Raw genomic sequence first — 230,686 nt, 5'->3', positions numbered from 1 at the left:
AGGACAGTCATACATGAGTGCATTATTTAAATTTATCAATTGCTTTAGTCTCGTACAACAAATTCTTATCGGTCTTATCCTTGGGGTTATTGTTGGCTTTCTCTTCCCTATTGGTGTCGCGCAATCCGTTGGCATTATGGGTGATTTCTTTGTCGGTGCTTTAAAGGCAATCGCCCCTGTTTTAATCTTTATTTTGATTATTGCTGCGATCTCTAACTATCAAAAACAAGATAGTGGTGGGACCATGCAGAAAATTATTCTACTCTATCTTTGCGGCACCTTCTTTGCAGCATTAGTGGCTGTTACCATTAGCTTTATCTATCCTATTACCGTTCCTTTAGATGTTGGTAGCGCAGAAGCTCGAGGTCCTGCGGATATTAAAGAAGTACTCCATACACTATTTATGAATATGGTAGATAACCCGGTTAATGCATTAGTAACAGCTAACTATATTGGTTTAATCTCTTGGGGAGCACTTTTTGGCTTTACTTTAAGAACGACCAATCAATCAACGCGGGATCTATTTCAAGATTTAGCAAAACTTGTGACCAATGTTATTAAAAAAATTATTCTTATAGCGCCTCTCGGTGTTTTTGGTGTTGTCTCCATCACAATTGCTGAAACCGGTTTTGAGGGAATAAAAGCTTACTTACAACTTGTCGTTGTTTTATTAATTGCAATGGCGGTAGTAGCCCTTATTGTCAATCCTGCGCTTGTTTACATGATGATACGCAAAAATCCTTATCCATTAGTATTTAAGTGCATTAGAGAAAGCGGCATGACAGCCTTTTTTACCCGAAGTTCAGCGGCTAATATTCCTGTCAATATCGAGCTTAGTCGTAAATTGGGAGTTAGAGAAGAGATCTATGCGGTCTCCATTCCACTAGGCGCAACCATTAATATGGCGGGCGCTGCAGTGACCATTACCGTATTTACATTGGCTGCGGTGAATACCCTTGGGATTGAGGTTGATTTCTTATCAGCCCTACTTTTAAGTGTTTTTGCAACAATTGGTGCTTGTGGCGCTTCAGGTGTTGCTGGCGGCTCTTTACTACTTATTCCACTAGCTTGTGCGCTCTTTAATATCGATAATGATATTGCGATGCAACTGGTTTTAATTGGTTATGTCGTAGGCGTTATTCAAGATTCTACAGAAACCGCCTTAAACTCCTCAACAGATGTACTCTTTACAGCAGCTGCTGATTTTGCGGCAACAAAAAAAGAGCCTAATTATAAAAACTAGGCCCTATTATTGGAGTGCTGATCAATTATATTGATATCAATTACGCTGCCCTATCTTATGGTAGCGTAATTTTTTACATCTGGTTTTTTATCAATCTTGGTTAACCAATCATAAAAGAGTTTTAAGCGTTGGCTCATCGCTTTATTAGGAATATTTAAAAGTCTTAAAGGGCGACTTGCAATTGGGTAATCCTTTAAAATCTGTACAAGTTTTCCAGATTGAAGATATTCATCTGCTAAAAATAGTGCAAAAACAGAGATTCCTTTCCCGGCTAAAGTATAAGCCACCGCAGAATCAGCATCCGTCACGGCAATATCATGATTCATACGAACATGTCTAATCCCTTCCTTATGAATAAATCCCCAAGGGTTAGTTCTACCTGTATTGACAGAAAAATAATTAACAGCCTTATGTTTTTCTAAGTCATCTAATGTCTTTGGCTCTCCATATTCTGCAATATACTCAGGAGAGGCACAGCAGACAAAATGTACATCCGCTAATACTTGTGACTCCAAATCTTGTGGGTAGTTATCACCGACATGAAGCGCAAAATCAATCGCAGATTCATTAAAACTGATTAAATTATTACTCTGAGTTTCAATTAAGATTTCAATATGGGGGTAAGCTTTTTGAAAATTAACAACATGAGGAAGGAGATAGCTTCTAGCTACAGAGGGTGATGCTACCACTCTTACACGCCCTGCAGGACCTTCAAGTGGTTTTTGCAATTGATCTTCCATTGCCCCCATTCGTTCCAAAATATCAACTGCATGATGATAATAGAGTTCACCTTCTGGTGTTAAATCTACCCGTCTTGTGGTTCTATTAAATAATTTAACAGATAAATATTCTTCTAATTGTGTAATTGCTTGGCTCACCGCAGGTCTTGTAATATCAAGCTCTTCAGCTGCGCGACTAAAACTTTTATGCTCTGCTACTGACCTAAAAATTCTCATAAGTCGTAATGTCATACCACTTCCTCCAATAATGTACTATATATAATTATCATCAAAATACTTAATAAATGCTACTCGTTATATCGTATTTACACTTATATACGATAGATAATAAAAACAATAGTAACATTGTGATTTTTTACAAACTTATTTCAAAATTATCAAGCCACTCAAATCTTCATTGATGATCTAATTTAAACGCTTATAAATTTATTTTAAGGATCTTCCTTAACCCCATTAGCAATCTATTGGGGAATCAATATTCCCCTTTTAACAAAAGCGCAGGAAGGTACCACTCTGTGATGAGCAACGGCGCTTCTTCTAAAATGAAGTGCGATCTCCTTGCACAAATTATTTCGCTTGAGGGCTGAAGGCGCTTTTGAATAACCATGGGCAAAGCCTGTACCTTAAAAATTGCATAACTAAATTCCGATCGTTCTAAAGTATTTCCACTAAACAATCTGCGCCCTAATGAAGTTGTGCCGCAATTTAAATACTCACAGCACGCTTTTGCCTCAAGATCACAAAGACTCTCTGCATAAATCATCGCCTCGCCTGAAAGTTCTAAAAAGACTTTGCGGCATAGTTTTCTAGGCTTTATCAGTATCTCGCTATAGTAATCGTCACTCTCTTTTAAAGAGAGTAGATTTACGTTAAATTGCGGATCTAATGCTTCTAATCCTTGCGTTAATGATTCTATTGTTAACAGAGCGTGTAACTTTGTTAATAGCCTTTTCCCCTCATTAGAAGTTATGGTATATAGCGCTTCTAATGAGTGCCATTGCTGTTGTGGCATGACGTATTTAACCTCATTATTTGATTTAAACATGCATAGTATAAAATATACAAGAGTTTAAAAAGATATTACTAGATTCATGAAATATTACTATTGATTAGCGAATATTTAAACAAATAAATAACAAAAAAGAGTGGTAAAGACCACTCTTTCTTAACAATCTTATTACAGATAATTCTTAACGGCTTGCGCGGCGACTTGGACGACCTTCACTACGATTTGCAGCCGGACGCTGTTCGCGTCTTGCAGGGCGTGCTTGGCGCTCTTGTTGTCCACGATCTTCACGACGCTCTGTACCTGCACGTTCTGAACGTCCACCTTCTTTACGATCCCCTTCACGGCGATCATCACGACGACCAGCACCTGCTTCACGCTCATTACGGCCGCTACTTCTACGTCCATCTGAACGACCTCTTCCACGAGCTTGACTACCCGGACGACCGCCATTACCGCGGCCACGACCACGACCTTTAGGCGCACTGCGTACAGGTTCTCTTTTTGGCTCTAAACCATCAATAATACTCGCTTTGATCTCAAGCTGAATAAAGTTTTCAACCGCATCAAGTAAACGCTTATCTTTAAAGTGGACAAATGTTACAGCAATCCCCTCACGTCCCGCACGACCTGTGCGACCAATACGATGAACATAATCTTCAGGTTGACGCGGCACACCAAAGTTAAAGACATGGGTAATTGTTTCCACATCAATCCCACGAGCAGCAACATCTGTTGCTACTAAGATCTTTGTTTTACCACGACGTAAATTATCTAAACAACGGTTTCTCACTCGTTGCTGCATTCCACCGTGAAGATAATCTACAGAAAGCCCTTTATCACGTAACTCTTCTGCAATCTCTTCTGTATCAAGCTGCGTTGGCACAAAGACAACTGCTTGGTCAATCTCTGCATTTTCAAGCCAATGAAGAAGCATTTTTTTCTGATGCTCACGCCCATCTGCCCAATGTAGAATTTGCGTAATGTTTTTGTTAATCGTATCTTTCGGTGAAATTTCCACACGAATAGGATGATGCATCATTCCTTCTGCTAAGTGCATTACTTTTGGCGGGAATGTTGCTGAGAACATTAATGTTTGACGATTATTGATACAGCTTTTATGGAGCGTCTCAAGATCTTCTGAGAATCCCATATCGAGCATTCTATCCGCTTCATCGGCAATAAAGAAACTTACCTTATCAAAACTAATTTCTCTTTGTTTATAAAGGTCAATTAAACGTCCTGGCGTTGCTACTAAAAGTGTAACATTTTGTAATTCGCGAATTTGACGACCATAAGGCATTCCACCTACAACTGTTGCTACTCTGAAATTACGATGACTTCCCTTTAATTGAATTGCTTCACCAGCAACTTGCAAAGCAAGCTCACGTGTTGGACACATCACAATTGCTTGTGGTTCTGGCATTGAGTAACGCTGATTACGACCTCGTCCTCGGCCTTTTTTCTGCCCTTTCTCTTCCTCATTAGTATCAGATGCTGGTAGGTCTTTTTCTGCCATGATTTGATGGAGGATTGGCAGCAAGAAAGCGGCTGTTTTACCACTTCCTGTTTGGCTTGAAACCATGACATCTTGTCCGCCCATTGCCATTGGAATAACTTTAGTTTGCACTTCAGTTGCTGTGTCATAACCCATTTTTTCGACAGCGGTCAAAAGAATAGGATTTAAATTTAAATCTGAAAATTTAGACATAGGTATATTGACTCCATTAAAAAATGGAATTCCTTTTTATTGTATTGTAGGGGAATGCGCTTGAACATTCGGCCAAAAATAACATCGACCGAATCTCAAATAAGTGTCAAGTACACTTATGTCATAATCTCAAATTATGAACCAACAGGGCGATGGGAAGGCATATCATACGCCTTTTTAATATTTTTTCAAGATTATTTACAGTTTTGCAGAATATGTGAGCACTCTTTCTAATTAAAAAATACCCCTCTTTCCTAACAAGGAAACTCAAAAAATATTAACCCATTCATTCTATTGATAAAACACAAAATAAACTCTGTCGCTCTTATTTATTTTCTGATGCTTTTTACAAACTCCTCTACCCTTTATAATTACCTTTCGACAATCACCACTATCGCTATTTTTAGTAAGTGAGAGGGGAATTTAAACTTCAAAACAATCAATACTATTCCACTTACTATGAGATTCTCCTTACAGCAGAAAATCTTTCCCTCTTTAAAGCCTGTAATAACGGGAGAGATAGCGCGCAATAAAACTAAAAACGCTTAGAATTCTAAGCGTTTTTAAATCAAGCGGAAATAAGAGACTAATGAAGATAATTACTGATAACTACTATTTTTGATCAATAGATCTATCTCTTCCCATGTTTTGTTTAAACGTTTTTCTGAGACAGTAATTCTTGTTTTCATTGGTTGAGAGAAGAAAGAGACTGCCATCTCTTCAATCATCCAACGATACTCCTCCACCAATGAGAGCTTCTCTTCTCGCTTCGTGAAAAATGCTTTCGCCTTCTCATATTGCTGCCAATGCATTTCAATGACTGCATTTTGCGCATTATCTCGATTCATATTTTGCGGAAATCTCTCGACTCGAAGCTTGATTGCTTCTAAAAATCGAGGTAGCTCCTCTCGCCACTCTCTTGGCGTATCTGTAATAAAGTCTGCATAAATCAAACGATCTAAAGCATGTTTAATTCGCTTCTCAGCAACAGCTCTATTCATAGGATGCAGATCATTTAAAGACTCTCTAACCACCTTAAACTGCTCAAAAATCTCGACGATTAAATTACTCAACTTTGTTGCATCAGAGACAATTTCTTTGCGCATTTTTTCTAAAATTTTAGCAAAGCTTTTCGCATTTTGCGGCAACTCTTGCGTTAAAAGTGCATCTTTAATAATTGCCCGCATTAGATCTTCTTGCAGCAATGTTTCATTACCAACTTGCTTAAATAATAATCGCAACTTCCCAAATTGGGGCCATTGCTTTTTAAGGTATTTTACCTGCTCATGGAGCATCTTTAAGGTTAAAAGTACCAAACTATTTAAATGTTTATCACTAGCAACGTGCGGTCTATCAAAAAGCTGCGCTCGTAAAGTAACGGGCTGCCCATCTGTCACAATCAAAGCAGGATAGCCTTTAAGCTCAATACCATTACGCATAAAACGAACCTCACTATCGACTTGCCAATCTTCAAGTGATAAAGGTGTATTAAGCATTGTTTCTTTTGATCCTAAAGAGAGGTCATCTTGTGAATTAAAGGAGGATTTTGAGGCATGAGCCGATCCTTTTTCTTGCCCTTTTTCTTGCCCTTTTACTTTTTTAGAAGCAGGTTTTTGCGCTTTACCAAAGCTATCGGCTAATTTTTGAAACGCATTTTCAGCCTGACCACGCAATTGCTGAGTAAGCGCCGTAAGATCTCTTCCTTCAGCAATTGTTTTACCACCTGTATCGATTACCCTAATATTCATTCGAAGGTGCTTATCAAGCGCCTCTTCATTAAAGAAATGGGGTTCTATCTTAACGCCGGCACGCTTTGTTAAAAAATCAGCGATTTGAAAATAGAGATTCCCTTCCCCAAAAGTGAGCTTTTCTACCATCTCTTTCGCCACATCAGGTAGCGGCACAAAATGACGGCGAAGCGCTCTTGGAAGTGAACGCATAATCTCTGTAATCTTCTCTTCTAATAATCCTGAAACAAGCCAATCTAAGCGAGTTTTCTCTAAGAGATTCAGCGCCGCTAAAGGTACCATCAATGTCATGCCATCTTGCATGGAAGCAGGGTCAAACAGATATACCGCATTGAGCTTTAACTGCCCAAAACTTACCGTTGTCGGAAATTCTTCTAGATTAAGTGCATCATCATTTTCCAAGATATCCTCTTGCGTAAAGATTAAAGAATCATTGTTTTGACGATTCTTACACCACTTTTCTAAAGTCGCTACAGAATAAATATTTTGCGGCAATCTTGCGTTATACCATTCAAATAACTTCCACTCTTCTATTAAAATATCTCGTCGCCGTGTTTTCTCTTCCATTTCGGCAACTTGTAAAATAGTCTTCTGATTTTCTCTATAAAAATGCGCTCTTGTTTGAATATCGCCCTCGACTAATCCTTCACGAATCATCAATTCACGGGAGATATCAGGCTTAATGCTACCAAAAGAGACAATACGATTTTTAATGATAGCTAAATTAAAAATTTTCACCGTTTCATGAGCAGCTGCCTGTCCTTGCTGCTTACTCCAGTGTGGTTCTGTGTACTCTTTTTTAAGAAGGTGACTACCTAAAACTTCCACCCACTCAGGGTTAATCGCGGCATTTAAACGCGCATAGACTTGGCTTGTTTCCACAATCTCTAATGCCATCATCCATTTAGGTGGTTTTCTAAAGAGCGTGGATCCTGGAAATATTCTAAATTTTCGCCCATTTCCACCGCTGTAGAGCTTATCTTCACCTAGCTCGCCAATCTGATCTAAAATCCCCACTAAAATAGACTGATGAATCTGATCTTGACTAAACCTAGGAAAACAATAAGCACCCTCTTTAAATCCCGGTGGTTGATTAGTAGGATCACTAGGCGGAAAGGGATTAAGTGTTAATTTAATTTTTTGATACACCGATTTTAATTGCTGGTAGAGATCAAACCATTCCCGCATACGCATGAAATTTAAAAAATGCGCACGACTCTCTTTGCGCATTTGGTTTTGACTCTCTTCTTTTGCCTTGCTTTGATACCACGCCCAAAGATTAAGTAGCGCGATAAAATCAGAATTTGTGGCTTTAAAAATACGATGTTTCTCATCTGCTTGTTGCTGATATTCAAGCGGCCTTTCTCTTGGGTCTTGTATTGAAAGCCCTGCTACTAATACCAATAATTCATGACCCACACCATTTTGCGCACCATGAATCATCATAGCACCAAATTTTGGATCGATTGGAATTTGCGCTAGCGTTTTTCCTAATGGTGTTAAAGCGCCATTATCTCGGACGGCTTTTAGCTCTTTTAATGTCTGAAATCCTTCACGGATTTGGCGCATTTCCGGCATTTCAATAAAGGGGAAATACTCAGGATTCCCTAGCTTTAAGTGCCCCATCTGCAAAATTACTGAGGCAAGATGCGTTCTTAATATCTCAGGATCTAAAAACTCTGAGCGATTATTAAAATCTTCCTCACTATAAAGGCGAATAGCGATTCCTTCTGCCACGCGCCCACAACGCCCTGAACGCTGATTCGCCGCAGCTTGTGAAATAGGCTCAATTAGTAAGCTCTGCAAGCGAGAGCGCGCACTATAGCGACTAATACGCGCAACACCCGTATCAATCACATATCTTATTCTAGGGACTGTAATAGATGTTTCGGCAACGTTAGTAGCTAGTACAATCCGCTTTGGTCCTTTCGGGGAAAAGATCTTATTCTGCTCTGCTTGGCTTAAACGAGAAAAGAGCGGTAAAACCTCATATCCTCTAAACTCTTTACGCAAAAGATCGGCAGTTTCTAAAATTTCTCGCTCACCTGGTAAGAAGACTAAGATATCGCCCTCTTTTTCTAGCTGCAATTCTTGAACAGCTTGAATGATCCCCTCTTCTATCTCAATAGGGTCATTCTCTTCATCTAAATGCAGATCACGATAACGAATCTCAACCGGATAAGTTCTGCCTGAGACTTCAATGATCGGCGCTTTTTCTCGCCCACCAAAATAATTAGAAAACTTCTCAGGATCAATGGTTGCCGAGGTGATAATCAACTTAAGATCCGGTCGTCTTGGTAAAATATTCTTTAAGATACCCAGTAAAAAGTCGATATTTAAACTACGCTCATGTGCCTCATCAATAATAATGACTTCATATTGATTTAAAAAACGATCATGGGTTAGTTCCGTTAACAATATGCCATCTGTCATCAACTTTAAGACAGTTTTCTCATCGGTCTTATCATTAAACCGCATTTTATAACCAACAAAGTCCCCAAGAGGTGTCTCTAACTCTTCGGCAATACGCTCAGCAACTGAACGAGCAGCTAAACGGCGAGGCTGCGTATGCCCAATTAAGCCCCGAGAACCTAACCCTATCTCAAGACAAAACTTGGCAAGCTGCGTTGTTTTCCCAGAACCTGTCTCTCCACAGATAATCAATACCTGATGATTTTTAAGCGCCGCAATTACCTCTTCTCGCGCTTGATAGATCGGGAGATCCTCTTGATAATTTAATGCCGGAAAATTTGAGCGAATCTCATCTGTCATCGCAGCTGAAGTAACAATCTTTTCTTTTAAACGCTCTACCGCTTCAACGCTAGGTGTTGATTCACGCTTTAAGCCTCTTAGCTCCCTCGTTAAATAATGACTATTTCGAGTTTGGGTAAAAGGTAGTAGCGCTTCTAGCTGCGCAATTTCATTTTTAATATCCATTCGTTATTTCTATCTATTATCGTAATACCTAACGGTATTGTAAGAATTTCTCTTTATTCCCTAATTGATGCTTCAATCAGATCAATCTATATGAAGCGTTGAAAGTGAATCACTATAGATTATCGCTTTAAGTAACCTTAAGTAGTGAAATGGTGTTTATCACTTTTCATTAAAATTTTGCAAGATTTCAGCGTTAAAGACCTTAAGACACTTCTAAGTATTAATAGTGCGGCGGTACTTCTTCATCAGCACTCCAAGCTTTCTCTTCACTGCTTGGCATCTCTTTGACTTTATCAATCAATTGCTGCGAAACTCTTACTAAGCGATCAAGCATCTCTTGTTGACGAATAATCGTCTGGTTGAGATTTTCTACCGTATATTCATGAAAGGCTTCTCGACTTTCAAGCTCCATGACTCTTGATGCTAAATCCTTAACTTGTGCTTCAAGCGTTAACTCTTTATCACTCATGACTTTTCTCTTATCTTTATGTTGTGAGCATTATATCGTGAAAATCTGCGACTCATAGCGCTTTATCTTTTAAAGCCCCAATAACTTATGAGACCCACAAACTCAATACGCAAAAAAGCCGAACTGATTAAAGTTCGGCTTTTAAAATTTGGAGCGGGAAACGAGACTCGAACTCGCGACCCCAACCTTGGCAAGGTTGTGCTCTACCAACTGAGCTATTCCCGCAGAAGATGTAGGCTATTATAGACCGATTTCTTATTCTGTCAACGCCATTAGTGACCAAATACTAACCATCTGCTAATACCCTTAATTAATCCCCTTAAAAATATTTTAGATAACACCACCGCTTAGATTCCCTTTTATAGCGCAAATATAAAAAAACCTGATTCTACTTTATGCGTTATTCTCTATACTGCTGAACAATAGCGCTTATAGTAAGTTATTAGCCTTTAAACATGGTAATCTTAATAATATTAAAAAAGCACTTATCATTATAAAAAATAAGAGGAAACCTCTATCATGTGTCAATTATTAGGAATGAATTGTAATACCCCCACCGATATTGTCTTCTCCTTTGAAGGCTTTCGTCGACGTGGTGGTGAAACTGATATTCATGTAGATGGTTTTGGTATCGCTTTCTTTGAAGGTAAAGGAATTCGAATTTATCAAGATGATCGCCCTTGCGCCTCTTCTCCTGTTGCAGACCTTGTAAAAGCATATCAAATCAAATCTAAAAATGTGATTTCCCACATTCGTAAAGCAACCCAAGGACATGTATCCCTTGCCAATACTCATCCCTTTATGCGTGAGCTGTGGGGTGAATATTGGCTCTTTGCTCATAATGGGCATTTAAATGATCCTAAAACACTTTTTAAAGAGAGCCAAGGGCAATATTATCGCCCTGTCGGTACAACAGATTCTGAACAGGCTTTTTGTTATATCCTAGAGCATCTTAGACAGCGATTTAATCATAAACCGACAAAGGAAGAGATTTTTAGAGAAATTCAGCAATTGACTGAAAAAATTAGAGAAGCGGGAATCTTTAACTTTATACTTAGTAATGGAGAATGGATGATTGCCCATTCTAGTACTCTATTACACTACATCATACGCCAAGCCCCTTTTGGTGAGGCAACCTTACTCGATGATGATGTCAATATCGACTTTGCCGCCGTAACAACTCCGAAAGATCGTGTCGCTGTTATTGCAACGCTGCCTTTAACCTCTAATGAAAATTGGCATCAATTTGCCACAAATGAGCTCTTAATGTTTGAAGAAGGCGCTGTTGTTTTACAAGATTGCAAAGATCCACAAGCTTTTATGAGTGTAAAAGATGCATTAGCCTTAGCATCTGCAGTCGGCGCTGCGGCTAGTAGCGTTATTTAATAAGGCTTATCAACATATAGTTGACTCGGTTTAAGAGACATTATTTTAAAATCAAAACAATGCAACATCTAAATCAAACTCACAAGCTCACTGGGATGATACCAATAGAATCGTTCTTGAGTTTCTCGTAACCGATGCGCCAGCAATCTGCTGATTCAGTCTCTTTTAAACCGATCTTGCTATAAATATTTATATTAAGGACTTTTAATTAGAACATGGGACAATCTGTAACACAGACACAATTTGTAAATCTTCGCGAGGAAGCATTTGATATCTATATAGGGCGAGGAAATCGTTATGGACAAAAGGGGCTTTATGGCAACCCCTATTATCGTAACGATCAAAACCGTGAGGCAGCCATTGCCAAATATGAACCCTATATTAAAGATAAGCTGATGCAAAATACAGCCTTTATGCTGACATTTTTAACGTTGAAAGATAAAGTTCTTGGCTGTTATTGCAAACCGAAACATTGTCATGGGGAAGTTTTAATCAGTATATTAAATTTTCTTTTTAGCCACTTTGATAGTGAGATAGAGACGCTAGCTATCAAGGCTAGTAATAATGAATCTCTTACAAAAGAGGAAACCCATACCCTACATGGTCAAGTGAACCTGCTATTGATGGAACATCAATACCTTAAAAAATCGCGTAGTTAGTTTAAGAAACACTATTTTAAAAGTAAAACTGTATAGCGTGAATCAAACTCTGACATGATGCCGGATAGAAACATACTTGCGCTTTTCATAACTGATGAATCGGCAATTTGATGCACCCCTTTTAAACCGATTTTATAGCTATTACGCATTAAATTCTGGCACGAACTGAAAAAGGCTTAAAACTGCTGACACGTAATTTCAGCAATAAAAAAAGCTCAGTAATGATTCATTACTGAGCTTTTAAAATTTTGGAGCGGGAAACGAGACTCGAACTCGCGACCCCAACCTTGGCAAGGTTGTGCTCTACCAACTGAGCTATTCCCGCAACAGGAAATAAATTATAGCGAATAAAATCATATAAGCAAAGTTTATTTAGCAATTGGTTAAAAACAGATCATCGCTCCTATAGGTCGCTTACTTATTCAGAGTTAACAAGCTCAAATCTCAATATTCAAAACAAATATCTAAGCGCTGTCTTAATGGAGCATTGAAATACTCATTGTCAATAATGAGTAATCACAAAAAAGCCTAACTAAAAAGTTAGACTTTTAAAATTTGGAGCGGGAAACGAGACTCGAACTCGCGACCCCAACCTTGGCAAGGTTGTGCTCTACCAACTGAGCTATTCCCGCAATAGGAGATGAATTATAGCGCTTTTTATAAGGTTGTCAACTAAGTTTATAAAGTGAGTAATGTTAGTACAACATAGATTCATCAAAATAACTTAACTCATTAAAAAATAAGGCCTTTTTATAGATAAACAGTAAAACCATTAAAAACTAAAATCAATTAGGCATTGTTAAAAGATACCTATCTTGCTCAACCAATGCCAATTATATTTAGCAATTATCTGCAAACTAATATAATATATTGCACTTTTATACTAAAAGATATTCTAAAACACCGTGATTTACCCTGCAGTTCTCGAGCCTTTGCTATATAGAAAACAACCTCTCGTAAATCCTCTGGTCTTAGAAATTATCTATCAACTAAAATGCATTTAGGAGGTTATTTTGACTGATACTATCGCAGTTCGAACTCATAAACGATTTAAAATGCCCAATCTCGGCTTTCAAATACTGATCGCTTTAGCGCTTGGAATCGTTGCCGGTATCATTTTACATGATCATGAGTCTAAGACATGGATTATCAATAATATTTTCTACCCTGCAGGGCAAATCCTTATCATCATGATAAAAATGATCGTGGTACCGATTGTTATCTCCACCTTAACGGTAGGTATCGCCGGCGGTGAAAATACCCGAGAACTTGGGAAAATGGGCTTAAAAACGATTGTCTATTTTGAAATCATCACAACCGTTGCCATTATTGTAGGAATTATTTCGGCGAATATCTTCCAACCTGGAAGCGGGCTTGATATTAACTCCCTCGTTGAATCTGATATCTCAAGTTATAGCCATACGATTGAAGAGATGTCTGATGCTAGCAGAAGCCCTTTTGTAACAACACTACTCTCCATTTTCCCAAGTAATGTTTTTGCGGCAATGTCTAACAATAATAGTATGCTTGCTGTGATCTTCTTCTCTGTGCTTTTTGGTTTAGGATTAGCTTCAATGCCGCTTGCACAAAAAACGCCGGTAATCCAAGTGCTTCAGGGTGTTTCTGGCGCAATGTTTAAGGTCACTAATATGATCATGCGTTATGCGCCTATTGGTGTTTTTGCCCTCATAGCAACAACGGTTGCAAACTTTGGGTATGAGTCGCTCTATCCTCTTTTAAAACTTGCACTTTTAGTTTACGGCACAATTATCTTCTTTGCCCTAGTTGTACTAGGATTTGTAGCATTTATCTGCGGCATTAATATCTTTACGCTTCTGAAGATTCTAAAAGATGAGTTAATTTTAGCGTATACCACCGCCAGTTCTGAAACAGTTCTCCCACGAATTATGGAGAAAATGGAGCGTTACGGCGCACCTTCAAGAGTAACAGGCTTTGTGATTCCTATTGGTTACTCATTTAACTTAGATGGCTCAACGCTCTATCAAAGTATTGCTGCAATCTTTCTTGCCCAAATTACTGGTGTTGATCTCTCAATTACTGATCAGATCATTTTAGTAATCACCTTAATGCTCACTTCTAAAGGGATCGCTGGCGTTCCTGGCGTCTCTATTGTAGTACTACTTGCCACCATTGGTACCGTCGGTATTCCGCTTGAAAGTGTGGCTTATATCATCGGGATTGATCGCATCTTAGATATGGCAAGAACGGCTCTTAATGTTGTCGGAAATGCGCTTGCGGCATTAGTGATCGCGAAATGGGAAGGCTGTTTTGATGCAGATAAAGCGGCTAACTACTTTAATGATAATCAAGATTTAGAGTAATGATGATCACTTTTTTAGATAAAGAATAATCTAAAGAAGCATTATAAAAATCAGTATCCAAAGCCACGATAAACTCGTGGCTTTTTCTTTACCTTATATGGAATGACCTACTTTGAAAGGCTTTATACTCTTTGAGTCTAGAAATTCTAGAAATATATAGAGATAAAGGAATAAAAAAAGCCTAACTAAAAAGTTAGGCTTTTAAAACTTGGAGCGGGAAACGAGACTCGAACTCGCGACCCCAACCTTGGCAAGGTTGTGCTCTACCAACTGAGCTATTCCCGCAGAAGATGTGACTATTATAGATTTTTTTTAAAATCTGTCAAACCAAAATCAGTACAATTAATAACCATTGCCGGCATCCTTATTTTTTGACAATTCCTTACAGCTAATTCGTACATTCTGCATTGACCACTATTGTAGATTATGCCAAGATGCTCTAAATTTTTCCGACTTATCAAATGCTAAGATTTATAAAAATCGGTATGATCTGTTATTATTCATCTTTATATAATAATGCGATCAATTAGATGATCTTGTGAAAACAATTAAAAGGGATAACTTATGCTACAAAGGTTCGCTCGAACAATCTGGACGCTAATATTACTAGTTACAATAACATTAGCACCTCCAACACTTCTGGCACAGTCTCTTTTTAATCAATCCCAAGGGCTTAATAACCCCACGCCAATAGGATTAGATCCCTCGACCCTTCTTCGCCCAACGCAAGCCTTTATTCCCACCATTCATGTAGAAGATGCGGAAAAAGGCGAGTTTATTCTAATGTGGGATATCAATCCGGATTACTATCTCTATAAAGATAAGATCTCTATTGCGCTTAAAAATAGTAATGGTGAGCTTGAAGAGATTATTCTTCCTAAGGGTAAAGATCATGAAGATGAGTTCTTTGGCGCCCAAGAGATCTATGATTCCTCACTTATCATTCCTTTTCAGATTCAAAATGCCAATAATATCAATACTGCCTATTTTGAAATTGAAGCCCAAGGTTGCGCTAAAAGTGGTTACTGCTTTGCACCTCAAGCTTACGAGCTAGAGGTTAAGGTTAATCCTGCTATTAATCCTGATAATGACATTTTAGCAATCAGTACTCCTAGTACAAATGATGCAATGCCGGAGATTATTGCAGAGCATGATCGTCTCTCACAATATTTAGCTGATAATCAATACTTAGCTATTCCTCTCTTTTTCTTCTTAGGATTACTCTTAACTTTCACACCATGTGTTTTACCCATGCTTCCTATTCTTTCAGGAATTTTAACGCGTAGCGGTCAGATTTCTCCTAAAAAAGGGTTCACGATCTCATTAGTCTATGTTCTCTCTATGGGACTTGTTTATACAATCGTCGGACTTCTAGCGGCTTACTTTGGAAAAGGGCTTGCGGGCTTTTTACAAAACGCTTATACACTTATTGGCTTTGGCTCACTCTTTATCTTATTATCCCTTGGAATGTTTGGCTTATACCAGATTCAAATGCCGGCATTTATTCAATCTCGTTTAAGTATTCTTAGCAATAAACAATCGGGGAAAAGTAGCTATTGGGGAACTGCGATTATGGGGATGCTCTCAGCACTTATTGTCGGCCCTTGTGTTACCGCACCATTAATAGGCATTATTACGCTTGTGGCACAATCTCAAAACTACTTCTTAGGGGGAGCTGCCCTCTTTAGTATGAGCATGGGGATGGGCGTACCGCTTCTTGTTCTTGGCGCATCATCTGGGCACCTTTTACCAAAAGTTGGGCCTTGGATGGATAAAATCAAAGTTCTATTTGGATTTATGCTCTTAGGGCTAGCTGCATACTTTATTGGTTTAACCCTCCCACTATATTGGGAGCAGATGATCTATGCCGCTGTTGCTTTTGCTAGCTTTATTTGGCTACTTGTTGCAATTATTGAGAGCCAAGGAAAAATTCGTCTCTTCTTTGGAGCATTGGCATTAGGAACCATACTCTTTGGCGTCCAATCCGTTAATGATTCAACAAGAGTGATTGAAACAGCAACATTTATGCCAGTTAAAGGGATTTCAGGATTAAATGAAGGGCTTGCTCAAAACAGTGGCAAAATTACGATGCTCGAATTTAATGCCGATTGGTGTGTTGCTTGTAAGGAGATGGAAAAGTATGTCTTTAGCGACCCACAAGTAAAGGCAAAAATGGCGGAGATGCACCTATTAGTCTCAGATGTCACTAAAAATGACGCGCAAGATCAGCGCCTACAAGAGCACTTTAATATCTTTGGTCCGCCGGCAATGCTCTTCTTTGACCAAGAAGGTAAAGAGATGCCTAACTTTAGAGTTATGGGAAGTGTGCCAAAAGAAGATTTCCTGCGTCACATCAATTACATCATTGATCATTACCAAAACTAATAAAGGTAAAATCAAAACTCAAAATTGAAATCATTGTGATATCAACCTACTAAACAATGACTCCACATAAAAAGGCTTCTATAACAGTAGAAGTCTTTTTTCTTTCATTAAATATTAATTATTTAGATTAAAGGTTGATTTTAAAAAACAAAAAAAGCCCCTTATCAATTATCATAAGGGGCTTTTGCGATTTGTGATGAAATTTAAGCGATAAATTTAGAATTACGCTAAGGTAATACGCTTAATTTTTGCCCCTAAATTTGTGAGCTTCTCTTCAATGGAATCATAACCGCGATCTAAATGATGAAGCGCGCCAATCGTTGTTGTTCCATCTGCCACCAATCCCGCTAAAATAAGCGCCGCTGATGCACGAAGATCCGTTGCTGTCACGCTTGCGCCTGAAAGCTTTGGAACGCCTTCAATAAAAGCGATACGATTATCGATCTTAATATCCGCCCCCATGCGTACAAGCTCGTTAGCATGCATGAAGCGATTTTCAAAAATCGTCTCCATAATAGTCGATGATCCTTCTGAAATCGCCGCCATCGCCATAAACTGCGCCTGCATATCCGTTGCGAAAAGTGGATATGGAGCCGTTTTAATACGAAGTGCTTTAAGCTTAGCAAGATCTGGATAAACGCGAATCTCACGATCGGTAACATCCACATGACAACCTGCTTGTCTTAATGAATAAGAAACCGCTTCAAGGTGCTCAGGGACACAATCTTCAATCACAATATCCCCAAAGGTCATTGCGCCGGCAACCATGTAGGTGCCAATCTCAATACGATCCGGCATCACACTATATTCACCACCAGAGAGTTTATCAACCCCCGTAATCGTCAAGCGATCGGTGCCAATCCCTTCAATTTTAGCGCCTAATTGATTAAGCATTAATGCTAAATCACTCACCTCTGGCTCTTTTGCGCAGTTATCTAAAATTGTTACACCGCTTGCTAATACAGCAGCCATAAGGACATTCTCAGCACCCGTTACGGTCACCACATCAAATGCATGATGATTGCCTTGTAATTTTTGCCCCTTACCCACCGTTGCGTGAACATAACCATTTTCAATTTTAATATCAGCGCCTAATGCTTCCATCCCTAAAAGATGCTGATCAACAGGACGACTCCCAATATTACAGCCACCAGGAAGTGATACTTCTGCTTCCCCAAATTTTGCTAAAATCGGTCCTAAAACTAAAATTGATGCTCGCATTTGGCTGACAAGATCATGATTTGCTCTTGTTTTATGAATACCTGAAGGATCAACCGTTACCCGATCGCCTTCCGTTGTAACTTTAGCCCCTAGATCTTCTAAAATCTTGCTTAAAACAATCACATCTTGCAGTTTAGGGACATTTTTTAAAGTCACAGGTTCACTGGCTAAAATCGTGGCTGCTAAAATTGGCAATACTGCATTTTTAGCACCACTAGCACGAACGGAACCTTTCAGTGCACCATTGCCCTCAACTAATAAACGTTCTTTACTAACCATCATTTACTCCATTCTGCTGGGGTATAGGTTTTCAGTGCTAACGCATGAATCTCTTCTGTTTCAAGACGATCGCCTAATGTCGCATAAACCATTTTATGTTGTTTAAGCATAGAGATACCTTCAAATTCAGGGCTAACAACAATGCCTTCAAAGTGAACACCATCTTCACCTTTAATCTCGATGAAATCACACTTTAAACCTGCTTGAATCAACTCTTGAACTTTCTCTTTTGTCATCATGGTTATAATATTCCTTACTCCAAATTGATTAATGCGTTACATATCTCTCTTGAGAATTTAATTTCAACTTTACTAAAATTGAACTCATTTTAGAAGATATACAACTTGGATGGTCTTAAAATTAGGATCAAGCATCTTCTTATTGTTTTGATCCGCGCTAATCTTAAGTATTTCATTTAACGTTGCCTATTATGCCATGATCTAGGAGAGATTTTTATATATTGCGCAATTTCCATCTGCGCTTTAACAAAGATCAAATATTATTGTATTTCTGCGACTATCTCATCTCTCCCTAAAGATAAAAACGCCTCTAGATATCTCTTCCATACTCGCAGTCATAACCACTATGTCATCCTTAATAAAACCGATTGATAGAATCCATTAACAGAGTGATTTTGCCCTTTAACGGCTCTTGCGCTTCTCATACTTTGCACTAGCAATCTGATTTAGTGGCTCTTAAATCAATTTTACTATAGTAATAATCTTCGCTGAACTTATATTAAATCTATCCTCAAAGAATGAGGCCTGAATTTATTTTCAATTGTCATAAAACCGTCACATACAATTTTTATACTTCTCTCATCTTCCAACACAACTTTGATGAGGATTAATATGAAACTTGGTAAAAAACAGCTGTTATCACTTGCCTTATTAGCATCACTTGGACTGACTAATGCTAATGCTGCAAAAGAGACTTTAACGGTTTATACAGCATTTGAAGTCGACCAGCTTAAAGAGTATCAACGAGCGTTTAATAAAGCGCATCCTGATATTGATCTACGTATCGTCCGAGATTCTACAGGCGTTATTGCCGCTAAACTTTTAGCAGAAAAAGATAACCCACAAGCCGATGTTGTTTGGGGTGTTGCAATTACTGGTCTTGGGGTTTTAAATGCCGAAGGTTTACTTAAACCTTACGCACCTTCCAATATTGCTAAAATTGATTCAAAATTCAAAGATCAACAAACACCGCCAAGATGGTGGGGCTTAGATGTTACAGGCGCCGTTATTTGCTTCAATACAGAGGAAGCCGCTAAGAAAAACCTTCCAGAACCTAAAACATGGAAAGATCTATTAAATCCTATCTATAAAGATCAAATCGTAATGCCTAATCCAAGCTCATCAGGTACGGGTTATCTTAATGTGATTGGTTGGATGAGTATGTTTGGTGAAAATGAGACTTGGGAATATATGGATGGCTTACATCAAAATGTTTCTCAATATACCCACTCTGGCTCAAAACCCTGCAATATGGCAGCAACCGGAGAATATCCTATTGGAATCTCCTTTGAATATCGCGGTCATTCTAATAAAAAGCGAGGAGCGCCCATTAATCTGATCTTCCCAGAAGAAGGCTTAGGTTGGGATGTTGAAGCTTTTGCCATTATGGAAGGTACAGATAATCTTGAAGCCGCCCAAAAGCTTGCAGATTGGGCATCTAGCACTGAAGCCATGAAACTTTATGCTAAAAACTTTGCCATTACAGGGGAACCTAATGTGGCGCCTCGCTTAGAAAATATCCCTGATGATTATGAAGCTCGTTTAGTTGCGATCGACTTTGATCAAGCGGCATTAGATCGTGGCAAAATTCTTGAAAAATGGAATAGCCGTTATGCCAATAAATCAGAAGCAAAATAGTCACAAAAAAGGATAAAATCATGAATAGGCCTTACTTAGAGCTCAACGGTATTCAAAAGCAATTTGGCAATTTTACCGCCCTTAATCATATCGATTTAACCTTAAACCAAGGAGAACTTGTCTGTTTTTTAGGTCCTTCTGGTTGCGGTAAAACAACCTTGCTACGAATCATTGCCGGACTTGAAACTCAAACAGAAGGCTCTATTTATCAAGATGGGCGTGATATTAGTCACGCCCCCATTGAAAAAAGGGATTATGGCATTGTCTTTCAATCTTATGCACTCTTCCCTAATCTCACCATTTTTCAGAACATTGCTTACGGACTTGTGAATCTTAAAGTCCCTAAAAAGAAGATTAAACAGCGTGTTACTGAGTTGTTAGAAACCGTTGGCTTATCGGGTAGCGAGAAAAAATATCCCGCCCAACTTTCAGGTGGGCAGCAGCAGCGTATAGCTCTCGCAAGAGCGCTTGCCACTTCTCCAAACCTTTTATTATTAGATGAACCATTATCAGCACTTGATGCAACAGTGCGTACTCACCTTCGTCAAGAGATCTGTTCATTACAGAAAAAACTTGGGATAACAACGATCATGGTAACGCACGATCAAGAAGAAGCACTCTCCATTGCTGATCGTATTGTCGTCATGAATCATGGAAAAATTGAGCAGATAGGCACGCCTTTTGAAGTCTATAGCAACCCCGTTTCCCCCTTTGTCGCAAGCTTTGTCGGTAGAGTGAATCAATTAAATGCAACCTGTATTGATTCACAAAAAATTCAATTAGGTACTCAAGAAATTACCATACCGGAAATGGACCTTACTCAAGGGGAATCTGTAACCGCCTTTATTCGCCCTGAAGATTATGAAATTATTCCTGAAGATAACATAGATACTAGCGCTTTTACCGGCATTGTGAAAAATATCGAATTTTTAGGAAGCCACTCCTTAATCACCTTCAATAGCCCCCAAAATAAAGAGCCTTTAATGCTGCTATTTTCTTTACAAGAAAACCTCACCCACCAAATAGCTATCGGCAAATCCCTACAGGTCCGTTTTCCTGAATCAAAAATGAATATCTTTAGGAGCGCTTAATTACATGTCTTTTACATTTTTTTCTAGAATCACCCTTAACAACACCATTATTGCGCTTTTAACATTTCTAATCTTAATCTTTTTCCTCCTCTTCTTAATTGCGCCCCTTGGAACTGTTTTTGAGAATCTTTTTATAGTTGATCCCGCCTTTTCCGGCAGTAGTACCTTTGATCGCTTAATCACCTATTTTCAGCAACCATCTCTCTTGAATAGTTTAAAAAATAGCTTATCAATAGCCTTTTTAGTCACCGTGATCATCATTCCTATTGCTTTTATTTTTGCCTATGGTTTAACCCGAAGCTGTATGCCATTTAAAGGTGTTCATCGGGCCATTTCTCTTATCCCCTTGCTTGCTCCTTCACTCTTATCGGCTATTTCCTTAATTTATTGGTTTGGAAATCAAGGGATTGCACTAAAGTTTTGGCAACTATTAGGATTTGATTCGATCTATGGAATGTCAGGCATTGTGCTTGCGGAGCTATTTGCCATCTTTCCGCATGTGTTAATGATTTTAACAACCACATTAACCATTGCAGATGCAAGATTATATGAAGCTGCGGATAGTATGGGAACAACGCCGCTTCGTAAATTTTTCACAATCACCTTACCAAGTTGCAAATATGGCATTATCTCGGCAGCAATGGTGGCTTTTACCCTAACAATTACCGATTTTGGAATTCCTAAAATTGTCGGGGGGAACTTTGATGTGCTTGCCACTGATGTTTTTCGTCTAATGATTGGGCAACAAGACTTTCAGCAAGGCGCGTTAGTTGCTTTATTACTCTTATTGCCGGCACTATTTACCTTCTCTATCGATCTTCTAATCCGCAAAAAACATGCCGCAACATTAACCGCCAAATCGGTCATATTAGTGCCTAAAAAATCCCTTAAATTTGATTATGCGATATTTAGCTTCTGCACCGTTATCAGTTTACTGATGTTAGCAATGCTCATCATGCCTATTTATGCCTCTTTTGTAAGTTTTTGGCCTTACAATTTAAGCTTAAGCTTTATTAATTATCACTCTATCTTAATAGAATCAGATCTTTTTCATACGGTCCTAAATACCATTACACTAGCAAGTTTAACGGCAATCTTTGGGATCATCATTATTTTCTTAGCCGCATGGTTAGTGGAGAAAACAGCTGGATTTCCAAGAGTCAAAGCATTTCTTCGCCTCTTTGCAATGCTACCAATGGCGATCCCGGGACTTGTGTTAGGTATTGGCTATATCCTCTTTTTTAATATGGTTGATAACCCCCTAAATGGTCTTTATCACACAATGACAATCTTAGTTGTCTGTACGATCATTCACTTTTTTAGTACGAGCTTTATCTCAACAGGGAGTGCCCTAAAGAGCATTGATAGTGAGTTTGAAGCAGTCGCAGCATCCCTTAAAACACCTGTTTTAAGAACCCTTTGGACTGTAACGCTCCCCATTTCAATTCCAACCCTCATTGATGTGGCTCGTTATCTTTTTATCAATGCGATGACGACTATTTCAGCGGTCATCTTTATCTACTCTCCTGAAACAGAGCTAGCGGCTGTTGCGATCCTTAATCTTGATGATGCCGGAGATGTCGGGGGCGCCACTGCCATGGCCGTTATTATTACTGCACTCTCTATTAGCGCCTTAATATTCTTTGTGCTCTTAGAAAAAGTAGTTTTACACCGAACGCAGCGCTGGAGAAATGCTTAAAGCGAGATGTTTAAAGTCAATCTCTTAAGATTACCCTAGACAACACTTCTTAGTAACTTCCCAAATTTCCAACCTAATACAAACTAAATAGATACCTAAAAGGAGTCTTTTATGAGCCGTGATAAAATATTACTAACCCCAGGACCTTTAACAACAACCCTTCGCACTAAGCTTGCAATGCTCAATGATTGGGGCTCTTGGGATGAGGATTTTAAAACAATTACTAAAAATCTTCGCCAATCCCTTTTGAAAATAATTAAAAATCAAGGGGATTATACTGTTGTTCCTATGCAAGGAAGTGGCACCTTTTCAGTGGAAGCGGCAATTGGTACGGTTGTTCCTAAAACGGGGCACCTATTAGTATTAGACAATGGCGCTTATTGCCGAAGAATGGCGACTATTAGTCAAAAACTTGGCATAAAAACAACGATACTCTCTTTTCCTGAGTCTGAAAAAGTAGCACTTAATCTCGTAGAAAAAGCTTTAAAAGATGACAAAAGTATTACTCATGTTGGATTAATTCATTGTGAAACAGGTACGGGTATTCTCAACCCCTTGCAAGAAATTAGTGATCTTTGCCAAGATAAAGGCGTCGGTCTAATTGTGGATGCGATGAGTTCTTTTGGAGCCTACCCCATTGAAGTCACCTCCTTACAATTTGATGCCCTCATTGCAGCAAGCGGGAAATGTTTAGAGGGAGTTCCGGGAATGGGCTTTGTCTTCTTGCGTAAAGCAATCATCGAAGGATGTGAGCATCATAGTCCTTCCATTTCACTCGATCTTTATGATCAATATTATTACATGGAAAAAACAGGACAATGGCGCTTTACACCACCAACACATGTTGTTGTAGCTCTTTATGAAGCCCTTTTACAGTTCTTTGAGGAAGGCGGACAACCTGCGCGTTTAGCACGTTATGAAGCAAATTCTAAACTCCTACTTGAGGGAATGAAAAAAGTAGGAATTAAGCCCTTTTTAAAAGAAGAGGATCTATCGGCGATAATCATTACTTTCTTAGCCCCTACTGCTACAAAGTACAGTTTTAAAACCCTTTATGAAGTCACAAAAGCAGAAGGATTTATGCTCTATCCCGGCAAGCTTACAGAGATAGAGACTTTCCGTGTTGGCTCAATCGGCGCTATTAACGCTTTAGAGATGAGACAAGCCATTAACGCCATTACTTATGCTTTAGATGATATGGCTATTTAAGTATTATCGGTGGTTAAAGTTGAGTAAATTTTAACCACCATAATGATTCATCTTAAGTAAATTATCGATCTTGACTGATAAAAATCTATAAAAAAGTATTCTTTAATTAAGCCTGAGATTACAGCTTGTTAGCTGATTATTATCAATGGAAACTGCTTTTTCAGGCTATTCATAACCCTTTAATAACCCGCATCTTGTTAGGCTTAACATCTAATAATCTAGCCTATCCTCATGATTTTGAGCTCTATATTTGCTACCATTAAATGTCTTTGTATCAAAAACGATTTTAAAATAGAGAGCTTATGTTTAATAAAAAAATCGCCTTCGGCACCCTTATTAGCGCCTTTTTAATCCTCCTTGCAACGACTTTTGCAGCGGCAAATACGATTAATAATCCTTCCCCCTCGATAGAGTGCTGTGATGTTTTGGAATCTACTGAAAACTCTATAGAAGATATTCAATCAAAAATCGCAGCGTTAAAAATAGAACTCAATGATGCTGTCACAGCAGAGACAAAATCGGAGATTGAAGATCGTATTAACCAACTGCAAGCTCGCTTAACACAATCTCGCACCGAGTTTGAAAAATATGCTTTAGGTGGCGTTGATATTAATTTTTTAACAAAAACAGGTAATGAGGAAGAGCTCAATTATGATTGGCAAGCAGAGCTCTTACAAATTGTTCAACCTGTTTTTTCTGAAATTCAACGTTTAACAAAAGCAACCCGTGAAAAAGAAGATATTAATCGTGAGCTCACTTTAACAAAAGAGAAAATCGCAACTCTTGAAAAAGGGCTTGCCTACCTTAATACCATTCCCAAAGAATCTTTAAGCCCTACATTAACCAAAAAACTTGAGACAATTAATAATAATTGGAGCTCTTTCTTAAAAGATTTAGTACGTGACCGAGATCATTATCAAAATCTTTTAGATGCAATGACGACCGATGAAACCTTCCTTCAATCTCTTAAAAATGGGATTGTTGATTTTCTAAAAGGTCGTGGTCTTATCTTATTAGTCTCTTTTGCAACATTTTTTGCTGTACTCTATATCCTGACTAAAGGGATGGATTTCATCTTACAGCGCCGACATAACCGTCAAAAAGGCCAGCAAAAAGTTAATCTTCGCGCACGTTTATTACTGCTCATTTACCGAATTATCTCTGTCATCACCTCTGTTGTTGCCTTCTTAATTGTTGTGCATTCAATGGGTGATATGGTGCTCTTTGGTATTGCGATCTTAATTTTATTAGCGCTTATCTTTGCCTTTAGAAATTACGTTCCCAAATATTTCTCAGAAATTCGTCTCTTTTTAAACTTAGGGTCAGCAAGACAAGGGGAACGCGTGATCTATCGTGGTGTTCCATGGATCATTGAACGAATCACGCTTTATACAGCAACGCTCTATAACCCTTCACTAGATAATGGCCGAATCCGTTTAATGCTGCCTGAACTTGAAACCTTAACTTCTCGTCCATTTAATAATGATGAGATCTGGTTCCCGGCAAAAGTAGGCGATAGTTTCATTCTTCCTAACGGTACTTTTGGAGAAGTTAAACGTCAAACCCCCGAGTCTGTCTATCTAAACTCATTTAATAGTACAATTATCTACCCAACTGCTGACTTTATCGCAGGAGCGCCTACTAATCTCTCTTATGGCTATTACGCTGTTGCTGACTTTGGCCTCTCCTATAAACATTTTGATACCCCTGTTGATGAGATTTTCAGCAAGCTTAAAGCTTATATCACAGAATTTTTATCTAATACTGCACTTCATGATCAATACAACTCTCTAAGCGTTGAATTTCGTAAAATTAATGAAGGGATGTCCTTAGTCTATACGGTGATTGTTGCAATGAAGGGATCATCTGCAGCTTACTACTTCCAATCTGGGCGTTTATTACAAGAAGCTTGTTTACGCTGCGCACAAAAAGAGGGCTGGAGTATGCCATTTACTAATATTGAGATGCGAGATAATCAAAATCAAGTTATTACCGGTAAAAACTAAGCTGGCTTAAAACTTTATTCAATTAGTTATTATAAAACATTAAAAGCGCCTTCATCTTCATGTAAGGCGCTTTTTTCATCCACTAAAATTTATTAATAAGTATTGATACTATCTTAATAATCTTTCGAATCATCCCAAGTATTAACGATTTGTGGTGAAACTCGGCAATAAGTAATACCATCTCTCAATTCAAGTTTTCCCCCAGCTTGGGTGCACTGCTGTTCATTGAGATTCTCATTTTTTGCTCGATTGTTTATTTCGGCTCTTCTGATACCTTGCTCGGTTAAGTCAAAATTACATCCCGCCAGAACCACAGCAAACATTGCCGTATATAGCATTTTTTTATTCAAAAACATCTATTATTACTCCTAATATAATTCACTCACAATAAAGGCATTGAAAATTATCATATCATCATGAATAATATATTTAAAATATTAATACTATATTTTATAGCCTATGTCATATAATCAAACAGCCCATTACTTCATAAAATTCGTAATATTCTAATATTTTGTTTTTAAAAGAAAGTTAAGATACCCGCCATTACTACTGACAACGATATATAATCATCAAATGCTGTTTAAAGCATCCCTACATGATTCATGACACCATAAAAAAAGCGTTACAAAATATGTAACGCTGTTAAATTATTACTCCTAAATTGTAGGATTTTATCGCGTTGTTTACAGTATTAGGAGAAAATACTGTTATGAATATCCATCGAAAAACAAAATTAACGCCGTTTCATCGAGAAGAGATTTGGCGATTACATCATCAAGAAAAATTTACCGTAACCTATCTAGCTGAGCGTTTTATGGTAAGCAGACCTACGATCTATAAAGTACTAAAACAAGGTAGATTGAACTTGTTTGTGCCATTAGCTAGTAAAAATGAACGTTATAGAACAATTAAGTATAGCATTAAACGTCTTGCAAAGATTGAAAAATCTATTGAAGAGAAACTTAAAAAGAGGGCTAAACGTTATAACAAAAACTATCCTGGCGAGATGGTCCATGTGGATACTAAACGGCTCCCTCTTTTAAAAGGGGATCTTAAAAATCGCACTAGAGAGTATTTATTTGTAGGAATTGATGATTTTTCAAGAGAACTTTATGCCGGTATTTATCCTGATAAATCACAGTTTAGTGCTGCTGAATTTCTTCGATGGGATCTGTTAGAACAGTGTCCCTATACTGTAGAATGCACCTATTCGGATAATGGTCGTGAGTATAAAGGTACATCAGAACATGCCTTTGTCGAAATGTGTCTAACACATAAGATTAATCAAAAGTTTACAAAGCCAGCTTGCCCTCAAACGAATGGAAAAGCAGAAAGAGTCATTCGAACACTCATGGAAATGTGGCATAATCAGGAAGAGTTTATCAGTTCAGATGATCGGAAAAAGAAGCTAAAACGATTTTTAAACTATTACAACACAGTAAAACCTCATAAGGGTATTAATGGTTTAACGCCTTATGAAGTTTTAGAAAATTATTTTAACACTGAAGTGTAAACAACCCGCCGATTTCTAACACCTAAATGATTATCTACTATTTGATAATCGGTGGAACTCCCTCAAATTGCACTAATTTTTCAATGTTTTTAGCAATATTAAAGATCGTCTTTTCATCAAAAGCATCTCCGATAATCTGCATTCCCACTGGTAATCCATCTACTAAACCAATTGGCATGCTGAGCGCCGGCAATCCTGTTAAATTACTTGGTCCTGTCATTCGAATCGTATTATTAAGCACATCTTCTTCTTTGCCATTAATCATTACAAGATCACTACCAATATCGTTAGGCAAGGAAGGTAACGTCGGAGCAATAAGCACATCAATCTCTTCAAACACCTTCGTAAATTCTGCTTTTAGTTCACTACGAAGTTGCTGTGCTTGAAGGTAGTCTACTGAATCAAAGAGTAACCCTAATTCAAACAACATACGGATATCTTCACCATAATGGTTAGGATCTTTCTTTAGCTGCTCATAATGAATCGCGCTTGCTTCTGATAAACTTGTCGCAAGTTCCACATATTCAGAGTAACGTAGCGCTGGAATTTTCACCTTCTTCACTACTGCGCCATTTGCCTCAAGCTTTGCTAAGAGCTCCCGAATCATCGCTTCAATAGGGGCATCCACATCTTTAAAGAAATAATCTTCTTCAATACCGATCACTCTGCCCGCTAATGGTGAATCAATACCGGCAAGATAGTCAATGGTGTCAATTTTTTTAGAAACAGGGTCACGAGAATCAAATCCAGCAATCGCTTGCAACACAATGGCGGCATCTTCTACCGTTTTGGTCATAGGTCCAATATGATCTAGTGTCCACGCTAGTGGGAAGCAGCCATATTTAGGCACTAATCCATGGGTGGGTTTTAACCCGACAATACCGCACGCAGATGAGGGAATACGAATAGATCCAGCAGTGTCTGTTCCTAAACTAACAGGCGTTAATCCCGCAGAAACAGCCGCTCCCGTTCCACCACTTGAACCTCCTGGGATTTTACTTAAATTCCAAGGGTTTTTAACAGGACCAAAGTGTGGACTATTATTGGTGATGCCCCACGCATATTCATGCATGTTCAATTTTCCAATCAACACAACACCGGCATTTTTAAGATTTTCAACAACAGAAGCATCATCCTCAGAGACAAAGTTTTCATGATACTTTGAAGCCATCGTCGTGACTTCATTGCCTACATAGATATTATCTTTAATTGCCATGGGGATTCCGTGTAGTAAGCCACGATAATTCCCAGCAAGAATCTCCGCATCCATTTTTGCAGCATCTGCTAATGCTTTTTCATCACGAAAGGAGATATAAGCATTAAGTGTTGGGTTTAATTCATGTGAATGATCTAAAAACAGCTTAGTTAGTTCAACAGAAGTCAGTTCTCGCGATTGAATCTTTTTTGCAAGTTCACTAACGGGTAAAAAAAGTATGGGATTGCTCATAAAAGCCTCCTAAAAATAGAAAAAGATGATTTCAATGCTTTACATTTACTGCTACTCAACGTGATTTTTACCTGCCGTATTCACAAGGCAAATAGAGGCATCTGCCAGATTCTTAGAATCAATGCCAGCTCGTAGTTGTTCAATAGCTTTCCAGCGCATTTCTACTTCTTTCTCAGTATTAGGGTTAACATTTACCTGTTTTTGAGCAAGTCTCTCTTTAATGGAATAACTCATACATTCCTCCTGATTATCATTGTTATCAATCGCCATATGGCTTTCTTCAATCTAATTGATATCAACTTACAATGCAAAAACTATACATTTAAATATAAGGTTAAGTGATTTAAAAACAGTAAGTTATATTAATAAATTAAGAGAGATTTATGAGGCTACTCTCAATATTTCACAAATTAAAACGAGAAATATAGACAATCTATTATCAAAAATGGCACTGAAAGAGATCTTTTAATACAAAGAAGATATCGGCTAAAAAACCATCAAAGCAGCGAGCATTCCTGCATAAATCATCAAATATTCGTATAATACCTCTCATTTATTATTAGAAAAATCACGCCCTCAAAAGGCTGTTGCATCATAGGAATATTGACAAACCAATGGCTCGTAAAAGAAAACCTAAAAATATTTTTGAACAGCTAGCAAATGAGCTCTTTAAAAAGAAAAATCCTCTCTATTGGCTAATAGGCACCATATTGCTCATCGCTTCTGCCTATTTATCCCAATTTGACCTCGATATTTTAGGCAAAAATCAACCTGAACTTGCGGTAGAAGGACAAACATTTAACCAAGCGAAAGCTCGTTTAACAGAGATCTATAAAGCAAACCCTGCACAGAAAGAGTTTTATTGTGGTTGTGATTTTTCATGGAAAGGCAAGCGAGGAGAAGTCGATCTTCAAAGCTGTGGTTATACTATTCGTAAAAATGCCGAGCGTGCTAATCGTATAGAATGGGAACATGTGATGCCCGCTTATGCCTTTGGTAACCAGTTGCAATGTTGGCAAAAAGGCGGACGAGAAAATTGTAAAACTCAACCTGATTACAGTGAGTTTTTTAATGTCATGGAGGGGGATATGCATAATTTACAGCCCGCTATTGGAGAGATCAATGGCGATCGCTCGAACTTTCGTTTTAGTGAATTTACTAAACGCTTTAATCAATATGGCCAATGCCAATTTGCAACAGATTTTAAAAATCGCCAAGTTCAACCGCGAAATGAAGTAAAAGGCATGATTGCTCGTACGTATCTTTATATGGTCGGTCGTTATCAACTCTCAATCTCGAATCGTGAACAAAATCTCATGAATAACTGGAATGAAAAATATCCTCCAAAAAAATGGGAATGTGAGCGCAATGAGATGATTCGTGAAATTCAAGGTAATGATAATCCCTATATCACATCACAATGTGATGCTTTATTGATTTAATCTTGATTGATTAAGCTGTTATAGTCGATTCACTTTAAGAAACACTATTTTAAAAGTAAAACAGGACAAAGTATAAATTAAATTAGCTTGCACAGTGCCGAATAGAACGATTCTTGCGCTTCTCATAATCGATACACTGGCAATCTTATTTCGTCACTTTTATACCTATTTATCTATACTAATTTTATCAATAACAACCTCAGTATTTATCACTTTAATAAATTATTATTCATAAAAGGACTTCATGCCACATCTTATTATTGAAATCTCTGATCAAACACTATTTTCAGAGCCTGATAACCTCTTACTTGCGCTTAATAAGACCCTTCTTCTAAGTCAAGAATTTGAAGCCCATGACATCAAAAGTAGACTCTATATTGCAGATAATAGCTTAGTGGGAATAGATAAAAACTCTCATGCTTTTATCTCGATAACTTTAAAAATTATGCCGGGAAGATCCCCAGTAATAAAGCAGCAACTTATCGATGGGTTAATTACCACAACCAATCAATTATTAGATAAATCCCATCCTCAAACAATTGAGATTACCGTTGAAGTCATTGAACTAAACAGACCAGAATACCGAAAATTTATGGTTAATTAGTACTGTTTAGCCGATTTGGTGTAAGAAACACTATAAGTATAAGTAGTTAAAGTCACTTCAATAAAAAAGGTAGCCTCTCTTAGCTACCTTCTATTTTCAACTTTTGAGCCGACCTATCTTATAGATCTAAGCTACTTAACTACTTAACCGTTGCTGTAAACCCAATATCATCAATAGCATCAATAATTGCTGCTTCATTGATGCTATTGGCAACAAATTCAACCGTTGCTGTTTTATCATCAATACTCGTTGATACCGATTCAATGCCTGCTAACGCTTTTAAAGCATCTTCAATACTAGAGGTGCAGTGACCACAGCTAATCTCAGGAATACTAAATGTGACAGTTTTCATAGATAACTCCTAACTCAATACTGATTCAATTTTTCTTTGGTATTGATTCTTAAAAACCTAAACGTCTTTAGTATTTCTAAGAACTCTTTATCGCGATTGAAGATATCATACTTTACGCTTAGATTGATTACAAGAGTAGTTGAATTTAATTTATTCCTTAAGCCAATAATTCATTTGCTAAAAAATCACTATCTGCCAATAAAAAAGCCATTAATAATGCCCCTAAAGCTTGATAAAAGTCCGTTTTGCAATTTGTAATTCTTGCTAAGCGATTATTCCATGATGGTATCCACATTAATATCCCATTATCGACAAATGATTTTTGTGCCAAATACTCATTATGCAGATAACTTTGCGTATCAACTTCCTTTTTGATCTCTTTATGTAATTGCTCGCACCACTTATGCATTAATGATAAATAGATCGCTAAATGATCTGAAGGCTCTTTAAAGCTCTCTAAAATTGCCAATCCACTTTTAGAGAGTAACTCTCGCATTTTTCGCTCTGCTTCAGAATACATCATGCCTTCCTCATTAAGATAAAGGGATGCATATGGCATTGCTCCACTTGCTTCATCTAAAAGAAAACAGGCAGCAAAATCCGCTTTAAGTTCTAATGCTGGATTTTCTAAACTTGCTAATTGCGCTATGGCTTCTTTAAACCGATCGACTTCAATCGAGAGACCGATCTCCCCAAAAAGATTAAACATCGTATTTAGCGCACCATCTTGGTAGATCTTTATTATCTCTTTATCTAACTCTTGAGAAAACATCTGCGCAAACCATTGGTAGGTTTCTGCGCGTAATTTAGCAATTAAGGCGGCTTCATTGGCAAGTTTTTTCATAGCACTCATTCTTATTTTCCTACTTAGCTCTATTATCTTTCATCATAAAGATGAAATCGTTCATCCATTAACTATCGGCATCTACGAAAGCAGATGCCGGCTCTATCCATTAGATATTATAATACGACTTCAATTAATTAAATTTCTACGACTTCATTGCCCTCAACATCAACCATTATAGGACCTGTAAAACCTGTCGGTGAAGGTGCAACACCGATAAACTTCTCAATCTCAACCTGACAAGTATTCGCACTCGGCGCTTGCGAGAGGCTTGAAGTGCCTACATCCATCGTTAACGTATTGGGATCGCCATAAGTATCTATTGAACCGATGGTTTCATCTAGCGGTGAATACCACGCGCCTTCAAAAATTCTCACAACTCCTTTAGGGAAATTATCATTAACATTGGCTCCTGCAAGCAATTGCCCTCGATCATTATAAACACGCACTAAATCCCCATGTTGAATGCCTCTCTCATCTGCATCTTCAGGGCTAATAAAGACCGGCTCTCTACCGGCAATGGCGTAACTTTCCCTCATCTTTGTCGCTTCACAACCTTGAGAGTGTAAGCGGTTATCAGGGTGCGCTGATTGCATCCAAAGCGGATATTGATCAGACTTAGGTCCTCCATGAGAGCGCTCTGCTTTCTCCATCCAAATGGGATGGCCCTTACAATCTTCATAGCCATAACTGGCAATGGTACGGCTATAAATCTCAATAAAGCCTGAAGGCGTCCCTAAGGCATTAACCTCTGGATCATCTCTAAAGTCGGCATGTCTCACCCATGGTTTACCCTCTGGGAATAACACATAACCTTTTTGCCAAAACTCTCTAAATGATGGCATATAAAAACCTTTGGGATAGTTTTCATTATAACAATCCATATAGAGCTTCTCGATCCACTGCATCTCATTTTTATCTTGGGTATATTCACGCTCTCGCCCTAAACGTTTACTAAACTCTCGCCAAATATCAAAGTCCGTCTTTGAATAGTAAAGTGGATCAATCAGTTTTTGCATTGCGATCACCCCACGATTACTATAAGTGCCATAAACATCTAAATCATTGCGCTCATAAGGAGTACATGCTGGCAATACAATATCGGCAAATCGGCAAGTTGCTGTCCAGTTATAATCAACAGCCACGACGGTTTCTAAATTTCGATAAGCTCGTTTCATCTTATTTCGATCTTGCTGGCGATGCCATTGGTTACAACCTGAAAAAATCGCCATTTTATAAGGAGCAAGCTTGATCGTATTTCCGTTATAATTGATCTCTTTACCAGGCTCTAATAGTGCATCAACAACTCTAGAAACCGGTATAAAGTTCGCATATCCTTTATAATCAGTATTGGGGTATTTAGGCTCTCTCCCAAAATCAAGATTCAAAGGAAAGGCCCCTGGCATTGAAGCCCCTGAAGAGGAGACTCCAACAGAACTATAATGGTGCGAATAACTAATCCCGCCACCTGGCAATCCAATTTGTCCGAGCATCGCGGCAATAATCGCTGCCATCCAATAAGGCTGCTCACCATGCTGCTGACGTTGCATGGACCAACCTAACATCATCTGCGTTCGATTGTTTGCCATATCCCGCGCTAATTGACGGATGACTTCTGCCGGTACACTAGAGATTGATTCTGCCCACTCTGGCGTTTTCTCAATCATATCTTCCGATTCGCCTTTTAGGTAAGGTAAAAACTCATCAAATCCTAAGGTATAAGTCTCTAAGAAGGCTTGATCATACAATTTTTCCTTCCAAAGAGTATGCGCTATACCAAACATCACAGCTAGATCCGTCATTGGGTTAACATAAAGATGCTCAGACTCTAAATAATTGGCGGTCATACTTTTTACCGGATCAATACAGATCACTCGAATATCCCCTTTTTTGACCTTTTCTTTAAGCTTTTCAAGATACGCATAAGCTTCATGAGTCTCTGTATTCCAGCCTACTTGCAGGTTCTTTACAAGATCACTGCCCCAGATCACAATCACTTTACTCTCTTGTAAAATAATATCCCACGAGGTTCCTTGCGAATAGACCTCTGTAGAGCCGAGGATATAAGGCATAATGACTTGCCCTGCACCCGTTGAGTAATCTCCTGCCGTTCCAACACTATTCCCATGCATCGCAATGGCTCTTAGCATATGGTTACCACAACTATGAACTTGTCCTACAGAGCGCCAACCAACGTTTCCTGTATGAAGCGCCCAAGGACCATAGGTTGTCTGGATTCGCTCTAACTCCTCATAAATTAAGTCTAAAGCTTCATCCCAGCTCACACGAATAAAACGATTATCGCCCCGTTCTGCAGTATTACTCTTTTCACGATTTTTATACCAATCAAGGCGTACTAAAGGATATCGTACCCTTGCTGGGCTATAAATGATGCCTGGAACAGCATCTAAAATACGTGTTGGATGCTGATCAAACTCAAAAGGCTCCACCTCAACTAAACGATTAGCCACAACTTTTGCTCTAAAAGCCCCCCAATGGGCGCCAGAGATACGCCAAGTTGCCAAGGTATCTAGATCGACATCTGTGGGCTTTTTACTGGTTAATAATGTTTGTGCCATCAGATTAGGCGCTAGCAAAGAGCTTCCTGCTAGTAACGAGGCCGTTTTTAAAAATCCTCGACGAGATTGATTATATTGATTGCTCATAATATCTATCCTTTCTCTCAAAGAAGTGATCATGCAGATAACAAGAGATCAAAGCGAAAGAGTTTTTATAAAACCCATTGTGCTTATAACGCTATCTCTTGAAGCTATCTTTTTAAACTTTCATCACTTCAATAAATTCTCATGCTTAAAATAGTCATCATTCTTTTAAGCTGTCTATGTATTACCGTTAGTTAATGACGGTTGCATCCCTAAAGAACTTTTACTTGAACCTTATTGATGATTTTCTACCGCATTTTTCTTCGCAAAATCCATGGAATGAAGCTGAAGGTATTTCAAGACAACCTTTGAGGTATCTTCATCCATATTGGTAAAACCCACCATTCCTGCAAATAAACCGGGCCAAGTATTGGTATCATAATGGGCGATATCAGGCTGAACGTGACAAGTACTACATCCTTGAGTGTAACTAGCATTAGCCACTTCCCAAATAGGCGCAACATCTGCCGTTAACCCACCAGATTTAACCCAAGCAGTCCCCGTAACCTTTTGCCATTCAAGCCCTGTTAATGGATCTTCCTTCACTTCAAGCACATTAAATGCTTCATTTTTAGCAACCTCTTTTTCTAAGATTGCACTAACTGTATTTAGGCTGTATTCACCATAAAGAACCCGGCCATAACCTTTATTTTTACGCCAGAGTGCATATTCGATCTTTTCTGCATCTCCTATCTTTTCAATCACCCTAACTTCAGTAGCGACTTCTAAAGAACCTATAGATTCACTTAAGGTTTCATCTAAATAAAGGGGCTGCGGCAAGACATTAAAATATTCTTGATCAACCGTGATCTTTTCACTATTTGCATTTGCCAGTAATTTATCAAGATCTTCATTACGAATACTCTCAACTACCGGCAATTGATGGGCGATTCCTTTATGACACTCGATACAGCTATTATTTCTTTGAGCTGCGCCTCGCATCTCCATCTCTGCCATAATATCCATCTTTTCAAAAGCCATATGCTCATAATCATGACAAGCTCGGCATTCTTTAGAGCCGTTAGCACTCATCCTTGCCCACTCTCTTTGTGCAAGTTCTAAGCGTTTATCAAGAAATTTTTCTCTTGTCCCAATATCTCCGGTTAGATGTGACCAAACCTCACGACTCGCTTGTACTTTTCGAGCAATTTTATCTGTAAAATTGTGTGGCACATGACAATCTGAGCAGTAAGCTCTTACCCCTGTTCTATTACGATAATGAACGGTCTGTTTTAATTCGGGGTAAACATTATCTGCCATAGTGTGACAGCTAGTACAAAACTCCTCTGAATTTGTATACTTCATCCCGGCATCAAACCCATTCCAAAATATAATGCCGGCAATAAAACCGCCGGTAACTAAAACCCCAAGACCAATTTTCATACTTGGTCTTAAAAAAAGATTATAAAGAGTGCGCTGAATGCGCTTTATTATTCCCATAATTGACATCCTTTTCGTACGAATGACTATGTCGTCTTAATCTGCTCGTTGTACGAACGACTTATATTGATTATTCACAACTATTTAAGATGGCGGGCCCCAAAACAGGATCTGCATAATCCAAGTTCCAAGACCGTAAGCACCAATCACGCAAAAAGCGAGAATGGGTAGAACAATGACCATCAATAAAATAAAGCGCCCCCAATCCCCACCTTTTGTTACGCTATCTCCTTGGTTGTGACGGCTTGCTAAATGATGTTTTTTCATAGATAGCTCCCTATTCCAAAGACCTCTCCTTCCATGAGAAAATATGGTGATCAGTATTAACAATTAAAAAACTTTGCTTTCTCACAGAAGAGGATCATAAAATTAAATTTTAATTTTTATTAATTATATTTTGTCAATACCTATCTTGAACTATAACAAAGATCGAACCTGAATAAGTTCAATACAGGTTATAGCCCTTCAATAATTGATATAAATCAACTATTACTCACACAAATGAAAATTTTATAATAACTATGAATGATTTAAAAAAAGTTACCGTAATAGGTGCCGGATGGCTAGGAATGCCACTTATCGCTTCACTTTTACAGCAAAACTATCAGGTGATAGCGACAAAACAATCCGCTGATGTTTTAGAGAAAACAACTAAAATCCTCACTCCTTTTGCTAAAAACTCTCAGCATCTTCAAGTGCAAGCTTTTTCACAAAACATATTAGAACGAGAAACTTCAGCAATAGATCTATTGAAGCCTCTTTTTTCAAACCGTAAGATTATTATTACAATTCCACCCTCTGGTTTTTTATCCCCTTTTAATTCAGAAAATCGTCACCAAAATGAGGATTCCTATGCGGCATTTATTCGTCAAATAGCGGATTTAGCGCAGTTGTATCAAGCACAAGAGATCATCTATACAAGCTCCTCTTCCGTCTATGGCGATAGTAGCGGTATTATCCATGAAGCACTACCGGCAATGCCGAAAACAAAGAGCGCTCAAGCTATTTTTAAGGCAGAAAAAGCCCTTCAAAATCGAGAAATTCCTATCACGATATTAAGGCTTGCCGGTTTAATTGGTCATGGTAGGCACCCTGTTTTCTCACTACAAGGACGCGATAATATCCGCTCTCCTTTTAATGCCATTAACTTACTACATATCCAAGATCTCATTGAAGCGATTACGGCTATTTTACGGCGCCCTAAAGCCCCTTGGGATAATCATATATATAATCTAGTAGCTCCAACTCATCCTAATCGAAAGAGTTATTATCAAACCTTAGCGAAACATCTAAATCTTGCACTACCTTTATTTGAACCACCAAAACCAGAGCTTAAACGTATTATTGATGGTGAAAAAATCACAGAAGAAGGCGACTTTAATTATCGAATTACGGATCTTGTTCATGCATCACTGGATAAAATCATTTAAAATAAATTTAATATTTTATGCTTTTATTGACAAATATGCCGGCTATTTTTTTATTCCTATAAAGTGAGGATTTTCCCACATGAATTACCTCAGCACGCTTCATATTAAAGATAGTTTTGTATTTATTGGGAGTATTCTGCTTAGTGTCTTAATAGCATCGCCTTTTATTGGCTTTCAAGGGGCGCTTACTTGGACCTCTTTTTCGGTACTTTGTACTTATTCTCTCTATAATGCAAAACCAGATCGCTCAAATCTTATCTATATTCTCTTTTGGATGCTTTTGATCTTAGCGAGTGCTTATATTGGGCGACTTTTTCATCTTAGCTGGAAGTTTTATCTCTATCTATATCTTATTAGCTACCTCTATTACTATTTCTTTGGTAAAGATCCTGTTTTTGATAGAGCTATTCGTTTTATCATCATTCTCTCAACTATTGGTACTGCAATGCCTGAGATTACCAAAGGCTTGCCTATTGGCGCCCTTATTGGAACCTTCTCAGCCTTAGTTGTTTGCCACTATATGTTGCGTAAAAATGTCGATCTTGATGCCTTTAAGCAAGGAGTCTTTACTTATGAGATATTTAAGCTGCATAAAAACTTAATATTACGAGCCTTAATTTATAGCTCTGGAATGTTTTTATGCCTACTTCTCCCCCGATATTTTGGTATTGAAAAAAACTATTGGGCCACAATTACATTTATCATGGTAATGCCGCCAAAAAGCTTAATCGTCTTTCATAATACCCTTATTCGGTTCATAGGAAGCGTTATCGCCGTAGGTGTTCTTTACCTTCTCTTTCAGGTTCCTGATCTATTGCCCGAGATCTCTTTTAGTAGCTATATGATTGTGCTATTTCTCTTTTTCTCTTTTATGCTGCCCTTATGTTTTGGCAAAAACTTTGGGATTACAACTTTTGGAGTTACTTGTTATAGCCTTATTCTCGTTGAACTATCAATGTATTGGAGTCATCCAGCGCTTGCGCTATTAGTTGATAGAGTATTAGAAACCATGATCGGCGGAATAATCGCAATTTTAACAAGTTATATTTTAAGAGTTTTACATAAAACTTAACTAAAACATCCCAACTTTAAAGCTGTTTAGACTTCAATATCTATCCAAGATCTCAGTGCCTCATTTAATAATCGCTCTCACAACCTCAAAGCCACTATCGAAATAAATGGTTGTATCTTCGGCTTAAAAAGGCCTATCTTGCAGCAGGATGAAGAGATACTCATCTTCATCTTGTGCCCGCGATTTATAGTGAAATCGATTCAAAAAAGTCTTATTTAAATGCCGGAGCATCAACTCTTAACAATAAGAAATATATTCTATAGTGATTTTCAAATAAAATCAGAAGTCGAAATTTATGAGTTAGTCATCCTCCAAAATAGGTTGATGAGCAGCTAGGTCGAATGCTTGCATGTTTTTTGAAATGACGTGCCAGCAGTTTTAAGCCTTTTCGGTTCGTATCGGAATTTATGCGTCATAGCTATATCTAAAATCCTGTGCTATCTGTTTAAGTCTGGTTTTAAAAGTCACGGAATCATATTACCGGCTAGTGAAGTAGGTTCAAAACAGGCTGATTGAAATGCCGGCACAAGGATTATGAGAAGTGCAAAAATTGTTCTACCCGGCACCATGCAAGCTTGTTTTAATTCACATTCTATTGACCGCCCTGCAGGCTAACTCGGTTCACTCACTCTCCTATTTTATTTTTAAAACAGCTTTTCTTAAACTAAATCGACTATATCTCTTAAAGAAAAGTCTATCTCCTTAATAATTTACCATTAAAAAAAGCCAGTACCCTTTAACGATACTGGCTTCAGTAAGATCACTCTTATTTAATGCGTCTTTTTCTACTCATTGGGATTAGAACCAAACTCATAATCTGAACGCATCTCATAATTTTGAATGAAGTAATGATGACTTGTATATTGGTCTACAATATCATTCATGATATTTTCTTTGGTATATCCCATAATATCGTACCCCTTACTTCCATCATCTAGATAAACTTCAGCACGGAAGTATTTTTGATCTTCTTGTGCAGATTCCTCATCTAAAAGGGTAAAGCTTGGTTTGAGATAATGTTTTGCCTTCACACGATACACAAAGTTAGCATTATCACCATGATCTACCTCTAAACGGATATCCCCATCTTCTTCAGTATTGATCACAACATCAAGCCCTTGCTTTTCTAATTCAGCTTTCACCTCTTCAAAAGCAGGTATTACCACATGATCCATGAATTTTAAAACATTATCACGGCGCGGATAGATCGTGACATTACGTAAACGTTTCTGCCAACCTCCTGAATCTCGCGTACTAGGTTGAACATACATACTCGCTTTACTACGAATATCTGTTTTTCCAAAGTCCATACGTAGTGCTTTTAATAACCCATAAATAGATACTAAAATGACCACACTAAAAGGGAGCGCCGTCATCGTTGAGGCTGCTTGTAATGTTCCAAGCCCCCCATTTAAAAGTAGGACAATCGCAATAACGCCAGTAATTGAGCCCCAGTAGATACGCTGCCATAAAGGAGTTACTTCAACCTCTTTTTTACTAGAGAGCATATCCATTACAAGCGCACCTGAGTCTGCACTCGTAATAAAGAAGACCGCGACCATTACAACTGCAAAAAAGGAGATGGCTCCGCGAATCCATTCTGCAGGAATAACCGATTGAATAGATTCTGCAACGGGGAAATGGCTAATAAATGCAAATAGCGCTTTTGAACTACCATCTGGTCCTAATAAGGTCTCTTTTAACTCTACAATGCCATCATTTGCAATAAGATCAATGGCTGAGTTACCAAAAGTTGTCATCCAGAAGAAGGTAAATCCTGCCGGAATTAAGAGTACACCGCCTACAAAGTTACGAATGGTTCGACCACGGGAAATTTTCGCAATAAACATTCCTACAAATGGCGACCAAGCAATCCACCAACCCCAATAAGCAATCGTCCAGCCACCTAACCAACTATCAATCTTCGATTTCTCAGTCGCTGATGCGGCAGCTTCATAACTATACATATTGAAAGTACTATCAAAGATGCCTGAGAAATATTGGCCAATATTTTGCATTAATGCTTGTAATAAGAAGAGAACTTTCCCTCCAAATAAGAAGACAAATAATACTAAAGCAAATGCTAAAACAAGATTGAGCTCTGAGAGAATCTTAATTCCCTTATCTAAGCCCATACTTACTGATAATGTCGCACAAGCCGTTGTGACAATGATTAAAATTATCTGTGTGGTAGATGCAACAGGAATAGATGGGAAGAGGACATTTAACCCTGTATTAATCTGCATTACCCCAAAGCCAAGCGTTGTTGCAACACCAAATACGGTACCAATAACTGCAAATGTATCAATTGCATCGCCCCAGCGTCCGTAAATACGATCCCCAATCATAGGATAGAGTGCCGAGCGCACAGCTAAAGGTAGGTTCATTCTAAAACTAAAATAAGCCAGAATTAATCCCACAACCCCATAAATTGCCCAAGCATGAATTCCCCAATGGAAAAAGGTGATATTCATCGCAGCTTTTGCCGCAGCAATGGTTTCAGGCTCACCAATAGGCGGCGCTAGATAATGGAGTAAAGGCTCAGCGACACCAAAGAACATGATTCCAATTCCCATCCCTGTTGAGAAGAGCATTGCAAACCAGCTTTTATCACTATAGGCCGCTTCTGAGTGATCTGGCCCTAATTTAATAGTTCCATATCGACTTAGTGCAATAAATATGAAAGCAATTAAAATTACACCAACTGCTAAAAGATAGTACCAACCAAGATTTTCCGTAATCCAACTTAAAACATCAGCAAAAAATTTAGGTGCATCGGGATGCAATATTGCAAGCGCAATAATTCCAAAAATAATGATATTTGCACTGATGAAGACGGGAAGATGAAGCGCAGAAAATAAGCCTTTTGTACTTTTTTCTTCGGCTTCTTTTTCTGGCAAATTCCCTTTAATGTTTGTTGCCACCATAAATAAACATCATCCTTCCTCTGCTAAAATCGCAAGAGATAATTTTGCTAGAAACCCCATGTTTCTAGTTCTTTTTATTTGTCATTTAAAAATATATCGAAAAATAGTACCACAATATCAATCATCTCTCATGTTTTTGGCGATAAAACCCCTTAATTTAGCGCATTTTTTACTCACTAATTATTCGCTTTCCCCTTTATTTCGAGCGAACATTTCAAATACTGCTCACCCCTTTGATAAATATTTTTCAATAAGGGGAAGCTATGCACTTTTAGGACGCTGAGAGCAATTAGCAACTTGTAGTTTTAATCCTGTTTTACAATTTATTTTCTGATTATTAACCTCCTACTTCCTAGAAGTTCTTACCAATCTATTAACTTGTAATCTTTATACAAACTCTTGACAGCGTTTATCCTTAAATTTCACTGCGAAGTCCTAAGGATTGAAGTGCTTGATGCTTCATTTCCTTTAATTGTCTAAGAAAGATATTCCTAAATATATAACTATTCCCCATTTGATAGACATTTAATAAAATTAATACCAAATGGTTTATCCATTAATTTTATTAATCAATCTCCAAGGCTTATGCTGATATCTAAATTTAATCCTATAAACCGCCATTATCTTCACCACACCATAAAAAAAGCTCCCTTAATAGGGAGCTTTGAAGATTATCGATATAATAATAGTTTAAGATAGAACTATTTAGGGACAATATAATTAACGATTAAACTGCTTGTGCCCAATATCACTACGGAAGAAAGTGTGCGGCACTGCTAATTGTTTCATATTGGCATAGGCTTTGTCATAAGCTGTTTTAAAATCATCGGCAATAGCGACATTTAACAAAATTCGTCCACCATCACTAACTAAAGAGTTCCCCTGATCTTTAACGCCGGCATAGAAGATTAACTCATCTTCATCATTAAATGTTGGTGTATTAAGGGGATAGCCTGTTTGCGGAGAATCAGGATAACCTTCAGAGGCTAACACCACACCAATTGCAAATTTTTTCGACCACTTGATTACTGGTAATGCTTTATTGGTTAAAAAGTTATAGATAATCTCGATAAAATCTGTCTCTAAAAGCGGCAGAATAATTTGCGCTTCCGGATCACCAAATCGGGCATTAAACTCAATAACCTTAAATCCATCTTTCGTTAAGAAGAGCCCACCATAAAGAAATCCGGTATAAGGCATCCCCTCTTGTGTTAAGCCATCCACAATCGGTTGCATGATCGTTGTAACAGCCGTTTGTACCTCTTCACTTTGCGCATCAAAAATAGGGGCATAAGCACCCATTCCACCAGTATTAGGTCCTTCATCATTATCATAAGCTCGTTTATGATCTTGCGCCATTACCATTGGAATCACAACGCCTTGATGCACAAAACACATTAAAGAGAACTCTTCACCAACAAGCATCTCTTCGACTAATATACAAGCGCCCGCTTCCCCAAACTTGTTGCCCTCAAGCATGTCATCAACCGTTGCAAAAGCTTCTTCCATAGTTTCAGGAATTACAACGCCTTTTCCAGCTGCTAAACCATCTGCTTTAATAACAATAGGAAGCCCAATCTCTTTAATATAATCTTTTGCTTTTTGGCTGACTGTAAAGCTCTCTGAATGCGCAGTAGGTGCGTTATATTTCACCATCATCTGTTTAGAAAAATCTTTACTACCTTCAATTTGCGCAGCAGCCTTATCAGGTCCCCAAACTAAAAGATTTCGCTTTTTAAACTCATCTGCAACCCCTGCAACTAAGCTCGCTTCAGGCCCGATAATAGTTAACTCAATACCTTCCCGCTCTGCAAAATCTGCAAGCGCAATAGGGTCTGTTTCTGAAATGCCAACTAATGTCGCATCATTTTTCATTCCGGCATTTCCTGGAGCCACAAATACTTCAGAAACTAACGAACTTTTACGACTCTTCCACGCAAGCGCATGCTCACGCCCACCTTTACCAACAATTAAAACTTTCATCTATAATCTCTTCCTGATTCGATCATGAGTTTGGGAGGTCTATCTACTGTGAAAATAATGACAAAATCTCTGTAGAATTGAGCCATGAAGTATAGCATAGAAATAGTCGTGATAAATCTCTATCGCTAGGAAAAACCTAGCATAAAACATCTTTTCAAAAAGAGAATTAAATATCCTAAATCCCTACCAAAAATTTTTTAGCTTTCCTACTTTGCAGGCTCAAAAAGCATCTGGCAACGAGGATGAAGCGGTGGCGGCGCGACGGGTGCGATATTACCCCTTGGTTTAGGCCCGTTAATGGCGACATCAGATTGATCTTTAATCCAGTTATCTAAATCTGCATTACACCCTGATTGCTTTGGAATGGGCGCTTGTGTCACGCAATCTTTAGCACCTTCTGGGCATGTTAATCGAACATGCAGATGATCATCATGACCAAACCAAGGACGAACTTTATATTGCCATGCGGCATTTTCATCGATACTACAAAGCTCTTTTTTAATCACAGGATTTATAAAGATCCGATCAACCTCAGGGAAAGAAGCGAGATCTTCAAAGAGATTAAAATATTCTCTACGCCAATTAGCATTAACCGTGCCTTTAGCCTTATCAACGACACTTGGAACCCCAAATCCTTCAATATAGCTAGATTTAAAAGCTTCGGGCGTAAACTCATAAAGCCAAATATCCACATCTAACCCATTTTGATGACTGGCATGCGCTGAGTTATGCATCCTTCCGCCACGAGGCTGACTCATATCACTGACTAAAAGTAATTGACCACGCTTTTCTCGCTCAATGCCCACCTTTTCTAGATACGTTAAGAGCTTAGGATGCCCAAAATGACGATTACGGCTTTGACGCACTAACTGATAACCCGGACCACTAAGCGCCATCTTCTCACCACCTAGTAAACAGCCATTAGCATAACTACCAATAACTTCCGATTGACCTTCTGTGGGTGTTTTAAAATCTTTATAAGAGTAAGTCTGTGCACTGCTCACGCCTAATAACGCACTTAAAACAATCGTTATGCCTAATACTTTTCCCATTGTGGCCTCTTTAATTCAAAATACATCGTTCAACCAAACATCTGGTTACTCAAATTTCGTTAAAATTATATCAATAAGATCCCCTTTAAGGTTAATTTTCCAACTATTTCACGATCCCTTAATGAGTATTATGAGCAATATGAGAGTTTTTTATTAAAAATAATCCTATCTTGTAAATCAAATTTTAAATAATTATATTCTTTTTAAAATCAATCAGTTCTCAGTACCCACAAGATAAAATTATTCTAAATAGCTGATTTCTACTTACTCTTATAAGGTTTAAGGCTTCGAATTTTTGTTAAATTTAAGGTAAGATGCTTTTTGTTATATTATTTTGTTAATTATAAAAGAGAGATTATCGATGCGTTTATTGATTGCTATAATATTTCCGTGGTTAGGTTTTTTCACAATCGGTCGCCCACTTGCTGGTATTATCTGTTTAATTCTTCAAATTACGCTTATCGGCTGGATTCCTGCAGCTATTTGGAGCGTGTACGCTCTATCGCAATATCATACCGACAAAAAGATCGATGCTTTTAGACGAGAGCAAACTCGTTAAAATAATTTAAAAAACTCAAAGCGCAAAATCAGATGATGTTTGCGCTTTTTCTTTTCATCGTTATAAAACTGCGATACGCTTAAAACTACTGATGCAATCATTAAAAGGAGCGGACGATGATTACCCACTTAGATCATCTTGTCTTAACAACCATCAATCTTGAAAAATGCCTCGATTTTTATCAACGAGTCTTAAAGATGCAAGTTATTATCTTTGGTGATCAACGTTATGCCCTACAATTTGGTGAACAAAAAATCAACATTCATCAATATGGCAAAGAGTTAGAACCCAAAGCGCACCTTCCTGTTCCTGGCGCTTTAGATTTATGCTTTATTACTAGTGAATCTTTGGATAAAGTGATCACACATATTAAATCTGAAGGGATGACCATTCTTGAGGGACCGGTCAATCGCACGGGAGCAATGGGAGCGATCTCCTCTATCTATCTTCGAGATCCTGATCTTAATCTCATAGAAATATCGCAATACATCGAGGAAAGCACTAATTAGCATCTCTACTTGTTATGGCATTTTCCGATGATTAATTTTGACTAATGCGATAAACACAGCGTTGCCCTTCCGATAAAAGATATTCTTCTCGCTCCACACGAACATCACTCCCTAAAACAGTGCGAAATATCTCCAATTCTGATCGGCAAAATTGCTGGCAAGCTTTTGCGGCAGCGCAGATAGGACAATGCTCTTCTATCAACAGATAATCATCTCCCTCTTTTTCTAAATGCGCCATATACCCCTCATCATACCGAAGCTCAACGAGTTTTTTTAATCTCGCTAATAAAGTGGGAGCTTTGCAATAAGTTTGGTAACGATCTAAGGTTTTCATCTCCCTTGCTGCAATTAGCTGATCTAAGCCACTATCTCCAAAAATATCTTTCACAGAGTGAATCAGTTGTAGCGTCAATTCTGCATGACTATCTGGAAAATAACGATTCCCAGCTTCTGTCACAATCCACTCTTGCTTAGGTCTTCCTACTTGAATAGTTGAATCAATTTCCCCTTCAATTAGCCCCATTTGTACTAATTTTTGAACATGTAGGCGCGCAGCTTCACCGCTAATTGTAAGGTGCTCCGCTATCTTTGAGGTGCCAATTGGCGCATATCGTTTTACACAAAAAAGCACTTTTTTTAACGCACTTGAAAGTGATTTATCCAAGTTTTTACTTGTTTTATTCATCATCTAGAGTATTATCCAATTCAATACTTGGATAATAACAGGAAACTCTCAAATGTCTAGCAAGCAGACACCTTTACAAACCCCCGCAATGATACAAAAAGCCTCTTGGGGGGCACTTTTTCAAAATGGTAATGCACTGCGCTCCTTTACACTTGTGGGCGGCGTTATTCTCTATGCGATCAATATGTATATTGTGACAACTATTTTACCGAATATCGTCAATGATATTGGGGGCTTAAATTATTTCTCTTGGAATACAACACTATTTATTGTCAGCTCAATTATTGGTTCTGCTTTAACAAGTAAAGCCGTGGCAATTCTCGGCGCTAGAAGTGCTTATCTATTTGCGTTAATCATCTTTCTAATTGGCTCTATTTGGTGTGCAATGGCCTTTTCGATGTGGTTTTTATTAATAGGTCGAGTGCTTCAAGGTCTTGGGGGCGGAATGTTATTTGCGCTTGGCTACATCCTTATTCGTATTGTTTTTGAACCTTATCTTTGGACTCGAGCCACAGCGCTTGTTTCTGGCATGTGGGGCATTGCCACCCTACTGGGACCTGCTATTGGAGGAATCTTTGCTCAAAGCGGTCATTGGCGCTGGGCCTTTTGGTCTTTAATTCCTTTTATCATCATTTTAGCACTTGTTGTCATACGAAAAATTAGTGGTAAATCTGCGCAAGAGGAGGTTACTAATCCCCCAATTCCTTTCCTTGCGTTAATATTACTAGTTCTCTCTGTCACCCTTATCTCGCTTTCAAGCTTAAAAGATACCTTACTTTGGACTGGCGGCTTTTTAAGCCTTGGAATACTCTTTTTAATCTTAATGATTATGATTGATAAGTCTGCCAAAAATCGCTTATTACCAACAGGGGCTTATAGCCTACGATCAACCTTAGGGAAAACCTATTTAGCGATTATTCTCTTAATGTTTGGCATGACAACGGAGATATTTGTTCCTTACTTTCTACAAATTATTCATCATATTAAACCATTAAGCGCGGGATATATCACCGCTATCATGGCTGCAGGCTGGACATTATCTTCCCTTCCTAGTAGCGCTCAAATCGGGAAATCTCGCCAACTACTAATGCGTCTTTCACCTATTATCATTACGCTCTCGCTTGCAACTTTAGCCCTAACAATGTCCTTAGATAGTGATGTATCAAGATTACTGATTGGCATTTATATTCTTGCGCTTTTAGGGATCGGATTTGGAATTGGGCTTGTTTGGCCACATCTTCTGAACTTAGTCTTTATCTCAGCGCCAAAGGGAGAAGAAGCTATCACTTCATCATCTGTCACTACCGTTCAGCTCTATGCCACAGCTTTAGCCGCAGCGCTAGTGGGCTTAGTCGCTAACCAAGCAGGAATGGTTACTATTGGCGGTATTGAAGGGGCAAAGCAAGCATCTAATTGGCTCTTTATGATCTTTACTCTCGCGCCTATCTTCGCAGCGATCTTTATCTACCAAATTGTAAAGTTACCGGCATTTAAAGAGTAAAGCGCATAACATTTGATATTGATCACTACAAAGTGATCAATATCAAATAATAGATAAAAAGGTGCAGATTGATACTATAGCTATTACACATTAAATTCCGATATAAACCGAAAAGGCTTAAAACTGCTGGCACGTAATTTCAAAAAACATGCAAGCATTCGACCCAGCTGCTCATCAACCTATTTTAGGAAGATGACTAACTAATAAATTTCGACCTCTGATTTTATTTGGAAATAACTATCTAGTAAAATCAGTTTAAAAGTGACTAAATCCGGTTGCCAGCGTATCGGTTATAAAAAGCGTAAGAATCGCTCTATCCGGCATCGTGCAAGCGCTGTTTAATATGTGCCTTTATGGGTTTATGTAAAATTGGAGAGAATATTGCATATCCTTTCTAAAATCCTGTACCAACTGTCTAAGACTATTTTGACCAAACCGCTAGCTCATAACCATCTAAATCTCTAAACTGGAAACGCCGGCCACCAGGAAATTCAATGATTTCACTGGTGATTGTTGCACCTGCTTCTTTGAGAGTTTGATAGGTTTCTTCTAAATTTTCACTATAAAGAATCACCAAGGCGCCGCCTTTAGAGGAGATCTCCTTTGTTTGATAAAAACCGCCCTTTAAGCTTCCAGAATTAAACTCACAATAATAGGGGCTATAATCAATAAATTGCCATCCTAATTGCTGGTAGAACTGCTTACTTCTCATCATATCTTGAACATTAAATTCAATATAATTAATACCAATGGCAACTTCGTTCATGACGCTTCCTATTTTTAATGATTAACGTGTTTCAATTTTACGGATTAAACTCTGTAAAGAAGTATAACCCGATGTTAAAAGTGCCGCTTCGTGATCTTTAATCATTACAAAGCTAGGAAATCCTCTTACCCCCAACAGGCTTCGGTAATGAAACTCCTCTATCGTTTTTTGTTTCATTTCAGCACTTTCAAAATGCTCTTTAAATTGCTTAAAATCTAACTGAAGCATCTCACAGATTCCTTGATAAAATATCGTCTCTTTAGGATCTTCATTCTCTAAATAAAATTTTTGTTGTACCGCAGCAAAAAACTGGGTTAACAATTTTTGATTATCATCTGGTAAAAGACTTTTAGCAGTCACCACCGCTCGGCAGCTAGGCTCTGTATCATAATTAAAATATTCCAGGTCTAAGAGCTTAAAGGCAAAAGGCTGCCCTGTTGTCTCTTCGATTTTTTGCCATTCATGACGTAAAAAGTCTTTAAATTGGGAATTCCACTGATCTCCACCGCCAGAACGCAGGCCACCTACGACAATTTCAAACCCAAGTGCATTGGCATCACAATACTCTTGTAATCCGGCAACAACTGGCGCAATGCCATAACACCAAGAGCACATCGGATCGCCTACATAAATAATTTTTTTATTCTGTAGTTTTACTACCTTTGTAACAGGCTCCTGACTTTCAGGAACTTCACAAATACCATCTTGACAATTTAGCTGACTCATCTTTATCTCCAATGACCAAATTCCATAAACAAAAGAGCTCGAAAAGCCCATCAATCTTGATCTACTTTTCGAGCTCACCTCTTATCATACGAAATCTAGCGCACTTTGTATTGATTTACGTAGCAGTTTTCACACGAGCAATTTTAAAACCGGTATATCCATAGATAATGGCAATAATCGGACTTAAGAAGCTAATAAATACAAAGGGGGCATACTCAATCGTAGCAACCCCTAAGGTCGTTGCCATAAAAGCACCACAAGTATTCCACGGGACTAAGGGAGATGTCATGGTTCCAGCATCTTCAATTGTTCTTGAAAGACACTTCATCTGTAAGCCTTGCTCTTCATAAGCTTTTACATACATTCTTCCAGGTAAAAGAATCGATAAATACTGATCACAAGCAATCACGTTAGCTGCAATAGAAGACCCCACAGTTGTGGCAATTAGACTACCCGTTGAACGCGCAAAACGTTGTAAACTACGAACAATAGTTGCTAAAACACCGCTTAATTCTAAAATACCACCAAGGCTCATTGCTAACATCACAAGCGCAACCGTAGGCATCATCGACTCAATACCGCCATTATTAAGGAGCTCATCAATAATGGCATTCCCAGTCTCTTTTTCAAATCCTGAGATCATCATGTCAAAAACAGACTTAAAGCTCTCACCTTGAACGGCAATCGCCACAATTCCGCCTAAAATAGCCCCAATGATTAAGCCCGGAATTGCCGGCACTTTCATCGCAATAAGCCCTAAAACGGTAATAGGAACCAAAATCAACCAAGGGGTGATTATAAAGATCTCATCCATTTTTGCTTGCAGATCTGCAATTTCAGCAACATTCTCGGCATTTCCCCCATAGAACATCCCTAAAATTAAAAATAAAATCACCGTTAAAACCCAGGAAGGAATCGTTGTGTAGAGCATATAACGAATATGTTCTAACAACTCAACACCTAAGATTCCTGAAGCCATATTAGTTGTTTCTGATAGCGGTGAGATTTTATCTCCAAAATAAGCACCCGAGATTACAGCGCCGGCAACCATTGCCGGGTTATAACCTAAGATTATACCAACGCCCATGACAGCTATACCAATGGTTCCGGCAGCCGCCCATGCATTTCCCGCAGTCAGCGCTACACCACTTGTAATCACAACGGCTAGCGGTAAAAACCACTGAGGCGATAAAATATCTAGTCCATAATAGATCATGGTCGGGACAATACCACTTGCCAGCCATGTGGCAATCAAGGTTCCTAGCACGATCAAAATTAAGAGTGCTTGAATGGATAAAGCGACTCCTGCGGTAATCCCCCTTTCAATCTCTTTCCATGAATATCCGAGGTAAACCGCCACAATTCCACTCACAATCGCACTTAGCAATACGGGAATTTGGGGCTCGCTCTCTAAAATAAAGATTCCTATAAATAAGAAAAATGCCATCGCAACGAGCGGAATCATCGCGATCTTCAAGCTTGGCATTTTTTTGGGTTTATCTATAAGCGCGACAATTCGATCAGTGTTATCTAACTCACTCATAACAACTCCTCCTGATAATTAATTTTTATTTATTATTAATATTTTTTTAATGATGTTTTTAATGTCACAATTTTTGGTGATATTAGTTTTTTAGGCACACCAATTTCTCCATATACGGAGCGTATGGGAAAACTAATATCCGTAAGTATTGCCATATACTCTATTGAATAGCAAGTAGATAAAATAATTATCCTTATTGTAAATATTTATTAACTGAAGCATTATCGGCAATTAGCCACCTATCATAAATAAGAGTTGAGATTTTAATGTCTCTTTGCTAGTTATAACTAATAGGTATAATCAAAAAAATAATTTATTACCTATCTTTAATACAGCCTTCAACGCTGGCTGCTCAATCTTGATACTCACACACAGCCAATAAATCATTCATTACAATAAAAAAATATCATCATTATTCACCACATGAGAAGGAGATTTTTATGGGTTCAAAAAGATATAATACACTCGCCCATGCTTACGATAATTCGCTGGTATCAAATGCTTTTGGTTTTTTAAGGCTACCTCTTGAGTTTGATCCTTACTCCTGCAAAGCTGATTGGGTCATTACCGGCGTGCCCTTTGATATGGCAACATCGGGAAGACCAGGAACGCGCTTTGGTCCTGCTGCTATTCGGCAAATTTCACCACAATTAGCTTGGGAGGATAAACGTTATCCTTGGAGCTTTAGAATGCAAGATCGTTTAGATGTTATTGATTGTGGGGATCTTGTCTTTGAGTTTGGTAATGCCAAAGATATGAGTGAAAAGCTAGAACTGCACGCCGATAAAATTTTAGAATCTGGTAAACAGCTACTGACATTTGGCGGAGATCATTTTACAACGCTCCCTCTTTTAAGAGCACATGCTAAACATTTTGGGAAAATGGCCCTTATTCAATTTGATGCGCATACCGATACCTATGAGGAGGGGAGTGAATTTGATCACGGCACAATGTTCTATCATGCGCCTAAAGAGAAACTCATTGATCCTGAAAGCAGCGTTCAGATCGGCATTCGCACAGAGTATGATGCGAATAATGGCTTTACCGTACTTGATGCCGCTTATGTCAATGATGAAAAAGTAGAGACATTATTATCAAAAATCAAAAAGATCGTAGGAGATCTCCCTGTTTATCTCTCTTTTGATATTGATTGCCTTGATCCTGCACATGCGCCCGGCACAGGAACGCCTGTTTGTGGCGGCTTAACAACAGATAGAGCTTTAAAGCTCCTTCGGGGATTAGCGCCTTTAAATATCGTTGGTATGGATTTAGTGGAAGTCTCTCCTGCTTATGACCATGGAGATATTACTGCACTTGCCGGCGCAACGATTGCTTTAGAAATGCTCTATATTCAAGCTAGTAAAAAATAGAGTCATTCCATAAAACAGATAGGTATTGACACAAATGAGTATTTAGACAATCATAAATATTGCTCTAAATACTCATTAAAAACCTGCTGATATTGCTGACGATTAAAGATCAGCTGTTCAATAGGCTCAATTCCGTGTTCATTAAGCTCTAGCGCATCTTCTTTATCTAACCCATCTTCGTAAGTAATATTATTCCACTTCACTTCCTCTTTTGTTATTTCTAAATCACAAGAAATAACAGAGCAATAATCACAGCCGCAATGGCAACGATAGAGAATCAGTCGGTTATTATCTAATTGCGTATAAACAGGTTTATTTCCTAAATATTGCGCGATTTTACTAAAGACAACTTGATGACGATCATAATGAGGGAAACGCGTTTTATCAACAACAAATAGGTCTAAGTCAAAGTCTGAAAATCGTAAATCTGTTTGTTTATCAAACCCCAATAGCTGATCAAGCGCTTTACCATCAATATAGAAATTAAAGTCGAGATACTGGGTATCAACATCTCGCGAAATACAGCGCAATTCTAAATGATTCACAAAAATAAGCCTTCCTATTTTAATAATACGTAAACTTAGAAACTCGTTTAGTCACAGCCTTAGAATCATAACGCCATGCAATCCTAGCGTTTCCTTCTAGATCAATCTCTTGTGGCACAAAAAGCGAGACCCTTTTATCAAGTGCTATAAAATCTTGTGGCGTATAATCTTGAATATCTTCAAGTGTTGCACTTACCTCAATATTCGTTGCGCGCACTTTTGCTAAGTCTAACTTTAAATACTCATCAAAGGTCAAATAGAGATACTCTAAGAACTCATCACCATCTCGATCAATACGCTCGCTGGTCATTAATCTTTGTTGATCATCATAGGTTTCCGTAATAATCGTTTGCTTCGGCTCTTCTTCCATCATTCTAAGCCACTCTTCTTTTTGATTAATTCGAGTGATGCTCTTATTTTTCTCCCAATTTTGGGAAGCGGTTGTAAACTCTTGGTTTAAAACTGCACGGTTATAAGCACCACTATCTAAAATCGCATCACCAAAAAGAATAACTGATGTAATAATCCTTTCATTATGACGATAAGGAGTTGCCTGGCGATAAACGATAACTTGAACCTCTCCCTCATCATAGCCTTCTAAAACAACTCTACTTCCCATCTTATGCTCATCAAAATTCACTTCTCTAGAATAAGAGAGATAAGACTTGAGCTTTTCATCTTCTAACGAAGCCATCTCAAGCGCCTCTACGGGAATACTATAATACAATGACTCAGCATGCTTCAGCGACCCTTGTAATAAAAAGGCAGAAACATCACTTATCACATATTCATTATCTGCCATCGTCTCTTTCTGATTTACCAAATGTTCATCACTTTGCGTAGCTGCAAAAGCAATCCCCATCAACGCAATAAAACTTATTGATACTGCAATATGTTTTAACCTCATCACTACTAATCCTATTTTGATTGTCTTTAAGGCTATTGGTTATAGCCACTATTGAATTTTTATACTAAAGGATTCATTACCGTTACATATATCTTATGGATACTATCGATCGATCTATCGCTTTGTTAAAATAGAGCGGTATTAAACAAGTACTATGACAAAAAGTGCTATTCATAAAAGCTATTCAAAATTATGAATAGTTTTATTAAATCAAATATTTCGATTATTAATATTACCGCAATATTTTTCATAAAATATAAGATAGATCATCATAACCCTTTTATTTTTATTAATTCTTCATAATTGATCTATCTCTTTTGTTTCAACTATCCACAAAATTTCTTTTATGCTATGTTCAGAGAGTTGAGTCTATACTCATCTGTTTATCTAAAGCTAGTGATTAACAAATTATCACCAATAATAAATAAGATTAAAGAAAAGAGGATTTTATGAATCGTAGAAAAATGTTACTCATGTTGTCACTATTAATGCCACTCTCTTTAAGCTCACTCTCTTTTGCAGATAATGCTAAAAAACATGTTGCTATTACCGCAATTGTTGAGCACCCAGCACTTGATCAAGCAAGACAAGGCATTATTGATGAGTTAAAAGACGCCGGATTTATTGAAGGAGAGAACCTCACGCTACAATTTCAAAGCGCGCAAGGCAATAGTGCAACTGCTGCGCAAATTGCTAAAAAATATGCCGGAGATAATCCTGATGTTGCTATCGGGATAGGAACGCCAAGTGCGCAAGCGTTACTTGCTTCCACTAGAACGGTTCCTATTGTCTATACGGCCGTTACAGATCCTGTTGCGGCAAACTTAGTTAGAAGCTGGGAAGCCACGGGCGGTAACGTGACAGGCGTTTCAGACCATTTACCCCTTGAGCCACAAATGGATTTAGTCAAAATGATTATTCCAGATGTGAAAAGCATCGGCTTTGTCTATAGCCCTGGCGAAGTGAACTCGACAATCGTCTTAAAGCAGCTCCAAGAAATTTTAGAGCCTCAAGGGATTAAAGTAGTTGCAGCACCCGCGCAACGAACAACGGATATCTCAACGGCGGTGAAAAGCCTTCAAGGTCGTGTTGATGTAATCTATACCAGTACTGATAACAACGTTGTTTCAGCTTATGAGTCAATGTATCAAGCGGCGGTTCAAACGAAAATTCCGCTCATTGCTTCAGACACCTCTTCATCAGAGCGCGGCGCAGTTGCGGCTTTAGGTGGGGATTATTATGGCATGGGCAGACAGACAGGGAAACTTGTTGTTCGTATTTTAAATGGGGAAAAAGCCGGCGATATCGCTTCTGAAAAACCACAAAAAACAGAACTCTATGTCAATCTTAAAGCAGCGCAGCAACAAGGTGTCACCTTACCTGAAGAAGTTATCAAAAGTGCAACTAAAGTTATTGAATAAAAGTTGATAAAACTTCATCTGCTAGGCATTGCAGAATGTAATGCCTAGCTATAATGCGGTACTGATACTAAAAATTCATATGATGGTCGGTTATGACCTATGAAGATCTATGATCTTCAGCAATGGTTATAGCTTAAAATCAATCATATCTTATAAAGAATACGTTATGGGGCATAAAATCACTCTTCTAACCTAATTCCCCCATAAAGTCGCTTTACACTTACACATATTCAATCGTTTTTGGAGTTTTTTAATGTCACTGATCTCACTTTTCGGCGCTCTGGAAGTTGGCCTAATTTATGGATTAGTTGCCTTAGGCGTCTTAATCTCCTTTAGGATTCTTAACTTTCCTGATTTAACCGCTGATGGAAGTTTTCCTCTTGGAGGCGCTGTGTGCGCCGTCTCCATTATTGCAGGCGTTAATCCTTGGCTTGCAACACTCTTTGGTACGCTTGCTGGCGCAGCTGCTGGATTTGTTACCGCTTGGCTCCATGTCTCGCTAAAAATCATGCAGCTTTTAGCCAGTATCTTAGTTATGATTGCGCTCTACTCTGTTAATCTTCGTATCATGGGCGCACCTAATATTCCGCTTATCTGGGAACCAACGGTTATTACTCCCTTTATTAACGAAGATTATAGTAATCAGTTTTGGGTGAAACCCTTAATGATTCTACTTTTTGTCATTGCGGCAAAACTGCTTCTCGATCTCTTCTTTGCAAGCCGAGCGGGATTAGCCACAAGAGCCACAGGGGCTAATATCCGTATGTCCCAAGCGCAAGGGATCAATACCAATAAGATGACTTATTTAGGCATGATGATCTCTAACGCTCTGATCGCTTTAGGTGGCTCACTCTATGTTCAAACCCAAGGAGGCGCAGATATTTCGATTGGTGTTGGTACTATCGTTATCGGGCTTGCAGCAGTGATTATCGGCGAGACGTTAATCACCTCTAAAAAAATGTTTTGGATTACCTTCTCAGTGATCGTTGGCGCAATTTTATATCGCCTCTTTATCGCGCTTGCCCTTCATAGCGGGCCATTACAAAGTATTGGTATTGGCGCACAAGATTTAAACTTCATCACCGCAACACTCGTTGTGATTGCCCTTGTTTTACCACAAATTAAGGCTAAATTAAAAAGACGCTTTAAAGGGAGACGTTAATTATGATGCGTTTAGAAGATATTCAAGTAATCTTTAATGAACATACGCCTTTAGAGAATATGGCCCTTAAAAAAATTGATCTCACTATTCGAGAAGGTGAATTTGTCACCGTGATCGGGACAAATGGTGCCGGTAAATCCACGCTTTTAAATGTCATTAGTGGGAATGCCGAAACAACAGCGGGCAAAGTCTTTATTAATAATGAAGATGTCACTTTTAAATCCGTGTCAGATCGTGCGCGTTTAGTCGCAAGAGTTTTTCAAGATCCGATGGTTGGAACTTGTGAGAGCTTAACAATAGAGGAAAACTTAGCGCTTGCTTATGATCGTGGAAATAAAGAGTCAGGATTAAAACCCGCCGTTAATAAAGAGCGCCGAGAGATCTTTAAAGAGCATTTATCAACGCTAAAATTGGGATTAGAAAACCGCTTAGAAGATAGTATGGGCTTACTCTCAGGCGGACAGCGTCAAGCCATTAGTCTACTGATGTCTTCTCTACAGCCTTCTAAAATATTGCTGCTTGATGAACACACCGCGGCACTAGATCCTAAAACAGCCGCCTTTGTATTAAAACTCACAGAAGAGATTGTCAGCAAAAATAAGCTCACGACTTTAATGGTCACCCACTCAATGCAACAAGCACTCTCCTACGGCAATCGCACTATTATGCTCCACCAAGGTGAGATCGTGTTAGATGTATCTGGAGAGATGCGTGAAAACTTAAGTATCTCTGATCTATTAGTACTTTTTGAGCAAAGCCGAGGGGATAAAGTGGAAGATGATGCATTACTTTTAGGTTAATGCCGCATCCATAAGTGTTTGCTTGCCATTATGATGGTAGGAGATTGATTTCTATAATGATATGAGTTTGATATAGTGTTATTGACTTACCATTGATAGAAGTAAATTCCTATTTTCACTAGCTTCATCAAATATTGATCTAAAAGTATGCATCACTATGATAAAACACTTAAGGATACCATCGATCTTATGAAGAAATATCTCTTACTACTGTGCGCAGCATTGCTGATAGCTGGCTGCGCCTCTTCTAAAAACCGCTCTAACTATTCACAACTACAAAATAGCCAAGTAGTAACATCAGAGCTTCAAGCACAAGAGCGGCTCTGGCGTGGCACACCTTATCAGCTTGGCGGAAATTCTCGCTCGGGCATTGATTGCTCTGCATTTGTGCAGCGTACTTTAACAGAGCGCTTTGCTATTAATGTGCCTAGAACAACCGAAGATCAGATGTCGACTGGAAGAAAGATTAAAAGGTCTCAGCTTAAACCTGGGGATTTAGTCTTCTTTAAAACCAATTGGGGCGGCACCAATTTGCACGTTGGTATTTATAGTGGTCATCAGCAATTTGTCCATGCTTCAACCTCAAAAGGCGTGATTACCTCCTCTTTAGATAATCCTTATTGGCAAAAACACTTCTACCAAGCAAGACGATTATAGTCGATTCGGTTTAAGAAACAGTATTTAAAATAGGTAAAACAGCAATACCGCATGAGAATCAAACTAGCTTGCACAATGCAGATAGAACAGCTCTTATGCTTCTCATAACCGATGTACCAGCAATCTATCTGCTGTCACTTTTAAACCGATTTTACGATCTCATCAATCGCTAATACGCAGCTAATACACGATTATCAAAAAGCCCTGATAATTTTGCTTCAGGGCTTTTAATATCTCTTTAGTTTTTAAGAGAAGAACGCTGCGCTTTATTATCTAATAGCATCTCAGCAATATTATGGGCATGATCCCCTATACGCTCTAAATTAGAGAGAAGATCAGTATAAGTTAGCCCTGCTTTTGCCGTACATTCTCCATGATTTAAGCGGTGAATATGCTGCTTTCTTAAGAATCGCTCCATCTCATCAATCTCCTCTTCAAGTTCATACACTTGGCGAGCTTTGGCAAGATCTCGCTTTTCTAATGCTTCTAAAGAGAGCGTGACAGAGCGAATCGTAAGATCAAACATTTCATAAACCTCACTTCTCGCTTCAGGGCTTAAAATAATATTACGCTCAATCATATAATTGATCTGCTCAATAATATTTTCAGAGTGATCCCCAATACGCTCAATATCACACACTAAATTGAGCATTGATTGTAATTCGTTAGAATCTCTTGGCGTAATGGAATGAGGGAATATTTTTACCAGATATTTGGTAATCTCCTCATCTAAAATATTAATATTTTTCTCTAATCCTGTTGCAAATTCAGCCTCTACAGTACTATTGCTTTGCAGGTAAACAAGCGATGCCTTTAGAGCATCTAAGCTCATATTCCCCATATGCATCACCTCTTTTTTCGCTTGTCCTATTGCAATTGCCGGCGATTTTTCTATTAATGATTCATCTAAATAGAGGGCAACTTTCTCTTTTTTGATCTCTTTTGCCGGCAATAACTTCGTCACAAGGAGCGCCCATAAGCCGATAAATGGCAATTGTATTAGGGTATTGACGATATTAAAAGTCCCGTGGGCAAAAGCGATCTGCATTTTAGGCTCAAGATGTAATACGCCGGTAATCCAGATAATAAAGTTAGTAAATAGCCCAAGAAAGATCATAAAAATAATCGTACCGGCAACATTAAATAATACATGGACAGCTGCCGCCCTTTTTGCCGCAATACTTGCCCCAATTGCTGCTAATATCGCCGTAATCGTTGTTCCGATATTATCTCCAAATAGTACCGGCAAAGCGGCATCTAAAGAGATGAGATTCTCAGCATAAAGACCTTGTAAAATTCCGATTGTTGCACTTGATGATTGCACAATTAAGGTAAAGACAGTTCCCACAAAAACACTTAAGATGGGGCTATGGCTCATATCCAAGATGAGCTCTGTAAACATTGGCAGATGTCTAAGGGGGGATAAACCACTACTCATCAGATCAAGCCCGACAAATAAGCCCCCAAAGCCAAAAAATATCTGCCCGATATTTTGAATACGAGAAGATTTAAAGAAGAAGAGCATGACCGCCCCAAAGAGCAATATCGGGAAAGCATATTCCCCAATATCAATTCCGATAATAAAAGCCGTTACCGTTGTCCCGATATTAGCGCCCATAATAACGCCAATCGCTTGACGCAAAGTCATCAGACCAGCACTAACAAGCCCCACTGTAATAACCGTTGTCCCCGAGCTTGATTGAATTAAAACGGTAACAAAAATACCGGCTAAAATCCCCATAAAAGGATTCGTTGTAAAACGATCTAATATTGTCCGTAGTCGATTGCCAGCCGATTTTTGTAAGCCATCCCCCATATACTTAATAGAGAAAAGAAATAAACCTAACCCACCTAAAAACTGGAAAAGAACCTGCTGCCAATCCATGCACTACCTCGAAATGAGCACAAAACATCAATTAAAAGTCGGTATTTTAATCTATTTTGCGCAATAGTTAATAACTATTTTCCATTTGAGCATATTCGAATCAAAAGTCATAAGATAAAGATCAAGTATTACAAAAGTTTCTAGCATCATCTAAAAATAAGGAAAATACCATAAGTAATATTGATCATTTATGAAGTCCCTATTCACTGTGAAGATAGATAGCTTCAACTTCACTCTGTTATAAAAAACCGCAAAATATATCAGCAAGAGGTATTTTTATAGATCAAAAAAGCTGAAAAATCTCTTTCAGCTTCTCTTTAATCCACGGGGCATGAGGGAATATTTATATCAAATGACGATAACTTCTCTCTCTAAAAAAGCAACCCGTGGTTTACCCTCAAACATCATAAAATAAAACTTATAAATCAAGTAACGATCTTCTTGCTCTGGCAATGCAAAGTGTACAGGTTCAAAACTATTATTAGTTTTTAGCACTAATTTAAAAAGTTTTTTATGATTGGCTATCTGCAATTCATAATCCTCTAATGAATCATGTGCTCGTTCAAAACCATATTGATTCCAATTATTTTGATAAGTTCGTAAGCGATCATTCGTAAAAATAAGCGTATCCGGATTTCCAATAATCAACTCGCTTTGAATAAATGCAATATCAAGGACTTTTAAGACTTCGCTCTGCTTTTGGCTTTCAAAAGCTGTGATTATCTCCTCATAAGCCTCCCACAGCAATGCCATATTCTCTGGCGTTTCTTCAAAAGGTTCAGCATCTCGCCAAAAAATTTTACTAGGCAGATGACTTTTAGGTTTTTCAAAATAAAAATCTGTCGATACAGTCACATCCGGCAATAGACTATCATTAAAAGTTTTGGTTTCGTGATAGTTAATCTCTAAATTTTCTTCATCCCCTTTAGATTTATAGATCACCCACTCGACATCCTGATAATCCACTTCAGGTGTACTTGAATCATTATTTGATGAAGTAATCACTTGTGTCGTCGACTTTCCGCTATATGCAAAAGGATCATTTTTACCACTTACATTGATGTGAAAATTTTCGCCCAAAGCCCGCCCCTCACAAAAAAAGTAAGTTCCATCACGAGGGTAATAAATGGGTGCCATTGCATCAACAGTTAATCTATTTTTTCCATAATCAATAAATAACTCCGCATCTGGAATATAGTTATCCGTTCTAAAATTAATTTCCCCACGGCGATTATTCTCTATCACGCTTTTTGGGAAAAGTGTCGACATATCATTAATTTTAAAATCACACATTACGGTACTATAGCTTGCACCAATTGATTGAAATGCTTCTTCTGCAAATTTTGCCGTCATTAATGGATGTTTTTGAAGTGCTTCTTTTGTCATTTCTCCCGTAGGAGTTTCATCTTTTGTATAAAAGAAGCCAATTGCTAAGCTAGCGACTATTACGATAAGTAGCCCCAAAATTATTAATCCTTTTTTCATAACGAATCTCCTCACTTCGCTAATAATAAGAAGATAGCTTAACTTAATAATCGTATGATTAAAGATTATTCCTAAAATCTAAGAAAAAAATCATCAGGAAATGTAGATCTGGCAAGACCTATTAAAATATAAGGAACTCTTTCCATTAAAAAAATTTGATACATCTCCTTTTTTCTAAAATGATTAAATCTCCCTTCTCTTTATTTTGCTAAGATAATCATTTAATTTAAATCATTATTTTCGAATATTCTTGCGGTCAATTATGAAAAAAACTTTTCAAGCTCTTGTACTATCTTTTCTAGCAGTTACAACTGCCAATGCAGAAATAAAATGGTCTGTCACCATTAATGACACCTCTGAAAAAGTAGGAACATTCACAGTCGGCCATTCAGCGACCTTAATCCAAGTGTTAGAAACAATGCCGTGGATAGAAGAGGGATCGCAATCTGGTGAAGGGAAATATCTCTATGTCTTTTATGCGCCAGATTCTGCCGAAAGCCAAGCGTTCTATCAGCAAACTCGCCCTTTGTTAGAATCGATTAATATTCGCTGGATTCCTATTCAAGGGCATGGTGAGAACCTTAACGGGCTCTATGAAACTCGTACCCCAGAAGCTTTAAAGAATGCTTTTACAAAGCAACAATTTCCCGCTGTTCAAAACCCACAAAAAATGGAAGCAACAGCGAGCATGGTTATGACCGCTTTTATCTATCTGCGCCATAATAACTTCTTCTCCCCTGAAATAGGATCTTATTTTCCAACGATTTTTTACGGAACGGAAGATGAAATGACCGCCTATTCTGATCCCAAAAATATCGAAAAAATCATCACGCAAGTTCCAGCAACAACGCCTAATAATGCCCCTATCATGATTGAGCAGCTCGCTGAAATCCCTTATAAAGTGTTCCCTGTTCAAGAATATGCTTATTTTGGTAATGAAGAGGGAGGAATTTGGCCAATCTATCTCTACCCTAATGAAAAAGCTACCCACCTTGGATTTACAGATAACCGCTTACCTATCAAAGGTATTACCGATAATGGTTTCTTAGCCATTGATATCCAAGATGGCAAAGGTCGTTACATCTTTATGAAATATTTTAAAGATGATGTGGAGATTAATAAACGCTCTGAAGCCCCACTCGTAGAGTAAAAACTTACATGAATACCCTAATCTTTATTTAAAAACAGTATAATAGCTATTATGAAAAAGTTTCTACTGTTTTGTATTATCAATACTACCTTATCTGTTAGTGTTGCCACTGAATACCTATATGATGGTGTCTATCACTGTCACCATCATATTTATGGCGCCGGCGGTAGTGAGATTAGTGATGCAGAGAAAGCGCAATATTTTTTACCCGAAGATAATAAAAGTAGCATTATCACCATTAAAGATCATGTTATGACTTTTACTGGATTTAGCACAGATATCACCGGAGAAACAGCTCATCCTCGAGTAAGAGCATCTAAGCGTACTTTCTCTTCATATGGCGGTTCAACGACAATTAATTTCGCAAAAGGTGATCTCCTTTATTCCTCTAAAGATCTCGTCCAAGTCTTCTTCCCGCAAATTTATGAATTTCAGATCTCTTTCTTGCTAGATAGCTATCGCATTACTTATGCTTTTTCAGATTGTGACAAAGAGGGAGGAAATCAATATTATATTGATGATTCACCAGCCATTCATCCTGAAGAACCATCACGCCAAAAAAGTGCCGGAAGTGCTGAGTATGAGGCGGCACAAAAAATAGAACGGCAAGACAAACGACAATACATTTCTCTCCTACAAAAATCTGCCAATAGTGGCTATGTTGATGCCATGCTAGATTTAGGTTTTTACTATGAATATCAGCAAAACTATCAAAAAGCACACGAATGGTATCGTAAAGCCCGAGGAAATGGTTCGCATGAAGCAACTTTTCGCTTAGCTAGAGCCTACCATTTTGGGAAAGGTGTTCCAAGAAACTGGGATACCGCAGCAAAGCTCTATTTAAAATCTGGCGCTTTAGGAAAAGTCTCTCTAGGTAATTATTTTATCGAAGAGCGAGATTATTATGCTGCTTATGAAATGTTTAGACAAGGCTGCGAGCTTAATGATCTTTCCTCTTGTGGTAGATTAGAAGAGCTTGAAGAATCTGGATTTGTGCGACGATTGCACTAATAAATTAATTTTACACCAATAAAATTTCAAATAACTCTAATTGGCTATCAATATTAAATACCTTTAACGCTAAAAATAATTTCAGATATTCCTAATAAGGCGCAATCAACTCCTCAAACTGCATATCATTGGTATCTAGTAAACATCTTGTTTCAGAAAGTGCCGGCAATCCATTCTCTAAAATGGTTAATTTAGCTGTCATGATCTTCCCCATTTCAGCCCAAATTAATCGATCATTAAGATCATCGTAATCTGCCCATTCCCAAAGGCTAGTCTCTAATATATAATCTTTCGGCAAATAACATAGCTCATAAATATGGGTCATTACGCCACCATCATCTCTTCTATGATTAAATTCCGTTCCTAATAATCGCAGTTGCCACTCTTGGCGGAGATCAAGAAAATACCTTACGCTTTTTTTAGTAAACTCATCTACAATCTTCCAACCTCTTCTACTCATCTGCGACTCAAAAAGATGCTGATCCTTCTCAAAAAATTGACTAACTTTCTGCATAATCGCTAAATAATCCGGATCAAAATAATAGCCATTATGTCCTATATCTGCTTTTAGCTCTTTTGGATCAAATCTCCCACCTTCACGCCAACGATCTAAATCATTACGGTAGAAAAGTGACTTTAAATAAGGGACTTTAGCAATGGCAGAATAACCATCTTTTTTATAGGCGCTATAGAACCAATATTGTCCATCATTAGAAATGGCACAATCTTCATTATAGATCTTCCCTAACAACCATTGCCCTTTACTGAACGTATCATCGACTAAATCCCAGCCTAAACTCAAAGTCCATTTACTCGGGCCTTTTCGTAAAATCACAGCCGTGTTGCTCGCTTTAGAATACAGTACATATAATCTTGCCGGAATCGCTACGGATTTATCCATTGTTAGATCTGACATCCTATTTCCTTTGAGATAATCATAATCCAATGATCACGCCTCTATTTAATGTACCGTTGTACTTTGAAGATCGATTTCCTCTTCCTCTTCTACAATCTTGTCCGAAAGCACTGCCTTACCCGATTTTTCTACTTCTAAAGCTTCTGCTGCTTGATTCCCAGCTTCTGACTTTAAAATCATAGCAATCCCTTCTTGAAAGCCATCTCGCATAAATTGTAGTAGCACATCTTGAGATTCGGGATGCCAAGGTAGATCCTTCATTTGCCATTTACAGGTTTTCTTAAAGTGTTCATACTCATTTCGGCGCGCTTTAATGGCCTCAAAGTCCATCATCCAATAAGCATATCCTAAGAGATAGTTTTGGTGATAGCTATCAAAATCCGGGAAAATCGCATGAATATAGCGAGAAGTTTTAAGGAGATCTTCCCAAGCTTCTTCTTCGCTAATAATGCCGGCGCCATAACAAATACGACTTAAATAGATCGCCCTTCTTAAATCAAATCCCCAAAGTAGTGCCGGCGCCTTACCATTATAGGAATCAATATTGGCAATGATCTTTTCTGAGGGAATTTCTAACAGCGCCGCAAGCTTACGAACCAAACTATGATTGATGCGTTCTTCTGCCGGAACCCTCGCCATAGTCAAGGCAAATGATGATGAATGCATTCCTTGCCAAAGGCTCTCCATCGCTTCACGATAACCTTGCCGATCTACAATTCCCCAATCACTAAATACACCTGATCGATGAGATTCCTGTGTCGTTAGCATCAGCGCCCGATACTGATAAGTATCGCCGGCAACAAATTCCTTAACCGGCATAAATTCAAGTGTTTCCGCCCAGCCTTTCATGTTGTAAATCATGACCAGATCTAAACGGAGCGCTGCACGCTGCTCAATCGTTAATGGTTTTCTACCTGTTGTTTGATAATAGCGATATTGCTCTGACTTCACCCTTTTACATAGCGACCCAATAATCCCGATAAAAATAAGAACGGGTAATGCCAACGCCGCTAAAACAACGCCCATTTTGAGAGAAAACTCAATCACGCTACTATCTAAAATCACATAGATCAACAAGCCAAAAATCCCGAGCCCCATGATGGCTAAAATCATAAAAATGATGTAAAAAGCCGTCATTAATGGCGACATGATTGATGGCTTTCGTTGAATCGTTGTGATTGCTTCACATACAACACGAAGCGAGCTAGTCGGGATTGCTGTGTAACCCGGATGATTTTGTAAAAACTTTTTCATAATAAGTACGCTATTAATATTTTAAATATCAATATTATAGTGACTTATTACAAAGTGATAATGATCTCTATGAGGATTATGGCAATTATAATCAATTCGTTATCTTGTTTTAAAAATTCCACTACATGCAAAGATATAAAAATGGTTTATTCCATTTTTTAACAAACGATCAGGATTTGCCCCAAAATGCCGGATTAGATAATCAATCGTCACCGTTTCTATCGCTTCCCTTCTCAATAACTGCCGGTATTCAGCAAATTCCTCTTGAGAGAAAAGCGCAACACGCTTCATCCTACCATCCAGATCCATATTCATGTCCTCGGCATTTTCGGCATATCCCCAAACATCATCTAAAACTGCCCCTTCTTGCCGGCATATTTCTAAAAAAGGAATGACACCTGATAATGGAATCACCGGCAATTGAGTTTCTACGCTTTGGCTTTGCGCTTGCGTCCTTTCACTAGCTGAAAGAATATCAAGCCCCTCAGATAACTGAAGAAACTGCTGATAGCAGCGCTGAAGATGTTTGGCATTTCGTTGATATCCTAGCAGATTAACGTTCACCTTCACTTTGCCACTTTTAAGCCATTGATGAAGATTACTAAAGCCCATCAATACTGGAAACTTCTCTAAAAAATGCGGATAAAAATTCCGAAGATAATCCTCATAATTACTTCCTGTTCCACGCACAAAACGATGCCGATGACAGCTTTCTAAAAAGCGAATCCCCACATCCGACATTCCCACATAAGGCGATCGCCAAGCAATATTCGGCGAGATAATCGAAAGATCATCCTCCACTGTTTGATTCAGCTCTTCCACACTCGGCAATCGAATTTTCGCATCACAAGTTAAAAACTGAAACCGATTCAAATGCCCCAAAAGATTCACAGCAAACTGCCAACTCATTGCTGGTATTCTAGAATGCTCAATCTCTAAGCTCTTCAGATAGCGCTCAGTAATTTGGTGCAAGCTACCCATAGAGAAAAACTTAGGCTCATAAAGATAGTCCGAGCAGAAGAGTTTGCAGAGATCTTTTAGGAAGGTTTGTTCGTTGATAGAAAAGTTGCCCATCTCTTAAAATTTAATATCACATTAATTTTTTAAAGTTTTATTCGTTAGATAGAACATCTTTTCGTCTTCCGATTTAATCTCTACTATTTCCTTCTCAACAAGCCTCATAACTAATAAGTTATTTTCTACATTATTTTCTATTTTAGGTTTGTTATAGGAATTTTTTCCTAATTTTCTAAATTCATCAGCATCAAAGGTATTAAAGAACTGACGAAGATGAATTTTTCCATTTTTAATAATAGTATTGAAAAAATTATTAATTAACTCAACACGTAATATATCATTTTTCAATTTTCTACAAATATGTAATAAATCTAATCTTGATATTGGAACACTATTTTCAAAATCTGATTTAGTTCCCCAATTAATTCCCTGCAAACAATAAGTAAAAGCTTTAACTTTTAAAGTAATAAATTCATTATTAGAAAATATTGCTTTAAGAAAATCTTTTCTTAATGTCTGACTACCCTCTTCTCCGATCCAAAACCAACTCCTCATCTTTTCTTGAATATCCTCACCTATCTCATCGCCAATTATTCGAATAAGCAACTTATAGTTATTTTCATCATCATCTAATTGTGAAAATAGAGAATTAACTGTAGTGTCATTTAATTTCAATAGTTTATTTTGATATACAAAATGTATTTTGTTCCAAGAGAGATAACTAGTTAACTCAAATGCATTAAACTCTAATGTTTGAACAAAAAAACAGTATGCCTCGTAACTTAGTTCATTATTCAATAAAATAAAATTTAAATAGTTATCTTTTAAATAAGTTGAATCTTGGCAATTTGAGACTAACTCCTTATAATTATTAGAAATGAGTGTGCTAGGGACATCTCCTGTTTTCTTAAAAAATAAATCTATATTCATCCATGTAGCTAGTAATTTCTGCTCTTCATACAATGTTTTATAAAATCTTTTAGAGGCAATATTTAAATCCGGAAGAATAAAGCTAACATTTTCAATAAAAAAATTAGTTAATTCATCATCATCAAAATCTTCCCCCAAAATATAATTGCAAATAACATTATATCTATCCCCATCAACTGCTAACAGCATCTGCTTTTTATCATTATTTTTGATATTATGATTCAAAATAACATGCTCAATAAAAATTTTCTGGCCTTTTTGAAGAATCCATGAGGAGATTACTAGTAATTTAGAATTATCACTCATTCTCTTCCTCCATCTTCAGATAAATCTCATAAATTTTGTTAATTGTCTCTGAAGAAACCTCAATTAAATCTAAATGCATTAATATTTCTAGCTTCTCCCAATCTAATATTTCTAAATCATCTATATTCTCATCACTGACTTTCTCTCCTAATGAACTAACGAGTTCATAATAAATATCTTTATCAAAATTATTATTAAACAATACAAATTTCTTAAGTGAGTTAAAAGCACTAGAAGTTTCAATATTATGATTATATTTATCAATTTCTTTATAAACAGAGCTTAGCCACTGTTCTACTAATTTAGTCTTAACATTTGTAATTGATAACATCCGAAATACATTAAGCCAATTAGCTTCAATAATTGAAGTAATATTTTCCTCTCGGTGCTCCGAGTCCATTTGTAATAATAGTTCATAAAAACTCTGCTCATTCTCATCAATATGAGATAATCTTTCTAAGGATATTTTTATAAATATATCTTTTACAATTGAAATATCCTGTTTCCTTATTAAGTTAAGAACATGACCATTTGTTAAGTGCATATTATTTATTAATAGTAATAAAGCTTCCTTTGATTCTTTTTTGCTTGTTTTTATTAAAACTTTTTTAAAATACTCCACTATATTTTCTTCAATATATTTCCTAATAGGGCTTGTATCATCAAAATTTTCTATCAAACTAGTATAAGGCTTATCTTCTAAAGCTTCTGTGGGTTTTCCATAATACAAATATATCTCAAATATATTTTTAATATCTATCTCATAGGAAGAAGTCTTTACCAAATTATCAAATAATGTTTTAGAAAAAACATCATTATCTAAAAAAGGTTGAGTCAAAGATATCTTAATATTTAAATTGGTGATCCATTCTATGGGGCTCAATCCAGATGATCTTACACCCCATAAAACTCTATCATACGCATTAACAAAATCATCTATTTTTAATAAAATTTTCTTGAGCTTATTACGATTAGACGCTGATAAATTCTCTTCAACTCTTTCATCTATCAAAATGAGTAATAGTAACAATAAATCAATTAAATCATTTGAAGGTTCAGATAATTGTTTTTCACTTATTAAAACAATTAAATTGTTCAATGAGTTATTATTATTTTCAAAAACTACTTTTAAAAAACCACGTAAATCTGAAGGAAAGGCTATTGGACTAGCAATTTGATGAACCTCTTCAATATTTTCACTAACTATACGGTTTGTATTTTTTATACGTAGTTTTTCTGAAATAAAAGATAATAAAAAGTTAAATTTAAAATTTTCTGTTTTTGTGAAATGAAATTTAATTATACCCTTTAAATAATCTTGTTGCTGTACATCATTACTACTAGCGAGATATGAAATTAATGAGAAATTTAAAATACTTTCTGTAGTCAGATAATCATATAATACATCCTTATCCTCTTTCAAGAATCGAGCAATAAGTTCATCATTTAAATCTAAATTAAAAGTATCCAAATAAGGTTTATTATCAGCAATAGCTCTTCTAAAAAAGATTAATTCTTCAGCATTATCATGAGAAAGGGATAAATAGTTAATATAACTGTGGTCTATATACCCTCTTCTCAAAAGCATAAAGATAATTGGCTTTTCTGCATAGTTATCTAATTTTAATTTTTGATTTACTTTATTTCCGACAATCTCTAAATCCTCTGTATTTCCTATTTCATCGTTAGGTAAAGGGTTATAGAAATCTTTTTCCCAGTCATCATTGCGATCTATTTCACGATATATTTTTATTCTATCAGCTAAAGGATAGTGTTTATTAACTTTGGCCTCCAGCGTCATTATTTCTTTTCTTAAGATTATATCCTTTTCCGCCTCTTTCTCTTCAAGAAAAAGCTTCTGTTCATCATACTCATCTAGGTACTGATTCACTGTATCCTTGTGAATACTCGGCGCTTTATAGTTTTGATCATTTACCATAAAAGTTATTTGAATATTTAGTGTCTTATTACGTTCGATTTCTTCGTCAAAAATAGCTACTTTGTTTTGATACGTAAAGTCAATAAATTTATAACCCGTCGAGCGTTTTATAGGTATATTACGAATACTTTCTGGAAATAACAAATTATCAACAATAGATACTTTCAAATCGTCAATCTTCTTGCTTTCTACTGAACTTAAAGAGGTTAATTCTATTTTTTTATCTTTTAAAGTTTTTTCCCATATTTCTATCTGCTTTGAGAAATACTTTTTTTTCCTATAACACTCAATTACTTTACATAAAATACTGTTTTTATTTTTAATACGACCAAAATCTTCGGGCATAAAATTTTTATAAACTACAAGAGCAAAAATTTTTCTAAGACGTTCAAAACTGTCATTATTAATTTTTATATTATCTTTTTTTAAGTAAATTATATATTCATTTAAAATATTGTTTAACAGCCTTTTATCTGTAATATACAAACTTACATCTCTTAATAAATGCCCTTCATCTAATATTTTTAATAAGACAGTATCCCCCATAATAAAATATATACTATCTTTTATTAACTGATAGCTATTCCCATAATCCATCACTGGAATTATTGGTATTATAAAATCAAAAAACTTTACCCGAGCCTCCTGCTCAAAGAACAAGTCATCCTTAATTGCATAAATAAATTTTACTGTTCTAGATACTTGTTCTGAGTTATTAATAAATTGATTAATCTCTCTCAACCTAATTAATATTTCTCTATGTGATAGCCGATCAAGATCTTCAAAAACTACTATCGAATATTGTGTTACTTCAAAAAAATATAATATTTCATCAATAAATAAGTTTAACGGAGAAATTTTAGCTTCACTTTTAAAACTTGCTTTTCCCATAATATCGATAGAATCAATATGTTTGCTAAAAAATAACCGACTATGGACAAGATACTTAGCTAAAAAATATAAAGAACTTATATAAACAGCTATAGAAAATAATATAAACCCATAATTAAGTAGTATTTCTTTGTCAAAAACAAATTTAGCAATATATAGCGATGTTACAAGAATAAAAAAAGTTGCTAACATCACATAAAAAAATGCATTTTCCTCTTTTTGCAAATCAATTTTTTCTATAATTCTTTCAAAACGGCTTTTAGGCACTTTATTAGGATGAACTTGATGAGTAATTTGCTGAAGTATATTAAATTCGATAGCATCAAGATCCAATTCATTTTCTATCACCTTTCCCTTCGAATCTTTTAGATCAAAAGTCGCTAAAGAAATATTTAGTGTTTTATCTTTGAGATTCCGTTTTTCTAAATAACTTTGAATAACACTGCTCTTTCCAGCCCCATATCCTCCAGTAACAGCAATATTTTTCACATCTGAATTATCAGGAGCTAAAGAATAATCGAAAACATCTAAATATGGATTTAATTCATCAGTTAACCTTTCTGGTGTTAACGGTTTAAACCTAAATTTCATTTCATCCATTTTAGTTCCTTGAATGCTAGCTTTATCAAATATATTTTATATAAAAATTACTATTATCTAATTGTAATGATATTTATATTTTAATCTACTCTTAACAAATACATAAATGCCGGAGAATTTACATCCTCCGGCATCTTTGACTTCCTCAAAACATTTTCTTTTTAATCTTCATCAATCCTAGAGCACCACACTATAAAGTCTTGATTTTGATTCTTGGAATCTGTTTTAGGTTTTTGCTGATTTTACTCAGCCATCTGCAAACTGATTTGCAGATTAACTCTCAATCCATTTTGATCTGAATTGATTAGTGTTTGAAATGGCGCATCCCTGTAAAGACCATTGTGATGCCATACTTATTCGCAACATCAATTGAATCTTGATCTTTGATAGAACCACCTGGTTGAATGATTGCTTTGATGCCTGCTTTTGCCGCATTTTCTAATGTATCCGGCATTGGGAAGAATGCATCTGATGCAAGGACGTTGCCTTTTGCTTCTTCACCTGCTTGATCAAGTGCGATTTGTGCTGCACCCACACGGTTCATTTGGCCTGCGCCAACGCCAAGTGTTTGCCCTTCTTTTGCCACAACGATTGCATTTGATTTCACGTGTTTTACTACTTTCCATGCAAATACAAGTGCATCCATCTCTTCCGCTGAAGGTTTACGATCTGTGACGACTGTGAACTCTTCAGGATTGATTGCTGCACGATCTAGATCTTGAACTAACAAGCCACCGTTAACAGCGGTTGTTGTGAGCTTCTCAGCAATGCGCTCTTCTTGTGGGTTGTTCTCAAGAAGGCGGATATTTTTCTTCGCCATAAGAATTGCTTTTGCTTCTTCACTAAAGCTTGGCGCAATGATGATCTCAAGGAAGATCTCGCTCATTTTCTCGGCAGTTTTAGCATCCACTTCCTGATTTGTTGCAATAATGCCGCCGAAGATTGATGTTGAGTCTGCTTCATACGCTTTTGTCCACGCTTCAAAGAGATCTTTCCCTAAACCAACGCCACATGGATTCATGTGTTTTACAGCAACCACAACTGGCTCTTTAAATTCGAGCATGATGTTTACTGCCGCATTTGCATCTTGAATATTGTTGTATGAAAGCTCTTTACCGTGAATCTGTGTAGCATGTGCAAGTGAGTTATTTTGCGCAAGCGGTGTGCGGTAGAATGCAGCTTCCTGATGTGGGTTTTCACCGTAACGAAGACCTTGTTGCTTCTCATAGGTTAACGTTAATTTCTCTGGGAATTTATCGCCAATCTCGTTTGCGAAGTATTGTGCGATAAGCGCATCGTAAGCTGCGGTTGTTTGATACACTTTGAGCGCTAAGCGTTGACGTGTTGCAAATGTCGTATCGCCATTTGCTTTGAACTCTTCGATCACTACATCATAATCTGCTGGATCTGTGATTACCGTCACTGATTCATGGTTTTTCGCCGCACTACGGAGCATTGAAGGACCACCGATATCAATATTCTCAATCGCATCATTATATTTAACGCCAGGCTTGCTGATCGTCTCTTTAAAAGGATAGAGGTTCACAACCACCATATCGATATATTCAATACCGTTATCTGTCATTGCTTTTGTATGAACATCATTTCCACGAACTGAAAGAAGTCCCCCATGAACCATTGGGTGAAGCGTTTTTACACGACCATCCATAATTTCTGGGAAACCTGTGATATCCGAGATATCTTTTACGGCAATGCCGGCATCTGCGATTGATTTCTTTGTGCCACCTGTTGAGATAAGCTCAAAGCCTAAATCTACGAGTTTTGCCGCAAACTCGGTAATACCTGTTTTATCACTTACACTTAAAAGAGCGCGTCGCTTTGTCATGATTAGATCCTGTCCTTTCTAAATAACAACGATAATATTGCAATAATGCTGGAGTATCTGATTGGAGTGACTCATCAGCAATACCGCGTGGGAATGACGACCGTCATGCCCGAATTGGGTTACTCAGAGATTCTCTGAGAAATGTTTGTATCTTGGTTGCTTCAACTTAAGGCTGAAGCAAAGCTGGATCGAATGTTTGCATGCTTGTTGCTATCGCTTGCCAGCTTTTATGAGCCTTTTAGGGCTCCGTGTTTCAACTTCTGCTTTCATCTAGTTGCTTCAATTTAGGGCTGAAGCAAAGCTGGGGCGAATGCTTGCGTGCTTGTTGCTATTTCTTGCCAGCTTTTATTAGCTTCCTAGACTTTCTAGGCTCTATTTTTTATCTTGATTATTACATTTCAGTTACTTCAATTTAAAGCTTTAAAGCTCCTGTTTTACAACTTTTTGGCATTTAAAATCCCATTCGGAATTTCACCAGATGGGATATCAAATATTTAGTTTTTAAACAATTTTGCTAAAGTTCGGGGATATAGTTGATGCTCTATGTGATGCACCATCTCCATCACCTCAAACTCTGTTTCTCTGCCTGTTAAGTGAATGGATTCTTGAGCGATCAATTGCCCTGTATCCATGCCGGCATCGACATAATGAATGGAAACGCCAACAGTTTTCTCACCTGCTTCTAAGGCTTGCTTCACCGCATCTTTGCCTTTATATGCCGGCAATAGTGAAGGATGGATATTAATGATCTTATTAGGATAAGCGCCTAAAAGTGTTTCTCCTAAAAGGCGCATATATCCTGCTAAAACGACCCACTCAACCCCGTGCTTTTGAAGATTTTCGACAATCATCGCTTCATAATCTGCTTTTGACGCGTAATCTTTTGCAGAAAAGACGAGAGTAGGAAGACCCTTCTTCTCTGCTTTTTCGATCACTTTCGCGCTCTTTTTATCGCTGACTAAAAGCTTAATGTTTGCCGGCAAATCTCCATTTTCAACCGCGTTGATGAGTGCGTCGAAATTTGATCCCGTTCCTGATGCAAAAATTGCAATATTTTTCATAACTGCTGCTATACCTTATTGATAAGCCTTAATAAATATTATTTACTCAAACTTATTTTCATGTAAGCCTTATCTAGTAAGGCTTACTCATTCAATCTTCTTTAACAAATATGATGATAAAGATGATGAATACTATTCGATTTCAACTTTACCGGTTTCAGTGATTTCACCAATTAATGACGCCTTTGGTAGAAGTGAAAGCGCTCTGTCTGCAACTGAAGGATCCACAACGATCATATAACCGACGCCCATATTAAAGACTGTGAACATCTCTTTATCTGAGATTCCTGCTTTTTCTTGCAAGAATGGGAATACTGTGGGCTTTTTCCATGTTGATTGATCAAACTTTGCCCCTAAATTACCAGAGAGCATTCTTGGCACGTTTTCAAAGAAACCGCCGCCAGTGATATGCGCCATTGCATTTACCTTAACTTCTTTAAGAAGTGCTAATACTTCCTGCACATAGATCTCTGTTGGCGTTAAAAGCACTTCGCCAAGCGGTTTATCAAAGCCTTCATAGGTTGTATGGAAATCTAAACCTTGCTCTTTAATGATATGACGCACTAATGAGAAACCATTACTATGAACGCCACTTGATGGTAAACCAATGATTTTATCGCCTGGTTTGACATTCGCTTTGGTAACACGCTCATCTTTCTCCACAACGCCTACCGCAAAGCCGGCAATATCATATTCGCCATCTTGATAGAAACCCGGCATTTCAGCTGTTTCTCCGCCAAGAAGTGCGGCGCCTGACATTTTAGAACCTTCCGAAACGCCTTTAACAATCGCTTCAATCTGCGCTGGGTCATTCTTACCACAAGCAATATAATCTAAGAAGAAGAGCGGCTCAGCGCCTTGCGTTAAGATATCGTTAACACACATCGCAACGGCATCAATACCGATTGTATCGTGGATATTCATCTCAAAAGCGAGTTTCAATTTTGTACCAACACCATCGGTGCCTGATACTAATACGGGCTTTTTATAGTTGAGTTCTGAAAGATCAAATGATCCGCCAAAATCCCCAAAAATATCCATTGCACCAATGCGCATTGTGCTCGCAACGTGCTTTTTTATACGCTCAACAGACTCATAACCCGCTTCAAGGTTTACGCCTGCCTTTTTATATGCATCACTCATGCTCTTTTCCTTTAAAATCTTGCTGTCTTCAATGGATTCCAACAGCTATTTCAATATTAATTGTAGGATTCACTCATATAACGATCTTTGATGAGTTTTATGAATGAACCTGATATCTCTATAATGCCATCACTACCAATATTATGGATAATACCGTTTATGCTTGCTTACCATTTTTAAAGCTTTCAGCACTTAAATCCGTGGGGTACTCACCAGTAAAGCAAGCCATACAAACACCACAATTAGGGCCTAAACTCTTTGAGCGTTGGAGGGCTTTTACGGTCCCTTCTCGGCTTAAAAACTCTAATGAATCGGCTTTAATATGGCGACGCATCTCTTCTAGATCGAGTTGATGAGCAAGGAGATCTTCACGATGAGAGGTATCAACGCCATAAACGCATGGATACATAATGGGCGGTGATGAAACTCGCATGTGAATCTCTGTCGCGCCGGCATCACGAAGCATCTGCACGATTCTACGGCTCGTGGTTCCACGTACAATCGAATCATCAATCACGACTAAACGTTTGCCCTTCACCACCGATGGAATCGGTGCAAGCTTCATGCGAACCCCTTGCTCACGAAGGGCTTGGGTTGGCTTGATGAAGGTTCTCCCAACATAACGGTTTTTAATGAGTCCCATCTCATTTGGTAAGCCGGCTGCTTCTGCATAACCTGTTGCCGCAGAGATCGAAGAATCGGGAACCCCGATCACCATATCGGCATCTACATGGGATTCATGATAAAGCTCAATCCCGCTCTGCTTTCTAAAACTATGGACATTACGCTCTTCAAGATCACTATCTGGGCGTGCAAAGTAGACATACTCCATCAAGCAGATCGCATGAAGACAATCATCTGTGAAGAAGGTGGACATAATCTTGCCATCTTCCACATAAACGATCTCGCCCGGCATCACATCACGAATATAAGTAGCACCGACAATCCCTAAAGCACAAGTTTCTGAAGCAAAGACATAACCACCATCAGTTAACTTCCCGATACAAAGGGGGCGAATCCCCTTACGATCACGAACGGCGTAAACGCCACTATCATGAAGGATAAAGTAGTTAAATGCGCCTTCTAACTCTAAAAGAGAAGCTTTTAAGCGATCTAAAAATGCTCCTTTTTTACGGCGCATTAGATGGACTAAGATCTCAGCATCGCCGGAAGCGTGAAATACACTTCCCTGATCTTCTAGTTCGCTACGAAGCGCAATGGTATTCGTAATATTGCCGTTATAAGCGATGGCAAACTTCTCATCACTCATCTTCATCATGAGCGGCTGAACGTTATCATAGCCTTTTGCGCCATTTGATGGATAGCGGATATGTCCGACACTATAACTTCCCGAAAGCTTACCAAGAATGGCAGGATCAGAGACAACGTCTGTTAAAAGACCTTCCCCTTTAATCGTATTAATATCGCCATTAGCGTTTAATACGGAGATTCCTGCACCTTCTTGACCACGGTGCTGCAAACTATGCAGCCCGTAATATGTCAGAGAAGCGGCATTTGGATTTCCAATAACCGCAAACACTTATTTCTCCTTGCGAGCGAGTAAACGCTTATGGATTTCACGGTAAGCATCAATCACGTTACCTAAATCTTGGCGGAAACGGTCTTTATCAAGCTTGCTGTGCGTTTCAACATCCCATAAGCGGCATGTATCTGGGCTGATTTCATCCGCAAGGACGATTTTGCCTTCAGGATTACGGCCAAATTCTACTTTAAAGTCCACAAGCTCAATACCAATCTCTGTAAAAAGTGCGATTAAGAGTTGATTGGTTTTACGAGCCTCGTTTGAAATCGTCTCAATCTCTTTTTCTGTTGCTAAGCCAAGTGCGAGTGCGTGATCTGTATTAATTAATGGATCATTGAACTCATCTTTTTTATAGCAGAACTCTAAGATTGGCGGATTAAGCTTTGTACCTTCTTTAATCCCTAAACGACTTGTAAGTGAACCCGTTGCGATATTACGCATGATCACTTCTAATAAGACGATATCAATCTTCTCACAAAGCACATCTCGGTCATTCACTTGTTTAATGAGATGCGTTTTGATGCCATTTTCAATGAGATAATCAAAAATCATGGTTGAAATTGCAGCGTTTAAAACCCCTTTATCTTCAAACTGAGCTTTCTTCGCGCCGTTACCTGCTGTTGCATCATCTTTGTAGTGGATTAAAACCTCATTAGGATTATCCGTGCTATAGATCTGCTTTGCTTTGCCTTCGTATAACAATTCACTGCGTAATTCTGACATGTTTAATACCTTCTGCTCGTAGGGTTATTTAGAAGTGACAAATGCCACTGCATTTTCAAAAATTGATTGCGCTTTATTACCGGGGATATTGAGGAATAATCCTGCTTCATAACGCTCTGAGTGCGCCATTTTCCCAAGAATTTGACCATTCGGGCTTGTGATTGCTTCAATTGCAAACCCTGAAACGGCTGGGTTAAAGGTGCTATCTAATGTAGCGCGCCCTTTATGATCCACATATTGCGTGGCGATTTGACCATTTGCTTTTAACGTTTCAAACATCGATTCTGAGATCACTAAACGACCTTCTAATGCCGCAAATGGTAAAACGTGTTGATCGCCAACGCTTTCATTTGCAAACCATGGTGAAGCATTATTCACAACTTCTGTCGTCACCATTTGCGCTTTGAATTCACCATGATGGTTCATCGCTAAGATCGCTTCGCTATTATCACGGAACTCCCCATAAGGAAGTAATCCTGTTTTCATCAATGCGTGGAATCCAGCATTAATACCAAGGATTAAGCCACCCTTTTTGATGAAGTTTTCAACAGCAACTTTAATCTCTGGACGCTCTAAGAAGAGTGCCATTGTTGATCCTGTGCCTGCGGGCTCTTCTGTGCTTGCAAAGCCTGAAGCAAGTGCGAAGATTTCGGCAGCTTCCAAGCCTTTAATAAATTTCTCAATAGAAGCTGTGTAATCTGCTTCTGAAAGCAGAACAAGTGGCTGAACATTGGCATTTGCTCCTGCCTTTTCAAAGGCTTTAGCAACATCATATTCACTATGCGTACCCTCAAACACAGGGATAAATACTGTTGGTTTTGCTACTTCTAAGCGATTAATGGTGCCTTTAAGGTCCGCCTTTTGAATCTTATCAACAAATCCTTCGCTCTTTTGATAGATCGGATAGATCGTCTCAAAACGATCTTCAGAAGCAGCTTGAAGCGTTGAGCCTAAAATCGTTGTTTGCCCATAATCAAAACGATATTCACTTAATGTCGTCCCGATTGCGATGTAATCTTCTGATGCCGGCAATGCTTGACGGGTTGTGATAACAAATGCGCCATATTGCGGGCGGAAAAGATCATGAGAAGAGATATTCTCAATATTTGCCCCGATTCGGTTACCAAAACTCATTGCAGCTAATGCTTCAGCAACGCCACCTTGACGCACTGAAATTGCAGCATCAATGTGATATTGAGCATTAAGCGTTTGGAACAGTTCAAAGTTACGTTTGATCTCATCATAAGGGATGCGACCTGTCACTTCTTCTTTAACAGGAAGAAGGTAGATATAATCGCCACTCTCTTTAAACTCAGGTGAAAGTACATCTTCTGTTTTTACGGTTGTCACCGCAAATGAGACTAATGTTGGTGGAACGTTAATATCTTCATACGTTCCACTCATACTATCTTTCCCACCGATACTTGGCACATTAAAGGCTTTTTGTGCATCAATTGAGCCTAAAAGTGCAGCAACCGATTTACCAAAACGCTCTGGCACGCCATCAAGACGCTCAAAGTACTCTTGGAAAGAGAGACGGGCTTTTTTAGGATCTCCACCCGTTGCTACAATACGAGCCAATGATTCAATCACCGCATAAGCAGCGCCATGAAACGGTGACCACTCTCCGATATAAGGGTTATAACCATGTGCTAAGATTGCGGCTGTTTGTGTTTCACCATTTTCGACTTGGATCTTCTGAATGGAAGCCTCCGAAGGTGTTGCTTGGCATTTACCACCAAATGGTAATAGGACTGTTGATCTACCAAGTGTTGAATCGAAGTTCTGATTCATCCCTTTTTGGCTCGCAATATTCATATCCGCAAGGAGTGATTGCCATGCGCTAGCCACATCATCACTATTTACACGTTGTAAAAGTGGCGATGGTTCATTACTATCCACGACTTTTGCTGTCGCTGTTTTACGAATACCATTAGTATCTAAGAATGATCTTGCGATATCTACGATTTTCTCGCCTTTCCACTCGATCACTAAACGTGGATCTTCGGTAACTTTCGCAACAATCACTGCTTCAATTGATTCTTCTTTAGCATATTCAATAAATTTTGCCGCATCTTTCGCCGCCACTACAACTGCCATACGCTCTTGCGATTCAGAGATCGCTAAGTCTGTGCCATTAAGCCCTGCATATTTTGTAGGGACTTTATCAAGGTTGACATAAACGCCATCTGCTAACTCACCGATTGCGACAGATACACCGCCGGCACCAAAGTCATTAGATTTCTTAATAAGCGTTGTCACTTCTTTTTTACGAAAGAGACGAAGAATTTTGCGCTCTTCACTTGCGCAACCTTTTTGGACGTCCGTTCCTGCAGTTTCAACAGTCTCTACAGTTTGCACTTTAGAAGATCCCGTTGCGGCGCCCACGCCATCACGACCTGTTTTAGCACCTAAAAGAATAATCGCATCGCCATCAACTGGCTTTTCACGAACGACAAAGTCTTCTCTTACAGCGCCTACAACAGCGCCAAGCTCCATGCGTTTTGCCACAAATCCTGGGTGGAAATACTCTTTTGCAAATGCGGTAGTTCCACCAATTTGGTTTGCGTATGAGCTATTACCTAATGCTGCAACACGGCTTATTTTACGTTGCGGCAATTTATTAGGAAGAGTTTCAGATACAGGTTCTAAGATATTACCAGCACCTGTGATACGCATGCCTTGATAAACATACGCACGGCCTGATAATGGGTCACGAATCGCCCCGCCCACACAAGTATTCGCACCGCCATAAGGCTCGATCTCTGTTGGGTGGTTATGCGTTTCATTTTTAAACATTAATAACCATGGCTCTTCAACGCCATTCACATCAACCTTGACTCGTACAGAACACGCATTCACTTCATCAGACACTTCCATATCCGCAAGTTCACCAGTTTTACGCTGATAACGACCAAATACTGTTGCCATATCCATTAATGTTTCAGGGCGAGCTTCAATGCCCGTTTCACGGCGAAGCGCTAAGTAATTATCATAAGCCCCTTGTAGCTGCTCATGAAATTGACTTGCCGAGAAATCAACAGATTCAAGCGATGTTTCAAAAGTCGTATGGCGGCAATGATCAGACCAATAGGTATCTAATACTAAAAGCTCAGTTTCGGTCGGATTACGGCCTTCTGTTTTAAAATATTTTTGAATATGCTCTAAATCTTCAAATTCCATGGCAAGCCCCATCTGCAACTTGAACTCTGCAAGTTTAGAAGCTGTCATATGAATGAAGTCTTTGACTTTTTCCACGGCTTTAGGCGCTCTTGTATCAACAAAACGGGTGTCGTTAATTTCAAGAGAGAGATCTTTTAAGCGGGAATTGATGGGATTGAAGAGATAGTTTTGAATTTTTTGAAGATCTTCAGAAGAGAGATCTTGGTTAAAGCCGTAAAGAAGAGATGTCGAGACTTGAGTTTTGTGAGATGCGCCAACCATTTTAAGAGCAAGCTCTGCGCTATAGGCTTTTTGATCATATTGCCCTGGTAGCCATTCAATCGCAAAATGGGGCATATTCTTAAGCTCTGCCATCATGACAGCTGGTTCAATTTCATGATCACGCGTTTTTTGCATTAAAACACTACGCGCCTTATCAAGGTCTTTATCAGCCAAATCGAAAAGGTCATATACTTGAATAAGTCGCACTTTTGTTAATGTCTGAATATTAAGCGCTGTTTTAAGCTCTCTTAATAAGGCACTAGCTTCAGTTGAATAGTTCGGCGTACTTTCAATATAAAATCTGCGTTTCATTGGAATCCTTGAGTGTCATTTTATACAAAACTGTCAGTCATAGCTTTTTCAAAAGATTCGAGCCCTTTTGAACCCGTAAAGGTGACATGACCCATTTTACGGTTATTCTTAAATTCTTTTTTCCCATAAAGATGAAGATGCGCATCTGGAGACATCTTTGGGATATAATCAAATAAAAATTCTTTATCTTGCCCTAAGATATTAAACATCACGGTTTTCTGTAAGAGCGTTGTTTCACCAAGCGGTAAACCACAAATAGCGCGAATATGTTGCTCAAACTGGCTTGTGGCGCAACCTTCAATTGTGAAATGTCCTGAGTTATGAGGTCTTGGCGCTAGCTCATTCACATAAACGGTTTCCCCTACCACAAATGCTTCCATTGCCAACGTTCCCACAATGTTATGTGTCTCCATAAAGGTTTTAAGCATCTCATTGAGGGTCGCTTCAAGCTGAGGCGTTACTTTTTCACCGCCAGCGGTTGTCTTAAAGAGAATATTATTGACATGCCAATTCTCGGCAATGGGGAAATGGCGATATTCACCATTAATTGAGCGTGTGCCAATAATCGAGCACTCCCAATCATAAGGGATAAACTTCTCAGCCACACAAGGGATGCCATAAAGCGTTGCGACTTTTGCTAAATCAGCATCACTTCTCACAACCACTTGCCCTTTTCCATCATAGCCCCCTTCTTGGGTTTTCACCACAAAAGGAAAACCAAGGGTATTAACAGCGTTTTGAATCTCTTCTTCCACCGCTTCAAGCACAACATAAGGCGCAACAGGAAGCCCTGCTTTCGTTAAAGCAGCCTTTTCGCGTTTTCTATTTTGTGCTAAATAAAGCGGTAATTCCCCTTGCGGAATATTGTGATATTCCCCATTTAATCTTTTAACGAGCGCGGCGCTGATATTTTCAAACTCATAAGTGACAACATCACATCGAGAGATGAGTGTTTCGTACCCTTCCTCATTTGAAAAGCCCGAGACAATATGTCCATGAGATGCCGAGACTGCCGGCGCATCTGAAGCAGGATCTAAGGTGATAACATAGTATCCCATCCTATTTGCTGCTTCTGCTAACATTTTACCTAGTTGCCCACCACCAATTATGCCAATCGTTTTTCCGGGTAAAATGTGCATGATGACTATCTCTCCTCTATAGTGCTATCAGCTAAAACATTCTCGGTTTGATTTTTACGGAATGCCTTGAGCTTATCATTAAGTTCATCGTTTGTTAGGGCTAAAATTTGTGCTGCAAACAATCCGGCGTTTTTAGCGCCTGCATCACCAATTGCCATCGTTGCAACAGGAATGCCACCTGGCATCTGCACAATGGAATAGAGGGAATCAATACCACTGAGTGTACTGGTCTTAATCGGTACACCAATCACCGGCAGTGGCGTTAAGGATGCAACCATCCCCGGCAAGTGCGCAGCACCGCCTGCACCTGCGATAATCACGTCAAAGCCTGCTTCTTTTGCATTTAAAGCAAACGAAATCATATGCTCTGGCGTTCTGTGTGCAGATACAACTTTCATGTCATAGGAGATGGAAAATTGGTTTAGCATGTCAGCGGCATTCTGCATTGTTGGCAGATCGCTTTTGCTTCCCATAATAATGGCGACTTTCTGTTTTTTCATTGAGAAATTCAATCCACAAATAGATAGATATCAACCGGAGCTAGATGCCGGCTTTGAGTGACTGATTCTATATTGAACCTTGATTTTAGTCAATAGCATTTCTGCTCTTTTTTGGCTAACTATTGCCCTTTTATTTAAATGAAAACCATTCTCAAGACAGTTGATAATAAAAGATTTTTTAGCCAAAGATACTTTCTAAAAAGCCATCCTTTTTACCGATCAATAGCAACATAATAAATGATGATGATCCCCTCTTAAAAAAGAACGTAAAACTTTAAGTAATCCTACTTATACTCTCTGCATTTTTTATAGTATAGCTATTACGTATTAAATTCCGATACGAACTGAAAAAGGCTTAAAACTGCTGGCATGTAATTTCTAAAAGCATGCAAGCATTCGACCCAGCTTCTCATCAACCTATTTTAGGAGGATGACTAACTAATAAATTTTGACCTCTGATTTTATTTGGAAATCACTATAAATTCGGTTCAAGAAAAAAAAATCTTCAATAACTGATACGAGACTTTAGAAAGAACACGAAATATTCCAGCCTTATATAAATCTATAAAGGTATTTATTAAGCAATACTTGCAAGATGCCAGATAGGACATATTGTCTTATTATTAATAGTCAATGCGCTGAGATTTAAATTAGTCTATATCATATAAATATATAGGATCGGTCCCTCAAATAACTCTAACCACGCCAAAAGGTATATCTATTTCACCTTTTACTACAACTTAAAGAGAGATAGCCGCTACTTAAAATGCCCCCTTTAAAATTATAGATACAATTTTAAACCACAATATGATTCAATATTCATAGATGAGTTATCTTATTAATAGCACCATCTATTACGCTTTCTATATTCTTTCTCTATACTTTGATGATCATAATCCACTAACTCGACAATATGACAAACACGGCTCTTACTATCATATTTACCGCACTCTTTAGTGCGCTGATTCTTTACCTCTTTTTTTATCACTATCAAAAACTGAGAAAGTCGCGCCGGCTTTGTGATACCGCATTTAATGATGTTGAGAACTTACAAGCGCAGCTTATCGCACGCTCAGCTCCGGTGATTGCTATTACGCAAAAAGTCTTACGAGATGAAACAGAGCTATTTGAAGAGATTAAGATTATTACCAATTCTCAAGGACCTCGCTCACTTGAGGAGCGCATTCATAGTATTTTACTCTTAAGACATAAACTCAATAAGCTTCATCGCCGCTCTTTAAGTCATGTAGAACTTAAAGATCATGCTGAACTTAATGCGCTTTGGATAAAAGTGGAGATTACCAACCGTAATATTGATGAATCAGCGTCCTTTTATAACGATGCCGTTCATGATTATAAAGAGCTGATCTCACAGTTCCCAGCGTCTATGCTTGCAGATATTTTACAATATCCAACGTATCATCGTATTTAATGGTAGTTTTTTAGCGCTATTGGAATCTATTAATATACTGTGTAGCACTTATGATAAGGAGCTTATGGGTTTTGACTAAACGACTCTTTCACAATTTATATCTGTTATTAATTCTTTTTGGGATGCAGCTATTGATTAGTCAAGGGGCAATGGCACAAGCATTCCCATCTTATAACTGTGAAACGGATTTTTCTATTTCTACTCAAACCTTTTGTGAGCAAGATAAACTAGACAAAATCGAAAGTGAATTAAAAGAGCGTTATCAAAGGCTTTTAGAGCTATTACAGCAAAGTAGCGAGTTTTACGCTCATAAATATAAAGATGCCTATTATGATAATTTTGAGATGCCTTATGATGTCGTTAAAGAAGAACTTATCAAATCACAAGTGCTATGGCAGCAGTATGTGAAAAATGAGTGCCAAGTTGTCCTTAAAATGAGTTCTCGCGGCACTGCTAAAAATATCCTAGAGCTTCAATGCCGGCAAAATTACTCACATAAGCGCCTTCAAATATTAAATGAGTATTTTGAGGAAGTTCGCCTTGATGCAACTTCCCTTCTAGAAATGCCGCTATAATGATCTCTGTCATTCTTTTTATACGCTTCTTTTTATCTCCATAAATGCGTACAATACGGCTCTTGCACTTCTCATAGACAATGCGCCGGCAATCTAATTAAGTGACTTTTAAACCCATTTTACGATAATAAATAGGAGCTTACATATGGATAGTTATCAATCGCTATCAGCAAAAGTGTATCAACTCGATAAACCTGTTGGCACTTCATTTGGAGATATTGAATTTTATGAAGCGTGCCTTAAAAAGCTTAAAGTTAAAGGCCCGATCTTAGAACCAGCTGTGGGAACAGGTCGTTTATTAATCCCGCTATTAAAAAGTGGCTTTGATGTAAAAGGCTTTGATCTCTCACCACAAATGCTTACTATCTGCCAAGAAAATCTTACAAAGCACGAAGAGGATCCTGCAAGAGTCTATCAAGCAAGTTTTAGTGATTTTCACTATGATGAGAAATTTTCCGCAATTATCATCCCCTCAGGGACTTTTTTGCTAATGACTGATAATAGCGAGATACAGATAGCGCTTGATAACTTTTATCAACATCTATTACCGCAAGGCATGCTTATTTTTGATCTTTTTTTGCAGCCAGATTTCCAAGTAGGACGGACACAAGTTCGAGAATTTAAGGTTGATCTACAAGAAAAAATCACTCTAACAATGACAGAATCTGCCATTGATCATCTCAATCAAGTGACAACAACTTATCATCGCTATGAGGTATGGAAAGATCATCAACTCGTTGAAACAGAGCTCGAATGCTTTAGGCTCAAATGGTTAGGATTGCAAGAAATTGACCTGCTCCTTCAACGAACGGGTTTTAAAACCATTCAAATCATTGCCAATTATGATGAAACACAAAGTCCCACTAATGCTACAGATACATTGACGGTAATTGCGACTAAATAATCACTAAAATACTTGAACTATTGAAGCATCAAAATAAAGAGGAATATTATCTAGGGGATACATCATCATTATTCCTCTTATTCTGCTCTTACTCCTCATAATGGCGGCGATAATTGCTTTTATCATTGCTGGCATTAAAACATTCGTAACCGGTAGAAGCTTTCGAAAAAGCTTTGTTCATCTATTTTGGGAACTGTTTCTTCAATTGATTAACCCTTTAGAATGGTTTAATCGATTTTAGCCCTTGACCTTTTTCCTCTTCAACAAACATACTAACTATCCATCATGACTCAATCCTCTGATACGCCCATTTTTAATGCTCTCTCCCCTAAATTTACGCGCAATATTTATGATTCATTTAAGGGAAAACTACGCTTAGCGATTTTAGAGCGAGATTTTGCAGCACTTAACCTTCATGAAAAACCATTAACGATCCTAGATATTGGTGCAGGACAAGGACAATTTGCCGCGATGTTAGCCGCAAAAGGACATCACTTAACGTTGATTGAGCCTGCCATTGAGATGTTAGAGCTTGCTAAAAACCGCTTTAAAGAAAAAGAGTTAGAAGGAATCTTTCATCATCATTTTTTAGAAGAACTCCCCGAGCTCCCTCTTCCGCAATATGACCTTATTACTTGCCATGCGATGCTAGAATGGCTCCCTGAACCCACCCATTTTTTTGAAATCATCAAACCTCTTCTCAAAAAGGGGGGAAAACTCTCCCTGCTATTTTATAACCGCGAAGGATTAATCTACCACAATCTCATCCGGGGGAACTTTCACTACGTAGAACGAGGGAACTTTAGTGGTGAGAAAGGTGGGTTTACCCCGATCTCCCCCATTGCCCCCAGCGCTTTAGAGAGGCTTTTACAAAGCGATTACCAGATCCTCAAAAAGAGTGGCATTCGCACCTATTATGACTTTATGAATCCTGAAGCTCGCAATCGCATTAACGAAGAGGATCATTTAAAAATGGAGCTTCAATACTCTGAAAGAGCGGAATATCTGCCCCATGCACGCTATCTACACTGGGTACTTGAGAAGATCTAAAATCATCACCGATCACAAGAAAGAATTGATTTTGCATCATTGAAGCCCTATCCTGTATTTTCGTAAAGAATGATTATCAATACCTCTTACTCGTGAGATAAATCCTGTGCACCTTTCCAATCAGTCAAGCTATTTACCCTATAAATGCCTGCGATGGTCATTACTGCTCTCCCTTTTAGCAGTGGCACAAGCGGATGTGATTTTTCTTCAAAATGGGGATCGTATCTCTGGCAAAATTGTCTTAATTGAGGATAATACCGTTCATGTTAAAACGGATTATGCGGGTACTTTAAAACTTAAAAGTCGCAATATCGTGCAGTTTTCCTTAGAAGCGCCGATGTCTGTGAAAGAGAGTCGATTTACAGAGAGTATTCCCGCCACTGAGGTCGTTTATGATATTTCCCGAAAAGGGGCTGAAGATCGGCTTTTTATTAAAAGCCATGGAATCCCAAAATCGATTCCTTTTAATAAGGAATTAGTCGTTGCGAAAGTTAATGGCGCCACTTTAAAAGCGCAAGCCCTTAAGCACTCCGGCAATGTTGATCTCAGTGCAAACTTTGACCACGATAGCTCGAAGACAACACGTTACCGCTTTAAAGGTAACTACAAGTTAGAACATGGTTTATGGCGACATGGCTTTTCGGGTAATTTTTATCGCAAACGAGATAACGATAAAACAAAGAGCTATTACTATAATACAGGCTACTCCGTCGACCGCTTCTTTACTCGTAATTTCTTCTGGCAAGGCTCCGTTGATTATCAATATGATTGGGTGGAAGATATTCGCGAAAATCTTCTTGTGGGTGCAGGGCCCGGTTGGCAGGTTTGGGATAATGCTCGCTCAAGTCTTTCCTTAACCACGCTTTTAAACTATCAAGAACTGCATTATAAAAAAGGGGATAAAACACAAAACCCCCAAATAACTCTTAAATGGGATTACCAGCAATACCTTTTTAATCAGCAATTTAAGTTTTCAAGCACGGGGACTGTGGGCCGAAGTTTTAACCAAGATGTCACTCTAGATCTCAATCTTAACGCGACTCTTGCCTATAAACTAACCGATTCCCTCTCCCTTAATACGGGCTTTCAATATGAGCGCTTAAAAGCAAAACGGGGAGATTCTAAAAATAGAAGTTTATCCCTTGGCATTGGTTACCAGTGGTAGTGACACTTTAATGATTATCACCTGACTTTAATCGTATTCGTATTGGTCGATATCCAATCTATCAATAGAAAAACAAGTCTTAAATCGCTGACACGGGATTTTAGCAAAAACATGAAACATTTCCGCAAGCCTTACATCAATCTATAAAAGCACCTATTAAACAGTGCTTGTAAAATGCTGGATAGAACATATCTCTTACTGTTAATAGTCGATGTGCCAGCATTTAAATCAGCCAGCAACCTATTTTGAACCTATTTCACTATAGATCAAAAAATGATCAAACTTAGTGATCTCCATAACTATAGTGAAATCGGTTTAAAGTCACTGAATCAGATTACCGCAGCGCATTGATTATGAGAAGCACAAGAATAGTTCTATTCGACAGCATCAAGCTAATTTAATACATACTCTGTACTCTTAATACTTTTAAAATAGTGTTTCTTGAACCGAATCTACTATAAATCACTTCAGTTACTACTTTAATTATAATAATCGCCCATTATGATATCGATTACGGATATCACTAGCATATCCTCGACTATCGACTTTAAAGCTATTAGGAGAAGCGCCCTCAATTTTCTGACCACGATAATAGACATTCCAAACATCTTTAGCATAGCCTAAACCAAGCACTTCAAACCTTGAAGCAGTCGCTCCCGCAATCTTCGTTCCTCGATAATAGACATTCCAAGTATCTTTAGCATAGTTTGACGCTAATACTTCAAAGGAATTCCCTCTTGCATCCGCAATTTTTTGCCCTTGATAATAGGCATTCCATGTATCTTTCGCATAACCATAGCGTAATGCTTCAAAGGAGCTTGCATGCGCGCCCTCTATTTTTCGACTGCCATAATAGACATCAAATGTCGTTTTCGAATAAGGATAACGCCTAACTTCACTTGTCAAATCACTGTCATGTAGAAGATCATCGAGTAATTCATCGCGGCGATCTTTCTCCAGTAACAACTTCTCTCTTTCAAGCTTTAGTCGCTCTTCTTGTAATTTCTGTGCATTAATTGCAGATTTTCGTTGTTGATCAAAAGCCATATCTTGCTGTAGACCTGCCACATTTTGTGGGTGAGAGGCACCGATTGTCGACATCCGCATTAATGGATCTATTTTTATGTTATCTGGGTAATTTTGCTCAGCGCCGCTCATCCATACCGCTTTACAACGATCAATAGATAAAAGATCATTAGCACCCATCTCTTCTCTATCATAACGATAAATTACCGCAACAGGCGTTTGCCCTTTTGTCACGCCATCACAGACAACCGTTGCCGACTCCGGAAAAGATTGATAAGTCACAATATATCCGCTAGCCGCTCTAGCCATGGGATAACTTGCGCCCTTTGTGGCTAAGCATCCGGATAACACCAAAGGAACACCCAATATTAGAACCCATCTTTTCATATTTTTTTAATTTCCCGACCCTATTACCAATAACCCATTACCAATAATCCTCAAAAAAGGGATTTTAGCTATCAAACGATCTCAACATCTTAAAACATCTTAAAACATCTTTTTAAGACTGCCACAATCCGTTCTATCTGCCTGATTATAATTGAATTCTCTATTTTTGTATTTTCAAAATCATCCTGATTATTGATCTCCTACAATTAAACTCATGACTCCTCTATTTCTTAAACAAAATGTTAGTCCTTATTAGTTTTTAATGAAAATTGATGATGCTTTTTCCCTTCATTTTTTGTGATTTCGATGATTTTTTTAAATTTTTTATTTTTTATTTATTAACTAAAAAACTTCCCAGAAAAAATGACTTTAACGCCTGATTACATTCGAGGTTATCGGATTCCATCCGATACAACAATATCTCCTAAAACACTTCATTTAGATTGCAAATAGAGCGATTTAAGACATTACCTTTTTATTTATTATTTGACTTCTATCATTTCGTGCGTTAAATTTAACGCTAATGATTCACAAATGAGAATAGTTCTCGACAAAAGCTGCAGGAGGCTTATCAATCATGGAAAAAAATGTTTTAACGGTTATGAAAGTTCGAGCGAGAAGTGCTCTATTAGGAATGGCTCTTGTTGCGGCATGTAGCGTGAGTTTTGCCAAAGAGCCCTTTAAAGTTATCACAACCTTTACGATTATTCAAGACATTGCGCAAAATGTTGGGGGCGATGCGGCTATTGTTGAATCCATCACAAAACCCGGCGCTGAAATTCATGATTATCAACCAACGCCAAAAGATATTGTTAAAGCGCAAGATGCTGAGCTTATTCTCTGGAATGGTCTAAACTTAGAGCGCTGGTTTGAACGCTTCTTCCAAAGCCTTCGCGATGTGCCATCCGTTGTTGTAACCGAAGGAATTACGCCGCTTTCGATCTATGAAGGAGAATATGAAGGAACCCCTAATCCTCATGCGTGGATGAGCCCTAATAATGCGCTAGTATATATCGAAAATATCCGTAAAGCTTTTGTGGAACATGATCCAGAAAATGCCGATGTTTATAACGCGAACGCTGCTCGTTATGCGAAAGAGATCCAAGCATTAGATGCGCCGCTTCGCGCAAAACTGGATCAAATCCCAGAAGAGAAACGCTGGTTAGTCACAAGTGAAGGCGCGTTTGGTTACTTAGCAGAAGATTATAACCTCAAAGAAGCTTATCTCTGGCCGATTAATGCTGACGAAGAAGGCTCACCACAACAGGTAAAACGCTTGATTGATACCATTCGCAAACACAACCTACCGGTTCTCTTTAGCGAAAGCACTATCTCTGATAAACCCGCAAAACAAGTGGCAAAAGAAACCGGCGCTAAATATGGTGGCGTACTCTATGTTGACTCACTTTCAGAGCCAGATGGGCCTGTGCCAACTTACATTAAACTTTTAGAAACAACGGTACAAACAATCGTTGAAGGATTTGAATTACAATGAGTATCTATGTAGATAATGTGTCGGTGACTTATAATAATGGTCACCGTGCAATTTTTGATGTGAACTTTCGATTAGATGCCGGCACAATCTGTGGGCTTGTTGGGGTCAATGGTAGCGGAAAGTCAACCCTTTTCAAATCTATTATGGGTTTAGTCTCTCCTACAAAAGGTCAAATCACAATTGCAGATACTGCAATTAAAACAGCCTTAAAAGCCAACAAAATTGCTTACGTCCCGCAAACAGAAGAGGTTGACTGGAACTTCCCTGTTCTTGTTGAAGATGTTGTAATGATGGGTCGTTACGGCAAGATGGGTTTTTTAAGAATTCCCTCTAAGAAAGATCATGAAATGGTCGCGGATGCACTAGCTCGTGTTGATTTAACCGATTTTCGTAAAAGGCAAATCGGTGAGCTATCAGGTGGGCAGAAAAAACGGGTGTTTTTAGCAAGAGCCCTTGCGCAAGAGAGTAAAATCCTCCTGCTTGATGAGCCTTTTACTGGCGTTGATCTTAAAACGGAAGATAGTATCATTGAGCTTCTTATCTCTCTTCGTGAAGAGGGCTATCTTATGTTAGTTTCAACCCATAACTTAGGGTCAATCCCAGAGTTTTGTGATCAGGTCATTTTGCTAAATCAAACGGTTCTAGCACAAGGCCCCACCGAAACAACCTACACGCAAGAGAACTTAACTCGTACCTTTGGTGGCGTGCTTCGAGAGATCTCCCTAAAAGGAGATCATTTACATGACGATGATGATCCTCGTAAAGTTACGGTTTTAACAGATGATGAACGCCCTGCTGTTTTCTATGGCGATGATCGTGCGCAAAATTTAAAGAAAACACGCGCACATGTTTGCTATCACGAAGATTGCTGTCAAAAACAAGAAGGAGAATCCTAATGGAAGCTCTTTTAGAACCCTTTCAATATGAATATATGGTCAAAGCCATCATCATGTGTCTGTTAGTGGGTGCGGTTTGTGCATTTCTTTCAACCTACCTTGTCTTAAAAGGCTGGTCATTAATGGGAGATGCTCTTTCACACTCTGTTGTCCCTGGAGTTGCAGGCGCTTATGCCTTAAGTCTTCCTTATGCCATTGGAGCTTTTTTTACCGGCATTTTAGCAGCGCTTGCGATGGGTCTTGTTAAACATTTCACTAAATTAAGAGAAGATGCGATTATTGGCTTAGTCTTTAGTAGCTTTTTTGCCGCAGGATTACTAATTATCTCGCTAAATCCTACGCCTATTAGCATTAACTCTATTATCTTTGGTAATGTACTTGGTATTTCAGATAGTGATGCCCTACAAGCAACGATTATTACCATCATTTCTCTTGTGATCTTGCTCTTTTACTGGAAAGATCTCATGCTTCTCTTCTTTGATGAAGTGCAAGCAGCAACAATCGGGATGCCGGTTAATCGTTTAAAAATTCTCTTTTTTGTCCTATTAAGTGCTTGTACGGTTGCAGCGCTACAAACGGTGGGCGCCATTTTAGTCATCGCTATGGTGATTACACCAGGTGCGACGGCTTATCTTTTAACTGATCGCTTTGGCGTAATGCTCACTTTATCTGTGGCAATTGGCGCTTTAACAAGCTTTGTTGGGGCTTATGTTAGTTTCTTCTTACCAGGAGGCTCAACAGGCAGCTTAATTGTCGTACTTCAAAGTGCACTTTTTATCATCGCTTTTCTCTTTGCACCAAAACATGGGCATATTGCAAAAATCAGAGCTGCAAAAGCAAATCGCCTAGCATATCAAGCATCGAGTAAGGAGGCACAATCATGATTGAATCCTTTATCATGACCCCATTACAATATCCCTTTATGCAACAAGCAATGCTTGGGGCAATTATTGCCGGAATTGTCTGCGCCGTTCTCTCTTGTTATCTCATCTTAAAAGGTTGGGCGCTGATGGGAGATGCGATTTCCCATGCGGTATTACCAGGGATTGTCGTGGCCTTTATTTTTGGGATTCCACTTGTGATCGGTGCTTTTGCTTCAGGGCTCTTTTGCGCAGTTGCTACGGGGTATATTAAATCCCATAGCCGGGTTAAAGAAGATGCAGTCCTTGGGATTATCTTTTCAGGATTATTTGCCCTTGGGTTATTTCTCTTTTCTTTTGTGAAGACGGATCAGCATTTAACGCACGTCCTTTTTGGGAATATTTTAGGGATTTTGCCCCATGAGTTATGGCAGATCATTATCATCTCTGGCATTACGCTTTTAATTATTCTTATTAAACGAAAAGATTTTATGCTCTATAGCTTTGATCCCGTGCAAGCACAAGTAATTGGCTTACCGGTGAAATTCTTACACTACACATTACTAATCTTACTTGCGCTAAGCATTGTGGCTTCACTACAAGCCGTTGGCGTCATATTAGTGATAGCAATGTTAGTGGCTCCCGGCATTATTGGCTTTCTGCTGACAAAACGCTTCCCTATTATGATGATTATTGCGGTGACATCCTCAATCTTCTCGTCATTTATGGGTGTACTTGTGAGCTTTCATATCGATGCAGAAACAGGTCCTTGTATTGTGCTATCACAAGCTTCGCTCTTTATTCTTGCCTTTATCTATAACCGCATTAAAGGACGATTAGTAATTAACGCGAAAAAAGAAGCAAACGAGAAAGCTTCCATTTAAAATAGTAAAGAAGCGGTTTTTATAGCTTTTCCATAACCTCTTCTCCTTAAAGAAAAGCACCGCTTTAATTAACTATCACAATATAAAAAATCCCGATTGAAAAGTCGTATCACCTACAATTCAATCGGGATTTTTATGCTTGTTTACTATATTTATTGTCAATTCGGTTTAAGAAACACTGTTTTTAAAACAAAACAGTACAACGTAAATCAAATCAGCTTACGCAATGGCGGATAGAATGATTCTTGCGCTTTTCATAATCCATACGCTGGTAATCTGATTCAGTTTCTTTTAAACCGATTTACTATATGTATATGTTTTAATAAACTAAGCTAGTCTGCCGGCATTTTCGCTCTTGACTTCCCCTAACTATCTGCGCTTCCCCGGCAATCTAGATGCAGATAGCTTCCCCTCAAAAATCACATAATCTAATTAAAATCTTTGCGCTATAAATACTCCTACTAAAGAGACAGAACCACCGATGAGATGATACATCTCTAAACTTTCATGTAAGAATAAAATAGAGATTGCGGCAGTAAAGATCGGGGTTAGATTCATAAATAGCGAGGTTTTACTGGCGCCTAACTTTGCAACCCCTTGAAGCCATAAAAAGGGCGCTAAAATAGACGCAGGAATGCCAGCAAATAATACTAAGCCGATATTATCTGCTGTAATCGCCCGATCTGTTGCAAAAAAGAGAAAAAGGGGAATCAAGATTAACACACCAAAAATAACCTGCCAGTAGAGTGATTGCCAGGTAGAAATTAATGCCGGAATTTTCCATTTAATCGTCACAACGCCATATAATGCGTAGGCAGAGGCTGCAACGAGCATCATCATTTCCCCTTTACCAATCCCAACATCAAGCAATATTAAAGGATGCCCACCACTTATTAACCAAGTAATTCCAAAAAAGGAGAGTAAAGAGCCAATGACTAACCCCGCCGTTAACCCCGTTCTTAAAATGATTGTACTTAATAAAATCGTTAAAAGCGGCGTTAAAGATAAGAAGATCCCAATCATTGTCGCAGAGATTGTATAAGCTGCGTAATAAGCTAAACACTGGTAAAGCGCCATTCCTAAAAAACCCAGAAAACAGAGCTTCCCTAATAAGGGCTTAATACTTTGCCAATGCTTTAAGGTTCCTCTAAGGCAAAATGGGGTCAAAATTATTAAGGCTAATACCCAACGATAAAATGAGATCGTTTCAGGCTCAATAACACCGGCAGATAATTTATTGACGACAGCATTCATCGCCCAGATCAGAACCGCGAGTAACGGATAGATCATTGCTGTTAACTTCATTACAGCTCCTATTAAATGTTAATGATTTTCATTAGAAGCAATAGTATAATGTGTCTTATATGATCTATATACTGAAATTCGGACACTTTTTCTCGTTATTCAGACAATGATGAGCTTCATAGGAGTTTTATTATCATGATGCAACAGCAACCATTACAATCTTTTAATTATCATCCTAATCGCCTTATTATGCTGGTTGATGAAAATATTAATGGTGCTAGCGAATACCATCCTCATCTTCATGATTGGGGGCAATTGATTGATGTTGATAAAGGCGTAATTACCTTAGAGGTGAAAGGCGAAAGGTTTATCTCGCCACGTGGCTTTGCTATTTGGATTCCGCCACAGTGTGAGCATGCTTGTTATAGTCAAAAAGCAGCTAAATTTCGCTCGATCAATATCTGCCAAAAAGAAGCTAAAAAACTCCCTAAAGCCCCTTCGCTCATAACACTAACCCCCATTGCGAGAACCATTATTGATGACTTTTTTAAAAAAGAGGTCTTTCTGCCCACAAGCGACCGGGATTTTCGCCGCTCTCAAGTCTTAATTGATGAATTACAAGATGCGATGATCGACAATACCTATCTTCCCGACTCAGATCATAAACTACTCAAACCTATTTTAGAGGCACTAGAAATTGATCCCTCTTTACGCCTCACGCTACAAGAGTGGGCGGGTAAAGTCTTCACGACGGAAAGAACATTAGCTCGCTATTTTCAAAAAGAGCTTGGAATGAGCTTTAGTGAGTGGTGCGCTCGTTTACGCTTTATCCATGCCGCCTCCCTACTTGAAAAAGGCTTAACAGTAGAAGAGATTGCCTTTTCTGTGGGCTATCGCTCTGCTTCTAGCTTTATTGCGATGTTTCAAAATATTTCCGGCATGACGCCAGATCGCTATCGACAATCTCACTAATCATAGAACAATAATGTTGATGATAATTCAAATATTTTTAAGCTATCTCACAGTAAGCCTATTGAACTAATATCCTCTTAACTTGAGGGGCTATTTCAACCTATATAAGGGTTGAGAGAAAATTCTCTTAACCAAGATATCTAATAGTCTATAAAAACAACACAAAATAAATCTCACTCCATATAGTAAATTAAGACTTAATTAATAATTGAAATTAATTAATCTAAAATAAAACAATAAACGATTATCGTTCAAATAGATGTGTAAAATTGATAAAAATCAATAGTTTATTAACACATTTTATGGAATTTATTGATATTACCTGTAACATACTGATAATTATAAAATATTAAAATAAAGCTAAAATAGCATTATTATAAATATCAGGACTATATATTCATGAAAAAGTTAATACTTGCAATAAGCTCATTACTTTTAATGCCATTATTAAGCTATGCGCAGACTCATAGCTCATTTGACATTAATGGCAAAATTATATCACCTGAAACCATCTGTATCGTTAATGCTAACGATATTCTAATCCCTGATACCAATCTGAACCAATTAAGCAATATTAAAGATCATGGGGATTGGGGTTATAGTTCTATTGCCTTAACCGAATGCACTATTGGCATAGTAGGTCAGGAAAAAAAATCTTCTGTTAATCTTCGCATTCTATCAAGCACTTCAAGTGGACATGATTATTGGGTAAATAATGGATCTGTTAGTGGCCCTCTAGGAATCGAATTACAAATTGATGAAATGCTTATTTCTGCAAGTACCCCCAATAATATCCCCCCAAAAGAGATTACTAGTGGTTATGCAGAATTTAAAACTCAAGCAAGACTCGTAAGAATTAAAGAGGGAGCTATTGCGCCGGGCGATGGTATTCGTGTACCAATTGACTACATGATTGATTATAAATAGATATTTTAATAATGAAAAATTATGTTACTTTTCCATTAATACTACTAACACTACTTTCTACTTTCGCCTCAGCCCAACGATTTGCGACTTTTAACAGTGAAATAGATGAAAATAACCCCGTACATCGTACGTGTAATATGAGAACCGAATCTATAGTAATTCCAGCAATTACTACGGATCGCCTCAAATCAATGCATGTGATTGCCGCAAGAAGCCAAACAACCATTATCCAGCTCTATAATTGCCAATTCTCTATTGAAGGAAGTATTGAATCCCCATCAGCCCATTTACACATAGAAGAAGGGACTCCAACCGGAAATCTCAACTATTGGAGTATTGGCGAAAAAAACAGCGCACTAGGGATAGAACTTATCATCAATAATATCAAAATACCCCCTAGTGGGGCGACATTATCCCCTCAACCGATAGGTAAAAATGGGCTAATTTTTAATGCTGAAGCCCGATTACTACGAATCTCTCAAGAAGAAGTAATACCTGAAGAATTCAATTTAGGCATTAATTTTAGAATCGAATTTAAATAATTTATACGGATTCATCATCTAAGGAAATCACCTATGAAAAAACTCCTCTATATCTTCTCTCTTGTGACTCTCACAATGTCATTAGGCTACGCACAAAATAGTAGTTCATTTCAAGTAGAGGGAGAAATCACCTCTGATCAACGTTGCCAAATTGGGGGACAAATGAATATCGACGTCTCTGCCACAATTGAACAAATTGTTAACAACAGTGCGCCATGGGGTATGGGAAACCTCTCACTTACAAACTGTGACCTATCTGTTACAGAAGGGCACCCTATCTCATATGTTGCTTGGTCTGTAATTCCTGATTCTGTACCCGGAATGCACCAACGCTACTGGAATATTGATTCTTTTTATGTCTATTTAGAGTTTGTAATGGGGGGAGGTATTGTTCCACCTACGGGTATTGACCCTATTCTTCCTGAGCCATATACCCCCATCGTTAATGGTTCAGCCAATTTAGAAGTTAAAGCAAGATTAGTACATGTCGCAGGCACAGCTCAAGATATTAAGCCTAGAAACATTCACAAGAATATTCACGTTGTTGGTAGCTACCGATAAATAGAGATCAATAAATAAGGATAAAAAATGAAAAAGTTTAACTTACTATTAATGATGTTATTTGCCTCAATCACCGTTACTCACGCTCAAAACGGTGGCTCATTTCAAATAAATGGTGAAATTATCCCTGAAAGAATATGCGACATCTATATTCCTAGCATTGAACTTGGAACTCATGACTCTCAAAAGTTAGAAAAATTAGGGAATAGTAGTTTTAGTGTCACAAAAAATATTGAGCTTCACTATTGCGATCTTTCATTAATACCTGGTGGAGGAAGTACTGCACAATTTAATCTAACTATAGAACCCGGAGAACCCTCTCCAAATCCTCAATACTGGAGTACTCTTAATAAGCCAAATGCAGATCATTTAGGGATATCTTTACGCATTGATGGACAAAAAATCCCTCCTTCAGGCGGAGAAATAAGCATTACCATGTATGAAAACTCGTCTCAACAATACAACATAACTATGAACGCACAAATTATAAATATTGCTGAAGGCAAAATTGATTCAGGCCAAATCATGATCCCCATTAATTATAAAGCGTCCTTTAAATGATTATTGCTTAATAATCAGGAAAAAATATGAAAAAACTCAGTTTATTATTGATCACTTTATTAGCATCGGTAAATATGACGCCGGCACAAGATCATAGTTCTTTTGAAATTAATGGTGAAATACTTCCTGAATCCTTTTGCCAAATTAGTGCTCCAGATATAAGTTTTGGGGAAATTGAAATGAAAGATTTAGAAAAACCAGGAGGGAAAAGTATTACTCAACTCGCCTTTATTTCCCTGTACAACTGCTCTATTAATTTACCTGAGGGCGGTACTATTTCATCATTATATTTAGAAATAGAACCAGGAGAACCCTCCCCTAATGAGGCATATTGGAGCATCCTAAATAAACCTAACGCTAATCTCTTAGCAATCAAACTAATAGAACCGTTAAAAGGGAGGCTAATTAGACCTAGTACAGGTACCTACTTCGATTTTAAAGCTACTCCTAATCAGCAGGTTTACCAAGCGTTTTTTTCGGCCCAAATTATTAACATTGCTGAAGGTGAAATAGAAACAGGGAGTTTCTCTGTCCCTATTAATGTCACAGCATCATTTTATTAACTCATTGCTATTATTTGTTAGAAATCGGCGGGTTGTTTACACTTCAGTGTTAAAATAATTTTCTAAAACTTCATAAGGCGTTAAACCATTAATACCCTTATGAGGTTTTACTGTGTTGTAATAGTTCAAAAATCGTTTTAGCTTCTTTTTCCGATCATCTGAACTGATAAACTCTTCCTGATTATGCCACATTTCCATGAGTGTTCGAATGACTCTTTCTGCTTTTCCATTCGTTTGAGGGCAAGCTGGCTTTGTAAACTTTTGATTAATCTTATGTGTTAGACACATTTCGACAAAGGCATGTTCTGATGTACCTTTATACTCACGACCATTATCCGAATAGGTGCATTCTACAGTATAGGGACACTGTTCTAACAGATCCCATCGAAGAAATTCAGCAGCACTAAACTGTGATTTATCAGGATAAATACCGGCATAAAGTTCTCTTGAAAAATCATCAATTCCTACAAATAAATACTCTCTAGTGCGATTTTTAAGATCTCCTTTTAAAAGAGGGAGCCGTTTAGTATCCACATGGACCATCTCGCCAGGATAGTTTTTGTTATAACGTTTAGCCCTCTTTTTAAGTTTCTCTTCAATAGATTTTTCAATCTTTGCAAGACGTTTAATGCCATACTTAATTGTTCTATAACGTTCATTTTTACTAGCTAATGGCACAAACAAGTTCAATCTACCTTGTTTTAGTACTTTATAGATCGTAGGTCTGCTTACCATAAAACGCTCAGCTAGATAGGTTACGGTAAATTTTTCTTGATGATGTAATCGCCAAATCTCTTCTCGATGAAACGGCGTTAATTTTGTTTTTCGATGGATATTCATAACAGTATTTTCTCCTAATACTGTAAACAACGCGATAAAATCCTACATATTATTGAATTTAATCAACATTAAATTCTCATCCATATAACTAGTGATAAACATTTCATGTCATCTAGTTTTTTAGAGATATTTTTTATACTAAAAAGAGGTATTATTAATGAAAAAAATTACATTAGCCCTTTCGGCACTACTATTATCTACGACCTTCGCTCAAGCACAAATCAGTGGGACTTTCAATATTACAGGTACAATTATTAAAACTTCTGAATGTGAAGTTAAGGCTGATTCAATCACCTTAAACCCTATTAATATAGGAGAATTAAAGCAGGTTGGTCAGCCTACAACATGGAGTAATACAAACAGTGCTATCACCTTTTCAAACTGCTACCTTGGGATTGGGGAAGGACAGTCTACAGCATTTATCGAACTGGAACTTGAGGGTAATCCCGCATCAAAAAATGATGTTTACTGGGACAGCACAACAAATGAAAATGTCGGTATAGAAATTGAAATTGCGGGACAGAAGGTTCCAGGATCAGGTACAGTAACACCTATTAGCTCTCCAGAAATCACCTCAAATGATACAGTTACTAAATTTGTCACTAAAGCTCGCGTTGCTCGAATTGCGGAAGGCGAGATCATCCCTGGTCCTATCTCCACAACTGTAAATTTCACTGCTTCTTATAAATAAGGTAGTCATTTATACATTATTGACAACGACTTACGAAGCACTCTATTACCTATAGAGTGCTTCCTTTTCATATAAAAATTCCTATGCGGCTTTTGATTAAAAACTCTCTCTATACACTCTTTTTCTCAAGTTTTCTCATACTTTCCAACAGCCATAGTTTGAAGGCTTTTGAATTTGATGAAAAAATGTTTGCCGATTTAGGTGAAACTAACATTGATCTTAGCCAATTCTCAGGGCCTACAAATCAATATAATGGCCTCTATTATGCGGATATCTATGTTAATGATACTCTCACTCATCAAAATCAACGTATTGAACTTGCAACAATTGATCAGGAAATCAGTTTTTGTTTTACGCAAAATATTCTTGATGAATTACCGCTAAAACAACGAGATCTTAAATTTTCAAATACTCGTAAGGATAATTGCCCTATTCTTACTACAGATGATCCTGATATTAAAATTAACTTCTCAGGACAAAATAATGAACTACATCTTGCTTTTCCCCATAAATATATTGAAAATATTGATACAAGCTGGGCACCCGTAAGCGCAAGAGACCATGGTATTGCTGGTATTATTTTTGATTATAGTCTTATCTCTTCACACGATAGGCGTAAACGTTACGGGGCTTATACCAGCAACAAAAACCTCAGTAGTTACGGAACAGTGGGCGCAAATTTTGGTAGATTTAGAGTAAGAGCCGATTATCAATATTCTAGAAAAGATTCTGAAGGTCATTTTGAATGGGATAAAATTTATGCCTTTACTGATATTGGTTCTCTAAACTCAAAATTATATGTCGGTGAACTCTACACCAAGAGCAATCTATTTGATACTTTTCGCTTTAAAGGGATAAGTCTCTTTAGCGATGAACAGATGAAGCCATCCTATTTAAGAGGATATGCCCCTGAAATTACAGGCCTTGCAAACTCTAATGCCATAGTAACTCTTAGACAATATGGTAGTGTTATTAGAACAATCCAAGTTCCGCCAGGTCCCTTCTCTATTACAGATCTTCCATCTGGTTTTAGTGGGCCTGTTGATGTAACAGTAGAAGAAGACAATGGACAAACTCAGCGTTATCAAGTTGATATTGCTAATGTTCCCTTTTTAACTCGTAAAGGCGATATTCGCTATGCTGCTAATATTGGTAAAATCTCGCCACTCAATAACAATAAAAATAGCGATTATGGTAATGCACTCTCTTTTGATAGCTCTATTGGTCTTACAAATACCTTCTCACTCTTAGAAGGTATTATGTTAACAAGTAATGGAAAGTATCAAAGCTATAATCTAGGTCTAGGAATGAATCTTGGCCTCTTTGGCGCCCTCTCTTTTGATATAACACACGCTAAAAATAGTGCTTATGAAAAGGAATCATTTCATGGTGAGCGTTATCGCATCAATTATTCTAAACGTTTTTTTAGATATTCAACATTATCGCTATCAGCCGTTCATTCAACCGATGGCTATACAACTATGCAAAATTATATCTATCTTAAACAAAATCAGACAACGCGGAATATCAATCGAGAGAAAAACCGTTTTACTTTAAGCCTATCCCAAAACATCCCCTCTATTTCCAGCTCAATTTCGCTGTCAATCTCTAAAAATAGTTATTGGGGGAAAAACTCATCAGAATATTATAATGCTTCTTTTAATAAGCACTTTCGCACAGGCTATCTTGATGGCTCTTCAATTACCTTTTCCTATTCTCGTAATGATGCAGGATATACACAAGATAAGGAGAATCGCTTTGCCCTATATGTCACGATTCCTTTAGGTAAGAATTCTCGCAATAGAGTGCACTATAATAGCAGTTACAGTGATCTCACCCGTCAGCAGAGCCATGATGTGACTTATTACAATTATTATAATAAAAACAATTTTTCAGATTACTTTACTGTGGGAACTCGTGCTTATCGTAGACCCGATTATAGCGGCGGTAATGAGTATAGCCTGAATGCCTCTATCGATAATACTTCTCGTTACGGAAGAGTCTATGCTACTGCTGAATATGCTAAAGATAATCAAAGAGCGACTTTGGGACTTGATAGCTCTATAACAATTACTCAACATGGAATTGCAACAAACCCTAGAGTTTATAATGATTCAGCAAGAATCATTATCGATGGTGGAGTTTCAGGGGTCCATATTGAAAACTCTAGCGCTGCAACCAATATTTTTGGACTTGCTGGGATTCATAATGTCTCTGCTTATTATCCATTAACCTACAAAATTGATAACGATAATCTCCCTTCAGAAGTTGAAATCCAAAACTCTGTTTTTAAGCTTGCGGTATCAGATGGGGCAATCGCCTATCGAAGCACGAATCCTGTTACCGGAGGAAAAGCAATCGTCAAGATCATGCTTGCCAATGGCAATTATCCACCATTTGGATCAATGGTCTATCACAATGATAATTTTGAGCGTGAAATCTCTATGGTTTCAGAAGAAGGAATGGCTTATCTTTCGGGCATCAACAAACAGGCTCGTTATCAATTAAAATGGGGAAAAGAAGAATCCTGCCAATTTACAATTAAACAAAATGATCCTGAATCCCTTAATAACATTATTTGCCAATAATACTTACCAATTTTCAATATTTTTTCTGGAGTTGATATGAAAAAAAATATCCTATACCCTCTTATTTCAACAATTCTTTTAATTAGTAGCGCTTCAGCACAACTCAATTTTGATAGAACCCGCATTGTTCTTGATAGCGCTAAATCATCATCTCAATCAATTACTGTAACAAATAGCTCGTCAACGTTACCCTATCTTGCACAAACATGGGTTGAGAACATGCAAGGAGAAAAAATTACATCTCCCCTAGCAGCGCTTCCCTTACTCCAAAGAATTGACCCTAACCAAAAACAACAAATCCGCGTCAATCCTATCGGTGATAGCTCACTATTTGCGACAGATAGAGAATCTCTCTACACATTAAATGTCCGTGGAGTGCCAGCGAAAGATCCGAACGAACCGGCTAATACCGCAAAAGTTAATGTGATTATCCAATCTCAATTAAAAATATTCTATCGTCCTAAAGGTCTTCCTACTTATGAGAAGCAAAATGGCTGGTTTGAAGATCTTATCGTCACTAAAAACGGCAACCAATTCTCTTTAAACAACCCATCCCCTTATCACATTGTAATTTATGGTTTTGGTAAGAGTAAAAAAGATCTTATCACTAAAGACATTATTATGAAGCCGTTCTCCAGCGAACAAGTTTCTGTTAATTCCGGTAATACACCTTTTATCTTCTTTATTGATGATTATGGTGAAGCAAAAGCGATCCACTACAACTGCGCCTCATCACCTTGCACCATTACAGAATTTATTGAACGATAGTCTCTTTTTTATAGAACTGTCAATCAGTATAGGTAGTTATCTTAATAGCTACCTATACTTATACAAAAGATATCTATATCAACATTATAATAAATAAATCAAATACTTATATTAAATAAGTATTAACAATTATAAAATATATATCCTATTTATCTATTATATAAAAGGTTTATTTTATGAAAAAGACTATTATATTCTTAGCTTTATGTTTATCTTTAAATTCAGCTCAAGCACAAACCGCTTCTATTGAAATCAAAACAACAATTCTTCCTTCAGTTTGTAAGGTAATTAGTGTCCCAACGCTTATAATTCCGGATTTTTATAGCGATGATCTCTCTCAAGTCGGAGACAAACTAACTTCTAATACAGGCAATTTAGTACTAGAAGACTGCCCGCTTGGCATGATTGGTATTACAGCGCAAGGTGGAACGGCATCAACAGATCCTCTCTATTGGAAAAATACTGTCGGTACACAAAAAAATATTGGCTTTGATCTTGCCGTGCAAGGAAAGTCTTTGAGCCCAAGCAATAGAGAATGGGAGTTTAGTAATCCTACACCACATCCTATGCTGGGCTTCAAAGCAAGTGTTGTTAAAATTGCAGATGGCCCGATTACAGCTGGTCCAGCAGGAACCTCAGTCGATATCAAAATTCAATATAAATAATCTATACAGATATTAAAAATATTGATAAATGATGACTTTTAAAGAGATATTGATCGACTAATATCTCTTTTATTTTGGATCAATATCTAACAAATTTTAACTGACCATCCCTTTTAAAATACTAAATAGCCTTCCTTATCCATCATTAAAAATAATCAAACATATATCATGAAAGGCGAAGCAACTTTAATCACAAGCCCTGATATTATGATTACAACTCAAAATTTTGTACTCAATTTTATCTTAACCCCCATATATTAATGAACTCAGTAATATCATCTTACTCCTTCTAAATACAACTTGTATATACAAGAGATCAAATAGGGGCTACAATCATCATTCCTATTAACTATCGAGAGATGATGTATGAACTTCAAAATCCTATCCTTCATTATTACCCCTTTATTGTTATCACAAATAGCCTCAGCACATATCAGCTTCATCGATGCAAAGCCCCTTACAGAAGGCAAATCATTCAAGGCAACATTTGCCGTTCCTCATGGTTGTGAAGGCACCCCCACAACAAAAGTAACAATCAATATTCCAGAAGGTGTTATTGGTGTTAAACCTATGCCAAAATCTGATTGGTCAATTTCAACGAAAACAACTTCTTTCGCTAAAACCTACCAACAATACGGTAAAGATGTGACTCAAGGCATTTCATCTATCACTTGGGAAGGCTCATTGCCAGACCAGCATTATGATGAGTTTACGATTACCGGTTATTTTGCGGATAATGCCAACAATAGTGATGAAATCTATTTCCCTGTGATTCAAAATTGTGAAATAGGTGAATATCTATGGACTGATACTAGCGGACACAAGCATCATGGTCATGATGCAAAAGAATTGGGCGCGCCATCTTTGAAGATCATAAAGTAGTGATCCATGACACAACTTATACCTATTAAATATTCCTATGAAAAATATCTATCAGGGCCGTAATAGCTTTTCTAGGAAGAAATAAGGACTCACAATTAGTGTAAAATACTTATGGGAAAGCGACTTACAACGAGCTTTCCCATGATGCCCAATAAAACGTATAAAACCCAGCTCATAAAAATTGAGCTCAATTACCACTTATGCAAAGCCCCTATATGAAACGTACGATAGCCCTTCTGTCCCACATTTTGCAAGTTAGTTGGGTTCACCTTGTATGTTCTACTTTTAAAACAGTGCCTCTTAAACCCAATAGATTATATTCTAATCAATCATCTTTTAATGAACCATGTTTAGATGAAACATGTTCTAATCTCTTAATATTACCAAGTCTTATTTATCTCCTTTTTAGCGATTTTTTACGAACTATTTTCTAACTAAGATAAATTCCCTAAAACAATTGGCATAAAAGATTGCAGCATCAGTACTTCGTGATAATATTAGATGGCTTTTTCTATAAAAACTAAGGCATTTTCATCAATGCCCTACTTAAATACCATAGTTGAGCAAACCTCTATTGGCCCCGCAAATGTTATCCAGCCTTAAGTTGCTGAAGTTTGCGCCTGTTATCTATAGAAACATCAATAAGGATTCAAATGAAAGTAAATAAATCGCCTACCGTATTGGGCGGTGCAATGATTGCCGCAGGAACAATGATTGGCGCTGGAATGTTAAGTTTACCCATTGCCTCTGCCGGAATGTGGTTTGGTTGGACGGTTGTGATTATGCTCATTACGGTACTTTTTATGTACGTGACTGCTGAGCAAATTTTAGAAGTCAATTTAGGCTATAATCCAGGTTCAAGCTTTGATACGCTCGTCAAAAGCACTCTAGGAGATACATGGCGACTTATCAATGGTTTCTCTGTTGCCTTTGTTCTTTATATCTTACTTTATGCCTATGTTGTCGGTTCTGGCTCAGTAATTAGCGATACGCTACGTAATTTAGAAGATAATCCTATCGATATCCCTCGTTATCTCTCTTCATTGCTTTTTTCCATTGTCTTTACCGCGATTGTTTGGTGGAGTACAAAAGCTGTTGACCGCATCTCAACTATTTTAATGGTCGGAATGTTCATCACACTCTTTGCCGCTGTAACAGGGTTATTAGGCCAAATTCACGTTGATTATCTATTTGAGCCAACAGGTGAGAGTCAATATGCTATCTATGCTTTTGCGAGCTTACCTTTTTTCTTAACCTCTTTCTGCTTTCATGCAAGTGTTCCAAGCTTTGTAAAATATTACGGCATTGAGGGCAGTAAAATTCGTAAAGCAATTATCTGGGGCATGATTATTACTTTTGTCTTCTATCTCTGCTGGATGATTGCCATTATGGGAAGTATAGATCGTGTCACTTTCCTTTCTGTAGGTGAAGATGAAGTCGCATGGCTTTTAAATCAGGTTAAAGCTAGCGACGCAACCCAACTTGCATTACGTATCTTTGCGTTCTTTGCGGTTGTCACCTCCTTTTTAGGTGCAGGTCTTGGACTATTTGATTATATTGCAGATCTATTTAAAATTGGTAATTCAGCAAAATCACGTCTTTTAACGGCGACAATTACTTTTTTACCGCCCACTATTTTAGGAATGATTTTCCCTAATGGGTTTGTCCTAGCGATTGGCTTTGCGGGATTATTTGCCGCAATTTGGTCAGTCATTGTTCCCGCACTGATGGTCATTAATTATCGTAAGCGCCAAAAAGGTGCTAAAGAGATCTCATTTCGTGCCTTTGGCGGTAAAGTAATGCCATATATCATTATTGCCTATGGTCTTATTGCTATTACATCGCACCTATTAGTCACCGTTTTTAAGGTAGATGCCTTAAGCTTTATTTAGCAATCACGCTATAAAATATAAATAAAATTTAAAAGGCAGCTAAGCGAGTATATAGTAAAAACAGTGTCTATTCGCGTGTGAGTGAGTGGCAGCCCTTTACTGGAAATGCTTCTTTGGGGTATATAAAGCGTACATACTATGTATAATGGTGTGTACGCTTTTTTTATCCCTGAAGGCTTAGCAAGGCGATGGTATCACTGCGTGAAGACCATCACCCTGCCAAAAGGGTATTTAAGGGAATGATGGTAAAGTAAAATATTAAAGCCACTCCTGACGCTCGCACAGCTCACTACTCGCTAGGCATTTATGATTTTTCTTGACCATCCGCTGAAACACGTTTCTGGACAAAAACAATTTAGAACAATCACTCCAATATTGAAGAGGGTGAGTGATAAATTTGAATATAAATTTAACCATTATGAATAGGGAGGCTCCACCTCCCCTTTAAACAGCAAACTCTAAGCACTAACAGATTGCTTGATTAGATCATAAATTACATCGTCAGCAAACTGAGTTTTAAACTCAACCTTCACTTCTTTACTGATCTGGTTGAACAGTTCTTTAGCGTGCTTGATTTTACGCTCTTCCTCTTTTCTAAGTGTATCTTTTCCTTCAACATTTTTAGTTTCAATGATGAAGTTCAGGTAATCCCCTTTACTGGTCTTAACTACATAAGCAAAGTCAGGAGAGTAGCTATAGCCACCCGCTACAGGGATTTTTATTGAGTTTTTAGGGATCTTAGTAAAAACCGATACAGACTCAATTTCACCATCAGTAATGTTGAGCTTTTCCAGCTCAGAATCATAAAACACATCTTCAAATAGATAGCTGTCCAGCGGCGGTACGGAATGATCCGCGTGAACACCGAGATCACTTGCCGCAACATCTTTCAAAGCTTGGCCTGTTTCATCTGTAAATTTAGTTGGGTGTACGCTGCTGGAAATAATGTTATATCCAAGCCCAAACTTACTAAATGAGTTGTGTAACAAGAACTTACTAAATCCTGATTTGATCTTTCTAATGGTCTGAATATTCAAATAGTCAGTGATATTAATCGTACTTTGCACTGCAACAAATGCTTTGTGTAGTGTTGATGGTTTAATAAACGCGGTTTGTGATAGGCGAGTAACAAACTCTTTGTACGTCATAGTACAGAATTTAGTGAAGTCATCATCATCACCAAATACTGTTTTTGACATTGCCGTATCATTGCTCACATACACTTTTTCAATACGTGTTTGAACGCCAGTCTTTTTGAACTTCTCAGACTCTGAGAGCAAATAGGTAGTGAAGAGTTTTAGGAAATCATTCTCGCTAGCGATTTTATACTCTAATACTGCCTTTTGATTGATCATTTCCCACAGTTGCTTTAGCTCATCAAACTTACCAACTCGCATTTTAGAACGAGTTTTTCCCTCTGTGGCAACTTTGATTTTTCCGCTTTTAACACCGCTAGGGAAAGCGTTAGGATACGACTCTTTTAACTGCGTATAAGCCGTTGCCCCGAGTAAGTTTTTACTTTTGTCGATGATCCCTTTTCCAAGTAAGTCCATCATCAAATCCAAAGCCTCAAGGTCAGGGTATTTAGATAATATTTTATCCTCAAGATCTTGAGTCAACTTAGATGGGACAGTCTCTTTGAAAGATGTCTCATTCACTTCTTGAACTAGAGAGGCAACAAAATCTTTCTCAGTAAAATCTACGAAGTAGTTCAGCCTAAACTCACCATTTACACGAGCCATATATTCATTAACTGGCAAACGTAAGCCTCGTCCCACTTCTTGAAGCTTTGATGTTGTACTACCACTTGAACGTAACTTACAAAGGGTAAAGATGTTTGGGTTGTCCCAGCCCTCTCTAAGCGTCCACTTCGAAAAAATGAATCGTCTAGGGTTATCTAAAGACAAAAGCAGCTCTTTATCGTGCAAAATTTCATTAATCTCTTGCTCGATTTTTTCGTCCTTATCACTGTTATCCTTCGAGAAATAACCACCGTGAACACTACTTATATCAGCAATAGTTCTTTCCAAATACCGCTTGTAGAACTCATCTGTTTCAGTTTTTAGTAGTGCCTTAGCTTCAGCTAAAGTCCACTCTTCAAACTTAGTTTTCAAGCTTCCAGAGATGTTATTTCCGTCACGATAGCCCTCGATGTCATCTATGAAAAACAGAGTCAGAGGCTTGATTCTTGGACGTTGTGTGAGCATTTCTCTCTCAACTTTGAAATGCTCTTTAATCGCCCTACGCATCATGTTGTCTTCAAGCGTATCAGAGTATGAATATGGGTTGATTGATTCATTTACTTTAAGCTCAACACCGTTACTGAGAACGACCATTTTTGTGTTCATCGACTCAATGTATAGGTCGTGAATTTCAGGATGCGTTTTCGCTAAAGATTCACCTTTACCCACTTTGATTATGGTTTTTGAACCATTTTCATTAAGCTCGAAAGTTGCTTCCGTGGTCGTAGATTTTTTCAGCGTCAAGCTAGCAACATCATCGCCAACCATTTCTTCAATGAAAGTATTGATACCTTTAACGAGATCATCATTGAATGCGTCAACAGCAGTTAGGCGATAGACAAGATTTTCATACTCTTCATTGAATGTAGCACCGTAGCGGATAATGCTTTGAGCATTGAATTTTTCAATGTTATTCCACGTTGTCTTTGCTTTAGGAAACTTATGAGGCTCATCAATTATAACGAATGGCTTTACGGCACTAATTGCTTCAATTGGTGTGTTGTACCTGTTGTCTAGTAAGCCACGATCATATACTTCCGTCAAAGATGGGGAGTTAACCATCCCTGAGTTAATCACCATTACGTGAATGTATTTTTTGTTGTAATTATTGGCTTCTACAAAATCGTGAATCGCTTGAGGCATAAACGATTTGGTGTTTTTCTTAGACGATTTTTTACTTTCAACAATATACGTTTTAAGTTCACGCTCTGTCTCTCTAAAGTGTTCTTTAAGCGCATCACTTTTAAGAAAGTTCACCGTACCTGCTTTAATCGAAAGCGTTGGTACGATGATGATAAATTTATTGATACCAAAAGCTTTGTTTAGCTCGAACATCGTTTTGGTATAGGTGTAGGTCTTACCTGTACCCGTTTCCATCGAGACATCAATCACATTACTATTCTCGTTGTAATGCTCTTTGCTGTGCTCGATACCATTAAATTCGTGAATAGCCTTTATGTTTGAACGCTGTTGCGGCTTAGTAATAACGAGTTCTGGATTCGCTAAAAGCCGAACACTTTGATCGTCATCGAATTGTGGCTCTGCACCGATAAACATATTTAGAACTGCATCAACACCTGCTTTTTGGTGTGGCAGATTCTTTTCAAAAGTGAATCCTTTACTCATTAGTTACGTACCACCACATCAATCTCGATAGATTTCTTATTTGCATAGCTCTTCAGTGCTTCGTTCAACTCCAACTGCTTAACGCTGTCAAAGTTGTTGGCATAATAAACGATTTTGTTTGGATCAAAATCTTTGTCATCTGTATCATCAAGTTTGTGAAGTAAAGCTTTAAGCGCATTGCTGCTAAAATCTGGAGCAATCATATACAAGCGTCTATCACATAGGTGTGCCGTATATCCATCGAGATCAATATCGACAATAGGAGTCGTTAACTCGCTACCATCATACAAAGCCCAAGTGGTAAGCAAGGTTTGATACTGCTCCTCCGTCAGTAGAACATCGTCAAACATTGTAATATTGGATAAAGCTAGCTCCTTGTCATCTTCTTCAATACGAAAATCTTCGACTGTTTCAAATATTTTAAAGCCCAAATCCCCATTAAAGCTTGGCTGGGACTCTGAAATTTTACTTCCAGCCTTTAAGATTCTCTCTTTAGTTATATCAAAAACCGTTCTATAACCTTTTTCATAAGCAGCATCTTCAGGCTTAAGGTTTTCAGCAATCTGCACTAAAATAAACTGTCTATTAGCAGAATCAGTTTTGTTTAGTTCAAAAACAGCGTGAGCTGTTGAGCCTGAACCTGCAAAGAAATCAAGTACAAGATCTTGCTCTGAGACAATGATATTAATAAGCTCAGAAACAAGCTTGATCGGCTTAGGGTTACTAAATGGATGAAATCCAAAAAGATCCAGTAAATCATCGCTACCATCACTAGTTGTTCCAGATTTATCTAGCAATGATTCGTTAATAAGTATCGAGCGTGGTTTCTTACCTTTTGGTAAACGCTGCTTAAACTGAACTGACCAATTACCATCATTTTTTTGAAAAATTCGTATATCACCTTTTTCCAAATCAGATTGAAAGCGAGCCTCAGAACGTAACCAGCTTATTTTATTTCCATTTTCATCATACTCAAGGACTGTTCCATCAGGACACGTTATAGGATAGTACTGCTTTCCTGACTTTCTTTTAAACGTATCCCAGTAAAACTTGGATTCTGTATCCTCTTCACTATATCGCTTCAAGTACTCTGGTTTATAACTTTCAAAGAGGCGCTCTAACTTATCTTTCTCTTTTGAATACATAACAATATATTCGTGCTCTACAGCTACATGAACGGAATCATTTCCTCCACCCTTTTTTTTTTCCACACAAAATCAGTTATAAAATTTTGTTCACCAAAAATCTCATCACATAACAACTTTAGTTGTGAATGCTCATTCTCATCTATAGAAATGCATATCACACCATCGTCTTGAAGAAGTCCTTTAGCTACATACAAGCGTGGAAACATAAAGGAAAGCCAAGCACTGTGGCTACTAGAGCCTTTATCATTATATTCAAGAATCCTTTGTGCTTCGGTAATGTCAATACCTGCTAATTCAGATAGTTGTTCTTTGGTAAATTTACGGTCATCATTGTAAACAAAACCATCTGAACCGGTGTTGTAAGGTGGGTCAATGTAGATCATCTTAACCTTCTCGCTATAGGCATTAACCAAATGCTTTAACACCTCAAGGTTATCGCCTTTGATAAGCAAGTTTTTACTATCTTTATGTTGCTCTTGAGCGTTGTGCTCTACATCTGCATGAATCAGAGTTTTAGGTGGTAGGTTCGCCAATAAGCGCGAGTATGATTTACCTAACCAGTTTAAAGAATAGCTCTCTTTTGATAATTCGACTTCATTCGCGTTAATAACTTCAAGCATTCGCTCTTGAATGAAATTACCATCACGATCAAAGCAATTTGGGAAGTGTTTCTTGAGAATAGCAAGCTGTTTGCTATTGGCTGTCTCAACGTTGGAATATACTGTCTCTTCTTTAATGTTCATCTTTGTTCCAAATTCAATGATTTGTGATTAATCGTTGTCTGATTTAGCTGTAATTTTAATAGATGCTTCTGTAAGCCCAATACGCAATAACTCAGCGATAGCACCGTCTAAGCTCTTGAAGATACGAGCCTCATAAGGCTGCCTTGAGCTACTCAGCACAAGCGGCTCACCTTTCCACTCCATACCGTTAAATACGACCTTGTATTCACCTTTGCAACCCACGACTTGCGCATGATCTAGAATGCCACTCTTAACTCTTTCTTTCGCCATAGAGCTAAGAATGCAGTTTCCACCATTTAACCCTGAAATCATTCTGACTCACTCAATAATCGTTTTTGCCACAATATCAAATATCGTAGCAAAACTGTAGTGTTGTATCAGATTTCGACAAATAAGTATTTATGCAAAGTAGGGAAACTTACTACTTCACTGGTAGGGCTTTGGTGAAACTAATAATGGGGCAAAAACGAGTTTGAAACTGCTAACCCAGCAGCTCTTTCAGATAGCTATTCCGCTTGTGAGAGTGACTAGGTGCCTCGGTGATCTGCTTCATATCATCGCTACTACCAACGATATGGATTTCACTTTCAGCTCTCGTGATTGCCGTATAGAGCCATGCTCTATCTACTATTCTTCCATTTTGCAGAGCGATGATGATGCGTGGAAACTGTGACCCTTGAGCTTTATGTAGGGTGATTGCGTAACCCAACTCCATGCAGTCGAGAACGGATTGTGTTATCTCGACCTTTTCACCTGTATCTAGCGTCACTTCACCGTAACTATCACCAGAAGGTTTGGCGTTGGTTAGCATACCAAGTGAGCCGTTCTGAATGCCTTTGTCGTAATGATTCTGCGTAAATAACACCTCATCATTCATGCGAAGTGGCAAAAAGAACTTGTCACCATTAATTTCAAACTCAAGGCTGTCACTGTTTGGGTTGACCGCTTGCTGGATGAGTTTATTGATTTCTGTTACGAGCGCCTTGGTTGGAGCCATGACACGACTGCTTTCAGGAGATTCTTGGTAAAGTTCGCAACAGACTTTGGCAATGTCTGTTTTACTGGTTTCGTGAAAGTGTATTGCACCTGTGCTTAATTGGTCAGGCATCACACCTTGATTGATGAGTTTTGAGTATTCGGGGATACCCGTTGAACCTTCCTGTCTCTTGACGATATCTAGCATGGTATTAGCCACCGTTTTCGCTTCAACGATGTCTGCCAACACCTTGCCGCAGCCGATGGGTGGAAGTTGGTCAGGGTCGCCAGTAAATATCAATCGTACAGAGGGATGAGTGTGATTAACAAGGCGATACATGATCGGTAAGTCAATCATACTGGCTTCATCTATTACCAGTAAATGCTTTGGCTGGTCTGAACTTGGCTCAATAGGCTCTCTACGTAATAACTTAGCGATAGTTGAGGTGATAAAGCCAATTGACTCATGCAAGCGCATAGCGGCTCTGCCACTCAGCGCGACCGCATGTATTTCAAATCCCATTTGATGGTAGGCTCGAAGTGCGGTTCTAAGTACCGTTGTTTTACCTGTGCCAGCTCCGCCCGTAATACAGCTCACGGCGTTATCCAAACACGTTGTCACTGCTTCAATCTGCTTCTTGGTTAGCTCGTATGGTAATTCACCAACCGAAGAGCAATATGCAGAATTTGCAACTTCGTCATAAAGGTTGTTTTGATTAGCTAGTGCTTTAAGTCGTTTGGCAACGACATTTTCCATCAACAACTGGGCAGTTGGATGATAAGAGCCAGTGTCGGGGTTTAGGATGTATTGCGCTTTGTTGTGACCTGCTTTAAACGCTTCCGTCACCAGTTCCTTATCTTTGAGCAATTTGGTTAGGTATGGGCGTAAGCACGCTTGAGTTGTATAGGTGTGGCCTTTCTCAATCTCTTTGCGAATCGCGGTTTCAAGTGCGGCACTTAGTCTGCGGTGATCACAAGCTGTGATCTTAAACTGGTCAAAATTAACCAGTTTATCGACATCCGTAAACGACATCCCAAACCCAATAAGGACATACGGATTTTGTTTAATAGCCTCAATGGACTCTTCTCCATGATGCTTCAATAAGCGCTGCTGAATACTTGCTGGTATCTTGTGTTCGGTCATCCAGTTGCAGTAGGCCAGATTTTTATATTTGGCGTAACCTTCAAATAACGCATTGATAGAATCTTCACTCAGGACACTTCTAAGGCGCTCTCTTGATTCACGAGTGTCTTTTCCAACCGTTGGGTGAAAATCCTTTCCTAACAGTTCCCAGAGTGCTCTAGCTTTACTTTCACCGATACCTTTGAAATCACTTTCTCTGGCAATAAAGCGAATAAGCTGTTCACCCGTTTCTGGCAGGCTGCATTCGATGTGTTCTGGTGATTCATAGGTATGCTGCTGCATCACGTAATCACCCGTTTCCATTTCTTCTATTAAACGATGGCCTTTAACCGACCAGTGTTGGCCGAGGGCTGGTTGAACGGGGATGGCATCTGGATCAGCTTTGATGGTGACGTAATACTTGCCACTGTTAGTTTTGTATGAGTTTTTTTTCAGTGGCACGCCACTGAATATCACCATTTTGGTAGAGCTGTAAGGAATACTCGTGACACGCATTTGGTCTTGATGGAGTGCAACATTCATCGTGGCATGAACCCCATTTCTGACAAGGTTTCATTCAGTTCGCCAAACCGCTCTAGTTTACCTTCCAGCTCTTTAACTTTGGCTTTTAGCTCAATGTTTTCAGCCTCTAAGGTCGATACTCGTTTTGAGTCGAGCAGCTTGCGATTAGCCGTGTTGTCGTATTGCTTTGGTTTGTCAGCATTGCTCTTTGCAGATTCGGTCAGTGGCGGGAGTATACCTTTATCACGCAGTTTGTCTTCTAATGCCTTGAGCGCTTTTCTAAGCGCTGGATTTTGGTTAAGGGCAGACTTGCCGCAACCGACCCCTTTTGCTACTTCGATGCGGTTGAGCTTGCCTTTAAAGGCGATCTGCTTAAAGTCATCATCAGTTGAGTGGCTTGCCATACTTCAAATGCTTCGAGGTTCTGCTGCGCTCTTTGCGGACCGTTCGCCATTAATCATCTACCTCACCTAACAACTTGCGTAGACCTGTCGCAAAGCCTCTAGGGAATATTTCTATGTTGTATTCCATGTCTTTTACTTGGCCAGCTTGTGTGGTTTGCCAGTTATGTTTTTCCATACATTCGTCAGAGATAGCGTAGGCTAAGGCTTTCTTCTCGGATTCGGTCAAGATGCCAGATAGTGAAGGCAAGACTTCAACACTCGGCTCTGCGCTTGCATCAAACTGACGTACAGGACGCTTATCAATGGTAATATTCGCGTGCTGTTTTAGCAGATTAACCTCTTTGCGATAACGGTTGCGCTCGGCAATAATCTGACCAAACAAAGCCCGTACCGCAGTGTCTGGAATACGCTCAAGCAGTTTATTATCCTGTGGAACAGACTTAGAGCGTGAGGTTGGCGATAACGGCTTTTTGGTGGTTGTTTTGCACTTTGCTGCCCATGCTTCAATCAAGGTGCGGTAGTGCTTGTTTTTGGTTGCTCGTAACGCTTCGTAACCTGGGCCACCCTCTGCTGCTGATACTCGCCCCATTTGTGTAATGGAGAAATCACGCTGCCCCGATTCTACATAGGCTTTCAGGATGTCGTTAAGCTTATCTAGGTTTTTTTGGGTTCTTGGCACTTTGTCGTCTTTCAAGTCAGCCAAGATGATATCAATATTAATGTCCATTAACCCTCCAAGAGCGCAGGTTGGGTGAGATTTTCTAAGCGCAAGGACTTATCCGACAGTGCATTCATGCCAGCGTTAAATAGCTTGTGATTAGACAGGTATTCACCCGCTTCGATGTAGCTCGCCACTTTGCGGTAGCCTTCAAGTTTGTCGTCAGGGTCGGCGATTTTTGCCATTTGGCGCAGCATGGCATTGGCGGCAATGAGTTGTTGTTTGTCGTCCATTTCCATGAAAATTGGCTCAAAGCCTTTTTTCATCAGTACTCGACTGAGTTGCATCGAGCGCTTTTGAATAACAGGGTTTTTACGCAGTTCGTCCTGTAAATCAGGGTAAAACTCCGCGTCATCACAAAGCAGCGATAAGTGCAGCAACTCTGAGTCGGTTTCGATAAACTTCAAGGCATGGCTGACATCTTGCTCAGAGCCAACCGCAATCAGTTTATCTTTGGTGTCGTCCTCATTTCTGGCTTCTTCGACACGAATGATTTTGCTGATTAGCTCGAAGCACGCTATCCAGTCTTTGGTGTATTCATCGGCCTCTACTTGTTGCCTTTCATAGCGGCGCTGTAGAACCTGCATGTCATTATGTTTGGTAAAAGGCGCACCTTGCTCTTCACAGAAGAACTGCTCGTCTTTGAGTACTTCTAGCTCACCTTCGATTTCAACCGATAGGTTAGCCGCTTGGTGCGCCTTGTAACTGAGTTGATTAAACTGAGCATTAAGCGCTGGCAGGTATCGCGCCTCAGTAATAAACCAACGGCAACGAATGCAGTTTTCAGGGCCATGCGGTACGCTGTCATAGATGCGATTAACGGGAATACTTGAATCTCTAATCAACTCACCACCGTTCCAGCACCCGCCCAGCGTACTGACTTCATCCGATTTGACGGTGTTGCCTCCGACCAAACATAAGCCAGCTGAACGCTCCTCCCAGCCGATGGGATTACGGTTAACCAGTGCTGCCTGAATACTGTCTTCTTTGTGGTAGACCATTTTGCATTGAATTTGCGCTAGTGAGGCATCTTTGAGGAAGTTGCGCACTGACTGCTTGGCTTTACCCTCAAGCTCCCATTCGGCTTCACTCATTTTTTCCGCCATCACGGACGGGGTGATTTTGTTGTAGTAGATGGTCATTAGGATACGTGAGTGCCCTGCCAGTAGTTTGGATATGGCAGGTAGTGGCAATTGGGTATCCATCGTGTAGGCAGTTATCAGCGATACACGCAAGCTGTGCAGGGGGAAATTTGTGGCAACCTTAGCATTTTCTGGAGTGTCTTCTGGGTAATCCACAACCAGTTTAAGTCGCTCTCCATTATCAAGCGTATTACCTTGCTCAGCAAGCTCGTTTTCCAGTGTTAGCAAGAGTTGATACCAAAGAGGTGCCAGAAGCCACTCCCCCATAAGATGGTTTGTATTTGTCATCTCCTTTCGCTGACGCATCCCGAAAGAGAAAGGCGATTTCACCCATGCTCTCTAACTGCTTGTCTGATTTTCTCGTCCCAATGTGCTTGTAAAGCAATGCAGCACAGTCGGTAGGGTTAGCTATTGGGTTGTATTTCTCTTGCCAGTTACGCAGTTTTTCCAGCCAATATAATACTTCCTCATTCTGCCAAGGGATGATGTAGCCGCGTTCTAGTTCATCTTTATTCTGGTCGGCGGTTTTGTTGGTGTTGATATACAAGCCTGTGGAATATTGCCCTGTCATGGTGTCATGGATACGGCGAAAGATGCCTTTGCCAAAAGGACGCTTTTCGCTACCGAGCGCAAAGTCATGCTTGTCATTGAGCTTCCACTGACCTTGCTCATAGCGCCACGTATCCGCTTCACCGCTGTCTAACATGGACACCTGATAGGTGCGCAGCGGCAGATGCAATTTCATGAAAATGACCATCGCTCTGACAGGTGACCAGATTTGGTGGAGGGTGATTCTTTTACCATTTCTAGTCACTTCTTTGGTGCGCCACACGCAATCGGGGTCGGTTTTATCAATCAAGTCAGGCTCGACCTCGAACCAGTCGCCACTTTGACCTGCTTTGCCTTGCCCTGACTGCTCTTGTGCCCATGCCCAATGCTTGAAATGGCGGTAGTGATAGCTAGGCAGTAACGACTCGCCTTGTGGTAGGTTTTGCTCAATCACCGTCAGTTCCGCTTTATCTGGCAATGGACACAGAATTTGGCGCAGGTCTTGGATGTAACGATACGGAAGTGGGTTACGTACGGTTTCAGTGTGTGAGTCTTGCCTCTTAATTTTGCTCAGCGGATTGCGAACCAGTGGTATTAAGTTGCCGCTATCATCTTCTTCAGATAGATGATGTTCAATGACGTAATTAATGAAGTCACAGGAGTAGTTGATAGATTTTGATACTTCCGCGGGGTCGTTAACAGTTTTTCTCACAGTAGCTTCTAGCTCTTCAGTGGAGCAGATATGGCCATTGTAACCCTTGAAAAACAGACCAATATCAGTTACATAGGGAGCGTACTCTACCAGGTAGGACTCAAAAAAACGGCCCAACGCTTTACGCTTGTGGTCAATTGCCGCATGTTGAATCGCCATCCACTCAGCGGCTAATTCCTGCCATTGCTGCCACTCAGGGCCAAGGGTGGTGAGCATCCATTTAAACGTTAAGTCCGATGCACGTCCGTCATTTTTTCTGCCTTTAGTTCTAGCCATTATTTACCTCGCAATTTGGGGTGCTTACCTGTGAAATACCCTTGCGGGTCAATGTCGTCAAAACCATGCTCGACCAACTCTTTCCAGTCGAGCGCTTTGACTTTGGACTCAGGATTTGCCAGTTGTAGCGTGGCCTTGTTGAGTTCATCGGAGATTTCCTGCTGCCCTTTACCTGTGTAGGGAACTTGAGACTCCAGTGATTTATGGTGCATACATCGTCGTATCACCAACGGGTTAAGTCCTGAACGCTCTAAACGTCTGCCATAGCTATGACGATGACCGTGCGGGCCTAACCCTTCCGATTTGTTTGGCTCTAAGCCAATGCGCCTTAATCCCGCCGCATAGCTTTGGTGAAACGCATTCAAAGTGTATGGGTTTCCAAGGGCGCTGTGATGGAATGAAATGAACGCATAGGGGTGATGGCAGTCAATACTGGCTCGATATTTTAGGTAGCTCTTCCACAGTGACATAAAAACCTTGCCATAATCCGCTGGAAACCACTGAACTTGTATGTAGTTATCTCGATGGTCTACAACTCTTGTTTTCCAGCCAACGTATGCCGTGCCTTTCATTCGTTTGCGTGGTATACGAGCGTATTTTTCTTGTAAATAGGCTTCTCTGGTTTTTGTGCCTGAGCGACTACGCCAACCTTCGGGTGCTTTACCATCGACTTCGTTGTAAATTCGAACTATCGCTTTTTCAGGGTCATACGGATCTTCAAGTACATCAGTCACCCACAGCATAATAGCTTCACTTTCACGCAAACCGCCACCGTGCATCAAGAGCAGCATAAGCTTATCTCTCAGCGCAACTCGTGGATCTTTTGCTCCGCCAATACCATCTTTATAGAATGATTCCCAATGCTTATCTGGGAATGCTAAAGCATCGTCTTCGGCTTTCGTCAATGGAGTGCGTCCTTTCATTGTGCGAGCTTTACGGATGGTTTTGTTAACAGTTTTATCTTCAATATGTCCAAGGAAGTCATTTTGGTTTTTTCGATACCAAGCAGCGTAATTAAGGCGTTGCTCATGAGGTGTGGCATCTCGCAAAGGGTTCATTGGCTCTGCGCCATGCTTGTTAGCCAGCCAATCAGTAAATGCCGTTAATCGATGAATATGTTTATTGACGTTATCAGTTGAGCTTGGCACCCAGTACAAGCCAGAGGGATCTAAACCATCTTCACCGATGGTGCCTGTGTAAAGACGCTTAGCAAAGGTTTGGAATAGCATTTTAGGATCTTCAAATAATCCTTTGTTGGCTTCCATGTAATCCAAGAGCAAAGAAGTGGCTTGTATAAAACCATTCATTAAAGCATTACTAGCACCATCAGCTTCCATCTTTAGCAAGTAATCGGTAACTGAACCAACTTCACCTTGTTCGGTGATCAAGATGGGGAGCTGACTTTTAATGCCAGTATTATCTTCTACGATAGTTGCTTTGACTTTAACCGATGACAAGGTTCATTCCTTTATACACATTAAACATACAATACACTACAATGCTAAAGTTTTTGTTGTCAAATAAAAAGGCAGATTTCTCTGCCTTAATACACAATATACATAGTTCAAGGTACTATATATAACTTTAAAGTGCCTTTTCTTTTTCCTATTTTTCTAGTGCATAAAGACTAATACTGTTGATTAATCTTTATAGAATATCTTTAAAATTACCAATAACCCAACACCTTCCACCAAAGCCCTCCAATATAGAACCAAATTGCAAGGTTAACGACACTCATGACAAATCCTACGCGCCACCACTCTGCTAAAGTGGTATAGTTAGAACCAAAAATCACAGGGGCAGTTCCGGTGCCATAATGGGTTAATGACATCATTAAAGAAGATGAAAATGCAAGCGTTAAAGCTAATAACATGGGGGGTGCACCCAGTGCAATCCCTGCGGCTAAAAAAGCCCCAAACATTGCCGTAATATGGGCTGTGGTACTAGCAAAGAAATAATGCGTATAGACGTAGACTAAAACTAAAATTAGCATCGATAATATCCAGCCAAAACCTAGAGTATCAATGCCGTGACTTACTGCGCCCGCAAGCCAAGAGACTAACCCTAATTTCCCTAAATAAGTCGCCATCATAATTAATGCAGAAAACCACATAATCGTATCCCAAGCACTTTTATGACGTAGCGCTTCATCCCAGGTTAAAACACCCGTAATCAATAAAATTGATAAACCAATAAAAGCCGCTGTTGTGGGATTAATCGCAAAACCAAAGAGCATTTCCGGCACTTCTGCCCACATTAAAAGCAATAGTAGAAAGACTGCTGCGGTAATTTTTTCACTTAAAGAAAATCTGCCAAGCTTCGCTAACTCCCTTTTGGCTAACTGAGGAGCATTAGGCGTTTTCTTAATCTCAGGTGGGCACATTAAATAGATCACAAGGGGCATTACTAATAAAGAGATCATCCCCGGCACTATCGCAGCGATCGCCCAAGCACTCCAACTTAATCTAAAATCAGCCCCTAATCCTTCTGCAATTAAGTTCACAATCATCGGGTTTGGTGCAGTTGCCGTAATAAACATCGCTGAAGTAATCGGGTTTGTATTATAGTTGACAAGCGCTAAAAATCGGCCCATTTTACGAGAAGATGCCGGATCATCAGGCATAGAATCAAAACCTGTGGCTATTGATTTCATTATGGGATGAATAATGCCGCCACCTCTAGCAGTATTACTAGGCGTAACGGGCGCTAAAATTAATTCCGAAAAAGTTAAAGAGTAAGCAATACCTAATGTTCGCTTCCCAAAAAGAGAAATCAGCCAATAACCAATACGAGCCCCTAACCCTGTTTTATTTAAACTAATAGAAATCATCATAGAGATTCCAATGAGCCAAATTAAACTGTTAGAAAACCCACTTAATGCTGCATCTAAAGAGGCCTTCGCATCGCCAGGATGAGTTACTTGTGTCAGAGCAACTGTTGCAATTGCAATAACAGAAATAGCTCCTATGGGAAGCGCTTTACCAATAATCGCGGCAATCGTTCCTATAAAAAGTGCCAATAGTTGCCATGCATTTTGAGATACACCATCAGGTGCCGGAATCACAAACCAAATTAACAATATAATGATGAGCGAAATCATCCCTGGAATCAGCTTCACCGGTTTAAGTCCCATAAAATTATTACCTACCATTTAATGACATTATTTAAATCAACCACATTTCATATATCATCTTATAAATGTGTGTTAGCCCCACTCATACTAGCTTTATCAAATTTATTCCCACATCAGCACAAATGAGAACAAATCTCTAATAATAGAAAGTCTTAATATAGTAGATCATATTTTAAAAATGTCATCTTTCTATGAATATTTGTTTAAATCTCCCCATAGGCTCACTATAAAGAGGCAATATCTCAAGAGAATAAAAACTATAAAAGACTTTATATTTTCAATGGCACCATAAAAAAAAGCCCTTATTTAAGGGCTCTTCATCATCTGCTAGGATCTTTAATTTAAGATCATTGAATCTCTTATTAGAGTGGTGAAACATTCATACTACGACCACTACCAACTAAACGCACACGCTGAGCGGGATGGAATACTGAGATATCTTGCTTTTGAACAACGGCAATTGTTCTACCATCATCTGTTTTAATCTCTAACTCAACAGCTTGTGTTTTTCCCATCTGTTGACCGGCTTTACTTCCCGCCATACCACCAGCGATTGCCCCCACTGCCGTTGTAATATTACGTCCACGGCCACCACCCACAGAATTTCCTAATACGCCACCTAATACAGCACCTGCAATAACGCCTAATTCAGATTCATCATCTTGAATAACCACAGGACGAACATTTAAGACTGTGCCATACGTTACTTCTCTTACTGTTTTTGCTTGATTGCCGGTATAGACATCGCCAGAATAGACGCTTGAGTTTGTACAGCCTGCTAATGTTAATACTGCAAGACCCACTAATGTCATTTTTTTCATTCTTTTACCCTCTTATCAAATTGATACGGAACAGCTTTTTAGATTGATATAAAATCTTCCTATATTTTAAATTATATCAAAGAATCTCTCATTCATACGATTTCATAGTATCTTATACAATAACCGATGAAACAATAACATTATTTACTTCTATATGGCCTATAAAAAGACAACTTTTTTAGAGTCTGTTGAACATTCATAATTTCAACCAAATATAAGCACAGGCTAAAGCAACATTACTGATATAGCTATTTTTCAACTTATCATATCGTGTTGCTATGCCTCTGAAATGCTTTAAAGTTGCAAACATATTCTCGACAACATGCCGAGCTTTATAAATATGCCAGTCCATGTGGGTATTGCCAGATAAGCTGTTTCTTTTATTAGGAATATTAGGGTGAACTCCTTGATGAGATAAGGATTCACTTACTTTTTCAGATATATATCCTCGATCGGCATTTAGTAATTTTGTTTCATTTAAATAAACTTTTTCAATCAGCTCTGGGGCAACTTTGACATCATGAGTTACCCCATCGCTGATTATAAAGTCGAGAGGGTTACCATGAGCATCCACTATAAGATGGATTTTAGTACTATTACCGCCAGCGCTTTTGGCAATAGCTTGAGATTCTAGGCTAGAAGACCTAGCACTACTTTGGTGTGCTCTGATGTGAGTCGCATCGATGGATAGCCATTCCATATCAGGATCTTGAATTAACATTTTGAATATTTTAGAAAACTTATCAAGCTTGGACCATCGCCTAAAAGCTTTAAAAACCGTATTAGGCTTTCCAAAGCATTCGGGAAGATAGCGCCATTGGCAGCCTGTTTTAAGGCGAAATAAAATGCCTGTAAAAATATTTCTTAAATTTGGTTTGTCATAAATATTTAAATCTAGGAGAATAGGCTTTAGCTTCAACCAAAGCTGGTCATTCAGTAACGTTTGGGGCATAGAATAGAGAGTTTGTAATGTTTTTTTGACGATTACATTTTACAACTCTCTATTTTTTATTCCAAATGTTCAACAGACCCTAAATACTCTCAATCTCTTTTTCTTCTAAATAGATCTTCTCTCGGGCACAATCTACGACATCAATTTGATCTAATCGAGGAAATCGGGGAATACCATTTTTCGTAAAGCCATTATGAAAATAGATAATCACAGTGCCAAGCTCAGGGGGCGATTGTCTCATCTCATCTGTTAGCCCAGATCCGACTCTAAATCTCCTAATTTCACCATCAATTACTGTTTCTACCTCTAAAGCCCCCACCATATCAAGATACTTCCCTTTTCCTTGCGTATAACCCCTGACAATCGCGCAACCATCATCGACCTCTTTTACTTTTAACAACGCATCATGGCGAATATAGGGCCGGTAAAGCGCAGCTTCATGATGAAGCATTAATCCCTCACCTCCATTATCAATAATATCCCTTAATAATTGCTCTAAAGCCTCTAGTGTTGGGATTTTTTGTTGATGAACCATTTTAAGATGAGGATTTAGTATAGAAAGCTCATTAATATGCTGTTTCATTACCTCAATACGCTCTGTGAAAGGGGCTTTATTAGCAGGTAGATCAAAGATTTGATAAGTCACTTGATGCCATAAAGGATCTGCCACATCACTACGAGCGATTAATCCTGATAAGGTTTCAAAGGTTTCTCTTCCTAACCAGATCTCCCCATCTAATGGCTCTTTCCCTAAATTTTCAGTAAACCAATCAGGAGCGACAATCGCATATCCTTGCCTTGAGAAAAGTGTTGTCCCATCCCAATATCCTCGAATACCATCGAGCTTTTCACTGACATAATATTCCTCAATGTTTAAAGTAGATTCTTTTTGCGGCGTTAAGCTAATACCATGCTGTAGTGGCATTCCTACTGCGCTACTGATGATCATCAAGAGTAAAAATAGAAATAGCGCCCTTAATAAGGCGCTATTAATCAAATTAAAATCTTGCGATATTCTCTGCTTATCTCTCATCATGCCTCTCCTTTATCTTTAATCTATTACCTAGATATCTTAACTATAGGCTGATGAACAAGGCTTTCGGGAGCTTGATTTTTGAAAAGCGAATAATACGCTAGTGGCAATAATTTTATAATTGTTTATCAATACGGCGAATCGGAATATTTAATAGCAGTAAAATCCCCCCTACAATTACAAGCGCCATAATCACGGTGAAGAAGATATCCGGAAGATCTGCAATTGTATCAGCATGCACATTCCCCCCTACTTTTGAAGCCACTAAGTTTCCAAGTGAAAGCGAAGCAAACCATAATCCCATAATTTGTCCACGAATCATTTTCGGCGCGATCTTCGTCATAATAGATAACCCTACTGGGCTTAAGCAAAGTTCCCCAAAGGTTAAAAATAACATACAAGCAATCATCCATGAAGGAGATGCTAAAGCATCGCCACTAACCACTAATTTACTTGCCGTATAAAGACAGACAAACCCAATTGCCGCAAAAAAGAGCCCAAAGGCAAATTTTGTAATACTGCTTGGCTCAAGATGATAACGATTCATCAATGGCCAAAGTGCTGCAAAAAGTGGAGCAAAGATAATAATAAAGATAGAGTTTACTGATTGGAACCACTCTGTTGGCACTTCAAACCCAAAAATATGACGATCGGTATAACTATCGACAAAAAGGTTCATAGAGGTGGGTTGTTGCTCAAATGCCGACCAGAAAAATGCCGATGCGGTAAAGAGTATTAAACAGATAATTAGCTGAAAACGCTCTTTTCTCGTAAGTTTAGCAAAAAAGAATAATCCTAAGAAATAAGCCCCCACAGAGACCGTTAAAATAACGGTTGTATAAGTTACTATCACAGTCGGAGAGAAAGGAATCAGCCCCACACTAACGCCGATAAACATGACAACAAAAAGCGCTAATGCGGCAAAAACAACTGTTTTAGTACTTTTTGTAATATTTTTTGGGGTTCCCCAAGATTTTTCAATATGCTCCGCATCTGCAAAACGTTCCATAGCCGGCATTGCTTTTGTTCTAAAAATCAGCAGTGCAATTAACATTCCAACGCCGCCCACCGCAAACCCGGCATGCCATCCGAACTGCTTATTGAGTACCCCTCCAATAATTGGCGCTAAGAATGCGCCTAAGTTAATGCCCATATAGAAAATTGAAAAGCCACTATCTCGGCGCTGATCATCCTCTTTATAGAGCATCCCCACAATCACCGAAATACAGGTTTTAAAAAGCCCTGAGCCAATAACAATCAGGATTAATCCAAGATAAAAGAAATGCACAGCAAGCCAAGCGGATAAGGCAATGGAGAGATGTCCTAGCGCTATAATAATCGATCCATACCAAACACTTCGCTCTTGCCCTAGCCAATTATCGGCAATCCATCCTCCTGGTAATGCCGCAAGATAGATAGCCCCTCCAAAAATCCCCACAATTGCTGAAGCGGTTGCAGTATCAATTCCTAACCCATTATTATTGACAGTGGCAACCATAAACAGTATTAAGATCGGGCGAATTCCATAAAAAGAAAATCGCTCCCACATTTCTGTAAAAAAGAGCGAACTCAAAGGTTTTGGATGCCCAAAGAATGCATTATCTTGGGTTTTTACTCTAGCCATAATTATGATACCTTTCTTTAGATTGCGACAGATAATCGATCTTTGTAAAACCATTATCTTAAACTCGCAATGACCTCATTCCATATGAGAATATTGATCAAATGATTGTTTATTATAAAAAATTCATTCCCTATATTTACGCACTCTTTTTAATAGTTCAAATTTAGTTACCCACATTGTTGATTTATTACCCAATCCATTAATTTTATCTTTTATACGAAAATCGTTGAATCGCTCATTTGTACAATTGTTCACGTCTATGCATTTTTTTAGTAATCAAAAAAAAGTGATTCTGTTTTTTAGAATCACTCTATCTTTTTTATAGGTTATTTTCCCTAAATATAGGGTTTTCTACTATTGAATAGGCTCAAAATAATCAATAATGAGCTGCAAGTTTCGATTACCACGCCACTCATTAACATCAAGCTTAAAAGCACAATGAATCTCTTTAACGTTATCGACTAATTGATGGGCTTGGAAAAATGCCATTGCTTCAAAAGTCATCGGACTTTGCGGTTTACGTAGCGTAAATTTAAGGTGTGCTCCTTTTAAAATACGATAATCTAGCACTTCAAAGGCGTCATCAAAAATAGGTTCTGGAAATTGTTGTCCCCATGGATAAGCAAGCTTAATCTCATCGGCAAATCCTAAATTAAAGCCTGTGGCAGGTAGCTCACCATCACTGTAGATCTTTTGGCTAAGCAACTCATCACTATTAGGCGTCATCTCAATAAAACGCGCGATCTCTTCACTCATCGCCTTTTCAAACTTATGTAGATTATCCTCATAAATAGATAATCCCGCCGCCATTGCATGCCCGCCAAATGTCTCGATTAATCCTTGATGATCTCTTGCGACATTACTCATTAAATCCCGCAGATGAATTCCTCGAATAGAACGGCCAGAACCTTTTAAAAGCCCTTCATTATCATAGGCAAAGATAAACGTTGGGCGATAATATTGCTCTTTAATACGAGACGCGACAATCCCTGTGATTCCCTGATGCCAAGACTCATCATAAAGGCAGATTGAAAGCGGTAGATCCTCTTTACTAAGCGTGATATCCGTCAAGATGCTATCAGCGGTTTCTCGCATCTCATGCTCGATAGTTTTTCGCTCTTCGTTCATCGTAAAAAGCTCATTAGCAATGGCTAATGCTTCTTCTGCTTGATCGGTTAATAAGAGCTCAATCCCCACTTGCATATTATCTAAGCGCCCTGCCGCATTTAAAAGCGGGGCAACACCAAAGCCAATATCACTTGTCGAGAGATTTTCGCGCTTACGATTAGAGACTTCAATAAGGGCATGAATACCGGCAATCATTACTCCTTGACGCATTCGCAGTAAACCTTGCTGGGCAATTTTACGATTATTGGCATCTAGTGGTACTAAATCAGAAATCGTCCCTAATGCCACAATATCGAGATACTTCGCTAAATTAGGCGCAGGATATTCTCCAAAATATCCAATCTCCATTAACTTTGCACGAACGCTTAAAAGAAGATAGAAAATCACGCCAACACCAGCAAGTGCTTTACTTGGAAATTGATCCCCCACTAAATTGGGATTAATAATGGCATTTGCATTTGGCAATATCTCTGGCGGCAAATGGTGATCTGTCACAATCACATCAATGCCATTTTCACGCGCTAACTCAACACCATCAACATTAGAAATACCATTATCAACGGTAATCAATAGATCTGGAGGATTGCGCAAAATCTTCTGTACTAAAGATCGAGATAAACCATACCCATCTAAAATACGATGAGGAACAGTATAACGGACATTTAATGCCCCAAACTCCCGTAACACTCTAATAGCTAGCGCAATACTTGTCGCGCCATCTACATCATAATCGCCCACGATCAAAATCTCTTTTTGACTTGTGAGCGCTTTAACAATCATATCGGTTGCAACATCAATATTACTAAGAGAATGATAAGGATATAACCCTCTTAAAGTTAGATCTAACGCAGATTCATCCTCAATGACTCTATTTTTAAGAACCTCTTGCAGCAGCGATGAATGTTGCTCTGCACAAAATTGATGTTGCGGCTTTCGGCGAACAATTTTCATAATTTAAGCCTTTTGAATTAAAAAGGTAAACACACCATCTTCAATCGTAAAGTCTAATAATTGATGATTTGTACGAACGAGATAAGCCTTAAAATCAATCTCAGAATGGGGATCCGTTGCCAATACTCGCAGAATATCCCCACCTTTTGCTTTCATTAAAGCTTGCTTTGTCTTTAAAATCGGCATCGGACAATTTAGCCCTTTCAGATCAATTTCTACGATTGATTGATTGTCGTCTATTAAAGTCATTTTATATCCCTTTTCTACCTAATTCCCTACCAAACATCTCTTTTAATTAACGTTCAATAGTATCTATTTAAAATCAATTTTAAGCGCCCAGTATACGCCAATCTCAGGAAAGCTTCTTCCCATTTATCTTTCATAATAGACTCCGTAAAACGGACTTCTAAAGTCCACGCGACGCTGACATTCTCTTTGAATCTCGTCTTATCATGACTCTTTTGCACCATTATCCATAGAAATCCTACTACTTTATAGCATCAGAAATACACGCATTATTCACCAATGGAGCATTTCACCATGACAAATAAGCCCTTCCTGCGTAAAATTAAAATAATGCTAACTTATTGAAAAAGGAGCCACAATGAATCCTCAGATAACAAATTTTTTTGAGAATATCAAAAAAGGTAATATAGATGCCATAAAAACCGCATTAATAGATGATCCCAAGCTACTACATGCGCAAGATTCTCAAAAAAGAACAACGCTATTAACTGCTGCAATGCACCAACAATATGCGCTCTGTGATTATTTTATTGAAGCAGGTGTTGATCTTAATCTACAAGATAACAGCTGTTTGAACCCTTTTTTGTGGGCTATTATTAATAATGATTTAAAACTTGTAAAACGTCTCATTAAAACAAATAACGTAGATCTTAAACTACTCACAAGATTTGGCGGAAATGGGATCGTTCCTGCTGCTGAAAAGGGACATTTAGAGATCGTTGAGTACCTTTTAACACATACAGATATTAATCCTAATCACACCAATAACTTAGGATGGACAGCGCTCATTGAAGCCATCATTCTCAATGATGGTGGAGAGCGACAACAAAAAATCATTGAGCTTTTACTCAAAAATGGCGCTGATCCCAATATGGTGGATGCTTATGGTAAAACGCCGCTCACTCTTGCGAAAGAAAAAGGTTACTTAGCCATTGCCGAGATACTCCTTAACTATGGTGGCAAATAGCCTAGGGATTCACGAATAAGATCAACCTACATCTTTTTATAGAAATCGCTCTATAAAAAGATGAGATAGCCTCAATAGATATAGTCGATTCGGTTTAAAAAAAACAGCTTAAAAATAAAACAGGACAGCGTATGAATCAAATAAGCTTGCACGATGCCAGATAGAACGATTCTTACACATCTCATCACCGATGTGCCGGCAATAGATTTGGTCACTTTTAAACTGATTTTACCATATCTATAATAGAGTCTAGGGAATCAACCCCGCTTGCATGATACCGGATAGAATGACACTTATGCACCTCATAACCGATGCACTGGCAATCCGGCTCAGTGACTTAACCGATTAAACAATATTATTACGATAGCTGAAAATTAAATGTATCAGAGGGAACGGTATATGCCATGACTATCGCATCTTCTCGCCCATTAATCTTACAAGGATAATAACCTTTTCTTACCCCCACTTGATTAAAACCAATACGATCATATAGGGCTCTTGCTGGCGTATTACCTTCTCGCACTTCCAGAAAAATGGTCGCTAATTGGTGCGTATCCCCCAATTTTAAGACTTCTTCTAACAGATATCGGCCAAGACGCTTCCCATGATGAATAGGATCTACCGTAATATGTAATAGATGTCCTTCATCTAAAATAATTGACACAAAAGCATAACCTATCAGCTGTCCATCCATCAAAAGCTTTAAACGGATCACTTTCTGATTAAACACATCCATCATCTGATCCCGGCTCCATGGAACAGGATATGCTCTCACCTCAATCTCTAAGATCTCATCTAAATCTGCTAAAGTTGCTTCCTCAATTTTTAATAATTGCTGAATATCCACTCTCAATTCTCCTTTTATGCCAACAACGATCTTCGTGTTGCATCACGCTTGCAATCGACGCTCTTTATCCCGCTCACAAAAAATCTGAACCTTTTAAGGCAGATTGATAGTTTGGAGATAAGATAATTGCTGATATTTTTAACGATTAACCTCTAATCATCCCTGATCTCTCTGAAATTTTACCGCTCGATAACTCTAAGCAATGGATTTTATCCCTTTGTTAGAATTAACCGAGCTGTCTTCGGAGAAACTTAAGGTCTTGCCAGAAGTTCGCTTTTAAGCGGGAGTTTTTTGCATAAACTCGCGGAGAATGAGAAATCACCACAGGAACCTCAAAATCATCGATACGAATAAGATGCCTTTCTCGACGAAGCGATTCAAATGGGAGCTCTTTTTGTAATAAAAACTTCACAGAAGTTCGCCCTAATAAGAAGATCATCTCTGGGGAAACTTCTAAAATCTCACGTTTTAAAACTTGAAAACAAGCATGCCATTCTTTATCACTCACATCCCGAAGCTCAGGTGGCCGGCATTTAATAAATGGCGTGATATAGAGCATATCGGGCGATAATCCCACAGCTTTCATCGCTTTAAAGAAAAAGGATTCATCACTACGATCTAAAACATGCCCTTGGAACATCTCTTCCTTTAAGGGGATATCTGTAATAATCATTACACGCGCATTTTGAGATTGCCTTGGTAATGTGACTTGATGTCTACTTTGTGAAAAATCGCAGCCTAAGCAATTTTTAATAGCCTGCGCAAAAGGCTCCGCGAAAATTGAAGCTTGCGCATTATAAGAAAATGCTTTGGCTTCAAAAGCTGATTTAACAGCGATAGATTCTGCAACTTTTGGTGCTACATTGACACGCAATCCATCAGTAACCTCTTGTAACTGCTGACTAAAACGCTCCTTATTAATAGAGAGATTTGCAGCGTAATTAGCACTTTGTAAATCTTCCGCAAGATGCGCAGGCTCTTCTCGGCGAGAAATATCTTTAGAGAGTGCTTCGCTATTAGCGATCATATTTACAGGTGATTGTTGCCCATTTTGTGAAACAACTGATGGAGAAATACCTTTTGCCGCAAGTTTTAAGGCTTTGAGATTTTCTTGAACTTGTGGAAGATCCTCTTGCTGACACCAAGCTTGGATTCCTAGTAGTTTCAAGTACTCTGCTTGCCTAATATCCATCTAAATTTATTCCCTCACAACAATTACTCTATTTAAGCACCAGTTACGGTTATCGTTCAAGATTTATAGTTTTAAAACTTGCTCTAAACACCGCATATCATCACTATCTTTACGGTAAATAACTTTATCTCGATTAATTTTTGTTATCCGTTTCTACAGTATCAGTCTCAACATTATCCGTTGATTCCTCGGCATCTGTACCATTAATCCCCTCTTTATGTGCTTGGCGTTGACTCTTTTCACTCTTAAGCTGATCACGCTTACGATGACGTAATATTGCATAAATTGGGCCAGATAAACCATAGCCAAAGAGTACTAAGAAAATAGCCTCCCCTGGGAATCTAACGATACATACCAGTAATATACTGAGTGTGATCACTACTAAAACCCATACAAAAAATGGCACTGGATTTTGAAAGTGAATGTCTTTAAAACTAAAGAACTTAATATTGGTCACCATCATTAAGCCACTATAAAGTGTTAAAAACAGTGCCCCATAATCTTTTAAAGGCCCCGAAAGTTGTAAACTTTCACCAAACCAGACAAAGCCTACAACAATAGCGGCAGCTGTTGGACTTGGCATTCCCACGAAGAAACGCTTATCAACACTCCCAATTTGCACATTAAATCGTGCTAATCTAAGCGCTGCGCAGGCTAAATAGAGATATGCAACAAACCAAGAGATCCCACCTAAAGAGATTCCCCCAATAAGATTCACAAAATGGCCTTCTTTAAGTGCCCAAAGATAGATAATCAGCGCTGGCGCTATACCAAACGAGATAAGATCTGACAAAGAGTCATACTGCTCACCAAAAGCACTTGAACTATTTGTCATTCTTGCAACACGACCATCTAAGCCATCAAAGATCATCGCCACAAAGACTAAAATAGCAGCTTGCGTGAAGGTTTGTGTCGTATCACCTGAGTGAGATCCATAATAAGCATCTAACGCGGTGAGAATTGCTAAAAATCCACAGAGCATTGCCGCCGTTGTAATTAAGTTCGGCAATACATAGATTGCATTACTTTTTTTCTGTGAAGTTTTACTATTATCTTTCTGATTGATCATATTCTTAAGAAACCTAAAATAAGTAAGAGTACATTATAGCATCCTCCCTTTTTTTATTAAGGATGAACTTCTCTTAAGCCCATATTTTCCTCACAATAATCTGCCTATATTGCTTAAGATGCGCTAAATATCATATTATTCAATAATAAAATTTAGTATGATGCTCCGATAATCATCCGTAATTATGGCCTTAAAAACAGGATAAATAACATAATGACACAAAAAGCGACTATCTCTTTGATTCTAGCAATGGCAGATAATGGCACTATTGGCGATAATAACGCGCTCCCTTGGCATCTTCCAAATGATCTGCGTTTTTTTAAAAATAGCACGCTTGGTAAACCAATTATCATGGGTCGCAAAACCTATGAATCAATTGGTAAACCACTACCCGGTCGCGAAAACATCGTGATTTCTCGCCAACTAAGCCATGATGCGATTCCTGGTTGTAGCATTTTCAATAGCCTACAAGCAGCTATTGATGCCATTAATGAACGTCAAGATACGCCAGAAATCATGATTATGGGCGGTGCGCAGATCTATCAAGAATCCTTACCACTCATGAATCGCCTCTACTTAACCCACGTTCATGCAAATGTAGCAGGAGATACTAAAATGCCCGCTTTTGACTTTACAAATGCGCAATTAATCTTTGAAGAATCTCACCAAAAAGATGAGAAAAATCATTATGATTACACCTTCGAAATCTGGGATTTTCAGTAAACTTTAGATCTCAAAAATCTTTATTCTATGAAACCCCTCCGGCACTTTACCCTCACCCATTAAGAGATTAGCTTTTTTATGACGACTCCCACTGCCCGTTCCCCTAAAAATGGATCACAATATTTTTTCGAAGGCTTTAGTATTATGATGCGCCCAGGTTTGAAGCGCTTTGTATTTATGCCGATAGTCGTTAATATTTTAATCTTAGGATCGGCATTTATCTGGCTCTTTTATCAAGTTGATGGCTGGGTCAATGATCTTTTAAGCTTTTTACCTTCTTGGCTACATTGGTTAAGCTTTGTGCTGTGGCCTTTGATCTTAGCGTCAATCATCTTAATATTTGGTTACTTCTTTAGTACTCTTGCCAATATTATTGCCGCCCCTTTTAACGGAATTCTAGCAGAAAAAGTTGAAGAAGAACTCAGCGGTATTCCTGCAAAAGCACTCCCTTGGAGTGATTTTGTTAAAGATGTTCCTCGCATGATTAATCGAGAACTAATTCGCCTTGGCTACTATCTACCTAGAGTTCTCCTTTTATTGGTGATCTCATTTATTCCTGTGGTTAACATTATCTCCCCACTTCTGTGGTTTCTTTTTGGCTCTTGGATGATGGTCATTCAATATTGTGACTACGCGTTTGATAACCACAAAATCTCCTTTACAGAGATGAAAAACACCCTTGCAAAAGATCGTTTCAGTAATATGCCATTTGGCGCTTTAATCTCTATCATCACGATGGTTCCGCTAGCTAATCTATTGATCATGCCAGCAGCTGTTTGTGGTGGTACTGCAATGTGGGTAGATCGTTATCGTCGTCAATATCCGCATCAATAACGACCCTTAAAAATGTAATAAATCAACAATAACATTCATATTTTCAACAAAATCATTCAAATTTGTGTTTTAAAAAAAACGCATAAAAAAACGCCGGTAAATTACCAGCGTTTTTACAGTTTGATGGAAGTTTTATAAATAAAACCTATCTCTCAAAGATGAACCTACATCTCACCACTTAAGGTTACTAAGATCTTCGATTGTGACTTATCATTAACTAATGCCTCAAAACCATCAGTCACAATCTCTTCTAGTGGGATTTTTTTGGTGATAATGGAGGTGACATCTAATTGCCCTGATCCCATTAAAGCAATGGTTTCTCTAAAGCTTGAAGGGGAATAAGCAATTGAGGAGGTGACTTTAACACCGGTATTAATAAGCTGCATTGGATGCCATGTAATAGGGTTGGCAAAGATAGAAACAATCACGACCATTCCACGCGCTTTTGTCGCGTTAATCGATTGCTCAACAGTTTGCTGAACGCCGGCAACTTCAAAGGTCACATCCGTACCTCTTGGAACAATTTTGCGAATCGCCGCCACAGGATCTTCTTTTCCAGAATTAATGACATGCGTTGCCCCAATAGCTTTCGCCATCTCTAAACGTGACTCAGAAAGATCTAACGCAATCACTTTGGTCGCGCCAGCAGCTTTTGCCGCCGCAATTGTAACTAATCCAATAGGACCTGCGCCAAAGATTGCTACCGTATCACCAAAACGCATGCCGCTCTCTTTAACGGCTTGAACAGCAACTGCTGTTGGCTCAATAAGCGCGGCTGTTTCTAAAGTTAGCGTTTTAGGTAATTCATAAACAGCAGATTCAGGCACATTGACAAAATCAGCAAATCCACCATCGCAATGGAGCCCGATAAAACTAAAGCCATCATAGATGTCATCATATTCACTGCGTTTACCATGCGTTAATGTGGGATTAACAGATACGCGATCCCCTACTTTAAAATTTGTGACTTTACTCCCAACAGCCTCAACAATCCCAGAGAACTCATGCCCCATTGTTAAAGGTGCTTTTCCGCCAGCTAAGAGATCTTCTTTTTCAGTAGGAATAAAGACCGGACCTTCCACATATTCATGCAGATCACTACCGCAAATCCCTGCCCATGCAACTCGTATTGTTACTTCATGATCTTTTAAGGGCTTTAACTCGCGCTCAACCACACGAATATCTTTACTACCATGCCAAACTGCTGCTCTCATAAAATAAAACCTCTCTTATCCTTAAGATTTCAAAATTCATGACCGCCCTTTATCGTCATCTATTACGATTAAATCAGGCTTATCATGCGCTAGAACTTTGAGAAATAACCTTACTGCTTACAAGGTCTATGACTAACTACTACAGCTTCTATTTTACCATATTGATTAGATATAAAATACCAATAGTGATTTTATAATTGTTGATTGTTAAAATTAAATTTAATAATCCTATAAATAATCCTCTAATCTAAATGAGTTACATATCTCTTCCAATACTTTAGTGCTTATAGATACTTTGATCGTTTAAATGAACTATTAAGGAGATCTAATTTATCCTTGCTATCTATTTTCTCTTCAATAAGTTTTAAAAATATCCATAAGGTTAATCATGATATTTAATCAATCTTAAAAATCAGGCATTTTATTTTTTGCAAAACTTAGCTAAACCGATAGAATCAGATAGTCAAGTAAGGAGAGCACAAATGGATGACGTACATCAAGATATCAAAAAAATATTTAGAGATGCCATGGCAACATTAGGTGCCGGCGTCAATATTATTACAACAAATGGTCCTGCCGGAAAATGCGGATTAACGGCAACTGCGGTTGTTTCAATTACAGATTCCCCTCCAACAATGCTTGTATCAATCAATCGCAATAGCGCAACAAATGAGACATTTAAGGCAAACTCACGAATGGCAGTGAATATTTTAAATGCCGATCAACAGCTTGCAGCTGAATATTTTGGAGGAATGCATCCAGTCACGATGGAAGAGCGCTTTGCAAAATTTGACTTTATCGAAGGCAAAGGAAAACTTCCTATTCTTCAAGGCGCAATTGCCAATTTAGAGGGTTCAATCGTGGCTACTCACGAAGTCGGAACACATACTCTTTTTATCTTAGAACTCGATAGTATGCAGATGGCAGATCTTGGCAATGCTTTAATCTACTTTAATCGCGGTTTTCATGAGCTCCCACGCCAGAAAAAAGCGTAGCAGATCGTCTTACTACGCTTTTAACAAAATTATAATACGCTTTAAGGTTTGTTAATCCCAAGGATTAAGCAATTTTTACAACAAAACGTCCCTGAATTTTACCGGCAATCATCTTTTCTGATACCTCGATCACTTGATCGAAATGGATTGTTTTAACACTCTGAGAAATCTCTTCAGATCTGATATTTTCACTCAATAATTGCCATGCCGCTATTCGCTTCTCCTTTGGTGCCATCACGCTATCAACCCCGGCAAGAGTGACATCTCGTAAAATAAATGGCGCCATATTACCGGGAAAATCCATTCCTCTTGCTAATCCACAAGCCGCAACAATCCCGCTATACTTTAATTGTGCGCAAATATTTGCCAAAGGGATCGAGCCTAAAACATCTACGGCAGCTTGGAATCGGGATTTTTGAAGCATCCCTCCCGTTTCATAAAAACTTGCGGCACTTTCAATACGAGTTGCCCCTAAGGATTTAAAAAATACCTCTTCTTCTACTTTAGAGCTTAATGCAACTGCCTCAAATCCCAATTTAGAAAGTAACATCATAGCAACCATACCAACACCGCCCGATGCCCCAGAGACTAATACTTCTCCAGCTTCAGGCTTTATACCATGCTGTAAAAGTCGGTTTACACAAAGAGCAGCGGTATATCCTGCCGTTCCAAATGCCATAACATCAAACATTTGATACGCTTTAGGAACTTTTAGTAAGTTTTTTGCCGGCACATAAGTAAACTCTGCTAATCCCCCAAAATGGTTCTCACTTAATCCTAAACCATTCATAAAGACCTGATCCCCCACTTTTAAAGTAGAATCTGTTGTCTCTACTACTTCCCCTGCAAAATCAATGCCGGGAATCATCGGAAAACGTCTAGCAATCTTTCCTGTATTAGTAATTGCTAAGGCATCTTTATAGTTCAGTGTCGAATAATGTACTTTAACTAGTGTATCTCCCTCTTCTTGCCGTAAAACAGCTTGAGGTATCGATTGTTCGGTGCAGCTAAATCCTTGTTCATCTTGCAAATAAAGGGCTTTAAACATTTTCTCTCCTAAAATATAACATCTTATAATTTTAGGGTAACGTGATCATCTTCGAATGTAAATCTTCTTGTAAATGAACAAAAGTTCACTATGTGAACATTTAAGCCTTTAAAAGTCCCCTTAAACATTAAATATCAATCATTTAGATAAAAAAAAGCCATTTTCAACATAATGTCGAAAATAGCTATAATGACAAGCTTCTTTTTTAATTTGAGGGAATGGAGTACCGCTGTATTTCTCAAAAAAAGTGCTTGCTGCTAGGGAATAGACATAGTGTATCAATCTCTTTTTTCTCTGCCTTGACATAAAACATGTTTTTGCTCGCTTTTTTTATAAATTTATAAATAAATTTCATTAAAAGCGAAAAATATTGTATAGGTAAGTGCTTTTAAATCAATCAGTTTAGTATTGATAACACAATAATCTAACAATAAATTTAAGTTTAGCTCAGTTACATAAAATGCTACATTACAAAGTCCACCTAATAGATAAATCATTCTAATAAATAATCATCATAACTATAAAACGCTCGAGGATATGAGTGATGTTGTCAAAATCTAAAATCTCTAATGCAGCCCTGCTTCTCTCCTCACTGCTTTTAACTATTGGGCGCGGCGCAACACTTCCCTTTATGACAATTTATCTCACACGAGAATATCAGATGGATATTGATGTTGTTGGGGTGGCAATTTCCATCGCCTTAACCGTGGGGATACTGTTTAGTATTGGCTTTGGCATATTAGCCGATAGGGTTGATAAAAAGCGCTGTATGCTCATTGCGATAATAACCTTTATTGCCGGCTTTATTGCAATTCCCTTAATGAATAGCGCCCCCTTTGTTATCCTTTTCTTTGCATTAATTAATTGCTCTTATTCTGTTTTTGCAACTGTATTAAAGGGCTATTTCGCAGATACTTTGCCTGTGCTGATTAAAGCAAAGGTTTTCTCTTTAAATTATACCTTTATCAATATTGGTTGGACGATTGGTCCGCCTATTGGCACTTGGCTCTTAATATATAGTATTAACCTCCCATTTTGGTTGGCTGCTTGTACTGCTTCTCTTCCGATCTTCTTTATTCATCGGTTTGTAGAAAGCACTAAACGTAATACCCATGAAGATGGAAAACCTATCGCCTGGAATCCTTCCGCGATGTTTCATGACCGAGTATTAGCATGGTTTATCATCTCTACCTTTTTAGGCTCTTTAGTATTTGGCTCATTTATTACTTGGATCTCTCAATACGTTATCACCGTTGTTGATAGTGAATTTGCCCAAGCGGTCATTGGGGTCATATTGCCGGTAAATGCTGCGGTTGTCGTTACCTTACAATATGCTGTAGGCAGACGTATTGATCACAAAAATTTAAAATTTCTCATGACTATCGGCACCATATTCTTTGTCGGCGGACTCCTTGGTTTTATGTGGGCAAAAGAGAATCTCTATTTATGGGCTCTAGCGGCTTTCATCTTCACACTAGGTGAGCTTATCTATGCACCAGGAGAATATATGCTCATTGATGGTATTGCCCCAGATGGTATGAAATCAAGTTACTTCTCAGCACAATCTCTTGGCTTATTAGGCGGTGCATTAACCCCGATGATCACAGGATTTGTCTTAACAGAATATCCTCCACAAAGTATTTTCTTACTCTTAATTGGCTTTAGTATCTTAGCTTGGCTGAGTATGTTAAATGGCATGCGCCTTCAACAAAAAAAGCTTAATAACGCTAATGGAATTAAATAAAATTAATATAATAAATCAGGTCTAAAGCCGCCCTATCCGGTATTATGCAAGCTGATTTGATGCATTCTGCATGTTTTACTTATATAGTAATATCAGTTTAAAAATGGCTGGATCAGATTGCCGGCACATTGATTATAAGAAGCACAAGAGCCTTTCCATCCGGCATTGTGCAAGTGGGCTTGATTCACGCTGTACTAAACGGGACTTCTTAAAGTAAATCGACTATAAATAGCGGTAGATCACAAAAAACAAAAAAGCCTTGGCACCGGTTTGAGCTGCAAACGATGCCAAGGCTTTTCTATTTTAAATTCTCAGGAGTCATTTCAAAGAAACATCCCCCACTGAAATGAAAGAGTATTTTAACTTATAAAATCGTTAAATTAGCGTAACTCAATACTAATACTTTACGCCCCGATTTTGAGAACTCAACAATCACGCGAGTACTAGCGCCCGTTCCTTCAAATCCTTGAATGACCCCATCACCAAACTTAGGGTGCTCTACAAATTGCCCAATCTTATAACCATCAATATTATCATCTAATTTTGCCGTATTACGGGTTCTAGCTGCCACTGATTGCGACCCATAACCCCCATAATTACGGCTATTTGTGCCGTAATCACCTAACGTTTGACGAATCTCAACAGCAGGCCCTATCGCTTGGATTAAATGAGGCGGCACATCTCGTAAAAATCGTGAAGGTGGCATTCTTAAGGTTTTTCCATAAATCATGCGCTGCTCAGCCCCTAACATATAGAGAATCTTTTCCGCACGAGTAATTCCCACATAAGCTAATCGGCGCTCCTCTTCGATCCGCCCAATTTCTGTGATTGCTGCATCACTTGGGAACATTCCATCTTCCATTCCTACCAAAAATACAATTGGGAACTCTAATCCTTTTGATGCGTGCAGCGTCATCAACTGGATCGAATCTTCATCTGCTTCAGCTTGCGCATCACTTGAATCTAAAGAGGTTTGCCCCATAAAGGCATCTAACTGCTCATAAGTTGAGAGCGATTTCACATCCACAAGCTCTTCACTAAAGGCAAGCTCGATCTGATCACTCATCATAAAATATTCAGCGGCTGTAATGAGCTCATTGAGGTTATCAATACGATCTTCACCCCGATTTAAGGGCTCTTTTTTGTAATGCGGTTTTAAACCACTTACTTCAATGGCATAGCCAAAGAACTCATCGAGCTTCATCGTTTTCACCTTTTGGCTTAAATCAATAATCTGCTCATAGTAGGCAAGTAAAACATTATGTGCCCTTGTGGAAAGCTGTTGGCTCTCTAATAAAAGATGCATCGAATCCCAAAGGGAAACGCGATTTTGCGCTGCATATTCACGGATAGTCTCAATCGTTGCTTGCCCAATCCCTTTAGGTGGCGTTGTCATACTACGCTCAAGCGAGACATCATCTTGAGGATTTACCACCATTCGAAGGTAAGACATAATATCTTTAATCTCAGCGCGATCAAAGAAGCGCAATCCGCCATAGACGCGATAGGGAATCTGCCCACGAAGGAGTAACTCTTCAAAAAGACGAGATTGTGCGTTCGAGCGATATAAAATCGCAATATCAGATTTGCGATACCCCTCTTTTACTCTCTCTTTGATTGTCTCTACCACAAACCTCGCTTCATCATAACCATCGGTTCCACGATAAGCGATAATCGGCTGCTCTGATTCATTCTCTGTCCAGAGCCTTTTATCTAATCGATCGGCATTTTTTGCAATCACATGGTTCGCTGCTTCTAAAATCGCCTTGGTAGAGCGGTAATTTTGCTCTAAACGAACCGTTGTCACCTCTTCAAAATCTTTATCAAAATTGAGAATATTCTCAATTTTAGCCCCACGCCAGCCATAAATTGATTGATCATCATCACCGACAACAAAAAGATTATGATTTTTACCAGACATTAACTGTAACCAGGCATATTGCACGCTATTAGTATCTTGAAACTCATCTACCAAGACAAATTTAAAGCGCTCTTGATAATGTTTTAAGATCGCAGGATTTGTTCGAAGCATCTCCAGCGTTCTAAGGAGAATCTCTGAAAAATCTACTAACCCAGATTGATCACAGAGCGCTTGATAATCTTTATAGAGCTCAATTAAATTATGCGTGAAAGCATCATTATAAGACTCGATATGCTGCGCACGTCGCCCTTCCTCTTTATGACCATTAATAAAAGAGGCTAAAATTTTTGGCTGATAAAGTTTTTCATCTAAATTACGTGCTCGAATAATTCTTCGGCAAAGACGGGTTTGATCATCACTATCTAAAATCTGAAAATTCTCAACTAACCCAGCTTCTTTATGATGCATACGAAGCATACGGTGACAAAGAGAATGGAAAGTACCAATCCACATGCCACGCACAGAAAACCGAAGCGTATCTTCTAAACGGGTGCGCATCTCAAAAGCTGCTTTATTAGTAAAGGTAACCGCCAAAATGCCAAAAGAGTCAGATTGCTCTGTCTCTAAAAGCCAAGCGATGCGAGAGATCAATACCCGCGTTTTACCAGAACCAGCCCCTGCTAAAACACGGACAGGACCGATAGGTGCGGTGACAGCTTCATATTGACTCTTGTTTAATTTTTCTAAATAACTCATTTATCTTGCCGGAATATTCTATCGTGATATAAAGATGATGGAGGGAGTCGATTCATCAATGCAATCGCTCCAATATATAAAAAGAATGGGCATTCGCTATATGATTTAAAAATAACCCACTATAATAGATAGCGATTATACCTTTTATTGACTTGGAATGAGACAGGAAAAATGATTGATACGAAAACACCAACACGTGAATTGAGCATGACAGTTCTAATGACACCCGATATGGTCAACTTCTCGGGAAACATTCACGGGGGGAATATTCTTAAATTGCTCGATCAGGTAGCATACGCATGCGCTAGCCAATATGCGGGTAGCTATGTTGTAACTCTTTCGGTAGATAAAGTGGTATTTAAACAGCCGATTTATGTACAAGAGTTAGTAACTTTCCATGCCAATGTGAACTACGTTGGACGCACTTCAATGGAAATTGGCGTTCGTGTTGAAGCGAAAAACATCAAAACTCGTGAAGTTCGCCATACCAATAGCTGCTATTTCACCATGGTTGCCATTAACGATAATGGTAAACCAACTGCGGTTCCAAAGCTTGAAATCCGCAATAGAACCGATCAGCGCCGTTTTGATAACGCGGTTCTTCGCCTCAATTCACGCTTAGCATTTGACCAAGCGCAAATTAAAGATGAAGAAGATGAGAATGATGGCTTTAATCAATAAGCTTCAATAAACCTCTATTGATCTAACAATTTAAAATTTGTACCTCAAAGGCAAAACCTTTGAGGTTTTTTTATTTCAATAACCACCATTTCAATTCCTAAATCCAAATAGCATCCAAAACACAACAAAAACATACTAAACATATAACAATTGTTTAAAAAGAATTGTCTTTCTCTATTATTCACGGTATTACTATCTACTGACATCATAAAAAAATGATTAAATTCAACTATCTAATCATGATAAAAGCTATACCAAAGGATAATTTATGCCATTACTACTTAGATCAATTCTCTTAATACTCCTCTCCATCATCTTCTTAACGGGTTGCTTTAATAATAAAGAAGAGGTTAAAACCATTCGTTTTGGAACTTCTTTTGGGCATTTTTCAGATATGGTGCGAGATTCTATTATCCCTGCGCTAGAAGCTGAAGGCTACAAAGCAACTTTAATGGAATTTACGGACGGCATTCAGCTCAATAATGCGTTAAATGAAGGAAGTATTGATGTTAATATCTTCCAGCATGTTCCCTATCTTCGGGGTTATCGTGAACGTAAAGGTCATGAGTTAATTGAAGCTTTTCAAGTTCCTAATGCCCCTTTTGCTATTTATGCAGGACAAAGAACAAGCTTAGACAGTATTGAGCCTAAAGATACGATTATTGTCTCCAATGACCCTAGCAGTTATGGCCGAGCTTTAGTTATTTTAGAGAGTCTTGGCTGGATTAAATTAACTGAAAATATCGATCCTTTAAAAGTCTCTAAAAATGATATTGTGAGTAACCCTCTACAGCTAGAGATTAAAGAACTTCAATCAGATATTTTACCAAGAGCACTTAAAGATGCAGCATTTGGTGCGATTAATGGAGGCGCTGCACTTAATTCTGGTTTAAAAATTGCCGAGAGCTTATCGCTTGAACCCAATGATCTCTATATCAATTGGGGCGTTATTCGAGAGGCAGATCTTAATGAAGACTGGGTACAAGATGTGATCAATGCCTTTCATTCAGAGGCATTTAAAGCTTATAGCTATCAAAATTACCCTGACTACCAATTCCCAAAATCTTGGAGTAAGCCATAAAACTTCCTCTAAAAAGAGGCCGTTTTGTCATATCTACGCCGAAATATTGTGATATTTCGGCGCTATTTTGGCGAATAAAAAAGATTTTTTGCAAGATATGCTAGACATTTTTGTCCTAAATGATGGACAATCCAGCTTTAAAAAAGCCCTAAACTGCATAAAAATTATGCAGAAATAATTCTAAAAATATGCCTTTTAACATAAAAAAATACTTTTTTATAATCTATGAAATGGAAGTAGCCTACCTTAATTTCACCGATAGCCATTGTTATTAAATTTTTGTCAAGTCTAAGGAAGCCCATAAGAATAGGCTATTGAATTAAGTAGTTACTTCCGTATAATCATTAATGTCTAAATAAATAACACACATTTAGGCCGCCAATATGGTAGTTATTCAATTTGAGAAAGTTCGAGTTTTTTTGTGTAATGATTTTGATCATTTTTTCCTCGCTTCTCCCCTCTTATAACCATTGAGGTTATCTGCCAGATTAAAAATTTATTAAATAATGACCCCCTTGAAGGTCACGGACTATTTCGTCTTCAAGAAAAGGAAACTTAATAATATATGGCTGTTATCAGTGTCAAAGATTTGTCTCTTATTTATGGAGCAAACAAAAAACAAGCGGCAACACTTTTAGAACAAGGCGCCTCTAAAGAGGAGATCCTTGAGAAAACTAAAGCAGTGATTGCTGTGAACCAAGCAAATTTCAGTATTAAACAAGGTGAAATATTTGTGGTTATTGGGCTCTCTGGAAGTGGAAAATCTTCACTTTTGAGATGTTTAAATATGCTCAATGTCCCTACAAAAGGCTCTGTCTTTATTGATGATATCGATATCACTAAAGTCTCCAAAAAAGAGCTCATCGATATTCGCCGAGAAAAGATTGGGATGGTATTTCAACATTTTGCACTATTACCCCATAAAACGATCTTAGATAATGTCGCTTTTGGACTGGAGATTAAAAAGCTCTCCGTTGAAGCTCGTCAAGAAAAGGCGCGTGAAGTCCTTAATATGGTAGGGCTTCAAGGCTATGAAGATTCTTACCCGCATCAACTAAGTGGTGGAATGCAGCAACGTGTTGGGATTGCAAGAGCTTTAGCAAATGATTCTGAAATCCTCTTGATGGATGAATCTTTTAGTGCGCTAGACCCATTAATACGCTCACAAATGCAAGATGAGCTGATTGAGATTCAAGAAAAACTCAAGAAAACCATCGTCTTTATCACCCATGACCTAGATGAAGCGCTTAAGCTTGGAGATACGATTGCTATTATGAAAGATGGCGTCATTGTCCAGCAAGATAGTGCTGAGAACATTCTCCTTAACCCTGCTGATGATTATGTCCGCTCGTTTGTGAATGATGTCGATTCAACAAAAGTCATTACGGCTTCTAGATTAATGAAACCTTTTACCGAAAGAATTCATATCGAAAAAGATGGTCCTGCAACAGCCGTTCGCAGAATGGAGCGGGAAAGCCATCATTTCTTACCGGTTGTTTCACGCGGTAATCTCTTCTTAGGATATTTAAGAATTAATACTGCAAGAAAACTCCTTCGTGATAATGCCGAGAGAATCACTCAAGATGATCTTATTAAGATCCCAACGATTGATCAAAATAGCCCCGTATTAGAATCTTTAAGTGATTTTGCAGGCCATACTTATCCGCTTGCTGTTCTTGATGATCGCTTTCGCCCGATTGGCTATCTACGCTACACCAAAGTGGTGGAGATGATGTCAGATGATGAGAATCCCCTTGAAGGTGGAAAAACAAATCACAACTTCAATGTGGATACTGAAAATCAAGAAGTAGGAGCTTAATATGAATATTGAAATAGGAAAATATGTTGAACAATTTGTCGATTGGTTATCGACTGTTGGGCGTCCTTTCTTTGATCAAGTTGCCAATATCATTGGAAGTTCTGTCAAAGGCTTACAATCAGGTTTAAATGCGGTGCCGCCCTTTGTCATGATTATTATCATTACATTACTCGCTTTTTTAGCAATGACGGGCATTCGTCAATTTAAAACCTCGCTTAAAAACTACAAGAAAAGCTTTGGCTTACCGATCTTTGTCATTATTGGCTTACTCCTTGTTTATAGCATGGGTTTTTGGTCACAATTGATTGATACCTTAGTCTTAGTACTTGTTTCAACCATTATTATCTTAATCATTGGTATTCCGCTTGGAATCTTATGTGCTAAAAGCCGTAAGACTGATGCTGTTGTTCGCCCTATTCTCGACTTTATGCAGACAATGCCGGCATTTGTTTACCTCATTCCTGCGATTTTATTCTTCTCTGTTGGGGATGTTCCTGGCGTCCTTGCAACGGTCATCTTCTCACTGCCACCGGCTGTAAGAATGACAACTCTTGGTATTAAAGAGGTGCCTGAAGATATTATCGAAGCATCTTTAGCATTTGGTTGTACAAGCTCGCAAATGCTCTATAAGGTCCAAATTCCCTTAGCAATGCCGACAATCCTAGCAGGTATTAACCAAACGATTATGCTCGCACTTTCTATGGTTGTGATCTGTTCTATGGTAGGCGCTGGCGGTTTAGGAGAGAGCGTTTATGCAAGTATCCAACAAGCTGATATGGCTTTAGGATTTGAAGCAGGTCTTTCTATCGTTATTTTAGCGATTATTTTAGACCGGATCACTCAAGCGATTGGTCGCCAATAACCAATTAGCAATAATTTAAGAGCAATTGTAATGAAGATACGCTCTTTATCAGCGCTCCATTACATGCGCTTATTATAAATAGTGAATAACAATAAAATATAGAGGAAAAAGTCATGAATAAATTATTTAAAACCATTGCAATTGCCGCAATGTCCCTTTTTACGCTTGCAGCGTGTGGCGATGATGATCAAACAAAACCGGTTAAAATTCTCTACCCTAGCTGGGCTGAGGGTGTGGCTATGACTCATTTAGCAGAATATGTCTTAGATAATAAAGGCTATGCTGTTGAAACAACCTTAATTGAGCCAGGACCTCTTTACGCAGCACTATCAAAAGGGGATGCTGATCTTTACTTAGATGCATGGCTCCCCCACACTCATCAAGATTATTGGGAACGCTTTGGCAATAAATTAGAAGTGATTGGCGTTGTCTTTGATGATGCTAGTACGGGACTTGTAGTGCCTGATTATGTAGAGATCGATTCTATTGATGAATTAAACGATAATATCGAGATATTTGATGGCAAAATTTACGGGATTGGCGCTGGCGCTGGTATTCATGGCAATACCATTAAAGCAATTGAAGAATATCCTTTAAATTATGAGCAACTAACCTCGTCAGAGAGCTCAATGATGGCAGAGCTTCGCCGTTCAATTGCCGCTAAAGAACCTGTTCTTATCACAGGCTGGAAGCCTCATTATATGTGGGATCTTTATGACCTTAAAATGTTAAAAGACCCTAAAGAAGTCTATTTAGTAGACCAAATTGAGATCCTTTCACGTCAAGGCTTTAAAGAGGATCATCCTGAAGTTGCCAACTTCTTTAGCCATTTCCAATTCGATTCAGACAAGCTCCATGAGCTTATGGGAATGGTCGGAGAAGATGAGCGCAACCCCAAAGCAGGTGCTCAAAAATTCTATGAAAAATATCAAGCTGAGATTGATAGCTGGTTTCAATAAGTATTAAATCAATGCATTTGAGCCCTTGGTTATCCCCTAGTAAATAACCAAGGGAACTCTAAGAAAATCATAGCTTCTATTAATTATCGATGGTCTTTCAACACAATAACAATAGATATCCGATAGTCATATTAGATAACATGATTGGCTAAAGTGGATAAAACGCCCTGAACTATTATTCACTAAGTAATTCTCGGCAATAGTAAACTACACTCATCACATATTAAGTCTCAAAATTATTGATGAGGCTCAATACTGCAAATATCTGGACTCCTTAACGTGACATTTTGGTTCTATACCATTTTTTGATTAGCTAATAAGCAGCTAGTAAGGAATCCCCTTGTCTTTTTATAGAGATATCTCTTTCTTAAAAAACTCTTAAAAGACCTTTAACATACGAAATCAAAAGGATTATTTTTATAATAATAACGTATGAAACATTTATTAAAAACACTCACAATCACCATTGCAGCACTCTTTTTTGTAGCAGCTTGTGGCAAAGATGATCATCAAAAACCGATTAAAATACTCTACCCTAGCTGGTCTGAAAGTGTGGCATTAATGCATTTAGCAGATGAAGCCCTTACTCAAAATGGCTTTGAAGTTGAAAAAGCACTTGTTGAACCAGGCCCTCTTTTTGCAGCAGTCGCGCAAGGTAGTGCCGACCTTTACCTCACATCATGGCTACCACATACTCATAAAGATTATTGGGAGCGCTTTGGCAAGCAGCTAGATGTTATTGGTATTATTTTTGATGGAGGAGTATCTGGCTTAGCCGTGCCGCAATATGTTGATATTAACTCTATAGAAGAACTTAATGATCATGTAGCGATGTTTGATGGTAAAATTTATGGCGATGGTGCTGGCGCTGGAATTCACGGTTTAACACTTCAAGCCATTGATGATTATGAACTTAATTTTGAGCAAATCGGTTCCTCTGAAGCCTCAATGCTAGCAGAACTTAGACGCGCTATTACCGCAAAAGAACCTGTAATTATTACTAGTTGGAAGCCTCATTATATGTGGGACCTTTATGATATAAAAATGCTAGAAGATCCTAAAGAGATCTATCCTATTGATGAAATTACGATTTTATCCCGTAAAGGATTTAGCGATGATCAACCAGAGGTCACCCATTTTCTGCAAAACTTTAAGCTCGATTCAGATAAACTCCATGAGTTAATTGGTATGGCAAGAAAAGATGAGCGAAATCCTGAGGTCGGCGTAAAAGAGTTTTATCAAAAATATAAAGAAGAGATTGATAGCTGGTTTCAATAATAATTAATCTTCATTATTAACATCAACCTCTTTCAATAATCTCAAAGAGCTCTTAAAATAAGGGCTCTTTTTTATGGTTTTACCACAATCGATAATCGCTAACTTGGCGCTGTTTTGAACATTTATCGCCCAATTTAAGTTACTTAAAACGCCCTTATGTTTCATTAATTTTTGAAATGATAGAAATTTGGTATCATAGCAAAGAAATTAACATTATAAGAATATTGGAGAAGTCATGAGCGCTGATAATAAATTATCCCCAAAAGAATTAGAGTTTGTTCTTCATTGGGGCGAAATGGGAAGCCGTTGGGGCATCAACCGAACGGTGGCCCAAATTCATGCGCTACTTTTTATTCAAGAACAACCAATCTCTGCAGATGCAATTTGTGAATTTTTAGGGATTGCCCGTTCTAATAGTAGCAATAGTATTAAAGAGCTTGAACGTTTAGGATTAGCCAAGCGCTCTCATATCTTAAATGATCGTAAGGATTACTTTGAAACAACGGGAGATGTTTGGGAATTACTTAAAATCATTGCTCGAGAAAGAATCGAACAAGAACTCAAGCCCACAGAAGTAATGCTCACAAACCTGTTGCAAGATCCTGATTTTAAAAATGAGAGAGAAGTCTTTCAAAAACGTGCGAAAGATAGTGTAGATCTCCTTCATTCTCTTATTGGCATTGGTGATCACTTACTAGGGTTTTCAACAACAGGTTTAAAACGCCTCTTTAAAACAAGCTCAGGCTTGATGAAATTCATCTTAGGTGCTCGTAAAGAGGATAAAGCTTAGAATATTGATAGTATAGTAGATTCGGTTTAAGAAATACTATTTAAGATATTAAGGGTACGGAGTGTGTTAAATTAGCCTGCACGATGCCGGATAGAACTATTCTTGCGCTTCTCATAACTGATGCGCCGGCAATCTGACTCAGTCGCTTTTAAACCGATTCTACTATAAAGCCAATTCTATTTTATGTGGCATAGTGATTTCTAAATAAAATAGGGGATCAAAATTTATTAGTTAGCCATCCTCCTAAAATAGATTGACGAACAGTTGGGTCGAATGCTTGCTTGTTTTTTGGCATTACGTGCCTGCAGTTTTAAACCTTTTCGGTTCGCATCTGAATTTAATGCGTAATAGCTATAAAATCGGTTTAAGAAAAGTAAGTCTTAAACCACTGATACAGGATTTTAGAAAGAACGAAATATTCCCGCCTTGCATAAATCTATAAATATATGTATTAAACAATGCTTGCAAGATGCCAAATAGAACATGTTTCTTATTGTTAATAGCGATGCGCCGGCATTTTAATTAGCCTATTTTGAATTTTTTTAGGATTCTTCAAAGCCAAAAGGGATCACATCTTTAATCTCACTGCTTCCTTTCATTGCCATCAATAATCGATCAACGCCAAGCGCAACACCGCTACAAAATGGGACTTGATCTAATACTTCTAATAATAGCTCATCAATCGGCACAGCATCATAACCAATGTTTGTACGCTGAATGTTCTCTGCCATAAAACGTGCCCGCTGCTCTTGACTATTTGTCAGCTCTTCATAACCATTAGCGAGTTCAAGACCTTGCCAATAAGCCTCAAAACGCTTCCCCACAGGATAACCATCAATCGTGACGATTTTAGATAATGATGCCTGACTTGCAGGATAATGATAAAGCATGGTAATTTTTTCAGGATCAAATGCCGGCTCAATAAGATGTGAAACAATAAGATCTAATGCTTCATCTCGATCTCGAAGTTCAAAAGTTAAGGCAATGTTCTGCGCTTGAATTAACGCTACAAGCGCCTCAAGATCCATCTCAAATGGATTCACGCCTAAAATCTTTTTAAAAGCCTCTAAGTAGCTATAAAACTCTACTTCAAGGGCCTTGCCACTCACCAATTTAATCAATGAAATAACTTCTTGCATTAAGCGCTCTAAATCATAATCTAAGCGATACCATTCTAGCATCGTAAATTCAGGATTATGGCGCTTACTGATCTCACCATCACGAAAAACTTTGCCTAAATAGTAACAAGAGCCAGCACCATAGGCGAGTAAACGCTTCATGTGATATTCAGGTGATGTGATCAAGAACATTGAATGCTGGTAGAGTTTGCCTGGGCCATTATAAGGCGTGATAAAGTTTAAAAGCGCAGGATCAGGATTACCAAATTGACTCATAATCGGCGTATCCACTTCAACAACTTTTTCCTCAAAAAAATAGTCCCGGATCGTTCTTAATATCTGCCCACGAAACCATAACTTCTCTTGTAAAGTTTGATTCTGTGTTACTTGCTCTGCCTTCACTGCCATTTTTATTCTCATTTAAAGTGTAAAAAAACGATTTTTTCTCAAATTCATCCATCGTCATATTGCCGTATAGAACAATTATTCTTATTTTTTTGTAAATTACTCCCGGCAATATATGCAAATAGTTGTGAGAGTTTAGTATAACGCAGATCCTCAATCAAGGCTGGTTTTAACCCTATTATAGCGCTCTGATATCCCCCTTTATAATCGTCATTTTCTAAAGGCAATAAGATCCCATATAAGAATGGAAGCACTTACTACTTGCAAATAAGAATAATTGTTATTAGTATATGTAAAAGCATCGTTAATAAGAGGAATTTATCATGTACATTTGTCTTTGCAATGGGATTACCGATAAGGCAATCGTTGAAGCTGTTGAAAACGGCGTTACAACATTTGAAGCACTACAAGCAGAACTTGGTGTCGCAACCGGTTGTGGTTCTTGTGCTGATATTGCTAAAAGTCTACTTCCTGGTGAGGCTTCACCGCTTAGTCAAAACATGCCTATTCCTCAAGCTTATGAATTAAGATAATATCTGTCATCATCAGATTAAATCTCCTAAACTCCACCTTAATCACATAAGCGATGACAAGCAAACAAGTTTGCTTACTCAAAGAATATATAGCTAACATCGATGTTTTAATATGAAAAAGCTCAGAAAATTTAATTTCTGAGCTTTTTTATGGCAATGAATAATCTAAACTCTAACTATCGATATCCATTTTTAATAATACCCCTACATCAAGACAATGCTATTTTTCTAGATGCTTTTGAAGATAAACTTCAAGCCCCATAAGTTCAATATTCTCTTGTTGTGTTTCGATCCAATCGATATATTCTTCACTTTCATCGAGCATTTTCTCTAAAAGATCACGAGATACATAATCTTGAACTTCTTCAAAATGAGTAATAGCGTCTACTAGCGTTGTACGCTTTTGATATTCTCGATCTAAATCACATTTTAATATTTCCGGAACATCTTCTCCGATGAGAAGTTTCCCTAACTCTTGTAAGTTTGGTAAACCTTCTAATAGTAAAATACGTTCAATCACATCATCCGATTCTTTCATATCTTGAATCGATTTTTTATAAATCGGATGACCTAATTTCTCAATGCCCCAATTCTTCAAAATACGTGCATGAAGAAAATATTGGTTAATGGAGATCAAATATTGACCTAATACCTTGTTTAAATGCACTAATACCGTACGCTCTATTTTCATAACTTTCTCCTTCCCTATCTGATTTTTCTAATGATACTTATCAATAACAGAGAAAATTTAAGCTAATTGATTTTGAAGATAGAGTGGAAGTGAGATTGTTTTGATTAAACGAAGCTGTTTCTCTAACCAGTGTGCGTGGTCTTCTTCAGTATCTTTCAACTGAACAACTAACATATCACGAGTAACATAATCTTGTTTCTCTTCACAAAGCGCAATGCCTTTTTTAAGCGCTTCACGCACTGAAAGCTCAAGGTTTAAATCACTTTGTAACATCTCTTCAACGTTTGCACCGATATGAATCTGATCTGGCACCATTTTTGGCGTACCTTCAAGCAATAAGATACGGGCAATAATTTGCTTTGCGTGATCCGTCTCATCATCCATTTCATGAAAAATACGCTCATAGAGTTTCATATAACCCCATTCTTCATACATCGATGAGTGAATAAAATACTGATCTCTTGCCGCTAACTCACCTGCTAAAAGTACGTTTAAGTAATCGATAACTTCTTTATTCCCTATCATAATGAAATTCCTTTATTTTGATTAATGAAGTTTTAATAAAATTGACCAATACATTATAACAATTATCCTAGGCATTACGAATCGAGATTAATCTCTCTAATCAACAGGTTACAAACAAAAATGATTCACAAACACCGATGAGTGATGATCAAGCATAAAATATCTAATAAGCCTGAATAAACAAGGTCTTATAAATCACACCTGTTGATAGATAATAATAACTAACAAATCAGAAGTACTAATTTCTCATAAAAATGCGCAATATTTACGCACTTTATTTAATATATATTATCTTTACCCTCTCCAAGAACGATCAATCGCCTCTCTTAAATCCTCTTTTAAATGATGTTTTTCCTAAAAAGAGGTATCATTTTATTTTAAAATATAACCGACTGTTAATAATGGATTTTAAATATGCGTCAATTTGAAGGTGTTAAGCCACTATTTTCTTATCGCAAATATTGGGCTCACCGTTTTGGAACTGCACCTTTTCTCCCCACAACCCGAGAAGAGATGGATCTTTTAGGTTGGGATAGTTGCGATATTATCTTCATCACAGGTGATAGCTACATTGATCACCCAAGTTTTGGCACGGCGATATTAGGCCGATTACTAGAAGCACAAGGTTTTCGTGTGGGAGTGATCTCTCAACCAAACTGGCGATCTTCAAAAGATTTTGAAAAACTAGGTACACCGAATCTCTATTTTGCCGTCAATTCTGGCAATATGGACTCTATGGTCAATCACTATACCGCTGATCGTAAAGTTCGCCGTAATGATGCTTATACTGCCGGAGATATCAACGGTAAACGCCCAGACAGAGCTGTGATTGTTTATACCCAGAAACTACGTGAAATTGAAGCTTTTAAAAAAACGCCGATTATTATTGGGGGGATAGAAGCCTCCTTACGCCGAGTTGCACATTATGACTACTGGTCTGAAACGATTCGCCGCTCGGTCTTAATAGATAGTGCTGCCGATATGCTTCTCTTTGGTAATGGCGAGCGATCTATCACTGAATTGAGCCATCGTTTAGCATCAGGTGAAACAATTGATCAAATCACCGATATTCGAGGATCATCCATTATTAAAGCGCATCAAAAACATCATTTTGATCGTCATGAATTAGATTCTACGCACTTTGATCATGTGGGTAAAATCGATCCTTATATTAATCCTTATGGGATTTCTGATGCTAAAGAGTGTGAAACCAATGTGGCACTAGAAGCACCGACAAAAGCACAAGCTCAATCAACGCTTAAAAACGAAAATATTAGCCGGACGGATCTGACCATTCGTCTGCCAAGCTTTGATGATGTTTCATCAACGCCGGCACTCTATGCTCATGCTAGTCGTATTTTACATCTAGAAACCAATCCTTTTAATGCACGCCCAATGGTGCAGCAACATGGGGATATTGATGTTTGGATTAACCCGCCCCCCATACCACTTTCAACAGAAGAGATGGATGCTGTTTACGCTCTCCCCTTTGAGCGTGCGCCGCATCCTAGTTATGGAGATGCACATATTGCGGCATGGGAGATGATTAAACACTCCGTTAGTATTATGCGCGGCTGTTTTGGTGGCTGCTCTTTCTGCTCAATTACCGAACATGAAGGGCGTATCATTCAGAGCCGATCTGAGAAATCAGTACTTAACGAAATTGAAGAAATCCGCGACCGCGATCCAGACTTTAAAGGCTATATCTCAGACCTTGGTGGTCCAACAGCCAATATGTATCGCTTAGCTTGTAAAGACCCCAATATTGAAAAGCATTGCCGTAAACTCTCTTGTGTTTATCCTGGCATTTGCCAAAACCTCAATACTAATCATAAACCTCTGATTGATCTTTATCGAAAAGCTCGTGAACTTCAGGGGATTAAGCGGGTTCATATCGCTTCAGGTGTTCGTTATGATTTAGCTGCGCAAGCGCCTGAATATATCAAAGAGCTGGTAACCCATCATGTAGGCGGCTATCTCAAAATTGCGCCAGAACATACAGAAGAGGGACCGCTTTCTAAAATGATGAAGCCATCAATGAAGGCTTATGATGAATTTAAGGTCCTTTTTGAGAAATACTCAAAAGAAGCAGGAAAAGAGCAATATCTCATCCCCTACTTCATCGCAGCACATCCTGGAACTACAGATGAAGATATGCTTAATCTTGCACTTTGGCTAAAAGCGAATGATCTTCGAGCAGATCAGGTTCAAGCCTTTATGCCAACCCCAATGTCTGTTGCAACTGCCATGTATTATTCTGAGCGAAATCCGCTAAAACCTATTCGTAAAGACTCAGAGCAAGTAGGAACTGCTAAAAGCCTAAAACGCCGGCAAATTCATAAAGCGTTCTTACGCTATCATGATCCTAATAACTGGCCACTATTAAGGCAAACGTTACGCTATATGGGAAGAGCTGAACTCATTGGCGCGGGCAAAGAGTGCCTTATCCCTCAAGAGAGCCGACGGGAGCGAGAGCGTGGTCATAGTGGGCGTTCCTCACAATGGACTAACCCGCGAAATAGCCGTAACGATCAGCAAAGCTCCCGAGGTAAGCGCTTTACAACCAATCACCAAGGAATTGCCAGAAATCGTCAATCTAATGAGCGTCATAAACCTTCTTAGGTTTTTAATCTCAAACTTTCATAACTAAAACAAAAGCCCTTAAACGCTCTCTTTAAGGGCTTTTACTATTCAAACTATCAAGGTATAAAAGTATTTAGGATGCTTCTGTTAAATCGACCACTTTGGCATCAGGAGCATTTTTGGCAACAGAGGCGATCCCATTATCTCGTCCTGATTCTGTTTTATAACTTTGACTTGTTCCTATCACTTGCCCATTCGTTGCTTTAAGGTTAAATGAATATTTACCGCTATCTGAGGTTTTTTTCTCATAACGATTTATCTCTGGGGCATTTTTTTGCACCGAAGCAATCCCTTTGTGACAATTAGCTTTGGTGGTATAACCTTCACTACCGAGGATAATCTCCCCATTTCCTGCTTTAAGACGAAAATAGAACTCATTATTTTTTGCTAAAAATATTTCAAATTTACCACTCATAAAAAACCTCCAGGGTTTCCAATTGCATCCATGGTTTTAGCTCAAAATCAGTAAATATGCTTTGCCCATATTTCACTCATTCGCTTAATTTTGATTATAAAATGAAGCCTCTAATAATTCAAATTAAGTCATAATATTTATATAAATGAAAAGCTCTATATAAAATATTCTTTTACCGCTTTAATAAAAGGGCCTTTTTGTATAAAGAGTCATCAGTCGATACCTTTATATATTCATCCTTTTAGGGTCTATACCCATTCATTAATCATAAAAAAACGCCTTATTCTGCATGAGAATAAAGCGTTTTTCTTATCATGTAATCATCAACTCTTTGATAATAAAATCTAATGCTTGTTAAATGCGATTTCCTACAATGAGTCTTCACGCTCTAAAAGAATATTAAGCATTCTGCGAAGTGGCTCTGCTGCGCCCCATAAAAGCTGATCTCCAACCGTAAAGGCATTTAAGAATTCAGGACCCATATTCATTTTACGAAGACGCCCGACAGGAACCGTCATTGTGCCTGAAGTCGCTGCTGGCGTGAGCTCTTGCATCGTAATATCTCGATGATTTGGGACCACTTTAACCCAGCGATTACTCTCTTTAATCATCGCTTCAATATCTGCAAGTGGCACATCCCGATTAAGTTTTAAGGTTAAACCTTGCGAGTGACAACGCATAGCACCAACACGAACACAGGTACCATCAATTGGCACCTGTTTTTCTAACTGAAGCAGCTTATTACTTTCCGCCATTGCTTTCCACTCTTCACGGCTTTGCCCATTTTCAAGCTCAGAGTCAATCCAAGGAATTAAGCTTCCGGCAAGTGGTGCCCCAAAACGAGCCTTTGGATATTGATCTGTTGCAAATGAATCTGTGATCATCTGATCAATCTCTAAAATACTTTTCGCAGGATTATAGAGATCTTTACTTACTAAACCATGAATCGCGCCCATCTGCTCTAAGAGCTCTTTCATATTTTGTGCGCCTGCACCTGATGCTGACTGATAAGTCATTGATGTTGCCCAATCCACCAAGCCCTCTTTAAAAAGAGACCCTAGCGCCATAAGCATTAAGCTTACTGTACAGTTTCCACCAATAAAGTTTTTAACGCCTTTATCAATGCTCTTATCAATAATATCGCGATTTACAGGATCTAAAATAATCATCGCATCATCATTCATACGAAGCGAAGATGCTGCATCAATCCAGTAACCGTCCCAGCCTGTTGCTCGAAGCTTTTCAAAAACCGCAGAAGTATAATCCCCTCCTTGGCAGCTGATAATAATATCTTGTGCGTGAAGTGCATCAATATCAAAAGCATCTTTTAATTTTGGCTCATAAGTGCCGGCAACCACTGGCGCTTCACCGCCAGCATTTGAGGTTGAGAAAAAGGTGGTGTGAATTCCCGCAAAATCATTTTCCGTAATCATTCGATCCATCAAAACAGAACCAACCATTCCACGCCAACCGATTAAACCCAACTTTTTCATGCTCTACCCTTTAAAATATTCTTACAATATTTCGTAATATATGATTTATCGTTACTACCACTTGCCTATATATTCATAGGTCTTTCACTGCTTTCATGCATAAACATACATGAATTTTTAAGTTATCTATTTAAATAGTTTTGAATATGTTATTGATCAAAGCTTATGCTATAAAACAACACCAATATCATGGGTGATCATATCGGTTTTGAATGTTTGTAACTTAAAATAATGGGTAACTACTCGAAGTTACGGTTAAGCCCAATCACGGCTTAACACAACATTTACTGCCTGTTTGAGATCTGTAAAACAGGCAGTATCCTTAGGTATAATTCTTTTAAATCAAAACATTAATATCTATTAACATACAAATATTCAAATCTATCTTTTTAACTTATGCATTAAGCGCTGCTAATACCGCTTCGCCCATCGCTTTACAACCAATAACTTTCTCATCTTTTGTTGCAATATCTTTGGTGCGGAATCCTTGGCTTAAAACAGTCTTTACCGCATTTTCAATTTCATCAGCAATATCATTACGATTAAAGCTATAGCGGAACATCATGCCCACAGATAAAATAGTGGCAAGAGGATTGGCAATATCTTTGCCGGCAATATCAGGTGCTGAACCATGAATTGGCTCATAAAGCCCTTTATTGTTCTCATCCAGTGAAGCTGATGGTAACATTCCGATTGAGCCTGTTAACATTGATGCTTCATCTGAGAGAATATCTCCAAAGATATTCCCCGTTAACATTACGTCAAACTGTTTTGGCGCACGCACTAACTGCATTGCCGCGTTATCGACTAAAAGATGTGTTAATTCTACGTCTGGGTATTCTGCTGCAACTTCCGTCACCACATCACGCCATAATTGCGTGGCTTCTAAAACATTCATTTTATCAATAGAGCAAAGACGCTTGTTACGCTTTTGCGCTGCTTGGAAAGCCACATGAGCAATACGGCGAATTTCTGATTCTGAATAGATCATGGTATTAAAGCCAACACGCTCACCATTACGCTCTTCAATCCCACGAGGCTGACCAAAATAGATATCCCCTGTTAACTCCCGGACAATCATAATATCAAGGCCGGCAACGAGCTCATCTTTCAGGCTTGATGCATGTGAAAGCTCTTTAAATACCTGTGCTGGGCGAAGGTTTGCAAAAAGATTTAACTCTTTACGGATTGCGAGTAACCCTTGCTCTGGACGAATATTTCTTGGCAATAGGTCATATTTAGGCCCTCCCACAGAACCTAAAAGAATCGCATCTGCCGCTTTTGCTTTTTCTAGCGTTTCAGCAGGAAAAGGATGACCTGTTTCATCAACCGCAATACCCCCAATTAAGGCACGATCCACTGAGATATTCAGCGCATGTTTTTTAGCAACAAAATCTAAAACCTTCTCCGCTTGTCCAACAATTTCAGGACCAATACCATCACCCGCTAAGATTAATACTTTCATTTTACAAGAACTCTCCAGATCTCAAGTTCATGAGTAATGTTTAAAGGTTTAACTGCTTTTAACACTACTCGATTATTCTTCTCATACTTCAATTAGTATAAGCCCATCTATCAATATACGAGATCGCATAGTAAAATCCTAGTTGCAATTGGTTAATTTATTACCAATCATCATTTTTTTTAGGACAAAATCAACTATGGGCGCAATATTTAGCAATTTTCAGACTTCTTTTTACGGAAAAAGAAGAGAAAAACCGCTAAAAGCACACAAGCATTTAAAAGGTAACCGACAAATATAGTGTCGTAAGTTCCCGTTAAATCGTAAAGAAGCCCTAAAAGTGTTGGAATAAATGCGGCAAAACAATAGCCCCCAAAGAGCATCATCGCCGTCCAACTCGCAACGGCATTCCCATCATCAACCTCACTAAAGGGCAATAACATCGCGATCGCAAAAAGCCCAGAACTTACTAAGCACCCTAAAATTGCCACAACAATATAAAGGAAGACCACATTATTACCGCTAAAAAGAAGTCCTGTTGCTGCAACAATAACAATAGAGATCGCACTGATACTAGTAAATTTAAGCCCCATTCTAATCACAATAACCGGCACTAAAAAGCCGCCTATTAACCCATTAAAAATAGAGAGATTTAAGAGCGCATTAGCATGAAATGAACTAACGCCCTTCTCAATTAAAAATGGTAAAAGCCAGGCAACATTGGTATAAAAAAGCCCCGATTGCAAGCCAAAACACGCTACTAACATCCACGCTCTTGGCTGATTCCATGGCATTTTGGCTTTTGGCGCACTAAGCGCAGCGCTTTCTCCTTTTTTAAAGAGATAAAATGCCGCCCAGATCCCTGAAATCACCAAAATCGGGAGCGCCCAAAACTCTAATGTCACCGTCCAATCCCAGCCTAAATATTGATTTAAGATTGAACTACTTAAAGAGCCTAAAACTCCACTGATACTAATTCCAAAGGTATAAAATATCATGCCAACATTACTTCGTTTTTTAAAGTAATGTTTAACGTATCCTGACAACAATGGCCCTGCAATGGCAATGCCAATTCCCATTAAAAAAGAGGAGAAAAAGAGCAAAAAACTGCTCTCAAAATAACTTCGAGTCATGGTTGAGATAGCAATTAACAAAAGGCTCATCGTAATAATACGCTCCATTCCAAAGCGATTACTTAAAGGCGCTGCGGCTAATGCAAAAATCCCCATGCATATAATAGGAATCGTCACTAAAAAACTCACCACAGCACTTGATAACTCAAGCCCAATGGCAATATCGTTCATAACAGGTCCAAGCGAGGTTAGGGTTACGCGCAGTGATGAAGCGGCTAAAAAAACCAACCAAAAACAGGCTATTGGCACTGCATATGAGTTCTGCTCTTCCTCTTGACTCATCACCCCTCCCTTACTTTTATTATCTTTATTTTATTTGGCAAATCTTACTCGTATCGCTCAATTCTATAACAACTCAAGGGACTTTTAAATCCATCAAGGCATATCTTGCCAAAACTGACTCTATTTACTTTCCTGATCATCATTAAGAATATTATCGTTACAGACAATTTGGTTTAAAGGATCCTCATTTAAAAGTCAAAAGTACGCCACAAACATCAAACCAACTTGTAAAAGCCTAATAATATGGCTTTTGTACTTCTTACAATCGATGTGCCGGCATTTAAATCAGCCTATTTTGAACCTATTTCACTATAATAATGCCGGATAAATAAAACGCCTTTTGAAACTCTTCAAAAGGCGCTCTAAAATTCAAACTCAAGAAAATAATCTAAGAACAGTTGTTTTTACTAACCACGTCCGGTGTGACCAAAGCCACCTTCACCGCGCTCACTTGCTTCAAACTCATCCACTTGATTAAAAGTTGCTTGCATTACAGGAACAATCACCATCTGCGCCATTCTTTCACCTACTTTTAAGGTGAAATCTTCTTGACTACGATTCCAAAGAGAGACCATTAATTCACCTTGATAGTCGGCATCGATTAATCCCACAAGATTACCGAGAACAATACCGTGCTTTACGCCTAAGCCTGAACGTGGAAGAATCATTGCAGCATAACGAGGATCTTTCAAATAGATGGCAATACCTGTTTTTACAAAAGCAGTTTCGCCTGCTTTAATCACGATATCTTCAGAGAGCATTGCACGAAGATCAAGACCCGCTGAGCCTTCAGTTGCGTAACTTGGAAGAGGAAACTCATTTCCTAAACGAGCATCTAGTACTTTAAAATCAACATTTAACATATCAATCATAAACCTTTATTCAATTGTGATGGCTTGGAATATCTGTATTTTATACCAATAAATAAGCTCATTGATGATAATTTGCTTACTCTTAAAGCAATTAATCAATGAGCTTTTGTCTTATTTGATGATGAGTGCAAGAACTGATTCTCTTGCCCTTTCATCTAATCTATCTTACTTATGATTTTACTGGGCGACGTGCGTTTAAACGATCGTAGTAATATTTATCTAATACGGTTGTCGGCATCTCATATTGACGCACTGATTCATAGCTTGCAGGGGTAATACCGAGCACTTCAAAATCTTGACGATCTGTTACTGAAGGGGTTTTTGAAGCTTTAATCAGATTGCGGCTGTAGGGGAAACGTGGCATGAATCCCCAGAAAAGAGCGATAAAACTTGCAAGCCCATTTGGGAAGCCGATAATCGTACGTTTTCTTGGGGTAATTTCACTGGCGATTTTCTTTGCAATCTCTTTTAGGGTATAACGCTCAGTGCCCGCTAATTCAAATACGGTTTGCTCATGATCTGTTTCAAGCAATTTAACCGTTGCATCCACCACATCATTTACAAATACAGGTTGGATCTCTGCTTTTGCCATGGGTAACAATAAAATTGGCATTGTTCTCACCCAGCGAGCAACGTGATAAGTAAAGGCATCTTCATAGCCTACGACTAATGATGGCGCTACAATCGCTAATTTCATTTGACGATTTTGTGCTAAATCTAAAAGCTCTTTATCACCCTCCCCTTTTGTTGAAAGGAAAGTACTTGAAGAGCCTGCTTTTGCACCAAGCGCACTAAAGTGAATCATCTTTTTAACGCCAAGTTCATCAGCAATTTCAAAAATACGTTTTGGGAAAGCAACGTGCGCTTTAGTTGCACGGCGACGCTTGTTATCTAAAGTCCCAATCATGTTAATGACAAATTCAGAGCCTTGTAAGTGTTCACGTATCAATGCTTCATCTTCTAGCTTACACTCATTCACATACTCAACGCCTGGTAAGCATGATGCACTATTTTGCACATTACGATCACGAGAAAATACAGTTATACGATAGCCATGATGCGATAATGCAGCAGTTAAAAGGGAGCCGATAAAGCCGGTTCCGCCAAAGATACTCACTTTTTTCCTATTCATTTCTGCTCCTGAATATTTGAATTAACTTTAATCTTGTCAGTATAACAAATAAAAATCAGGGTTAGGACTAATTTCGCAAATCTGTTGATGTAGGATCAAAGTTAAAACAATTACTAACCATAAACATGACTAAATTCTATTTAAGATCCTTTTATTTATTTTAAAATCAGATTTCCCATTACCTATCATTAAGGACTAAATTAATCCCACTTTTAAAAAATAGAAATATTTAATAAATATTAAAAGCTTATGACATATCCTAACGCACCATTCGTTATAATGCATCGCACCTCTATATTGAAGGGGAATTGTCTGTTTTTTTCACATTGACAATAGAGTCTGTTGAACATTCATAATTTCAACCAAATATAAGCACAGGCTAAAGCAACATTACTGATATAGCTATTTTTCAACTTATCATATCGTGTTGCTATGCCTCTGAAATGCTTTAAAGTTGCAAACATATTCTCGACAACATGCCGAGCTTTATAAATATGCCAGTCCATGTGGGTATTGCCAGATAAGCTGTTTCTTTTATTAGGAATATTAGGGTGAACTCCTTGATGAGATAAGGATTCACTTACTTTTTCAGATATATATCCTCGATCGGCATTTAGTAATTTTGTTTCATTTAAATAAACTTTTTCAATCAGCTCTGGGGCAACTTTGACATCATGAGTTACCCCATCGCTGATTATAAAGTCGAGAGGGTTACCATGAGCATCCACTATAAGATGGATTTTAGTACTATTACCGCCAGCGCTTTTGGCAATAGCTTGAGATTCTAGGCTAGAAGACCTAGCACTACTTTGGTGTGCTCTGATGTGAGTCGCATCGATGGATAGCCATTCCATATCAGGATCTTGAATTAACATTTTGAATATTTTAGAAAACTTATCAAGCTTGGACCATCGCCTAAAAGCTTTAAAAACCGTATTAGGCTTTCCAAAGCATTCGGGAAGATAGCGCCATTGGCAGCCTGTTTTAAGGCGAAATAAAATGCCTGTAAAAATATTTCTTAAATTTGGTTTGTCATAAATATTTAAATCTAGGAGAATAGGCTTTAGCTTCAACCAAAGCTGGTCATTCAGTAACGTTTGGGGCATAGAATAGAGAGTTTGTAATGTTTTTTTGACGATTACATTTTACAACTCTCTATTTTTTATTCCAAATGTTCAACAGACCCTAAAATCAAGAAATAAATAATTATTATTATTAAAAATCTGTATAACATATAGCATCGATAACCTATACAGATCATATCCCTCTCTTTACTAGGGTTATAAAACCACGCAATAGATGTAATCCATTGCGATTAATGATGAATGCTTATTAAGGATATACGGGTAAAATTAAAAGGACATAATGATGAGAAAGTATTTTGGAACAGATGGAATTCGCGGCAAAGTAGGAGATTTTCCCTTAACCCCTGAGTTCGCATTAAAATTGGGGTTTGCTGCCGGTAAAGTATTAGCGACAACCCCTAATGCAACCGTTCTTATTGGAAAAGATACCCGTCAATCTGGCGATATGCTTGAATCAGCACTATCTGCTGGTTTAACTTATGCTGGGGTAAATGTCGTCCTTGCAGGCGTTTTACCAACACCAGCCATTGCACATTTAACCATGAAGCACCAGATGGTTGCTGGCATTGTTGTCTCTGCCTCTCACAATCCGTTTTACGATAATGGTATTAAGTTCTTTAATCATCTTGGGGAAAAATTGGATGACGCGGTGGAACTCTCTATTGAAAAAGCGATTGATGAACCATTAGTGCTACCTAAAAACGGCGAGCTTGGTACTATTAGCCACCTTCTCACTGCGAGCGATGAGTATGTTGATTTTTGCTATCAAAGTGCTGAAGGTCTCTCACTTACCGGTCAAAAAATTGTTATCGACTGCGCACATGGTGCGACTTATGAAGTTGCCCCTAAGCTCTTTAAGAAACTCGGTGCTACAGTCATTGAAGTGGGCACAGCGCCGACAGGTCTTAATATCAATGACAAAGTTGGCTCGACTTCTCCAGAGGCAATTATTGAGCGTGTTAAGCAAGAAAAAGCCCATTGTGGAATTGCATTTGATGGGGATGGGGATCGTTTATTAATTATTGATGAACATGGCCGGCCTTTTGATGGGGATGATATTCTCTATCTGCTTGCTACCGCTCGTAATGAAAAGGCCGTTGTCGGCACTATTATGAGTAACCTTGGTTTTGAGCTAGCGCTAAAAAAACGTGGGATTGAACTTTTACGTTCTAAAGTGGGTGACCGCTACGTATTAGAGCTTCTCAATGAAAAATCGCTCACTATTGGGGGGGAGAACTCAGGACATATCCTCTGTTTAGATGCGCACTCTACAGGAGATGGCATTATTGCAGCGCTTCAATGCTTACTTACAGTGACAGCGCTCAAACGCTCATTTGGGCAGATCTTAGATGAAATTCCTAAAACAGTGCAAGTCATGCACAACGTTAGAATCACTAAAGAGACAACATGGGATACACCAGAATTAAAAGCAGCAATGGAAGAGATTGAAACAGCACTTGATGGTGAAGGCCGTATTCTTATTCGCCCTTCAGGAACGGAGCCTGTTGTCAGAGTCATGGTTGAGAGCCATGATCATGCACTATCTGAAAAACATACTATTGCCCTTGCGGATATTATTCGTGCATCTGCAGATCAAGCTTAAAACATTAAAGCCTTTAAGCTAATTTAAGGCACTTAAAAAAACAATCAAATGACATGCTAAAAGGGATTCGAAAGTGAATCCCTTTTTTATTGAGGATTTTAGTCGCCCCATCAGCCTAATAATTCCTCTTAGATGATTTTATAATAAAATCGGTTTAAAAGTCACAGAATCAAATTACCGGTACATGAGTTATAAACTGTATCTAAAAATTAAATAAAATCCCACAAGAAATCAATATCATAAGAAATATTTAAAAAATTATAATATGACAAAATCGTGACAATATTTCGTTCTCACGATAATCTGCCTTATGACAATAAGATGACAAAAAAATAGACAGCTTTATGCTTTGTTACACCCTTGTCATAATTACCTCCTAAACTAACGTCTATATTAACCACATTTCTCACTATTATAAGTAGAGTTATTACTATGAAAAAAATCCTCATCGTTGAAGACGAAACACCTATCTCTGAAATGATCGAACATTTTTTATCAAGCGAAGGATTTGACGTTGTTCAAGCTTTCGATGGTTTAGAGGCAAAAGAAGTTTTAGCATCACAAGCAAAAATCGATCTGATTTTACTCGATTGGATGCTCCCTAAAAAGTCGGGGCTTGATCTATTAAAAGAACTTAAATCTAGCCGGAAAAACCGCCATATTCCGATTATCATGTTAAGTGCTCGAGCCGAATTAGATGATCGTCTTGAAGGATTAGACTCTGGTGCTGATGATTATTTACCCAAGCCTTTTGCTATGAAAGAGCTTCTCTCTCGTATTAATTCCCTACTTCGCCGAATTGAAGAGTATGTGGAAGAAGATAAAGAGATTATCGAAATTGCTGGCATTGAATTAGATTTAGACGCTCAGCGCATCACCATTAATGGGGAGCTCATCAATGTCAGCGCTATTGAGTTTCGCTTGCTCGCCTTTTTTATGACGCATGTAGATCGAGTTTATAGCCGAGGAAAGCTCCTTGATCATGTTTGGGGGATGGATAGCTACGTGGATGAGAGAACGGTAGATGTCACTATCGGAAGATTACGTAAAATCTTAGAACCCACCGGTCATCAACGTCTTTTACAAACTGTGCGAGGTGAAGGTTACCGTTTTTCACCACAATAAGATATTCATAAAACACAAGATAGTCACACATTTTTAACCACTGCGTAATAGAGTGCGATGCGCTTCACTATTACATCTTTAACTATATATAACCATTTCATTGCCCTCTTTAAGCAATGACGAAAGAACACAAAACGTTTATCATAAGCAGAAAGCTTGCCTACTACTGGCTTAGTATAAAATGAGGAGTATTCAATTATGTTGGGTCATTTGTCTATTAAGCACTTTTTGATAGAGTTACTCTTAGCATTTGTCCCGGCAATTTTTCTCTCCTTTTTCTTTGGGCATATTTTTCTCTGGCTCTTTATTGCAGTATTACTCTTACTACTCTGGCACTATTGGCAAATTTATCGTCTCTCTCACTGGATTTGGGTAGATCATAATCTCTTTCCTCCAGAAGGAAAAGCTACATGGCTACCAATCTTTCATGGACTACATCGCATGCGTCTTGAAAATCGTAAAGAGCGAAATCGTCTTCTTGATTTTATCCGTTATTTTCGTAAAGGTGCGGAGGCAATGCCTGATGCCACAATTCTCTGCGATAAGGAAGGCCGTCTCAATTGGTGTAATCCACAAGCAGAACAGATGCTTAAATTACGCTGGCCACAAGATGAGAAACAATCAATCTTTAACCTTATTCGTACTCCTGAGATTGTTGAGTATTTTAAAAAAGGGGATTTTTCGCAACCTTTTTTATTAAAACATGATCATCGAGAACTAGAATGCCGCTTCTATTATCCTTATATCGAAAACAATCTTCTTATTATTGCACGAGATGTCACAGATAGAGAGATCGCAGAGCGCACACGACAAATGTTCTTTGCTAACGTCAATCATGAGTTACGAGTGCCGCTTACTGTTTTAAAAGGCTACGTTGAGATGCTTGATGGCAATCTCTCAGATGAAGAAAAATCAAGCTTTACCGGCAAAGCACTATCGCGCATGGATGAACAGATCGAAAGGCTCCATTCTCTAGTCATTCAACTGATGGCATTAACCCGCTTAGAAACGGCGCCTAAAGCTGATAAATTTACGCTCATTAATCTCTCAGAGATTGCTATAACGCTTATTGATGATTACCACAATCATCATCCGGGTAAAGAGACCATAATCACCGCAGAAATTGATCCAAATATCCATATTAATGGGAATAGCGAGCAACTAAAACAGGTTTTTAACAATCTCTTTTATAATGCCATTGAGCATAATCCTGATGATACGCCGGTGCATCTTTCATTAAAAAATAGGGGCAATGAGATTCTTTTCTCCGTCAGCGATAAAGGCAAAGGAATTCCGGCAATTCATTTAAATAAACTCACCGAACGCTTTTATCGTGTCGATTCCTCCCGTAACCGAGATCAATCAGGAGGAAGTGGGCTGGGGCTTGCCATTGTCAAACATGCACTCAATAATCATGACAGTAAATTGATGATTAATAGTAAAGTCGGTGAAGGGACAACTTTCTCCTTTACTTTGAAAAAATTACTTTAAAAAAATATTAAAGCCTTCAAGCATTCTTATCAATATGACTACGCTTCTTACTTTTTGTAAGGGGGAATTTTCTAATCTAATAAATTTACACGCAAAATAAGATAGATAGCCTTTAGAAGAGATGCTTTCTCACATAAAGTTTGTTACGCTAAATAAGAAAACTCATGCTATCTTTCATATTTCTAAGGGATGCAAAATGGCAAATCTCAAGGCTTCCTCCCCATTTACAATCATGGTGCTCGGTGGTTATGGGAATTTTGGCGAACTCATCTCAAGTGCGCTAAGCCCGAAAACAGATCCCCTCAATCAAAATATTAAACTGATTATTGCCGGCAGAAATGGCCAAAAAGCAAAGATTCTCGCAGAGACATTAGACTGTAATTATTGTGAAGTGGATGTTGCAAAAGATGATCTTGCGGCAATTTTCCTTCAACACGGTGTTAATCTTGTGATCTCAACCGTTGGCCCTTTTCAAGGGCAATCCTACCATATTGCGCAATCAGCACTTCAAGCAAATACTCACTATATTGACCTTGCTGATTCTAGAGAATTTGTTGCCGGCATTTCAAGCTTAGATAATGAAGCAAAAGCCCAGCAATGCTTTATCTGCGCTGGTGCTAGTACTGTTCCGGGATTAAGTAGCGCGGTAATCAATCACCACCTTTCCCGATTTTCAGCTCTTGAATCGATTGAAATTTGCCTATCTGCCTCGGAAAAAGTCCCCGGCATTTCAACCCTTTCTGCGGTACTAAGTTACGCTGGTGAAACTTTTACAATGCTCAAAAATAAGCAGCAAACACCTGTTTATGGCTTACAGGATCTAGAACATCGCAAGTTTTATCATCTTCCTAAAAAAAGATGGGTGAGCAATTGTAATGTGCCAGATTTAGAGATTTTTCCTCACAACTACCCTTCTCTTAAAAACCTCTCCTTTAAAGCGGGTGTGGGAATTAGCCTCGTGCAATTTAGCGCAAGTTTTGTGGCATTCCTCCGGCGCTTCAAGCTCTTTCCTCATCCTGTAAAATATGCCGGCGCCTTTTACAAATTAGCGCAAAAATTTGAAAGATTCGGAGATGGTTTAAGCGTAATGCAAGTTCGGCTCATTGGCAAGGATCATCTTGAAAAACCACTAAAAATCAACTGGGAAATCATCGGTTATGACAATGAAGGCCCCAATATCCCCTGCTTTGCATCCATTATCCTTGCAAGAAAATTAGCAAACAATCAGCTACAAGATCGGGGCGCTTTTTCTAGTACTAACCTTATTACGCTTGAAGAGTATTTAGCAGAATTAAAAAGGCTTAATATCAAGACCTTCACCGATATTATCTCCTGATTTCTTATAGTCGATTCAATTGAAAGAAATACTATTTTAAAATTAAACAGAGCATCGTCTAAATCAAATTAACTTAGACGATGCTAGGCACGAGGCTAGATACTTAAAGGCATCCTCATCCTCACTCAAGGAGAGAATATGGCAAAACCACAACTATTTCGCCACTTTTTAGGGGAAGAATCCTATGCCTTGTTACCAAAAGCAATTCAATTCTTTCATGAAAATTCTGACCAAAAATGGCAAGGATATGCAGTGGTTAAAGGAGGTCAAAACATCCTTCTTAAGCTTTTAAGAAAGCTCTCAGGACTGCCTAAAATCTCTAATCATGTCCCAACCACTATTTCGGTTGATCATCACAATGGGCAAGAGATTTGGCAGCGGCAATTTGGTGCTTCTAAATTCACCTCTATTATGGGTTTCTCGAAGGCTCAAAACCTGCTTTATGAAAAAGTTGGCCCTATTCGTTTCTACTTTCAACCAACCGTTCGTGCTTATCCAGAAAGTGATTCAACCATGGCAATTCATTGGGATTTTCAATACGTAACGTTTTTGGGCTGTAAAATTCCTCGCTTTTTATCACCTGTATTTATCGGCCGAGAATCTGTCTCTACTAATGGTATCTATCAATTTAAAGCTTATGTTCGCTTGCCAATTCTTGGCGTATTAGTGGATTATGAAGGGCAACTAACTTTAGCAAAAAAGACAAAAACAGCGGGTGAGCATTAAGAAAGCAATTTGAAATGATATTAATTTTTTAATTCCATTACAATAGACCTATTATCAGCGTTATTGTTCAATAGTAGGATCGTTATGAATGTTGTTATTCTCTTCTCTCACAATTTCCCAGAATTAGTCGATGAGTTTTTTGCAGGTGAGCGCAATGTCCCTGAGATCATTGAGACGGATTATGATATCTCACCGCTGATTTACGATAACAAAGCTGTTGTCACGGATTACAACAACTGGGATTTTGTCTTTCTCAATATTGAGCACTGCTTTAAAGCCAATTTCCAAAAGAAACTTAAAAGCCTCTCTAAAGAAAAACCTATCTATATGTTTGCGATCAATGATACGGCTGAAGCGTTATGGTTTGAGTATCATCACGAAGGAAAACTACTTCGCCAATGGATCTCCGTTGAATACGAAGTCCAAGGCAACATGGGCGAATACCTCAAAGAAGAGCAAACCATCGGCTACCCTTTCATCGACGAAGCTTACGAAGATGTTGGCGAAGAGATGTTCTATGAGTTAATCGAGGAAATCACCACATTTGATGTCACTACGATGATTGATGAAGCTAAAAAGTAAGCTCTTTTAATCGCATACGAGGCATCTGAAATCTTGGTTAATTTATTTGTTAGAAATCGGCGGGTTGTTTACACTTCAGTGTTAAAATAATTTTCTAAAACTTCATAAGGCGTTAAACCATTAATACCCTTATGAGGTTTTACTGTGTTGTAATAGTTCAAAAATCGTTTTAGCTTCTTTTTCCGATCATCTGAACTGATAAACTCCTCCTGATTATGCCACATTTCCATGAGTGTTCGAATGACTCTTTCTGCTTTTCCATTCGTTTGAGGGCAAGCTGGCTTTGTAAACTTTTGATTAATCTTATGTGTTAGACACATTTCGACAAAGGCATGTTCTGATGTACCCTTATACTCACGACCATTATCCGAATAGGTGCATTCTACAGTATAGGGACACTGTTCTAACAGATCCCATCGAAGAAATTCAGCAGCACTAAACTGTGATTTATCAGGATAAATACCGGCATAAAGTTCTCTTGAAAAATCATCAATTCCTACAAATAAATACTCTCTAGTGCGATTTTTAAGATCCCCTTTTAAAAGAGGGAGCCGTTTAGTATCCACATGGACCATCTCGCAGGATAGTTTTTGTTATAACGTTTAGCCCTTTTTTTAAGTTTCTCTTCAATAGATTTTTCAATCTTTGCAAGACGTTTAATGCCATACTTAATTGTTCTATAACGTTCATTTTTACTAGCTAATGGCACAAACAAGTTCAATCTACCTTGTTTTAGTACTTTATAGATCGTAGGTCTGCTTACCATAAAACGCTCAGCTAGATAGGTTACGGTAAATTTTTCTTGATGATGTAATCGCCAAATCTCTTCTCGATGAAACGGCGTTAATTTTGTTTTTCGATGGATATTCATAACAGTATTTTCTCCTAATACTGTAAACAACGCGATAAAATCCTACAATTTATTATTTAAAATAATTTCTAGTAATGAAGAAATGAAAAATAGCTAATTATAATTCAAAACTCCTATCATATTATTAATTTCAAATAAAATAGTTATCACAAAACACTAAAGAGAGCTTTTACAGTTCTCTTTCAAAAGATTTAATCATTCGGGATTAATTTCTTACAATATAGTAAGTTTTCTTCACCATTCAATAATACTTTTTGTTCAAAAAGATAGCCTAATTTATCTGCAACGCGTAGTGATGCAATATTATCAGAGTCTATAAAACAAATGCTTTTCTCAAACCTATTTTGTAAAGTTAACCATGTTAAAGCGGATTGCATTGCTTCAGTGACATACCCTTTTCCTTGATATTCAGGGGCAATCACCCAACCTGCTTCTGGAACGCCTTTTATTGGGATATCAATTGTACGATGAAAATCAGCAAAGCCAAGATCTCCAATGTATTTTCCTGATTCTTTTTCTCGAATTGCCCAATAGCCAAAACCTAAAATTCGCCATAACCCTGCATAAGAGAGCATTCTCATCCATGATTCACGCTCTGTCGAAATCGTTCCACCGATATATTGCACCACAGACTCTTTCGCCCATAAATCTGCTAAAGCAGAAAAATCGTTACATTGATGCCCTGATAAAATTAATCGATCTGTTTCCAATACAGGAATCGTTTGATGATGAATCATGTTATCACATCCTTATTTGTCCAAATTAATCTGCCAGCAAGATTCTAATCTACTCAATTTATCAAGTAATTACACAGCAATACCTTATTGACAAGGTATTTAAATCGATACATCCACAAGCTTAAACTGCTTCACATCAAATAGCCCGTTTGAGGTAAGTTTTAACTCTGGAATTACCGGCAATGTCATAAAGACTAATGTCATTAGCGGATGGAATTCATGAGAAAGATTGAATTTTTCTCGTGCCGTAATAATGAGATGCTCGATAATCTCGGCAACTTCCTCTGCCGTTTGATTCGTCATTAAGCCGCCAATCGGTAGAGATAAATGTGCGAGGACTTCCCCATTTTGAACGAGTGAAAAACCACCACCGATGCTTTCAATATTTTTTACCGCCGCTAACATATCGGCATCATTATCACCGACAACCACGATATTATGGGAATCATGTGCCACCGAAACGGCAATTGCCCCATTTTGAATGCCGTAGCCTTCTAAAATACCCAAACCGATCTTGCCAGAAGCATGGTGACGTTCAATCACTGCGAGTTTATTGAGTGAACCATTATTGCCGGCATGAAAGAGATTATTCTCATCAAGTTTAACGGCAACTTCTAGATTTTTTGTTACAACACTTTTAGGAATCACCCCAATTGCGCGCGCTTTTTCACTACTGAGTTTTAATGCAAAGTTCTCAACCGTAATCGGCGCAATATTAATGGTATTTAGAACATCTTCACAATGGTACTCCGGCAACTCCATGAGCATTTTGCCATCACGAGCCACTTCAACGCCCATTGAGAAAACATGCATAGGTTCGAAGTCTTGGAGATCTTTCACGATTAAAAGATCCGCATCTTTCCCAGGTGCAATAGCACCTTTGTCATAAAGACGGAAGCATTCTGCGCTATTTAAGGTTCCCATTGTGACAGCAAGAAGTGGATCTAAACCATATTCCACAGCTAATCGTAAACTCTTATTAATATGCCCTGTTGTTAAGATATCATCAGGTTCACGGTCATCCGTACAGAAGACGCAACGACGCGCATTTTGCGGCGTGATTGCCGGCAATAAGTTTAAAAGATCCTTACAAGTAGAACCTTCACGGAGTAATATATATTGCCCCATCGTTAAGCGATCTAACATCCCTTCTGTATTACTACATTCATGATCAGTCATCACCCCTGATGCTACATACGCCGTGAGATCTAAACCTTTAACGCCGGGACTATGCCCATCAATCACTCGATGATGACGCTTTGCCATCATAAGCTTATCCATCATGCTATCTGAATGATGAATCACACTTGGGTAATCCATCACTTCGCCAAGTCCTAAAACGCCTTCATCTTGAAAAAGAGGCTCAAGGTCCGATGCTTCTAAGACAGCGCCAGCAGATTCAAACGGCGTTGCCGGCACACAAGAGGGTAATTGAATTTTAACATGAAGCGGGAGATCTCGGCTCGCATCGAGCATATATTGAATGCCTTTCACGCCGCAAACATTCCCAATCTCATGAGGATCGGCAATAATAGTTGTGGTTCCAAAAGGTAGAATCGTTCGCGCAAATTGTGCTGGCGTTAAAGATGAAGATTCAATATGGACATGTCCATCAATTAATCCTGGCATCACGATGCCGCCTTTAGCATCTAATATCTCTTTTGCGTCATAAGCGTGACCAACGCCAACCACTCGACCATTACCGACTGCAACAGGTCCATCTAATAAGCGCTGATTATAGACATCGACCACTTTACAATTAGTGATTAAGAGGTCCACAGCGAGTCGCCCTGCTGCCATATCAATCAATTGATCCAATTCTTTTCGCTCTAGCATTTTCCGCTCCTGCTTTGTGCTATTTTGTTATCGTAATGCCTGATTTTGCACTGTGGCTACCCCCAAGTCAATTTGAATAAATTGATCAAAATACCCAAAGAGGCGATTGCATTAGCATTAATATAAAAAAATCCTCAGAAATTTATCTGAGGATCTCTTGTAGCCCTTTAAAAGCCCTATGATGATGAAATCACCATAATTACTCTTGTAGCATTTTCTCAAATGCATCTACATCAATATAGTTGGTAAATAGCATTAAATCATTCATAACATCGGCATTTTGCATCATCTCAGCCATTGCAACTTCTCCTAAAACAGAGAATGCACTTTGAATCCCTACTTGCCCATGTTGTTGAAACACCACTTTAAATTCTGCAGCACAATCTTTGCCAAGAAGTCGATCAAAAAGAATCCCCATTGTTTGATTAGCCTCTTTTTTCTCACTATCTGTCACATTATTCATAGCGCTTAAAGACGGATGCCCAGACATTCCGACATACATCCATTTAATTAATGCTAAATGATCAGCACCTGTTGTTTTTTCTACTAAACAACCTGAAAAATCCTCAATTGCGTTTGCTTGCGCAAATGTGCCCATCATCATTGCACCTGTAATTGCCACTGCTTGTACTATTTTCTTCATTTTAATATCAATACCTTTTTAATAAAATCAATCATAAGATTCAAAGATCATAACTGATTTAATAAAATATCTAATGTTTCCAATCAAATAATCAATCAATAAAAGGATATTAATAGGGATAAAAAAAGAGTTTATCATTATCGATAAACTCTAAATAACAACTTCAACAACAATACAAAAAAATTTAAATATCGCGAATCTTACCGGCAGTTATAACTGTCTCAACTTTAGTAACTTTAAGATCTTGAATAGGTGTACTGAAAATATCTCGATCTAAAATAATGATATCGGCGTATTTGCCAATCTCAATAGAGCCGAGCTCTTGCTCTCTAAAGGTACTTTTGGCAGCAACCAAAGTGTAAGCTTTTAAAGCTGTTGCAAGTGGGACTCTCTCTTTAGGATTCCATGGATTTCCCTCATAATCATCTCTTGTGACGGCATGATAAACGCCAAGGAAAGGATTGAGCTCAATAATCGGATAATCACTAGCGTAAGGTACAAGAATCCCCTCATCAATGAAGGTTTTACTGTTATAGATATAATCATGCTTGCTATCAATCACACGATCAATATGGGATTCTTTTGGCATCAAAGCAATATGCGCAGGTTGCACAGATGCTTGTACTCCAAGCTTTTTAAGACGTGGTAAATCTAAGGGATCAATCACCTCTAAATGCTCTAATGAGTGACGAGAATCTCGCACTCCATTTTTCTTTTGCGCTGCTTCAAAAAGATCTAAGCCCATTCGCACAGCGCCATCACCAATAGAGTGAAAACGAATCTGGAACTCTTCAGCATCAGCATCAATCACCCACTCTTCTAGCTGCTCGTAGCTATAGCCTGTTTCACCAAAATTACCAGGCGCATCTTTATACTCATCGACCATGAGCGCTGTATGCCCAGTAATGACGCCATCAATAAACTGCTTCACGCCACCAACTTTAAGATAAGGTGATTGAAAACGCTCCCTCATCTCAATTGCCGGCGTTAAATCCCCATTTAGTGGAGGCCAAACATGGATTCGCATCTTTAACTCATCCGCATCATCTAAGGCTTTATAAGTCTCATAGGCATAGAGCGTTTCATGCGCTCGGCTCATAAAGAATTCATTCACAGATGTTACGCCTAAACTTAAAGCATGATCTTGGAACTTTAAGACCATCTCTTTTTTAGTTGCATCAGAGAATTGATAAGCATATTTTCCAACAAGAGAAATTGCTGATTCAATCAAAATACCTGTTGGGTTGCCGGCATCATCTTTCACGATAATGCCGTAATCTGGTGCGATTGTATCTCGATCAATACCGGCAATCTCTAATGCCAAGCTATTGACCCACGCATAATGCCCTTCTGCATGAATTAAGATCGCCGGACGATCTGAAATCACAGCATCAAGATCTTTTGCCGTTGGATAATCTGTATGCCCCCACGCTAAATGATCCCAGCCCATACCAATGAGCCAATCCCCCGTTAAGTAGAGATCTTTATTTTTTGTAAGAATCTCTTGCACTTCTCCTAATGATTTTGCATCACTTAATGCCACGGAGTAATCATCAAATAAAACGCCATGAATTAGATGCATATGGGCATCATGAAATCCTGCCATTACGGTGTGACCTTTAGCATCAAGGATAAGCGTCTCCTCACCAAGGTGCTTGTCAATATCAGTGGCTAACCCCACAGCAATGACTTTGTCGTCCTTAATAGCGATAGCAACATTCTCAGGTTGATCTTGCTTGCCTGTAAATACAGCGCCATTTTTAATTACGATATCTGCAACTACCATTTTTTCCCTTCTTTGTGATGAATGATTATTTTAATGCGGCCATTGTAGGCACAGGTTTTTTAAAGCCTTTTGTTAAAAACAAAAGATAAACAATTCCTAATGAAAACCAGATTGATCCCAGTAGTAGCGAGTGATTATCAAGATTGATGAATAACCAAAAATCTAATAAAGCGCCTATTAAAGGGATGATAAAGAGTAAGACAATCCGCTTAAAGCTCTTATTATTCTCTTTAAAAAAGAGCACAATCACCGAGACATTCACCATAATAAAAGAGATAAAAGCCCCAAAATTGATAAAAGATGCGACCAATCCAAGGCTTAAAAAGATTGCAGAAAAGGAGATCAAACCAATGAGTAAAATATTAAATGTCGGGGTTTTATATTTAGGATGAAGCGATCCAAAAAATTTACGTGGTAATTGCCCATCTCGTCCCATGGCAAATAAGATCCGTGAACCACTTGCTTGTGATGAGAGCGCTGAGCCAATAATACTCATTGCAAAAATAGTTAAAAATACTGCATAAAGCGCATTCCCCCCGACAATTCTGATCACATCGGCGGAAGCTGAATCTAAATCTGGAAAGAGTAGATAATTAGGCCACACTTGATAAGCAAAGTACGAAACGGTAATAAAGAGTGCCCCGCCAATTAAAGTTACTAAAAAGATCGCCTTTGGAATCGTTTTTTCTGGGTCTTTAACCTCTTCAGAAAAAGCAGTCACAGAATCAAATCCTAAAAAAGAGAAACATAAGAGTGAAGCGCCGGCAATAATATATTTAAAAGGATTCTCTACTGAAAAATTAATAATCGGATCCATATTCGCTAATAATCCAGTGCCTAAGCCTGTTCTAAGAGAGTTGATCGACATTACGCAAAAAATCACAGCAAATAAGATAGAAGCAACAACGATAATTAGATTGGCTGTCACCGCAACTTTCACCCCACGAAGATTAATTAAGGTCACTAAAGTTAAGAGCGCAACGATAAAGCCCCATTGTGGAATCATGGGAAAGGCATCATGGAAAAAGATACCAAAAAGCATAAAATTGACCATCGGGATAAAGAGATAATCCATCATAATCGCCCAGCCAACTAAAAAACCTGAACTTGGATTAATCACCTTTTGCACATAACTATAAGCCGATCCTGTCATCGGAAAACGCTTTGCCATCACGCCGTAACTATAGGCGGTAAAGAGCATCACAATAAGCGCTAGGATATAAGACCCCGCGACCATCCCTTTTGATAAGCTAGAAGCGATACCAAAGGTACTAAAAACGGTTGTTAAGGCCATAAACGCAAGGCCAAAAAGAACGACAGACCACAAAGAGAGTGATCTTGCTAAATCATTGTTGGTATTAGAAGGTGTTGCATCGCTTCCCATATCCATTTCTCCATCTATTGATAGTAATGAATGATGACTTTAAGCCATCATTTTTTTATTTAAATGATATTTTTTATGATTACGCTATGAAGTTCATCTCATTTTTTCAAATCATCTTTCGATATCATTTGAGTAATAATATCGATGCGACATTATCTTTTAAAATGTTCATTCAAGCGAGAATCGTGTTCATGATTATTCGCTAAAATCCATATGATTAATAGCTTCATAAAATTCCGGACGGCGATCTCTAAAAACACCCCAACTTATTCGCTTTTTACCAATAGCGGTTAGATCAAACTCATGGGTAATCACCCCTTCTGATACACGATCCATCTCTTTTACTTTTATCCCCTCTTCACTTGAGATAAATGAAGAGCCATAAAAAGTCATTGAAGAGTTTTCCGAAGGTTCATCCTCTTGCCCAATACGATTAGCAGCAATTACCGGCATAATATTTGCCGCAGCATGTCCTCGCATCGTATTTTGCCAGTGAGCCATAGAATCATGGTTTAAGATAGGTTCATTGCCAATTGCGGTTGGGTAAAAGAGAATCTCAGCGCCCATCAGTGCAAGCGATCTTGCAGTTTCAGGGAACCATTGATCCCAGCAAATACCAACACCAATTTTGCCAAACTTTGTCGGAAAAACCTTAAAGCCCGTATCCCCTGGAGAAAAGTAGAATTTCTCTTGATAGCAATGTCCATCAGGAATATGCGTTTTCCGGTAAAGATCGACAATCGAGCCATCGGCATCAATCATCACAAGAGAGTTAAAGAATACATTTCCTGCTCGCTCAAAAAAGCTAAATGGCAACACAACATCTAACTCTTTAGCTAGCTTTTGGAAACGGCGAATATAGCTACTATCATTCACATCTTGCGCTAATTCAAAATAATCATAATTTTGAATCTGCATAAAATATGGTGATTGGAAGAATTCAGGAAGCAATATAATATTCGCGCCTTGACTAGCCGCTTCTCGCACTAATGCTTCCGCCTTTTGTAAATTATCCTCGATATCCCAACTCATTTTCATCTGGACAGCAGATACCCTAACCTTCATAACGGTCAAACCTCCGGTGATTTATTATTGTTTCTTATTATCTTTATATTTTATATTTTTATATATTCGTAATGAGCTTTCTATTTAGAGCTTTCTATTTAGAATTTTCTATACCCATTTCTCAATACACATACACTTCGTATGTCAATTGACATTACCACCAACTTTTAAATGAAGTCAACCAATCCTGCCAAAAAATAATCGCCAAACAACAGTTACAAAAAGCATGGATTAATATTTGATATTATTTATCTTTTTAGATTTTAAACATTTATTGCCGCTCTAAATCTCTGCCTAATTCAAGCTCATAACTTCGGCAGTCAATGATTAAAATAGTTCTTAAAAAATGCGTAATTTATCTCATTTTTGCTTCAAATAGCTTTTTTATAACTTATTTTAAAGACAAACTTTCATCCCTAAAATGAACAGATATTTAAGCTTATCGTGAAATAAGTTTAAGAAAAGCCGTTTATTTAAATGGTGAGCCCAAAATAGAAAAAAAGAATACCGCTATTCCCACTCGCTACAAGATAGACCTTTTTAAGCCGAAGATCCTACCTCTAATCGACTAAAGTTTAAAAATCCCGAAATCAGATTGCCGGCGTATCGGTTAAGAGATGCATAATTTTAAGATCAAAAAAGACCAAAATAAGATTACTTTGGTCTTTTTATAAAACTAATGAATCGAAGTTACCGAGCTTTCTATGATTTTATGATTCCTAGAAACTACGCTAAAAACTGATAGTGCAACTTACAACGCTTTATGATCTCGGTTTTCTAGTAATTCTTGCAGTTTCTCATTCTTTTGAACACGAATATCAACTCCTTTAACGAAGTAGATAATAAACTCACAAATATTTTGACAACGATCGCCAATTCTCTCTAAAGAACGTGCGCAATGCATCGCCGTTAAGATTGAAGGAATCGTGCGCCCATCTTCCATCATATAGGTCATCAATTGACGAATAATATTGTCATATTCACTATCAATTTTATCATCTTCAGGATAGATCGAAAGCACCGCTTCTAAATCCATTCTGGCAAAGGAATCTAAAACCTTTTCAAAGAAAATAAGACTGCGATTTGCAAGTGATTCTAAAGAGACTAAGATAGAAGAGTGATTTTCAGGTAGCGGCGTGAAGGCCATTTTAGCAATGTTTCTAGCTGTATCGGCAATTCTTTCAAGCTCGGCAATTGTTTTAATAATAACAATGAGTAATCGTAAGTCGCTTGCCGTTGGCTGACGCTTAGCAATAATCATAATACAAAGCTCATTGATCTCTACTTCAAGTTCATTAATAATCTCATCACGCTCAATAATTTCGCGTGCTAAGACTTCATCTTGAGTCATCATCGCTTTGATAGAATCACGAATTTGACGCTCTGTTAAGCCACCCATTTCAAGCACTTTGCTCATAGAGCGCTCTAACTCTGCGTTAAATTGTGCTGAGATATGGCTATTGAAATCGAGTTTTTTCATACCTTAAAATCCCTCAAACTTTTATAGAAATTGTCTAACGACAGTAGATTATTAATCCGTTAAATTAACCGTAACGTCCTGTAATATAATCTTCTGTCTGTTTATTATTCGGTTTTGTGAAGATCGTATCGGTATCATCAAATTCAATCAAATCTCCAAGATACATGAAGGCTGTTTTATCAGAACAGCGAGCTGCTTGTTGCATATTATGGGTTACCATCACGATGGTATAATCTTCTTTTAATTCAAAAATTAGCTCTTCAATTTTCCCGGTTGAAATGGGGTCAAGCGCTGAACACGGTTCATCCATCAGTAAGATTTCAGGGCGAATTGCAATTGCTCGAGCGATACTTAAACGCTGCTGCTGCCCGCCTGAGAGGTTTGTCCCATGATCGTGTAGTTTATCTTTTGTTTCACTCCAAAGCGCAGCTTTCGTAAGTGCCCACTCAATACGCGCATCCATATCTGCTCGTGAGAGGTTTTCAAATAATTTCACTCCAAAGGCAATATTGTCATAAATCGACATCGGAAAAGGTGTTGGCTTTTGGAAAACCATGCCAACATTAGCCCGTAACAAAGCCACGTCTTGCTTAGAGGTTAAGATATTTTCATCATTAATAATAATCTCCCCTTCAGCGCGCTGCTCAGGATAGAGTTCAAACATCTTATTAAAGGTACGAAGCAGTGTTGATTTACCGCAACCTGATGGCCCGATAAATGCTGTGACTTGGTTTTCTGGAATATCGAGTGAAATATTATGCAGCGCGTGAAACTTCTGATAATAAAAGTTTAAATCACGCACACTAATCTTAGCCGCATGCTCTTTTTTTACCTCAGGCTGGCGGTTAGCCACTTGTGCAAAGGCATCTTGTGATTCGATATTCTGTCTGTTATCTAAATTCATTCTATATTCCTACTTGAGTTTAGAAATTCTCTCGCAAACCGAGGGAATAAATTCTACTGATAATGTAATAAATCTTTGTAACAAGATGATGACAAACTAGGGTATAAAATCTTTTTTATTCATCAAGATACTGATCTTGATTTTACCTATTTGTCATCATCCTCTCCTATTTTTTATCGCGATGTTTAATCATTTTTACTGTTAGATTTAAAGAACACTCGAACAATAATATTAAGCGCTAAAATCGCCATGGTGATAAAGAATACCCCCGCCCAAGCAAGGGCTTGTAAGTTACTATCTGGCGTCATAGCAAAGTTATAGATTGTCACCGGTAAGCTTGCCATCGGCTCCATCACATTCGTGCTCCAGAACTGATTAGAAAGCGTTGTAAAGAGTAGCGGCGCTGTCTCCCCTGAGATACGTGCAACTGCTAATAAAATCCCTGTCATAATGCCGGAAAGAGAAGATTTTAATGTAATGCGAAGAATAATCTTCCATTTAGGCGTTCCAAGTGCATAAGCTGCTTCCCTTAATGTATTAGGAACTAAAAGGAGCATGTTTTCTGTGGTACGAATCACGATAGGAATCTGAATAAGCGCAAGCGCGATAATCCCTGCTAATGCAGAATAATGCCCCATTCGTACAACCACAACGGTATAGACAAAAAGGCCTATTACAATCGAAGGCGCTGAGAGCAAGATATCGTTAATAAAACGAATAACAGCCGATAATTTCCCCGCAGCATTATATTCCGCTAAATAAACGCCTGCTAAAATCCCCAGCGGCGTTCCAATAACCGTTGCCCAAAGAATTAAAATTCCACTTCCCACTATCGCATTAAGTAAGCCACCGCCCTCACTATTGGGGGGAGGTGTCATCTCGGTAAAAAACTGCAAGGAGATTCCACCCATACCTTTAGTGGCCGTTGTCCATAAAATCCAAATTAACCAGAAAAGCCCAAAAGCCATTGCCGTTAAAGAGAGCGTGATAGCAAATTGATTCACCATTTTCCGGCGTTGTTGCTTCTTGGTTCTGCTGGCAATAATTGCCTTTCTTTCTGCACTATTTTGATTGGTGATACTTGTATTTGAAGCACTCATCTTATGCACGCTCCTGTTTCATAAATACTTTTGAGATCGCAAGGACGATAAAGGTGATAATAAAGAGCAGTAAACCAAGCTCCATTAAGGCAGCTGTATGAAGTTCACTAGATGCTTCGGCAAATTCATTCGCAAGTGATGAAGTAATACTATTGCCAGGTGCAAAAAGGGAGAAGCTATCAAATTGATAAGTATTACCGATCACAAACGTCACAGCCATTGTCTCCCCAAGCGCGCGGCCAAGCCCAAGCATAATACCGCCAAATACCCCTTTCTTAGTGTAAGGGAGAATCACCTTCCAGATCACTTCCCAAGTGGTTGCCCCAAGCCCATAGGCAGATTCCTTCATGATTCTTGGCGTTCTTTCAAACACATCTCGCATGACAGAGGCAATATAAGGGATAATCATAATTGCTAAAATAATTCCGGCACTTAAGATCCCAATTCCAAAGGCATAGCCTGAAAACAGCTCATTTAAAATCGGAATGTTTTCACTCCATTTAATAAGCGGCGCCTGAAAATATTTTGCAAAAAGTGGCGCAAAGACAAAGAGTCCCCACATCCCATAAACAATACTAGGAATTGCAGCGAGTAATTCAATGGCAACGCCAATAGGACGGCGAAGCCAAGGCGGCGCTAGCTCTGTTAAAAAGATTGCAATCCCAAAGCTCACAGGTACAGCAATTAAAAGTGCGATAAAAGAGGTAACAATCGTGCCATAGATTGGAACTAAAGCCCCGAACTGATCCATCGGCGCATCCCACTCTTTCTCCCAAAGAAAACGTAGCCCAAACTCTTTAATACTTGGCATCGAAGCGATAATCAGCGAAATCATAATGCCGGAGAGAAGGATCAAGACAAAGATTGCCGCTGATTTAACGCTAAAAGCAAAGATCTTATCAGGAATCGGTGATTGTGGATTTTTAATACTTTTCATTAAATCTCTTCTTAAAGTAAAGTGATTGAAGGAGATGTTCTGAGTAACATATTTTTGTCTATTGAATAAACAATTTTCTCTATCATTTTTATGCCGAAAACCCAACCGAGAGAATCTGGCTCAACGATTGGGTTTTACATTTGATTAAACTCTTAAAAGAGTCGCATCTTATTTGATCTCAAGCTCTTTATCTAAAGTCTCTTGAATGATCTCTACAACATTTGCTGGTAATGGCGCATAATCAAGTCCTGTTACAATCTCTTGACCTTTTGCCCCGTAACCCCAGTTAAAGAAGTTTACGATCTCTTTTGCAATTACTGGTTTTGATTGCTCTTTGTGAAGCAAGATAAAGGTTGTTGCCGCTAATGGCCATGCGTTTGCACCTGGCTTATCTGTCATATCTTGTACAAATGATTCTTTCCAGTTGACCTCTTTAGCAGCTGCGCTAAATGAATCGATACTTGGGCTTACAACCTCACCATCTTTAGAAACTAATTTGGTGTAGCTTAAGTTATTTTGCTTTGCATAAGCATATTCAACATAACCAATTGAACCTTCAATTCGTTGAACAAATGCTGTCACCCCATCATTACCTTTACCACCAATTCCAATTGGCCAGTTCACCGTTGAACCGCTACCTACATTGTTTTTCCACTCATCATTCACTTTTGCAAGATAACCTGTGAAGATAAATGATGTTCCCGAACCATCTGCACGGCGAACTACTGAAATGGCTTGATCAGGAAGTTTTAAACCTGGGTTTAATGCTGCAATTGCTGGATCGTTCCACTTTTTGATTTTACCTAAGTAGATATCGCCTAAAGTTTTACCATCAAGCACTAACTCATTAGTTTTAATTCCCTCAACATTCACCGCAAGTACCACACCACCAATAAGTGTTGGGAACTGGATTAAACCTTTCTCTTTTAACTGCTCTTCTGATAAAGGCGCATCTGATGCCCCGAAATCTACTGTTTTAGCATCAATTTGCTTAATTCCTGCAGATGACCCGATCGATTGATAGTTGATACGATTACCCGTCTCTTTAGCGTATTCTGCTGCCCATTTTGCGTAAACTGGAGCTGGGAATGATGCGCCTGCGCCCGTAACTGTCACAGGATCCTTTGCCACTGCGCCTGTTGTGCTGACTGCTAAACCAAATGCAACTGCTGTGGTTAATTTTGCGATTCTGCTAGTTAATGTTTTCATTATAGAAACTCTCCTAAGTGTACAAAGTTAAAATCTATTTAAAGTTTATGATTTAAGGAGACGGGGCTGAATTTGTTTTGCTTCATTCCCGCGACTGAAACTAGTATATAAATCGATTATGACAAAGATGTAACAAAGGAGAAATATTCTATGAAATCATCGAGCAAAATCTATCTTCACATGCTTAGATATTCAGTTCAACATTATCTAAAAGCCGTGTTTTACCCACTTTAGCGGCAACTAAGATTACTAAATCTTTATCTTGCGCTAATGCTTTTTTGAGTGTTTTTTGTGCTCTAATCGTTAAATAATCGACAATAAAACCACCTGCTTGTAACAAAGCTGTCATCTTTACTTCTAGCGCTTGATAGCTATTTGTGACAATCTTTTGATCTTTTGAGAGCCCTTCAATCTCTGATTTCATCGCTAATAACGTTTGCGATAGCAGTAATGCTTGTGCTCTCTCTTTATTAGAGAGATAACCATTACGACTTGAAAGTGCTAAACCTTCATCGGCTCTTTCAATCGCCACAGGAATAATTTTAATATCAAAATTTAAAGCACTGACCATAGATTCAATGACGCGTAGTTGCTGATAATCCTTTTTACCAAAGCAGGCATAAGTCGGCTCTACAATATTAAAAAACTTGGCAACAACTGTCGCAACTCCTTCAAAATGCCCAGGACGATCTTTTCCGCAAAGATCTGCAATGAGTGATTGAGGCGGCTGAATTATAAAGGGATCATCTTCATATAAAATCTCTGCTGTGGGTAAAAATAGTGCTGAAACGCCGGCATCAATGAGCTTTTCCATATCAGCATCTAAAGTTCTTGGATAACTATCAAGATCTTCTCCTTCACCAAACTGAAGGGGATTGACAAAGATCGACACAATAACGTTTTTAGAGGCTTCTTGTGCGCGTTTAACTAACGATAAATGCCCGGCATGGAGATTCCCCATAGTCGGCACAAATGCAACTTCTTGGTGCAATGCTCGCCAGCTACGAACATCTTCAATACTTTTTAAAATTTCCAAAACAACATCCTTTTATAGTTTTCTAAGAAACTTTCCTATCTTCAAACAATGCCTATTAAAATCAGCCTTAAAACTTGTACTCAAAGAGCAAAGCTAAGACTTAAAATTGAGCCATACCACCTTTCAATAGAATCTTAAAAAAACCTAAGCCCATATTCCACTGCTAGTAAACGTGCAAATAGGAAAACACTATTTTGATCCTCATTGCGGCGGCTCAATTATTGCTAAAAAGGGAGAATAAAGATCTCCCCTTTCATTAATCGCTCTCTATCTTTGAATTTATTAAAAACTATGCTCTTTCGCTGGGAATGATGCTTCTTTTACAGCTTTGACATAAGTTTTAAATGCCCCTTGAATAGAAGGATCACCAAGAGAAGCGCTCTCTGCTAAAAAATCTTTAACAAATCTAGGGGTAACATCGCCTTTAATACCGAGCATATCGTGCATGACTAATACTTGCCCATCAGTCTCTACACCTGCGCCAATACCTATGACAGGAATGGATAATGCCGTCGCTAATGCTTCACCAAGCTCCGCTAGAACACATTCAACCACTAATAACTGCGCGCCGGCTGTTTGATGAGCTCGTCCATCTTCAATAAGCTTCGCTGCAAGTTGTAACTCTTTACCTTGCACCGAATAGCCGCCTAAGATATTCACAGATTGTGGTAAAAGCCCAATATGCGCACAAACGGGAATCCCTCGTTTTGTTAAGAACTCCGTAATGCCGGCAATATCTTGATCACCTTCAATCTTAATCATCTCAGCGCCTGCTTTCATTAAACTACTAGCGGCATAAAAAGCATCCTCTTTTGAAGCCTCGTATGCGCCAAATGGTAAATCTGCAATGATAAATGAGCGGCGATTACCACGAGCAACATTTTCTGTGTGATAGATCATCTCCTCTAGCGTTACCGGCAAAGTCGATTGATGCCCTTGCACGACCATTCCTAAAGAATCTCCGACTAAAATGGTATCGACCCCTGCAATCGCCATCTCTTTAGCAAAACTTGCATCATAACAGGTGATCATCGCAATCTTCTCTCCTGATTCTTTCATTTTTTGAAGATCCGTTATCCTAACCTTTTGCATATTCACTCCATCTATCTATTTAGTATTGATATGTGTTAATGATCAGATGCTCTACTGATCATATTTCACAATTTATCCCCAATTTATACGAGCTGACGAATATCATACTTACTTTTAATTGATTGTTATCACTCACTACTTCTTTTTTCATCTCTCGCTAATGATCATTATACGTTATCTCACTAAAGTTATAAGAGGCAGATGAGGTGAATATGGCATACAGATAAGTGACTGTTAAGAGAAGATTATCAACCTATTTCGCTTTTTGTTACAATTCCTTTTAAGGAATTATATTTAAGAGAATGATTAAAACTCTTAACCTCTTCACTATTAACCCATTTTTGTAGAAATTATCATGCGCTATCAATATCTCACCTCAATTCACCCTTTGATTGATCAATATATTGACCAATTTATCCAGCCGCACTCTATCGTGATAGATGCAACCTTAGGAAATGGGCATGATAGTTACAAAATCGCACAAAAAATGGATCATACAGGCAAACTTTATGGGTTTGATATTCAAAAAATGGCGATTGAAAATAGCCAACAACTACTCAACACGCTGCCAGAAAATGCCCCTAAAATTACGTTAATAGAAGATAGCCATAGCAATTTTAAAACACATATTAAGGAGCCTGTTGACTTTATTATCTATAATTTAGGTTACCTTCCTAAAGGGGATAAAGAGATTACAACCTTAGCAAAATCGACGCTAGAGAGTGTCCAAGCAGGACTTGAGCTATTAACGGACAATGGCAAAATGTTAATTGCGGTTTATCATGGGCATATAGCTGGTCAAGCTGAAAAAATTGCACTTGAAGAATATCTGCAAAATTTAGATCAAAAAGCATTTCATGTTTTTAAACAACAATTTATTAACCAGAAAAATTCTCCCCCTTTTATATATCTCATCGAGAAAGCAAAAATTCGGGTAGAATAACCCTCTTAATTGAAATGTTTAGTCAGCATTATACAATGTTAACGAACACCACTACTTTTCCCCTTAATTTCCTTAGATCTTTAGCTATCTTGGCTTACCAAATATGAATCATAGAATTATTTTTATCACGGCATTATTCCTTGCCCTGCTCCTTCATATAGGTGCCGGCATTATAATGGTGCATGATGAAAAAAATCGGATTCAAGGCTATTTAGAAACTCCTGAGCCTATTCATATTCAACTAATTCCTGAAGAAGCATTATTGCCTCCAACAAACCTACAAGACTTGGAAGATTCAGAAGCTCAAGAGGCCAAAGAGATTGAAAGACTCCCTAAAGAACCTTCCACAGAGACTGAGGAAGAAAATAGTGACAATGCCTCTCCGGAAGAGGGTCTTGAAGAAGAGGCTGCCCAAGGAGAATCATCTGAAAAGATCGATGAGAAAAAGGAAGAGCAACAAGAAACGGCGCATAAAGAAGCAAGTTACCAACAAAATATCTCTAAAGGGGGAGATATTCTTAAAGAGAGCATCCTACCACCACGAGAAGAGGGAGGATATCGCCGTACAGTCACTACTGAAGATAATCCCTATCACAAGCTTGTCGAAGATGCGATCGAACTACTCAGCGATACACCTTTTTTAGATAAAGAGTGGAAAGATGAACCTGAGGGAGAAGAAACTCCGACTTACTACTCTCCTGAATTTATGGATCTTTTGAAAAAATATAACCCAAAAGAGCCCATCAATAAAAAAGAAGAAGAAATTGAAGAGCCGCCAATACCGCAGGAAGCAGAAGAGAGCGATATTGATCAATTTGGCAATCCTAAACCAGTCACCTTAATTGTCAACCAAATCAATACTATTGATGCCTCCGAGCTTGAAGAGATCGCCAAACGTAAAGAAGCTCAGAAAGATTGGATTCGTACTACTAATATGATTAACGCTGCCGGCAGTCAAATTCGCCGGCAAGAATATAATGTCGCCCTAACATCGACAAAATGTTATGACACATACATTAAAGGCAGTAACCGCAAATACTCTGCAACAGTGATGATTCTTGAAGATCCTAAAGGAACCGGAATTTATCGTAGCACTGGCAATTTAGCATTAGATAATTGCATTATTGAGATGACCAATCTATTTATTCAAATCCCGGCAGAGATGGAGCGCATCCGAAAAAATGCCCCCAGAATGGGTAATGGCAAAGGCTATCTCTTAAACGCAACTTTTTAAATCTTGAGCGTTTTAAGTTCAAATGTCTTTTAATTATAATCTTCTTTTGCATCATTCATTCATTCGTAAAATCTATTTCATAAAAGTACAATAGCAGAGCGTGAATCAAATCAGCTTACATGATGCCAAATAGAACGATTCTTGCGCTTCTCATAACGGATGCCGGCAACCTGATTTAGCCATTTTTAAACCGATTTTACTCTAATTTCCGTAATAACAAGATCTTGGATGTCGCTACAAAAGCTCAGAGCATTAATCAAATTCAACTGTATTGACTAATTGACCATCCTCATAGAGTTCTTCTTTAATCTTCTTCCCTGTTTCATCATAATAAATCCATGAGCCAGCGGGCGAGCCATCAGCCTTAAACAAGGCATCCATACTGACCTGCCCATTTTCATGAAAGCGCTGCCATTCTCCGACTGGTTTTCCCTCATAAAGATAGCCACGCTCGCTTAAATTGCCAGCATTAAAGTGCTCTTCATATAATTCAAATCCAGTAGGGACTTCTTGCTCTATAGCGGCTGTTTCTGCCAATGCAAAAAAAGTTGTTCCCATTAATAATACGCTAACCAATGATAGCTTTTTCAATAACATCTCAATCCCCATCTCAATCAATAATACTCAAAATATTGTCTCATAATAAGTTCAATCAGCTAAAACTTACTAATCGCATGCACTCAAATAACTTATTAAAAAGAAGATCAATCATAATAGTTTTATAAAAAAAGACCTAACTATTAATAAATTAGCTGACAATCATCAATATCGATCACTACCTAAAGCAAAGTTATAAAAATATTTTACTAATGGAGAATAAGATTAAGCGCTCTTTATGATCGTAGCTTTGCTATTTTCCCCCTCTTTAAGCTTTAAGGCATATTCATTAAAGCGAATTCATCTCTAGCCATTTTGTATAATCTTGAACGCTTACCAACATTGAGAGTGAAGAATAAATCACAGCTGAAGCAATCTCTGCTTCTATCGTTAACCCATTCCAAGATTGATCTTTAGTGGTACAAGCCCCTGCTAACAATGTCACATTAAACCCTAATTCATGAGCTGCCCGTACGGTTGCATCGACACACATGTTTGTCATCATGCCGGTAATCATTAAATCTGTAATATTTTCTGCTCTTAAATGCTCTAATAATGAGGTTTCAAAGAAACTATTAGGCCTATTTTTAATCACGGTTATTGCATCTTTATAAGCTAATGATGAGTGAATCTCAGCACCCTTGGTCCCTACTTGAAAGAATGTTGCCGACTCATGATGATTAATATGCTGAATATAATAGATGGACATATTTTTCGCGATGGCAATTTCTTCAACCTCTAAAATGCGATCTAATACAAGATTGGCATCCACTAACTCATGTGCACCCTTTGGGAAATAGTCCTTTTGCACATCAATAATTAATAAAGCTGATTTTTTCATTTCGAATCTCCTCGTTTCAATGCTATGATTTTAGCGCTAATATTCACATACTAACAGTGGTTCTATCACGTCTTTATGACCTTTTACTTTCAAATTGAAAATATGGATAAAACAGATCAACGCATCTTAAAAATTCTCAAAGAGAATGCAAAATGCTCTCTCAAAGAGATCGGGAGTATTGTCCATAAATCAGGACAAGCGGTAGGTATTCGCATAAAAAAAATTAGAAGACCAACAAACCATTAAAAATTACACCATCAATATCCATTACTCTTACAATCAGTTCATCACCATTTTTATGGATAGCAATAACTTTACGGAGTTTGAGAACTTTATCGAGCAAGATTTAGAGCATATTAGCGAGTTTTATAAAATATCTGGCGAAGGATGCTACATCATCAAAAGCCACTTTGACTTAACAGAGCTACAACTATTCTTAGATAGTATTTCTAAATATTGCCGTTATAAAGTCAATCATCTTACAAGGCGTTTAGTCTAATCGTATTAATAAGATATAAGATGCCCTAATTTTTAAATATCGGCGATCAAACCCCTCGATGAATCTTCGGAAAATCGTTAAATTACTCTGATAAGATTAATTTCTTCAATGATTCAAGATGCGTCATTAGTTCTGCTTCCGGCAATAATAGCATATTGTAAACTTTGAACATTTTCGCACTGCAATCCTCATCATCCCCTGATTCTAGTGGTATAAATGATTGATCTTTATCTCCCTCTTCGACGATCTTTGCAGCCCCTTGCCATAAATCACGCTCTTCATAAAAGTCAGGATCATTTAACTTAACTTCTGTTGTTGACCTTTGATAACCCATTCCCCAAAAATGAAGATAGCGCTTTAACTCCCCCTGATTATCTCGCTTTATTTCAGCCCCTAGCCAACATTTCTGGCGTGACCAACCTTCTTTGCTACTAGAAATTAATTCAAATCGCATTAGTTGATTGCGATAAACCTGCCAATACTCATCAAAGCTTAAAAAGTTACTGTTCCCGGTAAGTGATTGCGTGCGATAAATATTGATATCGATCATATTGCCACTTTCCAGGAGCAATCCTTTCTCAAAATAATTAGGAAGCGCATTGATACTACGATTTTTAATAAGAGGCTTTGCCAAGATGTACCAATCTCTTCTCAAATTATAGCTATTTAGATCCTCACTATCTTGAAAAGCTAATTGATAGCGCTCAGCCTCTGTAAATTGTGGCTGATCTCTCCCTTGCGTATTCGTCACTTCAATCGTTGCACTAGAGTACTTTAACAGCATATTGTCCAAGGTATCTTGCGTCATATTCAGCGAAAAAATCATCTCTGGGCGAGCGACTGTAGGGGAACTATAATTTAAAGAATCTAGCAGATTATTCGTTAAAAAATAATACCCTTGTTGCCAATAATCATGAGGACTTTGACTAATAAAAAAATCTTTTTTGCCATCAATAATAAAATTAATCGGCATACCAAAAGAAAATCCCCTCATTTTTGAAGTAGTCCCATTCATTTGATAATCAATCAGCTCTTCTAATGCCGGCGAGACACTAAAGTTTAGTTCTAAATAACGAGGTCTGTAATGTAAAATTGGTTCTAATTCAAATGTGACTTCAACCTCTAAATTCTGAAGATCAATATGGGTTATCTTTGCCTTTCGATCATACGTTTTCAGATCAACGGAAGATCTTCGCTCAGGAAGTGCAATACCGCCAATACCAATCAATCCCTCTCCCATTGTCCACCAGCTGCTTGTATTATGAGTCACCCCTTCTATCCATTCAACGGGCTCATATGTAACGATGGCTTCATCAAGAGATTTTAATAAAAGCTTTATTGCCGTTAATTGATCCGCTTCTTTAACACCACTATTTGCAACATCATGGATCTTAAAGCTCAACGAAACTGTTTCAGGACTTCCCCGTAAAAAGAGCGAGAATTTATAAAATTGATGATAAATAGGTGGCAAAAAAAAGAGCACCCCTATCACTAATAACGCAATGTACCACTTATGAAATCTCTTTCTCATTTAGGCTTTAGCTCATAACTTTAATAATTTTTTAATCAATCTGATGATCTGTTTCATGCTATCAATAAGCCTAATACTGACCTTTCATTTTAAAATGCGGTTAAATCAATATAGTGAGTATAAAGGCTTTTGTAATCAATGAATAAGATATTACTCAAGTAGATCTATGATTTTTTAATAATCATATTAAATCAGGTTCATATTTTCCATGATGCATTTAAGCAAGTGCCCGAATAAATCATCTAAGTATAAGTAGGAAGCTAATAATCTAGACTTAATAAGAAAAATGTACAATGCGTAACCCAAATAAGCTTACTTAGTGCCAGATAGCTACTCGTAACCGATATGCCGGCAATCTTAATTAGTGAAGTTTAAACCGTCTTTACTATCAATCTACAGGCAATCAGATTTTAAATTTTCTAAAAGCCCCTTAAGAAATGTCTCGTCCTAAAATACGTTGACAGGTTATAATACCCGATGAACTTCATCGGGTGTTTTGTAATTAAGTGATAAATGGGGTCTTTGCTTATTATAAATTTCTATAGCTTGATGAACCATTTTCTTTGCCATTTCAAGATTATGGGGCTTTATAAACAAATACTCATTCTTTAAAATTCCATTAACTCTCTCCGCTAAAGCATTTTGATAACAATTACCACCTTCTGTCATTGAACATAATACTGCATGTTTCTCATGGATCTTCTGATATTGATCAGAACAATATTGTATTCCTCTATCTGAATGATGGCGTAAAACACCTGTTCTTACACGGTTATTTAAGGCCATTTCATAAGCTCTGGCTGATGAATCTGCTTTTAAAGTATCTGATACATCATAACCCACTATTTTTCGAGAAAAAGCATCTGTAATTAAACTGATGTAACTCGTTCCATTGTGTGTTGGAAAATAGGTAATATCTGCTACCCAAGCTTGTTCAGGTGCTGTTATTTCAAGGTTTTCTAGTAAATTAGGGTGTTTATAAAAACGGTGTAAGCTATTGGTAGTTTTATGGTACGCTTTGGCTCTTGGGATGAGCATCCGATGTCTCTTTAAAAGCGAAAATAATGCATCTCTTCCAATACTAAACCCTAATTCTGGTAATAAATAGTGAAGCTTACGAGTCCCTAATCGAGGTTGTTGCAAACGTATACCAATGACTTTATCAAGCACCAAAGCTTCATATTCTGATTTCTGTTTTTGTCGAGCTTTCCATTGATAATAGGCTTGTCTTGAAAAACCTAAATAGTTACAGATCTTACTGATTGAGGCTGTTACTTTCCCTTCTCTTTTAGCCTCTGTGATAGCTTTTTTGGTAACTCAATTCCCATATCATTTTCCATATAACTAAAAAGTTCTTCAAAAAATTGGTTTTTATCTTGGCTGTCAGTTAACTTCTTCTCAAGCTCTTTGATTCTCTGTTCAGGTGTCTTTTCAATAGGTTTGTTCATGATATCGAGCCTTAATATATTGGGAGTTTCTGACTTCCAATTTAGCACGCCATATTTCCTCAACCAAACTAAAACCGTTGAACGACCTTGAATACCATAATGGTGTTGGGCTTGTTTATAAGTCATTGCACCAGCTTCAACCTCTGCAACTACGGCAAGTTTAAAAGCCAAAGTGTAATCTTTTTGAGTTCGTTTAATGTACGTTGTCATCTAGTTTCTCCAAATTAAACCAGTAAAGTTGTCAACGTTATTTAGGACGGATCAAAAACAACAAAAAAGCCCCGAATCAATCGAGGCTTTTATCTATCTATCAATCCCTATTACAGAATCACAAAATTAAGTTTCTAAATATCAATTATTTGAAACGTTTTGTGCTGTAAGGTGTTGGGTCGATCACAGGCGTTCTACCCATGATAAGGTCAGCTGTGATTTCACCTGCTGCTGGGCTCTCTGTCATCCCCCAACCTGTTGCAGTATTCACAACTAAACCTGGGTACTCTTCGATTTCAGAGATGATTGGGCAACCATCAGCTGTTGGTGCGATACATGCGCCCCATCTTTCGAGAACTTTTGAAGACTCAAATTGTGGGAATTCAGCTTTCATTCTGTTGAATACACCATCTAAGTGCTCGTTATTAGCTGTCGCTGTTGCAACACGGAATTTCTCAAATGGCGTTACTTCATCATTTGTCCATGAAGTTGGCATTTGGAATGAATTCCAAAGGTCTGCACCTAATTTGAACTCAAGTGGTAAATCTTCACCACCTAATAAGTGCATAAATTTAGGACCTAAAAGGAAGCTATCTTTAGTGATTGAGCTTGTGAAGATACGTGGTGCTACTGCGTATGTACCATCTGATTGTTCACGGAAGTGGATACCATTAGGTAAATGTACGTTACCTTTTGGTGCGCCAGGAACACCTGAAACTACTTGTTGTGAAAGATATACGTTAAGCGTTGGAAGATCAACACCCATATTACCCATAAATAAACGTGCCCAGAAACCGTTTGCTAACACGACTAAAGATGTCTTGATAGTGCCTTTTTCTGTCACAACTTCTGAGATCTTACCACCTGCAGTTTCAATGCCTCTTACTGCGCAGTTTGTATAGATCTTTACACCAATTTTTTTAGCATATTCTGCTAAAACGGTTGTTCCACGCTCTGGATCTACCGAGCCTGCATCTTCTTCAAATCCTGCAATTTCCCATGGAGTTTGTGCATTTGGAAGACGTCTTTTGAGCTCTTCACCTTCAATAATACGCACGTTTAATGGGCTATCAAAACCTGGATTTTTAGAGTTTAATGCAATCCACTCTTTCACAACTTCAAGTTCTTTAGTACTTGGAATTGCTTCTACACGACCTTGTGTACGGTAGCTTGTATCCATTCCTACTTTTGCGTTCATTTCACGCCAAAGTTTTTTACCATAATGGTGAAGTGGGAAAATCTCAGGTTCTGTTTTATAGCTGATGATTTGGCTATAAGCACGTCCTGATTGCTCACCTGCCACTTCGCCTTTTTCACAGATTGTCACACTCATGCCACGCTCACGCATGTTAATTGCACTCATGATCCCTTGAATACCGCCACCAACGATGACAACATCAGATTCCTTAGGAAGTGGACCTTCTGTTCCAGCAACGAAAGGTGCTCTTGATTTTGCAGCAACAAGCGTTCCTTCTCTACGGATCATTGGTGTAACAACAGCGCCCGCACCAACAACCGCAACGCCGCCCGCACCTAAAAGAAATTTTCTACGTGAAATAGCCATACTAATACTCCATTTTCAAATGCTTACAATAAGACCAAATAATTTTATAAGGCGGTATCATAACATGGAATTTTGGAGTTGATCATAATCAATTTTTAGCAATCTAGAGGTTGTTATTAAGAAATACTAATAGACAAATTGATAAAAGTCAGTATTAACGATAATAATTATCATTTACAACTAAGGCTATAAAAGCTCTTTACAATAATTTTATTATTGCAATATCATATAGTTAACCTCATCTGCATTGTATACAAATTCAAATATTTCATTGAAAAAAGCGGCAAATAAGAATCAAAAATTTAGAGCGCATAATGTACAAGATAATGTCATTTACAACAACCTTTGGGCAAAAATTTAGCCAAACTATTGGCAACGAAAGATAAATATTGCGCAATTTCATAAAAAAATGAGCCGAAATTTGTCAAAAAAATGAATTATTTCGATCATTTTGTCCTCAAAGACAAAGTTACGGCACACTTCTTCTATACAAAGTGAAGCAAATAGCACCACTTTTTATTCAAAACCACTAATTTAATAGCAACATATACCTCATGCCAAAGCGTGATTTTCTTTTGATCATTAAATTCAAGCAATAACATTGCCTCAAATTGATCTAAAGAGCCATCTACTCTTAATACTTTTGCACGCATACAGAGCACTGTTTTATTCTCTTCACTCACTTTGTGCATAACATCATAATCAATAGAAGCAATTGTTTGACGAAAACCATTTAAAAATTGCAAATAACCAGCAAGATCCGTCTCATAATGACGCCCATTCGCCACCACTGTTAAATGGGGATGAAAATGCTCAGCAATCATTGCTGTCGTTAGCTCTCCCTTGGCAACAAGATGCTGGCGATTCCATGATAATAATGCCTGCCCTACGTCCTTTACTCCTGTCATCTTGACTCCCTTTTCTTTCAATGAATATCTATGGATACCTCAGCGTAACATACCTCTTAAATCCATTATAAAAAAACGCTACTGACTTATTTCAGTAGCGTCTTATCATAAACGGTAATCCATTACAGATTAATGTGACATAAGTAAAACAATCAATATCTGCTAACCCTCAGGCCAGATAAACCAGCCTTTTGTTTCAGGATCATTTTCAATAAAATCTCTCATCTCATCTGATTGGAAAGCTTTACGCACATCTTTTGCCCATTGACTGTTCTCATCCTTTTTCTTAACCGTCACCATCAACTCAAGATCTGGTAAAAAGGTTTCATGCGCTAAAGCATACTCAGAGCCGATACCCGCTAATAGTGCAACGCCCCCAGGCATCACCCCATAATCAATCTCATCTAAAAGACGAGGAATTAAGGCTGAATCCACCTCAGTAAATTGAAGATTCTTAGGATTTTCAATAATATCTTGTTTCGTTGCAACGGCTAAATCGACTTCAGGCTTTAACTTAATCCAACCAATCTTTTGCAATAAGGCGTAAGATCTTGCGGCATTTGATGGATCATTAGGAATTAATACCGATTCACCCTCTTGAATATTATCAACCGAATCTTGCTTCACTGAATAGATAAATGCCGGAATAGAAGGCGTATGAACCACTGAAACAAGATCTTGTCCTGTTTCTCGGTTATAAACATCTAAATAAGCTTGATGCTGCGCCGTATGAAAATCAACGCCACCTTCAACTAATGCTGTATTTGCATCTCTTAACGAACTAAAAGTTAAAAAAGTGACGGTATAACCTTCAGCCTCTAACTGTGGTTTGACAACCTTCTCAACTAAAACATTATGCGCGCTAGGTGGCATACCCACTTTAAGATCTTTTTTATCAGCATCTTGCTGATCTTGTTGCCCACATGCCGCTAACAGACCACCCAGCAGTAAGGTTGCAACGGGATATAATATTTTTTTCATCTCTTCAATCCTCTTTTGATGTGTTTATTATTGATAATTATGACAAATCACACATAGCATACTAAAAATATACGATAACTATTTAAAGACTTATTAAACCATTAAATTAATAAAATTGGAACCTCTAAATAATGTACTGAAAATAGGTCTCTTCCCCTTTATACTTTAAAATCGGGATGAATACCTCAATCTTTAGAATATTCTGTCAGTTTTAACGGACTTATGAAATAAGGATACTAAACTTCAATATCACATCTTCATCTTAAAAAGAGATTATTGATGATATCCCACACTATCTTTGGGGGCTTCTTCTCGATCATTTAAACCATAATCTCGAATAACAGTCGCAACCCTTAAACGGTAAAAATTTAAGATAGAGGCTCGCCCTTTTACCTGAGCAGTGCGATGGACCTCTAAATTTCGCCATGCCTCAATCGCCACTTCATTCTCCCAAAAAGAGAGCGATAAAATCTTATCCGGCGCCACCAAGCTCTGAAACCGTTCGATAGAGATAAACCCCCTAATATCTTTTAAGTAAGATTTTAAATCAGCCGCTAATGCTAAATACTGAGCCTTATGGATCTTATCTGTCTTTAATTCAAATATTACTGCAATCATTTTAACGCTCCTCCTTCTCTTAAGAATAAAACTCTAAAACCTGCGCATTAGGCGATGTTTTATAACGGCTCTTTAAAAGCCAACACTTTTCTATAGGTAACGCTCTTAAATACTCTACAATGGTGATAGCAATTGTTTTTGCCCAAAACTGCCCCGGACATTCATGTCGTCCACTACCAAAAGGAAGAGCGTTTTCTTTAAATTGTAAAGGAAGAATCAGCATCTCTTTGCCTCTAAACCTTTTAGTATTTTTAATAGGAGCATGGTGCTGTAAACTCCAATTTAAAAGGGCTTTACTAGAAAGCGAAGATTCACTTAATAAATGCTTTAACATCGCTGCAATTAAACCACTTGTCCCATCTAAAGTCTGAAAAAAGAGCCCCAATAAATTATCATTAACGGTACTTTCATCGATTAAAGAGCTTTCAGCACAAACATCCATAAATGTCTGTTTTAAAGGACCTTTTGCCGGTAAAAGCATCTCATACAATGCTATTAAAGCATCATTACCTAGTAGCACAACCTTTTGATCATGAGGCTGAACAATTGCCGCTGAAAATAATGTAATCTGCGTTAAAAAAAGCTCCGGATCAACAACTTTTATCCCTATCAGCTTGGCTACTACTAAAATTGGCCAAGTAGCAATTGCCTTTGTTAATGCTTCTGGTGAATCGAGCCTTACATCGGTAGTAGTAATCACCTCTTTAGTAATCTTTGCCATATATTCTTGAGAAAATGCCATTAAAGTTAATGTCATATGACGTTTTAAGAGACGATGATATTCCCCCTCATTCATTCTCACAAGTTTAGCAAATAGCTCACCTATCAATAATCCTTGCAATAATTTTGGTACCTTTTGATCAATAGGTCTTACTTGATAATGGGAATCTAGCAAGATTTTCTTCACTTGATAAATACTCTCAATTTGCATCTCATCACTCATAAATAACCTCGTTGAATAAAGTAATTATGCTATTGTGACAATATCCTTTTTGAATACTTCGATTGAAAACGAAATATGACTGATCTTCACCATCACCTCTCAGCAATGGCATCAATGATTGCAGAACCCTCTCGTGCCAAAATATTATGCAGTTTGATGGATGGTAGAGCCTATACGGCAACAGAGCTTTCAAGTGTGGCAGAAGTTTCAGCCTCAACAACAAGTTCGCATCTTGCAAAGCTTGAATCACAAGGTTTTATCACGTTAATCAAGCAAGGACGTTTTCGCTACTATCGCCTTGCTAATGAAGAGATCGCGCATACCTTAGAAGTATTAATGAATTTAACGCTAACAGATACCGTTATTGGTTCCATCAAAAGCTCAACTCCTCTAAACCTACAACTCTCTCGAAGTTGTTATAATCATCTTGCGGGAACAATTGCTGTTGAAATCATGCACCAGTTTTTAAAAAATAGGTGGATAGAGGGAGATGAACAATACCAACTAACCGCTAAAGGCTATCAGCACCTTCAAAGTATGGGATTTTCATTAAAAGAATTTCAAAAAAAAGCGCTTTTAACACCCTCAATTGTATCTCATAATTGTTTAGATTGGAGTGAGCGAAAATTTCATCTAGCAGGGGCTTTAGGTACACAATTACTTATTTTCTTTGAGCAGAAAAAATGGATCGAGCGTTTCCCACAAACTCGCGAAGTCATCTGGACTCATTTAGGAAAATCAGCATTACTAAAGTTTTTTAATATTGATTACGCTAAAATTATTGCATCAAAAAAGCCTTAGAATCACTCCTAAGGCTCTTGTAGACAGAGATCATTCCTGCCTTTACATCCTCATAAACCGCTATTACTTTTTAATAGGTTTATGAAGAATATCTATATATTGATCCTGATGACGCTCTGATGGGAAAATACGATAGACATAATCTGTTGGTGTTACTGAAGTATTTTGTACTGTACGAGTAAAGAGCACCTTACCATCTTTATCTTTAGAGACTAAAGTACGGGTTGCGCCATCTTCACTAATGCTCCAATCACCTTGCATTTTTTGCTCGCCTTCGGGCGTAAACATCACAAAAGTTCCATTGCGATAATATTTAGCAGTACCATAATACATGCTCACGCGCTTATCTTCTGGTCCGATACTACGTGTTTTTTGGTCAATGGCATTTGTGGTTACCCATGTTTTGCCAACCATTACTTCTTCGTATTTATTTAGATCTGTCGCACAAGCTGCTAAAAAAACACTTGCAAACGCAACTGCTGATATTGTTTTTAAGTTGATCATCATAACCCCTTTATATTGATTTCACTATTAAGTTACTGTTATAAGCTACCTTAAATTATTTACTTCATCAACTAAACTACCTAGAAAATACTCAAGTTAATATTTAAATAAAAATATTTACTAAATATTTATTTTTGTATTTAAATATTTTTATACTGCCTACTATTTTTATGATCCACTCATCTTTGAAAAATAGAGATAAAAAAGCCCCTCTAAAATAGATAAATCCTATCTTTAGAGGGGCTTTTTCATATTGATCATCAGATCATTACTAAATGCTTCCAATATTACTCATTACATCATTCCCAAAAACTGCGGAAGTCCTAGTGAAATAACAGGGATATAAGTAATCAATATCAAAAATACGAGTAAGATCATTAACCATGGTAATGCTGCTTTTATCGTATTAGTAATAGGCATACCTGTTACAGCTGATGTGACAAATAGATTTAATCCCACTGGCGGTGTAATTAATCCTATCTCCATATTTACAACCATAATAATTCCTAGATGAATAGGGTCAATACCAAGCTCCATCGCTATGGGGAAAAATATGGGTGCTAAAATTAAAATAACGGCAGAGGGCTCCATAAAACTTCCCGCAATGAGAAGGACAATATTTACAATAACTAAGAACATCCAAGGAGAGAATCCCATAGAAGAGACCCAACTAGCGATCGATTGGGGGATTTGCTCTGTCGTAAGCACATGCGCAAAAAGCATCGCATTGGCAATAATGAACATTAACATTACGGTCATCTTACCTGATTCCAACATCACTTTAGAGAACTCTCTAATACGCATATCTTTATAGATAAAAAGCGCGACAAACATAGAGTAGACTGCAGCAACAGCAGCCGCTTCTGTCGGTGTATACATCCCGGTATAAATTCCCCCCAAGATAATCACCATGAGTAATAATCCCCAAAGAGCCCGGCGAAAAGCACCCATCCACTCCTTAACACTTACTCTTGGTTGCGCTGGTAATTTTTTCACTCGTGCAACAATATAGATCGCAACCATCAAAGCAATGCCTAATAAAACACCTGGAATTACCCCTGCCATAAACATCTTACCAACAGACTGCTCCGTAGCCGCTGCATAAACGACCATTACAATCGATGGCGGAATCAAAATCCCTAATGTCCCTGCATTACAAATAATGCCGGCACCAAACTCTTTGGTATAGCCAGACTTTACCATTCCCGCAATAGCAATAGAGCCAACCGCAGCAACGGTTGCAGGACTTGAGCCTGAAAGCGCGGCAAAGAGCATACATGCAAGTACTGAGCCAATTGCTAGCCCTCCTCGAATATGCCCGACACAAGCATTCGCAAAATCAATTAAACGCTGAGCCACGCCACCTGTCGTCATAAAAGCGCCGGCAATTAAGAAAAATGGAATCGCTAAAAACGTTGTATGCTCTGATGTTTCAAACATCTTAATCGCTAAACTTCTAGGAGAGTCAGGACTAAAAAATGCAATCGTTAATGCGCTCGATAAACCTAAAGAGATCGCGACAGGAACACCGATTAACATTAATACAAATAATAAAACGAATAAAAATAAAATGGTCATTTTTTCTCTCCTAAATCTGCAAGATTGATGTGCTCTGCTTTCGCAATTTCATCAAGCGCATCTTTAGCTTCATCAGCAAGTCCTAACGTATCTTGTTGATGCGTGATAATTCGATAGCCCACTTCAAGATAACGTAAAATTAAGAGCATAAAACCAATCGGGACAATAACTGTAATATGCCAACGCTTAACGCCAAATCGATCTAAATCTTCTGCTAAAGTTCCGAGTTTATAAAAATTTAAGACCCAATCTAAACTCGCGAAAAGCATAATGCCACCATATAAAATACAAGCGCCCAGCCCGAGATAAGCCAATATTCTTTGTGTACGTTTTTGAAATACTTTGACTAAAGCATCCACGCCAATATGTCCGCCAATCCTCACACCATAAGACATACAAAAAAAGATTAACCAAGCAAAACATGCAGCGGTAAAACGATTAGACCAATTCATTGAGGTGGCTAAATCCATCATGAAATCGCCACTATCTAAAAAGAAATCTTCTAGTTTAGAAGGCTCATCACCTGCAACCCAATCTGCTAAACTATAAAAAGGCGTATAGAGATTGTTTAACATCGTATAAATGAATGTGATAAATGTCATCGCAGATAAAATCAAGACTGTGACAAATATTTCTATCTTTTGCCATGTTTTATCTAGTGTTTGATATAAATTAATAACCATTAAAGCTCCTCTTTTTACACACGATGAGTCCACCTATCTTAAATAAATCAAGATAGGTAGATTTAACTTATAAAATGAAAAAGCTATTTAATTATGGAGTATTGGCATCAAGCGCTGCTTGAATTAGCTCAGGCGTTACTTGATCTTGGAATTTCTCCCAAACAGGACGTACCGCTTTACGCCACTCCTCACGCTCTTCTGGCGTTAAATAGATAATTTCAGTCGTTCCAGCATCAATGATCGATTGTTTATCACGCTCATTTAGCTCATTGGCATGATTATTCACTTCAACTGTTACTTCCGCTAAAATTGCTGTTAATTCATTGCGAATATCTTCTGGTAAACCATTCCAAAAATCTGTATTTGTAATTAACATATAATCTAACGCGCCGTGATTCGATTCTGTAATGTACTTTTGTACTTCATGAATCTTTTGCGAATAAGTATTGGAATAAGGATTCTCCGCACCATTTACAACACCGGTTTGTAAACCTTGATACATCTCAGCAAATGCCATCTTACGAGGGTTAGCACGAAGCGCCTTAAACTGCTCATCTAATACTGCTGAGTTTTGTACCCTAAATTTCAATCCTCGAGCATCACGCGGAACGTGAAGCGCTTTATTTGCAGATAACTGTTTTAACCCATTATGCCAATAGCCTAAACCGGTAATCCCTTTATCTTCCATACTCTTTAAAAGTTCTTGCCCAGCTGGCGATTGCTGAAATCGATCTAAAGCGGCCATATCATCGAATAAAAAAGGTAAATCAAATAGCTGTATTTTCTTCTGATAATGCTCAAATTTTGCAAGTGATGGCGCTAGAAGATGTACATCCCCAACTAATAATGCATCCATCTCTTGTCCGTCACCATAAAGTGAGGAGTTGGGATAAACTTCAACTTTCACCTTTCCAGGTAATCGCTCTTCTGCTAATTTTTTAAAAAGAATAGCTCCTTGCCCTTTAGGTGTGGTGTCCGCAACCACATGCGAGAACTTAATCACAATAGGTTCATCCGCCTGTGATACTCCCATCATCAGCCCACCTACTAAAATAGTAGACGCAATAACTCTCTGTACTAAACGATTCATAACTCCTCCTGAGATGTTATGTATAAAATTTCTAATGTATCAACAAAGAAATCAAAAGAATAATGCTCTTATCTAACAATAAGATAGAGCTATTTTTATTTTAATAATATTTAAATAGAATTTAAAAAAAACATTTTAAACTAATAGTAGCAAGTAATAACGATCTATTACTCCTTCAAAACATAGCACATTTTTCGATCATTTTTTTCAATATTTCTTATAGAATTTAATCTAGATCACTTTACGCTTCTTAAGCTATTGGTATAGATTATTTCCGCTAGAATCAATAGCAACGATCACGGGGAGATTCTCTACTATTAATCTTCGAATAGCTTCTGTCCCTAAATCTTCAAAGGCAATAACTTCTGCAGACTTCACACACTTCCCCATTAGTGCAGCAACCCCTCCAATAGCAGCAAAATAAATCCCCTGATGCCTTTTTATTGCCTCAACAACAGATTCATTTCTAGCCCCTTTTCCAATCATTGCAACTAATCCTGCCTCAATTAACTGTGGTGAATAAGCATCCATTCTACTTGCCGTAGTAGGCCCAACTGAACCAATAGGCTCCCCAGGCTTCGGAGGGCAAGGACCTGCGTAATAAATGACTTCCCCTTGAAGGTTTATTGGGAGCGCCTTCCCGTTTGCTAAATATTCACACATTCTTTTATGCGCGGCATCCCTTCCTGTATAAACGGTCCCACTAAGATGCACAATATCACCAGCTTGAAGACCATTAATCATCGTTGAATCTAGCGGCAATTTTATCTGCTTTATCTCTGACATTTTATATCCCCTATTTTCATCATATTATAATTGCCCATCTACATGTCGATTAGCATGGCAACCGATATTAACAGCAACAGGCAACCCCGCAATATGGGTTGGATAAGTATTGATATTGACTCCAAGCGCCGTTGTTCTCCCACCAAAACCCGCAGGCCCTATTTCTAAAGCATTTACTTTCTCCAATAATTCAGCTTCTAAACTTGCTAAAAATGGGTCTTCATTAATTTTATCAAGCGGTTTTAGTAGTGCTTGCTTACTTAATATCGCTGCCTTCTCCATTGTTCCACCAATCCCAACGCCTACGATTATCGGTGGGCAAGGATTAGACCCTGCATCTTTCACTACCTGTAAAATAAACTGTTTAACGCCCTCTAAACCATCACTAGGTTTTAACATCTTTAACTGGCTCATATTTTCACTGCCAAATCCCTTAGGAGATACCGTTATTAGTAAACGATCACCGGCAATAATGTCATAATGAATCACCCCTGGCGTATTATCATTTGTATTGACTCTTTCAAATGGGCTTTTAACCACTGAATTACGCAAATAACCTCGTTGGTATCCTTCACGGATTCCTGCATTAATTGCATCTTCTAATAATCCTCCTACAACTTGAACATCTTGCCCTATTTGCACAAAAATAACTGTTTGCCCAGTATCTTGACACATAGGTCTTAACTCTTTTTTAGCAAGGTCTGCATTAGCAATGATCGTTTGTAAAATATTTTTCCCAAGCGAAGAAGTTTCTGATTGCATACAACTTCCTAAACATTGATAGACGTCTTGACTTAAAGAGGTATTCGCTTCAATGCAGAGATCTGCCACTAGTTGACGAATAGAATCAATATGAATTTGTCTCATACTTACTCCTGCAGTGTGAATTCAAATTGAATCAATGGGCGATGTTGCTGTGCACCATAGACATCCTTTTCACCAAGTGCCCCTGATGAAATCGGTCTTTCAATTGTAATTTTGATGGCTTTTGCAGGATCAAAATAGACGAGATTTAAAATTTGATCTATTCCAATACCATATAAGTGAGCGAAATTCTCTTTAGTAATAATCGCCGCGCTTTTAGCGCGCTGATAAAACTCCTCATCAATAAAAATAACATCAAAGCATAACTCATAAGGTCCTGCATTTTTACTACGTATTACTGATGCTACATCTTGCAATCGATATTTCATTCCATCTCCCCTATAATGACATATTGAATAGGAAATAAGGCTACTTCAGATTCAACTTCTAACAGATGATAAATGGAGAACTCATAGACCTCCCCCATATTTGCATCTGATGGTGAAAAAGGAAATGCCAAATTCCCCGCGGTAGAAATGCGCCCTTCATAACCAAAATGTAAAGCGGTACTTCTTGCAAAACTACAAATAGCACTCGCTTCCTCTTCTGTTGCCGCAACAGCTTCGATTACTATCCCAATCTCATCAGGCAACACTTGATCACTAGAGATTTCAGGTAATAAAGCAATGCCATTTTTGCCATATACATTAAAATTTAGATAAAACTCTTGAAAATTTGAATCTTGGAAATTATCAAAAACACGCTCTTTAACTCCTATTAAAATAGAGTCAATGTTGGCGATCATAATAGGGTCCGTCACACCTGCAATCGCAATAGTTCTATAGCCAATTTTTCTAGCGCCTTCTAATTTAATAAAGTATTTTTTAGTAGGAATAAATTTAGTGCCAGACACTCTTACTCGGCGAGCATCAAGCTGTTTAAATTCACATGCTGTTAAATCTAACTCCCCACCAGGACCTGGCAAGTGATAAGGATCGGACTTTTCATATAATGTATGGGCTGCGACAGATAGTGTTGTACAAACCCGATTCTCAGCTAAAGGCTCTACATCAAAATGATCTTTTCTTAAAATACCTAACATCGAGTCGCTACCACTTCCTGGTAACGCAGCGATGGCAGCACATTCTAAAATTTTCCCTAAATGAAGTGCCAATCCCTTATCAAAGCCCTCTTTAATCGCTAATGCCGCAAATACAGATGGGTCATAAGCTCTCCCTGCCAAAATAATATCTGCATGGTGATTTAGCGCTTCAATAAAAGGCCCCTCTCCCATTTGCCCAACAATAGCGCTACTCTCTTTTATCAAAGTTTCTGTCACTTTATTGTCGGCATTAAGTGGGTGAATTTTCCCCTCTCTATACGCTTTTAACAAAAACACAGGAGATATTTCACTATTAATAATAGCTATTTTTAATGCTGACAATTGCTTCTCTTGAATAATTTCTCGAATAAGCCCAAGTGTTAAATCCACATGAGATTTTCCCCCAGCTCCACCTGCTGAGCCAATAATTAAAGGAATCTTAGCTTCTTGTGCTGCAGGAATCATAATTTCAAGATCTCGCTTCACGGCTCTATTATCTGTAAACGAGATGCCGCTACCTAGATAATATGGTCCTGGATCTGTTGATCCTGCATCCATTGCTATTACATGAGGCTTTTTTGCCATTCCCTTTTCAAAAGACGCTAATGGAAAGCCATACCCTAAAATCGCAGTCGGTGATAAGATCCGTAGTTCTTCTAACATTTTCTCCTCCTTTTTATATAGTTATAAAAGTAATTATTGTGTTACTGAAAAATGCTCTTCACAAAGATTACGAATAATTTTACTCAATGTCTTTTCTGTATTAGTCATTACACGTTTATTCGATGTTGCGATATATAAATTGGTAATAAGCTCAGAGGAGTGAATTTTATGCATTTGTACCTTATGGCGATCCTCCTTAGGTAATAAATCAATCCCTTTACTAGAAAATATCGTGCAGCCCATTGATTTTGCAACTAACTCAAATGTTGTTCTTACACTATTAACTTCCATAATTAAATTAGGCTTACAAGCCGATTTAATCATTTCAGCCTCTATTAATCGGCGATGACCATTAGGATAAGCGGGTAAGATCAATGGAAGCTTTGCAGCCTTTTGCAAAGAAACCCCATTAACATCACACTCTAAAATTGTCTCTTTTGGGGCAATTAAATAAAGGTATTCTTTCAACAAAAAGACCAAATCTAAATCTTGTGCATGAATAGGGTTATAAATTAACCCCATGTCAAGACGACCAGTAATAATACTCTCTTCAATAGAAACCGTAGATTCCTCAATAACCCGTAACTTCGCTTTGGGCATTAAATCATGAAAAGCTCTAATAATCGGTACCGAAAAATAACGTGCTAATGTTGGGGGAAACCCTAAAGAAACATTTCCTGATAACTGAGCATCCATTACTGCTTCTACCGCATCATCTAGCGCTGTCAGCATCTTTCGGCAATGTTCTAATAATATATATCCAGACTCGGTTAAAATAACCCCTCGACCATCTCTAATCAGTAATGTCTTCCCTAAATCTACCTCCAATTTACGAACTTGACGACTTAGTACAGAAGGAGAGATATCGAGATAATTTGCCGCCTTTGTAAAACTTGCAAATTCAGCCACATGTGCAAAATATCGTAACTGTTTAAATTCAACTAAATGACTTTTACTCATCTAAGATATCTCCATATTAATAAGATCGTTCTTCTGGTGGTATATAAGCAATCTCATCTGTTAGCGTATAAGTATGAACAGGTCGATAGTCAATCTTCACATCCCCTTCACTATTAACCCACGCTAAAGTATGCTTCATCCACGTCACATCATCTCTTAACGGAAAATCTTCCCTTGCATGAGCACCTCTAGATTCTTGACGATTATAAGCAGAAGCTACTGTTGTCATAGAACAAGCCAGTAAATTAGCAAGCTCTAAAGTCTCCACTAAATCAGAATTCCAAATTAAGCTTCTATCAAAAACTTTAATATTCTTAAAAGCAAGATAAGCATCTTTCACTGATTCTAGCCCCTCTTTTAAGGTCTCTTTCGTTCTAAAAACAGCAACATCTTTTTGCATTGCTCGTTGCATTTTATCACGCAGCTTTGCTGTTGGTATCTCACCATTAGCGTGGCGAATTTGATCAAATCGATCCAAAATAGTCATTATCACAGCCTTAGGAACTTCAGCTACATGACCGTGAGGCGTTAAAATCTCCGCACAACGATTAGCAGCGGCACGCCCAAAAACTATCAAATCTAAAAGAGAATTTGAGCCTAATCGGTTAGCGCCATGTACAGAAACACACCCTGCTTCTCCTAAAGCCATTAATCCTGAAACAACATAATCTGGGTTTCCCTCTTTTAATGTCACGACTTCCCCATAATAATTTGTTGGAATACCGCCCATATTATAATGAACCGTAGGAATCACAGGAATGGGAGCTTTAGTCACATCAACACCAGCAAATGTTTGTGCACTTTCAGCGATTGTAGGCAGACGATCAAAAATAATATCAGATCCCAAATGTTCTAGATGAAGATAAACATGGTCTTTTAAAGGCCCAACACCTCGTCCTTCTCGAATTTCAATCAACATAGAACGAGATACAACATCTCTAGAGGCTAAATCTTTAGCATTAGGGGCATAACGCTCCATAAAACGCTCACCATTGGCATTCGTTAAAAACCCTCCTTCCCCCCTAACACCCTCTGTAATCAGACATCCTGAACCATATATTCCTGTTGGGTGAAATTGTACAAACTCCATATCTTGTAGAGGTAATCCTGCACGAGCTACCATTCCATTCCCATCACCGGTACATGTATGTGCACTTGTTGCAGAAAAATATGCTCTCCCATAACCACCTGTTGCTAAAACAACCATTTGGGAACGAAATACATGCATCGTGCCCTCAGCTAAATCCCAAGCAACAACTCCTCGGCATTCCCCTTCCACCATCATGAGATCTAGCGCAAAATATTCAATAAAAAACTCTGCCTGATGTTTTAACGCTTGTTGATAAAGCGTATGAAGCATTGCGTGGCCGGTTCTATCGGCAGCAGCGCACGCTCTTTGTGCCGGCACTTTACCATAATGCGCAGTCATTCCACCTAATGAACGTTGATAGATTTTTCCTTCCTTCGTTCTAGAAAAAGGCATCCCATAATGTTCCAGTTCTATGATCGCTGGAATCGCTTCTCGACAGAGATACTCAATAGCATCTTGATCACCAAGCCAATCAGATCCTTTAACGGTATCATACATATGATAACGCCAATCATCTTCCCCCATATTCCCTAATGCAGCTGAAATTCCACCTTGTGCGGCAACTGTGTGAGATCTTGTAGGAAAAACTTTTGTCACACAAGCTGTTTTTAATCCCTTCTCAGCCATACCTAAAGTTGCACGTAACCCTGCACCTCCAGCTCCCACGACAACAACATCATATTGATGTTCGATTATTCGATAATCTTTGTAGATCTCACCCTTCATGCTCACTCCAATCTTTTTGTGATCAACACTTATTATTTTTATTAAGACCAATCTTATATCTTTTATAAAACTGATAAAATTACTATGCCCATGATATAAAAGAGCTACCTAATGAGATGATAAAAAATTGACTTAGGTTTAATTTACGGCCCATTAAACAGCTCTATTTCTGATAAAGAATTATTGATTTGATTCAACGGCGGCTTTAATTAAATGTGTACCAATAACATCTTCATATTTTTTCCAAACCGGCTGCATGGCCTTACGCCATTCCTCTTTTTCTTCGGGTGTTAAGGTTATAATATCGGTACTTCCTTCTGCCAAAATACTAGCCTTATCATTCATATTTAATTCATATGCTTGGCGATTAACCTCAATGGTGACTTCATCAATAATTTCGGAAAGAGTTTGACGAATATCAGCCGGTAAATCGTTCCAAAACTCTGTATTTGTAATCACCATATATAAAATTGGCCCATGATCACTCTCAGTCATATATTTCTGCACTTCATGGACTTTTTGTGAGAAATAATTGGAATAAGTATTCTCTGTACCATTTACAACACCTGTTTGTAATCCTTGATAAACCTCGGCAAAAGACATCTTACGAGGATTCGCTCTTATCGCTTTATACTGATCCTCAAGCACGGTCGATGCTTGTACTCTAAATTTTAATCCTCTTGCATCTCTTGGAACTCTTAAAGGTTTATTAGCTGACATCTGCTTCATTCCATTATTCCAATAAGCAAGCCCTGTAATTCCTGAACTCTCCATACTTTTTAAGATTGATTTACCCTCGGAACTTGTCGCAAATTTAGATACTGCTTCAAAATTATTAAATAAGAAAGGAAGATCAAAAAGTAGGGGTTGTTTAGAGTAATACTCCAACTTAGAGGTTGATGGTGCTAACATATGCACATCTCCGATTAATAATGCATCCATCTCTTGTCCATCACCAAATAATGAAGAATTTGGATAAACCTCCACAACAACTCTTCCCGACAATCGCTCCTCAACAGCCGCCTTAAATAATAATGCTCCCTGCCCTTTTGGCGTTTGCTCAGCAACAACATGCGCAAACTTAATGATTATAGGGCTTTGGGCATAAACCGCTGTAACCATAGATAACAAGCAGACACTAATCAGGCTGACTTGTTTCTTAAAGTTTTTAATAATTATTTTTCTCATTCCACTCTCCTTAATATTATTTTTATGTGCAATCAATATTCTTTAGCTGTTATCAATGTCAATTTCTATTAAAGATCTTTATTAAAGTCATCCTGAAATATCCATTTCAGCTTTAACAAATCATCATATTTATTATTAAAATATTGATTGCCTATTGATGGTCTATCCTTTGAAATACTTAACACCAACCTCCCTTGTATAATCTATGATAAAAATTTTCTTAACATTCTAATCTCAGGCATTGTCTCTAATTGCCAAATTTGAGTGATAAACTCTACTTGTTGAGTTAAGAGATTCTCACTATTGGAAAATAAAAGTAGCTGATTAAATTTTTCTTCTAACTCCGCTTTTGTTAAAGGATTTTCAGGATCTCCTTTAGGGTATTGTAAAAAATAGCAATACTCCTTCTCATCATCGGTTTTAACAGAGACTTTCCCTTGCCACTCCTTTGGATAAGCCTTATCTACTTGTGGATCTAACTCCATCACAACCTTTTCTCTAAAAGCTCTAACATCAGCATCTTCTAAAGCATATTGTGAAAACTCAAAAAGCCCGGCCTTCCCATAAAATGCCAATAATCCCATCACTGTTCCCATCGAAAACTTCGCTTGATGGATCGTTTGTGGAATCGTTACAGCACCTAACACATCAATCGCCGCTTGATGCACGTAAGCTTTTACTTGAGTTATCTTCTTTGGATCTAATTGATATTCATCTAATAACTGCAGTAAAGCATCTCCTGCAGGGTGGGTATGTCGACAAGAAGCATGATATTTAAAAGACGTTTCTATAGATGCCCAACGTTCCCCTAATCTATCAGATAAAAAGGTAGCATCTGCATCCTGTGACATGCCTTTACCTAATCCTTGCAAACTCTCTAAGGCATTTTTTGCTCCCTTTAATCCCTCTCGTGTCATATAGGCTGCTAAAATACCATTAGCATTGGCTTTTGCTGTATGTAATTGCTTAGAATCAGCAGCATCTTCTAGAAATGCCCAAAGACCAGCTGATTGTGTTGCAGCACTCCCTATCAAATTCAACATCTGTTCACTATCAAAATTCATTAACTTACCAACCGCAATGGCCGATGAAATAGAACCTACTGTCGATGTTGTATGAAATACTTGATAATGAGATAAACCAAGAAACTCTCCAATACGAATCCCCGCTTCATATCCCATTACTGACGCTAATAAAAAATCTTTCCCAGAGACGCCCAAATCTTCTCCAGCAGCTAAAACTGCAGGAAAAACAACAGTTGCTGGATGAAAAACCGAACTATTATGCAAATCATCTTGCTCCAACAAATGCCCACTAGCACCATTTACTAAAGCTGCAAAATAAGGACTTGTTCCTTCTTCCTCACCGATGATGGTACTCACACCAAATTCAGGTCCCATATGCTTTGCATAATGACGAAATAAATTACTAGGGTAAAATTGACTCCCTGCAATTGCTGATCCGAACCAATCTAATAAAAGCCCTTTCATCGTCTCTATTACTGATGCAGGAAGATCCTCATAACTACTATCGGCAATAAACTGGGCTAATTTCTCAGTACTATTCATTTCATTACTCTGCTTTTATAAAGATTAAATATGTTTAAAGGCAAAATTAATGCCAAGAAACCGCTGTGATTTTGTATATACCCTTCTCACCATCAGATGAAGGGAAAACTCACTTTCTTATTGGTAAAATCATTGATAAATTACAAATCATTATCATATTTATTAAACAATTACCTATTAGGAAGCTTTTATTCAATCTAGCGATTTTTAAGCAATAAGCATAGTGCATTTTACGCATTGCAGAATTGCATTTACGGCAATCGAGTCAATTATGAATCCCCCTAAATTTCAGTATAAAAAAGCCCCTTTAATAAGGGGCTCTAATATTTAATTTACCTATAATCCACGCCTATCTCAGTAAAACACCATAACTCTGCAAATCTGATACTTGCTCTACAAAATTATTATAAAGCTCATTTTGAGCCCTATCTCCGGCATATTCGTCTTTAATATGTGCCATGACAAGATCTGAAATAAGCTCACCAAACTTTTTATTGGAAGCTTTATGAATGGCTGTATTATCTGTTGTTTTCAGCTCTTGCAATAATGTGATGATCTGCTCTGCGATGCTTTGTGTCTTTGCATCTAAGAAGGTTACTTGAGGAATCTCTGTTGTAAAATGGTGTGTAATAGAATCATCAGCTTGAGCCCCTTTAGAAGAGGTTAAATCCATATTAAAATCCGATTTTAAAAAACTGATAAGCTCCGTTTTATCAAAGCATTTATGACGAATTTTACCTTCATCGTTAGGATTATAGGTGATAATTTCTGCAGGAAGTTGTTCTCCTACCCCGTAATTACACGTAAATAGTTTACCATCAATAATTGGCTCATTTGCGCTTCTAACAGGGATTCTTAGCTCATGCCCATTTATCATAATAGAATAAGATGTAGGTATAAATCCTTTACCTTTTCCATCGACAACGTACGCCATTGCTAATTCATAATAGATTTGATTTTCTGGGTTTAAAATTCCCCCATTATTATTATCAAATACCATAAAGCTCGTCACATCTCCGCGCTGATTCACCATTTGATGCATGCCTGATGATAACTCGATTTTTCCGCTTTCATTAGGCGCTACTTCATAGATTTTATGATCAACCTTAAAAGAAATGACTTCTTTAGTAGGGTTACTAAAATAAAAGTTCCCATGTTGACCACTTAAAGACTCAGAGCTATCACAAGCCGCTAAGAATATTAAAGCTATCCCGATTATTGCGCCCATTCTTACGGCTTTTAACATTTGACGATTTTTTTTCATATTGACCTTTTATCTCTTTTTAGTAAAAAGATAATACTAAACCCATGCTTTATTGCCGATATTTTTTTACAAAATAAGCATTAAGTACATGATTTTATAATTAAAAACAATAATCAGATTTATCATGCGATAATGAAACTCTGTAACGAATATTGAAGTAGCTCTTATCACTTCACTTTAAAGATTTTTGCAATATCGCAAGATTGATCAAAAAAAACATTGTCATCAACCTCATAATCCTTCTTAGCAAATGAAGGAGAAATCATGAATTACGAACAACAGATCCAACAAATTAGCGATTATATCCAGTTCCACTTAGATGAAAAATTAGATATTGAAGCAATTTATCAATTAAGCGGCTTTTCAAAGTTCCATTTCCATCGGATCTTTAGCGCTTATACAGGAGTTTCTGTTACTCGTTTTATTGTTTTATGCCGCTTTAAACGCGCATCTTATCAACTCGCATTTCATCTTCAGATGAACATCTTAGAAATAGCGATAGATGCAGGCTTTGAAAGTCATGAAGCTTTTACTCGTGCATTTAAGAAACTCACAGGGCAAACACCAAGTGAGTTTCGATCAGCTCCTCATTGGCAAAATTGGCATCATAAATTACATTACAATTTACCACGGAGAAATACGATGATGAATGTTGACATTATCCAAAGAAAATCAGAAAAGATCGCCTATTTAACCCATCAAGGACACCCACAAAAGGTCCTAGAAACAGCTAATCACTTTATGATATGGCGTAAAGAGACAGGGCTATCTCCGATCAAAAGTAGTCATACATACGGCATTCCTTACTCGGATCCTTTAGAAGATCCTGAAAATTTTCGCTTTGATATTGCAGGTTCAATTACGCAAGACTTACCAAACTTCACCCATGAAATTGCCCAAGGAGAAATTCCAGCCGGCCGTTATGCAAAACTGACACACATCGGTTCTCACAATGAGTTAAATGAGTGTATCTACTATCTTTATCGTCAATGGCTAAACGAGTATCAAGAGGAAGCAGCAGATTTTCCTGTATTCTTCCAATATCATAACTTTATTCATGAAGTACCTGAACATGAGTTAATGACTGATATCTTACTATTGTTAAAATAGTAGTTAGCACCTTACCCCTTTTAAGGAGGAAAACTTCAAAAGCGAGTGATCATAAAGATACTCGCTTTTGACTTATTAAAATGTTTCATATCGACCAATAAAAGCTTAACCTTCTCATGCTACTTAAAAGGTAACTAGGAGATTTCTATTTATTGAAATCCTATTCTAAGCTACAATGCGCTGGAATTTTATTCGCTTTAACCCAATCAGGGTTAAACACTATATTTCTTAGGATCAACGATGAATCAAGAGCTTAAAGGGCATACGCTTGCGCTGTTAACAATTTTACTGTGGGGAACAACCTTCGTCTCAACCAAAGTATTACTGCAACATGCGCTCACCCCTTTAGAGATTCTTTTTACCCGTTTTGTCATGGGTGCATGCTTTTTGATGATTTTATTTCCCAAAAGGCTCAAAGGCACAACAGTAAAACAAGAGCTCTATTTTGCCGCCGCCGGCTTTTGCGGCATCACGCTGTATTACCTATTTGAAAATAATGCGCTTCTCTATACCTTTGCTTCTAATGCTGCATTAATTGCCTCAACTTCGCCATTCTTTACCGTTCTTTTAGCGAAGATATTCTTAAAAGATGAAGAGATTCGTCCGCAATTTTTTATCGGCATGATTCTCTCTTTTACCGGCGTTGGCTTGATGAGCTTTAGTGGCGCAACTGAACTACAGATTAATCTTAAAGGAGATTTCTTAGCACTGCTTGCGGCAATTATTTGGTCCTTTTACTCTATTTTCTCTAAAAAAATTAGCACCTTTGGCTATAACACAATTCAAACAACGCGCCGAACCTTTCTCTATGGGATTCTCTTTATGGTTCCGATGTTACCTTTTTTCCAAACGCATTTTGAGATTCAAAATTACCTCAATACCACCGTTATTTTAAATCTCATCTTCCTTGGTTTAGGGGCTTCTGCCATCTGTTTTGTTACCTGGAATATGGCGCTTCGAGCACTTGGCGCGATTAAGGCAAGTCTTTATATTAATGTAGTTCCCATGGTAACTGTGATCTTCTCCATAATGATTCTAAATGAAAAAATCACCTTAATGTCTGGCAGCGGCATTGCACTTGTACTTTGTGGGCTCTTTATCTCCCAATTTAAGAAATTTAGAAAAGTGACTTTTCATCGTTAATATTCGCAACTGCATAAAATTTAAGAAAAGTACCTATTACAGAGGCTTTCCCCTATAATAGCTTCACATTCAACAACGAATTAAAGTGATCCATTTATGGTAAAACCTTTCCAAAATCTCCCTAAAGAAGGCACAACAGAGCTTGCGGCTGTGCTTATCGCTGTCACAGATTCTACAGCAAAAGTGCTAACGGTTGATCATGGAAATACCTTACCTAATGGTCCTTTAAGCCCAATTCATAAGTCGCTCCAAGCCGGCGTTCGCCAATGGGTTGAAACGCAAACTCATCAATCTCTTGGTTATGTTGAACAGCTCTATACCTTTGTCGATACACAGCGAAAAACATCATCAGGGCACTACCTTATTTATATTAGTTACTTAGGACTTGTTCGAGAAGAGACAAAGCCGCTGGAATCAGTGGCAATATGGCAAGATTGGTATACCTATTTTCCTTGGGAAGATCATCGTAATGGCCGCCCTGATTTTATTGAACAGTATCTCTATCCTATTTTTCGGCACTGGATTAATGCCGGCAATACAATCGCAGAACAAAAATCCCGTGAACAGCGTGTAAAGCTCTGCTGGGGAATTTCGCCCTTTTCTTGGAATGAAGAATATGTTTTACAGCGTTATGAGCTGATGTATGAAGTCGGTATCTTGCCAGAAGCATCAAACAGAGAAGAAGTACCTAAACTCTTTTGCGGCAAGTCGATGAATCACGATCATCGTCGAGTACTTGCTTCAGCAATGGCAAGATTACGCGCTAAAATAAAATATCGTCCGGTTATTTTTGAACTCATGCCGCCCGTATTTACCTTATTACAGTTACAGCAGAGCATTGAAGCACTTGCTGGTATTACCCTTCATAAACAAAATTTTAGACGCTTTATCGCCCAGCAAGAACTGATTGAAGAGACTGGCAAGATGGATCAAAGCGGGCCAGGAAGACCTGCAAGACTCTACCAATTTAGAGAAGATGTTCTTCTTGAGAGGTCACTCTCCGGCAGTAAACTACCAATCTCTCGTTAAACTCAATCTTAATTTAAGCAGGACCAATATTAGCAAAAAGAGTGTGATCTTGGCTTAGATCACCACTAGCTCTGATATTGATTTTAGTATTATCCGCAAATGCCAACATACGATCTAAACTCTTTTTGGCTTCTTGACGAATATTCTCCTCGATAAAGATCTCATTCTCGCCATGCTCTAATACACTAGATAATTTTGTAAGAGTATTCATTCCCATCCAAGGACACATCGCACAGCTCTTACAAGTTGCACTATTGCCGGCAGTTGGTGCGATCAGTAGCTCCTTCTCTGGCACCGCTTGCTGCATTTTATAAAAAATCCCCTGATCTGTGGCCACAATTAATTGCTTGGTAGTGAGCTTTTTTGCCGCTGCAATTAATTGAGAGGTTGAACCAATGATATCTGCTTGCTTTACAACCCTTTCTGGTGATTCAGGATGGACAAGTACTTTAGCATTCGGATACTTTTCCCGATAAAGCGCTAAGCCACTTGCTTTGAACTCATCATGAACGATGCAATCGCCCTGCCATAAAACCATATCAGCGCCTGTTTCTTTCGCAATATAGCGCCCTAAATGCCGATCAGGCCCCCAAATAATTTTCTCACCCTTTTCGTGAAGATATTTCACGATTTCAAGCCCGATACTAGAAGTTACTACCCAATCTGCCCGAGCTTTCACTTTTGCACTCGTATTAGCATAAACCACAACTGTACGATCAGGGTATTGATCGCAAAAATTAGAAAAATCATCACTCGGACAACCTAAATCTAAGGAGCAAGTCGCATTTATATCTACCATTAGAACTTTTTTATGAGGGCTTAAAATTTTTGCCGTTTCCCCCATAAACCTCACGCCTGCAACCACCAATGTTTGTGATGATGTGTCTCGTCCAAAACGGGCCATCTCTAAAGAATCAGCCACGCATCCCCCGCTCTTTTCTGCTAATGCTTGTATTTCAGGATCGGTATAGTAATGCGCAATTAAAGTCGCATCATGCTTTTTTAATAATTGTTCAATCTTACTGATTAAGGCGCTTTTTTCCTCATCAGAAATTTCTAATACTATCTCGGCTTCTGCTTTGGCAAAGGCATCACTGATCTTCCATTTAGATGATGAACTAGCTGATGATTTTAAATCATTATTGTCGATACTCTTTCGAGCTTGATATCCCATGATTTCTTCCTCCATAAAAAGACCATGATCCCGCTTTCTTCTGAAAGCTTTATATATACTCAATAAGAGCATATATAGATTTTTAATGTAACGCAATAGCGACTACAAACCCCTGCTACGCAAAGAGACCAATTAACAACAGCGCAATATCCGCCCTTAAACCCATAACACATTGAAGCAATAGACTTAATATTTTGATCTCAGCCAAAAATGGGAACTTCTTTAAAGTTTAAAATATTTAATAGTTGAGAAAAGATCTATAAAATAATATGCTCATTGTGAGCATATTATTTTCAATAACAAGGTCATTAAACCTATATTGTGACTTCCCATTAATAGAGATCACCCATCGAAGGAGATGTTATGAACGATATTAGCCCACTTCCAGATCTGCTCCTCAAACCTTATGTTGAAGAGGCACTCAAAGAAGATCTTGGTAGACGAGGAGATATTACTAGCATTGCTATTATTGAATCTCAGCAATTAGCAACGCTCCATATTGTTTCAAGAGAGTCTGGTATTCTTGCTGGTATTGACCTTGCAAGAATCGCTTTTCACCTGATTGATCCTCAAATTGAATTCATATCAAAGGTCAAAGATGGTAATCCTATTACCCCGAACATGACTCTAGCTGTTGTCAAAGGCAATGCACAAGCATTGCTAACAGCCGAGCGAACAGCGCTTAACTTCGTGACGCATTTAAGCGGCATCGCAACACAAGTTGCCCATATTAAAAAGATGGTTAAAGCCTATCCCGTTGAAATTACTTGCACACGTAAAACTTTACCAGGATTAAGAGCATTACAAAAATATGCCGTTCGAGTTGGTGGCGGACGAAATCACCGTATGGGGCTTGATGATGCCATTTTAATTAAAGATAATCATATCGCCATTGCCGGCAATATCTCCACTGCAATACAAAAAGCAAAGGCCTTTGCCGGACATCTTATCCCTGTAGAAGTTGAAGTCGATACCCTAGCACAACTTGAGCTTGCCTTAAAAGAAGGAATCGATCTAGTACTCCTTGATAACATGCCTCCAGAAACGTTACGCAAAGCTGTAACGCTTTGTAAAGGTAAATGCCAAACTGAAGCATCAGGTGGCATCTCGCCTGAAACCATCAAAGCCGTTGCTGAAACGGGCGTTAATTTTATTGCCATGGGCTCGTTAACCCATAGTGTGAAGTCTCTCGATATAGGTTTTGATTTTTTATAGAGCGGCTCTAAAAATAGATAAGCAAAATAATGAGCTTTAAAAAAGGGCATTTCACTCAGTTAAAATGCCCTTTAATATAGATCCTTTAAAATAAACGGATTTTATCTTATCAAGATCGAGATCTCACTAAACGCTTATTTCACAACAGCTTGTTGATAAGGATTATAGCCCATCCCTCGGCGCTGATAGGCGGTTGCTGCTTGTGTGCAAGGGCTCATATTTCTAATAGCACTCTCCCCATCCGATTTTTCAAACCACGATTTATCTGAATTTTGGATCTGCTGAATTTCATTAAAACAAGTATTGTAATTCTCCATGAAAAGATCATCATCATTTGTTAAAAGCTTCACAAGTTCATCACTTTTACTGTTCCAAACATTTTTCCAAGTTTGACAAAGGGTTGAGAACATTAATTGATCATCACAATAATCCATTTTTGCACGCTCTAATGCCAATAGATCTAAACCTTTTAATCCTTCACGACCTTTTTCATCTCGAGCTTCGGTCCAAACACTGCAAGCAGAACCCCGGCGCTGATCTAAATTACAAAACTCCTGTTTCTTAGCCTTAAGCTCATCAAAGGAAAATTGTGAAAGTAATCTCTTTCCTTCTGTTACAGCATCATGATAATACTCTTCCCAAGCAGCACACTCTATTGTTGGCGTTTGCATAAAACCTGTTGTACATTCTTTTTTAAAATACTCAGAGATATTTTGCTGCCAACTCTTCCCTGTGTGCTCTGCAACTATTTTGGCTTTAGCCTCTGCAATAACTTGTAAGCGCTTTACTTCTTCAATCTTACGTAAGCGTTCACGCTCAGCTTGCTCTTTCTCATATGTTAGTTGGCGCTGTTTTTTAATAGCAGAGTCAGCTGCAACACATTCTGCATCCTCGATTGTTGCTTTAAATTCCTTTTCATTACCATTTGTGATCGCTGTTTCTAAGCGCTTTTCACAAGCTTTCAAAGTCTCTTTCGCATCTTTTTGGTTCTCAAAAAAATAAGTCTCATCACGATCACCGCAGCCGATTAAAATTCCCCCTAAAATGCCGATTATAAGCATTTTTTTCATATTCACTTCCCTATGTATTTTATTAATCGTTTTTTATAAAATTAATTCCAAAAAATTGGGAGATATTTTAGCAGAAGATATTACTATTTACTTATTTTTACAATAAAAATAAAAGAGCATCCAAATGAACCATTGAATGCTTTTAAATTTAAAACTTGAACTAATCTATCTTTCTCAACTACATCCCCTTCCAAGCGTTCTGATAAATATTTAAAATATCTTCAAAAGAGAGTTCCATTGGGCTTCTCGCTAATAAGCGGGTTTGCTTAATTGCATCTTCTGCTAGTTTTACCAAGCCTGATTCAGGGATATCAAAAGCCTGCAGTGTATTAGGAATACCAATATCTGTAATCAAATCTTCAATCGCTTTAATACACCATTTTGAAACCTGCTCATTATCATTACTTCCTATTTCAAATCCCATTGCTACATAAATATCACGCAGTTTATCAATACATGATGACCTAATATAGTTAAGCACATAAGGAAGTAATAATGCGTTTGACTCCCCATGACTAATTCCATATTGCCCACCTAAAGGATAGGCCAAAGCATGCACCCCCCCAACACCAGCATTAAAAAAAGATAATCCTGCTAAATAACTACCGTAGCTTAAATCTATCCTTGCAGCTTTATTACTTCCATTAAATACAACGTCACTCAGAGATCTAGTAATTAGGAAAATTGCATGTAAAGCTAAACCTTCTGTAATAGGATTAGAATTAACCGATAAATAACTTTCAATTGCATGAGTTAAGGCATCAATGCCTGTTGCCGCTGTAACCTTCGGTGGAACCGTAACTGTTAATTTTGGATCTAATATCGCAATATCAGCTAACAAATAATCATGAGAAACGACATCTTTACTACCTTCTAAAGATAAAACAGAGATATTTGTAACTTCTGAGCCTGTACCAGAAGTTGTTGGGATAATGATTTTAGGAATACCTTTATCCTTTAATTTTTTATGCCCACTTAAATTTAAATATTCAACAACATTTCCTTCATGCGTTACTAGCACTGCAACCAACTTTGCTACATCTAAAACACTCCCCCCCCCTAGTCCAACGACCAAATCACAATTAGAATTTTTAGCAAATTTTACTAAACTCTCCGCCTGTTCTAGGGTTGGTTCAGTTGTTATTTGATCAAAAATAACAACTTCATAGGGAGCCAACAAAAGCATTAGCTTCTCGAATAAATCATTATTTTTTAAAAAAGGATCTATTATTAATAAAATTGTCTTTACGTGGAAAGGCTCTACGAGTTGTGGCAATGAATCTAAAGCTCCCCATCCATGGTAAGTATTAGTCAACATTGTTGTTTTTAATAGCATAACTATCATCCCCATTGGTTATTATTTATGAACACACCTAAAAATGAATACGTATTCATGTATAGCACAACAAAAAAATGAGGGTCAATTTATTTTATCGTTCCCCGATCAAATATCTGTGTCGAAATAGTATAAGCAATATTGGTATTCGATTGATGCTCAATTGTATATATTAACTCCTGAATAGCGATTAAGCCTAGGTTTTGAGCTCCACCAACTGTCGTTAAATTAATATAAGGATGCTTACTTAATTCCACATTATCAATGCCGATAATACCTACCTCATCAGGACAGGATAATCCCATCTCCTTAGTTAAACTTAACAAATTAATCGCAATAGAGTCGGTAGCAGCCAAAATGGCTTTCTTCCCCGGATTTTTCTGATACCAATACCAAATATTTTCCCTTAACATATTATAATCAATGACTTTTTTATTCATAAAGTCTAAAGGATTTAGCGTACTTTGGTAAATCTCTTCGTAAGTGTCTTTAAATCCTTTAAAACGATATTTAAAGGTACTTACATCAAGCATACCTCCTACCCAAAAAATGGAGTCATATTGTTTCTCATATAGAAAATGGCACGCTTGTTTAGCGGCACTATAATTATCAAATTCAACATAATTTAATTTCTGCCGATGTCGACGATTGAATGTTACAAACGGGATATCTAATCTTTCTAAATGCTCGATAATAGGATCATCATAAAAAATACAAGACATTATTAAACCATCAGGGCGGTTAGATAATGCTTGTCTATATGTCTCCTCTATATCTGAATCATCCACAATATAAATATTCACTTTATAGCCTTTTTCCGTAGCAAAATGAACAATTGAAGCCGTTGAGTCTACGAAAAAAGGATTTTCTAATGGTCCTGAAATCAAAGTAATTACTTTGGAAGATCCTGAAACAAGGTCTCGAGCATTTTGATTAGGAACATATTTAAGCTCCTCAATCGCCTTTAATACCCGATTCCTAGTCTCTTCCCCTACCTTATCAGGATGATTTAACACTCTAGAAACAGTGGCTTGAGAAACTTTAGCAAGTTTTGCAACATTAATTGAAGATGCCCTTCCTTCTAATATTTTTTTATTTTTTTTCACTCTTTTCTCCAATTGATGCAAATAAAATCTAATAAGGCATATCTACCTCAAATTATAGCTTAAATGAATACGTTGTCATTTAAACTTTCTAGAAAAAGCCAAAAATAGCCCATAAAATGATTAAAAAGCTTGACTATTATTTCTTACTGCGCAATAAATGAATACGTATTCATAATTATAAAGATTAATACGGCATCACTTAAATAATGCTACAGATACAATAATAACTAGGAGGGGGATATATTATGACCCAAACAATGGAAGTGAAAAAAACGCAAAGTTTTAAACAGGTCGTTACCGCATCTATGGTGGGAACCATTGCTGAATGGTATGAATTTTTTATATACGGAATTGCCAGTTCCTTAGTCTTTGGCAAACTCTTTTTCCCAAATGCAGGCACAGCTTTAGATGGGATCTTAATTGCTTTTGGCACCTATGCTATTGGATTCCTTGCTCGTCCTATTGGAGGAATTGTATTTGGACACTTTGGAGATAAACTGGGACGCAAGCGTTTATTACAAATTAGTATCTTAATGATGGGTGTTTCGACTTTCTCCATGGGATTACTTCCTGGATTTGCCACAATTGGATACGCCGCGCCAATTTTATTAGTTGTACTTCGTTTTATCCAAGGATTTGCAGTTGGAGGCGAATGGGGAGGAGCTGTCCTATTAATTACAGAACATAGCCCTGAAAATAGACGTGGCTTCTGGGCAAGCTTCCCACAAGCAGCAGCCTGTATGGGTAACCTCATCGCTAGCCTTGTATTATTTGGTATGACGATATTCCTTTCCGACGAGGCATTTTTATCTTGGGGCTGGAGAGTCGCATTCTGGTTATCTGCTTTGATTATTTTCTTAGCATATTATATCAGAAGAAATATTCATGATGCCCCCATATTCCAAGAAGCACAGAAAAAAATTAAACAGAGTAAGCAACAATCAGGTATTAAAGAATTACTAACCTCATTTCCTAAAGAAGCTATTTTAACCGTTACAATGCGCATGGCTGAAAATGCGGTGTATTATATCATTGTAGTCTTTACAATCACCTATCTTGCTGTCATCCATGATGTAAAATATTCAAATATTTTATGGTTATTAGCAATCGCAAATGCCTTCCAATTTTTCTCAATGATTTTTAGTGGTTATCTTGCAGATATGATTGGACGTAAAAAAACTATTATTTATGGTTACCTTGGACTGTTTATCTGGATTTTCTTCTACTTCCCTGCTTTAGATAGTAATAATTTCTTTATATACATCATTGCTATGTGTGTAGGTTTATTCTTGCAAGGTTGCTGCTATGCCCCGCAGGCTGCATTTTTATCAGAAATATTTCCAACAAGAGTTCGCTATACAGGCTCATCTTGGGCATACCAAATTGCCTCTATCCTAGGTGGATCCCTAGCCCCTATTATCGCTGTCTATTTACTAAAAACATATGATGGAACAAACCAAATTGTGATCTATATTGTGACACTTATCATTATCTCCTTAGCTTCTGTATTTATGTTTAAAGAAACAAAGGGTATTTCCTTATATGAAGTTGATAAACAGCACGAAACTTCTTTATCTGAATTAAAAAACTCATAATAATTAAAAATTTGGAGGATTATATGAATCAACTAGTCAATCATTCTCAGCATAAAATTGTCATTCTTGGCGCAGGCTTTGGTGGGCTTGGAATGGCAGCTCAATTAAAAAAAGCTGGCTTCAATGATTTCATCATTATTGAAAAAGGCGCAGATATTGGTGGCGTTTGGAGAGATAACATTTACCCAGGCGCCGCTTGCGATACCCAATCTCATCTTTATTGCTACCAGTTTTTTCCTCATTTACGAGTTAGTAGGCTCTATGCAGATCAACCAGAATTTATTAATTATATGAATGCTCTTATTGAAGAATACCAGTTAAGAGACCATATCATTTTAAATGCAGAAATCACCAAAGCAACCTGGGATCAAGAGCAACATGTTTGGCAATTTATAATTAATGAAACAAAAGAAATTACCTCTCAATACTTTATTCCTGCATGGGGACAATTAAATACCCCTAGCATCCCTGACTTTAAAGGATTAAATACCTTTAAAGGACAATATTTTCACTCTGCTAGATGGGACTATGCCGTTGACTTAAAAGATAAAAAAGTGGCAAGCATCGGGGCTGCAGCAAGTGCAGTTCAATATATTCCTGAAATTGCACCAGTTACTAAAGATCTTACTATTTTCCAAAGATCTGCTAACTGGATACTACCCAGACAACAAGTTGTTTTTACAGAGGAGGAACTTAATCAATTTGAAGAAAATCCAGAAACTTTTATGCAAAGTCGAAAAGAGCTTTTTGATATGCGAGAATCCGGATTTTCAGTGCTAACACAGGGATCTGATGCTCAAAAGCTAGGAATGCAAGAAGCTAAAAACTACCTCAATGAGACAATTAAAGATCCCATCCTTCGAGAAAAACTCACCCCTGATTATGAATACGGTTGCAAACGAATCTTAAGAACAAGCCATTACTATCCTGCACTGCAGCTACCTCATGTTCATTTGGAAACTACTCCTATTCAAGAATTTTATGAAGAGGGAATTATTACAACTGATGGTAAAAAACACCCTGCTGATGTCGTGATTTTTGGTACTGGTTTTAAAAGCCAAGCATTTCACGGCAATTTACAAATAGAGGGGCTTAATAACATTACCTTATCTGATTATTGGGAAACAGGGGCTTCTGCTTATTTAGGTATTACAGTTCCACATTTTCCAAATATGTTTTTAATCTATGGCCCTAATACCAATCTAAACCACAACTCCATCTTACTAATGATAGAGCTACAATTACACTATATTGTTCAAGCTATTGAGGAGCTAGAAGAAAAGAAAATTCCTGCTATCACAATTAACGAGGAAATTTATTCTGATTTCAACAAGCAATTACAAACAAACCTGAAAGAAACTGCTTTTTCAACATCCTGCTCAAGTTGGTATAAAAATAAAGAAGGTAAAATTATTAATAACTGGTCTGGTACCGTTGCTGAGTACAAAGCTCTCGTCAATCAATTTAACATTCAAGATTTCACTCAATTGTAGAGGATGTCAGTATGACAAAGATAGATAAGGATACTCAAAACCTGCTCGATATCTTTAAGGCTAATGGGGGAAAGAGCTTTGAAGCTCTTTCTGTCAAAAAAAGTCGAGAGGCTTATCTTCAAAATGATAGTGCACGACTAGATAAGGTCTCTATACAGACAATCTATGATCAAGAAATTACAACTAAAGACCAATATAAAATCAAGTTGCGTATTTATGAGCCTAGGGAGGAGGTTTCAAAAAACAACCAATCAGCTGCCATTATCTTTATACATGGTGGTGGCTGGGTTGTAGGTAATCTTGAAACACATGACTCTATATGCCGAATGGTATCAAAGCAGACTAATCTACCAATCATAGCTATAGATTATCGCCTTGCACCAGAATTCCCTTTTCCCTGTGCATTAAGTGACTGTTTAGATTCTTTAAAATTTATTGCTGAAAATACTCATACATTAAAAATTAACCCTAATAAGTTAATAATTATGGGGGATAGTGCTGGCGGAAACCTAGCAACAGTTATTGCCCATCAATTTAATCAAATGCCTACCTACACAATTACAAGTGAGATACTATTTTATCCAGTAACAACCATGATCACTGATAATGCTTCTTATCAAAGAATAGCCGAAGGCTACCCATTATCCGCCCAGACGATGCATTGGTTTATCAATAAATATGTCACTGATAATACAGATTTGTATAACCCTCAACTTTCTCCTCTTTACAATGAAGAAATTAACAACGCTATTAAGAGCTTTATTGTCACTGCCGGTTTAGATCCTTTATGTGATGAGGGAGTTTTATATGCTAAAAAACTCATATGTAATGGTAACTATGTGGAGTTTCATCATCTACCTAATACTATTCACGGTATTATCACTACCGCCAAAGCCATTAATCTTGGTAAACAATATCTATCAAGGGCCTGCGACTTTATTTTAGAGCACCAACAATGACTTCGATTTAAATCATCAAATAATAGCTAAAGGATTTACATGTTTAATTTTAAAGAAAAAACAGTTTATATTACCGGAGCATCTGGTGGAATTGCGATGAGCTGTATCAAAAAATTCTATAATGCTGGCGCAAATTTAATTTTAACAGACCTTCATCTTTCAGACTTAGAAGCAGTTTGTAGAACTCTTAATTTAGCGCCTGAAAAAGTATTATTAATGGCCCAAGATGTCAGAAATCCTGAGGATGCTATTACCGCTGTAGAAGAAGGTATCAAAAAATTTGGTAGCCTCGATATCGTAATTCCTTGCGCTGGGTTCTATCCTAAAAGTCTTGTAAAAGACTTATCTGATCTTCAATGGAAAGATACCCTTTCTATCAATTTAGATGGGGTATTTTATACAATACGTGCAGCTATACCCTATCTTCAAGATGGGGGTGCTATTGTTAATATCACTTCAATAGCAGGACACAAAGGAAGCTTCAAACATGGTCACTACGCGACAGCAAAAGGGGCTGTTTTAACATTAACCAGAACTTTAGCACTTGAACTTGCGCCAGCTATACGTGTCAATAATGTTTCTCCTGGATTAATAGATACGGCGATGATTCAAGATTTAATGAATGAACAAGGTGACTTATTAATTTCACAAACGCCTTTAAATAGATTAGGGACTTCTGATGAAATCGCGAATGCAGTAATGTTCCTAGCCTCTAATCATGCCAGCTTTATTACTGGAGAAACATTACATGTCAATGGGGGATTATATATCGCAAGTTAAGATAAAAATCGCTTTCCCCGAATAAAAGTACAACTAATGCCTAAAATAATCAGCCCCGCACCAATAATGAAATATTGATGAATTGGCTCTTTCAAGATAATCATCGCTAATGTAATCGTTAAAAGCGGCGTCAAATTCAGAAATAGTGCGCAGTAGTTTGCCCCAATTTTTTCAACGCCTTTAAGCCATAAATAAGGTGCTAATAATGATGCCGGAATAGCAGCGTAGCTGATTAAGCCAAAGGCATCTTTTGAGAGCTGATAGTTGCCTTGATATAAGAAAAAAGGCAATAATATTAAAATCCCAATACCAATTTGTAGATAGAGGAAGCGCCAAGTAGTAAGCTGAATATCCCACTTCTTCACTAAAACGGTATAAAGCGCATAGGCTGAAGAAGATAAAAAGAGCAGCATCTCCCCTGTCTGCCCTTTTAAGGCGCTTAAATTAGTGAGTTCTCCTTTACTACTTAAGTAAATAACGCCCATAAAAGCTAAGACAAAGCCAAGTAGCATCCAGATCGTTAATGGCGTTCTTAAAATCAACGTGCTACAAAACAGTATTAAAATGGGAACCAATCCCCCAAAGATGGCCAGCGTTGTTGCCGGTACTGTCTGCACTGCCACATAGATAATACTTTGATAAATGACAATCCGCAGCAACCCAAGAATCACAATCTTACCAAAATTTGCCTTCACCGTAATAATCTCACGCCATACACCACGAATCACAAAAGGCGTTAAGACTAAAAAAGCAAAGAACCAACGATAAAAAGCCATTGCCGAAGCATCTACAACACCGACACTGAGTTTACTAACAATCGTATTAAAAGCCCAGATCGAAACTGCGAAAAATGGGAAAAAGTAAGCATTCATAAATAAGCCTCAAATAATGCTTTAAACCTCGCTTCGCAAAGCCCATCTTCACCTCGCCAATATTGCGCAAAGCTCCAATCGTGTTTGCCCCGTGCGGAGCGATCTGTTGATTGTTCTTTTAAAAGTCCGATAGCGGCTAAGATTTCAACGAGCATTTCTCTTTCAGCTTTTGAGGACTTAAGCACATCTTTAAGCCGATCACTGAGCTTACCAGGATAATCTCCGTCATCTGAACTTCGAATGATTTGAGCCATATTTTGTAAAATCTCAATATCTTCTGGCTTCACTATCGGTTTAGATAACTCTATAAACCGCTCTAAATCAAAGAGCATATAGAGAATCTGTCCATGGCGCACGCCACCCCATTTTAAACGCTCAAAATTAAGAACATTAAGATCTGCCTCAATATAGTTTTCATCCCCAATAATGCCGTAAAAGGCATCTCGGCAAACTCCACAAGTAAAATGGTGAGAAACTGCTTCTCCATTTTCATAAAATGAACCTGAGATTACCGGCGTATAAGCATGTAATGGGATTTTTTGCGAGAGATAATAAGAAGCAATTGCCGATCTTAGCGCTAAATCGCGAGATGATAGACTTGCTAAAAAGGCTTTGATTAAATCATCTTCTGAAATTTTAACCAGTACCTCATGAAGCCTTTTAATCACGTCATCATGAGACAACGTCAATGGATCAAACATCAGGCCCTTCTCTTTTGCGTAAGCAAAATCTTCTGCCGTAATGCTACGATTTTTTGCCTCAACCCATCCGCCGGAGCGCCAGTAAGTATAAAAAAGAATTTTTTGAGCTTTTTGCATTTTGTTACCACATAATCGCTTAATGATACCGCCTGGTACCCCACACATTGTCAATATATTTTAATAAGTACAGCACGTGACAGAAAAGAATAGTTACATCTTTCTCACTAACTTGTGTTCGGAATATTAATATAAGGCTGCTTCAATCTATTTAATAACACAAGACATGGGGAAACTATCAATCATACAATAAACACAAAAAAATAACGCCTTTTCTCCCCTTTTAGAAATGACTCCATTCCATTACATTTCCAAGAGAAAAAAGGCGTTAATACTCAACAAAATGATATTGTGCTATCAACTATCATCTATTTGTTACTACAAATCCGTGAATTATAGATTACCGATTGAGAGATATTTGGTTTCTAAATAAGGCTCGATTCCTTCGATTCCACCTTCACGACCAATACCGCTCTCTTTAAATCCACCAAATGGTACTTGCGCCGCACTTGGTAAACCATCATTCCAACCGATAATTCCAAAATCTAAATGATCTTGTAGATAAATTCCGGTTTTATAATTATCAGTGAAGTAGTAAGCAGCAAGTCCAAATGGTGTCCCATTTGCAATCTCAAGCGCTTCATCAATAGAATCAAAACCGATAATTGGCGCTACAGGACCAAATGTCTCTTCAGACATAATCTGCATATCAAGCGTCACATTACCAAGCACTGTTGGTGCGATAAAAAAGGTCTTCTTATCTAAGTCAGCAATCCCTTCACCACCTGCCAGAATCGTTGCGCCTTTCGCTTTTGCATCTTCGATCTGCTCAATCACTTTGTCATAACCTTTCTGGTTAATTAAAGGACCAACATCTATAGTATCGTCAAGACCATTACCCAGTTTTAACGCTTTAGCAGCGGTGGCAAACTTCTCACTAAACTCAGCAATCACATTGTTATGAACAATAAAACGATTGGCACAAACGCACGTTTGACCTGCATTTCTAAATTTAGAAGCTAATGCTTGCGTTACTGCAAAATCAATATCTGCATCTTCGCAGATAATAAAGGGCGCATGTCCCCCTAGTTCCATTGAAACATGCTTTACTGTATTCGCACTTTCACTAATGAGGCGCTTACCGACTGGCGTTGAGCCTGTGAAGGTAATTTTACGCACATCTTGGCTTTCTGTAAAAATTGGGCCAATTTTAGAACCTTCACCAATCACACATTGCACAACATCTTTCGGGAAACCTGCTTCATGCGCAAGCTCGACTAAACGAATCATCGTTAAAGGCGTATCTTCTGCAGGTTTAACAATGAAAGTACAGCCTGCTGCAAGCGCAGGACCCGCTTTACGTGTCATCATTGCCGCTGGGAAGTTCCATGGCGTAATTGCCGCCACTAAACCTACCCCTTCACGAGTCACCATTAAACGTTTACTCGTTGAAGTTGCTGGGATTGTACGCCCATAAATACGCTTTGCTTCTTCGGCATACCATG

General features: G+C 38.1%; 192 protein-coding genes, 4 tRNA genes and 4 pseudogenes (1 of these 200 only partly in view). 79 read left to right on the top strand and 121 right to left on the bottom strand.

Annotation, left to right across the window (positions count from 1 at the left end):
• Nucleotides 1-13 precede the first annotated feature (13 nt).
• Nucleotides 14-1,243 carry a serine/threonine transporter SstT gene (gene sstT / locus MMG00_RS04370; protein ID WP_242151929.1) on the top strand — a complete coding sequence of 410 codons (1,230 nt, stop codon included), beginning with the start codon at nucleotides 14-16 and terminating at the stop codon, nucleotides 1,241-1,243.
• 50 nt (nucleotides 1,244-1,293) lie between these two features.
• Here the strand turns inward: sstT and MMG00_RS04365 are convergent, their stop codons facing one another.
• From MMG00_RS04365 to MMG00_RS04340, 6 genes are all read right to left on the bottom strand, one after another.
• Nucleotides 1,294-2,214 (bottom strand): LysR family transcriptional regulator, encoded by a 921-nt coding sequence (locus MMG00_RS04365; RefSeq protein ID WP_242151925.1) that lies wholly within the window; start codon nucleotides 2,212-2,214, stop codon nucleotides 1,294-1,296.
• A gap of 241 nt (nucleotides 2,215-2,455) precedes the next feature.
• Nucleotides 2,456-2,995, bottom strand: a complete 540-nt coding sequence (locus MMG00_RS04360) for a chorismate--pyruvate lyase family protein (protein WP_242151923.1) — start codon at nucleotides 2,993-2,995, stop codon at nucleotides 2,456-2,458.
• A 178-nt stretch (nucleotides 2,996-3,173) separates the two neighbouring features.
• Nucleotides 3,174-4,700 carry a DEAD/DEAH box helicase gene (locus MMG00_RS04355; protein WP_242151918.1) on the bottom strand — a complete coding sequence of 509 codons (1,527 nt, stop codon included), beginning with the start codon at nucleotides 4,698-4,700 and terminating at the stop codon, nucleotides 3,174-3,176.
• Between the two features lie 599 nt (nucleotides 4,701-5,299).
• A complete protein-coding gene (hrpA, locus tag MMG00_RS04350) occupies nucleotides 5,300-9,385 on the bottom strand; it encodes an ATP-dependent RNA helicase HrpA (RefSeq protein WP_242151916.1) in 4,086 nt (1,361 codons plus the stop codon).
• Between the two features lie 220 nt (nucleotides 9,386-9,605).
• Nucleotides 9,606-9,854 (bottom strand): SlyX family protein, encoded by a 249-nt coding sequence (locus tag MMG00_RS04345; RefSeq protein ID WP_242151914.1) that lies wholly within the window; start codon nucleotides 9,852-9,854, stop codon nucleotides 9,606-9,608.
• 149 nt (nucleotides 9,855-10,003) lie between these two features.
• Nucleotides 10,004-10,079: transfer RNA gene (locus MMG00_RS04340), tRNA-Gly, on the bottom strand.
• A 294-nt stretch (nucleotides 10,080-10,373) separates the two neighbouring features.
• Between MMG00_RS04340 and MMG00_RS04335 the strand changes: the two genes are divergently transcribed.
• Entirely contained in the window at nucleotides 10,374-11,240 is an 867-nt protein-coding gene (locus tag MMG00_RS04335) for a class II glutamine amidotransferase (protein WP_242151911.1), read from the top strand.
• 215 nt (nucleotides 11,241-11,455) lie between these two features.
• Nucleotides 11,456-11,899 carry a DUF4326 domain-containing protein gene (locus MMG00_RS04330; protein ID WP_242151909.1) on the top strand — a complete coding sequence of 148 codons (444 nt, stop codon included), beginning with the start codon at nucleotides 11,456-11,458 and terminating at the stop codon, nucleotides 11,897-11,899.
• 249 nt (nucleotides 11,900-12,148) lie between these two features.
• Here the strand turns inward: MMG00_RS04330 and MMG00_RS04325 are convergent.
• Together MMG00_RS04325 and MMG00_RS04320 are read right to left on the bottom strand one after the other, a co-directional pair.
• Nucleotides 12,149-12,224, bottom strand: a tRNA-Gly gene (locus MMG00_RS04325).
• A 231-nt stretch (nucleotides 12,225-12,455) separates the two neighbouring features.
• Nucleotides 12,456-12,531: transfer RNA gene (locus MMG00_RS04320), tRNA-Gly, on the bottom strand.
• Nucleotides 12,532-12,954: 423 nt separating this feature from the next.
• Here MMG00_RS04320 and gltP point away from each other — a divergent pair.
• Nucleotides 12,955-14,241 (top strand): glutamate/aspartate:proton symporter GltP, encoded by a 1,287-nt coding sequence (gene gltP, locus MMG00_RS04315; RefSeq protein WP_242153296.1) that lies wholly within the window; start codon nucleotides 12,955-12,957, stop codon nucleotides 14,239-14,241.
• A gap of 209 nt (nucleotides 14,242-14,450) precedes the next feature.
• Here gltP and MMG00_RS04310 read toward each other — a convergent pair.
• Nucleotides 14,451-14,526 (bottom strand) — tRNA-Gly (locus MMG00_RS04310).
• A gap of 279 nt (nucleotides 14,527-14,805) precedes the next feature.
• Between MMG00_RS04310 and dsbD the strand changes: the two genes are divergently transcribed.
• Nucleotides 14,806-16,626, top strand: a complete 1,821-nt coding sequence (dsbD, locus tag MMG00_RS04305) for a protein-disulfide reductase DsbD (RefSeq protein ID WP_242151906.1) — start codon at nucleotides 14,806-14,808, stop codon at nucleotides 16,624-16,626.
• A gap of 222 nt (nucleotides 16,627-16,848) precedes the next feature.
• On the opposite strand, the gene murA is transcribed toward dsbD, so the two are convergent.
• Together murA and MMG00_RS04295 are read right to left on the bottom strand one after the other, a co-directional pair.
• Nucleotides 16,849-18,126: a UDP-N-acetylglucosamine 1-carboxyvinyltransferase gene (murA, locus tag MMG00_RS04300; RefSeq protein WP_242153293.1), complete on the bottom strand. Its 1,278-nt coding sequence runs from the start codon at nucleotides 18,124-18,126 to the stop codon at nucleotides 16,849-16,851.
• The gene (locus MMG00_RS04295) at nucleotides 18,126-18,365 is read right to left on the bottom strand and encodes a BolA family protein (protein ID WP_242151903.1); all 240 of its coding nucleotides are present in this window, start codon (nucleotides 18,363-18,365) and stop codon (nucleotides 18,126-18,128) included. Before MMG00_RS04295 ends, murA begins: the two co-directional genes overlap by 1 nt.
• A 612-nt stretch (nucleotides 18,366-18,977) precedes the next feature.
• On the opposite strand from MMG00_RS04295, the gene MMG00_RS04290 reads away from it, so the two are divergent.
• The 5 genes from MMG00_RS04290 to MMG00_RS04270 all read left to right on the top strand — a co-directional run bounded on the left by MMG00_RS04290 (nucleotide 18,978) and on the right by MMG00_RS04270 (nucleotide 26,008).
• Complete coding sequence (locus MMG00_RS04290; RefSeq protein WP_242151899.1) at nucleotides 18,978-20,003, top strand: putative 2-aminoethylphosphonate ABC transporter substrate-binding protein; 1,026 nt, start codon at nucleotides 18,978-18,980, stop codon at nucleotides 20,001-20,003.
• Nucleotides 20,004-20,023: 20 nt separating this feature from the next.
• The gene (locus MMG00_RS04285; RefSeq protein ID WP_242151894.1) at nucleotides 20,024-21,094 is read left to right on the top strand and encodes a putative 2-aminoethylphosphonate ABC transporter ATP-binding protein; all 1,071 of its coding nucleotides are present in this window, start codon (nucleotides 20,024-20,026) and stop codon (nucleotides 21,092-21,094) included.
• Nucleotides 21,095-21,098: 4 nt separating this feature from the next.
• The gene (locus MMG00_RS04280; protein ID WP_242151890.1) at nucleotides 21,099-22,793 is read left to right on the top strand and encodes a putative 2-aminoethylphosphonate ABC transporter permease subunit; all 1,695 of its coding nucleotides are present in this window, start codon (nucleotides 21,099-21,101) and stop codon (nucleotides 22,791-22,793) included.
• A 111-nt stretch (nucleotides 22,794-22,904) separates the two neighbouring features.
• Nucleotides 22,905-24,002, top strand: coding sequence for a 2-aminoethylphosphonate--pyruvate transaminase (locus MMG00_RS04275; RefSeq protein ID WP_242151887.1), 1,098 nt, complete (start codon nucleotides 22,905-22,907; stop codon nucleotides 24,000-24,002).
• Between the two features lie 302 nt (nucleotides 24,003-24,304).
• The gene (locus MMG00_RS04270; protein WP_242151884.1) at nucleotides 24,305-26,008 is read left to right on the top strand and encodes a coiled-coil domain-containing protein; all 1,704 of its coding nucleotides are present in this window, start codon (nucleotides 24,305-24,307) and stop codon (nucleotides 26,006-26,008) included.
• Between the two features lie 113 nt (nucleotides 26,009-26,121).
• On the opposite strand, the gene MMG00_RS04265 is transcribed toward MMG00_RS04270, so the two are convergent.
• Nucleotides 26,122-26,364 (bottom strand): lipoprotein, encoded by a 243-nt coding sequence (locus MMG00_RS04265; RefSeq protein WP_242151879.1) that lies wholly within the window; start codon nucleotides 26,362-26,364, stop codon nucleotides 26,122-26,124.
• Nucleotides 26,365-26,720: 356 nt separating this feature from the next.
• Here MMG00_RS04265 and MMG00_RS04260 point away from each other — a divergent pair, with 356 nt between their 5' ends.
• Nucleotides 26,721-27,524 carry an integrase core domain-containing protein gene (locus MMG00_RS04260; RefSeq protein WP_432805935.1) on the top strand — a complete coding sequence of 268 codons (804 nt, stop codon included), beginning with the start codon at nucleotides 26,721-26,723 and terminating at the stop codon, nucleotides 27,522-27,524.
• 37 nt (nucleotides 27,525-27,561) lie between these two features.
• Here the strand turns inward: MMG00_RS04260 and MMG00_RS04255 are convergent, their stop codons facing one another.
• Nucleotides 27,562-28,971, bottom strand: coding sequence for an amidase (locus MMG00_RS04255; protein ID WP_242151874.1), 1,410 nt, complete (start codon nucleotides 28,969-28,971; stop codon nucleotides 27,562-27,564).
• Nucleotides 28,972-29,022: 51 nt separating this feature from the next.
• Nucleotides 29,023-29,205, bottom strand: coding sequence for a hypothetical protein (locus MMG00_RS04250; RefSeq protein ID WP_242151871.1), 183 nt, complete (start codon nucleotides 29,203-29,205; stop codon nucleotides 29,023-29,025).
• Nucleotides 29,206-29,585: 380 nt separating this feature from the next.
• Between MMG00_RS04250 and MMG00_RS04245 the strand changes: the two genes are divergently transcribed.
• Nucleotides 29,586-30,413 (top strand): endonuclease, encoded by an 828-nt coding sequence (locus tag MMG00_RS04245; RefSeq protein WP_242151868.1) that lies wholly within the window; start codon nucleotides 29,586-29,588, stop codon nucleotides 30,411-30,413.
• A gap of 244 nt (nucleotides 30,414-30,657) precedes the next feature.
• Entirely contained in the window at nucleotides 30,658-31,017 is a 360-nt protein-coding gene (locus MMG00_RS04240; protein WP_242151865.1) for a 5-carboxymethyl-2-hydroxymuconate Delta-isomerase, read from the top strand.
• A 139-nt stretch (nucleotides 31,018-31,156) separates the two neighbouring features.
• Here MMG00_RS04240 and MMG00_RS04235 read toward each other — a convergent pair whose 3' ends face one another.
• From MMG00_RS04235 to MMG00_RS04215, 5 genes are all read right to left on the bottom strand, one after another.
• The gene (locus tag MMG00_RS04235) at nucleotides 31,157-31,369 is read right to left on the bottom strand and encodes a heavy-metal-associated domain-containing protein (protein WP_242151863.1); all 213 of its coding nucleotides are present in this window, start codon (nucleotides 31,367-31,369) and stop codon (nucleotides 31,157-31,159) included.
• 157 nt (nucleotides 31,370-31,526) lie between these two features.
• Nucleotides 31,527-32,222: a molecular chaperone TorD gene (gene torD, locus MMG00_RS04230; RefSeq protein ID WP_242151860.1), complete on the bottom strand. Its 696-nt coding sequence runs from the start codon at nucleotides 32,220-32,222 to the stop codon at nucleotides 31,527-31,529.
• Nucleotides 32,223-32,350: 128 nt separating this feature from the next.
• On the bottom strand, nucleotides 32,351-34,879 hold the full coding sequence (gene torA / locus MMG00_RS04225; RefSeq protein WP_242151857.1) for a trimethylamine-N-oxide reductase TorA: 2,529 nt from the start codon (nucleotides 34,877-34,879) through the stop codon (nucleotides 32,351-32,353).
• Nucleotides 34,880-35,110: 231 nt separating this feature from the next.
• Nucleotides 35,111-36,316: a pentaheme c-type cytochrome TorC gene (gene torC, locus MMG00_RS04220; protein WP_242151853.1), complete on the bottom strand. Its 1,206-nt coding sequence runs from the start codon at nucleotides 36,314-36,316 to the stop codon at nucleotides 35,111-35,113.
• 84 nt (nucleotides 36,317-36,400) lie between these two features.
• Complete coding sequence (locus tag MMG00_RS04215; RefSeq protein WP_242151851.1) at nucleotides 36,401-36,583, bottom strand: TorE protein; 183 nt, start codon at nucleotides 36,581-36,583, stop codon at nucleotides 36,401-36,403.
• 254 nt (nucleotides 36,584-36,837) lie between these two features.
• Between MMG00_RS04215 and MMG00_RS04210 the strand changes: the two genes are divergently transcribed.
• Nucleotides 36,838-37,746 carry an NAD-dependent epimerase/dehydratase family protein gene (locus MMG00_RS04210; RefSeq protein ID WP_242151848.1) on the top strand — a complete coding sequence of 303 codons (909 nt, stop codon included), beginning with the start codon at nucleotides 36,838-36,840 and terminating at the stop codon, nucleotides 37,744-37,746.
• Between the two features lie 79 nt (nucleotides 37,747-37,825).
• A complete protein-coding gene (locus MMG00_RS04205) occupies nucleotides 37,826-38,818 on the top strand; it encodes an FUSC family protein (protein ID WP_242151846.1) in 993 nt (330 codons plus the stop codon).
• A gap of 785 nt (nucleotides 38,819-39,603) precedes the next feature.
• Here MMG00_RS04205 and MMG00_RS04200 read toward each other — a convergent pair.
• The 3 genes from MMG00_RS04200 to MMG00_RS04190 form a co-directional block, all read right to left on the bottom strand.
• Nucleotides 39,604-41,745, bottom strand: coding sequence for a BCCT family transporter (locus MMG00_RS04200; protein ID WP_242151843.1), 2,142 nt, complete (start codon nucleotides 41,743-41,745; stop codon nucleotides 39,604-39,606).
• Between the two features lie 720 nt (nucleotides 41,746-42,465).
• Complete coding sequence (gene purD / locus MMG00_RS04195; RefSeq protein WP_242151841.1) at nucleotides 42,466-43,728, bottom strand: phosphoribosylamine--glycine ligase; 1,263 nt, start codon at nucleotides 43,726-43,728, stop codon at nucleotides 42,466-42,468.
• A 206-nt stretch (nucleotides 43,729-43,934) separates the two neighbouring features.
• Nucleotides 43,935-44,780 (bottom strand): penicillin-insensitive murein endopeptidase, encoded by an 846-nt coding sequence (locus MMG00_RS04190; protein WP_242151838.1) that lies wholly within the window; start codon nucleotides 44,778-44,780, stop codon nucleotides 43,935-43,937.
• A gap of 361 nt (nucleotides 44,781-45,141) precedes the next feature.
• Between MMG00_RS04190 and MMG00_RS04185 the strand changes: the two genes are divergently transcribed.
• Entirely contained in the window at nucleotides 45,142-45,339 is a 198-nt protein-coding gene (locus tag MMG00_RS04185; RefSeq protein ID WP_242151832.1) for a YqaE/Pmp3 family membrane protein, read from the top strand.
• Between the two features lie 116 nt (nucleotides 45,340-45,455).
• Nucleotides 45,456-45,848 (top strand): VOC family protein, encoded by a 393-nt coding sequence (locus MMG00_RS04180; protein ID WP_242151830.1) that lies wholly within the window; start codon nucleotides 45,456-45,458, stop codon nucleotides 45,846-45,848.
• A gap of 31 nt (nucleotides 45,849-45,879) precedes the next feature.
• Here MMG00_RS04180 and MMG00_RS04175 read toward each other — a convergent pair whose 3' ends face one another.
• Nucleotides 45,880-46,536: a helix-turn-helix transcriptional regulator gene (locus tag MMG00_RS04175; RefSeq protein WP_270049354.1), complete on the bottom strand. Its 657-nt coding sequence runs from the start codon at nucleotides 46,534-46,536 to the stop codon at nucleotides 45,880-45,882.
• Nucleotides 46,537-46,585: 49 nt separating this feature from the next.
• Between MMG00_RS04175 and MMG00_RS04170 the strand changes: the two genes are divergently transcribed.
• The gene (locus MMG00_RS04170) at nucleotides 46,586-48,034 is read left to right on the top strand and encodes an MFS transporter (RefSeq protein WP_242151826.1); all 1,449 of its coding nucleotides are present in this window, start codon (nucleotides 46,586-46,588) and stop codon (nucleotides 48,032-48,034) included.
• Nucleotides 48,035-48,455: 421 nt separating this feature from the next.
• Here MMG00_RS04170 and MMG00_RS04165 read toward each other — a convergent pair whose 3' ends face one another.
• The 3 genes from MMG00_RS04165 to nhaC form a co-directional block, all read right to left on the bottom strand.
• Nucleotides 48,456-48,800, bottom strand: a complete 345-nt coding sequence (locus MMG00_RS04165) for a VOC family protein (protein ID WP_242151823.1) — start codon at nucleotides 48,798-48,800, stop codon at nucleotides 48,456-48,458.
• 21 nt (nucleotides 48,801-48,821) lie between these two features.
• Nucleotides 48,822-49,526 carry a DsbA family protein gene (locus MMG00_RS04160; protein WP_242151820.1) on the bottom strand — a complete coding sequence of 235 codons (705 nt, stop codon included), beginning with the start codon at nucleotides 49,524-49,526 and terminating at the stop codon, nucleotides 48,822-48,824.
• A 115-nt stretch (nucleotides 49,527-49,641) separates the two neighbouring features.
• The gene (gene nhaC / locus MMG00_RS04155; protein ID WP_242151817.1) at nucleotides 49,642-51,069 is read right to left on the bottom strand and encodes a Na+/H+ antiporter NhaC; all 1,428 of its coding nucleotides are present in this window, start codon (nucleotides 51,067-51,069) and stop codon (nucleotides 49,642-49,644) included.
• A 440-nt stretch (nucleotides 51,070-51,509) separates the two neighbouring features.
• Between nhaC and speB the strand changes: the two genes are divergently transcribed.
• A complete protein-coding gene (speB, locus tag MMG00_RS04150) occupies nucleotides 51,510-52,439 on the top strand; it encodes an agmatinase (RefSeq protein ID WP_242151814.1) in 930 nt (309 codons plus the stop codon).
• A gap of 50 nt (nucleotides 52,440-52,489) precedes the next feature.
• Here speB and MMG00_RS04145 read toward each other — a convergent pair whose 3' ends face one another.
• Nucleotides 52,490-52,984 carry a hypothetical protein gene (locus tag MMG00_RS04145; protein ID WP_242151811.1) on the bottom strand — a complete coding sequence of 165 codons (495 nt, stop codon included), beginning with the start codon at nucleotides 52,982-52,984 and terminating at the stop codon, nucleotides 52,490-52,492.
• 19 nt (nucleotides 52,985-53,003) lie between these two features.
• Nucleotides 53,004-53,891: a hypothetical protein gene (locus MMG00_RS04140; protein WP_242151807.1), complete on the bottom strand. Its 888-nt coding sequence runs from the start codon at nucleotides 53,889-53,891 to the stop codon at nucleotides 53,004-53,006.
• Between the two features lie 473 nt (nucleotides 53,892-54,364).
• On the opposite strand from MMG00_RS04140, the gene MMG00_RS04135 reads away from it, so the two are divergent.
• The 4 genes from MMG00_RS04135 to MMG00_RS04120 all read left to right on the top strand — a co-directional run bounded on the left by MMG00_RS04135 (nucleotide 54,365) and on the right by MMG00_RS04120 (nucleotide 57,931).
• Nucleotides 54,365-55,312 (top strand): ABC transporter substrate-binding protein, encoded by a 948-nt coding sequence (locus MMG00_RS04135; protein ID WP_432805934.1) that lies wholly within the window; start codon nucleotides 54,365-54,367, stop codon nucleotides 55,310-55,312.
• A gap of 253 nt (nucleotides 55,313-55,565) precedes the next feature.
• A complete protein-coding gene (locus tag MMG00_RS04130) occupies nucleotides 55,566-56,474 on the top strand; it encodes an ABC transporter permease (protein ID WP_242151805.1) in 909 nt (302 codons plus the stop codon).
• Nucleotides 56,475-56,476: 2 nt separating this feature from the next.
• Nucleotides 56,477-57,274 (top strand): ABC transporter ATP-binding protein, encoded by a 798-nt coding sequence (locus MMG00_RS04125; protein ID WP_242151803.1) that lies wholly within the window; start codon nucleotides 56,477-56,479, stop codon nucleotides 57,272-57,274.
• A 189-nt stretch (nucleotides 57,275-57,463) separates the two neighbouring features.
• Nucleotides 57,464-57,931: an NlpC/P60 family protein gene (locus MMG00_RS04120; RefSeq protein WP_242151800.1), complete on the top strand. Its 468-nt coding sequence runs from the start codon at nucleotides 57,464-57,466 to the stop codon at nucleotides 57,929-57,931.
• A 238-nt stretch (nucleotides 57,932-58,169) separates the two neighbouring features.
• Here the strand turns inward: MMG00_RS04120 and MMG00_RS04115 are convergent, their stop codons facing one another.
• Both MMG00_RS04115 and MMG00_RS04110 read right to left on the bottom strand, forming a co-directional pair.
• Nucleotides 58,170-59,816, bottom strand: coding sequence for a Na/Pi cotransporter family protein (locus MMG00_RS04115; protein ID WP_242151797.1), 1,647 nt, complete (start codon nucleotides 59,814-59,816; stop codon nucleotides 58,170-58,172).
• Between the two features lie 348 nt (nucleotides 59,817-60,164).
• Nucleotides 60,165-61,301, bottom strand: a complete 1,137-nt coding sequence (locus tag MMG00_RS04110; protein WP_242151794.1) for a hypothetical protein — start codon at nucleotides 61,299-61,301, stop codon at nucleotides 60,165-60,167.
• Nucleotides 61,302-61,563: 262 nt separating this feature from the next.
• Here MMG00_RS04110 and MMG00_RS04105 point away from each other — a divergent pair, with 262 nt between their 5' ends.
• Both MMG00_RS04105 and MMG00_RS04100 read left to right on the top strand, forming a co-directional pair.
• The gene (locus MMG00_RS04105) at nucleotides 61,564-62,451 is read left to right on the top strand and encodes a hypothetical protein (protein ID WP_242151792.1); all 888 of its coding nucleotides are present in this window, start codon (nucleotides 61,564-61,566) and stop codon (nucleotides 62,449-62,451) included.
• Between the two features lie 51 nt (nucleotides 62,452-62,502).
• On the top strand, nucleotides 62,503-63,462 hold the full coding sequence (locus MMG00_RS04100) for a tetratricopeptide repeat protein (protein WP_242151789.1): 960 nt from the start codon (nucleotides 62,503-62,505) through the stop codon (nucleotides 63,460-63,462).
• Nucleotides 63,463-63,553: 91 nt separating this feature from the next.
• On the opposite strand, the gene MMG00_RS04095 is transcribed toward MMG00_RS04100, so the two are convergent.
• The 13 genes from MMG00_RS04095 to purE all read right to left on the bottom strand — a co-directional run bounded on the left by MMG00_RS04095 (nucleotide 63,554) and on the right by purE (nucleotide 83,026).
• Nucleotides 63,554-64,378 carry a hypothetical protein gene (locus MMG00_RS04095; RefSeq protein WP_242151787.1) on the bottom strand — a complete coding sequence of 275 codons (825 nt, stop codon included), beginning with the start codon at nucleotides 64,376-64,378 and terminating at the stop codon, nucleotides 63,554-63,556.
• Nucleotides 64,379-64,423: 45 nt separating this feature from the next.
• Nucleotides 64,424-65,146, bottom strand: coding sequence for a DUF1266 domain-containing protein (locus MMG00_RS14355; protein ID WP_432805933.1), 723 nt, complete (start codon nucleotides 65,144-65,146; stop codon nucleotides 64,424-64,426).
• Between the two features lie 585 nt (nucleotides 65,147-65,731).
• Nucleotides 65,732-66,706 carry a hypothetical protein gene (locus MMG00_RS04085; RefSeq protein WP_242151782.1) on the bottom strand — a complete coding sequence of 325 codons (975 nt, stop codon included), beginning with the start codon at nucleotides 66,704-66,706 and terminating at the stop codon, nucleotides 65,732-65,734.
• Between the two features lie 21 nt (nucleotides 66,707-66,727).
• The gene (locus tag MMG00_RS04080; protein ID WP_242151779.1) at nucleotides 66,728-67,885 is read right to left on the bottom strand and encodes a hypothetical protein; all 1,158 of its coding nucleotides are present in this window, start codon (nucleotides 67,883-67,885) and stop codon (nucleotides 66,728-66,730) included.
• A complete protein-coding gene (locus MMG00_RS04075) occupies nucleotides 67,878-71,315 on the bottom strand; it encodes a YobI family P-loop NTPase (protein ID WP_242151776.1) in 3,438 nt (1,145 codons plus the stop codon). Before MMG00_RS04075 ends, MMG00_RS04080 begins: the two co-directional genes overlap by 8 nt.
• Nucleotides 71,316-71,619: 304 nt before the next feature.
• The gene (gene purH, locus MMG00_RS04070; RefSeq protein WP_242151773.1) at nucleotides 71,620-73,161 is read right to left on the bottom strand and encodes a bifunctional phosphoribosylaminoimidazolecarboxamide formyltransferase/IMP cyclohydrolase; all 1,542 of its coding nucleotides are present in this window, start codon (nucleotides 73,159-73,161) and stop codon (nucleotides 71,620-71,622) included.
• A 494-nt stretch (nucleotides 73,162-73,655) separates the two neighbouring features.
• On the bottom strand, nucleotides 73,656-74,222 hold the full coding sequence (gene purN, locus MMG00_RS04065) for a phosphoribosylglycinamide formyltransferase (RefSeq protein ID WP_242151770.1): 567 nt from the start codon (nucleotides 74,220-74,222) through the stop codon (nucleotides 73,656-73,658).
• A 132-nt stretch (nucleotides 74,223-74,354) separates the two neighbouring features.
• On the bottom strand, nucleotides 74,355-75,365 hold the full coding sequence (gene purM / locus MMG00_RS04060) for a phosphoribosylformylglycinamidine cyclo-ligase (protein WP_242151767.1): 1,011 nt from the start codon (nucleotides 75,363-75,365) through the stop codon (nucleotides 74,355-74,357).
• A gap of 157 nt (nucleotides 75,366-75,522) precedes the next feature.
• Nucleotides 75,523-76,905 carry an amidophosphoribosyltransferase gene (gene purF, locus MMG00_RS04055; protein WP_242151764.1) on the bottom strand — a complete coding sequence of 461 codons (1,383 nt, stop codon included), beginning with the start codon at nucleotides 76,903-76,905 and terminating at the stop codon, nucleotides 75,523-75,525.
• Nucleotides 76,906-77,631 (bottom strand): phosphoribosylaminoimidazolesuccinocarboxamide synthase, encoded by a 726-nt coding sequence (gene purC, locus MMG00_RS04050; protein WP_242151761.1) that lies wholly within the window; start codon nucleotides 77,629-77,631, stop codon nucleotides 76,906-76,908. It abuts the gene before it with no gap.
• 24 nt (nucleotides 77,632-77,655) lie between these two features.
• Entirely contained in the window at nucleotides 77,656-81,387 is a 3,732-nt protein-coding gene (locus MMG00_RS04045; protein WP_242151758.1) for a phosphoribosylformylglycinamidine synthase, read from the bottom strand.
• A gap of 20 nt (nucleotides 81,388-81,407) precedes the next feature.
• Nucleotides 81,408-82,526, bottom strand: coding sequence for a 5-(carboxyamino)imidazole ribonucleotide synthase (gene purK / locus MMG00_RS04040; protein ID WP_242151755.1), 1,119 nt, complete (start codon nucleotides 82,524-82,526; stop codon nucleotides 81,408-81,410).
• A 5-nt stretch (nucleotides 82,527-82,531) separates the two neighbouring features.
• Entirely contained in the window at nucleotides 82,532-83,026 is a 495-nt protein-coding gene (gene purE / locus MMG00_RS04035) for a 5-(carboxyamino)imidazole ribonucleotide mutase (RefSeq protein ID WP_242151752.1), read from the bottom strand.
• A 913-nt stretch (nucleotides 83,027-83,939) separates the two neighbouring features.
• On the opposite strand from purE, the gene MMG00_RS04030 reads away from it, so the two are divergent.
• The 5 genes from MMG00_RS04030 to MMG00_RS04010 all read left to right on the top strand — a co-directional run bounded on the left by MMG00_RS04030 (nucleotide 83,940) and on the right by MMG00_RS04010 (nucleotide 88,152).
• The gene (locus MMG00_RS04030) at nucleotides 83,940-84,458 is read left to right on the top strand and encodes a LemA family protein (RefSeq protein WP_242151750.1); all 519 of its coding nucleotides are present in this window, start codon (nucleotides 83,940-83,942) and stop codon (nucleotides 84,456-84,458) included.
• A 71-nt stretch (nucleotides 84,459-84,529) separates the two neighbouring features.
• A complete protein-coding gene (locus MMG00_RS04025; RefSeq protein WP_242151746.1) occupies nucleotides 84,530-85,033 on the top strand; it encodes a lysozyme inhibitor LprI family protein in 504 nt (167 codons plus the stop codon).
• Nucleotides 85,034-85,178: 145 nt separating this feature from the next.
• Nucleotides 85,179-85,937, top strand: coding sequence for a class I SAM-dependent methyltransferase (locus MMG00_RS04020; protein WP_242151742.1), 759 nt, complete (start codon nucleotides 85,179-85,181; stop codon nucleotides 85,935-85,937).
• A 285-nt stretch (nucleotides 85,938-86,222) separates the two neighbouring features.
• Nucleotides 86,223-86,987: a methyltransferase gene (locus MMG00_RS04015; protein WP_242151740.1), complete on the top strand. Its 765-nt coding sequence runs from the start codon at nucleotides 86,223-86,225 to the stop codon at nucleotides 86,985-86,987.
• 196 nt (nucleotides 86,988-87,183) lie between these two features.
• Nucleotides 87,184-88,152, top strand: a complete 969-nt coding sequence (locus MMG00_RS04010) for a DUF481 domain-containing protein (protein ID WP_242151737.1) — start codon at nucleotides 87,184-87,186, stop codon at nucleotides 88,150-88,152.
• A 483-nt stretch (nucleotides 88,153-88,635) separates the two neighbouring features.
• On the opposite strand, the gene MMG00_RS04005 is transcribed toward MMG00_RS04010, so the two are convergent.
• The gene (locus MMG00_RS04005; RefSeq protein WP_242151734.1) at nucleotides 88,636-89,565 is read right to left on the bottom strand and encodes a DKNYY domain-containing protein; all 930 of its coding nucleotides are present in this window, start codon (nucleotides 89,563-89,565) and stop codon (nucleotides 88,636-88,638) included.
• Between the two features lie 634 nt (nucleotides 89,566-90,199).
• Between MMG00_RS04005 and MMG00_RS04000 the strand changes: the two genes are divergently transcribed.
• The 4 genes from MMG00_RS04000 to MMG00_RS03985 are packed head-to-tail and all read left to right on the top strand — an operon-like array spanning nucleotide 90,200 to nucleotide 93,700.
• The gene (locus MMG00_RS04000) at nucleotides 90,200-91,060 is read left to right on the top strand and encodes a metal ABC transporter substrate-binding protein (RefSeq protein ID WP_349775523.1); all 861 of its coding nucleotides are present in this window, start codon (nucleotides 90,200-90,202) and stop codon (nucleotides 91,058-91,060) included.
• Nucleotides 91,057-91,956 (top strand): manganese/iron ABC transporter ATP-binding protein, encoded by a 900-nt coding sequence (locus tag MMG00_RS03995; RefSeq protein WP_242151728.1) that lies wholly within the window; start codon nucleotides 91,057-91,059, stop codon nucleotides 91,954-91,956. Before MMG00_RS04000 ends, MMG00_RS03995 begins: the two co-directional genes overlap by 4 nt.
• Nucleotides 91,956-92,840: a metal ABC transporter permease gene (locus MMG00_RS03990; protein WP_242151725.1), complete on the top strand. Its 885-nt coding sequence runs from the start codon at nucleotides 91,956-91,958 to the stop codon at nucleotides 92,838-92,840. The genes MMG00_RS03995 and MMG00_RS03990 overlap by 1 nt, the downstream gene beginning before the upstream one ends.
• Nucleotides 92,837-93,700 (top strand): metal ABC transporter permease, encoded by an 864-nt coding sequence (locus tag MMG00_RS03985; protein ID WP_242151722.1) that lies wholly within the window; start codon nucleotides 92,837-92,839, stop codon nucleotides 93,698-93,700. The genes MMG00_RS03990 and MMG00_RS03985 overlap by 4 nt, the downstream gene beginning before the upstream one ends.
• Nucleotides 93,701-94,132: 432 nt before the next feature.
• On the opposite strand, the gene MMG00_RS03980 is transcribed toward MMG00_RS03985, so the two are convergent.
• Nucleotides 94,133-95,005, bottom strand: a complete 873-nt coding sequence (locus MMG00_RS03980) for a DMT family transporter (protein ID WP_242151719.1) — start codon at nucleotides 95,003-95,005, stop codon at nucleotides 94,133-94,135.
• Between the two features lie 135 nt (nucleotides 95,006-95,140).
• Between MMG00_RS03980 and MMG00_RS03975 the strand changes: the two genes are divergently transcribed.
• From MMG00_RS03975 to MMG00_RS03950, 6 genes are all read left to right on the top strand, one after another.
• Nucleotides 95,141-95,917 (top strand): AraC family transcriptional regulator, encoded by a 777-nt coding sequence (locus MMG00_RS03975; protein WP_242151716.1) that lies wholly within the window; start codon nucleotides 95,141-95,143, stop codon nucleotides 95,915-95,917.
• Between the two features lie 399 nt (nucleotides 95,918-96,316).
• Nucleotides 96,317-96,844: a fimbrial protein gene (locus tag MMG00_RS03970; protein WP_242151713.1), complete on the top strand. Its 528-nt coding sequence runs from the start codon at nucleotides 96,317-96,319 to the stop codon at nucleotides 96,842-96,844.
• Between the two features lie 11 nt (nucleotides 96,845-96,855).
• Complete coding sequence (locus MMG00_RS03965) at nucleotides 96,856-97,386, top strand: hypothetical protein (protein WP_242151710.1); 531 nt, start codon at nucleotides 96,856-96,858, stop codon at nucleotides 97,384-97,386.
• A gap of 33 nt (nucleotides 97,387-97,419) precedes the next feature.
• Nucleotides 97,420-97,947, top strand: a complete 528-nt coding sequence (locus tag MMG00_RS03960) for a hypothetical protein (protein WP_242151708.1) — start codon at nucleotides 97,420-97,422, stop codon at nucleotides 97,945-97,947.
• A gap of 27 nt (nucleotides 97,948-97,974) precedes the next feature.
• The gene (locus MMG00_RS03955) at nucleotides 97,975-98,508 is read left to right on the top strand and encodes a fimbrial protein (protein ID WP_242151706.1); all 534 of its coding nucleotides are present in this window, start codon (nucleotides 97,975-97,977) and stop codon (nucleotides 98,506-98,508) included.
• Between the two features lie 26 nt (nucleotides 98,509-98,534).
• The gene (locus MMG00_RS03950; RefSeq protein WP_242151703.1) at nucleotides 98,535-99,071 is read left to right on the top strand and encodes a fimbrial protein; all 537 of its coding nucleotides are present in this window, start codon (nucleotides 98,535-98,537) and stop codon (nucleotides 99,069-99,071) included.
• Nucleotides 99,072-99,107: 36 nt separating this feature from the next.
• Here the strand turns inward: MMG00_RS03950 and MMG00_RS03945 are convergent, their stop codons facing one another.
• The gene (locus MMG00_RS03945; protein ID WP_242153261.1) at nucleotides 99,108-99,911 is read right to left on the bottom strand and encodes an integrase core domain-containing protein; all 804 of its coding nucleotides are present in this window, start codon (nucleotides 99,909-99,911) and stop codon (nucleotides 99,108-99,110) included.
• Between the two features lie 157 nt (nucleotides 99,912-100,068).
• Here MMG00_RS03945 and MMG00_RS03940 point away from each other — a divergent pair, with 157 nt between their 5' ends.
• The 6 genes from MMG00_RS03940 (at nucleotide 100,069) to MMG00_RS03915 (ending at nucleotide 107,397) form a co-directional block, all read left to right on the top strand.
• A complete protein-coding gene (locus MMG00_RS03940; protein WP_242151700.1) occupies nucleotides 100,069-100,602 on the top strand; it encodes a fimbrial protein in 534 nt (177 codons plus the stop codon).
• A gap of 158 nt (nucleotides 100,603-100,760) precedes the next feature.
• A complete protein-coding gene (locus tag MMG00_RS03935; RefSeq protein WP_242151697.1) occupies nucleotides 100,761-103,190 on the top strand; it encodes a fimbria/pilus outer membrane usher protein in 2,430 nt (809 codons plus the stop codon).
• Between the two features lie 36 nt (nucleotides 103,191-103,226).
• Nucleotides 103,227-103,958 (top strand): fimbrial biogenesis chaperone, encoded by a 732-nt coding sequence (locus MMG00_RS03930; protein ID WP_242151694.1) that lies wholly within the window; start codon nucleotides 103,227-103,229, stop codon nucleotides 103,956-103,958.
• Between the two features lie 176 nt (nucleotides 103,959-104,134).
• A complete protein-coding gene (locus MMG00_RS03925; RefSeq protein ID WP_242151691.1) occupies nucleotides 104,135-104,623 on the top strand; it encodes a fimbrial protein in 489 nt (162 codons plus the stop codon).
• 366 nt (nucleotides 104,624-104,989) lie between these two features.
• Nucleotides 104,990-105,505 carry a YcnI family copper-binding membrane protein gene (locus MMG00_RS03920; RefSeq protein ID WP_242151688.1) on the top strand — a complete coding sequence of 172 codons (516 nt, stop codon included), beginning with the start codon at nucleotides 104,990-104,992 and terminating at the stop codon, nucleotides 105,503-105,505.
• Between the two features lie 653 nt (nucleotides 105,506-106,158).
• Nucleotides 106,159-107,397: an amino acid permease gene (locus MMG00_RS03915; RefSeq protein WP_242151686.1), complete on the top strand. Its 1,239-nt coding sequence runs from the start codon at nucleotides 106,159-106,161 to the stop codon at nucleotides 107,395-107,397.
• Between the two features lie 458 nt (nucleotides 107,398-107,855).
• Here the strand turns inward: MMG00_RS03915 and MMG00_RS03910 are convergent, their stop codons facing one another.
• From MMG00_RS03910 to MMG00_RS03840, 16 genes and pseudogenes are all read right to left on the bottom strand, one after another.
• Nucleotides 107,856-110,765: a type III restriction-modification system endonuclease gene (locus MMG00_RS03910; RefSeq protein ID WP_242149488.1), complete on the bottom strand. Its 2,910-nt coding sequence runs from the start codon at nucleotides 110,763-110,765 to the stop codon at nucleotides 107,856-107,858.
• Complete coding sequence (locus tag MMG00_RS14350; RefSeq protein ID WP_432805932.1) at nucleotides 110,765-111,115, bottom strand: hypothetical protein; 351 nt, start codon at nucleotides 111,113-111,115, stop codon at nucleotides 110,765-110,767. The genes MMG00_RS03910 and MMG00_RS14350 overlap by 1 nt, the downstream gene beginning before the upstream one ends.
• A gap of 261 nt (nucleotides 111,116-111,376) precedes the next feature.
• Nucleotides 111,377-112,296 (bottom strand): annotated as a pseudogene (locus tag MMG00_RS14345) (site-specific DNA-methyltransferase); the annotation flags it as partial.
• 387 nt (nucleotides 112,297-112,683) lie between these two features.
• Complete coding sequence (locus tag MMG00_RS03900) at nucleotides 112,684-112,968, bottom strand: hypothetical protein (RefSeq protein ID WP_242149481.1); 285 nt, start codon at nucleotides 112,966-112,968, stop codon at nucleotides 112,684-112,686.
• A gap of 169 nt (nucleotides 112,969-113,137) precedes the next feature.
• A complete protein-coding gene (locus MMG00_RS03895; RefSeq protein WP_242149478.1) occupies nucleotides 113,138-115,297 on the bottom strand; it encodes an AAA family ATPase in 2,160 nt (719 codons plus the stop codon).
• Nucleotides 115,294-115,730: pseudogene (locus MMG00_RS03890) on the bottom strand (VPA1267 family protein). The gene MMG00_RS03895 and the pseudogene MMG00_RS03890 overlap by 4 nt, the downstream one beginning before the upstream one ends.
• Nucleotides 115,730-116,407, bottom strand: a complete 678-nt coding sequence (gmtX, locus tag MMG00_RS03885; protein WP_034823168.1) for a gamma-mobile-trio protein GmtX — start codon at nucleotides 116,405-116,407, stop codon at nucleotides 115,730-115,732. Before gmtX ends, MMG00_RS03890 begins: the two are co-directional and overlap by 1 nt.
• Nucleotides 116,407-119,077: pseudogene (gene gmtZ, locus MMG00_RS14290) on the bottom strand (gamma-mobile-trio integrase GmtZ). The gene gmtX and the pseudogene gmtZ overlap by 1 nt, the downstream one beginning before the upstream one ends.
• Nucleotides 119,077-120,534 (bottom strand): gamma-mobile-trio recombinase GmtY, encoded by a 1,458-nt coding sequence (gmtY, locus tag MMG00_RS03875; RefSeq protein ID WP_242149471.1) that lies wholly within the window; start codon nucleotides 120,532-120,534, stop codon nucleotides 119,077-119,079. Before gmtY ends, gmtZ begins: the two are co-directional and overlap by 1 nt.
• Before the next feature lie 209 nt (nucleotides 120,535-120,743).
• Nucleotides 120,744-122,210: a DASS family sodium-coupled anion symporter gene (locus MMG00_RS03870; RefSeq protein WP_242151683.1), complete on the bottom strand. Its 1,467-nt coding sequence runs from the start codon at nucleotides 122,208-122,210 to the stop codon at nucleotides 120,744-120,746.
• A gap of 362 nt (nucleotides 122,211-122,572) precedes the next feature.
• On the bottom strand, nucleotides 122,573-123,031 hold the full coding sequence (locus MMG00_RS03865; RefSeq protein ID WP_242151680.1) for an outer membrane lipoprotein: 459 nt from the start codon (nucleotides 123,029-123,031) through the stop codon (nucleotides 122,573-122,575).
• A 196-nt stretch (nucleotides 123,032-123,227) separates the two neighbouring features.
• Nucleotides 123,228-123,983 (bottom strand): IS5 family transposase, encoded by a 756-nt coding sequence (locus MMG00_RS03860; RefSeq protein ID WP_242151565.1) that lies wholly within the window; start codon nucleotides 123,981-123,983, stop codon nucleotides 123,228-123,230.
• A gap of 79 nt (nucleotides 123,984-124,062) precedes the next feature.
• Nucleotides 124,063-125,019: a DNA ligase gene (locus tag MMG00_RS03855; RefSeq protein WP_242151677.1), complete on the bottom strand. Its 957-nt coding sequence runs from the start codon at nucleotides 125,017-125,019 to the stop codon at nucleotides 124,063-124,065.
• A 112-nt stretch (nucleotides 125,020-125,131) separates the two neighbouring features.
• Nucleotides 125,132-126,640: a peptide MFS transporter gene (locus MMG00_RS03850; RefSeq protein WP_242151675.1), complete on the bottom strand. Its 1,509-nt coding sequence runs from the start codon at nucleotides 126,638-126,640 to the stop codon at nucleotides 125,132-125,134.
• A gap of 354 nt (nucleotides 126,641-126,994) precedes the next feature.
• Nucleotides 126,995-128,719: a single-stranded-DNA-specific exonuclease RecJ gene (gene recJ, locus MMG00_RS03845; protein WP_242151672.1), complete on the bottom strand. Its 1,725-nt coding sequence runs from the start codon at nucleotides 128,717-128,719 to the stop codon at nucleotides 126,995-126,997.
• A 3-nt stretch (nucleotides 128,720-128,722) separates the two neighbouring features.
• Nucleotides 128,723-128,968 carry a sulfurtransferase TusA family protein gene (locus tag MMG00_RS03840; RefSeq protein ID WP_242151669.1) on the bottom strand — a complete coding sequence of 82 codons (246 nt, stop codon included), beginning with the start codon at nucleotides 128,966-128,968 and terminating at the stop codon, nucleotides 128,723-128,725.
• Nucleotides 128,969-129,323: 355 nt separating this feature from the next.
• On the opposite strand from MMG00_RS03840, the gene MMG00_RS03835 reads away from it, so the two are divergent.
• Nucleotides 129,324-129,932, top strand: coding sequence for an ankyrin repeat domain-containing protein (locus MMG00_RS03835; RefSeq protein WP_242151666.1), 609 nt, complete (start codon nucleotides 129,324-129,326; stop codon nucleotides 129,930-129,932).
• A gap of 358 nt (nucleotides 129,933-130,290) precedes the next feature.
• On the opposite strand, the gene rimI is transcribed toward MMG00_RS03835, so the two are convergent.
• The 3 genes from rimI to pssA all read right to left on the bottom strand — a co-directional run bounded on the left by rimI (nucleotide 130,291) and on the right by pssA (nucleotide 133,040).
• Entirely contained in the window at nucleotides 130,291-130,779 is a 489-nt protein-coding gene (rimI, locus tag MMG00_RS03830; protein WP_242151663.1) for a ribosomal protein S18-alanine N-acetyltransferase, read from the bottom strand.
• 226 nt (nucleotides 130,780-131,005) lie between these two features.
• Nucleotides 131,006-131,971, bottom strand: coding sequence for a uracil-DNA glycosylase (locus tag MMG00_RS03825; RefSeq protein ID WP_242151659.1), 966 nt, complete (start codon nucleotides 131,969-131,971; stop codon nucleotides 131,006-131,008).
• 133 nt (nucleotides 131,972-132,104) lie between these two features.
• Complete coding sequence (gene pssA / locus MMG00_RS03820; protein WP_242151656.1) at nucleotides 132,105-133,040, bottom strand: CDP-diacylglycerol--serine O-phosphatidyltransferase; 936 nt, start codon at nucleotides 133,038-133,040, stop codon at nucleotides 132,105-132,107.
• Between the two features lie 213 nt (nucleotides 133,041-133,253).
• Between pssA and folA the strand changes: the two genes are divergently transcribed.
• Both folA and cysZ read left to right on the top strand, forming a co-directional pair.
• Entirely contained in the window at nucleotides 133,254-133,763 is a 510-nt protein-coding gene (gene folA / locus MMG00_RS03815; protein ID WP_242151652.1) for a type 3 dihydrofolate reductase, read from the top strand.
• A 78-nt stretch (nucleotides 133,764-133,841) separates the two neighbouring features.
• Nucleotides 133,842-134,597, top strand: coding sequence for a sulfate transporter CysZ (gene cysZ / locus MMG00_RS03810; protein WP_242151649.1), 756 nt, complete (start codon nucleotides 133,842-133,844; stop codon nucleotides 134,595-134,597).
• Nucleotides 134,598-134,761: 164 nt separating this feature from the next.
• Here the strand turns inward: cysZ and MMG00_RS03805 are convergent, their stop codons facing one another.
• Nucleotides 134,762-135,811 carry a 2,3-butanediol dehydrogenase gene (locus tag MMG00_RS03805; protein WP_242151646.1) on the bottom strand — a complete coding sequence of 350 codons (1,050 nt, stop codon included), beginning with the start codon at nucleotides 135,809-135,811 and terminating at the stop codon, nucleotides 134,762-134,764.
• A gap of 482 nt (nucleotides 135,812-136,293) precedes the next feature.
• Here MMG00_RS03805 and MMG00_RS03800 point away from each other — a divergent pair, with 482 nt between their 5' ends.
• The gene (locus MMG00_RS03800) at nucleotides 136,294-136,806 is read left to right on the top strand and encodes a flavin reductase (protein ID WP_242151643.1); all 513 of its coding nucleotides are present in this window, start codon (nucleotides 136,294-136,296) and stop codon (nucleotides 136,804-136,806) included.
• A 64-nt stretch (nucleotides 136,807-136,870) separates the two neighbouring features.
• Here MMG00_RS03800 and MMG00_RS03795 read toward each other — a convergent pair whose 3' ends face one another.
• On the bottom strand, nucleotides 136,871-137,854 hold the full coding sequence (locus tag MMG00_RS03795) for an MDR family oxidoreductase (RefSeq protein ID WP_242151639.1): 984 nt from the start codon (nucleotides 137,852-137,854) through the stop codon (nucleotides 136,871-136,873).
• Between the two features lie 544 nt (nucleotides 137,855-138,398).
• Between MMG00_RS03795 and ydeE the strand changes: the two genes are divergently transcribed.
• Nucleotides 138,399-139,598 carry an efflux MFS transporter YdeE gene (ydeE, locus tag MMG00_RS03790; RefSeq protein WP_242151636.1) on the top strand — a complete coding sequence of 400 codons (1,200 nt, stop codon included), beginning with the start codon at nucleotides 138,399-138,401 and terminating at the stop codon, nucleotides 139,596-139,598.
• A 364-nt stretch (nucleotides 139,599-139,962) separates the two neighbouring features.
• Here ydeE and uvrD read toward each other — a convergent pair whose 3' ends face one another.
• Nucleotides 139,963-142,215, bottom strand: a complete 2,253-nt coding sequence (uvrD, locus tag MMG00_RS03785) for a DNA helicase II (RefSeq protein ID WP_242151633.1) — start codon at nucleotides 142,213-142,215, stop codon at nucleotides 139,963-139,965.
• 171 nt (nucleotides 142,216-142,386) lie between these two features.
• Between uvrD and MMG00_RS03780 the strand changes: the two genes are divergently transcribed.
• From MMG00_RS03780 to MMG00_RS03750, 7 genes are all read left to right on the top strand, one after another.
• Entirely contained in the window at nucleotides 142,387-142,896 is a 510-nt protein-coding gene (locus tag MMG00_RS03780; protein WP_242151631.1) for an acyl-CoA thioesterase, read from the top strand.
• A gap of 268 nt (nucleotides 142,897-143,164) precedes the next feature.
• Nucleotides 143,165-143,977, top strand: coding sequence for a MetQ/NlpA family ABC transporter substrate-binding protein (locus MMG00_RS03775; protein WP_242151628.1), 813 nt, complete (start codon nucleotides 143,165-143,167; stop codon nucleotides 143,975-143,977).
• Between the two features lie 565 nt (nucleotides 143,978-144,542).
• Nucleotides 144,543-145,796, top strand: coding sequence for a quaternary amine ABC transporter ATP-binding protein (locus MMG00_RS03770; RefSeq protein WP_242151625.1), 1,254 nt, complete (start codon nucleotides 144,543-144,545; stop codon nucleotides 145,794-145,796).
• Nucleotide 145,797: 1 nt separating this feature from the next.
• Nucleotides 145,798-146,658 (top strand): ABC transporter permease, encoded by an 861-nt coding sequence (locus MMG00_RS03765; protein WP_242151622.1) that lies wholly within the window; start codon nucleotides 145,798-145,800, stop codon nucleotides 146,656-146,658.
• Between the two features lie 113 nt (nucleotides 146,659-146,771).
• Nucleotides 146,772-147,617, top strand: a complete 846-nt coding sequence (locus MMG00_RS03760) for a glycine betaine ABC transporter substrate-binding protein (protein ID WP_242151619.1) — start codon at nucleotides 146,772-146,774, stop codon at nucleotides 147,615-147,617.
• Between the two features lie 432 nt (nucleotides 147,618-148,049).
• Complete coding sequence (locus MMG00_RS03755; protein WP_242151618.1) at nucleotides 148,050-148,895, top strand: glycine betaine ABC transporter substrate-binding protein; 846 nt, start codon at nucleotides 148,050-148,052, stop codon at nucleotides 148,893-148,895.
• Nucleotides 148,896-149,130: 235 nt separating this feature from the next.
• On the top strand, nucleotides 149,131-149,685 hold the full coding sequence (locus MMG00_RS03750) for a GbsR/MarR family transcriptional regulator (protein WP_242151615.1): 555 nt from the start codon (nucleotides 149,131-149,133) through the stop codon (nucleotides 149,683-149,685).
• 542 nt (nucleotides 149,686-150,227) lie between these two features.
• Here MMG00_RS03750 and epmA read toward each other — a convergent pair.
• The gene (epmA, locus tag MMG00_RS03745; RefSeq protein WP_242151611.1) at nucleotides 150,228-151,211 is read right to left on the bottom strand and encodes an EF-P lysine aminoacylase EpmA; all 984 of its coding nucleotides are present in this window, start codon (nucleotides 151,209-151,211) and stop codon (nucleotides 150,228-150,230) included.
• 320 nt (nucleotides 151,212-151,531) lie between these two features.
• Between epmA and MMG00_RS03740 the strand changes: the two genes are divergently transcribed.
• Complete coding sequence (locus tag MMG00_RS03740) at nucleotides 151,532-151,741, top strand: bacterioferritin-associated ferredoxin (protein WP_242151608.1); 210 nt, start codon at nucleotides 151,532-151,534, stop codon at nucleotides 151,739-151,741.
• A 220-nt stretch (nucleotides 151,742-151,961) separates the two neighbouring features.
• Here MMG00_RS03740 and bfr (MMG00_RS03735) read toward each other — a convergent pair whose 3' ends face one another.
• Nucleotides 151,962-152,432, bottom strand: coding sequence for a bacterioferritin (bfr, locus tag MMG00_RS03735; protein WP_242151606.1), 471 nt, complete (start codon nucleotides 152,430-152,432; stop codon nucleotides 151,962-151,964).
• A 57-nt stretch (nucleotides 152,433-152,489) separates the two neighbouring features.
• Nucleotides 152,490-152,957: a bacterioferritin gene (gene bfr / locus MMG00_RS03730; RefSeq protein ID WP_242151588.1), complete on the bottom strand. Its 468-nt coding sequence runs from the start codon at nucleotides 152,955-152,957 to the stop codon at nucleotides 152,490-152,492.
• 414 nt (nucleotides 152,958-153,371) lie between these two features.
• Here bfr (MMG00_RS03730) and MMG00_RS03725 point away from each other — a divergent pair, with 414 nt between their 5' ends.
• The gene (locus MMG00_RS03725) at nucleotides 153,372-155,579 is read left to right on the top strand and encodes a YgiQ family radical SAM protein (protein ID WP_242151585.1); all 2,208 of its coding nucleotides are present in this window, start codon (nucleotides 153,372-153,374) and stop codon (nucleotides 155,577-155,579) included.
• A 94-nt stretch (nucleotides 155,580-155,673) separates the two neighbouring features.
• Here MMG00_RS03725 and MMG00_RS03720 read toward each other — a convergent pair whose 3' ends face one another.
• From MMG00_RS03720 to MMG00_RS03690, 7 genes are all read right to left on the bottom strand, one after another.
• On the bottom strand, nucleotides 155,674-156,015 hold the full coding sequence (locus MMG00_RS03720; RefSeq protein ID WP_242151582.1) for a YegP family protein: 342 nt from the start codon (nucleotides 156,013-156,015) through the stop codon (nucleotides 155,674-155,676).
• A 368-nt stretch (nucleotides 156,016-156,383) separates the two neighbouring features.
• Nucleotides 156,384-157,508, bottom strand: a complete 1,125-nt coding sequence (gene asd / locus MMG00_RS03715) for an aspartate-semialdehyde dehydrogenase (protein ID WP_242151577.1) — start codon at nucleotides 157,506-157,508, stop codon at nucleotides 156,384-156,386.
• Between the two features lie 394 nt (nucleotides 157,509-157,902).
• Nucleotides 157,903-158,973, bottom strand: a complete 1,071-nt coding sequence (gene leuB / locus MMG00_RS03710; protein ID WP_242151574.1) for a 3-isopropylmalate dehydrogenase — start codon at nucleotides 158,971-158,973, stop codon at nucleotides 157,903-157,905.
• Nucleotides 158,974-159,182: 209 nt separating this feature from the next.
• Nucleotides 159,183-160,385, bottom strand: coding sequence for an MFS transporter (locus MMG00_RS03705; protein WP_242151571.1), 1,203 nt, complete (start codon nucleotides 160,383-160,385; stop codon nucleotides 159,183-159,185).
• 407 nt (nucleotides 160,386-160,792) lie between these two features.
• Nucleotides 160,793-161,248, bottom strand: coding sequence for a dUTP diphosphatase (gene dut, locus MMG00_RS03700; RefSeq protein WP_242153283.1), 456 nt, complete (start codon nucleotides 161,246-161,248; stop codon nucleotides 160,793-160,795).
• A 178-nt stretch (nucleotides 161,249-161,426) separates the two neighbouring features.
• Nucleotides 161,427-162,389: an NAD-dependent epimerase/dehydratase family protein gene (locus MMG00_RS03695; RefSeq protein ID WP_242151568.1), complete on the bottom strand. Its 963-nt coding sequence runs from the start codon at nucleotides 162,387-162,389 to the stop codon at nucleotides 161,427-161,429.
• Nucleotides 162,390-162,739: 350 nt separating this feature from the next.
• On the bottom strand, nucleotides 162,740-163,495 hold the full coding sequence (locus MMG00_RS03690; RefSeq protein ID WP_242151565.1) for an IS5 family transposase: 756 nt from the start codon (nucleotides 163,493-163,495) through the stop codon (nucleotides 162,740-162,742).
• A 256-nt stretch (nucleotides 163,496-163,751) separates the two neighbouring features.
• Here MMG00_RS03690 and glmM point away from each other — a divergent pair, with 256 nt between their 5' ends.
• The 6 genes from glmM (at nucleotide 163,752) to MMG00_RS03660 (ending at nucleotide 170,337) form a co-directional block, all read left to right on the top strand.
• Nucleotides 163,752-165,077: a phosphoglucosamine mutase gene (glmM, locus tag MMG00_RS03685; protein WP_242153280.1), complete on the top strand. Its 1,326-nt coding sequence runs from the start codon at nucleotides 163,752-163,754 to the stop codon at nucleotides 165,075-165,077.
• Between the two features lie 432 nt (nucleotides 165,078-165,509).
• On the top strand, nucleotides 165,510-166,202 hold the full coding sequence (locus MMG00_RS03680; RefSeq protein ID WP_242151562.1) for a response regulator: 693 nt from the start codon (nucleotides 165,510-165,512) through the stop codon (nucleotides 166,200-166,202).
• A gap of 198 nt (nucleotides 166,203-166,400) precedes the next feature.
• A complete protein-coding gene (gene phoR / locus MMG00_RS03675) occupies nucleotides 166,401-167,693 on the top strand; it encodes a phosphate regulon sensor histidine kinase PhoR (protein WP_242151559.1) in 1,293 nt (430 codons plus the stop codon).
• A 196-nt stretch (nucleotides 167,694-167,889) separates the two neighbouring features.
• On the top strand, nucleotides 167,890-169,029 hold the full coding sequence (locus tag MMG00_RS03670; RefSeq protein ID WP_242151554.1) for a saccharopine dehydrogenase family protein: 1,140 nt from the start codon (nucleotides 167,890-167,892) through the stop codon (nucleotides 169,027-169,029).
• Between the two features lie 138 nt (nucleotides 169,030-169,167).
• Nucleotides 169,168-169,755 (top strand): DUF4166 domain-containing protein, encoded by a 588-nt coding sequence (locus MMG00_RS03665; RefSeq protein ID WP_242151551.1) that lies wholly within the window; start codon nucleotides 169,168-169,170, stop codon nucleotides 169,753-169,755.
• Nucleotides 169,756-169,839: 84 nt separating this feature from the next.
• Entirely contained in the window at nucleotides 169,840-170,337 is a 498-nt protein-coding gene (locus tag MMG00_RS03660) for a hypothetical protein (RefSeq protein WP_242151548.1), read from the top strand.
• 68 nt (nucleotides 170,338-170,405) lie between these two features.
• Here MMG00_RS03660 and MMG00_RS14340 read toward each other — a convergent pair.
• The 14 genes and pseudogenes from MMG00_RS14340 to panB form a co-directional block, all read right to left on the bottom strand.
• Nucleotides 170,406-171,208, bottom strand: a pseudogene (locus tag MMG00_RS14340) (integrase core domain-containing protein).
• A gap of 191 nt (nucleotides 171,209-171,399) precedes the next feature.
• Nucleotides 171,400-171,945, bottom strand: a complete 546-nt coding sequence (locus tag MMG00_RS03645) for a GNAT family N-acetyltransferase (protein ID WP_242151540.1) — start codon at nucleotides 171,943-171,945, stop codon at nucleotides 171,400-171,402.
• A 99-nt stretch (nucleotides 171,946-172,044) separates the two neighbouring features.
• Nucleotides 172,045-173,781: an adenine deaminase gene (gene ade, locus MMG00_RS03640; RefSeq protein WP_242151537.1), complete on the bottom strand. Its 1,737-nt coding sequence runs from the start codon at nucleotides 173,779-173,781 to the stop codon at nucleotides 172,045-172,047.
• Nucleotides 173,782-173,980: 199 nt separating this feature from the next.
• A complete protein-coding gene (locus tag MMG00_RS03635) occupies nucleotides 173,981-174,424 on the bottom strand; it encodes a hypothetical protein (protein WP_242151535.1) in 444 nt (147 codons plus the stop codon).
• Between the two features lie 184 nt (nucleotides 174,425-174,608).
• Nucleotides 174,609-176,210, bottom strand: a complete 1,602-nt coding sequence (locus tag MMG00_RS03630) for an amidohydrolase (protein WP_242151532.1) — start codon at nucleotides 176,208-176,210, stop codon at nucleotides 174,609-174,611.
• 25 nt (nucleotides 176,211-176,235) lie between these two features.
• On the bottom strand, nucleotides 176,236-177,594 hold the full coding sequence (locus MMG00_RS03625) for an APC family permease (RefSeq protein WP_242151529.1): 1,359 nt from the start codon (nucleotides 177,592-177,594) through the stop codon (nucleotides 176,236-176,238).
• A gap of 195 nt (nucleotides 177,595-177,789) precedes the next feature.
• Nucleotides 177,790-178,659, bottom strand: a complete 870-nt coding sequence (gene aguB / locus MMG00_RS03620) for an N-carbamoylputrescine amidase (protein WP_255837475.1) — start codon at nucleotides 178,657-178,659, stop codon at nucleotides 177,790-177,792.
• Between the two features lie 751 nt (nucleotides 178,660-179,410).
• The gene (gene phoU / locus MMG00_RS03615) at nucleotides 179,411-180,139 is read right to left on the bottom strand and encodes a phosphate signaling complex protein PhoU (RefSeq protein WP_242151524.1); all 729 of its coding nucleotides are present in this window, start codon (nucleotides 180,137-180,139) and stop codon (nucleotides 179,411-179,413) included.
• Between the two features lie 64 nt (nucleotides 180,140-180,203).
• Nucleotides 180,204-181,043, bottom strand: a complete 840-nt coding sequence (gene pstB, locus MMG00_RS03610) for a phosphate ABC transporter ATP-binding protein PstB (protein WP_242151521.1) — start codon at nucleotides 181,041-181,043, stop codon at nucleotides 180,204-180,206.
• Between the two features lie 185 nt (nucleotides 181,044-181,228).
• Entirely contained in the window at nucleotides 181,229-182,143 is a 915-nt protein-coding gene (gene pstA / locus MMG00_RS03605; protein ID WP_242151518.1) for a phosphate ABC transporter permease PstA, read from the bottom strand.
• Between the two features lies 1 nt (nucleotide 182,144).
• Nucleotides 182,145-183,080: a phosphate ABC transporter permease PstC gene (gene pstC / locus MMG00_RS03600; RefSeq protein ID WP_242151514.1), complete on the bottom strand. Its 936-nt coding sequence runs from the start codon at nucleotides 183,078-183,080 to the stop codon at nucleotides 182,145-182,147.
• Nucleotides 183,081-183,248: 168 nt separating this feature from the next.
• Nucleotides 183,249-184,289 carry a phosphate ABC transporter substrate-binding protein PstS gene (gene pstS / locus MMG00_RS03595; protein WP_242151511.1) on the bottom strand — a complete coding sequence of 347 codons (1,041 nt, stop codon included), beginning with the start codon at nucleotides 184,287-184,289 and terminating at the stop codon, nucleotides 183,249-183,251.
• 184 nt (nucleotides 184,290-184,473) lie between these two features.
• The gene (gene panC / locus MMG00_RS03590) at nucleotides 184,474-185,325 is read right to left on the bottom strand and encodes a pantoate--beta-alanine ligase (protein WP_242151508.1); all 852 of its coding nucleotides are present in this window, start codon (nucleotides 185,323-185,325) and stop codon (nucleotides 184,474-184,476) included.
• 282 nt (nucleotides 185,326-185,607) lie between these two features.
• Nucleotides 185,608-186,417, bottom strand: coding sequence for a 3-methyl-2-oxobutanoate hydroxymethyltransferase (panB, locus tag MMG00_RS03585; RefSeq protein WP_242151505.1), 810 nt, complete (start codon nucleotides 186,415-186,417; stop codon nucleotides 185,608-185,610).
• Nucleotides 186,418-186,772: 355 nt separating this feature from the next.
• Between panB and mnmM the strand changes: the two genes are divergently transcribed.
• Nucleotides 186,773-187,360: a tRNA 5-(aminomethyl)-2-thiouridylate-methyltransferase MnmM gene (gene mnmM, locus MMG00_RS03580; RefSeq protein ID WP_242151501.1), complete on the top strand. Its 588-nt coding sequence runs from the start codon at nucleotides 186,773-186,775 to the stop codon at nucleotides 187,358-187,360.
• 103 nt (nucleotides 187,361-187,463) lie between these two features.
• Nucleotides 187,464-188,594 carry a hypothetical protein gene (locus tag MMG00_RS03575; protein WP_242151498.1) on the top strand — a complete coding sequence of 377 codons (1,131 nt, stop codon included), beginning with the start codon at nucleotides 187,464-187,466 and terminating at the stop codon, nucleotides 188,592-188,594.
• A gap of 252 nt (nucleotides 188,595-188,846) precedes the next feature.
• On the opposite strand, the gene MMG00_RS03570 is transcribed toward MMG00_RS03575, so the two are convergent.
• Both MMG00_RS03570 and MMG00_RS03565 read right to left on the bottom strand, forming a co-directional pair.
• Entirely contained in the window at nucleotides 188,847-189,170 is a 324-nt protein-coding gene (locus tag MMG00_RS03570; protein WP_242151495.1) for a toxin-antitoxin system YwqK family antitoxin, read from the bottom strand.
• 310 nt (nucleotides 189,171-189,480) lie between these two features.
• Complete coding sequence (locus MMG00_RS03565; RefSeq protein WP_242151493.1) at nucleotides 189,481-190,032, bottom strand: cysteine hydrolase family protein; 552 nt, start codon at nucleotides 190,030-190,032, stop codon at nucleotides 189,481-189,483.
• A 75-nt stretch (nucleotides 190,033-190,107) separates the two neighbouring features.
• Here MMG00_RS03565 and MMG00_RS14285 point away from each other — a divergent pair, with 75 nt between their 5' ends.
• The gene (locus MMG00_RS14285; RefSeq protein WP_349775517.1) at nucleotides 190,108-190,278 is read left to right on the top strand and encodes an Lrp/AsnC family transcriptional regulator; all 171 of its coding nucleotides are present in this window, start codon (nucleotides 190,108-190,110) and stop codon (nucleotides 190,276-190,278) included.
• A 52-nt stretch (nucleotides 190,279-190,330) separates the two neighbouring features.
• On the top strand, nucleotides 190,331-190,531 hold the full coding sequence (locus MMG00_RS03555; RefSeq protein ID WP_242151489.1) for an Lrp/AsnC ligand binding domain-containing protein: 201 nt from the start codon (nucleotides 190,331-190,333) through the stop codon (nucleotides 190,529-190,531).
• An 82-nt stretch (nucleotides 190,532-190,613) separates the two neighbouring features.
• Here MMG00_RS03555 and MMG00_RS03550 read toward each other — a convergent pair whose 3' ends face one another.
• From MMG00_RS03550 to MMG00_RS03520, 7 genes are all read right to left on the bottom strand, one after another.
• Complete coding sequence (locus MMG00_RS03550; RefSeq protein WP_242151487.1) at nucleotides 190,614-192,062, bottom strand: hypothetical protein; 1,449 nt, start codon at nucleotides 192,060-192,062, stop codon at nucleotides 190,614-190,616.
• 465 nt (nucleotides 192,063-192,527) lie between these two features.
• Nucleotides 192,528-193,720, bottom strand: a protein-coding gene (locus tag MMG00_RS03545; protein WP_432805927.1) for an IS3 family transposase whose coding sequence is annotated in 2 segments (ribosomal slippage) — nucleotides 192,528-193,381 and nucleotides 193,381-193,720 — 1,194 coding nt in all. Because the reading frame shifts where the segments join, the coding sequence is not laid out codon by codon here.
• Nucleotides 193,721-193,865: 145 nt separating this feature from the next.
• Nucleotides 193,866-195,284, bottom strand: coding sequence for an NAD(P)/FAD-dependent oxidoreductase (locus MMG00_RS03540; protein ID WP_242151485.1), 1,419 nt, complete (start codon nucleotides 195,282-195,284; stop codon nucleotides 193,866-193,868).
• 485 nt (nucleotides 195,285-195,769) lie between these two features.
• Nucleotides 195,770-196,192: a hypothetical protein gene (locus tag MMG00_RS03535; RefSeq protein WP_242151482.1), complete on the bottom strand. Its 423-nt coding sequence runs from the start codon at nucleotides 196,190-196,192 to the stop codon at nucleotides 195,770-195,772.
• A gap of 162 nt (nucleotides 196,193-196,354) precedes the next feature.
• Entirely contained in the window at nucleotides 196,355-197,173 is an 819-nt protein-coding gene (locus MMG00_RS03530) for a MetQ/NlpA family ABC transporter substrate-binding protein (protein ID WP_242151480.1), read from the bottom strand.
• Nucleotides 197,174-197,446: 273 nt separating this feature from the next.
• Complete coding sequence (locus tag MMG00_RS03525) at nucleotides 197,447-197,791, bottom strand: antibiotic biosynthesis monooxygenase family protein (RefSeq protein WP_242151477.1); 345 nt, start codon at nucleotides 197,789-197,791, stop codon at nucleotides 197,447-197,449.
• Between the two features lie 19 nt (nucleotides 197,792-197,810).
• Nucleotides 197,811-198,734, bottom strand: coding sequence for a cytochrome P450 family protein (locus tag MMG00_RS03520; protein WP_242151475.1), 924 nt, complete (start codon nucleotides 198,732-198,734; stop codon nucleotides 197,811-197,813).
• Between the two features lie 75 nt (nucleotides 198,735-198,809).
• Here MMG00_RS03520 and MMG00_RS03515 point away from each other — a divergent pair, with 75 nt between their 5' ends.
• The gene (locus tag MMG00_RS03515) at nucleotides 198,810-199,535 is read left to right on the top strand and encodes an ArsR/SmtB family transcription factor (RefSeq protein WP_242151473.1); all 726 of its coding nucleotides are present in this window, start codon (nucleotides 198,810-198,812) and stop codon (nucleotides 199,533-199,535) included.
• A 63-nt stretch (nucleotides 199,536-199,598) separates the two neighbouring features.
• Here the strand turns inward: MMG00_RS03515 and MMG00_RS03510 are convergent, their stop codons facing one another.
• From MMG00_RS03510 to MMG00_RS03450, 13 genes are all read right to left on the bottom strand, one after another.
• A complete protein-coding gene (locus MMG00_RS03510) occupies nucleotides 199,599-200,042 on the bottom strand; it encodes a DUF4822 domain-containing protein (protein WP_242151471.1) in 444 nt (147 codons plus the stop codon).
• 291 nt (nucleotides 200,043-200,333) lie between these two features.
• A complete protein-coding gene (gene dctM, locus MMG00_RS03505; protein WP_242151468.1) occupies nucleotides 200,334-201,617 on the bottom strand; it encodes a C4-dicarboxylate TRAP transporter large permease protein DctM in 1,284 nt (427 codons plus the stop codon).
• Nucleotides 201,614-202,300, bottom strand: coding sequence for a TRAP transporter small permease (locus MMG00_RS03500; protein ID WP_242151466.1), 687 nt, complete (start codon nucleotides 202,298-202,300; stop codon nucleotides 201,614-201,616). The genes dctM and MMG00_RS03500 overlap by 4 nt, the downstream gene beginning before the upstream one ends.
• 91 nt (nucleotides 202,301-202,391) lie before the next feature.
• Nucleotides 202,392-203,336 carry a TRAP transporter substrate-binding protein gene (locus MMG00_RS03495; RefSeq protein WP_285894951.1) on the bottom strand — a complete coding sequence of 315 codons (945 nt, stop codon included), beginning with the start codon at nucleotides 203,334-203,336 and terminating at the stop codon, nucleotides 202,392-202,394.
• A gap of 309 nt (nucleotides 203,337-203,645) precedes the next feature.
• Nucleotides 203,646-204,176 (bottom strand): Fe-S-containing hydro-lyase, encoded by a 531-nt coding sequence (locus tag MMG00_RS03490; RefSeq protein ID WP_242151462.1) that lies wholly within the window; start codon nucleotides 204,174-204,176, stop codon nucleotides 203,646-203,648.
• A 24-nt stretch (nucleotides 204,177-204,200) separates the two neighbouring features.
• Nucleotides 204,201-205,043 (bottom strand): fumarate hydratase, encoded by an 843-nt coding sequence (locus tag MMG00_RS03485; protein ID WP_242151459.1) that lies wholly within the window; start codon nucleotides 205,041-205,043, stop codon nucleotides 204,201-204,203.
• A 2-nt stretch (nucleotides 205,044-205,045) separates the two neighbouring features.
• The gene (locus MMG00_RS03480) at nucleotides 205,046-205,369 is read right to left on the bottom strand and encodes a DUF4387 domain-containing protein (protein ID WP_242151455.1); all 324 of its coding nucleotides are present in this window, start codon (nucleotides 205,367-205,369) and stop codon (nucleotides 205,046-205,048) included.
• The gene (locus tag MMG00_RS03475) at nucleotides 205,366-206,745 is read right to left on the bottom strand and encodes an acyclic terpene utilization AtuA family protein (RefSeq protein WP_242151452.1); all 1,380 of its coding nucleotides are present in this window, start codon (nucleotides 206,743-206,745) and stop codon (nucleotides 205,366-205,368) included. Before MMG00_RS03475 ends, MMG00_RS03480 begins: the two co-directional genes overlap by 4 nt.
• 33 nt (nucleotides 206,746-206,778) lie before the next feature.
• Nucleotides 206,779-207,705, bottom strand: coding sequence for a LysR family transcriptional regulator (locus MMG00_RS03470; protein WP_242151449.1), 927 nt, complete (start codon nucleotides 207,703-207,705; stop codon nucleotides 206,779-206,781).
• Nucleotides 207,706-207,721: 16 nt separating this feature from the next.
• Nucleotides 207,722-209,521, bottom strand: coding sequence for a succinate dehydrogenase flavoprotein subunit (gene sdhA, locus MMG00_RS03465; protein WP_242151446.1), 1,800 nt, complete (start codon nucleotides 209,519-209,521; stop codon nucleotides 207,722-207,724).
• A gap of 180 nt (nucleotides 209,522-209,701) precedes the next feature.
• Nucleotides 209,702-210,709: a TRAP transporter substrate-binding protein gene (locus MMG00_RS03460; RefSeq protein ID WP_242151442.1), complete on the bottom strand. Its 1,008-nt coding sequence runs from the start codon at nucleotides 210,707-210,709 to the stop codon at nucleotides 209,702-209,704.
• Between the two features lie 203 nt (nucleotides 210,710-210,912).
• Nucleotides 210,913-212,277: an MmgE/PrpD family protein gene (locus tag MMG00_RS03455; protein WP_242151440.1), complete on the bottom strand. Its 1,365-nt coding sequence runs from the start codon at nucleotides 212,275-212,277 to the stop codon at nucleotides 210,913-210,915.
• Between the two features lie 349 nt (nucleotides 212,278-212,626).
• A complete protein-coding gene (locus MMG00_RS03450) occupies nucleotides 212,627-213,541 on the bottom strand; it encodes a hypothetical protein (protein ID WP_242151437.1) in 915 nt (304 codons plus the stop codon).
• A gap of 261 nt (nucleotides 213,542-213,802) precedes the next feature.
• On the opposite strand from MMG00_RS03450, the gene MMG00_RS03445 reads away from it, so the two are divergent.
• From MMG00_RS03445 to MMG00_RS03435, 3 genes are all read left to right on the top strand, one after another.
• Nucleotides 213,803-214,651 (top strand): AraC family transcriptional regulator, encoded by an 849-nt coding sequence (locus MMG00_RS03445; protein ID WP_242153275.1) that lies wholly within the window; start codon nucleotides 213,803-213,805, stop codon nucleotides 214,649-214,651.
• A 240-nt stretch (nucleotides 214,652-214,891) separates the two neighbouring features.
• Nucleotides 214,892-215,794 carry a DMT family transporter gene (locus tag MMG00_RS03440; RefSeq protein ID WP_242151435.1) on the top strand — a complete coding sequence of 301 codons (903 nt, stop codon included), beginning with the start codon at nucleotides 214,892-214,894 and terminating at the stop codon, nucleotides 215,792-215,794.
• A 96-nt stretch (nucleotides 215,795-215,890) separates the two neighbouring features.
• A complete protein-coding gene (locus tag MMG00_RS03435) occupies nucleotides 215,891-216,823 on the top strand; it encodes an NUDIX hydrolase (RefSeq protein ID WP_242151432.1) in 933 nt (310 codons plus the stop codon).
• A gap of 13 nt (nucleotides 216,824-216,836) precedes the next feature.
• On the opposite strand, the gene nadA is transcribed toward MMG00_RS03435, so the two are convergent.
• Nucleotides 216,837-217,997 (bottom strand): quinolinate synthase NadA, encoded by a 1,161-nt coding sequence (gene nadA / locus MMG00_RS03430; protein ID WP_242151430.1) that lies wholly within the window; start codon nucleotides 217,995-217,997, stop codon nucleotides 216,837-216,839.
• 363 nt (nucleotides 217,998-218,360) lie between these two features.
• Here nadA and nadC point away from each other — a divergent pair, with 363 nt between their 5' ends.
• Nucleotides 218,361-219,212, top strand: a complete 852-nt coding sequence (gene nadC, locus MMG00_RS03425) for a carboxylating nicotinate-nucleotide diphosphorylase (RefSeq protein WP_242151427.1) — start codon at nucleotides 218,361-218,363, stop codon at nucleotides 219,210-219,212.
• Nucleotides 219,213-219,346: 134 nt separating this feature from the next.
• Here the strand turns inward: nadC and MMG00_RS03420 are convergent, their stop codons facing one another.
• The 3 genes from MMG00_RS03420 to MMG00_RS03410 all read right to left on the bottom strand — a co-directional run bounded on the left by MMG00_RS03420 (nucleotide 219,347) and on the right by MMG00_RS03410 (nucleotide 222,724).
• Nucleotides 219,347-220,282 carry a hypothetical protein gene (locus tag MMG00_RS03420; protein WP_242151424.1) on the bottom strand — a complete coding sequence of 312 codons (936 nt, stop codon included), beginning with the start codon at nucleotides 220,280-220,282 and terminating at the stop codon, nucleotides 219,347-219,349.
• 178 nt (nucleotides 220,283-220,460) lie between these two features.
• The gene (locus MMG00_RS03415; RefSeq protein ID WP_242151421.1) at nucleotides 220,461-221,618 is read right to left on the bottom strand and encodes an iron-containing alcohol dehydrogenase; all 1,158 of its coding nucleotides are present in this window, start codon (nucleotides 221,616-221,618) and stop codon (nucleotides 220,461-220,463) included.
• An 89-nt stretch (nucleotides 221,619-221,707) separates the two neighbouring features.
• Nucleotides 221,708-222,724, bottom strand: coding sequence for a LacI family DNA-binding transcriptional regulator (locus MMG00_RS03410; RefSeq protein ID WP_242151419.1), 1,017 nt, complete (start codon nucleotides 222,722-222,724; stop codon nucleotides 221,708-221,710).
• Nucleotides 222,725-222,969: 245 nt separating this feature from the next.
• Here MMG00_RS03410 and MMG00_RS03405 point away from each other — a divergent pair, with 245 nt between their 5' ends.
• From MMG00_RS03405 to MMG00_RS03390, 4 genes are read left to right on the top strand one after another with little or no spacing between them, the layout of a single operon-like run.
• Nucleotides 222,970-224,319, top strand: coding sequence for an MFS transporter (locus MMG00_RS03405; RefSeq protein WP_242151417.1), 1,350 nt, complete (start codon nucleotides 222,970-222,972; stop codon nucleotides 224,317-224,319).
• 23 nt (nucleotides 224,320-224,342) lie between these two features.
• Nucleotides 224,343-225,812: a flavin-containing monooxygenase gene (locus MMG00_RS03400; protein ID WP_242151414.1), complete on the top strand. Its 1,470-nt coding sequence runs from the start codon at nucleotides 224,343-224,345 to the stop codon at nucleotides 225,810-225,812.
• Nucleotides 225,813-225,823: 11 nt separating this feature from the next.
• Nucleotides 225,824-226,771, top strand: coding sequence for an alpha/beta hydrolase (locus tag MMG00_RS03395; RefSeq protein WP_242151412.1), 948 nt, complete (start codon nucleotides 225,824-225,826; stop codon nucleotides 226,769-226,771).
• A 39-nt stretch (nucleotides 226,772-226,810) separates the two neighbouring features.
• Nucleotides 226,811-227,551 carry an SDR family NAD(P)-dependent oxidoreductase gene (locus MMG00_RS03390; RefSeq protein ID WP_242151409.1) on the top strand — a complete coding sequence of 247 codons (741 nt, stop codon included), beginning with the start codon at nucleotides 226,811-226,813 and terminating at the stop codon, nucleotides 227,549-227,551.
• Here MMG00_RS03390 and MMG00_RS03385 read toward each other — a convergent pair.
• The 3 genes from MMG00_RS03385 to MMG00_RS03375 form a co-directional block, all read right to left on the bottom strand.
• On the bottom strand, nucleotides 227,548-228,423 hold the full coding sequence (locus MMG00_RS03385) for a DMT family transporter (RefSeq protein ID WP_242151406.1): 876 nt from the start codon (nucleotides 228,421-228,423) through the stop codon (nucleotides 227,548-227,550). The genes MMG00_RS03390 and MMG00_RS03385 overlap by 4 nt on opposite strands.
• Nucleotides 228,420-229,241, bottom strand: a complete 822-nt coding sequence (locus MMG00_RS03380) for a hypothetical protein (RefSeq protein WP_242151403.1) — start codon at nucleotides 229,239-229,241, stop codon at nucleotides 228,420-228,422. Before MMG00_RS03380 ends, MMG00_RS03385 begins: the two co-directional genes overlap by 4 nt.
• Before the next feature lie 333 nt (nucleotides 229,242-229,574).
• A protein-coding gene (locus tag MMG00_RS03375) for an NAD-dependent succinate-semialdehyde dehydrogenase (protein WP_242151400.1) crosses the window boundary here: on the bottom strand, nucleotides 229,575-230,686 show its 3' portion. The gene runs 277 nt beyond the window's last position; only the last 1,112 of its 1,389 coding nucleotides appear in the window; its start codon lies off the right edge, out of view — the gene reads right to left on this strand; the stop codon is at nucleotides 229,575-229,577.

It is taken from the genome of Ignatzschineria rhizosphaerae (assembly GCF_022655595.1).
GTDB lineage: Bacteria > Pseudomonadota > Gammaproteobacteria > Cardiobacteriales > Wohlfahrtiimonadaceae > Ignatzschineria > Ignatzschineria rhizosphaerae.
Note: the sequence above shows the minus strand (reverse complement) of the source record. Positions and strands in the feature narration are given on the sequence as shown.

Bases quoted from the DNA above. Each gene is read 5' to 3' on its own strand.
- sstT (WP_242151929.1), top strand. From the start codon at position 14: ATGAGTGCATTATTTAAATTTATCAATTGCTTTAGTCTCGTACAACAA.
- MMG00_RS04365 (WP_242151925.1), bottom strand. From the start codon at position 2,214: ATGACATTACGACTTATGAGAATTTTTAGGTCAGTAGCAGAGCATAAA.
- MMG00_RS04360 (WP_242151923.1), bottom strand. From the start codon at position 2,995: ATGCCACAACAGCAATGGCACTCATTAGAAGCGCTATATACCATAACT.
- MMG00_RS04355 (WP_242151918.1), bottom strand. From the start codon at position 4,700: ATGTCTAAATTTTCAGATTTAAATTTAAATCCTATTCTTTTGACCGCT.
- hrpA (WP_242151916.1), bottom strand. From the start codon at position 9,385: ATGGATATTAAAAATGAAATTGCGCAGCTAGAAGCGCTACTACCTTTT.
- MMG00_RS04345 (WP_242151914.1), bottom strand. From the start codon at position 9,854: ATGAGTGATAAAGAGTTAACGCTTGAAGCACAAGTTAAGGATTTAGCA.
- MMG00_RS04335 (WP_242151911.1), top strand. From the start codon at position 10,374: ATGTGTCAATTATTAGGAATGAATTGTAATACCCCCACCGATATTGTC.
- MMG00_RS04330 (WP_242151909.1), top strand. From the start codon at position 11,456: ATGGGACAATCTGTAACACAGACACAATTTGTAAATCTTCGCGAGGAA.
- gltP (WP_242153296.1), top strand. From the start codon at position 12,955: ATGCCCAATCTCGGCTTTCAAATACTGATCGCTTTAGCGCTTGGAATC.
- dsbD (WP_242151906.1), top strand. From the start codon at position 14,806: ATGCTACAAAGGTTCGCTCGAACAATCTGGACGCTAATATTACTAGTT.
- murA (WP_242153293.1), bottom strand. From the start codon at position 18,126: ATGGTTAGTAAAGAACGTTTATTAGTTGAGGGCAATGGTGCACTGAAA.
- MMG00_RS04295 (WP_242151903.1), bottom strand. From the start codon at position 18,365: ATGATGACAAAAGAGAAAGTTCAAGAGTTGATTCAAGCAGGTTTAAAG.
- MMG00_RS04290 (WP_242151899.1), top strand. From the start codon at position 18,978: ATGAAACTTGGTAAAAAACAGCTGTTATCACTTGCCTTATTAGCATCA.
- MMG00_RS04285 (WP_242151894.1), top strand. From the start codon at position 20,024: ATGAATAGGCCTTACTTAGAGCTCAACGGTATTCAAAAGCAATTTGGC.
- MMG00_RS04280 (WP_242151890.1), top strand. From the start codon at position 21,099: ATGTCTTTTACATTTTTTTCTAGAATCACCCTTAACAACACCATTATT.
- MMG00_RS04275 (WP_242151887.1), top strand. From the start codon at position 22,905: ATGAGCCGTGATAAAATATTACTAACCCCAGGACCTTTAACAACAACC.
- MMG00_RS04270 (WP_242151884.1), top strand. From the start codon at position 24,305: ATGTTTAATAAAAAAATCGCCTTCGGCACCCTTATTAGCGCCTTTTTA.
- MMG00_RS04265 (WP_242151879.1), bottom strand. From the start codon at position 26,364: ATGTTTTTGAATAAAAAAATGCTATATACGGCAATGTTTGCTGTGGTT.
- MMG00_RS04260 (WP_432805935.1), top strand. From the start codon at position 26,721: ATGAATATCCATCGAAAAACAAAATTAACGCCGTTTCATCGAGAAGAG.
- MMG00_RS04255 (WP_242151874.1), bottom strand. From the start codon at position 28,971: ATGAGCAATCCCATACTTTTTTTACCCGTTAGTGAACTTGCAAAAAAG.
- MMG00_RS04250 (WP_242151871.1), bottom strand. From the start codon at position 29,205: ATGAGTTATTCCATTAAAGAGAGACTTGCTCAAAAACAGGTAAATGTT.
- MMG00_RS04245 (WP_242151868.1), top strand. From the start codon at position 29,586: ATGGCTCGTAAAAGAAAACCTAAAAATATTTTTGAACAGCTAGCAAAT.
- MMG00_RS04240 (WP_242151865.1), top strand. From the start codon at position 30,658: ATGCCACATCTTATTATTGAAATCTCTGATCAAACACTATTTTCAGAG.
- MMG00_RS04235 (WP_242151863.1), bottom strand. From the start codon at position 31,369: ATGAAAACTGTCACATTTAGTATTCCTGAGATTAGCTGTGGTCACTGC.
- torD (WP_242151860.1), bottom strand. From the start codon at position 32,222: ATGAGTGCTATGAAAAAACTTGCCAATGAAGCCGCCTTAATTGCTAAA.
- torA (WP_242151857.1), bottom strand. From the start codon at position 34,879: ATGAGCAATCAATATAATCAATCTCGTCGAGGATTTTTAAAAACGGCC.
- torC (WP_242151853.1), bottom strand. From the start codon at position 36,316: ATGGGAATAATAAAGCGCATTCAGCGCACTCTTTATAATCTTTTTTTA.
- MMG00_RS04215 (WP_242151851.1), bottom strand. From the start codon at position 36,583: ATGAAAAAACATCATTTAGCAAGCCGTCACAACCAAGGAGATAGCGTA.
- MMG00_RS04210 (WP_242151848.1), top strand. From the start codon at position 36,838: ATGAATGATTTAAAAAAAGTTACCGTAATAGGTGCCGGATGGCTAGGA.
- MMG00_RS04205 (WP_242151846.1), top strand. From the start codon at position 37,826: ATGAATTACCTCAGCACGCTTCATATTAAAGATAGTTTTGTATTTATT.
- MMG00_RS04200 (WP_242151843.1), bottom strand. From the start codon at position 41,745: ATGGTGGCAACAAACATTAAAGGGAATTTGCCAGAAAAAGAAGCCGAA.
- purD (WP_242151841.1), bottom strand. From the start codon at position 43,728: ATGAAAGTTTTAATTGTTGGTAAAGGTGGGCGTGAGCATGCGCTTGCG.
- MMG00_RS04190 (WP_242151838.1), bottom strand. From the start codon at position 44,780: ATGGGAAAAGTATTAGGCATAACGATTGTTTTAAGTGCGTTATTAGGC.
- MMG00_RS04185 (WP_242151832.1), top strand. From the start codon at position 45,142: ATGCGTTTATTGATTGCTATAATATTTCCGTGGTTAGGTTTTTTCACA.
- MMG00_RS04180 (WP_242151830.1), top strand. From the start codon at position 45,456: ATGATTACCCACTTAGATCATCTTGTCTTAACAACCATCAATCTTGAA.
- MMG00_RS04175 (WP_270049354.1), bottom strand. From the start codon at position 46,536: ATGATGAATAAAACAAGTAAAAACTTGGATAAATCACTTTCAAGTGCG.
- MMG00_RS04170 (WP_242151826.1), top strand. From the start codon at position 46,586: ATGTCTAGCAAGCAGACACCTTTACAAACCCCCGCAATGATACAAAAA.
- MMG00_RS04165 (WP_242151823.1), bottom strand. From the start codon at position 48,800: ATGAACGAAGTTGCCATTGGTATTAATTATATTGAATTTAATGTTCAA.
- MMG00_RS04160 (WP_242151820.1), bottom strand. From the start codon at position 49,526: ATGAGTCAGCTAAATTGTCAAGATGGTATTTGTGAAGTTCCTGAAAGT.
- nhaC (WP_242151817.1), bottom strand. From the start codon at position 51,069: ATGAGTGAGTTAGATAACACTGATCGAATTGTCGCGCTTATAGATAAA.
- speB (WP_242151814.1), top strand. From the start codon at position 51,510: ATGGGTTCAAAAAGATATAATACACTCGCCCATGCTTACGATAATTCG.
- MMG00_RS04140 (WP_242151807.1), bottom strand. From the start codon at position 53,891: ATGAGGTTAAAACATATTGCAGTATCAATAAGTTTTATTGCGTTGATG.
- MMG00_RS04135 (WP_432805934.1), top strand. From the start codon at position 54,365: ATGTTGTCACTATTAATGCCACTCTCTTTAAGCTCACTCTCTTTTGCA.
- MMG00_RS04130 (WP_242151805.1), top strand. From the start codon at position 55,566: ATGTCACTGATCTCACTTTTCGGCGCTCTGGAAGTTGGCCTAATTTAT.
- MMG00_RS04125 (WP_242151803.1), top strand. From the start codon at position 56,477: ATGATGCGTTTAGAAGATATTCAAGTAATCTTTAATGAACATACGCCT.
- MMG00_RS04120 (WP_242151800.1), top strand. From the start codon at position 57,464: ATGAAGAAATATCTCTTACTACTGTGCGCAGCATTGCTGATAGCTGGC.
- MMG00_RS04115 (WP_242151797.1), bottom strand. From the start codon at position 59,816: ATGGATTGGCAGCAGGTTCTTTTCCAGTTTTTAGGTGGGTTAGGTTTA.
- MMG00_RS04110 (WP_242151794.1), bottom strand. From the start codon at position 61,301: ATGAAAAAAGGATTAATAATTTTGGGGCTACTTATCGTAATAGTCGCT.
- MMG00_RS04105 (WP_242151792.1), top strand. From the start codon at position 61,564: ATGAAAAAAACTTTTCAAGCTCTTGTACTATCTTTTCTAGCAGTTACA.
- MMG00_RS04100 (WP_242151789.1), top strand. From the start codon at position 62,503: ATGAAAAAGTTTCTACTGTTTTGTATTATCAATACTACCTTATCTGTT.
- MMG00_RS04095 (WP_242151787.1), bottom strand. From the start codon at position 64,378: ATGTCAGATCTAACAATGGATAAATCCGTAGCGATTCCGGCAAGATTA.
- MMG00_RS14355 (WP_432805933.1), bottom strand. From the start codon at position 65,146: ATGCTAACGACACAGGAATCTCATCGATCAGGTGTATTTAGTGATTGG.
- MMG00_RS04085 (WP_242151782.1), bottom strand. From the start codon at position 66,706: ATGGGCAACTTTTCTATCAACGAACAAACCTTCCTAAAAGATCTCTGC.
- MMG00_RS04080 (WP_242151779.1), bottom strand. From the start codon at position 67,885: ATGAGTGATAATTCTAAATTACTAGTAATCTCCTCATGGATTCTTCAA.
- MMG00_RS04075 (WP_242151776.1), bottom strand. From the start codon at position 71,315: ATGGATGAAATGAAATTTAGGTTTAAACCGTTAACACCAGAAAGGTTA.
- purH (WP_242151773.1), bottom strand. From the start codon at position 73,161: ATGACAAAGCGACGCGCTCTTTTAAGTGTAAGTGATAAAACAGGTATT.
- purN (WP_242151770.1), bottom strand. From the start codon at position 74,222: ATGAAAAATATTGCAATTTTTGCATCAGGAACGGGATCAAATTTCGAC.
- purM (WP_242151767.1), bottom strand. From the start codon at position 75,365: ATGAGTGATGCATATAAAAAGGCAGGCGTAAACCTTGAAGCGGGTTAT.
- purC (WP_242151761.1), bottom strand. From the start codon at position 77,631: ATGTCAGAATTACGCAGTGAATTGTTATACGAAGGCAAAGCAAAGCAG.
- MMG00_RS04045 (WP_242151758.1), bottom strand. From the start codon at position 81,387: ATGAAACGCAGATTTTATATTGAAAGTACGCCGAACTATTCAACTGAA.
- purK (WP_242151755.1), bottom strand. From the start codon at position 82,526: ATGCACATTTTACCCGGAAAAACGATTGGCATAATTGGTGGTGGGCAA.
- purE (WP_242151752.1), bottom strand. From the start codon at position 83,026: ATGAAAAAACAGAAAGTCGCCATTATTATGGGAAGCAAAAGCGATCTG.
- MMG00_RS04030 (WP_242151750.1), top strand. From the start codon at position 83,940: ATGACAAACACGGCTCTTACTATCATATTTACCGCACTCTTTAGTGCG.
- MMG00_RS04020 (WP_242151742.1), top strand. From the start codon at position 85,179: ATGGATAGTTATCAATCGCTATCAGCAAAAGTGTATCAACTCGATAAA.
- MMG00_RS04015 (WP_242151740.1), top strand. From the start codon at position 86,223: ATGACTCAATCCTCTGATACGCCCATTTTTAATGCTCTCTCCCCTAAA.
- MMG00_RS04005 (WP_242151734.1), bottom strand. From the start codon at position 89,565: ATGAAAAGATGGGTTCTAATATTGGGTGTTCCTTTGGTGTTATCCGGA.
- MMG00_RS04000 (WP_349775523.1), top strand. From the start codon at position 90,200: ATGGCTCTTGTTGCGGCATGTAGCGTGAGTTTTGCCAAAGAGCCCTTT.
- MMG00_RS03995 (WP_242151728.1), top strand. From the start codon at position 91,057: ATGAGTATCTATGTAGATAATGTGTCGGTGACTTATAATAATGGTCAC.
- MMG00_RS03990 (WP_242151725.1), top strand. From the start codon at position 91,956: ATGGAAGCTCTTTTAGAACCCTTTCAATATGAATATATGGTCAAAGCC.
- MMG00_RS03985 (WP_242151722.1), top strand. From the start codon at position 92,837: ATGATTGAATCCTTTATCATGACCCCATTACAATATCCCTTTATGCAA.
- MMG00_RS03980 (WP_242151719.1), bottom strand. From the start codon at position 95,005: ATGAAGTTAACAGCAATGATCTATCCGTTACTCGCGGTTCTGATCTGG.
- MMG00_RS03975 (WP_242151716.1), top strand. From the start codon at position 95,141: ATGATGCAACAGCAACCATTACAATCTTTTAATTATCATCCTAATCGC.
- MMG00_RS03970 (WP_242151713.1), top strand. From the start codon at position 96,317: ATGAAAAAGTTAATACTTGCAATAAGCTCATTACTTTTAATGCCATTA.
- MMG00_RS03965 (WP_242151710.1), top strand. From the start codon at position 96,856: ATGAAAAATTATGTTACTTTTCCATTAATACTACTAACACTACTTTCT.
- MMG00_RS03960 (WP_242151708.1), top strand. From the start codon at position 97,420: ATGAAAAAACTCCTCTATATCTTCTCTCTTGTGACTCTCACAATGTCA.
- MMG00_RS03955 (WP_242151706.1), top strand. From the start codon at position 97,975: ATGAAAAAGTTTAACTTACTATTAATGATGTTATTTGCCTCAATCACC.
- MMG00_RS03950 (WP_242151703.1), top strand. From the start codon at position 98,535: ATGAAAAAACTCAGTTTATTATTGATCACTTTATTAGCATCGGTAAAT.
- MMG00_RS03945 (WP_242153261.1), bottom strand. From the start codon at position 99,911: ATGAATATCCATCGAAAAACAAAATTAACGCCGTTTCATCGAGAAGAG.
- MMG00_RS03940 (WP_242151700.1), top strand. From the start codon at position 100,069: ATGAAAAAAATTACATTAGCCCTTTCGGCACTACTATTATCTACGACC.
- MMG00_RS03930 (WP_242151694.1), top strand. From the start codon at position 103,227: ATGAAAAAAAATATCCTATACCCTCTTATTTCAACAATTCTTTTAATT.
- MMG00_RS03925 (WP_242151691.1), top strand. From the start codon at position 104,135: ATGAAAAAGACTATTATATTCTTAGCTTTATGTTTATCTTTAAATTCA.
- MMG00_RS03920 (WP_242151688.1), top strand. From the start codon at position 104,990: ATGAACTTCAAAATCCTATCCTTCATTATTACCCCTTTATTGTTATCA.
- MMG00_RS03915 (WP_242151686.1), top strand. From the start codon at position 106,159: ATGAAAGTAAATAAATCGCCTACCGTATTGGGCGGTGCAATGATTGCC.
- MMG00_RS03910 (WP_242149488.1), bottom strand. From the start codon at position 110,765: ATGAGTAAAGGATTCACTTTTGAAAAGAATCTGCCACACCAAAAAGCA.
- MMG00_RS14350 (WP_432805932.1), bottom strand. From the start codon at position 111,115: ATGTTTGACGATGTTCTACTGACGGAGGAGCAGTATCAAACCTTGCTT.
- MMG00_RS03900 (WP_242149481.1), bottom strand. From the start codon at position 112,968: ATGATTTCAGGGTTAAATGGTGGAAACTGCATTCTTAGCTCTATGGCG.
- MMG00_RS03895 (WP_242149478.1), bottom strand. From the start codon at position 115,297: ATGAATGTTGCACTCCATCAAGACCAAATGCGTGTCACGAGTATTCCT.
- gmtX (WP_034823168.1), bottom strand. From the start codon at position 116,407: ATGGACATTAATATTGATATCATCTTGGCTGACTTGAAAGACGACAAA.
- MMG00_RS03870 (WP_242151683.1), bottom strand. From the start codon at position 122,210: ATGGGACTTAAACCGGTGAAGCTGATTCCAGGGATGATTTCGCTCATC.
- MMG00_RS03865 (WP_242151680.1), bottom strand. From the start codon at position 123,031: ATGAAAAAAATGACATTAGTGGGTCTTGCAGTATTAACATTAGCAGGC.
- MMG00_RS03860 (WP_242151565.1), bottom strand. From the start codon at position 123,983: ATGCCCCAAACGTTACTGAATGACCAGCTTTGGTTGAAGCTAAAGCCT.
- MMG00_RS03855 (WP_242151677.1), bottom strand. From the start codon at position 125,019: ATGATGAGAGATAAGCAGAGAATATCGCAAGATTTTAATTTGATTAAT.
- MMG00_RS03850 (WP_242151675.1), bottom strand. From the start codon at position 126,640: ATGGCTAGAGTAAAAACCCAAGATAATGCATTCTTTGGGCATCCAAAA.
- recJ (WP_242151672.1), bottom strand. From the start codon at position 128,719: ATGAAAATTGTTCGCCGAAAGCCGCAACATCAATTTTGTGCAGAGCAA.
- MMG00_RS03840 (WP_242151669.1), bottom strand. From the start codon at position 128,968: ATGACTTTAATAGACGACAATCAATCAATCGTAGAAATTGATCTGAAA.
- MMG00_RS03835 (WP_242151666.1), top strand. From the start codon at position 129,324: ATGAATCCTCAGATAACAAATTTTTTTGAGAATATCAAAAAAGGTAAT.
- MMG00_RS03825 (WP_242151659.1), bottom strand. From the start codon at position 131,971: ATGGATATTAGGCAAGCAGAGTACTTGAAACTACTAGGAATCCAAGCT.
- pssA (WP_242151656.1), bottom strand. From the start codon at position 133,040: ATGATCAATCAGAAAGATAATAGTAAAACTTCACAGAAAAAAAGTAAT.
- folA (WP_242151652.1), top strand. From the start codon at position 133,254: ATGACACAAAAAGCGACTATCTCTTTGATTCTAGCAATGGCAGATAAT.
- cysZ (WP_242151649.1), top strand. From the start codon at position 133,842: ATGACGACTCCCACTGCCCGTTCCCCTAAAAATGGATCACAATATTTT.
- MMG00_RS03805 (WP_242151646.1), bottom strand. From the start codon at position 135,811: ATGAGAGCAGCAGTTTGGCATGGTAGTAAAGATATTCGTGTGGTTGAG.
- MMG00_RS03800 (WP_242151643.1), top strand. From the start codon at position 136,294: ATGGATGACGTACATCAAGATATCAAAAAAATATTTAGAGATGCCATG.
- MMG00_RS03795 (WP_242151639.1), bottom strand. From the start codon at position 137,854: ATGTTTAAAGCCCTTTATTTGCAAGATGAACAAGGATTTAGCTGCACC.
- ydeE (WP_242151636.1), top strand. From the start codon at position 138,399: ATGTTGTCAAAATCTAAAATCTCTAATGCAGCCCTGCTTCTCTCCTCA.
- uvrD (WP_242151633.1), bottom strand. From the start codon at position 142,215: ATGAGTTATTTAGAAAAATTAAACAAGAGTCAATATGAAGCTGTCACC.
- MMG00_RS03780 (WP_242151631.1), top strand. From the start codon at position 142,387: ATGATTGATACGAAAACACCAACACGTGAATTGAGCATGACAGTTCTA.
- MMG00_RS03775 (WP_242151628.1), top strand. From the start codon at position 143,165: ATGCCATTACTACTTAGATCAATTCTCTTAATACTCCTCTCCATCATC.
- MMG00_RS03770 (WP_242151625.1), top strand. From the start codon at position 144,543: ATGGCTGTTATCAGTGTCAAAGATTTGTCTCTTATTTATGGAGCAAAC.
- MMG00_RS03765 (WP_242151622.1), top strand. From the start codon at position 145,798: ATGAATATTGAAATAGGAAAATATGTTGAACAATTTGTCGATTGGTTA.
- MMG00_RS03760 (WP_242151619.1), top strand. From the start codon at position 146,772: ATGAATAAATTATTTAAAACCATTGCAATTGCCGCAATGTCCCTTTTT.
- MMG00_RS03755 (WP_242151618.1), top strand. From the start codon at position 148,050: ATGAAACATTTATTAAAAACACTCACAATCACCATTGCAGCACTCTTT.
- MMG00_RS03750 (WP_242151615.1), top strand. From the start codon at position 149,131: ATGAGCGCTGATAATAAATTATCCCCAAAAGAATTAGAGTTTGTTCTT.
- epmA (WP_242151611.1), bottom strand. From the start codon at position 151,211: ATGGCAGTGAAGGCAGAGCAAGTAACACAGAATCAAACTTTACAAGAG.
- MMG00_RS03740 (WP_242151608.1), top strand. From the start codon at position 151,532: ATGTACATTTGTCTTTGCAATGGGATTACCGATAAGGCAATCGTTGAA.
- bfr (WP_242151606.1), bottom strand. From the start codon at position 152,432: ATGAAAATAGAGCGTACGGTATTAGTGCATTTAAACAAGGTATTAGGT.
- bfr (WP_242151588.1), bottom strand. From the start codon at position 152,957: ATGATAGGGAATAAAGAAGTTATCGATTACTTAAACGTACTTTTAGCA.
- MMG00_RS03725 (WP_242151585.1), top strand. From the start codon at position 153,372: ATGCGTCAATTTGAAGGTGTTAAGCCACTATTTTCTTATCGCAAATAT.
- MMG00_RS03720 (WP_242151582.1), bottom strand. From the start codon at position 156,015: ATGAGTGGTAAATTTGAAATATTTTTAGCAAAAAATAATGAGTTCTAT.
- asd (WP_242151577.1), bottom strand. From the start codon at position 157,508: ATGAAAAAGTTGGGTTTAATCGGTTGGCGTGGAATGGTTGGTTCTGTT.
- leuB (WP_242151574.1), bottom strand. From the start codon at position 158,973: ATGAAAGTATTAATCTTAGCGGGTGATGGTATTGGTCCTGAAATTGTT.
- MMG00_RS03705 (WP_242151571.1), bottom strand. From the start codon at position 160,385: ATGAGTCAAGAGGAAGAGCAGAACTCATATGCAGTGCCAATAGCCTGT.
- dut (WP_242153283.1), bottom strand. From the start codon at position 161,248: ATGTTAAATGTTGATTTTAAAGTACTAGATGCTCGTTTAGGAAATGAG.
- MMG00_RS03695 (WP_242151568.1), bottom strand. From the start codon at position 162,389: ATGAATAGGAAAAAAGTGAGTATCTTTGGCGGAACCGGCTTTATCGGC.
- MMG00_RS03690 (WP_242151565.1), bottom strand. From the start codon at position 163,495: ATGCCCCAAACGTTACTGAATGACCAGCTTTGGTTGAAGCTAAAGCCT.
- MMG00_RS03680 (WP_242151562.1), top strand. From the start codon at position 165,510: ATGAAAAAAATCCTCATCGTTGAAGACGAAACACCTATCTCTGAAATG.
- phoR (WP_242151559.1), top strand. From the start codon at position 166,401: ATGTTGGGTCATTTGTCTATTAAGCACTTTTTGATAGAGTTACTCTTA.
- MMG00_RS03670 (WP_242151554.1), top strand. From the start codon at position 167,890: ATGGCAAATCTCAAGGCTTCCTCCCCATTTACAATCATGGTGCTCGGT.
- MMG00_RS03665 (WP_242151551.1), top strand. From the start codon at position 169,168: ATGGCAAAACCACAACTATTTCGCCACTTTTTAGGGGAAGAATCCTAT.
- MMG00_RS03660 (WP_242151548.1), top strand. From the start codon at position 169,840: ATGAATGTTGTTATTCTCTTCTCTCACAATTTCCCAGAATTAGTCGAT.
- MMG00_RS03645 (WP_242151540.1), bottom strand. From the start codon at position 171,945: ATGATTCATCATCAAACGATTCCTGTATTGGAAACAGATCGATTAATT.
- ade (WP_242151537.1), bottom strand. From the start codon at position 173,781: ATGCTAGAGCGAAAAGAATTGGATCAATTGATTGATATGGCAGCAGGG.
- MMG00_RS03635 (WP_242151535.1), bottom strand. From the start codon at position 174,424: ATGAAGAAAATAGTACAAGCAGTGGCAATTACAGGTGCAATGATGATG.
- MMG00_RS03630 (WP_242151532.1), bottom strand. From the start codon at position 176,210: ATGGTAGTTGCAGATATCGTAATTAAAAATGGCGCTGTATTTACAGGC.
- MMG00_RS03625 (WP_242151529.1), bottom strand. From the start codon at position 177,594: ATGGGAAGCGATGCAACACCTTCTAATACCAACAATGATTTAGCAAGA.
- aguB (WP_255837475.1), bottom strand. From the start codon at position 178,659: ATGAAGGTTAGGGTATCTGCTGTCCAGATGAAAATGAGTTGGGATATC.
- phoU (WP_242151524.1), bottom strand. From the start codon at position 180,139: ATGAAAAAACTCGATTTCAATAGCCATATCTCAGCACAATTTAACGCA.
- pstB (WP_242151521.1), bottom strand. From the start codon at position 181,043: ATGAATTTAGATAACAGACAGAATATCGAATCACAAGATGCCTTTGCA.
- pstA (WP_242151518.1), bottom strand. From the start codon at position 182,143: ATGAGTGCTTCAAATACAAGTATCACCAATCAAAATAGTGCAGAAAGA.
- pstC (WP_242151514.1), bottom strand. From the start codon at position 183,080: ATGAAAAGTATTAAAAATCCACAATCACCGATTCCTGATAAGATCTTT.
- pstS (WP_242151511.1), bottom strand. From the start codon at position 184,289: ATGAAAACATTAACTAGCAGAATCGCAAAATTAACCACAGCAGTTGCA.
- panB (WP_242151505.1), bottom strand. From the start codon at position 186,417: ATGCAAAAGGTTAGGATAACGGATCTTCAAAAAATGAAAGAATCAGGA.
- mnmM (WP_242151501.1), top strand. From the start codon at position 186,773: ATGCGCTATCAATATCTCACCTCAATTCACCCTTTGATTGATCAATAT.
- MMG00_RS03575 (WP_242151498.1), top strand. From the start codon at position 187,464: ATGAATCATAGAATTATTTTTATCACGGCATTATTCCTTGCCCTGCTC.
- MMG00_RS03565 (WP_242151493.1), bottom strand. From the start codon at position 190,032: ATGAAAAAATCAGCTTTATTAATTATTGATGTGCAAAAGGACTATTTC.
- MMG00_RS14285 (WP_349775517.1), top strand. From the start codon at position 190,108: ATGACCTTTTACTTTCAAATTGAAAATATGGATAAAACAGATCAACGC.
- MMG00_RS03555 (WP_242151489.1), top strand. From the start codon at position 190,331: ATGGATAGCAATAACTTTACGGAGTTTGAGAACTTTATCGAGCAAGAT.
- MMG00_RS03550 (WP_242151487.1), bottom strand. From the start codon at position 192,062: ATGAGAAAGAGATTTCATAAGTGGTACATTGCGTTATTAGTGATAGGG.
- MMG00_RS03540 (WP_242151485.1), bottom strand. From the start codon at position 195,284: ATGGCTATTTCACGTAGAAAATTTCTTTTAGGTGCGGGCGGCGTTGCG.
- MMG00_RS03535 (WP_242151482.1), bottom strand. From the start codon at position 196,192: ATGACAGGAGTAAAGGACGTAGGGCAGGCATTATTATCATGGAATCGC.
- MMG00_RS03530 (WP_242151480.1), bottom strand. From the start codon at position 197,173: ATGAAAAAAATATTATATCCCGTTGCAACCTTACTGCTGGGTGGTCTG.
- MMG00_RS03525 (WP_242151477.1), bottom strand. From the start codon at position 197,791: ATGATTGCAGTAATATTTGAATTAAAGACAGATAAGATCCATAAGGCT.
- MMG00_RS03520 (WP_242151475.1), bottom strand. From the start codon at position 198,734: ATGAGTGATGAGATGCAAATTGAGAGTATTTATCAAGTGAAGAAAATC.
- MMG00_RS03515 (WP_242151473.1), top strand. From the start codon at position 198,810: ATGACTGATCTTCACCATCACCTCTCAGCAATGGCATCAATGATTGCA.
- MMG00_RS03510 (WP_242151471.1), bottom strand. From the start codon at position 200,042: ATGATGATCAACTTAAAAACAATATCAGCAGTTGCGTTTGCAAGTGTT.
- dctM (WP_242151468.1), bottom strand. From the start codon at position 201,617: ATGACCATTTTATTTTTATTCGTTTTATTATTTGTATTAATGTTAATC.
- MMG00_RS03500 (WP_242151466.1), bottom strand. From the start codon at position 202,300: ATGGTTATTAATTTATATCAAACACTAGATAAAACATGGCAAAAGATA.
- MMG00_RS03495 (WP_285894951.1), bottom strand. From the start codon at position 203,336: ATGATGGGAGTATCACAGGCGGATGAACCTATTGTGATTAAGTTCTCG.
- MMG00_RS03490 (WP_242151462.1), bottom strand. From the start codon at position 204,176: ATGTCAGAGATAAAGCAGATAAAATTGCCGCTAGATTCAACGATGATT.
- MMG00_RS03485 (WP_242151459.1), bottom strand. From the start codon at position 205,043: ATGAGACAAATTCATATTGATTCTATTCGTCAACTAGTGGCAGATCTC.
- MMG00_RS03480 (WP_242151455.1), bottom strand. From the start codon at position 205,369: ATGAAATATCGATTGCAAGATGTAGCATCAGTAATACGTAGTAAAAAT.
- MMG00_RS03475 (WP_242151452.1), bottom strand. From the start codon at position 206,745: ATGTTAGAAGAACTACGGATCTTATCACCGACTGCGATTTTAGGGTAT.
- MMG00_RS03470 (WP_242151449.1), bottom strand. From the start codon at position 207,705: ATGAGTAAAAGTCATTTAGTTGAATTTAAACAGTTACGATATTTTGCA.
- sdhA (WP_242151446.1), bottom strand. From the start codon at position 209,521: ATGAAGGGTGAGATCTACAAAGATTATCGAATAATCGAACATCAATAT.
- MMG00_RS03460 (WP_242151442.1), bottom strand. From the start codon at position 210,709: ATGAGAAAAATAATTATTAAAAACTTTAAGAAACAAGTCAGCCTGATT.
- MMG00_RS03455 (WP_242151440.1), bottom strand. From the start codon at position 212,277: ATGAATAGTACTGAGAAATTAGCCCAGTTTATTGCCGATAGTAGTTAT.
- MMG00_RS03450 (WP_242151437.1), bottom strand. From the start codon at position 213,541: ATGAAAAAAAATCGTCAAATGTTAAAAGCCGTAAGAATGGGCGCAATA.
- MMG00_RS03440 (WP_242151435.1), top strand. From the start codon at position 214,892: ATGAATCAAGAGCTTAAAGGGCATACGCTTGCGCTGTTAACAATTTTA.
- MMG00_RS03435 (WP_242151432.1), top strand. From the start codon at position 215,891: ATGGTAAAACCTTTCCAAAATCTCCCTAAAGAAGGCACAACAGAGCTT.
- nadA (WP_242151430.1), bottom strand. From the start codon at position 217,997: ATGGGATATCAAGCTCGAAAGAGTATCGACAATAATGATTTAAAATCA.
- nadC (WP_242151427.1), top strand. From the start codon at position 218,361: ATGAACGATATTAGCCCACTTCCAGATCTGCTCCTCAAACCTTATGTT.
- MMG00_RS03420 (WP_242151424.1), bottom strand. From the start codon at position 220,282: ATGAAAAAAATGCTTATAATCGGCATTTTAGGGGGAATTTTAATCGGC.
- MMG00_RS03415 (WP_242151421.1), bottom strand. From the start codon at position 221,618: ATGCTATTAAAAACAACAATGTTGACTAATACTTACCATGGATGGGGA.
- MMG00_RS03405 (WP_242151417.1), top strand. From the start codon at position 222,970: ATGACCCAAACAATGGAAGTGAAAAAAACGCAAAGTTTTAAACAGGTC.
- MMG00_RS03400 (WP_242151414.1), top strand. From the start codon at position 224,343: ATGAATCAACTAGTCAATCATTCTCAGCATAAAATTGTCATTCTTGGC.
- MMG00_RS03395 (WP_242151412.1), top strand. From the start codon at position 225,824: ATGACAAAGATAGATAAGGATACTCAAAACCTGCTCGATATCTTTAAG.
- MMG00_RS03390 (WP_242151409.1), top strand. From the start codon at position 226,811: ATGTTTAATTTTAAAGAAAAAACAGTTTATATTACCGGAGCATCTGGT.
- MMG00_RS03385 (WP_242151406.1), bottom strand. From the start codon at position 228,423: ATGAATGCTTACTTTTTCCCATTTTTCGCAGTTTCGATCTGGGCTTTT.
- MMG00_RS03380 (WP_242151403.1), bottom strand. From the start codon at position 229,241: ATGCAAAAAGCTCAAAAAATTCTTTTTTATACTTACTGGCGCTCCGGC.